Source organism: Streptomyces sp. SAI-135 (assembly GCF_029893805.1).
Taxonomy (GTDB): Bacteria; Actinomycetota; Actinomycetes; order Streptomycetales; family Streptomycetaceae; genus Streptomyces.
The window spans coordinates 6795630-7026315 of sequence record NZ_JARXYP010000002.1 but is presented as its reverse complement, the minus strand read 5'-3'; the positions used below and the strand labels follow the sequence as shown (position 1 = coordinate 7026315).

Here is a 230686-nt window from a genome sequence, read left to right as displayed (position 1 = left end):
CGCCGTGCTCGGCGTGGTCACCGACAAGGAGGCCAAGCTCGGCAACATCGCGTACGAGATGACGCTGTTCGCGAACCGTGCCGGTGCCGCCCTCAGCCCCCAGCTCGTGCTCGAACTGAAGAACAGCGTCGGCGCCACGTCGAAGCGCTGACCGAGGAGGAAGCGCAGTCATGGCGGACGGCAGCACGCCTCCGGACCCGGAGCCGGGCGGTCCCGTGCCCGCCGTACGGCCGTTCCTCGTCACCGCCGGCCGGGTGGCGCCCGACCCGGCCGGCCGGACGATGCCCGTCGAGACCCAGGTGGTGGCCACCGCCGAGGGACTCGCCGTGCTCGACCGGCTCGCCTTCGAACAGCACGACATCGTCGCCGCGTGCCGCATTCCGCAGTCCATCGCGGAGATCGCGGCCCGGCTGCGGCTGCACCTGAACGTGGTGCGGATCCTCGCCGAGGACCTGCGCTCGGCGGGGCAGTTGACGGTGCACGTGCCCGACACCGACGTCACCCACGACGCCTCCGTCCTGCGCAGGCTCATCGACGGCCTGCGTGCCATCCCCGACTCCCGAGGGGTACTCCGTGACACCGACTGAACCGGCCACCCGGCCCTCGGCCGCGCCCTCCGCCGCCGTACGACCGCCGCTGCCGGTCAAGATGGTGATCGCGGGCGGCTTCGGGGTGGGCAAGACCACCGCGGTCGGCTCGATCTCCGAGATCGAGCCGCTGACCACCGAGGCCGCCATCACCGAGGTCGCCGCGGGCGTGGACGACCTCAGCCACACCCCGCGCAAGACCACCACCACGGTCGCGATGGACTTCGGCTGCATCACGGTCGACCCGACCCTGAAGCTGTACCTGTTCGGCACGCCGGGCCAGGAGCGCTTCGGCTTCATGTGGGACGACATCGTCGAGGGCGCGGTCGGCGGCCTGGTCATCGTCGACACCCGCCGCCTGGACGACTGCTACGCCGCGGTGGACTACTTCGAGCACAAGCAGATCCCGTTCGCGGTCGCCGTCAACGCCTTCGACGGCAGGGTCGAACACACCCTGGACGAGGTCCGCTGGGCCCTCGACGTCAACGACCGCGTCCCGGTGATCGTCTTCGACGCGAGGGAACGCGGTTCGGTGCGGGACGCGCTGCTGGTCGTACTGGAACAAGCCCTGGAACGTACGGGGGGTTGAGGACGAGGACCGGGGCGGCTCCCCCGGTCCTTCGCCTAGTTGCTCCTGAGCACTCCCCGCGACACCGTCAGCCTGGTGATCCCCCAGAACACCGCGAGCGTGACCAGCGCCAGCCCGGCGACCAGCGTCGCCCCGCCCACGACCTTCTCGTAGTTGCGCTGGTAGAGCCCGTCCACGATGTACCGCCCGAGCCCGCCCAGCGAGACGTACGCGGCGATCGTGGCCGTCGACACGATCTGGATCGCCGCCGACCGCAGCCCGCCGAGGATCAGCGGGAGGGCGACCGGGAGCTCGACCCGGAAGAGCACCTCCGCCTCGTGCATGCCCATCCCCCGGGCCGCGTCCACCGGCGCGGGATCCACCGACCGCATCGCCTCGTAGGTGGTGACCAGGATGGGCGGCACGGCGAGGACGACCAGCGGGATCATCACGTTGATCAGTCCGAACCCGAGGGACAGGGTCATCAGCACCAGCAGGCCGAAGGTGGGCAGCGCCCGCCCGGCGACGGCGATGAAGGCCAGCGCGTTGCCGCCGCGCCCGTAGTGCCCGGTGAGGAGCCCCACCGGCAGTCCGATCGCCGCGGCGATGGCGAGGGCCTCCAGGGTGTACTGGACGTGCTCCCACAGCCGGGTGGGGATCCCGTCGTAGCCCTGCCAGTGCGCGCTGTCGCTGAAGAAGGCGTTGATGAAGTTGAGGACGTTCACCGGGCGGCGACCTCCGGTTCGGGCCGCTGCGCGCGCCGCGCACGCGCGCCGCTCGGCATCCACGGCGTCAGGAGCAGTCGTACGGCGACCAGCAGCCCGTCGGCGAGGATCGCGAGGACGGCCATGGTCACCACGGCGTTCACGGCGAGTTCGGGCCGGTTGTAGATGTTGGCGTCGTTGATGAGGTTGCCGAGCGCGCCCTGGTTGCCGATGAGGGCGCCGACGCTGACGAGGGAGATGCTCGACACCGTCGCCACCCGCAGTCCGGCGATGATGGCGGGCACCGCTATCGGCAACTGGACCTGGAGGTAACGGCGTACGGGTCCGAAGCCCATCGCGGTCGCGGCCGCGAGGGTCTCCTGCGGCACCGAACGGACGCCGTCGACGATCGCCGGGACGAGGATGACGAGCGTGTAGACGGTGAGCGGGATCATCACCGTGAGCTCGGTCTGGCCGGTGTAGTCGATGAGGACCACGAAGAAGGCCAGTGAGGGGATCGCGTACAGCACGGTCGTCACCCACAGCACGGGCGGGTACAGCCACCGGAAGCGCACGCACAGCTGGGACAGCGGCAGGGCGATCACGAGGCCGGCGAGGACCGGCAGCAGGGCCTCCCTGAGGTGGAGGCCGACGAGACCGAGCCAGCTGTGCTGGAGGTCGCTCGGGATGTCGAAGAAACCGTTCACGGGCCGACCTTGATGTCCGTACGGCCCTCCGCGTGCGCCCCGCGGATCGCCTCGCCGATGGTCTGCTGGGAGACCACTCCGGCCACGCGTCCCTCGGCGTCCACCCCGACGGCCCACCCGGTGGGCGAGAGCACGGCGCAGTCCAGGGCGGCCCGCAGCGAGTCGGTACCGGCGACGAACGGCCGCCCGTACGGCAGCAGCCGGGCCGGGTCGACGCTGCCCGCGGTGAGGTCCCCGGGCTCGCTCCAGCCGAGGGGCCTGCCGTCCATGTCCGTGACGAGGAGGTAGGGGGCCCCGTCCGTGCCGCGGGCGGCGATCTGCTCGGCGGAGGCGTCGAGGGCCACGACCGGGGCGGTCAGCAGACGGAGCCCGGCGGAGGGGAAGAAGGAGAGCCGCCGGATGCCCCGGTCGGTGCCGAGGAAGTCCTCGACGAACGCGTCGGCGGGGCTGGAGAGCAGCTCGGCGGGCGGCGCGTACTGGGCGAGCTTGCCGCCGGTGCGCAGCACGGCGACCATCGTGCCGATCTTGACGGCCTCGTCGATGTCATGGGTGACGAAGACGATGGTCTTGCCCAACTCGTCCTGGATGCGCAGGAGTTCGTCCTGGAGGCCCTTGCGCACGATGGGGTCGACGGCCGAGAACGGCTCGTCCATCAGCAGCACCGGCGGATCGGCGGCGAGCGCCCGCGCCACGCCGACGCGCTGCTGCTGGCCGCCGGACAGCTGGTAGGGGTACCGCCTGGCGAGCGAGCCGTCGAGCCCGACCCGCTCCATCAGCTCCCTGGCCCGGGCCCGCGCCTTCTCCTTGCCCCAGCCCAGCATGCGGGGCACGGTGGCGATGTTGTCGACGATCGTGCGGTGCTGGAAGAGACCGGCGTTCTGGATGACGTAGCCCATGGACCGGCGCAGCGTGTTGACCGGCTGCTGCCGGCTGTCCTTGCCGTCGATCAGGATGGTGCCCTCGCTGGGTTCGACCATCCGGTTGATCATGCGCAGGGTGGTCGTCTTGCCGCAGCCCGAGGGGCCGACGAGGACCGTGATCGAGCGGTCGGGAATCTCCAACGAGAGCCGGTCGACCGCCACCGTGCCGTCCGGGTACCGCTTGGTGACTGAATCTATCCGTATCAAAGCGCCGAATACCCTTCGGGTCTGGCAGAAGCTGTCCGCATTCGGCCGGTCCTGCAGGCCGTCCGGCAGAGTCTAGACCGCTTGTGTTGCGGACATTCGAACGGCACTCCGGCCGCCGACACGGGCCGAGCGGAGCCCGTGGTCACGGTGTTCCGCCGTACAGCGCGCGCCGGGCGGTGACCAGATCCCGCCAGCGGGCGCGAGTGCGTTCGGGCCCGTCGAGCCACTGTGCCCGTGACGGGCCGTCGTCGGGGAGGGGCCACCCGGCCATGAAGCACACGATGTCGCCGTAGTAGGCGTAGTCGCCCCCGCGGACCGTCTCCCGCAGGCGCGCGAGGCACGCGTTCAACCGGACCTCATCGGCGTGGACCGCGTGATGGAAGCCGAGGGCGAGCTCGATCGCCGGCCGGGCGGCGGTGATTCCGGCGGTGGCCGCCTCGGCGCGCAGGACCTGGGCGCGGCCCTCGATCTGGGCGGATGCCGTGCCCGCGTCCCGCAGGAGGGCGGCGATGTGAGTGGTGAGGCGGGTGGCCCGCAGGTCCAGGCCCACCAGCAGGTGGTGGGCGAGGTCCAGTTCGTCCTGGGCGACGGCGGGGTCGGTGAAGGCCAGGGTGAAGGCCCGGTGCGCCTGGGCGGTGGCGCGTTCCCCGGCGACGGCGTGTTCCTCGGCCTCGTCGCGGGCGGCCCGGTAGGCCGCTGCGGCGCGGGCCATGTCGCCCTGCACCCACCAGACGTCGCCGAGGATGCGGTGGTGGCGGCCGGCCCAGCCCAGGGTGTCGGCGGTCCGCAGGGCGGTGGGGAAGTCCCCGGCGAGGCGGGCCAGGTGGGCGAGACCGCGCCGGGCCGCGGGGGCGAGCCGTCCGCCGCCGTCGGCGACCAGGCGCATCCCGTCCCGGGAGTCCTGTGCACGGCCCAGGTCGCGCTGGGCCTTGGCCCGGTAGTAGACCGCCATGTCGCGCAGCTCCGCGCGCAGCAGCCCTGAGTCGACGACGGCTGTCAGCCGGGCGACGGTTCGCTCGCGGTGTTCGTGCTGGCGGCGGGCGAGCGCGCTGAGCGTCTCGACCAGGGCGTCGGCCGCGGTGCGCAGAGGGGACGGGGCGAGCCCCTCGGGGGCGGGCGGGGCGAGCGGCTCCCACACCGAGTCGCCGACGTAGGCCCACGCGGCGTCGGCGAGCCAGCCGAGGCCGAGGCCGAAGTCCCGTGCCAGGCGCAGCCCTTGGCGCAGACAGTTCACCAGCAGCGTGCGGTCCGGGACGGGTGCGGCGGCCCGGCGCTCACCGATCGCCTCGAAGGCCCGTTCCGCCGCCCGGGTCCAGTCCCGCTCCGACCAGCGGTCGTCCGCCCGGTCACCGGCGGTGCGGATGGTGGAGCGGATCACCCCGTGCAGGTGGTACGGCCACACGGCGTGCGGATCGAACCGGACGAAGGGCCGCTCGACCATGCGCAGGGCGGCCGACTCGTAGGTCATTCCCGCCGCCCGGGACGCGAGTGCCACGTCGAAGTTGTCCAGGAGGGATACGGAACGCAGGACATGCCGCTCGTCGGGGGTCAGATCGCTGAGCGTCCTGACGATGAGTGCGGGGAAGTCGAGGTCGAGATCGGCCGGCCGCGGGTCGCGCCCGGTACGCCGGATCGCGAGGAACCGCTGGACGGCCAGATCGAGGTGGAGGGGCAGTCCGTGGGAGCGCGCGGTGACGACGGCCCGGACCTCGGGTCCCATGACCGGGTTGCCGTCCCGGGTCAGCCGCCGGGCGAGGTAGTCGTCGCAGTCCTCGGCGGAGAAGTCCCCGACGAGGATCTGCCGGGCACCCCGTGCCCGCCCGGCAGAGCCCGGGGGCGGACCGCCCGGCGGGTGCGGTGCGTCGGGGTCCGCCGCCGGGTCCTCGGCCACCGCCAGGCCCGGCCAGGCGGCCGGTCCGGCCCAGTCGAGCTGGCCGTGCAGGGCCTCGTCGGCCCATTGCAGCCGGCTGCGCCCGGTGATGACGAAGAACGCGTTGGGCATGAGCCACACGACGCGCTGGAGCAGCCTCTCCAGATCGCGGTGGACACGGTCGCCGACGTCCTCGAACGTGTCCAGCAGGATCACCGGGACCACCGCCCTGCCCCGGGGCAGCCGGGCGATTTCCCAGGCGAGCAGGTGGGTGGCGTAGGCGAGGGAGTCGAGGTCGGGTTCGGCCTCCAGGAAGTCGGCCAGCCGGGTGCATTCCGCGAGTGCACGCACCGAGGCCCGGTGGTCCCGCAGCGCCCGCACCAGCGCGCCGGTGACCTGCCCGACCACTGCGCCGACCGTGCCGGGCAGCAGCAGCGCCTGGGCGATGTCGGCCAGCGCCGACTGCATCTGCTGCGGTACGACCCTGCCGAAGCGCCGGCCGAGACCGCCCCGGCGCAGATACTCCTCCAGTGGTTCGCCCGGGTGGATCTGGTCCCAGTAGCGGCGCAGGGCCAGATCGAAGGCGGGGAGCGGGCGGCCGAGTTCGGCGAGGGCCAGGCGGATCGTGAGCACGACCCGCTCGAAGTCGGTTCCGGCCGAACGGGCCAGGTCGATGCGGACCGGAAGGACACGCGGGTGGCCGTTCCCCCAGACGGGCGCACCCCATTGGGCGGGCCGGTGCTCGCTGTGGGCGAGTGCGGCCTCCACCTTTCTCGACAGCGTCGACTTGCCGATGCCGCCGACCCCGTGGAAGACGAGCACGTTGTCCCGCGGCGTTTCGAGGTCCTCGATGTCGAAGGCGGGTGCGCCGACGGTCCTCAGATGGTCGCCCAGGGCGGCCGTGACGGCCTCCCACTGTTCCTGCCGGTTGGTGAACTGTTCGGCGGCATGAATCTCCCGGTCGTTCGAACCGAAGAGTGTCCGCAGATCCCTGCCATCCCCCACGCCACCCCCCAGGGCCGAGGGAATTCTATCTGCGGAAACGGTTGCGCCCCGACCTGAGATCAGGCCATTCATGAACCACCTCGTAGATCGATGTTCCGCCGACCGGTACACCTTGCTGCGGGTACCTTCCACGGCCCCTAAGCTGACCCCATCGAACGGGGGCGTGCATGGAGCGAAATGTGGTGTGGCTGTTTGCGTGGAACAGGAGTAACGGCGGAGACGACGGGAATGCAAAGACTTCTGCACACATCCGTAACGTATGGAACACTACCCGCAAGGTATTAAGAATGACTGCCGGACTGCTGGTGTCCGGGCCCCGTCAGGGTCAGCTCGGTCCGGCTTCAGAGGTGGCCGTCGTGATCGATGGGGACCCTCGCCCCTCCGACGGGGCCGCATACGAAGTGGCGCTGGAACGCGTCCGTCTGGTGATCGCCTGGTACACCAGGTCCATTCAGTCCGAGCGACGTTCGGCGTCGCCCGATCGCCGACGCCTGGACGAACTGATCGCCGCGCGTCTGGAGTGCGTGGCCGACCAGCGGGCCCTCGATGCGGCGGACGAAGCGCGCATCGCGCGGGTGGCCGAGACCTACGGCGAACGCTATCGGGGGCTGAGCGGCGCGGAGGGCGGCTGCTAGGCCCTCACGGCAGGCGCAGGCCCGCGGGCAGCAGGGGCAGAGCCCGCTCCCCGATCTCGCGCAGTTCCTCCCGGTACTCCGGCAAGCGTCTGTGCAGCCACACCAGATCGCCGACGAACCCCGTGGCCTCCGCGTCGGTGTACGGGCGGTTCCATTCGGCCTCGAGCGCCGCGAGGGCGCCGGGCCGCTCGAATCCGTCCGGCCCGCGCCGCGCCTCGTAGAGCAGGGTGCCGTCGGGGCGCCGGACCCGCACCTGGTCGACGGCGGCCTCCTGTTCAGCCGCGCGCACCGAGGCGGCGAGCGCAGTGACGCACTGGTCGTGTCCGGCGGCGGTCGTGAACCGGGCCGGCAGCAGCCGGTCCGGACCGGCTGTGCGGAGATAGCGGACGGCCGTCCCCAGTCGGCTGTCCGCGGGCCGCGTGGCCACGGCGTCGAGCCGGGTGCCGTAGCCCGCCTCGCGGAACGGGGCGACCGAGTCCAGGAACTGCTCGGCGGAGCCGGGGGCCGACTCGATGACGGCGTCGCCCCGGAGTTTGCGCACGAACTCCTCGGTCCAGGCCTGCCAGGTCTGGTAGTAGGGCCGGATCCGCTGGCCGGCGGTGCGGTGGCAGCGCGCCAGCAGTGGCTCGTAGGAGGGGTGGAAGGCCTTGAAGTCGTCGCCGACGATGCGCAGCGGCCGGCAGCCCGGCAGAGCGGGCGGCCAGCGGCGCACGCTCCGGGACTTGCCGCCGCCCGGCTGGGAGAGGACCCACACGCTCTCGGGATTCGGGCACTCCGGGACATCGGTCAGGCGAGTTCGTCTGATGTCCTCGAAAATCTCCGTCATTTCCTCTTCGGAAAGCTCGATCCGAGGTTCTCCGTCACGCCCGACGCGACGCACGCTCTCCAAGTGAACCTCGATCCTTGCTTTTCCGGGCCGAAGCGTATTCAGAAGCCAAGACGACAGTCGCACAGGACGCGTCACTCGCGTCAATCGCTCCCCGAGCGTCTCACCAAGCATCTTCCGCCGTTGCTGCCCCCTGCGCAACGCCCCTGTTCAGGGGTCCGCATGCTGGTACGGCAACAAGGCGTCCCCGGCGCGGAATTCAGCGGTCCGGATCGTTCGGAATGCGCTTTCATCCGACGGTTCAAGTCCCTCGATCGGGTGGTTGCCCGAGGGGCGCACGGTGACACGCACGCCCCCTGACGCTCCGACATGCGCCCCGAGGACCGGGACTGTTCGGGACATCCGGGCCGACCGGAATTGTTTCCGCGCACCGGCACCGACCGCATTCTCCGGAAAGACCTCAATACCGCCTGCCGCACTCGATCCGATCCCGCGCGGAGCGAAGCTCTCACACCTCGGACACCCGCACTTGAATTCACAGGACGCGGCGTTTCCTTGGCATACGGGGCGAAACGACTGTGGGCGTCCTGTGAGTCCGCTGGTTCTCATCCCGCGTTCAGCGAGGGCACAGGAACCGCCCAGCACCGGGCTCGATGGTCAGGACGACCACCGCTCGGAGACCTGGAGTACGTGCCATGACGACCCTCGCCCCACCGCCCGCGCCGACCGCCCAGGACGGCAGGCACCGGGCCGCGCCGCCCGCCACGAGCAGCCGGCTGCGCAGGATGTTCACCGGTGCCCCGCAGGACCCCCGCTGGGCCCGCCCCGCGCTCTGGGCGATCCTGGTGCTGGCCGCGGCGCTGTACGCCTGGAACCTGTCGTCCCTCACCGGCAACACCTTCTACGACGCGGCCGTCTACTCCGGCACCAGGAGCTGGAAGGCGTTCTTCTTCGGCGCGCTGGACTCGGGCAGCTTCATCACGGTCGACAAACCGCCGTTCGCCCTGTGGGTCATGGGTCTCTCCGCCCGCGCGTTCGGGTACGGAACCTGGCAGCTGATGCTGCCGATGGTCGCGGTCGGCACCGGTTCGGTGGCCCTGCTGTACCGCATGGTCAGGCGGGACTTCGGCGCCGTCGCGGCCACGATCGCGGCGCTCGCGCTCACCCTCACGCCCATCACGGTCGCGATCAACCGGGACACCAACCCCGACCCGGTGCTGGTCTTCCTGATGCTGCTCGGCGCGGCCGCGCTGACGAAGGCCGTGCGCACCGGCCGGCTGATGCCGCTGGTCTGGTCGGGGGTCGCGATCGGTTTCGCGTTCAACACGAAGATGATGCAGGCGTACGTCGTCCTGCCGGCCTTCTCCCTGGTCTACCTGTGGGCCGCGCGCACCGGCCTGGGCAGGCGTGTCCGCAACCTCGCCGTCGCCACCCTCGCCCTGGTCGTCTCCAGCGCCTGGTGGATGGTGGTCGTCGACCTCGTCCCCGCCTCCTCGCGTCCGTACATCGGCGGCTCCACCGACAACACCGTGTGGGACCTGGTCATCGGCTACAACGGCTTCGGCCGGATCTTCGGGGCGAGTTCCTCGGTCGGCTCGCAGGGCAACGGCGCGAGCTTCGGCGGTGAGGCGGGGCTCGACCGCCTGTTCAACAGCATCATGGGCGGCCAGATCTCCTGGCTGATCCCCTTCGCGATCATCGCACTGATCGGCGGTCTGGTGCTGCGGGGCCGGGCGCCCCGCACGGACGCCCAGCGGGCGGCGCTGCTGCTGTGGGGCGGCTGGTTCGTCCTGCACTACCTGACCTTCGCGCTCGCCGAGGGCACCTTCCACCCGTACTACGTCACCGCCATGGCACCCGGCCTCGCGGCCCTCGCCGGTATCGGCGCGGTGCTGCTCCACCGGGCCTTCCGGGAGGGTTCGGCGGCCAAGTGGGGCTGGGTGCTGCCTGCCGCGATCGCGGTCAGCACGGTGTGGGCGGTGGTCCTGCTCCAGCGGGTCTCCGGCTCCGGGACGCTGTACACGGTCGCCGAGGTCGTGGCCGGCGTCGCGGGCGCGGTCGCGGTGATCGGGCTGCTGCTCGGCCGGTTCACCCGGCGGCAGCGGCTGACGGGCCTCGCGGCCCTCGCCGCGGTCGTCGCCCTGCTCGCCGGTCCCGCCGCGTACTCGGTGTCGGCGGCGGCCTCCAGCACCAACGGCACCAATCCGACGGCCGGTCCGAGCACCGGTGGCATGGGCGGAGGGCAGCGCCCGAGCGGCAGCGGCGGCCCGGGCGGCAGCACGAGCAGCTCCGACAGCCAGTCCACGGGCCGGCCGCCGTCGGGCGACGCCCCGTCCGGCACCGGCCGCGACGGCGGAGGCATGGGCGGCACGCAGGTGTCCTCCGCGATGATCTCGTACCTGAAGAAGCACCAGGACGGGGCCGGCTGGCTGGTCGCGGTGGCCACCGACCAGACCGCCTCCTCGATCATCCTGGAGTCCGGTGAGCCGGTGATCTCCATGGGCGGCTGGTCGGGGTCCGACAACGCCATGACCCTCGCCAAGCTCAAGAGCCTCGTGAAGTCCGGCAAGCTGCACTACATCGTCGTCGGCGACAGCGGCCAGGGGTCCTCGGACTCCGCGATCTCCGCCTGGGTCGAGAAGAACGGCACGGCGGTGAGCGCCTACAGCGGCCTGTACCGCCTGGACGCCTCCGACGTCGGCTGACACCCACGCGGCACAGCGGGCGGGCCGCCGGTGGACGACCGGTGGCCCGCCCTCGCCGGTGTCCGTTCAGGCCGCCGCGGGAAAGCCGGGCGTGCGCAGCACCCGTCGTTCCGCGTCCACCGCGAAGACCTCGCAGCCGTCCAGGGAGGCCGCCCAGTCGACGCCCTCGGGGCCGAGGGCGAAGGCCGCCGTGGCGACCGAGTCGGCTTCCGTCAGCGTCGCCGCCACGACCGTCAGGCTGAGCAGGCCGGTCGCCGGGCGGCCGGTGCGGGCGTCGAGGATGTGGTCGCCGCGCTCGTAGCGGGCGGAGGTGGCCACCGCCCCGTCGGTGAGGGAGAGCACCGTGCACAGCTTGTCGGCGTGCTCGGGGTGCCGTACGCCCACCCGCCAGGGGCCGCCCGCGGTGACCACGTCGCCGCCGGCGTTGAGGACGAAGCGGGTCGCTCCGGCCGCCCCGAGCAGCTCCGCCGCCCGCTGCACCGACCAGCCCTTGACCACCGCGCAGGGATCGAGCCGGCGGCCGGGTGGCCGTACGTCGAAGGCGCCGCCGGTGGCGACCCGGTAGTGCTCGCACAGGGCCAGGATCTCGCGCAGGTCCGCGCTCAGGTCGGCGGCGGACAGCTCGCCCCGGTCGTACCGCGAGACCTCGCTGTCCTCCTTGAACGGGCTGAACCGGGCGTCGGCCTCGCGCAGCCACCCGAAGACCGCGTCCGCGGCGGACTCGGGGACGTGCTCGTCGTCGACCCGGAGCGAGACCGGGAAACCCATGACGTGTTCGACGCGGTGCATCGGAGAGATCAGCCCTTCGCGTCGATCGCGGCCTGGAGGGACTCCTTGTAGCCGTCACTGGTGATGGTCGCACCGGAGACGGTGTCGATGTCCGCGCTCTGCGCCTGGAGGGTCTCCGCGACCAGCTTCGGCACGGCCGCGGTGGTCTGCGGGTGGTTCGGCTGCTGGAGCATCCTCACGGCGCTGATCTCGTCGCCCTCGAAGGTCACCTGGACCTGGACGGTGCCCTTCTCGGTGTCGACCGCGGTGCCGTCGACGGTCCGGGAGGACTGCGCGGACGCGGACGGGGACGACGAGGCCGCCGACGCCGTCTTCGCGTTGTCGTCGATCGCCGCCTGGAGGGACTTCTTGTACGCCTCGCTGGTGATCGTGGCACCGGAGACGGTGTCGATGTCCGCGCTCTGCGCCTGGAGGGTCTCCGCGACCAGCTTCGGCACGGCGGCCTCGGTCTGCGGGTGGTCGGGCTGCTGGAGCAGCTTCACGGCGGTGATCTTCGTGCCGGCGAAGGTCACCTGGAGCTGCACAGGTCCCTTCTCCGTGTCGATCGTCGTGGTCGTGACGACGTTCGTGCCGGACGTCCCGGCGGAGGAGGTCGTGGGCGCGGGGGTGGTGGCCTGGGCGGTGGAGGTGCCGGCCGAGGGCTGGTACAGCCACACGGGGACCAGGCCCGCGATGCTCAGGACGACGACGGGTATGGCTCGTTTCACGGTCAGTTCCTCATCCCGCCAGGCTGAAGCGCTCGAAGTGGATCTGCGGCCCGGGCACGTCCAGCTCGCGCAGGCTGCCCAGGACCGCCTTCATCATCGGGGGCGGTCCGCACAGGAAGACGTCCCGGTCGGCGATGTCGGGCACGAGCCGGGCCAGTTCGCCCGCCGCCAGCCTGTCGGGCACGGGCGGGCCGGTGACCAGGTGGAGTTCGGCGCCCTTGGCGAGCGCGAGCTCGCGCAGCTCGTCGTAGAGGACGGCGTCCCGGTCGGAGCCGACGCGGTAGATGACGACGGCGTGGCCGTGCACCTCCTCCAGGAGGGCCCGGATCGGGGTGACGCCGACGCCTCCCGCGATCAGCACGGACTCGGGGCGGGTGCGGTGCAGGGCGGTGAAGGCGCCGTAGGGGCCCTCGGCGAAGACGCGGGTGCCGACCTTGAGGTGCCTCAGGGCGGCGCTGCCCTCGCCGGCCGCCTTGGCGGTCAGGCGCAGTGTCCTGCCGTCGGGTGCGGCGGACAGGGAGAAGGGGTTGGCCTGCCACCAGCGGTCGGCGGTCAGGAAGCGCCACAGGAAGAACTGGCCCGCGCGGGCGGGGAGCCGGTCGAGGTCCTTGCCGCTGATGTAGACCGAGACCACGTTGTCGCTCTCGGGGACGACCGCGGTGACCCGGAACCGGTGGCGCCCGTTGCGCCACAGCGGGAGCACCGCGCGGCCCAGGACGACCGAGCCGAGCGCGACGCCCCAGACGCCGTACCAGTAGGCGGTGGCGGCGGACGAGGAGGTGAAGGTGGTGCCGACGGCGACCTGGTGGGTGAAGGCGAGGACCACGGCGACGTAGGTGTACAGGTGGATGAAGTGCCAGGTCTCGTAGGCGAGACGGCGCCGGGCGTAGCGGGCGGAGACCGCGCCCACCACCAGGATCAGGAAGAACGCGACGACCGCGCGGAGCACGCCCTCGGTGGTCTCGGCGAGGTCGACGATCTCGCCGATCGGGCCCACGTCGGTGCCCTGGGCGTAGCCGAAGGCGATGAAGACGACGTGCGCGAGGAGCGTCCACAGAAGGGCGAAGCCGGTCCAGCGGTGCCAGGAGGTCAGCCGGTCCATGCCGATGCGGCGGTCCAGCCAGGGCAGCCGGGCCACCAGGACCAGCTGGAAGGCCATGACGAGCGCGGCGTACAGGCCGGTGAGACGGCCGAGCACGATGAGCGCGTTGGAGGCGAAGCCGGCCTGGGCGAAGAACCAGGCCACAACGGCCGCGTTGGCGGCCAGCACGGCACAGAGCCCGGTGCGGGCCACCACCCTGGGGCGTTTGATCGCCGTGGGGGGCGCAGGGGGCGATTGGACGGTCGTCACGTCAGGGAGCTCCTTGATCGGGGCCTGGGTTACCGAGCTTCCCCGGCGGTAGCTGTCGATCAGCTGTCGTACAACTTTCAAGAGGTTATCGATGTGGTCCCGGGACTCCCCCGGCGCCCGCTTTCCGGCCGCTGTGAAGCACTATGAGCGGGTGGAAAAAGTACGACTCCTCGTCGTGGACGACGACCCGCCGATCGCCGATCTCGTGGCGACGGTCGCCCGTTACGAGGGCTGGGAGGCGGTCACCGCGAACTCCGGCGAGGAGGCGCTGAGCCGTGCCGCGGAGTTCCGTCCCGACATCGTGGTGCTCGACCTGATGCTGCCGGACATCGACGGCTTCGGCGTCCTGGACCGGCTGCGCCGCTCGGGGACGATGGTGCCGGTGGTCTTCCTGACCGCGCGGGACGCGGTCGCCGACCGGGTGGCGGGGGCTGACCCGGGGCGGGGACGACTACCTGGTCAAGCCGTTCGCGGTGGAGGAGCTGATGGCCCGGCTGCGGACCGTGCTGCGGCGCAGCGCCGGGCCCGGCTTCCAGCGCTCGGTGCTCCGGGTCGCCGACCTCAGCATGGACGAGGACACCCGTGAGGTGCGGCGCGGCGACAAGCTGCTCACGCTCACCCCGACCGAGTACGAGGTGCTCCGGTACCTGATGCGCAAGTCGCCGACCGTGCTCACCAAGGCGCAGATCCTCGACCACGTGTGGGAGTACGGCTTCGGCGGCCGCTCCAACGTCGTCGAGCTGGTCGTCAGCCGGCTGCGCCGCAAGCTGGACGAGCCCGACGACGGCAGGGCGCCGCTGATCCACACCGTCCGGGGTTTCGGGTACGTCATCCGGCAGGCGGCCGAGTGATCCGGCGGCTGCGGTCGGCGTACCGGAGGATGCGGCTCGGGACCCGGCTGGCGCTGGGGCTCGGGGCGCTGGCCCTGGTGGTGTTCGCCGTCGTGGGCACCGCGCTGACGACGTACATGCGGGACTATCTGTCGGCCCAGCTCGACACCCAGCTCGCGCAGGCCCAGATCGCCCAGTCCAAGAGCATCGCGGACTACGGCACCCTCTCGGGCAAGAAGTACTGGAGCTGGTTCTACGCCGTGTACGACGTGACGGACGGCACCCCCACGCTCCGCAAGCCCGAGGACGCCGGCGACCTGCCGGAGGACGTCGGGGACTTCACCGCCCTGGCCGGGGCGCAGACCGCCGCGCACACGGAGCTGCTGCGCACCGAGCACATCGCGGGCGTCGGCGAGTACCGGCTGCGGGCCTGCGAGGTGAAACCGGGGGTGGTCCTGGTCAGCGCCGCGCCGATGGACGACATCGACGACACGGTACGGCGGCTGATCACGGTCCAGGTGATCGCGTTCGGGCTGGCGCTGCTGGCGCTCGTGGTGGTCGGCCGCAAGCTGCTGCGGCGCGGTCTGCAACCGCTGAGCGCCATGGCGTCCACCGCGCACGGCATCGCCTCGCACGACCTCTCCGAGACCGCGGCCCGGCTGCCGCTGCGCGCCGACAAGCGGGGCGGCGGCCCGGAGGTCGAGGAGCTGCGGACGGCGTTCAACACCATGCTGGAGCACATCGACGACTCGCTCGCGGTGCGCGCGGAGGCCGAGCAGCGGCTGCGCCGGTTCGTCGCGGACGCCTCGCACGAGCTGCGCACGCCCCTGATGTCCGTACGGGGCTACGCGGACCTCTTCCAGTACGCCGCCGCGAACGCCCCCGAGGAGCGGGACAAGCACCTGGCCCGGCTGCGTGCCGAGGCCGCCCGCATGGGCTTCCTGCTGGACGACCTGCTGCTGCTCGCCCGGCTGGACGCGGCCGAGGTGGAGACCCCGCTCAGGCCGGTCGAGGTGGATCTGGTGGAGCTGGTGGAGCACGCGGCCGACGCGTTCCGCGCGAGCCACCCGGACCATCCGCTGACCGTCGAGCAGGGCCCCGCAGGCCCTGAAGCTGCGCCTCGACCCGCAGCGGGTGCGCCAGGTCCTCGACAACCTCCTCACCAACGCGGCCGTGCACACCCCGGCGGGCACCGCGGTGTCGGTGGGGGTACGGGTACGGGACGGGCAGGCCCGGGTGCGGATCGCGGACGCGGGTCCCGGCATCCCGGCCGCCGACCGGGAGCGGGTCTTCGACCGCTTCTACCGCGTCGACAAGGCCCGCAGCCGGGACCGGGGCGGCAGCGGCCTCGGCCTCGCGGTGGCGAGCTCCCTGGTCCGGGCGCACGGCGGCACGATCGGGCTGGACAGCGAGCCGGGGGCCACCGTGTTCACGGTGTCGCTGCCGCTGAGTCTTACGAAGCCGTGACGTGCGGGCGCGGCCCGGTGGTCCTGGCCGCTCCCGGCCCTAGCGTGAGGGCATGCGCGTACTGGTCACCGGCGGTGCCGGTTTCATCGGGTCCCGGATCGTCGAGGCGCTCGTGGCACACGGCCACGAGCCCCTCCTGTTCGACCTGCGGACCGACCCGGCGTCCGACGTACGGGACGCCGACGCCGTCCGCCGCGCCCTGACCGGCGTGGACGCGGTGTGCCACCAGGCGGCCGTGGTCGGCCTGGGCGTGGACTTCGCCGACGCCCCGCGGTACGTCTCGCACAACGACGTCGGTACCGCGGTCCTGCTCGCCGCGATGGCCGGACTCGGGGTCCGTCGGCTGGTGCTGGCCGGTTCGATGGTCGTGTACGGCGAGGGCCGCTACACCTGCCCGCGGCACGGGACCGTACGACCGGGTCCGCGTGCGGTGGCCGACCTGGACGCGGGGCGCTTCGAGCCGCTCTGCCCGCGGTGCGGCGCGGATCTCTCCCCCGGACTGGTCGGCGAGGACGCCCCGGTCGACCCGCGGAACGTGTACGCGACGACCAAGCTCGCCCAGGAGCACCTGGCCGCGTCCTGGGCGCGGGCCACGGGCGGTTCGGCGGTGGCACTGCGCTACCACAACGTGTACGGCCCCGGCATGCCCCGCGACACCCCGTACGCCGGGGTCGCCTCCTTCTTCCGCTCCGCGCTCGCCCGCGGCGAGGCCCCGCGCGTCTTCGAGGACGGCGGTCAGCGCCGGGACTTCGTCCATGTGCGGGACGTGGCCGCGGCCAACGTGGCGGCGCTGGAGGCGGGTTCGGCGGACGGGGTGCTCACGTCGTACAACACCGGGAGCGGGGAGCCGCACACGGTGGGCGAGATGGCCCGCGCGCTCGCCGAGGCGTACGGCGGTCCCGAGCCGGTGGTCACCGGCGAGTACCGCCTCGGGGACGTACGGCACATCACGGCGGACTCGGCACGGCTGCGGGCGGAGCTGGGGTGGAAGGCGGAGGTCGGATTCGCCGAGGGGATGCGGGAGTTCGCGGGCGCCGGGATGCGGGACGCGTAGCCCGCGGTGGACCGGTGGTGCCGCCCGTGAAGGAAAGCGGCCACGGGCGGCACCACCATGGTGCTCAGCGGCGGTGGGCGGCGCTTTCAGGTAGCCGCCGACGGCAGCACCACCTCGAAGCGGCAGCCGCCCGGCACGTTGCGTACGGTGGCGCGGCCCGCGTGGGCCTCCACGATGCCCCGGACGATCGCGAGGCCGAGTCCCGCCCCGGCGGGCGGAGTCCGGGCGTGGGTGCCGCGCCACCCGGTGTCGAAGACACGGGGCAGGTCCTCCTCGGGGATGCCGCCGCAGCCGTCCGTGACGGACACGACGACCCCCTCGGGGCGGTGCTCGGCGGCCACCGCGACCGTGCCGTCGGCGGGGGTGCGGCGGATGGCGTTGACGAGGAGGTTGCCGAGCACACGGCTCATCTCCTTGCCGTCCACCTCGACCGGCACGGCCGCCACCCGGTCGCCGACCAGCCGTACGCCGTACTCGCGGGCCAGCGGGTCGGCGCCCGCGAGGGCGTCCGAGACGAGGTCGTACAGGGAGATCCGGCTCGGGCTCAGCGCCAGCGCCCCCGCGTGGATGCGGGAGAGCTCGAAGAGGTCGCCGACCATGTCGTTGAGGCGTTCCACCTCGGTGCGGATCTGCCGCAGATAGCGGGCGGGGTCGGCGGCGACGCCGTCCTCCAGGGCCTCGGACATCGCGCGCAGTCCGGCGAGCGGGGTGCGCAGGTCGTGGGAGATCCAGGCGACGAGTTCGCGCCGGGAGGACTCCAGGGCGCGCTCCCGCTCCCTGGACTCGGCGAGTTTGGCGCTGGTGGCCTCCAACTCCCGACTGAGGGCTTCGAGTTCTGCGGTGGTGGGGCCGCCGGGCGAGGTGAAGTCGCCGCCGTCGCCGAAGGAGCGGGCGGCGAGCGCGAGGGCCCGGCTGCGGGCGGCGACCCAGCGGCCCAGCAGCAGGGCGGTGGCCAGCGAGACCACGGCGGCCATCAGGACGACGGTGGTGACGACCCGCAGGTCGTGCCCGGACAGGAACATCGCCTGGGCGACCGCGAGGGTGCCGGCCAGCATCGCGGTGACGCCGACGGCGGCGACCACGGTCAGGTGCAGGGAGAGCGAGCGGCGCCGGACCAGCAGCAGCACCCAGGCGCCGAGGAGTCCGGCGGCGACGGCGCCGAGGAAGGCGTAGAGGGCGATGAGGAGGGTGTCGCGCACGGGTCACACCTCCGTCGGGGAGCCGTCGGACTCCGGGGAGCCGTCGAAGCGGTAGCCGACGCCCCACACGGTCTGGATCAGGCGGGGCCTGGCGGGGTCGTCCTCGACCTTGCCGCGGAGCCGGCGCACATGGACGGTGACGGTCGACAGGTCGCCGAAGTCCCAGCCCCACACCTCGCGCATCAAATCCTCCCGGCTGAAGACCCGGCCGGGGTGCCTGAGGAAGAAGGCCAGGAGGTCGAACTCCCGGACGGTGAGGGCGAGTTCGGTGCCGTCCTTGAGGGCGCGGCGGGCCGTCGGGTCCAGCGAGAGGCCGGCGGCGCCCAGGTGACCGGCCTGCTGGGCGGGGCGGGAGCGGCGCAGCACGGACTCGACGCGCAGGACCAGTTCGCGGGGGCTGAAGGGCTTGGTGACGTAGTCGTCGGCGCCGACCTCCAGACCCAGGATGCGGTCGTCCTCGTCGCCGCGGGCGGTGAGCATGATGACCGGGACGGGCCCGCGCCCCCGCATCCGGCGGCACACCTCCAGGCCGTCCATGCCGGGCAGCATCAGGTCGAGGACGACGAGGTCCGGGCGGTGCGCGGCGGCGCGGGCGAGGGCGTCGGGGCCGTCGGCGGCCCGGTCCACGAGGTATCCGGCCCGGTCGAGGTAGCCGGAGACCACCTCGGCGACGGTGGGGTCGTCGTCGACGACGAGGACCCGGCGCCGGGTCTGTGCGTACTGCTGCTGCTCCATGCCGCCAGCCTCGCACCGCGCGCGCGAATGTGCCGCGGACGGGCTACGACGTCCTTGTTTCGTAAGGAGCCGGAGTCCGGTTTGTCCGTTCTGCGTTCGTAGGGTGAACGTCGTGACGACCCCTTCAGTGAACGAACCGGCGGCGTCCGTGGACGTCGTGCTGCCCTGCCTGGACGAGGCCGGGGCCCTGCCGTGGGTGCTGGAACGCATCCCGCCCGGCTGGCGCGCGCTCGTCGTGGACAACGGCTCCTCGGACGGCTCGGCCGGCATCGCCCGCGCTCTCGGCGCGACCGTCGTCCGCGAGGAGCGGCGCGGCTTCGGCGCCGCCTGCCATGCGGGACTGACCGCGGCCACGGCCGACGTCGTGTGCTTCTGCGACTGCGACGCCTCGCTGGACCCGTCGGACCTGGTGCCGTTCGTCGCCGAGGTGCTGGCCGGTGAGGCGGACCTCGTGCTCGGCCGGCGCCGTCCGCAGACCCGCGGTGCCTGGCCGGCGCACGCCCGCGCGGGCAACCTCGCGCTCGCCCGGCTGCTGCGCCGCCGCACCGGTCTGCGGCTGCATGACCTGGGGCCGCTGCGGGCCGCCCGGCGTGAACCGTTGCTCGCCCTCGGCCTCACGGACCGGCGCAGCGGCTATCCGCTGGAGATGGTGGTGCGGGCGGCCGACGCGGGCTGGCGGATCGCCGAGCACGACGTGCCGTACCGCCCGCGGACCGGTGCCTCCAAGGTGACGGGCACCTGGCGGGGCACGTGGCAGGCGGTGCGGGACATGAGCCAGGTCCTCTCCGCCTCCGGGACGGGGGTGCGGGTGTGACCACGCTGCTCGTCATCGCCAAGGAGCCGAGGCCGGGGCGGGTCAAGACCCGGCTCACCCCGCCGTTCACGCCCGGGCAGGCGGCCGCGCTGGCCGAGGCGTCCCTCGCGGACACCCTCGACGTGGTGGCCCGCACCCCGGCCCGGCGCCGGGTCCTGGTCCTGGAGGGCACACCGGGCCCCTGGCTGCCGCCGGGTTTCGAGGTCGTACGGCAGTGTCCGGGCGGCCTCGACGAGCGGCTGGCCTCGGCCTTCGCGGGCTGCGACGGGCCGGCCCTGCTCATCGGCATGGACACACCCCAGGTGACGCCCGAGCTGCTCACGGTCGACTTCACCGACTGCGACGCGTACTTCGGGCCCGCCGAGGACGGTGGCTTCTGGGCGCTGGGCCTGGCCGAACCGGACCCGTCCCGGCTGCGCGGGGTCCCGATGTCGACCCCCGGCACGGGAGCGGCCCAGCGGGCCCGCCTGACCGGCCTGCGGGTGCGCGAGCTGCCGCCGCTGCGGGACGTGGACACGGCGTCCGACGCGGAACTGGTCGCCCGGGCGGCCCCGCACGGACGGTTCGCGGCCGAGCTGGCCCGGCTCACGGGGGTGCCGCGATGAGGGGGCTGCGCGCCGGCGTCGCACCCCGTACCGCGGCGGCCACCCCACCCGCATGCCCGGACAGCGAGCCGGCCGCCGGGTCCGGGGCGGACGAGAGCCGTCCGGACGCGCCGGGGTACCGGCCGGACGACGGGGCGGCGAACGCAGCGGAGGCGGACGGGCCTGGACCCGGCGGCCCGCACCCGCGGGCGGCCGGGATCGGACCCGCCGGGGACCCCGGCGACCCACGCCCGCGGACGGACGGGATCGGACCCGGCGGGCCTCCCGGCAACCCGCGCCCCCGGACGGGCTGGGTCGGACCCGGTGGGGAACCCGGCGACCCACACCCCCAGGCGGACCGGATCGGACCCGCCGGGGAACCTGACAGCCCACGCCCCTGGGCGGACGCGGTCGGAGCCGGTGGGGAATCCGGCAACCCGCACCCCCGGACGGACCAGATCAGACCCGCCGGGGAATCCGGCAACCGCCGCCCCCGGACAGGCGGGATCGGACCCGGCGGGGAACCTGACAACCCACGCCCCTGGGCGGACGCGGTCGGACCCGCCGGGGACCCCGGCAACCCACACCCCCAGGCGGACCAGATCGGACCCGCCGGGAAATCCGGCAACCGCCGCCCCCGGACAGGCGGCATCGGACCCGGCGGGGAACCTGACAACCCACGCCCCTGGGCGGACGCGGTCGGACCCGCCGGGGACCCCGGCAACCCACACCCCCAGGCGGACCGGAGCGGATCACGCGGGGAACCCGGCGACCGCCGCCCCCGGACAGGCGGGATCGGACCCGGCGGGGAACCTGACAACCCACGCCCCTGGGCGGACGCGGTCGGACCCGCCGGGGACCCCGGCAACCCACACCCCCAGGCGGACCGGAGCGGACCACGCGGGGAACCCGGCGACCGCCGCCCCCGGACGGGCGGGATCGGGCGTCAGTGGGACGGTGGCCCGGTGCTCCGTGGCTCCGGGACCCGCCCGGTATCCGGCTCGGCCTCCGGCCTGCGTTCGGTGCTGCCGGGCGCCGACACCCGGACGCACGGAGCCCCGGTGGGCGACGCCGGCGACGGTGGAGGGGGAACGGTGGACGGCACCTGGTCCGCCGACCCCTACGCGCGGGCCCTCCGTACCGGCCGGGGCCCCCTTTTCCTGCGCCGGGCCGACGGATGGCTGCTCCCGCTCGAACTGGAGCGTTGGTGCGCCGCCGCGGACGCCGCGGACCTGGAGGTGCTGCGGCGCTGCGAGGGCGCGGTGCTGGACGTCGGGTGCGGCCCGGGGCGGCTCGTCGCCGCGCTCGGGGCCCGCGGCCGGCGGGTGCTCGGCATCGACGTGAGCGAGGCGGCGGTCGCACGGACCGTCGCGCTCGGCGGACAGGCCCTGCGGCGGTCCGTGTTCGAGTCCCTGCCCGGCGAGGGCCGCTGGGGCACCGCGCTGCTGATCGACGGCAACATCGGCATCGGCGGCGACCCCACCGCCCTGCTCGACCGCACGGCCCAACTCCTCGCGCCCGGCGGCCTGCTGATCGCCGAGACGGTCACCGACCCGGACCTCGACGAGCGGGTCCGGGTGCATGTCACCGACGCCCGTGGCGCGGTCGGCGACCCGTTCCCGTGGGCCCGGCTCGGCACCCCCGCCCTGCTGCGGCACGCGGCCCGCGCCGGCTGGGCACCGGTGGATCAGTGGACGGCGGGCGGCCGCTCCTTCGTGGCCCTGCGCCGCCGTACGACGAGGACCACCGCCGAACCGCCGAAGAGCGCGGCCGTCACCAGCAGCCAGCGGGCCAGGAAGCCGTCCGGGGACAGCCCGGTCGCCGAGGCGTAGCGGTCCGCGACCTGCCCGCTGATCAGCGGGAACCACACGAGCAGGAGCAGCAGGGAGAAGGCGGCGGGGACCCGGACGTACAGCACGTGCCGGCCCGCCGTCCTCACCAGCGCCCGGTCCGCCGCCGCGTACAGCGGCAGCAGCACCAGGTCGTGCAGGACGGCCGCTCCGACGAACCACAGCGCGATCCCGAACCGGTCCCCCGCGAGCAGCCGCACCCCCGCGTACCCCGCGAGGGCGAACGAGCAGACAAGCAGGAGGAGTTGGAGGGGGCTGCCGAGAGGGATCCGCATCACAGGTCTCCGAAGGTCAGCCGCGCAACCCACTTGGTGTTGAGCACACCGGGTGCCGCGGGCACGATGATCCGGGCCGGGTGGCCGTGGTCGGGGGTCAGGTCCTCGCCGTTGACGAACAGCGCGAGCAGGGAGCGCGGGTCGGCGACCTGGTTGGCGCGCAGGGCGGCCCGGCGGAAGGCGCCGTGCCGTTGCAGCGACTCCACGAAGAGGTCCGGCGGGTCACCCTCGTACCCGGCGAGCGCCGCGAGGTCCCGCAGCCGGACTCCGCGCCACCACTGGTCCGAGGTGGACCAGCCCTCCACGCAGGCGATGGGCAACGCCGAGCTGTGCAGCGGGAGCCGGAGCAGGTCGGCCCGGCTGAGGCGGACGGTACGGCCCGCACGCCCGACGACGACCAGCCGCCAGGCTTCCTCCCCCGTCTCCGCCGGGTCGATCCCGGCGTACGCGGCCGTCTTGTTGATCTGGAAGCCGCCCGGCCCCGACGCCGGTTCGGCGCCGCCGTGCGGGGCGAGGAGGGCGGTCCGGCGCAGGACGCCGTCGAAGCTCTGTCCGGCCGTGGTGAGGAACAGCAGCAGCGAGCCGCCCCCGACGAACCACAGGGCCCCACGCCGGGACACGGTCGGCTCGGCGGGACGCGGTGACACCAACTCTGTTTTCTCCTCGCGGAGTTGCCGGAGGTTACGCCATGCGAGCGGCATCTTCAGCACGGCATGGGCGACGAACGCGGTGAAGAACACCCACGCCCCGTAGAAGTGCAACGGGTAGAAGGAGCCCGGGAAGACGTAGTCGAGCTGGACGTTGAGCACGCCGGTCACGAACTCGAACAGGGCGCCGCCGACCAGCAGGAGCAGCGAGATCCGCTCCAGGGCGTGCGCGAGCGAGCGGGCTGGCGGCAGCGTGAACAGCTTGGGCACCACCGACCACAACTTGGCCAGCAGTACCGGGATCAGGGTGACGCCGAGGGTGACGTGGACCCCCTGGGTCAGCCGGTAGAGCCAGTGCGGGTCGGTCGGCCAGGAGAAGAGGTAGAAGCCGAGGATCCCCTTGTCCGGCGTCTTGTCGTTCACCGGCGACAGGTCGGGGTTGTAGGCCGCGTACGACAGCAGGCCCGTCACGAACAGCAGCGTGATGCCGCCGAGGAGGACGACCCCGAGGACCGAGGTGAACCAGGGGCCGCGCAGCGGGCTGCGCCAGAAGGAGGGGGTGAAGGGAGACCGTGCCATGCCCCGACGGTAGGTCCGCGGCACCCCGGAAACGGGTCCGCGAACCATGACGAAAGTCTGACGTCGTCGCATGTCAGCCGTCCGGGCGCGGGCATGCGCCCTAGCGTCGTCCGGGTGAATCGGGACCTTCGTCGTGACCTGTATGCGGCCCTGTGCGCCGCGCTCCTCGTGCTGACCGCCGTCCTGGTCGGCCGGGCGATCCAGCACCGGGACGGCTCGCTCCGTGTCGACTGGCCGCCCTTGCTGGCCAGTTGGGATCCGCATGTCGGCCCCGGCACCCCGGCCGCGGTGGTCGTCGCGGCCGCCGTGGTCGCGTACGGCCCCTCGCTCGCCGCCCGGCTGTCCTGGCGGCCGCTGCTGCTCGCCGTCTGGGGCGCGGGCATGGCCTGGACGTGGTCCCTGGCCCTCGTGGACGGCTGGCACCGGGGCGTCGCCGAGCAGCTCACCACCAGGAACGAGTACCTGCGGGCCGTCCCTCGCTTCCACGACATCCCGGCGGCCCTGCGCGACTTCACGCGGCACATCCTGATCGACGCGCCGGACAACTGGGGCGCCCACGTCGCCGGGCATCCCCCGGGCGCCACCCTCACCTTCGTCCTGCTCGACCGGGTCGGGCTCGGCGGCGGGGGCTGGGCGGGGACCTGGTGCATCACCGTCGGCACGACGGCGGCGGTCGCGGTCCTGGTCACCGTACGGCCCCTCGCCGACGAGTCGCTCGCCCGCCGCGCCGCGCCCTTCCTGGTCCTGGCGCCGGCCGCGGTCTGGGTGGGCACGTCGGCCGACGGGTACTTCGCGGCGGTGGCCGCGTGGGCGGTGGCCCTGCTCGCCCTCGCGGTGCGGGGGCTGCGGCCGGCGCTGTACGGCGTCTGCTCGGGGCTGCTGTTCGGGCTGACCGTCTATCTGTCGTACGGCCTGACGCTGATGGCCGTCGTCGCGGGCGCGGTGCTGCTCCTCGGCTCCTCACGGCGGCCCCTGGTGTTCGCCCTGGCCGGTTTCGTGGTCGTGCCGGTGCTGTTCACCGTGTCGGGGTTCGACTGGTGGGAGGCGTACCGGCTGCTGGTCACGCGGTACTACCAGGGAGCGGGCGGGGTGCGGCCGTACGGCTACTGGGTGTGGGCGAACCTCGCGTGCACGGTGCTGATCGTGGGGCCCGCGACCGTGGCGGGGGTACGGCGGGCCGCCGTCCGGCTGCGGCCGGGCGGGGACCGGCCACGCAGGTCCCCGCGCCGCCTGGCGGTGCTGGTGCTCGCCGCCGCGCTGGCCCTGCTCGTCGCGGATCTCTCCGGGATGAGCAAGGCGGAGACGGAGCGTATCTGGCTGCCGTTCGCCGTGTGGCTGCTGCCCGCGGGGGCGTTTCTGACGGGGGCGCGCGGCTGGCTGGCCGGGCAGGCGGTACTCGCGCTGCTCGTCAACCACCTTTTGGTCACCGGGTGGTGAGTCCGCATCACCCCGTGACCGGACCGGACCGGCCCACGCGCACGGCCGGTCCGGTCGGCAGGGGTGGGATCAGCAGGTGGCCACGCCGTCCAGCCAGGCCGGGCCCTTGATGTAGATGTTGGTCATCCACGAGCCGTCGGTCAGCTTCGACCAGGCGTCGTTGGTGTAGCCCTCGGCCGTCACCTCCTGGGCGTGCTTCTGGCAGACCACGTTGACCGTGGTCGGCTGGGCGAAGTAGTCGACCACGGCGGCGTTGACGTTGGGCTCGCTGTGGGTGCGCACCCCGGTGCCCCAGGTCTGGAACGCCTTGCTGCCGCCGGTCGGCGGCGGGGTGCTGCTGCCGCCGCAGTCCGGGACGCCGGGCAGCCAGGCCGGGCCCTTGATGTAGATGTTGGTCACCCAGGAGCCGTCGGCGAGCTTGGACCAGGCGTCGTTGGTGTAGCCCTCGGCGGTCACCGTCTCCGCGTGCTGCTGGCACTGGACGGACACCTGGGTCGGGCCGGGGAAGGTGTCGACGACGGCGGAGCCCACGCTGGGCGACCGGTGCGTGCGCACGCCGGTGCCCCAGGTCTCGAAGACCGTGCCGCCGTTGGCGGGCGGCGGGATCGGGGTCCCGGAGCCGTTGATCCGGACCGCACCGGCGTAGTCGCCCCCGGTACGCACGGACGTGACCCTGATGTGGGTGCCCGACTCGTACGCCTCGACCATCTGGCCGCCGCCCAGGTACATGGCCACGTGGTGGATGTGGCCGCTGCCCCAGAACATCAGGTCGCCCGGCAGCAGCGGGGCGGTGCCCTGCCCGGCGGAGAACCGGGCGGCGGCCTGCGGGGTGTGGAACTGGTCGTCGGCCGTGCCGTTGAGCAGGTCCTTGCCGGTGGCCCGGTAGTAGGCGTAGCGCATCAGGCCCGAGCAGTCGAAGCCCTTGCGCTCGCCGTCGTGCAGGCTGTCCGGGTCGGAGCCGTCGTAGAAGCCGTAGCTGGCGCCGGGCGTGGCCGCGTGGCCGCCGCCCCAGCTGTACCAGACGCCGATCTGCGAACAGGCCGCGTCGACGGCGGCCTGCGCGGTGGCCGAGGCGCCGGGCGCGAGGACCCCGCAGTCGGCGTCCGCGGCCGCCGGGGCGGCGTGGGCCGGGGCGGAGAAGAACGCGGTGAGCGCCAGGGCCGAGGCGCCCAGGATCGCGCCGCTGGTCCGGCGGCGCGTGCTGGTGGTGTGCAAGGGACTCTTCCTTCGTCGAGGCGGCGTCAGCGGGATGCCGGCGACGCCGGTGGCAGACACGGTGGGGAACCCGGGTGGCACACCCCACCCCCGTGGGGGTGTGCCACCCGGGTCAGTGGTGGAGGGCGGCACGCATCTTGGCGAGGCCGCGCAGGCGGTTGCGCTGGACCGTGCCGCGGTGGGCGCCGAGGCGCTCCCCGGCCGTGTCGTGGGTGAGTCCCTCCAGGTCCACGAGGATCACCGCGGCGGCCTCCTTCTCGGAGAGCGTGCGCAGCAGCGCGAGCGCCGTGGCGGAGGCCTCGTAGGAGTCGAGTCCGCCGTCCCAGCCGGCTTCCGGCAGCTGGTCCGTGGTGCGTTCGCGGCGCGAGGGGTGCTGCCAGGAGTCGCGCAGCAGGTTGAGGGCGACGGCGCAGGTGTAGGCGTACGGGTGCTGCTGCTGTGTCAGGTTCTGGGAGCGGGCCCGCCGGGAGAGCCGCAGATAGGTCTCCTGGAGCAGGTCGTCGGCGTCGTGCGGATTGCCCGTCAGTGCCAGCAGCCGCCGTCGCAGGCGCGGCATGTCGGCCGTGAAGAACGCGTCGAAGTCCCCCGGGCTCATCCGGTCGTCGGCCTGGCGCGGTGGTGGCGGACAGGTCGTGTGGCTGTGGTGCATGTCGTTCCCCCTTGCGGTGATCCCTTGCGGTGATCCCTTGCGGTGATCCCTGCGGTGATTCCTCCCGGGGCCTCGCGGTGGCCCCTCGCGGTGTGCTCTCGCTGCGGTCCTCGCGGGCCGTTCCGCTCCGGTGGTCAGGCCGGAGGGCGGGGCGGGTCCGCGGGGCCGTAGCGGGCGGCCGGCACGCGGCGCAGCAGGGCCCAGTACCGGTCCCCGTACGACCAGTGCCACCACTCGGTCGGGTAGTTGACGAACCCGGTCGCGGTCAGCACCCGGCCGAGCAGGGCCCGGTACTCGCGCGCCTCGGCGTCGATCCCGGGCGCGTGCGTGCGGCAGGCGCCGGCGCTCTCCTCCGGGGTGGCGTTGACCTCGGTGCCGAGCGGCAGTTCGCGGCCCTCGCGGTCGCACAGGGTCAGGTCGACCGCGCCGCCGCTGACGTGCGGGGCGACCTCCGGCGGCGAGATGTAAGCGCTGGCCAGTTCACGGATCCGCTCGGGAGCCGCGTCCGGGTGGGCCCGTCTCATGGTCGCCGCGTACTGCTCGAAGTACCGGCGCTGGAGGTCGGGCGGCCGGTACCCCTCCACCACCAGCAGCCGGATCCCCGTGGGCAGCAGCCGCTGCGCCCGCACGAGCCGCCGCAGCGCTCCTGCCCGCAGGTGGGCGTAGCTCCCCGCGTCGTCGGCCTGCCGGGAGTCGAGGAGCAACTGCCCCTCCTCCCGCAGGTCGACGAGCGGTTCCCCGCACTCGTCGTGCGTCACCGCGGCCACCCTGGGGTCCGCGAGCGTGATGATGTCTGTCACGGGAAGAGCGTCGCGGGGTCCTCTGCAATTGCTCTGCAGATCGCCTGCAAGCGCCGCCCCTGGGCTCCTGCGCCCCCACCGAGCCCCCCGATCAGACGCACGCGCCTCGCCCCACACCGCTCACCCATACACCCGCACACGCGCACGCAGGCACCCACTGACCTGCACCCGGGCCCGCCCACACAACCACGCACCCGTCACCCGCGCACCCGCGCACCCGCGCCCGCCGACTGCGCACCCGCGCAACCACACGCCTGATCCCGCTGGCCTACGCACCCGCCCGCCCAGGGCCCGCTCAGGCCCGCTGGCCTACGCCCCCGCCCGCCCAGGAGTCCGCTCACGTCCGCTGGCCTACGCCTCCGCCCGCCCAGGAGTCCGCTCAGGCTCGCTGGCCTACGCACCCGCCCGCACGCCCACTCACCCACATACCGGCCCGCGCCCACTCGGCCACACACCCACCCGCTCGCGCCCGCCGACTGCGCACCCACGCACCCGTCGCCCACGCATCCAGGCGCCTGATCCCGCCTACATACCCGCCGCCTGCCCGGATGCCCGCACACACCCACTGGCTCACGCACCCGCCTACCCGGGGCCCGCTCACGCCCGCTGGCCTACGCCCCCGCCCGCACACGCCCACTCACCCGCGCACCCACGTACCCGCCCGCACCCACTCGGCCACGCCCGCGCCCGCCGACTGCGCACCCGCACAACCACGCACCCGCGCACCCGCGCACCCACACCGCTCGCCCACGCCCCACGCAACCACCCCCCGCCTACCCCCGCTCTGAAGCCTCCCGCGCCCCCGTCTCCCTGAAGACGCGCATCGCCTCGGCGCGGGCCCCCTCCGCCGCGCCCGTGTCCCCGGCGGTCTCCCACACCCGCGCCAGGTCCCGCAGTGTCCGCGCCCGCCACAGGCGGAGCCGCAGCGCCTCCCAGAGGGACAGCGACCGCTCCAGCGGGTCCCGTGCGCTCCCGGCGTCACCGGCGGCCAGATGCCACTCGCCCAGCGTCCGCAGCACCAGCGCCTCGCCGAACCTGTCCTGCCGCTCCCGGGCCAGCTCCAGGCACCGCCCGAGCCGCTCGCGCGACGCGTCCAGCCGGCCGAGCCGCAGTTCCACCTTCGCCAGCGACTGCTCCGTGTACATCACGCCGAACGCGTCGTGGAGGTCGGTGAAGGCCCGCAGCGCGTCCCGCAGCAGTCGCTCGGCGTCCGCGTACCGCCCCTGCGCCCGGTCGCACAGGGCCACCGCGCGCACGGTCAGCGCCTCGCCGTGCCGGTCGCCGTCCGCCCGGTACAACTCCCGGGCCTCGGCGAAGGCCTCGCGGGCGGCGGAGTCGTCGCCCTGTTCCCGGTGCACATAGCCGAGGCCGTAGAGCACCCGGGCCCGGGCACCGCGGTCGTCCAGCCGCCCGTACCGCGCGAGCGCCCGGCCGAGCAGCTCCAACGCCTCGGGGTAGAAGGCCTGTTCGCGCCGGGCCGTGGCCATGCCCAGCAGGGCCTGGGCCGCGCCCTGTTCTTCGTCATGATCCTCGAACAGCCGCAGGGCGTCCCGGAAGTAGGCGTACGACTCCTCGAACTCGTCCTGCTCGTAGCGGAGTTGTCCGAGGCCGGTGAGCAGCCAGGCCTCGCCCTCGCCGTCCCCGCTGCGCCGCACCGCCGCCATGGCCGCGGTGTGCGAACGGGACCAGGCGTCGAACTGGTTGTACAGCGCGACCGAACTCGCGATCAGCGCGCCGGCGAGGTCCCGGGCGGCGCGGTCCATCCCGTGGTCGGCGCAGTACTCCACCGCCGCCAGCAGACCGGCCTGTTCGGCGGCGAACCAGGCCGCGGGCCGCGTGAGCAGCTCCTCCTCGGCCTGCGGATCGAGCGGATCGACGGGCCGTACGGCGGCCGGTTCCGGGAAGTACCGGGCGGCACCCCCCGGGCCCCGCGCGGCCGCCTTCTCGGCGAGCCCCAGCCAGCACTCCACGAGCCGCCGCACGGCCGCCGTCCGCTCCTCGGCACTCTCCTCCGACAGACAGCGCTCGCGGGCGTGCTCCCGGGCCAGGTCGTGGATGCGGTAGCGGCCCCGGCCCGTGCCGTCCACGCCGATCACATCGATGAAGTGACAGTCCACCAGCCGCTCGACGGCCTCCTCGGCCTCCTCCGTGCCGATGTCCAGCAGCGGCGCGGCGATCCAGGCCGCGAAGTCGGGCAGGTCGAGCAGGGCCAGCCGGCGCAGGGCGCGCTGTTCCTGCGGGTCGAGGTCGGCGTAGCCCAGTTCGAGGCTGGTGCGCAGCTCCAGGTCCCCGGCGCGCAGTTCGTTGAGCCGGAGCCGCTCGTCGCGCAGTCGGGCGGCGAGCCGGCCGGGCACCCAGTGCGGCCGGGCCGCGAGCCGTGCTCCGGCGATGCGCACGGCGAGCGGCAGCCGCCCGCACAGGGAGACGATCTCGGCGGTCTGTGCCGGCTCCGCGCGCACCCGGTCCGCTCCGGCGACCCGGCGAAGGAGTTCCACGGCCTCCTCCTCGTCGGGGACGGTCAGATCGAGGTGGGCCGCGCCCTCCAGCGCCACCAGCCGGCGCCTGCTGGTGACGAGCACCGCGGAGCCGGGCCCCGGCGGCAGCAGCGGCCGTACGTGGGCCTCGCCGGCGGCGTTGTCGAGGATCAGCAGGATGCGGCGGTGGCCGGTGTACGTGCGGTACAGGCCGGTCAGTTCCTCGACGGAGTTCGGCAGGGCCGCCGGTTCGGCGCCCATGGCGCGCAGCAGCCGGGCGAGGGCGTCGGCGGGTTGCAGCGGGGCGGTGTCGGCGGCCCGCAGGTCCACGAACAGGCGGCCGTCCGGGAAGAGTTCGGCGGTGCGGTGGCCGACGTGGACGGCGAGCGCGGTCTTGCCGGTACCGGAGCGTCCGGAGATCACACCGATCGGCGGGGCGGTGCGGCCGGGTTCGTCGACGCGGCCCAGCAGCGCGACGGCCCAGTCGATCTGGTCCGAGCGGCCGACGAAGTCGGCTATGTCCGGGGGGAGATGGGAGGGGGCGGGCCCGGGGGCCCGCTCGTCGGGTCCGGCGCCGGCGGCCGCCGTGCGGTCCGTGGTGCGCGGCCGGTCCTGCGCAGCGGCGCCGGCCTCCCGTGCGGGGCCGGGCGGCGCGGGATCGTGGGAGCGGGCTCCGGAGCCGGGCGGCGACGGGTCGGGGGAGCGCGTCCCGAGCGGTGAGGAGGCGTACGGCCGGGGGCCGGGGCCCAGCAGTGCGGGGTCGTTGGTGAGGACGGCCTTGTGCAGCGCGCGCAGTTCGGGGCCGGCGTCGATGCCCAGTTCCTCGCGCAGGACCTCGCGGCCCTCCTGGTAGGCGCGCAGGGCGTCGGAGACCCGTCCGGTGCGGAACAGGGCGGTCATCAGCTGGCCGCGCGGCCGTTCCCGCAGGGGGTGGGCGGCGACGTGCGCGAGCAGGGGGGCGATCGTGCGGTCCGCGCGGCCCAGCTCCAGCTGGAGGCCGAAGGACTCCTCCTGGGCGTCCAGCCGCAGTTCGGCCAGCCGGGCCGCCTCGATCCGGGCGAAGGACTGGCCCAGCCCTTCGAGGGCCTCCTGTCCCCGCCACAGCCCCAGCGCCTCGGCCAGCAGCTCCGCGGCCTCGTCCGCGCGGCCCCCTGCGGCCCGGGCCCGGCCCGATGCGAGCAGTTCCTCGAAGCGGCGGGCGTCGACCTGGGAGGCGCCGAGATCGGCGACGTATCCCGGCGGACGGGTGCGGATCACCTCGGCCTCGCCGACGCGGGCCAGAGCGCGGCGCACCGCGGAGACATGGGTGGCGACGAGGGCGCTGGCGGTGGCGGGCGCCTGCTCGTCCCAGACGCAGTCCACGAGCCGCTCCGTGGAGAGCACCTCGCCCAGGTGGACGACGAGTGCGGACAGGACCGCCAGGGGCCTGACCCCGCCGAGCGGGGCGCGCCGGTTCCCCTCCCACACCTCCACCGGACCGAGAAGCCGTACCTGGAGCATCGTTCCCCGATCGCCGTACCGCCCGCCCCACGGATGCGTCTTCGACGATATCGACGGGCGGTGTCCGCGGACGACGGGACAGGGCCGGACCTGGCCGGATCCGGTCAGTCGAGCACGGTACGGAGGTCCCCCGGCGGAGCCCGGCGACAGTGCGGAGGGACGGATTCCCAGGCTGCCGCTCCGGACGGCGGTTGACTGGATTTCGACGGTGCCCAGAACTGCCCCTCACCTGAGGGACGGCCTGGGGCCGGCGCTCGTATGAGTGCTCTGCGAAATTTCCCGCCCGGAGAGGTTCCTGTCGTTTCCGCCTCCCGCCCCACCCCGTGTCGCCCGCCCGCCCGCGCTCCTTCGGCTGCCGGACATTTGAACGTCACACCGAGCGGGAACGTTTCCCTCGTCCCCTCTGCATCGCCTTGCCTCCGTCATGCCCCGTGTCCCGCACGGGGCATGACGCGAAAGGACGACGTGCGCCGTGTCCCTGCTTCCGCTCGAAGGTCCCCCGGGTCCGCTCCCCGCCGCCGCCCCGGCCCCGCTCCCGCTCAGCACCCCGGCCCCCGCTCCCGCCGGTCCCCGCCGCCGCTCCCTGACCCGTCTGTCCCGCCGTCTGCTCACCGTGCTCCCCCTCCTGCTCATCGGTGTCTGGGCGGTGCTGGACTGGCGCGCCCTGTACGACGGCACCGCGCGCCTGGCCTCGGCCGACCCCGGCTGGCTGCTCGTCGGGCTCCTCTACACCTGCCTGGGCTGGATCTCCGCCTCCGTCGTACGGCAGGGCGCGCTGCCCGAACGGCTGCCGTCGGGGCTCCTGGTGGCCTCGCAGTTCGCCGCCGGCGCCGCCAACCACGTCCTGCCGGCGAGCCTCGGCGCCCACGCCGTCACCCTGCGCTTCCTGCAGGGGCAGGGCGTCCCGCTGGCCCGGGCCACCGCCTCGCTCGCCCTGTACGCGCTGGTCAGGCCGATCGCCAAGACGCTCGTCCTGGTCGGCTTCCTGGTCGCGCTGCCCGGTCTGCTGCGGCTCGGCGATCTCGTCCCGGACCGGCGCATGCTGTTCCTGCCCCTGGTGGCCGCGGGCCTCGGACTCGGCGCCACGCTGCTGCTGTTGACCCTGGTCCGCCCACTGCGGCGCCCGGCGGTCAGGTTCGTGCGCACCGCCCTGACCGACGCCCGCCGGCTGCACACCATGCCCAGCCGGATCCTCGCCCTGTGGGGCGGCGCGGCCGCCGCGCCGCTGCTCCAGGCGAGCGTGATCCACGCGGTCGGCGCCTCGCTCGGGGTGACGCTGTCCTGGGCGCAGGTCGCGTTCGCGTACCTCGCCGCGAGCAGCGCGGTCGGGTCCGTGCCCGCGCCCGGCGGTATCGGTCCGGTGGACGCCGCCATGGTCTTCACCCTCGCCGTCTACGGCGTCCCGGTGAGCGTGGGCACGGCGACCCTGATCGGCTACCGCGTCCTGACGGTGTGGCTGCCCCTGCTGCCCGGGGTGCTCTGCATGTCGGCCCTCGTGCACCGGAGGGTGCTGTGAACACCTGGCGCGCTTCCCACCGTCGAAGGCACCATTGAATGATGCATTCAACACTCCTAGCATTCTCAGGTGGATTCATTCATCAGTCTCAGATGCGTGGCCGCCGCCCTGCTGCTGGCGCTCGGCCTCGCGGCCCCGGCGGCCCCCGCCTCGGCCGAGCCCCGGCAGTCCGTGCCCGAGGTGTGGCCGACGCCCCAGGAGATCACCGTCGGGGCCGGCCGGCTCCCCGTCCCCGACCGGGTCGTGGAGGTGCTCGGCCCCGGCACCGATCCCTCCGCCCGCAGGGTCGTGGAGACGGCCCTGCGGGCTGCCGGGGCGCAGCACATCACGACGGTCGACGCCGGTGACCGGCCGCCCCCGTCCGCACTGACCGTCCATCTCGGCGGGCCCGGCGAGAACCCGGCCACCGCCCGGGCCCTGACCCGCCTTCACGCCGCCTCCCCGTCCGGCCTCGCCCCCGGCGGTTACGTCCTGGCCGCCGGACACAGCCACGGCCAGGCCCTGCTGGCCCTGTCCGGCGTCGATGCCACCGGCACCTTCTACGCCGCCCAGACCCTGCGCCAACTCCTGCGCGGTGAGCGCGCGTTGCCCGTGGTCAAGGTGCGCGACTGGCCCACCGCCGCCCTCCGCGGTGTCATCGAGGGGTTCTACGGCACTCCCTGGACGCACGCCGAGCGGCTCGCCCAACTCGACTTCTACGGCCGTACGAAGCAGAACGTCTATGTCTACTCCCCCAAGGACGACGACTACCTGCGCGCCCGCTGGCGGGACGAGTACCCGGCGGCGGCACTGGCGCGGCTGAGGGAACTGGTCGACCGGGCGGACACCGACCACGTCCGCTTCACCTACGCCCTCTCCCCCGGCCTGTCGGTGTGCTACTCCTCCGCCGCCGACGCCGAGGCGCTCACCGCCAAGTTCGACTCCCTGTACGCCATCGGTGTCCGCTCCTTCGCGATCCCGCTGGACGACATCAGCTACACGAAGTGGAACTGCCCCGAGGACGAGCGGGAGTTCGGTACGGGCGGCGGCGCGGCCGGTGCCGCGCAGGCCCGTCTGCTGAACACCGTCTGGAGGGACTTCTCCGCCACGCACCCGGGTCTGGAGCCGCTGGAGACGGTCCCGACCGAGTACTCCGACCTCGCCGACACCCCGTACAAAAAGGCCCTCAGGGAGCGGCTGGACCCGTCCGTGGTCGTGGAGTGGACCGGCGTCGGCGTCATCGCCCCCACCATCACCGCCGACCAGGTGCGACAGGCCCGCGAGGTCTACGGCCATCCGGTCCTGGTCTGGGACAACTACCCGGTCAACGACTACGTGGCCAGCCGCCTCCTGCTGGGCCCGTACACGGGCCGCGAGGCGGGCGTGGCGAGCGCGGCCACCGGCGTGACCGCCAACCCGATGGTTCAGGGCGAGGCGAGCCGGATCGCCCTGTTCACCTCGGCCGCCTGGCTGTGGAACCCGCACGCCTACGACCCGCGGCGGGCCTTCCTCGCCTCGGTACGGGACCTGGCGGGCCCCGGCGCCGCCAAGTGGCTGCGGATCTTCGCCGAGAACAACTACAGCTCACAGCTGGACGCGACCGAGTCCCCGACCCTCACCCGGCTGATCGCCGACTTCCGCACGGCCTACGAGCAGAACAACGGACTCGGCCGGGCGGCGACCCGCCTGAAGTCCTGCTTCACCGCCATGGCCGCCACACCCGCCCAGTTGCGCGCCCGGCTCGACAACCCCGGGTTCCTCGACGAGACCGCCGCCTGGCTCGACAAACTCGGCAGCTACGGCAGTGCGGGCGAGACGGCCGTGGAACTGCTGCTGGCCCACAAGGCCGGCGACACGGACGCGGTCTCCACGTACTGGAAGCAACTCCAGCAGGACCGCAAGAAGTTGGACGCCGTCCCGCAGCAGGTCTCGCCGGGAGTGATGGACCAGTTCCTCTACACGACCGTGCTGGAGAACGCCCCCGACCCCGGCGTGGACGCCGCGTTCTCCCCCGGCGCGATCTCGCTGCGGCCCGGGGCCTCCGCGACGGTCACCCTGAAGCTGTCCGACGCCCGGGCCAGGACGGTCGACTGGAAGCTGGACGTGCCCGAGGGCGTCACCGCCACCCCCTCCGAGGGCACGGCGACGACCCCCGCGTCCGTCACCGTCACCCTCACGGGCCGGACGGAGGGCGTGCACGCGGTCGTGGCCGAAGGCACCGGAATCCTCGACCGGGCACTTCCGGTCCAGGTCACCGACGGCACCGGCACCCCCCGCGCCCTGACGGCGAACTTCAGCGGCGCGTCGGTCAGTTCGATCGACCTCGCCTCCGGCACGACGACCGGCATCGCCGTCGGCGACAACCCGGGCGAGGTGGTGGTGAGCGCGGACGGCCGTACCGCGTACGCGGCCGCCCAGGGCTCGAACACGGTCAGCGTGATCGATGTGGCGCGCGGCGAGGTCACCGCCACGGTCCGCGTGGGCAAGGTTCCCGCGGGACTGGCCCTCACTCCGGACGGTGACACCCTCTGGGTCGCCAACTACACGGACGACACCGTGCAGTCGATCGACACGGCCACCCTGAGGACCGGGACCCCGGTCCCGGTCGGCGACGGCCCCGAGAACATGGCGGTCACCCCCGACGGCAGAGTCCTCTACGTGGCCGACATCCACGACAACACGGTCACTCCCGTCGACCTGACCACCGGCAGGGCCGGTACGGCGATCCCGGTGGGCCCCAGCCCGTTCAACGTGGTGGCGGCCCCCGACGGCAGGACGGTGTACGTCTCCAACTCCGGCGGCTCTACGGTGACTCCGATCGACACGGCGACGAACGAGGCCGAACCGACCTTCCTGGTCTCCGGCCAGGCCTACGGCCTCGCCCTGTCCCCGGACGGCCGCACCCTGTGGGTGAGCCCGAGCAACGGCGACACCGTCACCCCGATCGACACGGCGACCGGCGCACCGGGCAGGCAGGTGACCGTGGGAAGGTCGGCGTTCGACGTGGCCCTGAACTGGGACGGCAGCACGGCGTACGTGACGACGGCCGACGGCAACACCCTGGTCCCCGTGGACACGGCAACGAGCACCACCCGGCCGCCCCTGCCCACCGGCGCGTATCCCCTGGCGGTTGCCCTGACTCCGGTACCTGTCGACTGAGCGAGGTCCCGAACACCCAGGGGCGCGGGGAACTGCGCGACCAGCCCCCACCGGCCGCAAGTTCCCCGCGATACCGCAACCCGCCGACCCGCCGACCCGCCGACCCGCCGAAAAACCTACGTGGCCGTACGCCGGACCCGCCCCGCGTACCGCTTCTCCAGCTCCAGGTTCCCCTCGAACCCACCGGGCACGTTGGCCGAGACATACACCGGCGGCCGCTCACCGGAGGCAAGCAGCAGCCCGGCGGCCTCCGCGACCGCCATCTGCACCAGCATCACCCCGGTCAGCGTGGACAGGGCCCCCACCGCTCCGCCCCCCGGCAGCGAGAGCAACGCGTCCCCGACCGGCGCCGCGTTGTCCAGCACCACGTCCGCCAGGTCCACGAGCTTCTTGCCGCTCGCATGCCCGGCGGGCACCGCTGCCGTGTGGGTGAGGGAGGTGACGGCCAGGACCCTGTGCCCCTGCTCCTTGGCGTGGAGCGCCATCTCCACGATGACGTTGTTGACGCCGGAGTTGGAGATGATCACGAAGAGGTCCCGGGCCTGGGGAGCGGCGAGTTCGTACAGACGCACGGCCACCCCCGGCCGACGCTCCAGAAGCGGGTCGTCGAGCACGCTCGGCGCGTCACCGCCGTAGAGGACCAGGTCGGACATCTGGAGCCGGTTCGTGGGCACCAGGCCGCCCGCCCGGCCGGCGACCTCCAGGACCATCGCCTGGGAGTGGCCGGTGCCGAAGGCATGGATCACCCCGTCGGCGCGGATGCAGTCGACGATCAGCTCGGCGGCGCGGCGCACGTCCTCGCGGGCGGACTCGGTGACGTGACGGAGGACGTCCAGGCTCTGTTCGGCGAAGCCCTGGGCGCTGACTGACTCGACGGACACGCGACACTCCCCACTGATGGATTGAACCACCATACAATCATCCATCGATGAATCAATAAACCATAAGGCGGTCCTGGTATTCAATCAGTGCTTCTAAGGGTGGCTGATACCTTCTTTCCATGCCTCCGACCGACGTCACCACCCTGATCCGCACCGAGCTGCCCCGGCTGGCCGGTTCCCTGCGGAAGGTCGGCGAGCTGATCCTGGAGGATCCGGCCGCCGTCACCCACTGCTCCGCCGCCGAGCTGGGCCGCCGCACCGGAACCTCGCAGGCCACGGTCACCCGGTTCTGCCGCGCCATCGGACTCGACTCCTACCAGCACCTGCTGATCGAACTGGCCCAGGAACGCGGTCGCGGCGAGGTCTCCGACTGGGGCTCGGCCGAGATCGGCCCCGACATCTCGCCGGACGACAGCCTGGAGCGGGTCGTCCAGGTGGTCGGCAGCGCGGACCTGCGCGCGATCCAGCAGACGATCGAACGCATCGACCTGGACGCCCTGGAGCGCGCCGCGCAGGCCCTGGCCAAGGCCCGCCGCATCGATGTGTACGGCGTCGGCGGCAGCGGCGCGGTCGCCCAGGAGACGGAGACGCGGCTGTTCCGCATCGGCTGCCAGGTCCGCGGCTGGACCGAGGTGCACGGCGCCGCCACCTCCGCGGCCCTGCTCACCCCGGCCGACGTGGCCATAGGCATCTCCCACTCGGGCGCCACCCGCGAGACCCTGGAACCCTTCGAGATGGCCAAGGAGCGGGGCGCGACCACCATCGCCATCACCACCGATCCACGCTCCCCGCTGGCCAGGGCCGCCGACATCCGGCTCATCTCCGCCACCTCGGAGACCAGTTTCCGCACCGGCAGCATCGGCGGCCGGCACTCCGTCCTGATGATCGTCGACTGCCTCTACGTCCGGGTCGGCCAGGTCGCCTACCAGCGGGCCAGCGCCTCCCTGGCGCTCACCGACCACATCACCCCGCAGCACGCGGTGAAGGCCCGTCGGTCGCGGTGACCCGACTCGATCTTGCATGGATGAACCACCGAGATAACGCGAACATGGTTGTTTGAATCATCCTCTCGGTGCCAGGATGGGGCTCCCCCGAGTCATCTCGTAGGAGCCCCATGCGCGTCACCGCCGTTGAGTCGACCGAGTTGTTCGTCGGTACAACCGAGCAGCCGCTCCAGGTGGTGGCCGCCACGGTCGAGCACCTCCCGGGCCGCTCGGTCCGCGTCACCGCCGAGGGACGCGGCACCGGGGAGACCGTCGTCACCGTCGGCGCGGACGGCACCGCCCGCGCCGAGATACCCGTGACCGGCAGCGGCGGGCCCATCACGGTGACCGCGGCCGACGGGGGCGAGACCGCGAGCGCGACGGGCGAGTTCACCGTCGCCGAACCCGGCTGGACCATGTTCATGGTCAGCCACTTCCACTACGACCCGGTCTGGTGGAACACCCAGGGCGCCTACACCGAGACCTGGGACGTCGCCGACGACCCGGCCACGACCGGCCTGCCCGCCCGCACCTTCGACTCGCGCGGCCAGTCCGGGATGAGCCTGGTGCGGGCCCACTCCGATCTGGCCCGGCGCGATCCGGCGTACACCTTCGTGCTGGCGGAGGTCGACTACCTCAAGCCGTACTGGAACGCCTTCCCGGAGGAACGCGGCTTTCTGCGGGAGCTGATCCGCACCGGCCGCGTCGAGATCATGGGCGGCACCTACAACGAGCCGAACACCAATCTCACCGGCGCCGAGGCCACCGTACGCAACGCCCTGTACGGCGACGGGTACCAGCGGGCGGTCCTCGGGGCGTCCCCGGAGACGGCCTGGCAGCTGGACGCCTTCGGGCACGACCCGCAGTTCCCGGGGATCATGGCCGACGCGGGGGTCTCCTCCAGCTCGTGGGCGCGCGGGCCCTTCCACCAGTGGGGCCCCACCCTCTCCGTGTTCGGCGAGGAGCCGCGGGACCCGAACCGCATGCAGTTCCCGGCCGAGTTCGACTGGATCGCCCCCTCCGGACGCGGGATCCTCACCGCGTACATGGTCAACCACTACGGCGCCGGCTGGCGGATCGACAACGCGCCCACGCTGCCCGACGCGGAGGCCGAGGCGTTCAAGCTGTTCAAGGGGCTCAAGCAGGTCGCGCTGACCCGCAACGTGCTGCTCCCGGTCGGCGGGGACTACGCGCCGCCGTGCCGCTGGGTCATGGACATCCACCGCGACTGGAACGCCCGTTACGTCTGGCCCAGGTTCGTCTCCGGCGTACCGCGGGACTTCTTCGCCGCCGTCCGCGCCGAGTTGGCGTCCGAGGGACGCAGGGCCTCCCCGCAGACCCGGGACATGAACCCGGTCTACACCGGCAAGGACGTCTCCTACATCGACACCAAGCAGGCCCAGCGGTACGGCGAGACGCTCCTGGCCGACGCGGAGGCCTGGGCGACCCTCGCCTCGCTGGTCACCGGGCACCCCTATCCGGACGCGGCCCTCGACAAGGCCTGGCGGCAGCTGGTCTACGGCGCCCACCACGACGCCATCACGGGCTCGGAGTCCGACCAGGTGTACATCGATCTCCTCACCGGCTGGCGGGAGTTGGCCGACCTCGCCGAGACCGTGCACGCCGACGCGACGAAGGCACTGGCCGACCGGGTGGAGCCGGGCACCGGACCCGACCTGGTGGTCTTCAACTCCGCCACCTGGGAACGCCAGGACGTCCTCACCGTCGAGGACCCGGGGCTGGTCCCCGTCGGCGACGACTTCCAGCCGCTGCCGTCCGTGCGCGAGAAGGACGGCACCCTCCGGGTCGTCGTACCGGGGGTGCCCGGCATGGGCCTCAAGGCCCTGCCTCTGGCGGCCGGTTCGGTCCCCGAGTGGACCACCGGCAAGGGCACGACCATCCGCAACGAGTTCTACGAGGTGACGGTCGACCCGGCTCGCGGCGGCGCGGTGAGCAGTCTCAGGTCCGTCGCCGAGGACCGGGAACTCCTGCCCGCCGGGGACATCGGCAACGAGCTCGTCGTCCAGGAGGAGTTCTCCCGGCACCCGCGCTTCGGCGAGGGCCCCTGGCACCTCACCCCGACCGGCACGACCGCCGCCCGCGGCCGGGACGTCACGGCGGACATCGATGTCGAGCACTCCCCCGCCGGGTCCCGCATCACCGTCCGCGCCGACCTGGGACTCCTCACCTGCACCCAGAAGTTGACCCTGTGGACCGGTGTCGACCGCCTCGACGTCACCACGACGATCGACGGCTACGACGGCGAGGACCGCCTCATCCGGGTCCGCTGGCCCTCCGACGTGCGGGGCGGGCTGCCCGTGCACGAGGTCGCCGACGCGGTGATCGGGCGCGGGTTCGGGTTCGTGGAGGTGAACAGCGAGGAGTTCCCGTGGACCTTGGACAACCCGGCCAACACCTGGTTCGGCCTCGGATCCACGGCCCGGGTGGCGCTGCGCGACGACACCGGCGCACTGCTGGGCCGACGGGCCTTCGGAGTCGCCGAGTTGGTGTACGCCGACTGGGACGTGGCGGGTGAGCTGGGCGCCCCGCTGGCCGCGGCCCTCGTCCGCGCGGGCGTGACCGCCACCTCGGCGATCGCCGGCGGCCCCCGCTACGGCGACCTCGAAGTCGACTCCAACCTTCCCGACATCCGGATCGCCGTGGGCGGCCCCGAGCGCAACTCCCTGGTCGCCGAGGCCCTCGCCATGGACCCCGCCGCCGACCGCGAGCTGCGCCGCCAGGTCGCCGAGCAGGGCGTGGCGGCCGTCTGGGTCGCACCGCGCGCCTCCCTGCGCGAGGAGTGGGTTCCGGGCGCCGACCTGCGGGACCTGGAGCGGCTGCCACTGCTGGTGGTCGCGGGCGCGGACGCTCCGGGGGACGCGAAGGCGGTCGACACGCTGATCGCGGACCTCGATGACTTCACCGTCACGGCCACGGCGGCGGGCGGCGGTGAGGCACTTCCTCCCGGCGACGCCTGGGACGGCCGCGGCTTCGCCGTCCTGAACCGGGGCACGCCCGGCTGCGTGGTCACCACCTCCGGCGACCTCCACATGTCCCTGATGCGCTCCTGCACCGGCTGGCCGTCCGGCATCTGGGTCGATCCGCCCCGCCGCACCACCCCGGACGGCTCGGGCTTCCAGCTCCAGCGCTGGTCGCACACCTTCGAGTACGCGGTCGTCGCGGGCGAGGGCGACTGGCGGGACCTGCAACTACCGGCACGGGGGCACGAGTTCAACCACCCCCTCACGGCCCGGACACGCACCGACGGCGGGTCCGCGCTCCTGCCCCGCACGGCCTCCCTGCTGGAGGTGGAACCGGCCCGGGAGGTGCTCCTGGACGCCCTCAAGCCGCTCGGCTCCCCGCTGGCCAGGGGCAGCGCGGCTCCCGTGGATCCGGGACGCGGGGTCGTCGTCCGCGTCCACGAGGTGAACGGCAGGCCGGTCCGGGCACGGGTCCGCGGGCCGGTCACCTGGACCGAGGGCGCCCGGGCGGACGTACTGGAACGGCCCGGGGCGCCGCTGACACCGGACGGCGAGGGCGCCCTGGAGACAGCGCTGTCCGGCTTCGAGGTGGCCACGGTCCTGGCCGCACCGCCCCAGGCACCCGAGCCGACGGCCGACCCCGGCGTGGCCGCCCGCGAACCCGCCCAGCCGGTCCACACCCGCTACTGGCTGCACAACTCCGGGCCCGCCCCGCGCGGCAACATGCCGGTGTCCGTCTTCCTCTCCCCCACCGCGCTCACCGTGACCGGCCCGGTCACCGCGACGGTCCGGATCGGCTCCGAGTTCACGGACTCCTCGGCGAACGGCACGGTGGTCCTCGGGGTGCCGCCCGGCTGGTCCGCCGAGCCCCCCGAACTGCCGTACGCGCTGGGCCCCCGCGGCTTCTCGCTGGCCGAGGTCACCGTGACCCCGCCGGCGGACGCCGAGCCCGGCCGGCACTGGCTCACGGCCCGGCTGTCGTACGGCGGCCAGACCTACGAGGACGTCGTGGGCCTCGACGTACCAGGCGGACCGCCCGCGGGGCAGGGCCTGGTGTGCGACCTGGCCGCCGACCGGATCACCGTACGCAGGGGTGAGCGGGCTCAGGTTCCGGTGAGCCTGCGCAACACCACCCGGGGACCGGTCGGCGGCCAGCTCTGGGCGGTGTCGTCCTGGGGCACCTGGCAGGGCGTGACACCCGGCCTCCAGGGCTTCACGGTGCCGGGCGGGGAGCACCGGGAGTCCGTGATCGAGGTGGACGGCTCACGGATTCCTGCGGGCACGTACTGGCTGTTGGTCAAGGCCGCGTGGAACGGCCAGGTGGCGTACACGAGAGCGATCCCCCTGGAGGTGACCTCGTGAACCCGGAACACGCGGCGCTGATAGACGGCGAACCACTACCGGCAGAACGGGTGAACACCTTCCTGGAAGCGCCCCACAGGGGCGCGGGGAACTGCGCGACCAGCCACGACGAACCCGCACCCGCCGCAGGCCGGACGGAACCCCCCTCCGTCGCGAGACAAAGACGCCGCTGGGCCACTCAAGTGATCGTCATCGACGAACTCGCCCGAAGGGCGTGCGTGGACCGAGGTCTGAACCCACCGCCGGAAGTCACCCCGGCCAAGGCCCTCACCCTGGCCGAATCCGACATAGCGGACCTCGGCAGCATCGTCGCCGCGGCCCTCGCCCACTCCCCCGCCGCCCGCACCCTCCTGGCCGCCCTGGAAGCCGAACAGACGGTTCCGGAAACCGCCGTACGGGACTACTACGACCGCAACCAGGACCGCTTCCTCACCCCGCAGGCGCTGAGGCGAGGCGTCAGCCCCTTCGACGGAGCGGCCCCGGAAGACGTGTTGCCGTACGACGAGGTCCGCCAGGGCATCGCACACGAGCTCCGCACCGCGGCCGGCCGTCAGGCATTCTTCGGCTGGTTGGACCAGGCGCGCGCCGGCGTGAAGTACTCCCACGGGCACGAACACCCGGGCGATCCTTCACATCCGGATCACGAACACCGTCACTGATCTCGTACGGAACCTAAACGCAACACAGCAAACCATTGACCTCCGATGAATTCTGGTCCACCTTTTCATCAATCGGAGTCGGAGTTGGTTCATTGAACCAGCCGTGGAGGGCATCACATGCGCGCAAAGAGACTGACCCGCACCCTGACCTGTGTCGCCGTTCTGTCGCTCGCGGCCACCGGCTGCGGCCTCAGCGGCGGCTCCGACAGCGGTGACGCCACCGCCGGCGGCTGCAAGGTCGACAAGGGCAACGTCGGGTCGGGCAGGCTGACCGGGGACGTCAAGGGCACGATCACCTTCCAGACCACCAACTTGAAGAAAGACTTCGGCGGGTTCTTCAACGGAGTGATCGCCGACTTCCAGAAGGCCCACCCCGGCACCAAGGTCAAGTGGATCGACGACCCCGGCGACAACACCTTCACCAGCCGCACCGTCGCCGACGCCCAGGCCTGCACGATGGCCGACGTCATCAACGTCAACGCGCCCACGGCCACCGCCCTCACCAAGGCCGGCTACCTGCTCGACATCGGCACCAAGGACCCGGACGCCGCCCAGCCCTTCGTCCCGTCCTTCTGGAAGACCGCCACCTTCGCGGACGCCTCCGGCAAGGCGATCCACACCACGCTGCCCTGGTACACCGGCGGTGTCCTCCTGACGTACAACAAGGACCTGCTGGCCAAGTCCGGTGTCGACCCGGCGAAGCCGCCGACGAGCATCTTCGGGCTCTTCGCCGACTACGAGAAGGTCGCCAAGGCCGCCGACGGCAAGTGGTTCGCGACGATGGCCAACCCGGTCTGGCGCATCCCCGCCGACTTCGACCAGATGGGCATCAAGGTCCTGTCCGCCGACGGCAAGTCCGCCGTGTTCGGCGACGACCCGCGCACCACCCAGTGGGTCGCGTGGATGGCGAAGCTGTACAAGGAGGGCGCGATGCCGAAGGACTCGCTGTCCTCCAGCAACGACCCCTCCACCCTCTACAGCCAGGGCAAGGTCGCCTACGGCTCGACGAACCCGAGCTTCGTGCGGTTCGTGAAGCAGAACAGCCCGTCGGTGTACGACAGGACGGCCGTCGGCCAGCAGCCCTACGACGCGCTCGGCCGTGCCTCCGCAGGCGCCCCGCAGTACATCTCGGTCGCCGCGACCAGCAAGAACGCGCCCACGGCCCTGTCCTTCGCGGAGTTCCTGACCAACGCCGAGAACCAGACCGCCTGGTGCAAGGACCCCGACGTGGTGATCTTCCCGACCACCACGAAGTCGCTGGACGATCCCTTCTTCCAGAACGTCACCGGCAGCGACCCGTTCTCCCGGGCCCGCAAGCTCGTCGCCGACCAGCTCAAGACGGCCGACACCAACCAGACCAACCTCTCCCCCGCCGTGCAGAACGCGATCGTGTCCCAGGTGCAGCTGGCCATGCAGGGCAAGAAGAGCCCGGCGGACGCCGTCAAGGACGCCCAGGAGAAGGCGAACGAGCTGCTGAAGCAGGGCAGCTGACGGTGACGGCACAGATCACACAGCCGGTGTCCGGCGTGGAGCCCCTGACCTCCGCGCCGGGCCCGGCCCCGTCCCGCCTCCGCCGGCTCGCCAGGGCCGTACTGCCCGGTCCCGCTCCCGGGGCCAACGGGGCCGCCATGTACCGCCGTTGGTGGCTGCCGTGGCTGTGGACCGCGCCCGCGATCGGATGCGCGGTGGTCTTCGGGGTGTTCCCGTTCCTCAACACGGTCCTGCTGTCGTTCACCGACGCCAAGCCGCTGGGCGGCGCCGCGGGTTTCGTCGGGCTCGACAACTACACGCGGATGCTCCAGGACGACGACTTCTGGCTCGCCACCCGCAACAGCGTCCTGTACGCGGTGATCGTCGTACCGCTGATGGTGCTGCTGCCCCTGATGCTGGCCGTCCTGGTGGAGAAGAACCTGCCCGGCATCGGGTTCTTCCGCTCCGCCTTCTACACCCCGGTGCTCGCCTCCAGCGTGGTCGTCGGTCTGAGCTGGCAGTGGCTGCTCGCCGACGACGGCCTGGTCAACACCTGGCTGGAGAAGGCCCACTTGATCAGGTCGGCCATCCCCTTCCTCTCCGACTCCTGGCTGATCCTGCTGTCCGCGATGGGCCTGACCCTGTGGAAGGGCCTCGGCTGGTACATGGTCTTCTACCTCGCCGCCCTCGGGAACGTGCCCAAGGAGCTGCACGAGGCCGCGCAGATGGACGGCGCCGGTGCCGTGCGCCGCTTCTGGCACATCACGGTCCCCGGAGTCCGGCAGGCCATGATGCTCGTCGGCACCCTCACCGGCATCGGCTCGCTGAGGGTCTTCACCGAGATCTACATGCTCGGCAGCTCCACCGGCGGCCCCGGCGGCGCCGACCGCACCCTGCCGTTCTACATCCGGGACGTCGGCCTGGACCCGATCACCGGCAACGCGGGATACGGCTCGGCCGTGAGCGTGGCCCTGTTCGCGCTGACGCTGGGGCTGACCCTGCTGGCACAGCGTCTGACCAAGGAGGACGAGTCATGACGACGAGTGCCGTCGGCACCAAGGGCCGTCGCCTGCTGCCGCGTTGGCGGGACTACGGCCGTCCGCGCGAGCTGGTCGTGCGCTATCTGCTCCTCCTCCTGGTGCTCGGTCTCACCGTGGGGCCCCTGCTGTGGCAGCTGCTGGCCTCCCTGAAGGGGGTGAGCGAGGACGTCTTCGGCGCGGACGCCACCCTGCTGCCGCACCATCCGACACTGCGCGCCTACCGCACCGTCTTCGACCAGGTGCCGGTGTGGTCGTACATCAGGAACAGCCTGATCGTGGTGGCCCTGTCGATCACCAGCCAGCTGGTCTTCTCCACGACGGCCGGCTACATGCTCTCCAAGCCCGCCTGGAAGGGCCGCAAGGCGGTCTGGGTGGTGCTGGTCGCCTCGATGATGTTCCCCTTCGAGTCGATCATGGTGTCGCTGTTCATCAGCATCCGCGACCTGGGCCTGGTCGACAGCCTCGCCGGTGTGTGGCTGCCCGGCTTCGTCGGCGCCATCAACGTCCTGCTCATGCGCGGCGCGTTCCTCGCGGTCCCGCGCGAGATCGAGGACTCGGCGATGCTCGACGGCGCGAACGAGTGGCAGCGCTTCCGGTACCTGTACCTGCCGTCCGCGTGGGGTGCGATCATGGTGGTCGTCATCAACACCTTCATCAGCGCCTGGGACGACTTCCTGTGGCCGCTGATCGTGCTGCGCTCCGAGAGCAACATGACGCTCACGCTGGGGCTCTCCCGCCTCCAGAGCTCGTCGTTCGGCTACGACCAGCGGATGGTCATGGCCGGTTCGGTGATCTCCGTGATCCCGGTGCTGGTGCTGTTCGTGATCACCCAGCGGTGGTTCTACAAGGGCGTCTCGTCGGGCGCCGTGAAGCTGTGACCCTTCACGGCGAGCGCCTGCGCGGCTGACGCGGCGACCCTGATCTCGACCGTGCCGGTGACGCCTTCGAGAGGCAGGGTCACCGTACGGCGCTGCCCCGGAGCAAGGCCCACACCCTCGAACGCGCACAGTTCGAGGGTGCGCGGCCAGGTGGGGGTGATCAGACGGCGGAGATAGACCTGTACGACACAACGGCCGTATCGCTGACCGGTGTTGGTGACATCGACGCTGAGGCTTGTGCCGGTGAGTGCGGGCTCGGTCCAGTCGAAGTCCGTGTACGACAGCCCGTGCCCGAAGGAGTACGCGGGCTCGGCGCTCTCGTCCACGTAACCGCCGTACTCGGTGTCCTTGTGGTTGTAGTAGACGGGGAGTTGGGCCGCCGAGCGCGGGACGGAGACGGGCAGCCGGCCGGCCGGTTCGGCGAGCCCGAGCAGCACCTCGGCGATCGCGTCACCGCCCCAGGGGCCGGGGTACCAGGCCGTGAGCAGCGCGGGCGCCGTGTCCGGCACGACGTGCGGGCGCCCCTGCACCAGCACCACCGCTATCGGAGTGCCCGTCGCCAGGACGGCGTCCAGCAATGCGTACTGGGCTGCCCCGAGACGCAGTCCGGCCAGGTCGACCCCCTCGCCGCAGGTCATCTCGGAGACGGCCCTGAGCGCGGCCCCGTTGGCGTCGAACTCGGTGTCCGGCGTACGGGCGCTGCTGCCGCCGAGGACCAGCACGGCGAGGTCGGACGCGGCGGCCGCGGCGATCGCCGCCGGGATGCCGGAGAGGTCCCCGCCGGTGAGGGTGCAGCCGGGGGCGTGCCGGATGTCGAGGCCGGGCGGGGCGAGCCGACGCAGGGCGTCGAGGACGCTGCTGCCGGTGCCGGGGCGCTGTGGGGCCGTGTAGTCACCGAACTGGTGGGCGGTGGTGGCGGCTTGGGGCCCGAGCACAGCGATGCGTGAGACGTGTCCGCCGATGGGCAGCACGCCGTCGTTGCGCAGCAGGGTGACGGCGGTCCGGGCGACGTCCCGGCTGAGCTCCGCTCCCCCGGCCGGCGGGCGGACCGTGCCGCCCTGCCGTTCGAACAGCCCCAGCCGGAACTTGAGGCGCAGGACGCGGGCGACGGCCGCGTCGAGGACGGCCTCCGTGACGAGCCCCCGTTCGACCGCCTCTTCCAGGTGTGTGAAGCCCTCGTCCCAAAGGCTCAGATCGACACCGGAGTTGAGTGCGAGCGCGCCCGCGGAGACCTTGTCGCCGGTGATCCGGGCCAGCCGGTCGACGGCGAGGCCGTCCGCCATGACGAGTCCGTCGAAGCCCCACTCCTCGCGCAACAGGCCGGTGAGCAGGGCGCGGTTGCCGGAGCAGGGCAGGCCGTCGACCTCGTTGTACGCGGCCATGACGGCGGCGGCACCGGCCCGCAGGCCCGCCCGGGCGGCGGGGAGGTGGATCTCGCGCAGCTCACGCCGGCCCAGCTCGGACTCGGCGGAGTTGCGGCCGCCGACGGTGGCACCCTGCCCCGCGAAGTGCTTGAGCACGACGGGGGCCTTGTCGGCGGCGAACCGACAGTCCGGGGACGCGCCCTGCATCCCCCGCACCAGCGCCTCGGTCAGCCGGCCCGCCAGGTACGGGTCCTCGCCGAAGCACTCCTCGGTACGGCCCCAGCGGGGGTCGCGGACGATGTCGAGCGCCGAGACGAGGGCCACGTGGCCGCCCCGGGCGCGCAGTTCGGCGGCGGCATGGGCGGCGGCGCGCTCGTACAGGGCGGGGTCCCAGGTGGCGCCGACGGCGAGGTTGACCGGGAGGACCGTGCCGTCGAGGGCCATGAGACCGTGCGGGACCTCCTCGACGAACAGCGCGGGGATGCCGAGCCGGCTCCGGTCCACGACATGGCGCTGGACCAGCTCGGCGAGAGCGGCTCCGTCCTGCGCGCCGGGCCCGTACCCGTGGTCCACACCCGACCAGGCGTCGGCGCGCTGGAGGCCGTACAGGGCGCCGAGTCCCTCGAAGCGGTCGGTCTCGGCGTACAGGACCTCGGTGAGCTCGAAGCCACCGTCCGGGGTGCGGCGATAGGCGTCCCAGCCGTACATCCGCTGGTTGAGCTGGCCGACCTTCTCGCGCAGGGTCATCCGGGCGAGGAGGTCGCGGACGCGGGCGTCGGTCGGGGCGGTGGGATCGCGGTACACGGCATCGCTCATGACGGGCGCGCCAGCCGTGCGAGGGCGACCGCGCCGGGGCGGCCGTCGGCGACCCAGTCCAGGCTCAGGCCGTGCGCGTGGAGCCGCTCGGACAGCGGGGCGGTGAGCGGCCCCTCGGGACCGAGGAGCCCGCCCGTGGCGACGATCCGCTCCCCGGGACGCGGTTCCAGCGCCCGTACGGTCTCCAGCAGGTGGTCGGCCGCCTCGCTCAGGATCGCCCCGGCCACGGCGTCCTTCCCGGCGGCCGCCTCGGCGACCAGCGGGGCGAAACGGGCCAGCCGGATCGGCGGATCGGCCATGACGGCGGGCAGCAGGCGGCGGCGGAAGTCCTCACGCCGGGCGCGTTCCCAGCCGGGGACGCCGGTGGGGTGGGACGGGGTGTCGCTCGGGAGGGCGGGGCCGCCACGGTCGTAGGAAGGGATCGCGCCCTTCGGGAGGATGTCGAGGGGCAGGTCCAGGGCGCGGCCGACCCAGCCGGCGAGGACCGTCGGGCGGCCGCGGCCGTCGGCCATGCGCAGGGCGGCGCGGACCGCGCTGCGGCCGATCCAGAAGCCGCTGCCCTCGTCGCCGAGGAGCCAGCCGTCGCCGTCGACCGTGGTCGTGGCGTGCCGGCCGGTGATCCGCATGGCGACCGCGCCGGTCCCCGCGACCAGGGCGAGGCCGTCGGAGGGGGTGCCCGGGGCGGCGGCGAAGGCGGCCTCGATGTCGCTGCACACGCCGACCCGGTCGGCCGGGATGCCCAGGCGGCGCAGGGCCCCGGTGAGGGCGGTACGGGCCCGGCCGGTGCCGGGGTCGTCCTCGGAGGCCGCCGTGGCGCCCGCGAAACCGCCGGTCACGGCGACGACCCGGGCGCGCGCCTCCTCGGGCACCACCCGGGCGAGCGCCTCGGCGAGGTGGTCGGTGAGCTGCGGGAGCGGGACGGTCATGGCGTTGCCCGGCCCGCCGGTGCTCTCACCCAGCACCCGGCCGTCGTCGGCGGCGGCGAGGACCGCGCGGGTGCGGGTGCCGCCGGCGTCGAGGCCGACGACCAGGTCGCGCCCCTCGCGAGATTCGTGGTTCAAATCATTACCCATCGATGACTATGGTGATTGATACATTCGCGCAGGACAAGAGCAGAACCCGGGCAGAACACGAGCCGGACCGCGGTCGGACCGGGCCGAACCCGAGGAGGATCCCATTCCCACGCTCCGCTTCGGCGTCAACTACACGCCCCGCCACGGCTGGTTCCACGCCTGGCACGACTTCGACCCGGCCCGCACCCGCGAGGACCTGGCCCAGATAGCCGGGCTCGGTCTCGACCACGTCCGGGTCTTCCACCTCTGGCCGCTCCTGCAACCCAACCGCACGCTGATCCGCACCACCGCCGTGGACCAGCTCGTGCAGCTGGCCGACCTGGCAGCCGAGGCGGGCCTCGACGTCCTGGTGGACGGCGTGCAGGGCCACCTGTCGAGCTTCGACTTCTACCCGGAGTGGACCCGCAGCTGGCACCACCGCAACGTCTTCACCGACCCGGAGGCCGTCGCCGCCCAGGCGGACCTGCTGCGCACCCTCGGCCGCGCCCTCGCCGGCCGCCCGAACCTCATCGGCCTCCAGCTGGGCAACGAGCTCAACAACCTGATCGAGCACAACCCGGCGACGGCGGCGGAGATCGACCGCTACCTGGACGCGCTGCTGGCCGCCGCCCGGGAGGGCCTCGGCACGGGCGGCGGTCTGGTGACGCACTCGGCGTACGACGCGGCCTGGTACGGCGACGACCACCCCTTCACCCCGCAGGCCTCGGCCCGCAAGGGCGACGTCACCACCGTCCACCCCTGGGTCTTCTCCGGCGGCTGCGCGAGCCGCTACGGCCCTCGTTCACCCCAGGTCCTGCACCTCGCCGAGTACGGCACGGAACTCGCCAAGGCCTACGCCGAGGACCCCTCCCGCCCGGTCTGGGTCCAGGAGACGGGCGCCCCCGAGCCCCACATCCCGGCCGCCGACGCCCCGCACTTCGCCCGCGAGACGATCCTGAACGCGTCGGGCTGCGCGGACCTGTGGGGCGTGACGTGGTGGTGCTCCCACGACGTGGACCGCTCTCTCGCGGACTTCCCGGAGCTGGAGTACACGCTCGGACTGTTCGACGCGCAGGGGCGGCCCAAGCCGATCGCGGAGGCCGTGGCGGCGACGGTGGCGGAACTCCGGGCCACCCCGCTGACAGCCCTCCCCCGCGACACGGCCCTGGTTCTGGACTGCACCCCGTCCACCCGGTCGGTGTCGGGCCCCGGCGGGGCGTACTTCGAGGAGTGGATGCGGCTGCGTCAGCAGGGGGTGCGGCCGGCGGTGGTCCTGGCGGAGCGGGCGGAGGACGAGGGGCATCTGGCGGCGCGCGGCATCAAGAAGGTGATCGGTGAGGGCTTCTAGGGGCGCGGGGAACTGCGGGACCAGCCCCCCACCGGCCGGCGGACGACATCACCGCGCCCCCACCAGCACTTCGGCCACCGCCTGCAAGTTGACCCTGCCCCGGCCGTAGGAGCACACCGCACCCCCGTCCGGCAGCCCCGTGGCGACCTGAACCGCCACGGGCCGCCGGGCCACCAGCGCCTCCCGCAGACGGCCCTGCCACGGATACAGCCCCGCGTCACACGTGGCGACGACCAGCGGCGCACTCCCAGCCTCGGCCAGAACCTCCTCGACCACCGCGTCCACATCGGCGGGCTCCCCGGCCACCGCCGTCCCCGTGGCCGTCGGGTCGACGGCCAGCACCTGGGTCAGCAGATCCTCCCCGCCCCAGTTCAGCGCGGGGTGAGGCGCCGGGAACAGGTCCACGACGTGTGCCCCGCGCACCCCCGCCGGAGCACCCCGCACGGCTCGACGCGCCGCCTCCAGCCCGGCCCCCGCGTCCCACGGGGCGACCCGCTGGGCGGGCGTCGCGTACCGCTCGACCAGCCGCTGCACCCGCCCGGCGGCCTCCCGGACCCGCTCCTCGGCCAGCACCCCGTCCCGCAGCGCCTCCAGCACGGCGTCCCGGCACTCCAGGGTGACCCGCAGTTCGGGCACGGCGACGATGACCTGGTCGGCCCCGGCCGCGAGGGCGATCCGCGCGCCCGCGGCCTCCCCGTACCGGTCCGCTATCGCCTTCATCTCCAGCGCGTCACTGACCAGCACTCCGTCGAACTCCAGCTCGTGGCGGAGCAGATCGCCGAGGATGCGCCGGCTGAGCGTGGCCGGCCGGTTGGCGTCCAGGGCCGGGAAGACGACGTGCGCGCTCATCAGCATCGGCACGCCGGCGGCGATCGCGGCCCGGAAGGGGTCGAGGTCGAGTTCCTCGTACGGCCGCGGGTCGACGGCGAGTTCGTGGTGGCTGTCGGTCAGCGTGCCGCCGTGCCCGGGGAAGTGCTTGGCGCAGGACGCGACGCCCCGCGCCTCGGTGGCCGCGATCCAGGCGCGAAGGTGCCGGGAGACCAGCGTGGTGTCCGCGCCGAAGGCCCGGGTGCGCACGATCGGGTTGCCGGCCCGGCGCTGGACGTCGGCGACGGGGGCGTAGGAGGCGGTGATCCCGAGCGTGGCCAGGTGGCCTGCGAGGGCGTCGGCGCAGCGGGCGGTGAGGTCCGGGTCGTCGACGACGCCGAGCGCGTAGGAGCCGGGGACCTCCGGGGCGCCCGCGGCCACCAGGTGCCCGATGCCGCCGCCCTCGTTGTCGATGGCGACCAGCAGGTCGGGGCGCAGCGCCCGCAGGGTGTCGGTGAGCCGGCGCACCTGTTCCGCGTCGCGCACGTTGCGGGTGAACAGGATGACCCCGCCGAGCCCGCGGTCGATGAGCCGCTTCAGGGTGTCGGGGACGGCGGTGGTGCCTTCGAACCCGGCGACGAGACAGCGGTGGGCGGCCTCGTCGAGGTCGACGGGCAGGGCGGTGCGGGCAGACGGGCGCTCGGTGTGGGTCACCCCCGGAATCCTCTGGCTCGTTCAGCCGAAAGTCAACAGACCAGTGGTTCGGTCATTCAGTCCGGGGGTGCCGGTGTCAGCTCTCGTCCGCGGTCAGCCGCAGCGAGATGCTGTTGATGCAGTACCGCTGGTCGGTGGGGGTCGGATACCCCTCGCCCTCGAAGACGTGCCCGAGGTGGGAGCCGCAGCGGGCGCAGCGCACCTCCGTGCGCACCATCCCGTGCGAGCGGTCCTCGATCAGCTCGACCGCGTCGGTGTCCTTCGGGTCGTAGAAGGACGGCCAGCCGCAGTGGGACTCGAACTTGGTGGTGGAGGTGAAGAGTTCGGCGCCGCAGGCGCGACAGGAGTACACGCCGGTGGTCTTGGTGTTGGTGTACTCACCGGTGAAGGCGGGTTCCGTCCCGGCCTGGCGGAGCACGGCGTACTCGGCCGGGGTCAGCTCCGCACGCCACTGCTCGTCCGGCTTTTCGACGTCGTACGACATGAAGCTCAGCCCCTTTACTTCGCGAGACGGTCCAGGATCAGCGGGCCGAGGTCCGTCACGTCACCCGCGCCCATGGTGAGAACGAGATCACCGGCCTTCGCCATTCCCGCGACCACCTCCGGCACGTCCGCCTTGCCGTGGACCGGCGTCACGTCCGCGCCCGCGGCCCGCGCCGCCTCGATGATCAGCTCGCTCGTCACCCCGGGGACCGGGTCCTCGCGGGCCGGATAGATGTCCAGGACGACCGAGCCGTCCGCGAGCGCGAGCGCCTCGCCCATCTCCTTGCCGAGCTCCTGCGTCCGGGAGAACAGATGGGGCTGGAAGACGACGAGGATGCGGCCGTCGCCGGCGGCCGCGCGCATCGCCTCCAGGTCCGCGGTCATCTCGGTGGGGTGGTGGGCGTAGGAGTCGACGACCTGCACCCCGGCCGCCTCGCCCTTGAGCTGGAGACGCCGCTTGACTCCGGTGTACGCGGCCAGGGCGGGGGCGAGCTCGGCGGCGGGGATGCCGAGGGCCGCACCGGCGGCGAGGGCGGCGACCGCGTTGTGCGCGTAGTGGCGGCCGGGCACGGAGACGGTGAAGGTGAGCGGGGAGCCGTCCAGCTCGACGGTGACCTCGCTCCGCAGTCCCTGGGGGACGACCGAGAGCACCCGCACGTCGGCGTCCTCGGCGTCGCCGTACGTCACCACGCGCACGCCCGCCGCCGTGACGCGGCGGGTCAGCTCGCGTGCCCCTTCGTGGTCCGCGTTGACGACCAGCGTGCCACCCTTGGTGATGCGGTCCACGAAGGTCTCGAAGGACTCGTAGATCTCGTCCATCGAGGCGTAGTTGGCGTGGTGGTCGAGCTCGACGTTGAGGACGATCGCGACCTCGGGGGCGTACTTGTGGAAGCTGCGGTCCGATTCGTCCGCCTCGGCGACGAAGATCTCGCCCTCGCCGTGCAGGGCGTTGGAGCCGGGGGCGTCCAGGTCGCCGCCGATCGCGTACGAGGGCTTCAGGCCCAGCTCGGACAGGGAGACCGCCAGCATCGAGGTGGTCGTGGTCTTGCCGTGGGTGCCGGCGACCGCGATCGGCCGCAGGCCGTCCATCAGCGAGGCGAGGGCGTCGGAGCGGTGCACGACGGGGATGCCGAGCTCGGCCGCGCGGGCCAGTTCGGGGTTGTCGGAGCGGATCGCCGACGACACGACCACACAGGTGGCGTCGGCCGCCAGGTGCTCGGCCGCGTGCCCGATGTGCACGGTCGCACCCAGCGCCCGCAGCGCCTGAGCGGTCTCCGAGTCCTTGGCGTCGCTGCCGGCCACCTTCGCCCCGCGCTGCGCGAGGATCTTGGCGATCCCCGACATCCCGGCCCCACCGATCCCGATGAAGTGCGGTCGGTCCATGGCGGTAGGAAGGCCGGGTGCCATGCGTGTGTCTCCCCAAAGTGGTGCGGTACGGATGCGGGGGCCAGCCTATGCCTTGCTGTGCGAGAACAGTTTCAGCACCGGGACGCCCACCTTGTGACGGGCCCGGGACGCCCAGTCCCGGTGGAAGAACTCCTCCACGTAGTGGGGGTCGGTCAGGACGATCACCTCGTCCGCGCCGATCTCGTCGACCAGGGACTTCAGCGCGTCCAGCGGATGGTTCTCGATCAGCCGCCCCTCCGCCTCGCTCCCGGAGGCTCTGAGCGCCTGGAGGGACACCTCGAGGGCCCGCTCCCCCACACCCTTCGCGGCGTCGCCCTCAGGCGTCTCCCGCTCCCGTACGGCCTCGTCCAGCTCGCCCAGCGCCACGTCGTCGATGGCCCGCAGCAGCCGGTCGGCCTGGTCGCCCCGGGGCTGGAGCAGCACATGGAACGCGACCGACTCGTCACCGTGCAAGGTGGTGACGAACTCCACGTCGGCGGACGTCAGGGCCTTCTCGATCATCAAAACGCTTGTGAACACCGGGCGTCCCTTCTCTACGCGCTGCGGAAACCATCCTGCCCCGCGATCCCACGGGTACTGCCGGATTCAGTGTGCCCGCCGGAAGCGGAACGGAACGACAGATTCCGCCGATGTCGGGCTCAGCGGTGCGGATCGAACCCGCTTCCGGGCGGTCAGGGCCTGCGGTACCTGCTGAAGAGGAACCCGTCCTCCTCCAGCAGGGAGTCCAGTGCGAACCGCGCCGGTACGGCCACCGACGGCCCCCCGGCGATGCGCTGCGCGTCACCCGCGGTGAGCATCGGCGACACGGTCAGACAGAGCTCGTCGAGCACCCCGGCGGCCACCAGCTGCCCGAGCAGCCGGGGGCCACCCTCGGTCAGCAGCCGGGTGTGTCCCAGCTCGGCGAGGGCCCGTACGGCCCGCGCGGGATCGACGCCGACCCCGTCCCCGGCGATCACCACCCGCGCGCCCGCCTTCTCGGCCGCGGCGATCCGGTCCGGGGCCGCCGCGGCGCCGGTGAGGATCAGCGTGGGCACCAGGGGCGAGGTGTACAGCGGGAGCGAGAAGTCCAGGTCCAGGCTCGCGGTGACCACCGCGATCGCCGGAACCGGGCCCTGTCCGGCCGCCTCCCGCATCGCCGCGAACTCCTCACGCGCGCGTGCGGGCCGGTACCCCTCCTGCCGGACCGTTTCCGCACCGGCGATCACCACATCCGCGAGCGCCCGCAGCGTCCCGAAGATCCGCATGTCGGTCGCGGTGGAGATGGGGTGCGAACGGCCGTCGTGCTGGGCGGCCCCGTCCAGGGTGGCGACCATGTTGGCGCGCAGCCACACCTCGGGGGTCCCGGGGCCGGACCCGAGCTCGGGGTAGGCGTAGGCGGCGGCCAGCTCGGCGAGGCTCCAGTCACGGCCGGCCCCGCCCTCGGGCCCGTCGGGGCTCCGGATCGCTGTCTCGTCGGTCACAGGGAACAGGCGTCGCATGTCGTGCAGTGTGGCACGGCCCTTAGCATGGTGAACCGTGTCTACTTCCCCCGCCGCGTCCGGGTCCGGTTCGATGACCGACACCGCCCCGCCCTCCCTGTGCGACCGCGAGCCGCACGTCCCCGCGGACCGGCTGGTCGCCGAGATGGTGCCGCCGCCTCGGTTCGACTCGGTGCGTTTCGACACGTACATCCCGGACCCGGACCAGCCCAGCCAGACCGAGGCCGTCCGGGTGCTGGAGGGCTTCGCGGCGGGTCTCGGCGGCGCGCACGCGGTCGGCGGCGGCAGGCGCGGCTTCCTCGGGTTCGGCAGGGCCAGGGCGCCGAAGACCCCGGCGGGCCCCCGCGGCGTCTACCTCGACGGCGGCTACGGCGTCGGCAAGACCCATCTGCTGGCCTCCCTGTGGCACGCCACCCCCGCCGCCCCCTCGCTCAAGGCCTTCGGCACCTTCGTCGAGCTGACCAACCTGGTCGGCGCCCTCGGCTTCCAGAAGACGGTCCAGACGCTCTCCGGGCACCGCCTGCTGTGCATCGACGAGTTCGAACTGGACGACCCGGGCGACACCGTCCTGGTCTCCACCCTGCTCGGCAAGCTGGTCGAGGCGGGCGTGGCGCTCGCCGCCACCTCCAACACCCTGCCGGGCAAGCTCGGCGAGGGCCGGTTCGCGGCCGCGGACTTCCTGCGCGAGATCCAGGGGCTGTCGGCGCACTTCCGCCCGCTGCGCATCGACGGCGAGGACTACCGTCACCGCGGGCTGCCCGAGGCGCCGGCGCCGTTCACCGACGAGCAGGTCACCAGGGCGGCGTACGCCACCGAGGGCGCCTCGCTCGACGACTTCCCGAGCCTGCTCGCGCATCTCGCCAGGGTCCACCCGAGCCGCTACGGCGCCCTGACCGACGACCTGAGGGCGGTCTGCCTCACCGACGTGCAGCCGGTGCCGGACCAGTCCACGGCGCTGCGACTGGTGGTGCTCGCGGACCGCCTCTACGACCGCGAGATACCGGTGCTGGCCTCCGGGCTGCCCTTCGACCGGCTGTTCAGCGAGGAGATGCTGAACGGCGGCTACCGCAAGAAGTACTTCCGCGCGATATCCCGGCTGACCGCGCTGGCGCGCGACGCCAAGGGCCTCGTCGCTTAATCACACAGAGCTCGCACGTCAAGGGCCACTTCGCGTCAGCGACCCCGCGGGCTTCAGCCTCTCTTCAGCCGGAAACGCTAAGTTAACCCAGCAAACAACTTTGCCGGGCTAAGGTGTTTCTTGACCAGTCGTTGACCAATGATTGGCCAATGGTTGGTCTGGACTAGAAGTGTGAACTGCCGAGAGGGGGGCGCATGTTCCGAGGTGCGACGGCACGGACCGTGGTAGCGGTCGTCGCCGCCGTCCTTCTGGCGCTCCCGTTCTTCGCACTCTCCGGGGGATTCGCAACCGCGCACACAGGCCGTCAGGTTGAGGCCAAAGCTCCGAGCGAAACCAAGCTCTCCGGCAAGGCGTCACGCGCTGAGGCCTCCGGCAAACGCCACTGCAACCACACGGGGGACCCGACCGGTCCCCTGCGCACCCGCGACCGGCACCGCGCCGTCGACTTCGCCCCTCAGGGGCCGGAGCGCCCCCTGTCGGCAGAGGAGCCGGCGGCCGCGCCCGAGCGGGTGGCAGCAGGCGAGTTCCCCCTGTCGAGACCCTCGACAGCCCACGCTCCGGCGGCACTTCAAGTCTTCCGCTGCTGACAGCAGAGCAGTCCCCCACCTCTGTACCCCCACTGTCATGTCAACCGACGCGCCCCTCGGCGCGCCTGGTAAGCCCGACGCGCCCCCACGGCGCGCCAGGAGGAGTCACCACATGCAGCCCCTCATCGACAACGCCCGTACGTTCGGACAGCGCCCTGAGGAGTTCGCCAAGCTGGCCGAAGGCCAGTCCCCCCAGGTCCTGTTCATCACCTGCTCGGATTCCAGGGTCGTCCCGGCCCTGATCACGGGCGCCCGCCCGGGCGAGCTCTTCGAGCTGCGCACCGCGGGCAACATCGTTCCCCCCTACGCCTCCGAGCACCCCACCAGCGAGGCGGCCACCATCGAGTACGCCGTGGAGGTGCTGGGCGTCCGCGACATCGTGGTCTGCGGGCACTCGCACTGCGGCGCCGTCGGCGCCCTGGTCCGCGGCGACGACCTGGACGCCGTCCCGGCCGTGCGGGACTGGCTCAACCACGCCACCCCGCGCCCGTCCGGCACGACCGAGGACCCGGAAGTCGCCGAGGGCGTGCAGAACCACGTCCTGGCCCAGGTGCTGCGCCTGCGGTCCTACCCGTTCATCGACAAGAAGCTGGCGGAGGACCAACTGACCCTGCACGCCTGGTACTACGAGGTGCACACGGGCGCGGTGCGCGTCCACCGCACCGAGACCGACGCGTTCGAGGGTCTGTGATCGGGATGATGACCAAATACCCTCACCTGCGGCAGGACTTCGCCGCCTCCCTGGTCGTCTTCCTGGTCGCGCTCCCGCTCTGCGTGGGCGTGGCCGTCGCCTCCGGCGTCCCGGCCGAACTCGGTCTCGTCACCGGCATAGTCGGCGGCATCGTCACCGGTCTGATGCGGGGCAGCAGCCTCCAGGTCTCCGGGCCCGCGGCCGGTCTGACCGTTCTCGTCTTCGAGGCAGTGACCGAGTTCGGGCTGCCGGCCCTCGGCGTCATCGTGCTGGCCGCCGGCCTGATCCAGCTCGCCATGGGCGCCCTGAAACTGGGGCGCTGGTTCCGGGCGATATCCGTCTCGGTCGTCGAGGGCATGCTGGCCGGTATCGGCCTCGTGATCATCGCGGGCCAGCTCTACTCGGCGGCCGGTCTCAAGGCCCCCGCCTCCGGACTCGACAAGATCCTCGGGCTGCCCGGCGCCGTCGTCGACGCGCTCGGCAGCAGCACGGCGCTCGCCTCGCTCGCCGTCGGCGCGGGCACCGTCGCGGTGCTGTTGCTGTGGAAGAAGCTCCCGAAGAAGGCGCAGACCGTGCCGGGCGCGCTCGCCGCGGTCCTGCTGGCCACCCTGGTCACCCAGGTGTTCGGCCTGTCGGTCGCCACCGTCGAGGTGAACGGCCTGCTGGCCTCCGTCCAGCCGCCCGGCATGGACGCCTTCGGCGAACTGGCCGACCCCGCCATCTTCGGCACGATCATCGCGTTCACCCTGATCGCCTCCGCCGAGAGCCTGTTCAGCGCAGCGGCCGTGGACCGGCTGCACGACGGTCCGCGCACCGAGTACGACAAGGAACTCATGGCCCAGGGCGTGGGCAACACGGTGTGCGGCGCGCTCGGCGCCCTGCCCATGACCGCGGTCATCGTGCGCAGCTCCGCCAACGTCCAGGCGGGCGCCAGGACCAAGGCGTCCCGGGTCATGCACGGCGTGTGGCTGCTGCTGTTCGCGGCCCTGCTGCCCTCGACGCTGGCGCTGATCCCGCTGCCCGCGCTCGCCGGCATCCTGGTCCACGCGGGCTTCAAGCTGATCCCCTTCCGGGAGATCGTGTCGCTGTGGCGCGGCCACCGCGGTGAGGCACTGATCCTGGTGGCCACGGCCGTCTCGATCGTCGCGGTGAACATGTTCGAGGGCGTCCTGATCGGTCTGGCCCTGTCGGTCGTCAAGACCGCCTGGGAGGCCTCGCACCTCAAGCTGGAGATCGTCGACAAGGGCGCGGGCCCCATCCAGGCCCACCTGTCGGGCAACGCGACCTTCCTCAGGCTGCCGAAGATCCTCGACAGCCTGGAGTCGCTGCCCCAGGACCGTCCCGTGGAGCTGGACCTCTCCGGTCTGCACCACCTGGACCACGCCTGCCGTACGGCCCTGGAGAACTGGGCCGAGCGGCACAGCGCGGTCGGCACGGAACCCGTGCGGGTCACCAGGCCGGAGCCAGTGAAGGCCACCGCCCCGTAACACTCCCCACCCGGTCCGGGGCCGCTCGTGGCCCCGGACCGGGCACCAGGCATATCGTTACAGGAGCAGACATAAGGACCTCTGGACGAGGAGGTCGGAATGCTCCAGGAACTGTTGACGGCGGCCGTGGCGACCGCGGCCGCCGGGACCGTCTACCTCGCGGCGGCGGCCCGGGTCGTCAAGCAGTACGAGCGCGGGGTGGTGTTCCGTCTCGGACGCCTCGCGGGCGAGGTGCGCGAGCCCGGGTTCACGGCGATCGTGCCGTTCGTGGACCGGCTGCACAAGGTGAACATGCAGATCGTCACGCTGCCGGTGCCGGCCCAGGAGGGCATCACCCGGGACAACGTGACGGTGCGCGTGGACGCGGTGGTCTACTTCCGGGTCGTCGACGCGGCGAGCGCCCTGGTCAAGGTCGAGGACTACAAGTTCGCCGTCTCCCAGATGGCCCAGACCTCGCTGCGCTCGATCATCGGCAAGAGCGAGCTGGACGACCTGCTGTCCAACCGCGAGAAACTCAACGAGGGCCTGGAGCTGATGATCGACAGCCCGGCCGTCGGCTGGGGCGTGCAGGTGGACCGCGTCGAGATCAAGGACGTGTCGCTGCCGGACACGATGAAGCGGTCGATGGCCCGCCAGGCCGAGGCCGACCGTGAGCGGCGGGCCCGGGTCATCAACGCCGACGCCGAACTCCAGGCCTCCAAGAAGCTCGCGGAGGCCGCCAAGGAGATGTCCGAACAGCCGGCCGCGCTCCAACTCCGGCTGCTGCAGACCGTCGTGGCGGTCGCCGCCGAGAAGAACTCGACGCTCGTCCTGCCCTTCCCGGTGGAGCTGCTGCGTTTCCTGGAGCGGGCGCAGGAGCACCCGACCGGGACCTGACGGGCCGTGACACGCTACGCGCGTGGTTCCCGCGGGCCGACCCAGGTGATAGACACAGCGACGTCACAGTCCTGTCCGCCAGCAGGAAGGCTGCTTCGCCATGTCCGCAACACGACGTCAGGTCCTGGCCCGCAGCGGCGCCCTGGGCGTGGGCATCGCCTTCACCGGCGCCCTCTCCGAACTCTTCGCCGGCACCGCCGCCGCCCAGTCCCTCGGCCACACCGGCTACGGCCCCCTCGTCCCGGACCCCAACGGCCTGCTGGACCTGCCCAAGGGCTTCCGCTACAAGGTCCTCTCCCGCGAGGGCGACCAGCTCCGCTCCGGCGAGGGCCGGGTCCCCTCCAACCACGACGGCATGACCGCACTGCCCGGCAGACACGGTCGCGTCCACCTGGTGCGCAACCACGAGAACCGCCCCACCGCGGCCATCGCCGTCCCCACGGTCGCGGGTCTGACCTACGACCCGGCGGGCAAGGGCGGCTGTACGGCCCTCACGCTGGACTCCCGCAACGACGTGCTGTCGGAGCGGGTCGCCATCGCCGGCACCGCCGTCAACTGCGCGGGCGGGCCCACCTCTTGGGGCACCTGGCTGACCTGCGAGGAGACCGAGGACAAGGCCGGCACCAACGGCTACACCAAGGACCACGGCTTCATCTTCGAGGTCGATCCGACGGACCCGCACAGAAGTGGCGCGGTCCCGCTGACCGCGATGGGCCGCTTCCAGCACGAGGCCATCGCGATCGACCCGAAGCGCGGCATCGTCTACGAGACCGAGGACGCCTTCCTCAAGCCCTTCGGCCTCTTCTACCGCTTCCTGCCCAACCGGCCCGAGGGCGGCCTCGGTTCGCTGCGCGCCGGGGGCCGGCTCCAGGCGATGCGGGTGCCCGGCGTACCGGACCTGTCCGTGATCCAGGAGACCGGTGCCTGCTTCGAGGGCATCGAGTGGGTCGACGTACCGGACCCGCTGGCCAGGGAAACCCCCGTCCGGCTCCAGGACTTCGGGCCGAAGGGCATCACGCACGCCCAGAAGCTGGAGGGCTGCTACTGGGGCGGGAAGTCCGTCTACTTCGTCTCGTCGTTCGCGCGCAGCGCCGACGGTTCGGCCGCCGACCACTTCGGGCAGATCTGGCGCTACGACCCCTCGGCCCGCCGGCTCACCCTGGTGATCGTCTTCGGCCCGGACACCGACGTGCAGCTGCCCGGCGAGTCCCCGGACAACATCTGCCTGGCCCCGAGCGGCGGCCTGATGGTGTGCGAGGACGGCAACGGCGCCCAGCACGTCTTCGGGGTGACACGGCACGGCGAGGTGTACGCGATGGCCCGCGGCCGGCAGAACATCGGCACGCCCGAGGCTCCGGAGTGGGGCGAGTTCGCCGGCGTCACCTTCTCCCCTGACGGGCAGACGATGTACGTCAACTGCTACACGCCCGGGACGACCTTCGCGGTGACGGGACCCTGGCGCAGGTAGCCGCCCTCCACGACGGCCGGCGCGCCCCCGGTCCCCCGGAGCAGGATCGAGGGACCGGGCCCGGACCGGAAAGGACGCCCCATGTCGAAGAAGGGCTCGAAGACCCGCGCGGCGAAGAAGACCGGGGGCGACCTGTGCCTGCGTGAGCTGCTGCGCGTACCGGGCGGCAGGCCGGTGGACCTGGCCGCCCACGACGCGCGGGAGACACCGGCCGGCCCCCGGGACAAGCAGGCGGGCCTGGCCGCCCTGACCGAGCTGGCCGCCCCGCTTGCCGACCTGCAGGAACGCCTGTGGGCGGCGAGCACCGCGGGTGACCGGCGCCGGGTCCTGCTGGTGCTGCAGGGCATGGACACCAGCGGCAAGGGCGGCACGGTCAAGCACGTCATCGGCCTGTTCAACCCGTCCGGCTGCCGGGTCCGGGCCTTCAAGGCACCCACGCCGAAGGAACAGGGGCACCCCTTCCTCTGGCGCATCAAGAAGGCCCTCCCACACGCCGGTGAACTGGGCATCTTCGACCGCTCGCACTACGAGGACGTCCTCGTGGCCCGCGTCCGCTCGCTGGCCCCGCCCGCCGAGATCGAGCGCCGCTACGACGCGATCAAACGCTTCGAGAAGTCGCTCGCCGACGACGGCGTCACCGTGGTCAAGTGCTTCCTGCACATCTCCTACGGCGAACAGCGCGACCGTCTGCTCAAGCGGCTCGACCGGCCGGACAAGCGCTGGAAGTTCGACGTCGCGGACATCGACGACCGCGCTCTGTGGCCCGTCTACCAGCAGGCGTACGAGACGGCCCTGGAGCGCTGCTCGACCCCGCACGCGCCCTGGTACCTGATCCCCGCGGACCGCAAGTGGTACCGGAACTGGGCGGTGAGTCGGCTCCTGCTGGAACACCTGTCGGAGCTGGACCCGCGCTACCCGGAGGCGGACTTCGACGTGGCGCAGGCCCGCAGGCGGCTGCTGGAACAGTGATCCCGGGGTACTCGGGGTCCATGACCGAGAACCGGCATGTCAAGGGCTCGTACTGGCTGGAGACGGCACCCGGCGGACCCCGGCCGCCGCTGACCGAGGACCTCGACGTCGACGTGGCCGTCATCGGCGCCGGCATCGCCGGGCTGAGCACGGCGTGGGAGCTGACGCGGGCCGGACGGCGGGTGGCGGTCCTGGAGGCCGGACAGGTGGCCGCCGGCGTCACCGGGCACACCACCGCCAAGCTGACCGCCCTGCACACACTGATCTACGACAAGCTGCGCCGCACCCGCGGCCCCGAGGGCGCCCGGCTGTACGCCCGCTCGCAGTGCGAGGCGATCGAGCGGGCCGCCGAGATCGCGGACGAGCTGGGCGTCGACTGCGACTGGGAGCAGCGCAGCGCCTACACCTACGTCCGTGACGAGAGCCGGGTCGAGGAGCTGAAGGCCGAGGCGGAGGCCGCCCGGGAGGCGGGGCTGTCGGCGTCGTTCGTGACGGAGACCGGGTTGCCTTTCCCGGTGGCGGGCGCGGTCCGGGTGACCGGGCAGGCGCAGTTCCATCCGCGCAAGTACCTGCTGGCCCTGGCCGAGGACCTGGTCGCCTCGGGGGCGGCCGTCCACGAGCACACCGCCGTCCTCGGGCTCGACGAGGGCGAGCCGTGCCGGCTGTCGACGGACACGCGGGCCACGGTGACGGCCCGGGACGTCGTGGTCGCCACCCACTACCCGATCTTCGACCGGGCCCTGCTGTTCACCCGGCTCTCGCCGCGCCGCGAGCTGGTCGTCGCCGGGACGATCGACCGGGAGCGGGATCCGGACGGCATGTACATCACACCGGACGAGGGCACCCGTTCGGTCCGCACGGCACCCTGGGACGCCGACCGGCGCCTGCTCATCGTCACCGGCGAGCACTTCACCCCCGGCACGGGCGACACCCGGGCCCGGTTCGACGACCTCTCGGCGTGGGCCGCTCGGCAGTTCCCCGGCGTGGAGCTCAGCCATGCCTGGGCGACCCAGGACAACGACCCCACCGACACCGTGCCGATGGTCGGCCCGCTGCACCCGGGCGCCCGGCACACCTATGTCGCCACCGGCTTCGGGGGCTGGGGCATGAGCGGCGGCATCATGGCCGGCCGGCTGCTCGCGGCCCAGATCACCGGTGAGCAGTGCTCGTGGAGCGAGCTGTACGACCCGCGCCGACTGCGTTCGCAGGTCCGCGAGGCGCCGGCCTTCCTCAAGACGCAGGCCCAGGTGGCCCGTCACTTCGTCGGCGACCGGCTGCGTCCGGCGCCCCCGCTGGAGTCGCTCCCGCCGGGTGAGGGCGCCGTGGTCCGGGTGAACGGCGACCGCCTCGCGGTCTACCGCGACGACGACGGCAACCTGCACGCCGTCTCCCCCCGCTGCACCCACCTGGGCTGTCTGGTCTCCTTCAACGGGGCCGAGGACGCCTGGGAGTGCCCGTGCCACGGCTCGCGCTTCGACACGGACGGCAAGGTGATCCAGGGTCCGGCGACCAAGCCGTTGGAGCAGCGGGACATCTGAGCGGGTGACGTGACGGCGGGGGTGAGCGGGAAATAGGGCTTTTCACCATATTTTCCTATGGTGATCACCCTTGTCCGGCGCGTCACCGCCGCCTGTGTCCTCGGCGCCGCCCTCACGGCCTGCGCCTCCGCTCCCCACGAGGCCGCGCGGGTGGCCCGACCGGCCCCCGCCGCGACCTCCGCGCCCCCCACGCTCGCCCCCGGCCCCGGCGGGCTGACCCCCGTCTTCAAGAACGGCGCCCGGGACCGCGGCAGGACGGTGGCGCTCACCTTCGACGCCGACATGACCGCGGACCAGGGGCCCCGGGCGGCGGCCGGCGAGCACTTCGACAACCCCGGGCTGATCGCCGCGCTGCGGGCCCTGCGAGTGCCCGCCACCGTGTTCATGACCGGGCGGTGGGCCGAGGAGTACCCGGACCAGGCCCGTTCCCTCGGGCGCGATCCGCTGTTCGAGGTCGCCAACCACTCCTACAGCCACTACGCCTTCACCGCCGACTGCTACGGGCTGCCGACGGTCCCCGGCGACCGGATGCGGGCGGACGTGGAGCGGGCGTACGCGGCCTTCCGCAGAGCCGGGGTGCCGGACGCGAGGCCGTACTTCCGTTTTCCCGGCGGGTGCTACGACCGGCGGGCGCTGAAGGCCCTGACCCCGGCCGGGGTGACGGCCGTGCAGTGGGACGTGGTGAGCGGGGACGCGTTCGCGACGGACGCGGAGGCAGTGTCCCGGCAGGTGCTGGAGGGGGTGCGGCCGGGATCGGTCGTGGTGATGCACTGCACGCGCAGTGCCGCGCCGACGACGGAGCGGGTGGTACGCACGGTGGTGCCGCAGCTGCGGGCGCGGGGGTTCCGCTTCGTACGGGTGTCCGAGCTGATCGGGTCCTAGGCTGGAGGCATGAGCGAGGACTACTGCACGATCGGCGACGTGCCGAAGCCGCCGGTCGCCGACGGGCCGCCGTACGCCGACTGTGTGCTGTGCCGGAAGCAGACCGAGTATCCGGAGTCGTACAAGGGCATCACGCTGTGCCCGGTGTGCGAGTGGCAGGAGGCTCAGCGGACGGCCTGTTCCGGGTGACTTTAAGGTTGTCCGGGTGAGCCACGACGTGACGCCCCCGACCGACAGCCCCTTCCGTACCGAGCCGACCGCACGCGACCGGGCGCCCCAGTTCGTGCTGCCCCTGGTGGTGCGCATCGAGAAGGCCGCTCCGCCCGCCCGCACCGACGCCCTGGAGACCGCCGCCCGCGCCGTTCTCGTCATGCTCGCCGACGAGCGTTCGGTGGGCGACGGGGAGTGGGCCGAGGCCGTGCGGGACTGGCAGGACGCCCGGATCCGCAAGGTCGTACGGCGGGCCCGGGGGGCCGAGTGGCGGCGGGCCGAGGCCCTGCCCGGGATCACCGTGACCGGAAAGGCGGCCGAGGTACGGGTGTTCCCGCCGGTGCCGCTCGACGGGTGGCCCAAGGAACTGGCCAGGCTCCAGGTCTCCGGCACCGACCTCGACGACCCCGAGCCCCCGGCCGAGGCGGACCCGGCCGCCCCCGTCCTGTGGCTCAGCCCGGACCTCGACATGTCGGCCGGCAAGGCGATGGCGCAGGCCGGTCACGGCGCCCAACTGGCCTGGTGGGAACTGTCGGACGAGGAGCGGGCCGCCTGGCGGGACGCCGGGTTCCCGCTCGCCGTACGGACCGCCGCTCCCGGGCGCTGGGCCGAACTGACCGCAAGCGGGCTGCCGTTGGTGCGTGACGCCGGTTTCACCGAGATCGCGCCCGGCTCGTGCACGGTCGTCGCGGACCATCCGGCGCTGCGGTGAGCGGGGTCGACGGGCGCGTCGAGCGGGGCAACCGCACCCGGCGGACCGTGCTGCGCCGGGCCGTCGACATCGCCTCGGTGGAGGGTCTTGAGGCGCTGTCGGTGGGGCGGCTGGCCGGGGAGCTGGAGCTGAGCAAGAGCGGGGTGTTCGCCCTGTTCGGCTCCAAGCAGGAGTTGCAGCTGGCGACCGTGCGGGAGGCCTCGCGGATCTTCGTCGCCGAGGTGCTGGAGCCGGTCGCCCCGGCCGACGGGCTGGCCCGGCTGCGGGGCCTGTGCGAGGGCTGGCTGCGGTACTCGCAGCAGCGGGTCTTCCCCGGCGGCTGTTTCTTCCACGGCGTCATGGCCGAGTTCGACGCCCGCGAGGGGGCGGTCCATGACGCCCTCGTCGAGGCGCAGCACGCCTGGCTCGCGGAACTGGAGCGGTGCGCAGAGCGGGCGCGGGCCGCCGGCGAGCTGGGCGCGGACACCGATCCGGCGCAACTCGCCTTCGAGGTCGTCGCGTTGATGGAGGCGGCGAACGCGATGTCGGTGCTGCGCGGCGAGTCCACGCCATATGACAGGGTCCGGCGGGGCATCGCCTCCCGGTTGCTGGCCTGACGGCCGGAGCGCTCCTGGGACGATTTACGGTTGCGGCACGGAAAACCAGTAGCCCGATCGTTCGTTTACTTTTGGAGTGAACTGCGGTCGGTGCGGCTGGAGTTCGAGGCCCGGGACGGGGACGACGGGGACTGGGCGCGGGACACCCCCTGCGCCGGGTGGGACCTGCGGCGGCTGGTGGCGCACATGACCGCCCAGCACTGGCGGGAGCCTCGGGAACTGCGCGAGCCCGCCCGTGCGCATCGCGCGGCCGTGGACGCGGTGCTCTCGGCGTTCGCCGAACCGGGTGTGGTGGAGCGGGAGTTCGTGCTGCCGGAGCTGGGCGGCGGTTTTGCCGGCCGGACGGCGACCGGCTTTCACTTCGTCGACCACGTCGTGCACGCGTGGGACGTGGCGGCCGCGCTCGGTGTGCGGCTCCAGCTGGCCGAGGAGGTGCTCGTGGCGGCACTGGCCGTGGCCCGACGGGTTCCGGCGGATCCGGCCGGCCGCGGGCCGGGGTTCGCGTTCGCGCCGCCCTGAAGGTTCCGGAAGGGGCGGGACCGCTGGAGGAGACGCTACGGCTGCGGGGCCGGGAGCCGCGGGCGTGGCCCGGAACGGGTGGGTGACGTCACCGGCCCTAACCTCAAATGTTGCTCTGAACGTCCCCCGGGCACGGTTCGCGCCCTGTCCCCGGGGCCATACCTCCGTCACGCCGGGCGGGTGCGGGAGAGGCCGAGGAGGGGACGGACCATGGAGCGACTGGGCACGGGGATCGGGTGGCGGCCGGAGATCGCGGACGCCGTGGAGAACATGCCGGGCATCGACTGGGTCGAGGCCGTGGCCGAGAACGTCTGCCCCGGGCACCTGCCCGAGTCCCTGCGGCGGCTGCGCGAGCGCGGGGTGACCGTGGTGCCGCACGGTGTCTCGCTGGGCCTCGGCGGCGCGGAGCGGCCCGACGCCGGGCGGCTCCTGGCGCTCGCCGAGCGGGCCGAGGCGCTGGGCTCGCCGCTGGTCACCGAGCACATCGCGTTCGTCCGGGCGGGCGGCCCGCTGACCGCCTCGCCGCGCCTGGAGGCCGGGCACCTGCTGCCCGTCCCGCGCACTCGGGACGCCCTGGACGTCCTCTGCGAGAACATCCGCATCGCACAGGACGCGCTCCCGGTGCCGCTCGCCGTGGAGAACATCGCCGCGCTGGTCGCGTGGCCGGGCGAGGAGATGACCGAGGGGCAGTTCCTGTACGACCTCGCCGACCGCACGGGGGTACGGCTGCTGATCGACGTGGCCAACCTGCACACCAACCACGTCAACCGCGGCGAGGACCCGGCCGAGGCACTGGCCGAACTTCCGCTGGAGGCCATCGCGTACGTCCATGTAGCGGGCGGGTTCGAGCGGGACGGCGTGTGGCACGACAGCCACGCTCACCCGGTTCCACGGCCGGTCCTCGACATCCTCACCGACCTCGCGTCCCGGGTCTCACCGCCGGGCGTGCTGCTGGAGCGGGACGAGAACTTCCCTGAACCGGCGGAACTGGAAAGGGAGTTGGGGGCGATCCGGGAAGCGGTGGAGAAGGGGGGCGCGGCTCGGGCCGACCGTCCGTGGCAGGCTGCCGCCGCGGAGCCGTCGAGTGTGCCGACCGACCCCGCCCGTCAGCGGCTCGCGCTCGCCCAGACCGCCCTGCTGTCCGCGCTCGTGGCGGGCACACCGGTGCCCGAGGGGTTCGACCGGGTGCGGCTGGGGGTGCAGGCGCGGGCGCTCGCGGGGAAGCGGGCGGACGTGGTGGCCAAGGTGGCGCCCGAACTGCCGGTGATCCTGGGGGCGGGGTACCGGCCCGCGTTCCTGGCGTACGCGCAGGGGGCGCCGATGACCGACGGATACCGGCGGGACGCCCTGGACTTCGCCGAACACCTTCTGCTGGGCGGGACCTTGCGGGACGCGCGGGTGCGGCGCGAGCTGCGGGAGTGGTGGCTGGAGCGGTCGGGCCCGGCACCGAGGTCCCACCGGCCGTCGGTGCGGCTGGCCCGGGCCACGCGGAGGGCCCTGCTGCGGCGGTGAGAGCGCGGGGGTCCGGGGACGGGGGGGCGGCACGGACCCGGCAGTAATATGTCAATCCCGCACCTGGAACCCACAAGCGTGCGGTGCCGTGACTGGAGGCACCATGCGACCGCGACCGCCCCTCGAAGGGCGAGGCATATTCACCGGCACCGGGCTCATCATCGCCGGGCTGACGGCGACCCTGGTGGCCCTGCTCATCCCGATCTGGTCGTACGCCGACCGCTCCGGCACCGGACTCAGCGTGCTCAAGGCCGGAACCGTGACGACACCGTACGGGCCGCTCTCCGCCCTGGACCGGGACTTCGTCACGAAGGTGCGGCTGGCGGGGCTGTGGGAGCTGCCCGCGGGCCAGCAGGCCCAGCAGAAGGGCACGACGCAGGCCGTGCGGACGGCGGGGCAGCACCTCGTGGAGGGACACACGTTCCTCGACGCACGCGTGCGTGACGTGGCGTCGAAGCTCGGACTCGCCCTGCCCAACGAGCCCAACGACCAGCAGAAGCAGTGGCTCGCCACCCTCGACGGGGCCCAGGGCGTCGACTACGACCGCCAGTTCGCCAACATCGCGCGCCTCGCGCACGGCAGGGTGTTCCCGGTCGTCGCCGAGGTCCGCGCGAGCACCCAGAACTCCCTGGTCCGCGCCCTGGCCGACGACGCCAACACCACCGTCCTCGACCACATCAAGGTCCTGGAGGCCACGGGATACGTCGACTTCGGCGCACTGGCCCAGGACATGGCCGCGGGCAGCACCCCGCCGATCACCAACTCCCCCGCCCCGCCCGGCCCGACGGCCGACCCGGGCCGGGTCGTTCCGGTCACTCCGTCGCCGTACGCCACGACCTTCACCCTCCCCCCGGCCGCCTCGAGTCCGCCCCCGGTTCCCGTGTCGTCGTAGTGCGCTTTCGGACAAACGGAACGTCACACACCGACAACACTCCGTCCGGATCGTGAACAGCCCATGGCGCCGCCAGGAGCCTTTGGCATAGAAACGCGGCATGTTCTGGGTTCTTCTTCTGCTGCTGGCCTGGGCCGCCGCCGGCACCGCGTGCACGCGGCTGTGCCTGGCCGCCGTACACGCGGCGGCCGCGGACGCGGATGCCCGGGGACACGATCTGACGCTCTACGAGGCGGCGTTCCTGTCCGGCGGACCGCGGCGGGTCGCCGATCTGACGCTCGTCTCCATGGCCCGGCAGCGGCGGCTGCTGCTGGCCCACACCGGCTGGGCGACCGTCGTCGATCCGCGCGGCCGGGACGAGATGGAGCGCACGGTCATCGGGGCCATCGGGCCGGGGGGACAGTCCCGGATCGCTCCGGTGCGGGCGGACGCGGCCTCGGCGGACGCGGTGCGCAGCCTGGCCGACCGGCTCGTCGACGCGGGCCTGGCCGTTCCCGACGGCACCCGCTCCATCGCGGTGGCCGTCCGCCAGGTGCAACTGGCCGCGGGGGGCGTCGTCGCGCTGGGCGCGATCGCGCTGCTGGCCCCCGCGCCCTCGGCGATGCCGCGGCATCTGGTCGCCCTCTGGTTCGCGCTGCCGCTCGCCCTGACCGTGAGCTGTCTGGCCATCGCCCGGATGGAGGTCCACCCGTACTCGCGCTGGGCGTCCCCGGCGGGCCAGCGGCTGCTCGGCGCCCTGACCCGGCACCCCGGCGGCACGGACGAGCGGACCTATCTCACCTCGGTCGCCGTCCGCGGCATCAGCGCGGTCGGCGAACCGGACCTGCGCGCGGCCTTCGCCCACCGTGAGCAGCCCCACGGTCCGTACCGCGAGGAACGGTGCGCGGAGCAGCCACGCGGGGACGGCGAGGAGCACCGCCGTCCGCACCGGCACGACTGAACCCATCCCGGTCGGTGCGCCGGGCCGGGCGCAGCAGGGCGAGAACCCGCAGGCCGGGCAGACAGCCGCGTGAGCTGCGGCCATGGGGCGCTCCCCGGTCGGCGACGCGCACCGCTCGCGGCACGCGCACCACCGCCTCCACCGCGGAGCACCGCCGCGCGCACCGGCACGACTGAACCCATCCCGGTCGGTGCGCCGGGCCGGACGCAGCAGGGCGAGAACCCGCAGGCCGGGCAGACAGCCGCGTGAGCTGCAGCCATGGGCGCTCTCCGGTCGACGACGCGCACCGCTCGCGGCACGCGCACCACCGCCTCCACCGCGGAGCACCGCCGCGCGCACCGGCACGACTGAACCCATCCCGGTCGGTGCGCCGGGCCGGGCGCAGCAGGGCGAGAACCCGCAGGCCGGGCAGACAGCCGCGTGAGCTGCGGCCATGGGGCGCTCTCCGGTCGGCGACGCGCACCGCTCGCGGCACGCGCACCACCGCCTCCACCGCGGAGCACCGCCGTCCGCACCGGCGTGACTGAGCACGCCCGGGGGCGCACGGAGGCATTGGGGCCGACACCCGTGGGGCGGTGCTTGCCTTCCCCCGTGACCGAACCAAACATCCCTTTTGTCGCCGCCGCGCACCGAAGGGACACCGATGAGAGCTCCCGCCCTCTTCACGGCCACCGGATCCTTGCTCCTGACCACGCTCGTCGCCGCACCGGCCGGGGGCGCTCCGGCCGCCCCGGGCGCGGCGGAACTGCGCGGCACCGCGGTCGCCGCCGCGCGCGCCGGGGCGGCCGGCGTCCGCTTCGGCGCCTGTCCCGCGGTGGAGGACCTGCCCGAGGACGTCCAGTGCGGCACGGTGTCCGTCCCGCTCGACTACGCGCGTCCCGACGGCCGGCAGATCGCCCTGACCGTCAGCCGGGTGCGGGCCACCCAGAAGGACCCGCACAACAGCAAGCGCCGGGTGCCCCGGCAGGGGGCCCTGGTCTACAACCCCGGCGGTCCCGGCGCCTCCGGCATGTACTTCCCGCTGATCGGCGCGCTGCCCGAGTGGAAGGGGCTCGCGGCGGCCTACGACCTGGTCGGCTACGCCCCGCGCGGGGTGGGCCGTTCGGCGCCGCTGTCCTGCACCGAGCCGAAGCGGTTCTTCAAGGCGCCCACGCAGGCGCCCACGCACCCCTCGGAGTCGTACAAGAAGGAACGCATCGCGCAGGCGAAGGCGTACGCGCGCGGGTGCGCGCGGCGGGCGGGCTCGGCCCTGCCCCACTACACCTCCCTGAACAACGCCCGGGACCTCGATGTGCTGCGGGCCGCACTGGGCGAGCCACGGCTGACGTTCATGGGGGCCTCGTACGGGACCTACTTCGGTGCGCTGTACGCGACGCTGTTCCCCTCCCACGTGCGGCGGATGGTATTCGACGCGGCGGTGAACCCGGCGCCGGAGCAGGTCTGGTACCGCAACAACCTGGACCAGTCGGCCGCCTTCGAGGGGCGCTGGGCGGACTTCCGGGAGTGGGTCGCCCGGCACGACGACGTGTACGGGCTCGGTGCCACGGCCGAGGAGGTGCTGCACAGCTACGAGAAGGCGGCCGCGCGGCTGGCCGCCGAGCCGGCCGGCGGCAGGGTCGGGCCCGGACAGCTTCAGGGGGCGTTCCTGTCGGCCGGTTACTACGACGACGTGTGGCCGCACCGGGCGCGGGCCCTGTCGGCGTATCTCAAGGGTGATCCGAAGCCGCTGATCCAGCAGGCGGGGCCGCACCAGGAGGCGGCGAAGGAGGCGGAGAACGGGAACGCGGTCTACACCGCCGTCGAGTGCAACGACGCGTCCTGGCCGACCGACTGGAAGGTGTGGGACCGGGACAACACCCGGCTGGCGCGGGTGGCGCCGTTCGAGACGTGGGACAACGTGTGGCTGAACCTGCCCTGCGCGTACTGGCCCGCGGCCCGGCAGGAGCCGCTGGACGTGCGGACCGGGCCGGGTGAACTGCCCCCGACACTGATCCTGGCCGCCGAGCGGGACGCGGCCACTCCGTACGACGGTGCCCTGGAGCTGCACCGGCGGCTGTCCGGCTCGGTGCTGGTGACCGAGCGCGACGCGGGCACGCACGGCATCGCGGGCGGCCCCAACGCCTGCGTCAACGGGTACCTGGACGCCTACCTGCTGGAGGGCCGCCTCCCGGTGCGGCGCGCCGCGTGCGCCCCGCACCCCGAGCCGACGCCGAAGGCGGGTGCCGGCCCCCGGAAGGCGGCCGGCACGCCTACTCGCTGATCAGGCGAGACCCGCCACGAGGTCGCCGATGTCCTTGCGGCGGCCCGTGTAGAACGGGACCTCCTCGCGGACGTGCATACGGGCCTCCGACGCCCGCAGGTGGCGCATGAGGTCGACGATGCGGTAGAGCTCGTCGGCCTCGAACGCCAGGATCCACTCGTAGTCGCCCAGCGAGAAGGAGGCGACCGTGTTGGCGCGGACGTCCGGGTAGCCGCGGGCCATCTTGCCGTGGTCGGCGAGCATGCGACGGCGGTCCTCGTCGGGGAGGAGGTACCAGTCGTAGGAGCGCACGAACGGGTAGACGCTGACGTAGTCCCGGGGGTTCTCGTCCGCCAGGAACGCCGGGATGTGCGAGCGGTTGAACTCGGCGGGGCGGTGCAGCGCCATGTTGGACCAGACCGGCTCCAGAGCGCGGCCCAGCCTGGTGCGGCGGAAGAGGTTGTACGCCTCCTGCAGCTGGTCGCTGGTCTCCGCGTGCCACCAGATCATGACGTCGGCGTCGGCGCGCAGCCCGGACACGTCGTAGGTGCCGCGGATCGTGACGTCCTTGGCGGCGAGCTGGTCGAACAGCTCCTGGACCTCGTCGGCGTAGCCGGTGCGGTCCTCGGGCAGCACGTCCTTCAGCTTGAAGACGGACCAGAGCGTGTACCGGATGACCTCGTTGAGGTCCTTGGCCAGCTTGCCCTTGTTCGGGACCCTGCCGGACTCGGGGGTGGGGGCGTCGTTGCTCATGGCCCCTATTCTCCCGCTCCGCCGTGCAGACTCTGCACCGGGTTGGCCGTGAGCTCCCGCACGGCGGTGAGGTCGCCCCGCAGCTGGTCCACGGCCGCGTGGGCGCTCGCGATGCAGGCCGGGATGCCGACGCCGTCGTACGGCGCGCCGCACACCGCGAGGCCGGGGAGCTTGGCGACGTGCTCGCGGATGCGGGCCACGCGCGCGTGGTGGCCGACGGGGTACTGGGGCAGACCGTCGGTCCAGCGGGTGACGCGGGTTTCGAGGGGGGTGGCGTCCAGACCGGTGGCCGCTCGCAGGTCGTGGCGGGAGACGTCCACCAGGTCGGCGTCGTCGCGCTCCAGGATTTCCGTCTCGCCGTAGCGGCCGACGGAGGTGCGCAGGACCACGACGTCCGGGTTCTCGTCTGCGATCCAGCCCCACTTCTGGGAGGCGAACGTGGACGCCTTGATGGTGCGGCCGTCGACCGGCGGGACGAGGAAGCCGCTGCCCGCGGGCAGGGCGGTGTCGGAGCGGCGGTAGGCGAGCGTGACCAGGGCCATGGAGGCGTACTCGACGGTGTCGAGCTCGTCCGCGGCCTCGGGGGCCTCGGCGCGCAGCAGCCGCGCCGCGGCCGCGGCGGGGGCGGCGACGATCACCGCGTCCGCGTGCCGGACGCGGTCCCCGGTGACGACCCGCCAGCCGCCGGAGGGCTCGCGGCGCAGCTCGGTGACCGGGGCGCCGGTGACGATCTCGCCGCCCTCGGCGCGGACCGCGTCGGCGACGGCGGGCGGGAGGGTGCCCACGCCGCCCTCGACGCCCATGAACACGGGCCCGGTCTGCTGGTCGGCGGCCGTCCTCGCCTGGATCTCGCGGACGCCCTCGGTCAGCGAGGTGTGGGTCTTCGCGACCTGGAAGAGCTGCGGGACGGCCGAGCGCATCGAGATGCGGTACGCGTCGCCCGCGTAGACCCCGCCGAGGAGGGGCTCGACGAGGCGGTCGACGACCTCGCGGCCCAGGCGCGCCGCCACGTACTCACCGACCGCCACGTCGTCGCCGATCTCCGTGCGGGGCAGTCCGGCGTCCTGTGCGATGCGGGCGAGGCCCTCCTCGGACAGCACCCCGGCGAGAGCCTCGGCGGTGCCGGGGACGCCCATGACGTGGCCCTTGGGCATGGGGCGCAGGGCACCGCGGGTCCAGATCGAGGCGGTCGCGGTGGCGGGCGGCTGGAGGAGCTCGCCGAGGCCCACCTCGCGCGCGAGGGCCACCGCCTCCGGCCTGCGGGCCAGCATCGACTCGGCGCCGAGGTCGACGCGCGCGCCCGCGATCTCGCCGGGCAGCAGCTTGCCGCCGACACGCTCCGACGCCTCCAGTACGGTGACGCGCGCACCGCGCTGCGCCAGCCGGTGGGCCGCGGCCAGTCCCGCGATGCCGGCTCCGATGACGACGACCTGTGATCCGCTCATGACCCCAGCCTCTCAGACCGCGCTGACAGTCCACCGGCGGCCCGGTGTCCTTGACGAGTCCTGACCGTGACCGCATCGGGACCGCCCGGGTCCAACGTTCGCGCTCCTTGCGGCGTCGAAGGAGCGTCAGTTGTCCACGACCCTCGGGGGGACGCCCATGCGCGCACCACGTTCACGCCGTTCACGAAGCTCCGTGCGGCCCGGGCAGGCCCTGGCCGGGCTGCTGCTGGCCGCGGCCCTGGCGCTGACCGGGTGCAGCGGGGCGAGCGACTCGGGCGGCGACGGCAGCAGCCTCGCCCAGGAGGACCGGGCCGGCGCCCAGGCGGCCGACAGCAAGGGCGCGGCCGGCACCGAGGCCGACGCGGGCGGCAAGCAGGCCACCGCCGCGCCGCAGCCCGCCGCGAACCACATCATCCGCACCGCCACGCTGACCGTGCAGGTCAAGAACGTCCCGAAGGCGCTCGCCGCGGCCCGCACCACCACCGAGAACGCGGGCGGGTTCGTCGGCAAGGAGTCCACCTCCCGGGACGAGGAGGGCCGGGAGCAGACCGAGGTGGTGCTGCGGGTGCCCGTCGAGAAGTACGACGAGGTCCTCGCCGGCCTGGAGGGCGCGGGCAAGCTCCTGGAGCGCACGGCGAACGCGCAGGACGTCACCGACCAGGTCGTCGACGTGGAGAGCCGGATCGCGACACAGCGGGCGAGCGTGGCGCGGATCCGGGAGCTGATGGACAAGGCGACCAGGCTCAGCGACGTGGTCACCCTGGAGGGCGAACTGAGCACCCGCCAGGCCGAACTGGAGTCGCTGCTGGCCCGTCAGGCGTCCCTGAAGGACCGTACGACCCTGGCGACCATCACCCTCTCCCTGTCCGAGACGCCGGTCGTGGAGGCCGAGGAGGACGACGACCCCGGCGTCGTCGACGCGCTCGCGGGCGGCTGGGGCGCGTTCGTGACCATGCTGCGCTGGATCGTGGTGGCGCTGGCCGCGGTGCTGCCGTTCCTGGCGGGGCTCGCGCTGATCGTGCTGGTGTGGCTGCGGCTGGTCCGGCCCCGGCTGCCGCGCCGCCCGGCTCCCGCGGGCGCCTCGACCGCGCTGGGCCCGCTGCCCATGGCCCGTCCGGTCCCAGCCCAGGGACGGCCTCAGGAACCCGGCGCCCCGGGACGGTCGCAGGAACCCGGGGTCACGCGGGAGCCGGGACGCCCGCAGGAGCCGGGCGAGCGGGAGTGACGCGAGGAGGCGGGGCGCGCGGGGCTGAAATGCCCCGCCCTCGTAGCGTGTTCGCATGAACATGAGCCGTACGCAGGGCACGAGGGAACGTCTGGTCGTGATCGGCGGCGACGCCGCGGGGATGTCCGCGGCGTCGCAGGCCCGCCGGATGAGGGACCCCGGCGAACTGGAGATCGTGGCGTTCGAGCGGGGCCACTTCACCTCCTACTCGGCGTGCGGCATCCCGTACTGGGTGGGCGGGGACGTCGACGGTCCGGACCGCTTGATCGCCCGCACGCCCGAGGAGCACCGGGCCCGGGACATCGACCTGCGCATGCGCACCGAGGTCATGGAGATCGACGTCGACCGTCAGCGGGTCCGCGCGCGGGACCTCGATTCGGGCGCCGAGTCCTGGACGTCGTACGACAAGCTCGTGATCGCGACCGGCGCCCGCCCGATCCGCCCGGACATGCCGGGTGTCGACGCCGCCGGGGTGCACGGGGTGCAGACCCTCGACGACGGCCGGGCGCTCATCGACACGCTGGCACGCACGCGTGGCCGCCGGGCGGTGGTCGTGGGCGCCGGGTACATCGGCGTGGAGATGGCCGAGGCCCTGATCAACCGCGACTACGAGGTGACGGTCGTCAACCGCGGCAGTGAGCCGATGTCCACGCTCGACCCGGACATGGGCCGCCTGGTGCACGAGGCGATGGAGGGCCTGGGCATCACCATGGTCAACGACGCCGCGGTGACCAAGGTGCTCACGGACGAGGACGGCCGGGTGCGCGCGGTCGCCACGGAGGACGCGGAGTATCCGGCGGACGTGGTGGTGCTCGGCATCGGGGTGCGTCCCGAGACGACGCTCGCCGAGGCGGCCGGCCTGCCCCTGGGCAGCCACGGCGGCCTGCTGACGGACCTGGCGATGCGGGTGCGCGGCCACGAGAACATCTGGGCGGGCGGTGACTGCGTGGAGGTCCTGGACCTGGTGTCGGGGCAGGAGCGCCACATCGCGCTCGGCACCCACGCCAACAAGCACGGCCAGGTCATCGGCACGAACGTCGGGGGCGGTTACGCCACCTTCCCCGGGGTCGTCGGCACGGCCGTCAGCAAGGTCTGCGACCTGGAGATCGCCCGCACCGGGCTGCGGGAGAAGGACGCCCGCCGGGTGGGCCTCCAGTTCGAGTCGGTCACGATCGAGTCGACGAGCCGGGCCGGGTACTACCCGGGCGCCTCCCCGATGACGGTGAAGATGCTCGCCGAGCGCCGCACGGGGCGGCTGCTCGGCGTGCAGATCGTCGGGAGGGAAGGCGCGGGCAAGCGGGTCGACATCGCGGCGGTGGCCCTGACGGCGGGGATGACGGTGGAGCGGATGACGGCCCTGGACCTGGGGTACGCGCCGCCGTTCAGCCCGGTGTGGGATCCGGTGCTGGTGGCGGCCAGGAAGGCCGTCGCGAAGGTGCGGGGCTCCTGAGGGCTACGCCGTTCCGTTGATCCGTTCGATGGCCTGGCGGGCCTGGTCGGCGGGCGGGCGGGGCGGCAGCGCCGAGACGGAGGCGCTGCTGCTGGGAGGCATGGCCGACGGCTGCTCGCCGGCCGGCTTGGCGTGCGCGGCGGACCGCGTGGACCGGAGCCGGTTGCTCACCGCCTCGTCGAGCGTCACCGGCCGCTGCATCTGGGACGCCAGCCGCCCGGCCTCCTGGCCGAGCCTGGCCACGTCCTCCCACGGCAGTCGCACCACCAGGGAGAGCTCGGCCTCCCCGTCGGGAAGAGCGTGCATCGCAGGAGTAGTACGGTCGTTCATCGCTGATCCTCACGTAGTCCCCGCGGCCCGCCTTCCCCGTGCCGCGGGCGGTTGAGGAGACATACGCACGCGTGCGTGCGGGTGTTCACCGGGGCGCCACCGATTCACCGGGTCCATCGCGGGCAGTACTTCCTTGTGGTCATCCCCGTCCATGACGTGAACCCCGTGCGCCGCACCCCCGTGGTGACGTACGCGCTCATCGCCGCGAACGTCCTCGTGTTCCTGTTCATGCCCGGCCTGGCCGGTTCCGTGGCGGGCGACAGCAGCGTGTCGCAGCTGTGCCACCTCCAGGCGTTCCTGGACCAGTACGCGGCGATCCCGCAGGAGTTGATCCACCATCAGATGCCCAAGCTCGTCCCCACGGGCGAGGTCGGCACGAACGCGCAGGGCGCGACGGGCTGTGTGGTGGCCCCGCCGGACTACGACAAGTCCCCCGCGCTGTCGGTGCTGACGGCGATGTTCCTGCACGGCGGCTGGCTGCACCTGCTGGGCAACATGCTGTTCCTGCTGATCTTCGGCAACAACGTCGAGGACCGCATGGGCCATGTGCGCTTCGCGCTGTTCTACGTCGTCTGCGGCTACGCGGCCTCGTACGGCTTCGCGCTGCTGAACGCCGACTCGGGAGACCCGCTGATCGGCGCCTCGGGGGCGATCGCCGGTGTCCTGGGCGCCTATCTGGTGCTGTACCCGAAGGCCCGGGTGTGGGTCCTGGTGCCGTTCCTGGTGTTCCTGCCGCTGAGACTGCCGGCGTGGCTGGTGCTGGGCTTCTGGTTCGTGCTCCAGGCGTTCTACTCGTCCGGCGAGGGCGTCTCCGCGGCGGGCACGGTCGCGTACGCCGCGCACGTCGTCGGTTTCCTCGCCGGGATGCTGCTCGCCTGGCCGCTGAAGCCGGGCACTCCCCCGCCGCCGGAACCGCGCGGCCTGCTGTTCGGCAGGAAGGCGCGGCCCCGGCACACGTGGTGAGGGGTCAGCGGGCCGTCTGCGTGTGGACGTACTCCACGAGGCGGGTCAGGGCGTCCGGGTCCGTGGACGGCATGACGCCGTGGCCGAGGTTGAAGACGTGGCCCTCCAGGTCGGCGGCCGAGTCCAGGACCTCGCGGGTCTTGGCCTCGACGGCCTCCGTGGAGGAGAACAGGACCGTCGGGTCGAGGTTGCCCTGGAGCGCCTTGCCGGGACCGACGCGGCGGGCCGCCTCGTCGAGCGGGACGCGCCAGTCGACGCCGACGACGTCCGCGCCAGCCTCGCCCATGAGCTTCAGCAGCTCACCGGTGCCGACGCCGAAGTGGATGCGGGGGACGCCGTAGCCCTCGACGGCCTGGAAGACCTTCGCGGAGGCGGGCAGGACCGAGCGGCGGTAGTCGGCGGGGGCGAGGGCACCGGCCCAGGAGTCGAAGAGCTGGACGGCGGAGGCGCCGGCCTCGATCTGGACCTTCAGGAAGGCGGCGGTGATCTCGGCGAGGCGGTCGAGGAGGTCGGCCCACAGCTCGGGGTCGCCGTACATCATCGACTTGGCGTTCTCGTAGGTGCGGGACGGGCCGCCCTCGACGAGGTAACTCGCGAGGGTGAAAGGCGCGCCGGCGAAACCGATCAGGGGGGTCGGGCCGAGCTCGCGGGTCAGCAGGCCGATGGCCTCGGTGACGTAGGAGACGTCCTCGGGGGTGAGGTCGCGCAGCTGGGCCAGGTCGGCGCGGGTGCGGATCGGGCGCTCCACGACCGGGCCGACGCCGGGCTTGATGTCGAGGTCGATGCCGATGGCCTTGAGCGGGACGACGATGTCGCTGTAGTAGATCGCCGCGTCCACGCCGTGCCGGCGCACCGGCTGGAGGGTGATCTCCGCGACGAGCTCGGGCCGCGCGCAGGACTCCAGCATCGGGATGCCCTCGCGCACCTTGCGGTACTCGGGCAGCGAGCGCCCGGCCTGACGCATGAACCACACCGGGGTGTGCGGCACGGGCTCGCGCCGGCAGGCCTTGAGGAAGGCGGATTCGTACGTGGCTGACGGCGGCGTTCGGTGTGCACTCACGTCGGAAAGTCTCGCACGGTGCGGCGAGTGCCGAGTGCGCGGTGTCCGTGTGGGCATGGAGCCGAGTCCGGGTGTCTAGGCCCGCAGCACGCCCCCCTTCCCCTTAACCTTCCCGCATGGCTGCGGCACAAGGACGACTGTCGGACGACACGGGCGGAATGGACGACGCGAAGGGGAGCGACCGGGATGGGAGCGGTGCGGCTCCGCCGGCCTTCCAGGCCGCGGTTCAGGCCCTGCGCGCCAGTCGGTTGCGGCCGCAGATCGAGATCGAGGCGACACGCGCGCCCCAGCGGCTCGCCCCGCACGCGTACGCGCTGGAGGCGACCGTCGTCGACGGCGACCAGGACCTCGCCGACGGGCGCCTCGTGCTGCTGCACGACCCCGACGGCCACGAGGCCTGGCGGGGCACCTTCCGGCTGGTGACGCTGGTGCGCGCGGAGCTGGAGCCGGAGATGGCCGCCGACCCGCTGCTGCCCGAGGTGTGCTGGTCCTGGCTGACCGGCGCGCTCTCGGCGCGCGGGCTGTCGTACGGCGAGCCGAGCGGCACCGTCACGCGCGCGAGCTCGCACTACTTCGGAGGTCTGTCCGAGCGCCCAGCGGCCTCGCAGATCGAGATCCGCGCCTCCTGGACGCCCCGCGAGGGCCTGGGCGGGGTGCCGGACACGGCGGGGCACCTCGCCTCCTGGTGCGATCTGCTGGCCCAGGTCGCGGGCCTGCCGCCGGCCGGGCCGGGCGACGCGTCGGTGGTCACGCTCCCCCAGCGGCGGGATCCGCAGGCGCGCTGACCCACCCGTTCGGAGCATCAATTTGTCGATACGGCCACTTTCAGTCAGGAGTGGCCCCTCGAACGAACCGATCTGCTCACCGAACGATCGACCGTACGTCCGAATTGCACTAATTGTTACTCACTAGATCGTGATCATTCTCTAAAGGACGCCGGGTTCGGTGCCGAAGACGTCTGTGACCTTCCAGCCGTCCCCACCCCAGGAGGCCCGGTGTCCGTTCTCCTCGAGCAGCCCGCAAGCCTGGTCGCCTACCGCCCGAACAAGCCCACCGCCATGGTGGTCGTGGCCGACCCGCGTGTCCGCTCCACCGTCACCCGTCACCTCTGGGCGCTCGGTGTCCGCGATGTCATCGAGGCCTCGTCCGTGGCGGAGGCCCGTCCCCGTATCGGCAGTCCCAGAGACATCTGCGTCGCCGACGTCCACCTCCCCGACGGCTCCGGCCTGACGCTGCTGTCGGAAACCCGCGCCGCGGGCTGGCCCAACGGCCTCGCCCTCTCCGCGGCCGACGACATCGGTGCCGTGCGCAACGCCCTCGCGGGCGGCGTCAAGGGCTACGTCGTCACCGGCACCCGTACCAACCTCGGGCTCCCCACCCGACCGGGAGCCGCTCCCATCGGCGCCGCCGCCGCCCGTATGCACCGCCGCCCCCCGGGTGCCCCGAGCCACCCGGGCGGCTACCGCGAGCTCTCCGGCCGCGAGGTCGAGGTGCTGCGGCTGGTGGCCGAAGGGCAGTCGAACAAGGCGATCGGCGTCTCCATGGGCCTGTCCGCACTGACCGTCAAGAGCCACCTCGCCCGGATCGCCCGCAAGCTCGGCACGGGAGACCGCGCCGGCATGGTGGCGGTGGCCCTCCGTACCGGCATCATCCACTGAGGCTCTCCACGCCTCACTGTTCACGGACGTGAACCAGGCCTTTCACCGGGCTGACTGGTTTACGACCCCCAGGCGCCTGCCGACGGAACGTTCCGTCGGCAGGCGCTGTCCATACACAGATACCCTTGACATGTGACCGACGCCCAAGAGACCGCAGCAGACGTTTCACTGCGCACCACCGGAGGCGGCCCTCCGGACGACGGCGGATCTTCTGTCGCGGAGGCTCCGATCCCTCTGCTGGAGCCGCGCGAGGGCATTCCGCCGGTGATCGCCGACGAGGACTCGCTCGCCGAGATGATCGCCGCGTTTGCCGCGGGCTCCGGCCCCGTCGCCGTCGACGCCGAGCGGGCGTCCGGCTACCGCTACGGACAGCGCGCGTACCTCGTGCAGCTGCGCCGCGCCGGAGCGGGGACCGCGCTGATCGACCCCGTGGCCTGTCCCGATCTCTCGGGCCTCGGCGAGGCGCTCTCCGGTGTGGAGTGGGTGCTGCACGCCGCCACGCAGGACCTTCCGTGCCTCCGCGAGATAGGCATGATCCCCTCGCGTCTCTTCGACACCGAGCTGGCCGGACGGCTCGCCGGGTTCCCCCGGGTCGGTCTCGGCGCGATGGTCGAGGGGGTGCTCGGCTTCGTCCTGGAGAAGGGGCACTCGGCCGTCGACTGGTCGACCCGGCCGCTGCCCGAGCCCTGGCTGCGGTACGCCGCGCTCGACGTGGAGCTCCTCGTCGATCTGCGGGACGCGCTGGAGAAGGAGCTCGACCGGCAGGGGAAGCTGGAGTGGGCGCTCCAGGAGTTCGACGCGATCGCCTCGGCCCCGCCGGCCGAGCCGCGCAAGGATCCCTGGCGCCGGACCTCCGGGATGCACAAGGTACGGCGGCGCCGGCAGCTGGCCGTGGTGCGGGAGCTGTGGGAGGCGCGGGACCGGATCGCCCAGCGGCGGGACGTGTCGCCGGGCAAGGTGCTGTCGGACGCGGCGATCGTCGAGGCGGCGCTCGCCCTCCCGGTGAACGTGCATGCGCTCGCCGCGCTGAACGGCTTCGGGCATCGCACCGGGCGGCGGCAGCTGGAGCAGTGGCAGGCGGCCGTCGACCGGGCCAGGGCCCTGCCCGAGACGCAGTTGCCGCAGCCCGGGCAGCCGGTGACGGGGCCCCCGCCGCCGCGGGCCTGGGCCGACAAGGACCCTGCGGCGGCGGCTCGGCTGTCCGCGGCGCGGGCAGCTGTGTCGGCGTTGGCCGAGACACTGAACATGCCTCAGGAGAACCTGATCACTCCGGACACCGTGCGCAGGGTGTGCTGGGAGCCGCCCGCCGTGGTCAGTGCGGAGTCCGTCGCGGCGGCGCTGGCGGGATTCGGTGCTCGGGCCTGGCAGGTCGAGCAGGTCACGCCAGTTCTTGTGGCCGCGTTGTCCGCATAGCCGCCGTAGGGGTTCCGCGATGTACGGCGGCTGCGGGGGGTCCGTGGTTGCTCGCGCAGTTCCCCGCGCCCCTGACGGCGCTTACCTGGTCGCGCCTCTCATGAAGCCGTTGTAGATGAAGCGCTGCAAGGACAGGAAGACGATCAGCGTGGGCAGTATGACCAGGACCGCTCCTGCCGATATGACCTCCCAGTGGGCCGCGTAGGGGCCCTTGAAGCGGAACAGGGACGTCGAGATCACGCCAAGATCTTCCGACGGCATGTAGAGGAAGGGGATGTAGAAGTCGTTGTAGACGGTGATGCCCTTCACGATCACCACGGTCGCCGTCGCCGGTTTCAGCAGCGGGAAGATGATCTTCCGGTAGATCGTGAAGGAGTTGGCGCCGTCCAGGCGGGCCGATTCGTCCAGGGAGACCGGGATCGAGCGGACGAACTGCAGGAAGATGTAGATCGAGACGATGTCCGTGCCCATGTAGAGGACGATCGGCGCCCACAGGGAGTCGAACATGCCGAAGCTGTTGACGATCTGGAAGGTCGCCACCTGGGTGGTGACGCCGGGGACCAGCGCGGCCGTCAGGAAGAGCACCACCACCAGCTTCTTGAAGCGGAAGGTGAAGCGGTCGATGGCGTAGGCCGTCATCGAGCCGATGAGGACCGTGCCGCCGACCGACACCAGCAGGATGATCGCCGTGTTGGTGAAGGCGGAGAGCATCCCGCCGTCCTGGAAGGCCGCCACGTAGTTGTGGAAGTTCAGCGGGTCGTCCGGGAGTTCGAGGGCCCCGCTCGTGTCCGCCATCTCCCTCTCCGACTTGAGGGAGGTGAGCAGGACCACCACGAGCGGGAGCAGGACGGCCACCGTCGCGGCGATCAGCGAGAGGTGGACCAGGGCGCGGGTGAGCGTACGGCGGGTCATACGAGGTCCACCTTGTCGTCGGGGACCAGGCGCCGCTGCACCCAGGTCACCAGCAGGATGATCAGCAGGAGGACGACGGCGGCCGCCGAGGCCAGGCCCGTCTTGTTGAAGCGGAAGGCCAGGTTGACCGTCTGGATCACGAAGGTCTCGGTGCCGGTCGCGCCGCCGGTCATGATGTAGGGGATCTCGAAGACGGAGAGCGAGCCGGAGACCGAGAGGATCACCGTCAGCGTCAGGACCGGTTTGATGCCCGGCGCGATGATGTGGCGGAACTGCTGCCAGCGGCCCGCGCCGTCCAGCTCGGCCGCCTCGTACAGCTCCCCCGGGATCGACTGGATCGCACCCAGGAACAGGACGAAGTTCAGGCCCAGGTAGCGCCAGACCGAGACGCCGGCCAGCGAGGTGTTCGCGGAGGCCGGGGTGCCGAGCCAGGCGTGGTCGGTGTGCACGCCGAACAGGCTCAGCACCGAGTCGAGGGTGCCGCCGTCCTGGAAGAAGTAGAGGAACACGAACCCGATCGCGACCCCGTTGACGAGGTACGGGAAGAAGAGCACGCCCTTGAAGAAGTTCCGGAAGCGGACGTCGAAGCTCAGGACCGTCGCGAAGTAGAGCGCCAGGACGATCTGGACCGCGGAGGCGGCGAGGTAGTACCCGCTGACCCAGAAGACCTCGAAGAGATCCGGGCGGGTGAAGACCTCCCGGTAGTTCTCCGCGCCCGTGTAGTGCAGGACGGGGCTGACGCCGTCCCAGTCGGTGAAGCTGTACGCCAGCATGTTGACGATCGGCGCGTACGTGAAGGTGATCAGCAGGGCGAGCGGGGCGATCAGGAACAGCCAGGGGGTGACGCCCCGCCAGGCACGGGTCCGGCGCGGGGCGGGCGCCGGGGCGGGGGCGGCCGGGATCACCTCCACGACCGCCGTGTGTGTCGTGTCCGTCATCAGGACCCCAGGTTCTTCTGGGCGTCCGTCCAGCGCTTGCTGAGGTCGCCGAGGAAGCCGTCGAGGCTGCCCTTGCGGGCTCCGCGGGCGAGGTCGACGAGGTTCTGTCGGTACTCGGGGGCGTAGATGCCGACCTCCGAGTCGCTGTCGATCTGCTTGACGCGGGCGCCCTGGGCGTCGTCGACCTCGATGAGCTTGACGCCCTGCTCCTCGTACGGCTTGAGGACCTCGGGCATGGAGGCGTTCTTCAGCGGTGAGACGGCCAGGTTGTCCTGCCCGTAGGTGGACTTGTCGGTGAACCAGTCGATCCAGGCGCGGGCGGCCTCCTTGTACTGCGAGTGGACGTTGACGGCCTGGTTGTAGTCGGGGGCGACGGTCGCGCAGAACGTGCCGTCGGTCTGCGAGGGGAAGGGCATGAAGCCGATGTCGTCGGGGTTCACCCCGGCCTTCTCGGCGGCGTCCCTGAACTGCACGATCGCCCAGGTGCCGAGCCACTGGGTGGCGATCTCGCCCTTGGCGGTACGGGGCTTGGACTCCTCCCAGTTGCTGGTGGTGGGGTCCTTCTCGACCAGGCCTGCCTTCACGATGTCGTGCAGCAGGGTGTCACCGACGCGCAGGTCGGCGCCCTTCGCCCACGGGTCGCCCTCGGCGAGCTTGGTGGTGGCCTGCGGGTCGCAGTGGACGGCCCCGTCGACGTACGTCCAGGAGGTGAGCGTCCAGCCGGCCGCGAAGTTGGTGTAGTAGGGGATCGCGTCGGTCTTCGCCTTGATCGCCTTGAGGTCGGCGATGAACTCGGCCGGGGTGGTGGGCCATTCGGTGACCCCGGCCTCCTTCCAGATCCGCTTGTTGTAGACGAACCCGGGGGCCACACCGATCGGGCTCTGCCCGTAGACCTTGCCGTCGACGGTGGTGTAGTCGGTGAAGCGGTACTTCTCGCCGCGCTCGGCCTGGGTGCCCAGGGAGGCGAAGAACCTCGGGTAGTCGGCCTTCTTGATGACCGCGGGGATCAGCAGGACGTCACCGTAGTTCTCGGTGTTCATCCGGATCTTGACCTCGGCCTCGTAGTTCGTGAGGGCCTCGAACTCCACCTTGACCTTGGGGTACGTCTTGTTGAACTCGGCGGCGTACTTCTTCATCGTGCCGTCCTGCACGAGGTCGGTGCGGACGGTGAGGACCTTGATGGTGCCGGTGACCTTCGACGGATCGTCAGGAGCCTTGGCGTCGGCGCCCTTTGCGGATCCTCCGGTGCCGGTGCAGCCCGGTAGCAGCAGGGCGGCACTCATGGCCACGGCCAGGGACAGGACCGTACGGCGGTTCATGTGCATCAGCTCCGTTCACGGGACGGACGAGCACGAGCTGGTTGGCTGGTTCGGTACTCTGACAACGTTTTCTTAACCGGTAAAGTCCGTATCTCGCCAACGATGGCAGCGCTGCCGAAAAGCTTCCGCAGTACCGGACTTGATCGGTTTAGGAGTGCGTACATGCTTCAGGCCACACCGCTCACCGAGGGATGGATCCTGCGGCACGAGGGAGGTGAGCTGCCGGCCGTCGTACCGGGCTGTGTGCACACCGATCTGCTGGCGGCGGGGGTGATCCCGGATCCCTTCCTCGGGCGCAACGAGACCGAGGTCGCGTGGGTGGGGCGGCGGGAGTGGACCTACGAGCGGGACCTCGCCCCCACGAACGGCCACGAGCAGACCGACCTCGTCTTCGACGGCCTCGACACCGCGGCGGAGATCCTGCTGGACGGCCGGCTCCTGGGCCGGACCCGGAACATGCACCGCTCGTACCGCTTCGACGTGACGGGTATGTCCGGGCGGCTCTCGGTGCGGTTCGTCTCCGCCTACGCCGAGGCCGAGGCGGTGCGCGGGAGGCTGGGCGAGCGGCCCGCCGCGTACGCCGAGCCCTATCAGTACATCCGCAAGATGGCCTGTTCGTTCGGCTGGGACTGGGGGCCCACGCTGGTGACGGCCGGGATCTGGCGGCCGGTGCGTCTGGAGCGGTGGTCGACGGCCCGGATCGCGCGGGTGAGGCCGCTGGTCACCGTCGAACAGGGCGTGGGAGTCGTGGAGTTGGCCGTGGACGTGGAGCGGGCCCGGGTCGAGGCGCCGCTGACGGTGGAGGCCGTCGTGGACGGGGTGCGGGCACGCGCCGCGATCGACGGGACCTCGGGCAGCGTGCGGCTCCAGGTGCCGGACGCGCGGCTGTGGTGGCCGCGCGGGTACGGGGAACAGCCGCTCTACGACGTCGAGTTGACGCTGCTGCACGAGGGCGGACCGCTGGACGTGTGGCGGCGGCGGGTGGGTTTCCGGACCGTCGGGCTGGACCGGTCGGCCGACGAGCACGGCACGGGGTTCACGCTCGTGCTGAACGGCGAGCGGCTCTTCGCCCGCGGCGTGAACTGGATCCCGGACGACGTGTTCCCGTCCCGGATCACCCGTGAGCGGTACCGGGAGCGGCTGGGGCAGGCGGCCGACGCGGGTGTCGACCTCGTACGGGTGTGGGGCGGGGGGATCTACGAGAGCGAGGACTTCTACGACGCCTGCGACGAGTTGGGGCTGCTGGTCTGGCAGGACTTCCCGTTCGCCTGCGCGGCCTATCCGGAGGAGCAGCCGCTGCGGGGTGAGGTGGAGGCGGAGGCCCGGGAGAACGTCGTACGGCTGATGCCGCATCCCTCGCTCGTGCTGTGGAACGGCAACAACGAGAACCTGTGGGGCTTCCGGGACTGGGGCTGGGAGGCGCGGCTCGCCGGGGACTCGTGGGGCGAGGGGTACTACCTGGGCGTACTGCCGCGGGTGATGGCCGAGTTGGACCCGACGCGTCCGTACACGGCGGGCAGCCCCTGGTCGGGGTCGTGGGAGCACCATCCCAACGACCCCGCGCACGGGACGCACCACTCCTGGGAGGTGTGGAACCGTCTCGACTGGGCCGGGTACCGCAGTGAAGTGCCGCGGTTCGTGGCCGAGTTCGGCTGGCAGGCGCCGCCCGCGTACGCCACGCTGGCGCGTGCGCTGCCCGGGGAGGAGCTCGCGGCGGACTCTCCCCGGGATGCTGCACCACCAGAAGGCGGACGACGGCAACGGAAAGCTCCGGCGGGGCCTGGAGCACCATTTCGCCTTCCCCGAGGGGGACTTCGACCGCTGGCACTACCTCACGCAGGTCAACCAGGCGCGGGCCGTCGCCGCCGGGATCGAGCACTGGCGGTCGCACTGGCCGGTGTGCGCGGGCACGGTGGTTTGGCAGCTCAACGACTGCTGGCCGGTGACGAGTTGGGCTGCGGTGGACGGGGACGGGCGGGAGAAGCCGCTCTATCACGAGCTGCGGCGGCTGTACGCGGACCGGTTGCTGACGATTCAGGAGCGGGAGCGCGGGCTGGTGGTGGCAGCGGTCAACCAGGCGGCCGATCCGTGGGCGGGGGTGCTGCGGCTGCGGCGGATGGCGGTGGACGGCGAGGTGATCGACGAGACCGGGGTGGCCTTCCGCGCGGACCGGCGGTCGGTCACGGAGGTGCCGGTACCGGCGGAAGTGGTGCCGGCGGGGGCGAAGGAGTTCCTGGTGGCGGACGTGACGGGAAGCGGCGGGCCGGGGTGGGACGGGGGGATGGCGGGGGACACGGGAACGAGGACGGCTGCGGGTGCGGGTGCGGGGGCGGGACCCGAGGCGGGTGCGGGGTGCGGCTCCGACGTGACAACCAGCGCGGGTGCGGGACCCGAGGCGGGTGCGGGGTGGGGCTCGGACGTGACAACCAGCGCGGGTCCGGGACCCGAGGCGGGTGCGGGGTGGGGTTCCGACGTGAGAAGCAGTGCGGGGCCGGGACCCGAGGCGGGTGCGGGGTGGGGTTCCGACGTGGGAAGCAGTGCGGGGCCGGAGCCGGGGCTCGGCGCGAGAGTCGGGGCGGTTCCGGGCGTAGGCGCGGGTCACGGCCCGGGGGCGGGACCCCGTTCGGCTGGGAGCGCGGGACAGGTCTCGGACGCGGGAACCCGTGCGGGCACGGGGCCGGGCCCCGACGCGGCCGTGGGCACGGCCACCGGGGCGGGACCCGGCGTCGCAGGCACAGGCGCAGGCACTGAGGCAGAGCCCGGTGCGGGCGCAGGCACAGGCCGGGGGCTCGGGGCCGGCCAGGTGTCGGGGATGCTGCGTGCCCTGCACTTTCCCTCCCCCGACCGGGACATCCCCTACCCCCGGCCCGAGTTCGACGTGTCCGTGGCGCCGGGGGCCGTGACCGTGACGGCCCGCACTCTCGTACGGGATCTGCTGCTCCAGGCGGACCGGCTGGATCCAGCGGCGCGGGCCGACCGGGGGCTGGTGACCTTGCTGCCCGGCGAGCGGGTGACCATCGGGGTCAGCGGGTGGGAGACTCCCGATCCGGACGCCGCCCGGTCCGCCCTGTACTGCCTGGAGCCCAGCCGATGACAGCCCAGCCGACCTCCCGCGTCACCATCAAGGACGTCGCCGCGCGCGCCGGGGTGTCCAAGGGGGCCGTCTCCCTCGCCTTCAACCACAAGCCGGGGCTGTCGGAGGCGACCCGGGACCGGATCTTCCGGGCGGCGCGGGAGCTGGGCTGGGCGCCGAACCTCACGGCACGGACGTTGGCCGGGTCCCGGGTGGACGTGGTGGGGCTCGCGATCTGCCGGCCGGCGCGGCTGCTGGGGCTCGAACCCTTCTACATGGAGTTCGTGTCGGGCGTGGAGAGCGTGCTGATCGAGCGGAACTGCTCGCTGCTGCTGCGGCTCGTGCGGAACGTGGAGGAGGAGGCCGGCCTCCAGGAGTCGTGGTGGCGGGGACGCCAGGTCGGGGGGTCGATCCTGGTCGACTTCCGGGCCGACGACCCGCGCGTCGCGGCGGTCGCACGGCTGGGGATGCCGGTGGTGGCCGTAGGGCATCCGTCGTTCACGGGGGGCCTCACCTCGGTGTGGACCGACGACGCCACCGCCGTGACGGAGGCCGTGCGGTATCTGGCGGCGCTGGGTCACCGGCGGATCGCCCGGGTGGGGGGTGCGGCCGCGCTCGGGCACACGGCGACGCGGACGGCGGCGTTCGACGACGCGGCGCGCGGGCTCGGCCTCGCGGGGGCCTGGCAGGTGACCACCGACTACTCAGGGGAGGCCGGCGGGCGGGCCACCCGGTCCCTGCTGACCGCCCCGCCCAGCGACCGGCCGACGGCGATCGTCTACGACAACGACATCATGGCGGTGGCCGGACTGTCGGTCGCGGCCGAGATGGGGCTGCACGTCCCGCGCGATGTCTCGCTGCTCGCCTGGGACGACTCGCAGCTGTGCCGGCTCACCCACCCCACGCTCTCCGCGATGAGCCACGACGTGCACGGATTCGGCGCGGAGGCGGCCCGTACCCTGTTCGGAGTGATCACCGGGGAGGGACCAGGATCGCACCCCGTGCCCACTCCGGTCCTGACACCGAGGGGTTCCACGGCACCTCCCGCGGTGTGACCTTCGCCGCTCCCGCCGCCAGGGGTGTGCAGTCACGTTACTCATAAGTAGCATGGGACCTGAGCGCGCGCTCAGCGCATCGCAGCAGTGCAGATCCCGCATCTGGAGGAGAGCCATCGTGCCTCGTACCGTCAGGGACGTCGTCTTCGTCGACGGCGTCCGCACCCCGTTCGGCAAGGCGGGCCCGAAGGGCATCTACCACGAGACCCGCGCCGACGACCTCGTCGTGAAGGCGATCCGGGAGCTGCTGCGCCGCAACCCGGGTCTGGACCCGAAGAAGATCGACGAGGTCGCCATCGCCGCGACCACGCAGATCGGCGACCAGGGCCTCACCATCGGCCGTACGGCGGGCATCCTCGCCGGTCTGCCGCAGTCGGTGCCCGGTTACTCCATCGACCGCATGTGCGCCGGCGCGCTGACCGCCGTCACCACGGTGGCCGGTTCCGTGGCCTTCGGGGCGTACGACATCGCCATCGCCGGTGGTGTCGAGCACATGGGCCGTCACCCCATGGGCGAGGGCGTGGACCCGAACCCGCGGTTCGTGAGCGAGAAGCTGGTCGACGAGTCCGCCCTGTTCATGGGCATGACCGCCGAGAACCTGCACGACCGCTACCCGCAGATCACCAAGCAGCGCGCCGACGAGTACGCCGTGCGCTCCCAGGAGAAGGCCGCCAAGGCGTACGCCAACGGCAAGATCCAGGCCGACCTGGTCCCGATCTCGGTGCGCCGCACCAACCCGGAGGCCGGTGAGACCGGCTGGGGCCTCGTGACCGCCGACGAGCCGATGCGCCCGGGAACGACCCTGGAGAACCTCTCCGGCCTCAAGACCCCGTTCCGCGTCCACGGCCGGGTCACCGCCGGTAACGCGGCCGGTCTGAACGACGGCGCCACCGCCTCCCTGATCGCCTCCGAGGACTTCGCCCGCGAGAACGACCTCCCGGTCAAGATGCGCCTGGTGTCGTACTCCTTCGCGGGTGTCGAGCCGGAGGTCATGGGCTACGGCCCGATCCCGGCCACCGAGAAGGCCCTCGCCCAGGCGGGTCTGTCGATCTCCGACATCGGCATGTTCGAGATCAACGAGGCCTTCGCCGTCCAGGTCCTGGCCTTCCTCGACCACTACGGCATCGCGGACGACGACGAGCGCGTCAACCAGTACGGCGGCGCGATCGCCTTCGGTCACCCGCTCGCCTCCTCGGGTGTGCGCCTGATGACGCAGCTGGCCCGCCAGTTCGAGGAGCAGCCCGAGGTCCGCTACGGCCTGACCACCATGTGCGTCGGCTTCGGCATGGGCGCGACGGTCATCTGGGAGAACCCGAACCACAAGGACGCCGGAGGCAGCAAGTGAGCACCACTGAGCTCTTGAAGGGTGCGGCCGAGCTGTTCCCCGACGAGGTCGTCACCCAGGCGCACGTACGCCACCTGGACCTGCCGTTCAACGCGGGGCGGTTCGCGCTCATCACGCTGGACAACGGCTTCGACCACACCAAGCCGACCACCTTCGGCCCGCAGTCGCTGGCGAACCTGAACACCGCCATCGACCAGGTCGAGAAGGAGGCCGCGGCCGGCGAGATCGTCGGTGTCGGCATCACCGGCAAGCCGTTCATCTTCGCGGTCGGCGCCGACCTCAAGGGCGTCGAGCTGCTGAAGAGGCACGAGGACGCGCTCGCCATCGGCAAGGGCGGCCACGAGGTCTTCAAGCGCCTCGCGGGCATCGCGGTGCCGACCTTCGCGTACTACAACGGCGCGGCGATGGGCGGTGGCGTCGAGGTCGGTCTGCACTGCACCTACCGCACGGTCTCCGCGGCCCTGCCCGCCTTCTCGCTCCCCGAGGTCTTCCTCGGCCTGGTCCCCGGCTGGGGCGGCTGCACCCTGCTGCCGAACCTGATCGGCGCCGAGAAGGCCGTCTCGGTCATCATCGAGAACTCCCTCAACCAGAACAAGCAGCTGGGGGGCGCCCAGGTCTACGAACTGGGCATCGCCGACGCGCTGTTCGAGGGCGCGGACTTCCTGGAGCAGTCCCTGCTGTGGACGGCGTCCGTCCTCAAGGGCGAGATCGTCGTCGAGCGCCCGGCGATCGACCGCGGTGAGGCCTGGGACCAGGCCGTCGCCAAGGGCCGTTTCGTCGCGGACTCCAAGGTGCACGGGGCCGCTCCGGCCGCCTACCGCGCCCTGGACATCATCGAGGCCGCCAAGAACGGCGACCTCCAGCAGGGCTACGACGCCGAGGACCAGGCCCTCGCCGACCTGATCATGGGTGGCGAACTGCGCTCCGGCATCTACGCGTTCAACCTGGTGCAGAAGCGCGGCAAGCGGCCCGCCGGTGCCCCGGACAAGAACCTGGCCCGCCCGGTCACCAAGGTGGGCGTCGTGGGCGCCGGCCTCATGGCCTCCCAGCTCGCGCTGCTCTTCCTGCGCCGCCTGGAGGTGCCGGTCGTGCTGACCGACATCGACCAGGAGCGCGTCGACAAGGGTGTGGGCTACGTCCACGCCGAGATCGAGAAGCTGCTCGGCAAGGGCCGTATCAACCAGGACAAGGCCAACCGCCTCAAGGCCCTGGTCACCGGTGTGCTGGACAAGGCGGAGGGCTTCTCCGACGCGGACTTCATCATCGAGGCCGTCTTCGAGGAGATCGGCGTCAAGCAGCAGGTGTTCGCGGAGGTCGAGGCGGTCGCCCCGGCGCACGCGATCCTCGCCACCAACACCTCTTCGCTGTCGGTGACGGAGATGGCGTCGAAGCTGAAGAACCCCGAGCGGGTCGTGGGCTTCCACTTCTTCAACCCGGTCGCGATCCTCCCGCTCCTGGAGATCGTCCGCGGCGAGCAGACCGACGACGCCTCGCTGGCCACGGCCTTCGCCGTCGCCAAGAAGCTGAAGAAGACCGCGGTTCTGGTCAAGGACGCCCCGGCGTTCGTCGTGAACCGCATCCTGACCCGCTTCATGGGCGAGATCCAGAACGTCATCGACGAGGGCACCCCGGTCGCCGTGGCGGAGAAGGCGGTGGAGCCGCTCGGCCTGCCGATGTCCCCGCTGGTCCTGCTGGAGCTGGTCGGCCCCGCGATCGGTCTGCACGTCTCGGAGACCCTCAACCGGGCCTTCCCGGACCGCTTCACGGTCTCCCCGAACCTCGCGGCCGTCGTCAAGGCGGGCAAGCGCGGCTTCTACGTCTACGACTCCGGCAAGCCGGAGCTGGACCCCGAGGTCGCCGCGCTCCTCAAGCAGGGCGATGTCGTCCTCAGCGAGGAGCAGGTCCGCGAGCGCGTCCTCGACGCCGTCGCCCAGGAGATCGGGCTCATGCTCGACGAGGGCGTCGTCGCCGAGGCCCAGGACATCGACCTCTGCCTGATCACGGGCGCCGGCTGGCCCTTCCACCTGGGCGGCATCACGCCGTACCTGGACCGCGAGGGTGTCTCCGAGCGCGTGAACGGCAAGAAGTTCCTGGCTCCGGGCGTGGCGTCGGTTCCGGCGTAGGTGTTCTTCGTACGGCCGTGAAGAGGGCCTCCGCTTCGGCGGGGGCCCTCTTCCGTGCACCGTGCACCGGACGGGCGACGGCGGGGGTCAGACCTCGCGCCAGGCGGCCAGTGCCAGGCCCGGTTCGTCCTTCTGGCGGGCGATCCTGAGCTCCCCGTCGGGGGTCACCGTCGCGGCGACGACACGACCGTCCGCGTCCTCGGCGAGGGCCACGGCCGTGCCCGCCGGCAGCTGCGGCCCGGACTCGGTCCACCACAGGCCGGCCGACTCCTGCTCGGTCGGACAGGCGGCGAAGGCGACCCGGCCGGACGCCGAACGCTGGGCGAGCAGGGTGCAGTCGTGGCCTTCCAGGGTGCAGCGCAGCAGGGCCGCCGGGCCGGGGCCCGCCGCCGCGAGCAGCGGGGTGGGTTCGGTGTCCGGGCGCCAGGCGTGGAGCATGCCCTCGGGGTCCGCGAAGAACAGCGTGGTGTGCTCCTTGGAGGTGGGCAGCGCGCTGAGTGTGCCCGGCTCGACGCGCACCGGCAGCGGGTCGGCGGGGACGGGAGGCGCGCCCGCCTCCCCCTGGAGCCAGCGCAGGATGCCCTCCGGGTGGGTGCCGTACAGCTGGACCCTGCCCGACTCCCCCGTGACGGCGGTCAGTTGTTCGTGCACGCCGGTTCCGCCGAGGTCGGCCCAGGGGTTCCAGCCGCCGCGTTCCTTCTGGATGAGGGCGCCCACGCTGTCACCACGTTTGCGGACGAAGACGTGGGCGCGGCCCTCCGCGTCGACGGCCACGGCGGGTACGCCGGTGCGCGCGCCCGTTCTGTCCGGGTGGCCGACCGGGTTCCAGTCGAGGGCGGCGAGGTGGACGCGGAAGTGCGTGGAGTGGACCAGGCCCGCCTCCTGGCCCTTGGTGGGCCGCCAGGAGGCGAGGTGGGCGTAGCCGTCGGGGCCGTGCCCCACGGCGAGTCCGGGATGCAGGCGCTGGGCGCCGCCGACCTTGCGCCAGGGCAGCCAGGTGTCGCTGCCCGGGTGGCGTTCCGCCCGGCACCACACCGCTTCGTCGCGGGTGGCGTAGACGCCGAGCCGGCCGTCGCGGGCGCGGATGAGCCAGTCGCCGTTCACTGTACGGACCATTGACACGGGCCCACTCTAATCGGGCGGCCGGCGCCGTCCTCGGGCGGGCCGGGCGTGGGACGCTGGGGTGCATGAGTGACGTGCTGCTGGTCGTCGTGGATGCCGCGAATGTCGTCGGGTCGGTGCCGGACGGGTGGTGGCGGGACCGGCGGGGAGCGGCGGAGCGGCTGCGGGACCGGCTGGCGGCGGACGGGGTGCCGGGGCGGGCCGGGGCGGTGGAGATCGTGCTGGTGGTGGAGGGGGCGGCGCGGGGGGTGTCCTCGGTGCCGGGAGTGCGGGTGGAGTCGGCTCCGGGGAGCGGGGACGACCACATGGTGGAACTGGTGGCGGGGGCGGCGGGTGAGCGGCCGGTGCTGGTGGTCACGGCGGACCGTGAACTCCGGCGCAGAGTTGGTGAGTTGGGCGCGGAGGTGGCGGGACCGCGGACAGTACGGCCCTGAGGGTCGTCGTTCGCCCGCGGGCCGGTGGGGGCGGGTCGCGCAGTTCCCCGCGCCCCCAGACAGGTGGGTCCAGCCAGGCAGGCCTCAACTGCACCCACACAGGGGCGCGGGGAACTGCGCGAACGGCCCCCACCGGCCCGCACCCGACGACGTACCCGCTACCTCCGCCGCACGTACAGCACCGCCCCGTCCACCGTCCCCGCCTCCTCGTACCCCGCCGCCAACAACCGCCGGAGGCCCCGCACCCGTTCCGGCGCATACGGCTTGCCCCGGGAGTCGTCCACCACCAGGACCGCCGCGGCCGCCTCCCGCCGGAACACCGTCCACGTGCCCCGCACGGCGTACCTCTCCCCCACCCGACCGCCGTCCCGGCCCCCGCTGTAGTTCGTGAGGAGACCGGCCGTCAGATAGCGGGTCGCCGGGGTGCGGTCGGCCAGCCAGTACGTCTCCGGGTGCATGCCCCAGATCAGCACCGGGTCACCCGGCGCCGTGCGCGACGCCACCGCCTGCGCGACCCGGTGGGCGTGGTCGAGCTCCGGACGAGGGGCCAGCACGCCCCACGTCAGGAACAGCACGCACGCGCAGGCCGACGCGAGCACAGCGGTGACCGTGCGGTCGTACGGCAGCGTGTGCAGCGCCGCCGTGGCCAGGAGTGCGACCGGCGGGAGGAGTTGGAGGTAGTAGTGGCCGAAGAAGTGGAGGCCGAGCAGCACGGCCCCCGCCGACGCGAGCAGCCACAGCCACAGGTCGGTGGTCGGTGCCCGCCGGGCCCGTACCAGGGGGGCGATGAGGCCGGCGCAGGCCACCGCCACGATGCCGGTGTTGCCCAACCCTCTTGTCAGGACGTGGAGTTCGGAGCCGCTCGGGCTCGCGTACGCCCCTGAACCCGTCACCGTCCAGAACAGGAACCCCGCCGGGTCCGTGACCAGCGCCGCGCCCAGCACCGGCAGCACCGCCCCCGCGACGAGCCGCGGCACGCCCCGGCGCCCCGCGCCCGAGGCGGCGTACAGCCACAGCACCGGCAGCAGCACCGCCCCGCCCGTCTGCTTGGTGAGGAAGGCGCACGCGACCGCCGTGCCCGCCGCGCCCCAGTGCCTCCGGTCCGCGCACCACATCGCCGCGGCCGTGCAGGGCAGCAGGAACGCCCCGAAGGCCGCGGCCTGGGCGTCCTCGGGGTTCAGTCCCACGGAGATCAGCAGGTACAGGACCGCGGCGGTGCGGCCGGACCGGTCGCCCCAGCGGCGGCGGGCCAGGGAGGCCAGCAGGGCGGCGGTGAGCAGGTGGGCCAGCACCGCCAGGATGCGCACCCCGGCCAGCGTGCCGGAGCCCGTGACCGCGAACGCGGCCTCGTAGAGCCACGGCAGGAAGGGCGGCTTGCGGTCGACGACCGTCTCGTAGAGCTGTCCGCCGTGCGCCAGCAGCCGTGCCTGGACGGCGAGATAGCCCTCGTCCGGGTTCCACAGGGGGCGGATGAAGGACGGGATCCTCGTCACGCAGGCCAGGGCCGCGAGCAGCGGGAGCAGCCGGCTCCAGTACGCCGTACGCGAGCCGGGCACGGAGGGTGACGGGAGCAGCAGCTCTGCGGGCATGGCCGCACGCTATCCGGCCCCGTGTCCCCTGGCTGGGCAGGACATACGGGGCCGGGTGAAGGAACGTGTGTGTTACTCGGTGTTGCCGTCGGCCGTCTCCATGCGCCGGCCGAGGCGGCTGTGGGTGCGGCCGTAGAGGAAGTACACGGCGAAGCCGAGGACCATCCAGATCGCGAACCGCAGCCAGGTCTCCGCCGGCAGGTTGAGCATCAGCCACAGGGAGGCCGCCACCGACAGGATCGGGATGACCGGCACCCACGGGGTGCGGAACGCCCGGGGCAGGTCGGGGCGGGACTTGCGGAGGATGATCACACCGATGGCGACGACCACGAACGCGAACAGGGTGCCGATGTTGACCAGTTCGGCGAGTTCGCTCAGGGGCGTGAAGCCGGCGACGATCGCGATGATCACCCCGAGCAGGATCGTCGGGCGGTGCGGGGTGCGGAACTTGGGGTGGACGTGGGAGAAGAACGTGGGCAGCAGTCCGTCCCGGCTCATCGCGAAGAACACCCGGGTCTGGCCCAGCAGCAGGATCATGCAGACCGTCGTGAGGCCGACCGCGGCGCCGAAGCTGATGAAGCCCGCGAACCAGGGGTGGCCGGTGGCCTTGAAGGCGTCCGCGAGCGGGGCCGTGACGGACAGGTCCGTGTACTTCTGCATGCCGGTCACGACGATCGAGACGGCCACGTAGAGGGTCGTGCAGATGAGGAGGGAGCCGAGGATGCCGCGGGGCATGTCGCGCTGCGGGTTCCTGGTCTCCTCGGCGGCCGTGGCGACGACGTCGAAGCCGATGAACGCGAAGAAGACGACGGAGGCGGCGGTGAAGATGCCCATCACGCCGAAGTTGGAGGGCGCCCAGCCGAACATGAGCTGGATCAGCGGCGACTGGAGACTGTCGCCGGCCGGCACGTCCTGTGCCTTCGGGACGAACGGGTCGTAGTTGTCGCCCTTGACGAAGAAGGCACCGGCGATGATCACGGTCAGCACGACCGTCACCTTGATGGCCACGACGAGCGAGGTCACGCGCGCGGAGAGCTTGGTGCCGAGCACGAGGATGCCGGTGAGCACCAGGACGAGCGCGGCGGCCAGGATGTCGAAGCCGAAGCCGTCGGCCCCGTCCCGGCTGCCGAGCGCTGCCGGCAGATGCCAGCCCGCGTTGTCCAGCAGCGAGGCGATGTAGCCGGACCAGCCGACGGACACCACCGCCGTGCCCAGCGCGAACTCCAGGACCAGGTCCCAGCCGATGATCCAGGCGGGCAGTTCACCGAGGGAGGCGTAACTGAAGGTGTACGCCGATCCGGCCACCGGGACGGTGGAGGCGAACTCGGCGTAGCAGAGCGCGGCGAGCGCGCAGACGACACCGGCGACCACGAACGCCAGGGCGACCGCCGGTCCTGCGTTGTTCTTGGCGACGGTGCCGGTCAGGACGAAGATGCCGGTGCCGATGATGACACCGACGCCGAAGACGGTCAGATCCAGCGCGGACAAGGACTTCTTGAGCGCGTGCTCTGGCTCCTCGGTATCGAGGATGGACTGCTCGACCTTCTTCGTCCGGAAGAGGGTGCTGCTCACGGGTACCTCCCACGCTGTGTCGTCCTCGACATGATCGAGAGGGGGCACAGGTCGTATGCCCCGGCGCGGGCGGATTCACGCGAACGGGCCGGTCGCACCACTGTCAAGAGTGGTGCGACCGGCCCGTTCGGGCGTATCGGGGCGTCAGTCGCGGGCGGGCTGCGCCTCGGCCGGGGCGCTGTCGTACCGGCCGTCCAGCTTGGAGACGAGGCCGGTGACCTGGCGGGCGATGTCGGGGGCGGTCAGCCCGATCTCCGCCATGATCTCGGCGCGGGAGGCGTGGTCGAGGAAGCGCGGCGGGATGCCGAAGTCGCGCAGCGGGACGTCGACGCCCGCGTCGCGCAGGGCCTGGGCGATCGCCGAGCCGACACCGCCGACGCGGCTGTTGTCCTCGACGGTGACGACCACGCGGTGCCGCTCCGCGAGCGGGGCCATGGCCTCGTCGACGGGCTTGACCCAGCGCGGGTCGACGACGGTGGTGGAGATGCCCTGCTTGTCGAGCAGGCCGGCGATCTCCAGGCACATCGGGGCGAGGGCGCCGACGGAGACGAGGAGCACGTCGGGCCGGTCCGTGCCGGGCTCGCGCAGCACGTCCATGGAACCGACGGTGCCCACCGCGGGTACGGCGGGGCCCACGACGCCCTTGGAGTAGCGCAGCACGGTCGGCGCGTCCTTGACCTGGACGGCCTCGCGCAGCTGGGCGCGCAGCTGCTCGGCGTCGCGCGGGGCGGCGAGCCGGAGCGTGGGCACGACCTGGAGCATCGACATGTCCCACATGCCGTTGTGCGAGGCGCCGTCGTCGCCGGTGACGCCGGCCCGGTCGAGGACGAAGGTCACTCCGCACTTGTGCAGGGCGACGTCCATGAGGACCTGGTCGAAGGCGCGGTTGAGGAAGGTGGCGTAGACGGCGAAGACGGGGTGCAGGCCCCCGGTCGCGAGGCCCGCCGCGGAGACGGCCGCGTGCTGCTCGGCGATGCCGACGTCGTAGATGCGGTCCGGGAAGGTGTCCGCGAACTTCTTCAGGCCGACCGGCTGAAGCATGGCCGCGGTGATGGCGACGATGTCCTCGCGCTCCTGGCCGAGCTTGACCATCTCGTCGCCGAAGACCGAGGTCCAGCTGGCGGCCGAGGCCTTGATGGGCAGGCCGGTGTCGGGGTGGATGGGGCCGATGCCGTGGAAGCGGTCGGCCTCGTCCTGCTCGGCGGGCTCGTAGCCGCGGCCCTTCTCGGTGAGGCAGTGCACGATCACCGGGCCGCCGAAGCGCTTGGCGCGGGCCAGCGCCGACTCCAGGGCCTCGATGTCGTGGCCGTCGATGGGGCCGACGTACTTCAGGCCGAGGTCCTCGAACATGCCCTGGGGCGCGATGAAGTCCTTGAGGCCCTTCTTGGCGCCGTGCAGGGTCTCGTAGAGCGGGCGGCCGACGACCGGGGTGCGCTCCAGGAGGTCCTTGCCGCGGGCCAGGAAGCGCTCGTAGCCGTCGGTGGTGCGCAGGGTCGCCAGGTGGTTCGCGAGGCCGCCGATGGTCGGTGCGTAGGAGCGCTCGTTGTCGTTGACGACGATGACGAGCGGACGGTCCTTGGCGTCGGCGATGTTGTTCAGCGCCTCCCAGGCCATACCGCCGGTCAGGGCGCCGTCACCGATGACGGCGACGACGTGGTCGTCCCGTTTCAGCACCTGGTTGGCCTTGGCGAGCCCGTCGGCCCAGCCGAGGACCGTGGAGGCGTGGCTGTTCTCGATGACGTCGTGCTCGGACTCGGCACGCGAGGGGTAGCCGGACAGCCCGCCCTTGGAGCGCAGCTTCGAGAAGTCGTGGCGCCCGGTGAGCAGCTTGTGCACATAGGACTGGTGCCCTGTGTCGAAGAGCACCCGGTCCTTGGGCGAGTCGAAGACCCGGTGCAGCGCGATGGTCAGCTCGACCACACCGAGGTTGGGGCCGAGGTGGCCGCCGGTCTTGGAGACCGCGCCGACGAGGAAGCTCCTGATCTCCTCCGCCAGCTGGTCCAGCTCCTCAAGGCTGAGCCGGTCCAGATCGCGCGGTCCCCTGATACGGGTCAGCAGCGGCACCCGTGCCTCCTTGCTTAGCTGATCGAGCTTGCCGGGTGAGTCGAGTCTAATGTTCTACGACAACAGTCCTGCCCGGCACCTTGTGAGTACCGGGCAGGACGATGGACCCGCGGGGGCTGTGCCCTGGGGTGTCAGCCGCGGCCGGCGGCCTTCTGAGACTTGCGCGACACCGAGTCGATGACGACGGCGCCGAGCAGAACACCACCGGTGATCATGTACTGGATGGACTGGTTCATGTTCAGCAGGTCCAGACCGGTCTGGATGGACTGGATCACCAGCATGCCGAGCAGCGCGGACCACACCGAGCCGCGTCCGCCGAACAGCGACGTACCACCGATGACGGCCGCCGCGATGGCGAGCATCAGCGTGTTGCCGCCACCGGCGCTCAGCGTGGCGCTGGCGGTCTGGCCGGCGAAGAACATGCCGCCGATCGCCGCGAAGCCGCCGGAGATGGCGAAGACGGTGATCCGGATCATCGGCACGTTGATACCGGCACGACGGGCCGCCTCGATGCCGCCGCCGACCGCGAAGACCTTGCGGCCGTACGTCGTGCGACGCAGCACGAAGTCCACGATCACCAGTGCCGCCAGGAAGATCACCAGCGCGTTGGAGACACCGGCGGCGTCGTTCAGCACCGCCGCCGTGACGAAGGACGCCACCGCGAGCGCGCCGACGCGCATCAGGATCTCGCTGGTCGGCCGGAAGGGCACGCCCGCGGCCTTGCGGCGCCGCTGCTCGCCGAAGTTGCCGACGAGGGTCAGGACGACACCGAGACCGGCCAGCAGGTAGGCGCCGATGATGGCCTGGTCCATGAAGAACGAGTTCTGGCCGAGCAGGTGGACCGGGCCCGAGTCGGACGGGATGTTGATGGTGCCGCTGGAGCCCAGCAGCCACAGCATCAGACCGTTCCAGCCGAGGAAGCCGGCCAGGGTGACGACGAACGCCGGGACACCGATCCTGGCGAAGAACCAGCCGTGCAGCGCGCCGACGGCGATACCGGTGATGACCGCAAGGACCAGCGAGAGCCAGGGGTTCATGCCGTGTTCGACCACGAACACCGCGAACAGGGTCGAGGCCAGACCGCTGACCGAACCGACCGACAGGTCGATCTCGCCGAGCAGCAGGACGAACACCAGGCCGATGGCGAGCATGCCGGTGGCCGACAGGTAGTAGCTGATGTTGGAGAGGTTGTCGGCGCTCAGGAAGCGGTCGTTCTGGAGCTGGAAGATCGTCCAGATGACGATCAGGCCGACCACGACCGGCAGCGAGCCCAGCTCACCGCCCTTGACCTTGCGCGTGAACTCGGTCCAGTAGCCCTTGAAGCCCTCTTCGCGGACCAGGAGCCGGGGGTCGACGACGGCGACCGGCGCGGCGGTGGGGTCGTCGGTGGGGGCGACGGTGGTCTGACCGTCCGTCGCGGCATCCGCCTTGGATACCTTGGATGTGTCGCTCACTTCGCGGCCTCCGTGCTGCGACGCCCCGCGCGACGGGTCACGGCGTTGTCCGTGGCACCGGTGATCGCGGAGATGATCTCTTCCTGACTGGTGTCCTTCACCGGGAAGGAGCCGTTGTTCCTGCCCAGACGCAGCACGGCGACCGTGTCGGCGACCGCCTTCACGTCGGCCATGTTGTGGCTGATGAGGATGACGCCGAGGTTGCGCTCGCGCAGCCGCTCGACCAGGTCGAGGACCTGGGCGGTCTGCTCGACACCGAGGGCGGCGGTGGGCTCGTCCAGGATGACGACCTTGGGGTCGCCGATCAGGGCGCGCGCGATGGCGACGACCTGGCGCTGACCGCCGGACAGGCTCGCGATCGGGATGCGGACGCTCGGGATGCGGATGGAGAGCGTGCTCAGCAGCTCGCGCGCCTTCTGCTCCATCGTGACCTCGTCGATGACGCCGCGGTGCAGCAGCTCACGACCGAGGTAGAGGTTGCCGACCACATCGAGGTTGTCGCACAGGGCGAGGTCCTGGTAGACCGTCGCGACGCCGAGTCCCTGGGCGTCGTGCGGCTTGTTGATGCTGACCGGGTTGCCGTCCCACTCGATGACGCCCTCATCGATGGGGTGGACGCCGGCGATCGTCTTGACCAGCGTGGACTTTCCGGCGCCGTTGTCGCCGACCAGGGCGACCACTTCTCCGGCGTGGACCTCCAGTTCGACATCGGTGAGGGCCTGCACCGCACCGAATCGCTTGGAGACTCCGCGCAACGCCAGCACGGGCGTAGCGGACACGTGAACCATCTCCTTCGCCGCCTGACCGGCGGGGATGCCGCGCTTGGGGTAAGGCGCGGAGGGGTTGTGCTCGGGACACTCAGGCTCGTAGCACTCGACTGACGAGTTGTGTCGGAGCACGGATTTACTAGTCGAACATGCGCGCGGCCGGTGCCTCTTGGCAACGGCTGCGTCCGCCATGCTTCCGTCCGGCGCCCGCCCCGCAGCGGGGTATGAAGGCGGTGCGGGCGCCGGACAGGCTCTGTGCCCGCCCCCGGGGCGCGTCCGTCACGGAACGCGCCCGGGAGGCGAGGGCGGCCTTACTGCAGACCGGCCTTCTTGCACGCTGCGGCGTAGTCCGCGGTGCAGATCTGGGCGACGGTGTAGAGACCGTCCTTGACGACCGTGTCCTTGATGTTCTTCACGGTGACCGAGACCGGGGTCAGGAGCTTCGCCTGGACCTTGTCGCCGGAGCCGCTGGTGACCTCGGTGTCGGCGAGGGACTTGATGTCCTTGCCCTGGAGCAGGTTGACCGCGAGCTCGGCGGCGGTGTCGGCCTCCGGCTTGTAGGCCTTGTAGACCGTGGCGGACTGGGTGCCGGCGACGATCCGCTGGATGGCGGCGAGCTCGGCGTCCTGACCGGTCAGCGGGATGTCGCTGATTCCGGCACCCTTGAGGGTGTTGGCGATACCACCGGCCATGCCGTCGTTGGCGGCGTAGACGCCCGCGATCTTCTTGGCGCCCAGCTGGGTGATGGCCGCGGACATCTTCTGCGCCGCGACGGTGTCCTTCCACAGGCCGGACTGCTCGTAGGCGATCTTGACCTTGCCGTCGAGGACCTTGTGCGCGCCCTCCTTGAACTGACCGGCGTTCGGGTCGGCGTCGTCACCGTTGATCATGACGACGTTCGCCGAGGGGCTCGCCTTGGAGCCGAGGGCGTCGAGCAGGGCCTGGCCCTGGAGCTCGCCGACCTTGACGTTGTCGAAGGAGACGTACGCGGAGACCGGGCCCTGGGCCAGACGGTCGTACGCGACGACCTTGACGCCCTTGCTCACCGCGGAGGCGATGGAGGACTTGATGGCGGCCGAGTCCTGCGCCGAGACCACGATCACCTTGACGCCCTTGGTGACCATGCTGCTCATCTGCTGGGCCTGCTTGGCCGGGTCGGCCGCGGCGTTGGCGTAGGAGACGGTGCAGTCGCTGCACAGCTCCTTGACCTTGTCCTCGAAGTACGGCTTGTCGAACTTCTCGTACCGCGCGGTGACGTTGTCGGGCAGGAGCAGGCCGATCGACTTGCCGCCGGAGCCCGAGCTGCTGCTGTCGCTGCCGTTGTCGTCGTCGCCGGCCTTGCCACAGGCCGCGGCCGAGACGGCGAGCGCCGAGATCGCGACGGATACGGCCACACGACGCATGAGCGTGTTCACTTGAGAAACCTCCCTGACGAGGCCGCGTCGTTGCGGCCGAGGTGGCTGGAAGTCAACTCGGCCACACGTGCGACGTCAAGAAGTAAATACTTAACGAGATGGCAACGACGTCGTGCGTTCTCTAAGTGAACGCAGGCGCCGCGGCATGCAGCGTGCTGTCCAAAAGGGTCGAATCACCCATCTCGCTGAGCGCGAGGGCGAGTGCTCCGAGCACCTCCGCACGGCCTCCAAGTGCCCCTGGAAGCACGGACAGTTGACGTGCCGCACTCGGGATCGCATAGCGGCCGACAGACTCCCTGATCGGACCGAGCACCAGCTCACCGGCCTCGGCGAGATCACCGCCCAGGACGACTCGGCTCGGGTTCAGCAAGTTGCAGAGATTGGCGACTCCACTGCCGATGTGTCGGCCGACGTCGGCGATCACCCGACGGCAGCCAGGGTCTCCGTCCCGTGCGAGTCGAACAACGCCCTCCATGGTGAGATCGGTGCCGTGGCTGGACTGGAGCAGCGGCAGCACATAGCGCGCGGCCGCAAACGTCTCCAGACAGCCGCGGTTGCCGCAGCGGCAGACGGGGCCGGACTCATCAAGAGTAATATGCCCGATTTCTCCCGCTGTGCCACCCGGGCCCCGATAGATCTTGCCGCTGATCACCAGGCCGGCGCCGACACCGCTCGCGACCTTGATGTACGCCAGGTCGCGCACCCCCCGGCCGCTGCCCCAGACCAGCTCGCCGAGGGCGCCCAGGTTGGCGTCGTTGTCCACGTGCACGGGCACGCCGAGCCGCCCCTGGAGCTCCTCGGCGGGCTTGGTGCCGATCCAGCCCGGCAGGATGGCGGAGGAGCCCAGGGAGCCGGACTCCACGTCGATCGGTCCCGGTACGCCGAGACCCACCCCGGCGATCTTCGAGCGGTCCACACCGGTCGCCTCGATCAGCCGGTTGACCAGCTGCTCCGCCCGGTCGAAGCCCTGACTGGAGGAAGCGTCCACGTCCAACGGCTCGGACTCCTCGGCGAGCACCTGGTGGGCGAGGTTCCCGATCGCGACGCGCAAATGGGTGTGCCCGAAGTCCACCCCGATGACGATGCCGGCGTCCCCGCTCAGGGAGACGGCACGGGCCCGTCGGCCACCCGCCGATGTGGGGGTGACCTCGACGGTCCCGCCGTCCTTGAGTTCACGGACGATGTTGGAGACGGTCGCGGCGGACAGTCCCGTGGTCCGTGCGATCTCCGCCTGGGTGAGCGACCCGGCCAGCCGGACGGCCCGCACGACCCGCTCCAGGTTGGCTCGGTGCAGCGACGACTGCGACCCCGGAGTCTCCACGACGACCTCCTGCGCGCGGGACCGCATCGATGAGGCCCCGTCTATGTCCAACTAGTGAACTCTAAGCTGAGCCGTTCGGGTCGCCTCCCGTCAAGAGGTTGAACAGTATCCGGGGTGTAGCGCACACGTCGGCGCACCGTCACCGGGAACGGCAACGGTGCGCCTGCGCGCGCTCGCGGAGCGCTACTTCAAGGTCGCCGACGTCAGACCCGCCTGCACCTGACGCTGGAAGGACAGGTACACCACCAGCATGGGGATCATCGCGATGGTCACCCCGGCGAAGAGCACGGGCAGGTCCGAGGCGTACCCCATCTGCTGCTGGAGCTGGATCAGGCCCTGGGTGAGCACATAGCGCTCCGGATCGTCGCCGCTCTGCGGCTGCATCAGCACCGTGGGCAGGATGAACTGGTTCCACTGGCCGAGGGTGTTGAAGATGCCGACGCTGATCAGCCCCGGCTTCGCCATCGGCAGCATCACCTGGAAGAAGGTCCGGGTGTGCGAGGCGCCGTCGAGCACCGCGGCCTCGAAGACGGCCGTGGGCAGCGTGCGGAAGAACGCGTGCATGAAGAACACCGTGAACGGCATCGAGTAGGCGACGTACACCAGGATCAGCCCCTGGTAGGTGTTCAGCATGTCCAGCCGCTTCACCATGAAGAACAGCGGGACCAGGGCCAGGAACACCGGGAACATCGCGCCCGCGACGAAGAAGAAGTACAGGAACCTGTTGCCCCAGAACTGGTAGCGGGCCAGGACGTAGGCGGCCATGGAGCCCAGCAGCATCGTCAGCGGCACCGAGAAGACCAGCACGATGACGGTGTTCAGGAAGTAGTCGCCGATGCCCTTGTCCCAGGCCCGCCCGAAGACGTCCAGGGACCAGTGCTGCGGCCAGCCGAAGGCCGAACCGCCGATCTGGGCGTCGGTCTTGAAGGAGCTGAGCACCAGCCACAGCAGTGGCAGCACGATCAGCAGGGCCCACAGCGCGAGGAACCCGTGCGAGAAGGCGTTCAGGACGACGCCCTCGCTGCGCTCGCTGCCCGGGCGGACCGGGGCCGTGCCCGTGGTCCGCTGGGCCGGGACGGCGGCGGTCTCCTTGATGGGTGCGCTCATCGTCGTATCTCTCCCGCTCAGAACTCGACGCGGTCGCGGCGGGTGGCACGCAGCATGACCACGGACAGGACCAGGGTGAGCAGCAGCATGACGACGCCCATCGCACAGGCGTATCCGCTCTTGCCGAAGTACTGGAAGTTGCGCATCATCACCGTCGACATCACGTCGCTGTGATGGTCCGGGCCGCCTCCGTAGGCGCCCATGTTCTGGGTCATCGACGACACCAGCACGAACATGTCCATCGCGACGATGCCCAGGTAGACCCAGGCGGTCTGCACGGTGTCCCACAGCAGCGGCAGGGTGATGCGGAAGAAGGACTGGTTGCGGCCGGCGCCGTCGATGAGCGCGGCCTCGTAGATGTCCTTCGGGATCGACTGCATGGCGGCCGAGAACAGCACCAGGTAGAAGCCGACCCCGTGCCACACCACGGCGATGACCAGCATCCACAGCACCAGATCGGGCTCGTTGAGCCATTCCATCGGATTCTGGGCGTCGACCAGGCCGAGTTTGATCAGGAATCCGTTGAGGAGACCGCCGCCGTCGCTGCGGTACACCGCGTTGAACAGCACGGCGACGATCGCCAGCGACAGCACCTGGGGAAAGAAGTAGACGACCTTGTAGATCTGCGATCCGGCGACTCCCCGCACCCCGCCGGCCTTGCTGCGCCCGCCCGCGTTCAGCATGAAGGCGAAGAACAGGGCGAGCAGAATGGTGATCACCGGGATGAAGATCAGGAACAGGATGTTGTGCCAGATGGCCTGCATGAAGACGTCGTCCTGGAACAGCGCCTTGTAGTTGTCCAGGCCGATGAACTTGAACGTCTGCGACTGCCCCTTCCAGTCGGTCAGCGAATAGCCGATCGTCTGGATGTAGGGCCAGATCACGAAGATCAGATAGAGCGCCACGGGAGCGAAGAGAAATCCCGCGACGAACCTGTACTGCCCTTTGCGCATTGGCGATTCCTGCCCCTGGTGTCCTTTCCCGGGCCGGAGTGCTCCGGCCCGGGAAACGGCGTTGCGGTCAGTCCCGGTGGTTCTTCTTGGAGGCCGGGTCCTTGGCCTGCTTGTCGACCGCGGCCTGGGCCCGCTTGAGCCACTCCTTCGGCTGGATGCGCTTGGCCATCAGCTCGTTGGACGCGGCCTCGATCGCCGCTCCCATCTCGCTGTACCACTCGGTGTACAGGTAACGGAAGGTGTCGTCACCGGCCGCCTTGGACGCCTCGACGGTCGACTGGGTGCCGGGGCGCAGCTTCACGCTCGGGTCGACGCCGTCCTTGAGGATGGTGAGGGAGTTGGCCTCCTTGGCGAAGAGCGTCGACCACTCCTTGGAGAGCATGCGGCGCATGAACTCCTTGGCCCCCGGGAGGTTCTTGGCCTTGGCCGGGATGATGAAGGGCTCGCCGGAGCCGGCCCGGATCGCCTCGAAGGGCAGCGCGCTGTCGGGCAGCAGCGGCATCGGCATGAACTTCATGTCGAAGTCCGCGGGCGTCTGCTTGAGCTGCTCGTTCTCCAGCCAGGAACCGCAGGTGATGAAGGCGGCCTTGTACTGGTTCCAGCGGGTCTGGGACTCGGTGTGGGTGAGGCCGTTGGTGCCCGGCATCAACAGGCCCTTCTCCACCACCTCGTAGATCGCCTCGACACCGGCCTGGGCCGCGTCGGAGCCGACGAAGGCCTTCGGGTCGAGGTTGTCGATCGCCTTCATGGCGTCCAGACCGCCCTTCTTGGCGATCAGGTCCATGATGGCGACGTTGATGTAGTACGGGTACTTGCCCTGGTGGGCGAGGCCGCCGATGCCCTGCTTCTTGGCGTCCTGGCACACCGCGAGGAAGTCGTCCCAGGTCTTGGGCTCCTCCCAGCCCTTCTCCTTGAAGAGCTTGCCGGAGTACCACAGGCCCCAGACGGTGTAGATGTAGTTCAGCGCGACGACCTTGCCGCCCTGGAGACCCGCGTCGAGGGTGCCCGGGATGATGAGGTCGCGGACCTTCTTGCTCGGGTCGTCGATCGCGGGCGCGTCCAGGACCTCGGCGAGGTCGAGCAACTGCCCGTTCTTGTAGAGGACGTCGACCTTGATCTGCTGGGCGCCGGAGTCGTCGACGATGTCCGGCGGGTTGCCCGCGTTGAAGCGCGGCTGGAGCTTTCCGGTGATCTCCTGGGTGCCGGTGTGGGTGGAGGTGATGCCGAGCTTCTTCTGGAAGTCGGCCTCCCAGGCCTTGGCGTAGTCGTCGCCGTAGCCGCCCTTGAAGATCACGACGTCGAGCTTGCTGCCCTTGGCCGCGCCGAAGGGGTTGTCCTTCGAGGTGGTGCCCTTGGTGCTGTCGTCACTCGAATCGTCGCCGCCGCCGCTGGCGCAGGCGGACAGAAAGCCGGTCGCGGGGACGGCGACCAGTCCGAGCGCGGCGGACCGCTTGATCAGATCGCGGCGGCCGACACCCTCGGCACCAGGGTTGTCTGCGGAAGTGGATCCCATGCTCAAGTCCTCGCCTTCTCCAGGACTCAGGCGGTGAACCGGATCCTCCCGGCACCGCGGTCAGGTCAAGCAGGTTCGTGCAAGAGGTTCGTGCGAGTGGGGTGAATCGCCGACAGGTATAGTCCACTTCCGGCCGAGGGAGCAAGATCGAATGCAATGTTGGCCATGGGTGTTTTCGAGTTGAGACCTCGCGGAAATATGAGCGCCCTGTGCGAAGCTTGCCGGAAAAATCCGCGACATAGGCCTCGAATGCCACAGCCAACGCCCTTGACATCACTGTCCACTTGGGCCCCTACTGATCCTTGCACGGATTGTGTGACAACGTTGTCCGTCCTTGTGCAGGGAGGGTACTCGCCGATGGATCGGTACAGAACTCGGCTCAGACGGAGTACGGCGGTCGTGATCACGGCCGCCTTTTGCGTGACGGTGGGCGGGCAGGGCGCGGCGGTCGCCCTGCCCGAGGCGCCCGCCCCCGCCGACGAGGGGTTCGCCTCCTCCTTCGAGGCGGGCGAGCCGGCCCCCGACTGGCTCAGCACGGTCGACGGCGGCAGGGCCTCGGGCGTCGACGGCGGCTACCGCACCGGCATCCCGGGCAATGTCACCGACCGGGTCACCGACGTCCGGGCGAGCGCCGAGAACGCCTCGGGCGGCGAGGTGAAGGAGAACCTCGCCGACAGCGAGCCGGGCACCAAGTGGCTGGCCTTCGCGTCCACCGGCTGGGCGGAGTTCGACCTGGACAAACCGGTCAAGGCGGTCACCTACGCGCTCACCTCGGCCAACGACTTCGCCGAGCGCGACCCGAAGGACTGGACCCTCAAGGGCTCCACCGACGGCAAGGACTGGAAGACACTCGACACCCGTACGGGCGAGAGCTTCGCCGAGCGGTTCCAGACGAAGCCGTACGACATCCCGGCGGACGCCGTCGCGGAGTACCAGCACTTCCGGCTGGAGATCACGAAGAACAACGGCGCCTCCGGGATCCTCCAGCTCGCCGACCTCCAGCTCTCCACGGGCGAGAACGAGGGACCGGTGCCCCCGGACATGCTCTCCCTCGTCGACCGCAGCCCGACCGGATCGCCCACCGCCAAGGCGGCCGCGGGATTCACCGGAAAGAAGGCCCTGCGTTACGCCGGACGGCACACGGCCGAGGGCCGGGCGTACTCGTACAACAAGGTCTTCGACGTGAACGTGGCGGTCGACCGGCTGACCCGGCTGTCGTACCGGATCTACCCCTCGATGGTGGACGGCGACCGGGACTACGACTCGACGAACGTCTCGGTGGACCTCGCGTTCACCGACGGCACCTTCCTGAGCGAGCTCGGAGCGCGTGACCAGCACGGATTCACGCTCTCGCCGCAGGGACAGGGCGCCTCGAAGGCGCTCTACGTCAACCAGTGGAACCACGTGGCCGCGCGGATCGGGTCGGTCGCGGCCGGGAAGACCGTCGACCGGATCCTCGTCGCCTACGACTCCCCGAACGGGCCGGCGAAGTTCCGCGGCTGGCTGGACGACGTGACGCTGGAGCGGGCCGCGCCGGAGCAGCCCAGGGCGCACCTGTCCGACTACGCGCTCACCACCCGCGGCACCAACTCCAGCGGCGGTTTCTCGCGCGGCAACAACTTCCCGGCGACGGCCGTGCCGCACGGCTTCAACTTCTGGACGCCGGTGACCAACGCGTCCTCGCTGAGCTGGCTGTACGACTACGCGCGTGCGAACAACGAGGACAACCTGCCGACGATCCAGGCGTTCAGCGCGAGCCACGAGCCGAGCCCGTGGATGGGTGACCGGCAGACCTTCCAGGTGATGCCGTCGGCGGCCTCCGGGACCCCGGACACCGGCCGGGAGGCACGCGAACTGGCGTTCCGCCACGAGAACGAGACCGCGCGGCCGTACTACTACGGCGTGCGGTTCGAGAACGGGCTGAAGGCGGAGATGACGCCGACCGACCACGCGGCGGCCCTGCGCTTCAGCTTCCCCGGCGACGACGCGAGCGTCCTCTTCGACAACGTGACCGATCAGGCGGGGCTGACGCTCGACAAGGACGCGGGGGTGATCACCGGGTACTCGGACGTGAAGTCCGGGCTGTCGACCGGGGCCACCCGGCTCTTCGTCTACGGCGTCTTCGACAAGCCGGTGACGGACGGATCGTCGAGCGGGGTCAAGGGATACCTGCGCTTCGACGCAGGCGGCGACCGGACCGTCACGCTGCGCCTCGCCACCTCGCTGATCAGCCTCGACCAGGCCAAGGACAACCTGCGCCAGGAGATCCCGGACGGCACGTCCTTCGACGACGTGAAGGGCGCGGCTCAGCGCGCCTGGGACCGGCTGCTCGGCAAGGTCGAGGTCGAGGGCGCCACGCAGGACCAGCTGACCACGCTGTACTCCAGCCTGTACCGGCTGTACCTGTACCCCAACTCCGGCTTCGAGAAGGTCGGTTCGAAGTACCAGTACGCCTCGCCCTTCTCGCCGATGCCCTCCCCCGACACCCCGACGCACACCGGCGCGAAGATCGTGGACGGCAAGGTGTACGTCAACAACGGCTTCTGGGACACCTATCGGACCACGTGGCCGGCGTACTCGTTGCTGACGCCCTCTCAGGCGGGCGAGATGGTCGACGGGTTCGTCCAGCAGTACAAGGACGGCGGCTGGACCTCGCGCTGGTCCTCGCCGGGCTACGCGGACCTGATGACCGGCACCTCCTCGGACGTGGCCTTCGCGGACGCGTACGTCAAGGGTGTCGGCTTCGACGCGAAGTCGGCGTACGACGCGGCCCTGAAGAACGCCACCGTCGTGCCCCCGTCCTCCGGTGTGGGCCGCAAGGGCATGGAGACCTCGCCCTTCCTCGGCTACACCAGCACCGACACCCACGAGGGCCTGTCCTGGGCGCTGGAGGGCTACCTCAACGACTACGGCATCGCGCGGATGGGCCGGGCGCTGTACGCGAAGACGGGAGAGAAGCGCTACAAGGAGGAGTCCGAGTACTTCCTCAACCGGGCCCGGGACTATGTGAACCTCTTCGACTCCAGGGCCGGCTTCTTCCAGGGCCGCGACAAGACGGGCGAGTGGCGCGTCGAGTCCTCGAAGTACGACCCGCGCGTGTGGGGCTACGACTACACCGAGACCAACGGCTGGGGGTACGCCTTCACCGCCCCGCAGGACAGCCGGGGTCTCGCCAACCTGTACGGCGGCCGCTCCGGGCTCGCCGAGAAGCTGGACGAGTACTTCGCGACGCCTGAGACGGCCTCGCCGGAGTTCGTCGGCTCCTACGGCGGGGTCATCCACGAGATGACCGAGGCACGGGACGTCCGGATGGGCATGTACGGCCACTCCAACCAGGTCGCCCACCACGTCAACTACATGTACGACGCGGCGGGTCAGCCCTGGAAGACGCAGCGCAACGTCCGCGAGGTGCTGTCGCGGCTGTACGTCGGCAGCGAGATCGGGCAGGGCTACCACGGGGACGAGGACAACGGCGAGCAGTCGGCCTGGTTCCTGTTCTCGGCGCTGGGCTTCTACCCGCTGGTGATGGGCAGCGGCGAATACGCCGTCGGCTCACCGCTGTTCACCAAGGCGACGGTCCACCTGGAGAACGGCCGGGACCTGGTGGTCAGGGCGCCGAAGAACAGTGCGCAGAACGTGTACGTGCAGGGCCTGCGGGTCAACGGCAAGCCCTGGACGTCGACTTCGCTCCCCCACTCGGTCCTGGCCAAGGGTGCCGTGCTGGACTTCGACATGGGTCCGCGGCCGTCGAAGTGGGGCACGGGGAAGGACGCGGCCCCGGTGTCGATCACGCAGGACGACGAGGTGCCGACGCCGCGTGCGGACGTGCTCTCCGGTGACGGGGCGCTGTTCGACGACACCTCGGCCACCGACGCGACCGTGACCTCGGTGGACCTGCCGGTGTCCGGTGCGGTCAAGGGGGTCCAGTACACGCTGACCTCGTCGTCGGACCGTGCGAAGGCCCCGACCGGCTGGACGCTCCAGGGCTCGGACGACGGCACCACGTGGAAGACCCTCGACCGGCGGTCCGGGGAGTCCTTCGCATGGGACCGGCAGACACGGGCGTTCTCCGTGAGGTCCGCGGGTACGTACGGGAAGTACCGTCTCGTGCTCGACGGCGAGGCGGTGGTCGCGGAAGTCGAACTGCTCGCCTGAGCAGAGGTGTTGGGGGTCCCATGCGGGGTGTCGATCCGGCCTGGCTGCCGGACGGGGCTTTCCGGCCGATCGGCACCCGGCGGACCCTGGTCCGCGGCTCGGGTCCACTGGTGGACACGGTCCGCGGTGAGGTGGCGCGGGCCTGCGAGCGGTTCGGGGGCGCCGTCGTGCGCGACGAGCCCGACCTCGTCCTGGAGCTGACCGGCGACGACGACAGCGAGACCTTCACCCACGGACGCCGTGACGGCTGTACGAGCGTCACGGCGTCCGGCGCGCGCGGGCTGCTGTACGGGTTCTTCCACGTCGTACGGCTCGGGGAGGCGGCGTTCCACGGCGAGGCCCGACCTGTCGTCCATGAGCCTCAGGTGTCGCTGCGCATGCTCGACCACTGGGACAACGTGGCCGTGCACCCTGTCATGGGCCAGGTGGAGCGCGGGTACGCCGGCGGTTCGCTGTTCTGGGAGGACGGGCGGGCGCGCGGGGACCTGGAGAGGGTGCGGGCGTACGGCAGGCTGCTCGCGGCCTGCGGGATCAACGCGGTGGCCGTCAACAACGTCAACGTGCACGCGGCCGAGGCGCGGCTGCTGACCGACCGGATCGGTGAAGTCGCCGACATCGCGGGCGCGTTGCGGCCGTACGGGATACGTGTCCATCTGTCGGTGACCTTCGCCGCGCCGATGGTCCTGGGCGGGCTGCCCACGGCGGACCCGCTGCACGAGTCCGTACGGGCGTGGTGGGCCGGGGCGACCGCCCGGGTGTACGCGGCGATCCCCGACTTCGGAGGGTTCGTGGTCAAGGCGGACTCCGAGGGGCAGCCGGGCCCGTTCGCGTACGGGCGCACCCACGCCGACGGCGCCAACACGCTGGCCGCCGCCCTGGAGCCCTTCGGGGGCACGGTCCACTGGCGGGCCTTCGTCTACGACCACCGCCAGGACTGGCGGGACCGCTCGACCGACCGGGCGCGGGCCGCGTACGACCATTTCGTGCCCCTGGACGGGGAGTTCGCCGCCAACGCGGTCCTCCAGGTCAAGCACGGGCCGATGGACTTCCAGGTGCGGGAGCCGGTCTCGCCGCTGATCGGGGCGATGCCCGGGACACGGCTCGCGGTGGAGCTCCAGGCGACGCAGGAGTACACCGGGCAGCAGCGGCACGTGTGCTGGCTGGGGCCGATGTGGAGCGAGGTGCTGCGCTTCGGGATCACCGGTGAGGCCACGGTGGGCGCGTCGGCGGCCGGTGGGCTCGTCGCCGTGTCCAACGTCGGGGACGACCCGTTCTGGACGGGGCATCCGCTGGCCCAGGCGAACCTCTACACCTTCGGGCGGCTGGCCTGGGAGCCGGACGCCGATCCGGGCCGGGTGCTCGACGAATGGATCCGGCTCACCTTCGGGAGCGGGCCCCGGCTCACGGCGGGTCTGCAGGCGGTCCTGGACGGTTCGTGGCGGACGTACGAGAAGTACACCGCCCCGCTCGGGGTCGGGTTCATGGTCCAGCCGGGGCACCACTACGGGCCGAGCGTCGACGGCTACGAGTACAGCCCGTGGGGCACCTACCACTTCGCCGACCGTGAGGGCGTCGGTGTCGACCGGAGCGTGGCGAGCGGCACGGGGTACGCGGGGCAGTACGCCGAGCCGTGGGCCGAACTGTACGAGTCGCCGGAGACCTGCCCGGACGAGCTGCTGCTGTTCTTCCACCACGTGCCGTACGGGCATGTGCTGCACAGCGGCAGGACGGTGATCCAGCACATCTACGACACGCACTTCGAGGGCGTGGCGGAGGTGGAGGCGGCCCAACAGGTGTGGGCCTCGCTGGCGGAACTCGTGGAGGAGGCGCGCCACGCGCGGGTCACGGAGCTGTTCGGGGAACAGCTCCGCAGCGCCCGCGAGTGGCGCGACCAGGTCAACAGCTACTTCTTCCGTAAGTCGGGGGTGCCCGACGAACGGGGGCGGACGATCTACTGAATCCGCAGGACGGACACGCCTGGCGGGTCCAGGGCGGAGGGCGCACCGGCCTGCCCTCGGCCGCCGTAGGGGATCCTGGAGCTCGACGGGGTCATGCGGTGAAGTCCTCCCGGGTCTCGGTGATCACCGGGCGGCTGCTGTGCAGCAGCGACAGGAGCATCGGGGCCGCCAGCAGGGCGGGCAGGGCCTCGGTCAGCACGGCGGTCCCGGTGGCCGTCAGCACGAGCAGCGAGGCGGCACCCAGGGTGGTGCGGCCGTGCCGGAACAGGAAGTGGCCGGCCAGGCGTGCGGTGTCCCTCGCCCGGAAGGCGAACAGGGCGGTGAGGACGAGCGCGTGCGCGCCCCACAGCAGCGACCCGGCGCCGATGGCCGCGAGCAGCATGGCCCACCAGCCGGGCAGGCCGGTGGCGGCGAAGTGGGTGAGCGTGAAGGCGATGATCGTGAGCCAGGCCAGCAGGGGCGTCCACAGCTTCAGGGCGGGGACGGCGTTGAGCCGCCAGCCGCGCCAGTAGGACCGGGCCGGGTGGAGGTCGGTGAGGTCGCGGTCGCGGCGGTCGAGGGCGTACAGGGCGGCGGCCGTGGCCGGGCCGAGGGGCAGCAGGCACACGGCGGCGAGGGGCAGGTTGGCGGGGGCGGGGCCCAGCAGGAGCAGACCCGCGAGGCCCGGGGAGGCGGCCACGAGGAGCAGGGCCTCGACGGTGACGAGGGTGTGGATCAGGGCCGCGGCGCGGGAGAGGGAGCCGGTGCCGAAGGAGGACGGGGTGGAGCGGGGGACGGGGGCGGTGTGGGGTGGGCGGCTCTCCCGGTGCCGGTGTCCTGTCGGCGGGCGGTGTGCGGCGGGGCGACCGGCCGCCGCCCGCACCCGGCCCGACCCGTTCACTCCGCCTCCCTTCCCAGCAGTCGGCGTTCGTCCCACCACGGCGGTGCCTCCGCCACGACCGCGCTGACCTCCACGAGCGTGATCTCGTGCCGGGCCAGCGTCAGGTCCAGTACGGCCCGGTCGTCCTCGACGGGCAGCCGCAGATGCCGCCGGCCGGGTTCGGCGGCCTCGTGGAGCATGTCGAGCTGGTGCGGGCCGGGTGAGCGCGGGCTGCCCATCCGCTGCCAGGCCGTACGGGCGTTGCCGTGCTCCTCGTCGACCACGGACCGCCGGACGAACGCCTTTCGCGCGCCCCGCACCGGTACCGACAGGCGCAGTCGGTGCCGGTCCGGGCCGGGTGTGGCGCCGCTCGCGTCGACCGGCGCCCAGGCGAGGACGGTCACCCGGCCGTCGGGGTGCCGGGTGACCAGGTGGTCGGTGCCGCGGGTGAGCAGGTCGGGGCCCATGCGGGCCATGAAGGCGTAGAGGTGGTACGTCGGTTTCCGCACCTGTCGGTGGGTGAGCAGGCCGAAGCCGCCGTGGAAGAGGGCGGTCGGCGGGCCGGCCTCCTCGAACACGTCGCTGAAGGTCCAGTACGAGAAGGAGTCGACGTGGTCGCCGCCGCGTGCGAGGACCGGTGCCAGGTAGGCCGCGTGGAAGGCGGTGTCGTGGACCGGGTTGTCGGGACGGTAGGAGGAGTTGAACTCCGTGATGTGGACGGGGAGTTCGCCGAGCGCGGTGTCCTTCAGGCGCTCGCGGGGCGTGGCGAACTGGTCCAGGAGGTGCTGGGCGGGTGCCAGGGTCTGGTGGACGCCGAAGGGGACGTGCTGGGCGGGGCCCGAGGTGTAGGCGTGCTTCGACACGAAGTCGACCGGGACACCGCGCCGTTCGGCGAACTCGGGCGAAGCGGTCCAGCCACTCGTCGGCGCCCGGTGAGATCGCGGGGCCGCCGACCTGGAGGTCCGGGTCCACCTCCTTCACCGCGGCGGCCGTCACCTCGTAGAGGCGGTGGTAGGCCCGCTCGTCCGCGCCCTGCCAGAAGTCGGGCAGGTTGGGCTCGTTCCAGACCTCGACGGGCCATTGCCGCACCTCGTCGAGGCCGTAGCGGTCGACGAGGTGGGTGAGGGTCGCCTTGACCAGGGCCGCCCACTCCCGGTGCGAACGGGGCGGGGTGACGTTGCCGTGCCACCAGAACACGGTCTGCTTGCCCGACGCCAACTCCGTCGGCATGAAACCGAGTTCGAGGAACGGCCGGATGCCGAGCTCCAGCCAGGCGTCGACGACCTGGTCGACGTAGGTGAAGGAGTGACGGACGCCCCGGACGCCCTCGGGCCACTCGTAGGGCCGATACACGCCCATGCCGTCGCTGAACAGGCCGTGTCCCCGGATGCAGCGGAAGCCGATCTCGCGCTGGAGCAGCTTCAGGGAGTCCTGGTGGTCGCGGCGCAGGGCGAGTTCGATCCGTCCGGTGCCGACGCAGTGCCGCCAGGCGCCGGACAGGCGGCCGGTCGGCTCGGCCGGCACGCGGAAGATCACCCGTTCTCCTTCCTGAACCGCTCGTACGCCTTGTTGTGCAGGTCGACGAGTTGCTGCATGTTCTTGGCCTTCAGCTCGGACACATACGCGTCCCATTCGGACATCGGGCGCTTGCCGAGCACGAACTGGAGGGTGTTCTGGATGGCGTGGTCCTTGAGCGGGGTGTCCCAGAGCGTGGCCTGCTCCTGCTCGAAGGACTGCAGGGGGTGGGCCGGGTCGACGGGGAGCTCCTTGCGCTGGGACATGACGTCCTGGAACTTCTTCTCGTCCGGGCCGAAGTTGGAGGACACCAGCTCCCAGCTGCCGCCGTAGGTGAACACGCCGTTGAAGAAGCCGTAGTCCTTCTGGAGGTCCTCCGGGGCGTCCGGGTCGGAGCCCATCAGCGATATCCCGGGCTTCAGCGTGTACGTGCCGCCGGACTCGGTGTAGGTGACGCCCTCCACGCCCCACTTGCAGAACCTCTGGCCCTGGTCGGAGTACCAGAGCCAGTCCACGAACTGCATCATCGCGACGAAGTCGGCGCTCTTGAGGGCCTTGCTGGAGATCATGACGCCGTTCTCCAGCCGGATGCCGCTCAGCAGGATCGGTCCCGCCGGGCCGAGGGGCACCGGGACCATCTCGATCCTGGATCCCTTGACCTGCTTGTTCAGGTTGTAGCGGTAGTTCTGCACCAGCTCCTGCGAGTTGGCGCTGATCACGTACGACTTCTCGGCGAGCAGCTTCTGGATGGCCTGGTCGTCCTGCTGGGTGAAGCTCTCGGGGTCGAGGAGCTTCTCGGCGACGATCTTCCTCAGGTACTCGATCATCTGCCGGTAGGCGTCCTGGGCCGCGGTGAAGACGAACCGCTGCGCCTTGGTGTCGAAGCTGATGTTGTCGTAGTTCCAGCCGGCCTTCACCCCGTGGGCCTGGCCGAGATATCCGAACAACGCCCCGCACGGAAAGGGGGTGTTGGTGCTCCAGCGGTCGGTCCACGGGTACTTGTCCGGGTACTCCGCCTTGAGCGCCCTGAGGACGTCGTACACCTCGTCCCAGGTCGTGGGCAGGGTCAGTCCGTGCTGGTCGAGGATGTCGGTGCGGAAGGACAGCGAGTAGTTCGACTTCGGTCTCTCGTGCAGACCGGGGAGCAGGTAGTACTTGCCGTCGGACTGGCGGATGGAGTCGAGCTCGGGCTCGAGCTTCCACTTGCGCACCTTGTCCCGGAAGTTGGGCATCAGGTCGACGTACTCGCTGACCGGGAGGATCGCGCCCGAGGACACGAAGGCGACCTCGCCGGGGTGGTAGGTCTTCGGGATGATGAAGGGGGCGTCGCCCGCGCCGATGAGGACGCTGCGCTTCTTCTCGTAGTCGGCGAGCGGGACGTCGAGGGGCTTGATGGTGACCCCGGTGCGCTTGGTGACCTCCTTCCAGAACAGCCAGTTCTTCTTGAGGGGGTAGACCGGGTTGTCGTTGTGCAGCATGGAGAAGGACAGCGCCTTGGACGCCTTGAACTGCTGGCCCGCCCGGTACTCCTTCATCGCGCCGTTGCGCTTCTTGGAGAGGTCCTTGGAGTCGCCTCCGTCGTCGCCGCTGCCGCACCCGGTGAGGCCGGCGAGACCGATGAATCCTGCGGCGGCCAGGATCTGACGCCGTGACAGCGATCCGGTGTTCTCCACGGATACTCCTTTGTTCCGTTGGGGATGTGACGGGCTGTCAGCCCTTGACCGCGCCGAGCATCACGCCCGAGACGAAGTAGCGCTGGACGAACGGGTACACGCAGATGATCGGCAGTGCGGTGAGCACGATCGTGACCGCCTGGATGCTCGCGCCGACCTGGCTGAGCTCGGCGGTTGCGGCGCCCGCGTTGCCGCCGCCGGTGGCACCGGCGATGAGGTTGCGCAGATAGACGGTGACCGGCATGAGGTCGGACTGGTCCATGTAGAGGAACGCGCTGAACCAGGAGTTCCAGAAGGACACCGTGTAGAAGAGCACCATGGTCGCGACGACCGCCTTGGACAGGGGCAGCACGATCCGCAGGAGGATGCCGTAGGTGCTCAGGCCGTCGATCTGCGCGGCCTCCTCCAGCTCGGTGGGCAGGCTCTCGAAGAAGGCCTTCATCACCAGCAGGTTGAAGACGCTGATCGCGTTGGGCAGCGCGATGGCCCAGACGCTGTTCTGCAGTCCGAGCTCGGTGACCAGGATGTAGTTCGGGATCAGGCCGCCGGTGAAGAACATGGTGAACACGGCGATGCCGACGAGCACCCCGCGCCCCCTGAGGTGCTTCTTCGACAGGACGTAGGCGTAACAGGTCGTCAGGACCATGGCCACGGCGGTGGAGACGACCGTGTAGAACACGGTGTTGCCGTAGTTGCGCCAGAACATCGAGTCCTGGAAGACGATCCGGTACGTGGTGAGGTTGAACCCCTTGGGCCACAAGGTCACTTCACCGGCCCGGATCTGCCTCTCCCCGCTGAAGGACCGCGCGACGATGTTGACGAAGGGGTACAGGGTCACGAGCACCACAAGGCTCAGGACCACCCCGTTGACGCCCTGGAAGACCCGGTAGGAGCGGCTCGGCCTCACCACAGGCTGGTCCCCACCGTGCGGCGCGAGAGCGTGTTGGCGGACGTGATCAGGACCAGGCCGATGATCGCCTCGAACAGCCCGATGGCGGCCGCGTAGCTGAAGCTGTTGGACTCCACGCCCGCCCGGTAGACGTACGTCGAGATCACGTCGGCGGTCGGGTAGGTCAGCGGGTTGTACAGCAGCAGGACCTTCTCGAAGCCGACCGCCATGAACGTGCCGACGTTCAGGATCAGCAGCGTGATCATGGTGGGGCGGATGCCGGGCAGGGTGACGTGCCAGATCTGCTGCCAGCGGTTGGCGCCGTCGATGCGCGCGGCCTCGTACAGGTCCTCGTCGATGGTGGTGAGCGCGGCGAGGTAGAGGATCGTGCCCCAGCCGGCGGTCTGCCAGATCTCCGAGCCGACGTAGATCGTGCGGAACCAGTCGGGTTCCTGGATGAAGCGGATCTCGTCATGGCCGAGCCATCCGAGGGCGTGGTTGACCGGCCCGTCGGTGGCGAGCATCTGCATCGTGAGGCCGGCGACGATCACGATCGACAGGAAGTGCGGGAGGTACGACACCGACTGCACGAACCGTTTCAGGGAGCGCCGGCGCACCTCGTTGAGCAGCAGGGCGAGCACGATCGGGACGGGGAAGCAGAACACGAGGGTGAGCCCGCCGAGCCACAGGGTGTTGCGGAACACCTGCCAGAAGGTCGGGTCGCTGAGGAACATGCGCACATAGCGCAGGCCCACCCAGTCCTCGCCGAACATCGAGCCGCCTGGCTCGAAGCGCCGGAAGGCGATCACATTGCCGATCATCGGCAGATAGCGGAAGACCAGGAAGAACAGCAGGGGCAGGACGGCCAGCGAGTAGAGCTGCCAGTCGCGGCGCAGGGACCGGCGCCATCCGCTGCGCGGCGCGGGGCGGGCGGGGGCCGCGGGCCGGTCGTCGACGCTGGACGGTGGAGAGGCCGACTTGACGGATGTGCTCATGCTCGGTCCTCTCAGACGGAGACATGGAACCGAAACTTTCGAGCTCTTACCGGTAACTCCGCGGCAACTTAGAGGGCAGGAGAAAGCGCTGTCAATGGGGCGGGCGGGAGATGGGCGGGACAGGAGATGGGTAGGACCGAGAGGCCACATCCCAGCGTCCTCCGCAAGTTTCACTACTTGGACCGACTCATGCGAGGTGTCCTGTGCCTGCGTTCGATCTGCCCGCCGCGGAGCTGGAGCGCTACCGCCCCGATGTCCAGGAACCCCCGGATTTCGGCGAGTTCTGGCGTGACACCCTGAAGGAGGCCGCGCAGACGGAGGTGTTGGTGTCGGTGCGCCCCGTGGAGAACGGCCTGCGGCTGACCCGGACCTGGGACATCATCTTCCGGGGCTTCGGCGGCGATCCGGTGCGCGCCTGGTACAGCAGACCGGCCGAGGGGCCCGAGCCGCTGCCCGCGGTCGTCGAGTACGCCGGTTACGGCCGGGGCCGCGGCCTTCCGCACGAACGGCTGACCTGGGTGAACGCCGGGTACGCGCATCTGCTGATGGACAACCGCGGCCAGGGCGACCAGTACGGCAACGGCGGCGCGACCCCCGACCCGCACGCTTCGGCGCCGGGAGGCCCGGGCCCCGCGGTACGGGGCCTGCCCGACCCGCGCGCCTATCACTACCGGCGGCTGATCACGGACGCGGTGCGTGCGGTGACGGCGGTGCGGGCACTGCCGGGGGTGGACGGCACCCGGGTGGCGGCCGTGGGCAACAGCCAGGGCGGCGGGCTGGCGCTGGCGGTCGCGGGGCTGGTGCCGGACCTGGCGGCGGTCCTGGTCACCGCGCCCTTCCTGTGCGGCATCCGGCGCGCCCTGGAGCTGACCGACGCGAGCCCGTACGGCGAGATCGGCGCGTACCTCGCCGTGCACCGGGGCGTGGAGGAGGCCGCGTACCGCACGCTGTCGTACGTGGAGGGCGTCTCCTTCGCGCGGCGCGCCGCAGCCCCGGCCCACTTCGGGACGGGGCTGCGGGACACGGTGTGCCCGCCGAGCGGGGCGTACGCGGCCTTCAACCGGTACGGGGAACTGAGCGGCGCGGACCCCCGCAAGGAGATCCACGCCTATCCGTACAACGGCCACGAGGGCGGCGACGCGGTGCACGTGCGCCGCCAACTCGACTGGCTGCGCGATGTGTCGGGGATCAGCCGGTAGCGAGGGTGAACACGTGCAGGTCCGTGTTCCGCGGCAGCGTCACGCTCGCGATCTTCCTGCCCTCCGGTGCCGTGAAGGGCTTCGTGGCGAAGACGTACGTCGCCACCGGGTCCCGGTCCGCGCCCGCCACGTTGCGGTAGGCGGCGCGGGCGACCACCTCGTTGCCGTACTGGACGGTGCCGCCGCCTCCGCCGACGGTCCAGTCCGTGAAGGCGAGTTCGACCGTGGCGGTGCCGCCGTCGGTGTAGGTGACGGTGGCCTGGCTCTGCTGGTTGCCGTTGACCGCGCTGCCGATGAACGACAACCGGCCGGCGGGCGTGTCCAGTTGCAGCGTCTGTCCGGATGCCGTGGCGTTGTCGGGGCGGCCGCTCGGTGAGTTCGGCCAGGTGTAGGCCAGACCGCTCACCGTGCCCTGCCGGCCCGGGGTGAGGCCGGCCGCCTCCAGCGCCTGGCGCGAGTAGCTCCAGCCGCCGCCGTCGTAGTCGGCCTCGTCGTGGTCCCCCGAGTCGTCCGAGATCCCGGTGTTGTCGTACGCGGCGAGGAGGGTGCCCGGCGCGGCCACCGTGAGGGAGACCGGCTGCTCGTACGCGGTGCCCTCCGAGGTGACGGCGACCGTGACGTCGTGAAAGCCCTGCGCGGTGCCCTCGGTGGTGCTCAGGGTGATCTCCTGGGCGCCGTCGGCCACCGTGCCCTCGGCGGGGCTCGCGGTGACGCCTTCCGGGGTCTGCACGCGGAAGCGGACCTCGGGGCCCGTGCCGTCGCCGCTCAGCGACAGCGCGCGCACACCGATCTTGGTGCTGCCGCCCGGCGCGAGCGTCGCCGTGGTCGGGCCGACGCCGATCTGGTACGGCTGCTCGCCCTCGCGGAAGGACGGCGGTGCCGCGTCCGCTCCCCAGGCCGGGGCGGGCCGGCTCGAGAGGGTGTAGTCGAGCCGGCCGCCGTCCCGCACGAAGGACGCGGGCAGCCAAGGCGCCTGGCTGCTACGGCCGTTCACCTTCAGCGAGTGGATGTACGGGGCGTCGGCGGCGGCTCCCTCCGCGCGGACGGAGATGTCGTTGCCGGTGGGCCGGTCGATCTCGATCCGCGGGAACAGCGGTGAGGCGAGGACGAGTTCGGACCGGGACGGCACCTGGGGGTACATGCCGAGCGCGGAGAAGACGTACCAGGCGGACATCGCGCCGAGGTCGTCGTTGCCGGGGATGCCGCCCGGCTGGGTGGACCACAGTTGCCGCATGGCGGCGCGGACGGTCTCCTGCGTCTTGTGGGGGGCGCCCGCGTAGGCGTACAGGTAGGGGACGTTGATCGACGGCTCGTTGTCCAGCTCGGACTTCTCGCCGCCGTTGCCGGTGAAGGCCCAGTCGCCCTTGTCGTCGTGGAAAAAGGAGTCGAGGCGGGCGAGGGCCTTGTCGCGGCCGCCCATCGCGGCGAACAGGCCCGCGGGGTCGTGCTGGACCATCCAGGTGTACTGGGCCGCGGTCCCCTCGACGAACCCGTTGCCGGTGCCCGGGGTGAAGCCGGTGACCCAGCTGCCGTCCGCCTTGCGGTGGGCGATGTACCCGCCGGTCGGGTCGGCGGCGATGTTGAAGGTGTTCTGCCACCACTGGGATCTCTTGGTGAAGGCTGCCGCCGTGCTCTTCTCCCCCGCCGCGCGTGCCAGTTGGGACAGGGCGAAGTCGGCGCCGGACATCTCCAGGGTCTCGGCGGCGCCGCCCCAGGCGTTGGAGACGGAGGGCATGTAGTGCAGCTTCAGGTACTTGTCGAGGGAGGGGCGCTGGCCGACCGAGAGCACCGGCTTCCCCGCCGACGACAGGTCCTCGTCGGTGGGGACGGTGGCCGCCGCCACGAGCGAGTCCAGGGCGCCGCGCAGGTCGAAGTCCTTCCCGCCGAAGGCGTGGATGCCGGCCAGGGCGATGGGTGAGGGGTCGCCGTTCATGACATGGGTGCCGCTCGCTCCGTGCAGCCAGCGGTCCCAGACACCGCCGTTCTGGCGGGCCAGTTCGTACAGGGACTGCGCCACGTCCGATCCGGTGCGGGCGTCGAGCAGGGTCAGCAGTTGCACCTGGCCGCGGTAGACGTCCCAGCCGGAGAAGGTGCCGTACTGGGCGCGGTGGCCCCGGGCGACGGTGTGCACCTTGTCGTCGCTGCCCCGGTAGCGGCCGTCGGCGTCGCTGATGACGTTGGGATGGAGAAGGGCGTGGTAGAGCGCGGTGTAGAAGGTGGTGCGCTCGTCCTCGGTGCCGCCGCCGACGCGGATCGCCCGCAGCCGCTCACGCCAGGCCCGGCGGGCCGCGTCGCGCACCGCGTCGAAGGAGCGGCCTCGCGGGTTCTCGGCTGCGAGGTTGGCCTCGGCACCCGCCCGGCTGACGTACGAGATCCCGATCCGGACGCCGACCTCTTCGGTGCCGGGTGCGAACCGGACGTATCCGCCCGCCCCCTTGCCCGCGACGGGCCGCCCGCCCTGCGAGAACCCGCCCGTGCCGCCGGAGGCCGACAGCGAGCCGGGGGTGAGCTTGTCGTCCTGCCAGGTGCCGGTGGCCGCGAAGGGGCGGTCGAAGTGGGCCGTGAAGTGCAGGGTGTAGTAGGCGCGTCGGCCTTCCGGGTCGAGGTAGCCGCAGAAGTTGCCGGAGGTGACCGAGCCGGAGACGGTCCGGGTCGCCGGGTCGATCTCGACCGTGGAACCGGTCGAGCCCACCTCGGAGTTGGCGGTGCGGAACAGCAGCGAGGCGGGCTTGTCGGCCGGGTAGGTGAAACGGGCCGAGCCGGTGCGGGCGGTGGCGGCGAGGTCGGCGGTCACGCCGGAGGCGAGGCCCACCTTGTAGTGGCCGGGTTCCGCGGTCTCGTCGGCGTGGCTGAAGTCGGCCGCGTACACCGTGTCCTTGGTGTCGCTCGCGGGCGACGAGGTGACCTCGCCGGCGAACGGCAGGATCGGGATGTCGCCGCTGCCGCCCGCGCAGCCGGTGCCGGACATGTGGGTGAGGCTGAAGCCGCGGACGCGGGTGGCGTCGTACAGGTAGCCGCCGGGGGCGGCGGTGCGGGTGGCGTCGCCCCGGGTGTTCTCGGGGCTGAAGGAGAACATGCCGAACGGTGCGACGGCGCCGGGGAAGACGTTGCCGCCGTTCTTCGTGCCGATGAGCGGGTTCACATAGGCGGTCGGGTCGTCGACGAGACCGGGGGGCGCGGCGGGTGCCGCGAGGGCGGGGGTGGCGCCGGTGGCCGCGAGAACGGCCGCCAGCAGCAGGGACGTCGGACGGAAACGCATGACGCGGCCCCTCCTCCTTCGGACGGGTCGCGCACCACAGGTCGCACAAGCCGCAGGGACAGTAACGTGCGCCACGCGTATCACGGAAGGGCGCGTACGGCGGACGGGACGCGCGCGCTCGTGGCCCGGCCGGTCCAGCCCTTTCCCCCAACCGAGTTGACATCGTTGTCCGTTGGCGCGATAGAGTCATGTACAGACCACTCGACAACGTTGTCGCGCGTCGCGTCGTCACAAGCCATGCACCATCCGCGCCGGCCACCACCCCCCTGCGCCGGCGCGGCTCGCGGACCCGGTGGCGCACAGCCCCACCGGGTCCGCCCTGAGCGGAGAGCCCGTGCGTGTTCTGACGGTGCGTCAGCCGACGCGGCAGGGCAGCGTCGTGGCCGTGTCGTCCCCGGAGCCGGTGACGACGTATCCGAAGGTCGTACTCCGCCCTGGACTGAGCGAGCCGTTCCAGTTGGCGTTGTGGACCATCACGTCCTGGCCGGTGTAGGTGGCGTTGCCGTTCCAGAGGCTGTCGACCTTCTGCCCGCCCGGCAGGGTCCAGTCGACCATCCAGCCCAGCATCGGGACGTCGCCGGAGTTGGTGACGGTCACCTCGGACTGGTAGCCGCCGCTCCAACTGCCGGTGGTCCTACGGGTGGCCGTGCAGGTGCCGGGCACCGGATCGGTCGGGTTGCCGGGCTCGTGGATGCCGGTGACCTCGCCGTTGCCGCCGTCGAAGACGACGTCGGAGCAGGAGTAGAAGGTCTCCGCGCTGTCCGAGCGCTGCCAGACCATGTAGATGATGTGGCGGCCGGACTTGTTGGCCGGAAGCTGCCCGGTCCAGGAGTAGTTGGCCTCGACCGTGCCCGGGCTGCCGTTGAGCGGCGGGTGGTCGACGCTGAGGAACGGCTGCGCCTCCATGTCGTCCCAGGTGAGGGTCTTCTTCGGGTCGAAGCCGTCCTTGGTGACGTAGACGTAGAACCAACCCGGGTGCGCGGCCCAGGCGTTGTAGGAGAAGTCGACCGTCTTGCCCGCGGTCAGGTGGGTGAGCGGCCAGTCGTCGCGGGGGGCGTTGAAGCCGGTGAAGTTGGTGTTGCCGCCGCTGCACAGCTGGCCGTCCGGCACGAAGCCGCGGGTGCGGCCCGCGCCGTCCGAGCGGAGCACGGAGAACCAGTTGTAGAACGGCGTGGTGCCGCTGACCTGCTGGGCGTTCTTGCAGGCCGGGTTGACGGGCTTGATCTCACCGGTGTCGGTCAGGGCGTCCTGCCAGCACAGGAAGGTGCGGCTGGCGGGTTTCATCGGGGTGCCGTGGGCCTCGGCTCTGCCGCCTGCCGTGAGGACGAGGCTGAGGGCGGGGACGGTGGCCAGGAGGGAGACGAGGACCAGGAAGAGGGCTCTGGGGCGGGTCACCCTCGATAACTTTGTCAGGATCATGACAGTCCAGTCCGTTCCTTGAGGTACGGGCCGTGCGGGGTGTGTGGTTGCCGTGGAGTGGGAGCCACCGACGGACGGGTTCCGGTCCGCCCGTATGGGAGCGCTCCCACCCCACGTGTTGCGGAAGGTAGCGCGAAGTGGGGTGCGTGTAAACAGGGGGCGGGGTTTGGGATGGGGTGAAATGGAGGTGGGGGGAGGGGGTTGGGATGGGGCGTCCAGCGGGCCGGTCGTTCCGTTCCCGCGCGCCCGTCGCCGCGCGCTCTCCCACCGCCGGAGCCACGACCTTGAGCGTGTCGTCCAGGGGCGGGTGCTCCCCCGCCGTCCGGCCGCTCTCCTCGGTCGGCCTCCTGGCCACCGGGTCCTCCAGCTCCGGCACTTGACTGACGGCCGGTCTCCTCGTGGTCGAACCGGCGAACTCGTACGCCCCGTCGTGCACGGGTCTGGGTGGCTGCCGGACGGGACGGCAGACACGCCCGCCTGGTCGGCACCCGGGGCCCGGTGACCAGGCCCCGCGTGCCGTACCGGGCTCAGCGTTTGAGCGTGAAGGTGAAGGCGTCGGAGAGCTTGGCGCTCAGGCGGACCGCCGAGACCAGCTTCCCCTCCGCGAGCAGTCTCTCGACCTCGGCCCTGGACAGGCCGCAGCCTTCGGCGATCAGCCGTACCGGACGGACGGGTATCCGTGCCGCGAAGCGGACCGAGACATCGATCGCCCCGTGGTCCGGTCGCTCCGGTCCGCCGGTGTCGAGACGCCAGGCGCCGGCCCAGTCCAGGGCGACGCGGTTGCGGCGCCGCACGGCCGGGTCCTGGAGCAACTCCGCTGCCAGAGCGGGGTCGTTGTCGTGGAGCCGGTCCAGCAGTCCGGGCCGTACGGAACGCACATGCACCCGCTCCAGGACCGTGAGCTTCGCTGTCCCCCCGCAGGCGGTGCAGAGCACGAGGAGCCAGGCGTCGAGGAGCTTGTGGTGCGCGTTGACACGGAACTTGCCGTCAGGCCGGAAGCGGTCCGACCCGCACGTGTGGCAACGGCGGAGGACGTGCGGAAGGCAGGTGGGCATGACCACCCAGGTGGTGAGCACAGAAGTACACCGGTTTCAGTGAGAAGTCCGCAGCAAGACGCAGCGCGGCGCACAGGTGCGACGCGCGACCGATCAGCGCTCGGGGGATCTCACAGGGTGTACAACGGCACGTCCTTGCGTCGGGGACTCGGTTCGGCAGCACGCTAACGGGGCACGGGGCGTCGATCCACCGGTTTTCGCCCGACTTCGCGTCCCGGTCCGGGAGTCACACCGGCACCCCGTCACCGGAGACCGTTCGCACCGCCGCCTGCGCCTCCGACGCCGCCGGGAGTTCGATCGTGAACTCGGTGTGCCCCGGAACGCTGTGCACCCGGATGCGGCCTCCGTGGGCCGCCGAGATCGCCGCCGCGACGGCCAGGCCAAGGCCGGATCCACCGGAGTGGGCGTCGGCACGGGAGCGGGAGGTGTCCGCGCGGGTGAAGCGTTCGAAGACCGTGGGCAGGAGGGCCTGTGGGATGCCGGGGCCGTTGTCGCGGACGCGGATCACGCAGCGGCCGTCCCCGGCCGCCTCCACCGCTGCCGTCACCCTCGTCCCGGCCGGCGTGTGCATCCGCGCGTTGGCCAGGAGGCCCGCCACCACCTGGTGCAGCCGGGCCTCGTCGCCGGTCACCGACGCCGGGGCGTCCAGGCGCAGTTCGAGCTGCCAGTCATGGCCGCTTCCCGCCGCCCGCGCGTCCCACACCGCCTCCGCGACCAGCGCCGCCAGATCCACCTCGCCGGACTGGAGGGGGCGGCCCTCGTCGAGGCGGGCGAGCAGGAGCAAATCTTCCACCAGGCCCGTCATCCGTGCCGACTCCGCCGAGACCCGGCGCCAGGCCAGCACCGGTTCGACGTCGGTGCCGCGGTTCATCAGCTCGGCGTATCCGGCGATGGAGGCCAGCGGGGTGCGCAGTTCGTGGCTGGCGTCGGCCAGGAAGCGCCGCATGCGTTCCTCGCTGCGCCGCATCCGCTCCTCTCCGCGCCGCATCCGCTCCTCGCTGCGCTGCCGCTCGGCGAGGGAGGACTCCACATGGTCGAGGAGGTGGTTGAGCGCGGCCCCGACCTGACCGGCCTCGCTGCCGGGGTCGGTGTCGCGCTCGGGCACCCGGGTCAGGGCGGTGACCTCGCCGTGCCCGAGGGGGGCACGGGAGACCTCGGCGGCGGTGGCGGCGACCCTGCCCAGGGGGCGCAGTTGCCGGCGTATGACCACCGCGCAGATGCAGCCGGCGGCGGCGAGCCCGGCCACGGCGACCCCTGCCTCGATCAGTACGAGTCCGCTGATCATGTCCTGGACGTCGTCCATGGGCAGACCGGCGAGCACCCGGACGTCGCCGTACACGAGGACGGTGACCCGATAGGTGCCGAGGCCGGGCACGCTCCGGGTGTGCATCGCCCCGTCCGCCCGGATCCCGGCCAGGGCGGTGCGCCGGCCGGCGCTGAGCTCGCGGGGCGGGGCGTCCTGGACGACGACGGCCGCGGAGACGATGGTGCCGTCCTCGTCGAGCCGGGCGGAGAGCAGGCCGGCGGGCTGCCCGTCCGCCCTCAGGAAGGTCAGGTCGTCGTCGAGGCCGGGGTGCGACGAGGCCTCGCCCAGGGCCCGTTCGGCAACGTTGCGTACGCGGTCGTCCAGTTCGCCCATCAGGTAGGCGTGTTGGAAGAGGGCCGTGATCAGGCCCATCGCGACACAGACGACGACCAGCGTGGCACTGACGAAGACGAGCAGCCGGGTACGGATGGAACGGGTGCGCATCCGCACGCTCGGACGCCGGCTCATCTCCCTTGCTCCCCGGCCCCGATGCCGTACCCGAGACCGCGCACGGTGCGGATCATCGGCGTCCGTCCCCGGTCGGTCTTCCGGCGCAGGTCGCAGATGCAGACCTCGACGAGGTTGCCGCCGCCGTCGAAGGAACTGCTCCAGACGTGGTCGAGGATCGGCGCCACATGGACGCGGTCGTCGGTGCGGCCGTGCCTGGCTCCGGCCCGGCGCGGCAGCGCGCGCAGCCGCAGCACGACCTCCTCCAGAGAGAACGGTGCGCAGCCGCGTGCGGTCCGCGGCGCGCTCCTCCCGTCCAGCGCCGGGCAGGGGCGCCGGCCCGCCTCGGTGACGGCGGCGGACAGCACTTCGTTGCGTGCGGGCTCGTCGTCGACGATGAGCACGCGTACGCGGCCGGTCGGGGAGCCGGATGTGCCAGTCATGCACCGATCGTGTCCCCGCCCGCTGAGGGAACCCTGTCTTCCACCTGAGGATGGGTGATGACCTGCGGTGACGGGGACACGGCGAAGGGCCGCGCCCCCGTCACCGGGAGTGCGGCCCTCAGGCGCCCGAAAGGACTTACTTGCGGATCAGGCTGCGCAGCACGTACTGCATGATGCCGCCGTTGCGGTAGTAGTCGGCCTCACCGGGGGTGTCGATGCGGACGACCGCGTCGAACTCGACGCCCGTGTCGGTGGTGACCTTGACCGTGCGCGGGGTGGTGCCGTTGTTGAGCTCCTCGACACCGGTGAAGGAGAAGGTCTCCTCGCCGGTCAGGCCGAGCGTCGCGGCGGACTGGCCCTCGGGGAACTGGAGCGGCAGGACGCCCATGCCGATGAGGTTCGAGCGGTGGATGCGCTCGTACGACTCGGCGATGACGGCCTTGACGCCGAGGAGCGCGGTGCCCTTGGCGGCCCAGTCGCGGGACGAGCCGGAGCCGTACTCCTTGCCCGCGAGGACGACGAGCGGGATGCCCTGCTCGATGTAGTTGCGGGAGGCGTCGTAGATGAACGACACCGGACCGCCGTCCTGGGTGAAGTCGCGGGTGTAGCCGCCCTCGGTGCCCGGCGCGATCTGGTTGCGCAGGCGGATGTTGGCGAAGGTGCCGCGGATCATGACCTCGTGGTTGCCTCGGCGCGAGCCGTAGGAGTTGAAGTCACGACGCTCCACACCGTGCTCGGTGAGGTACTTGCCGGCCGGGGTGTCGGCCTTGATGGCACCGGCCGGGGAGATGTGGTCGGTGGTGACCGAGTCGCCGAGCTTGGCGAGCACGCGGGCGCCGGTGATGTCGGAGACCGGGGTGGTCTCCATCGTCATGCCCTCGAAGTACGGGGGCTTGCGCACGTAGGTCGACTCGGCGTCCCACTCGAAGGTGTTGCCGGTCGGGATCGGCAGCGCCTGCCACTGGGCGTCGCCGGCGAAGACGTCGGAGTAGGACTTGTTGAACATGTCCTCGCCGATGGCGTTCGCCACGACGTCGTTGACCTCGGCCTCGGAGGGCCAGATGTCCTTCAGGAAGACCGGCTTGCCCTCCTGGTCCACACCCAGCGCGTCCTGGGTGATGTCCACCTTCATGGAGCCCGCGAGGGCGTACGCGACAACCAGCGGCGGGGAGGCCAGGTAGTTCATCTTGACGTCGGGGTTGATACGGCCCTCGAAGTTCCGGTTGCCGGAGAGGACCGAGGTGACCGCGAGGTCGTGGTCGTTGACGGCCTTGGAGACCTCCTCCGGCAGCGGGCCGGAGTTGCCGATGCAGGTGGTGCAGCCGTAGCCGACGAGGTTGAAGCCGACCTTGTCGAGGTAGGGGGTCAGGCCCGCCTTGTCGAAGTAGTCGGTGACGACCTTCGAACCCGGGGCGAGGGTGGTCTTGACCCACGGCTTGCGGGTCAGGCCCTTCTCCACGGCCTTCTTCGCGACGAGCGCGGCGGCGACCATGACGTACGGGTTCGAGGTGTTGGTGCAGGAGGTGATGGCCGCGACCGTGACCGCGCCGTGGTCGATCTCGTACGTCGAGCCGTCGGGGGCGGTCACGGTGACCGGGTTGGACGGGGCGCCGTTCGGGGCGACCGCCGGGGCGTCGGAGGCCGGGAAGGACTCCTTGCCGGACTCGTCCACGTCGTCGACGTAGTTGCGGACGTCCTGCTTGAACTGCTCGGCGGCGTTCGCGAGGACGATGCGGTCCTGCGGGCGCTTCGGGCCGGCGATGGAAGGCACGACCGTGGAGAGGTCGAGCTCCAGCTTCTCGGAGAAGTCGGGCTCGGCCTTCGGGTCCAGCCAGAGGCCCTGCTCCTTGGCGTACGCCTCGACGAGCGCGAGCTGCTGCTCGGAACGGCCGGTGAGCTTGAGGTACTTGATGGTCTCGTCGTCGATCGGGAAGATCGCGGCGGTCGAGCCGAACTCCGGCGACATGTTGCCGATGGTGGCGCGGTTCGCGAGCGAGGTGGCGGCGACGCCCTCGCCGTAGAACTCGACGAACTTGCCGACCACGCCGTGCTTGCGGAGCATCTCGGTGATGGTCAGCACGAGGTCGGTGGCGGTGGTGCCGGGCTTGAGCTCACCGGTCAGCTTGAAGCCGACGACGCGCGGGATGAGCATGGAGACCGGCTGGCCGAGCATCGCGGCCTCGGCCTCGATGCCGCCGACGCCCCAGCCCAGCACGCCGAGGCCGTTGACCATCGTGGTGTGCGAGTCGGTGCCGACCAGGGTGTCGGGGTACGCCTGCCCGTTGCGGACCATGACCGTGCGGGCCAGGTGCTCGATGTTCACCTGGTGGACGATGCCGGTGCCCGGCGGGACGACCTTGAAGTCGTCGAACGCGGTCTGGCCCCAGCGCAGGAACTGGTAGCGCTCGCGGTTGCGGCCGTACTCCAGCTCGACGTTCTGCGCGAACGCGTCGTGGGTGCCGAACTTGTCCGCGATGACGGAGTGGTCGATGACCAGCTCGGCCGGGGAGAGCGGGTTGACCTTCGCGGGGTCGCCGCCGAGCTCCTTGACGGCCTCACGCATGGTGGCGAGGTCGACGACACAGGGCACGCCGGTGAAGTCCTGCATGATCACGCGGGCCGGCGTGAACTGGATCTCCTGCGACGGCTGGGCCTGGGAGTCCCAGCTGCCGAGCGCGCGGATGTGGTCGGCGGTGATGTTCGCGCCGTCCTCGGTACGGAGCAGGTTCTCGAGCAGAACCTTGAGGCTGTACGGCAGGCGGGCCGAGCCCTCCACCTTGTCCAGCCGGAAGATCTCGTACGACTCGTCGCCCACGCTCAGCGTGGCGCGGGCGTCGAAGCTGTTCGCCGACACGACAGTCTCCTTCATTTCTGTGCGCTTACCACCGCATCCTGCCGCCACGCCGTCTTGGCCGATCCGCTAAGGTAAGGCTAAGTTAGGTATGCCTTACTGCCAGACCCAGCGAAGCGTGCGACTGCGGTACGCCTAGGCAGATATCTCGATGTCGAGATAACTCTAGTACATGAGGCCGGGATGGTCATGCCCGGCCTTGCCGTGATGTCCTGACCGGCATGCCTGACGGATGGGAATGGGACCCGACCCTCTTCAGGGGAAGCGCGGTCCACTACCGGCGCGGCCGGCTGCCGTACGCCCCGGGTCTCGCCGAGACCGCGGCGACGGTTCTCGGACTCGACGGCCGGGGCAGACTCCTCGACGTGGGCTGCGGGCCCGGGACGGTGCTGCTCGCACTGGCGCGGTACTTCACGGAGGCGGTCGGTCTCGATCCCGACGAGGACATGCTGGCCGAGGCGGAACGGCAGGCCGAGCGGCGCGGGGTCGGCAACGCCCGCTGGGTGACCGGCCGCGCCGAGGACCTGCCGGCCGGCCTCGGGACGTTCCGGATCGTGCTGTTCGCCCAGTCCTTCCACTGGACGGATCGCGACCGGGTCGCCGCGACCGTGCGGGGCATGCTGGAGCCGGGCGGCGCGTTCGTCCACATCAGCGACGTCCACATCGGCGACGTTCACATCAGCGACGACAAGGACGCGCCGACCGCGACCGCTTCCCTGCCGTGGCCCGCCTCCCCGTACGCGGAGATGGGTGAGCTGGTGCGCGAGTACCTCGGTCCGGTGCGCCGCGCGGGACAGGGCCGGCTCGTCGACGGCACGCCGGGGCGGGAGGACCTGGTCCTGGAGCGGGCGGGGTTCGAGGACTTCGAACAGCATGTGGTGCCGGCCGGGCAGCTCGTCGAGCGCACCGCGGACGACCTGGTGGCGTGGGCGTTCTCCCGGTCCGACTCCGCCCCTCATCTGTACGGCGGCAGACTGGCGGAGTTCGAGCGGGACCTGCGCGCACTGCTGCGAAAGGCCTCGCCGGACGGCCGCTTCGCGGAACGCCTCCCGGCGACCCGGATCATGATCTGGCGGCCGCCGCGCGACGAGGGGTGACAGCCGCCCCAACTCGCCCCCGGCGGCGGGGCGGTACGAAAGCCGGCACCCATCACTTCGCCCGGCCGGGGTATGCGAACGAGGTCGAAAGCACGCGACCGACCTTCAAGGGGAGGCCCCCATGCCGCTCACGTTCCGCAAGAGTTTCCGGATCCTTCCCGGAGTGCGGCTGAACATCAACCGGCACTCCTGGTCCATCACGACCGGTGGCGGAAGCCACGGCCCGAAGCACACCCACAGCAGCACAGGACGTCGTACGACATCGGTTGATTTGCCCGGACCTTTCGGATGGCGTCGGACCCGTACGGCCAAGCGTCACTGACGTTTCCTCAGGTCCGTCCGGGCCCCTCCCCCGAACGGACCCCCCGGAATGCGCCATCTCATATCTGAGATAGCCTCAACCGCATGGCAGACGACTACCTCGTACGTATCGGCAAGCTCATCCGTGACGCCCGACAGCACCGGGGCTGGACGCAGTCGCAGCTTGCCGAGGCGCTCGGCACCAGTCAGAGCGCCGTCAATCGCATCGAGCGCGGCAACCAGAACATCAGCCTTGAGATGATCGCCCGTATCGGTGAAGCACTGGACAGCGAAATCGTCTCTCTGGGCTACGCGGGCCCGATGCATCTGCGGGTGGTCGGCGGTCGTCGGCTCTCCGGCTCGATCGACGTCAAGACGAGCAAGAACGCGTGCGTGGCCCTGCTCTGCGCCTCGCTCCTCAACAAGGGGCGCACGGTGCTGCGCAGGGTCGCCCGCATCGAGGAGGTCTACCGCCTGCTGGAGGTGCTGAGCTCCATCGGGGTGCGCACCCGGTGGATCAACGGCGGTGTCGACCTCGAACTCGTGCCGCCGGCCGAGCTGGACATGAACGCCATCGACGCCGAGGCCGCTGTCCGCACACGCTCCATCATCATGTTCCTCGGCCCGCTGCTGCACCGCATGGACGCCTTCCGGCTGCCGTACGCCGGCGGCTGCGACCTCGGCACCCGGACCATCGAGCCGCACATGATCGCGCTGCGCCGGTTCGGTCTGGACGTGGCGGCGACCGAGGGCCAGTACCACGCCCGGGTCGACCGGGAGGTGCGCCCCGACCGTCCGATCGTGCTGACCGAGCGCGGCGACACCGTGACGGAGAACGCGCTGCTCGCGGCCGCCCGCCACGACGGCGTCACCGTCATCCGCAACGCCTCCTCCAACTACATGGTCCAGGACCTCTGCTTCTTCCTGGAGACCCTGGGGGTCAGGGTCGAGGGCATCGGCACCACCACCCTCACCGTGCACGGCGTGCCGCACATCGACGTGGACGTGGACTACTCCCCCTCCGAGGACCCGGTCGAGGCGATGAGCCTGCTGGCCGCGGCCGTGGTGACGGAGTCGGAGCTGACGGTGCGCCGGGTGCCCATCGAGTTCCTGGAGATCGAGCTCGCGGTCCTGGAGGAGATGGGCCTCGACCACGACCGCACGCCCGAGTACTTCGCCGACAACGGCCGCACCCGGCTCGTCGACCTCACGGTCCGGCCCTCCAAGCTGGAGGCGCCGATCGACAAGATCCACCCGATGCCGTTCCCCGGCCTGAACATCGACAACGTCCCCTTCTTCGCGGCCATCGCGGCGGTCGCGCAGGGCCAGACCCTCATCCACGACTGGGTCTACGACAACCGCGCGATCTACCTCACCGACCTCAACCGCCTGGGCGGCCGCCTCCAACTCCTCGACCCGCACCGGGTGCTGGTGGAGGGCCCGACCCGCTGGCGCGCCGCCGAGATGATGTGCCCGCCGGCCCTGCGCCCCGCCGTGGTCGTCCTGCTGGCGATGATGGCGGCCGACGGCACGTCCGTGCTGCGCAACGTCTACGTCATCAACCGGGGGTACGAGGACCTGGCCGAGCGGCTCAACTCGGTGGGTGCGCAGATCGAGATCTTCCGCGACATCTGACACCCGATCACCACCGCACCCCTGCCTGGCTCGCTGTTGGGGGGCCGGGGAGGGGTGCGGTCGATCGCCTATCTTGGCGCGTATGCAGTCCTACACGATCGGTCAGGCCGCGCGGTTGCTCGGCGTCAGTCCTGACACCGCGCGGCGGTGGGCGGACGCCGGGCGGGTGCCCACGCACCGGGACGAAGGGGGCCGACGCCTCATCGACGGCAGGGACCTGGCTGCCTTCTCCGTGGAACTGGCCAGGGGCGAGGGCGAGGAGGAGGTGCCCTCCCACACCTCCGCCCGCAACGCCTTCCCCGGCATCGTCACCGCCGTCAAGCTCGGCGATGTCGCGGCCCAGGTGGAGATCCAGGCGGGCCCGCACCGGCTGGTGTCGCTGCTGACCCGGGAGGCCGTGGAGGAACTCGGTCTGGAGGTCGGGGTGGAGGCCACCGCCCGGGTGAAGTCGACGAACGTGCACATCGACCGCGCCTGAGCAACGGAACCACCTCGCGCCCCTCCGGCCCGGGCCCCGGAGCCGCACCCGGTTCCCGTATGAACGCACATGCCAACCTGGTGGATCAGGTTTCCGGCTCATGCGATGCGACAGTGGGCTCTTGCCTGGCATCTGCGTCAGTATGATCGGCGTATGCGGCCCTCCCGGGGGCGGGCCGGGACGATGAGGACCAGAGGGAGCGGACCTGTGATGACCCCTACCGCGCACCGGAACCGCCGGGCCCTGCGGACGGCCGGCGCGGGGGCCGCGGCGCTGCTCGCCCTGAGCGCCTGCTCCTCCTCCGCCTCGGACTCCTCGTCCTCGAAGCCGTCCTCGTCCACCTCCGCGTCGGACCAGCTCTCCGGCACGGTGACCGTCTTCGCCGCCGCCTCCCTCAAGGAGAGCTTCACGACGCTGGGCCGGCAGTTCGAGCGGGCCCACCCCGGCACGAAGGTCACCTTCAGCTTCGGCGGCAGCGACTCGCTAGCCGCGAGCATCACCGGCGGCGCCCCCGCGGACGTGTTCGCCTCGGCCAGCCCCAAGACGATGAGGATCGTCACGGACGCGGGGGACGCCTCCGGCACGCCCGCCACCTTCGTGCGCAACCAGTTGGAGATCGCCACCCTGCCCGGCAACCCGGACCAGGTCGGCTCGCTGAAGGACCTCACGGACAAGGACCTGAAGGTCGTGCTGTGCGACAAGGAGGTGCCCTGCGGTGCCGCCGCGCAGAAGGCCCTCGACGCGAGCAGGCTGAAGCTCACGCCGGTCTCCTACGAGCAGGACGTCAAGGCCGCGCTGACGAAGGTCGAACTGAAGGAGGCCGACGCGGCCGTCGTCTACAAGACCGATGTGCACGCCGCCGGTGACAGGGTGGAAGGTGTGGAGTTCCCCGAGTCCGCCGACGCGATCAACGACTATCCGATCACCCTGCTCAAGGGCGCACGCAACGAGGACACCGCGAAGGCGTTCATCGCTCTCGTGCGGTCCGCCGAGGGCCAGAAGGTCCTGACCGGAGCGGGGTTCCTGAAGCCATGACCCGGCCGGCCCCGTCCGACGCCGCGACCGAGACCCTCCGGAGCGGGCCGCGGCGCCTGCGTGCGGGGAGGGCGGGCCGAGGTGCGCCGCTTCCCCTGCTCGTGCCGGCGCTGCTCGGGCTGGCGTTTCTGATCGTGCCCCTGATCGCGCTTGTCGTACGAGCCCCCTGGCGCTCCCTGCCCGAGCAGCTGACCAGCGCCGATGTCTGGCAGGCGCTCCAACTGTCCCTGGTCTGCGCCACGGCCGCGACCGCGGTGAGCCTGGTGATCGGGGTGCCGCTGGCCTGGCTGCTGGCCCGGGTCGAGTTCCCCGGCCGCGGTCTGGTCCGTGCCCTGGTCACCCTGCCGCTGGTCCTCCCCCCGGTCGTCGGCGGTGTCGCCCTGCTCATGGCACTGGGCCGCAACGGCGTCGTCGGGAAGTGGCTCGACACCTGGTTCGGGATCACGCTGCCCTTCACCACGGCCGGGGTGGTGGTCGCCGAGGCGTTCGTCGCGATGCCGTTCCTCGTGATCAGCGTGGAGGGCACGCTGCGGGCCGCCGACCCGCGCTACGAGGAGGCGGCGGCGACGCTGGGCGCCTCACGCTTCACCGCGTTCCGCCGGGTCACCCTGCCGCTGATCGCGCCCGGGGTCGCGGCGGGCGCCGTGCTGGCCTGGGCGCGGGCGCTGGGCGAGTTCGGCGCGACGATCACTTTCGCCGGCAACTTTCCCGGCCGCACCCAGACCATGCCGCTGGCCGTGTACCTCGCCCTCCAGAGCGACCCGGAGGCCGCCATCGCCCTCAGCCTGGTGCTGCTGGCGGTCTCCGTGGCGGTACTGGCCGGCCTGCGCGACCGCTGGATGGCACCGGGATGACCGGGTCGGGTGGGGGCGGGCGGCCCTGGACAGGCGGCGGAGGCAAGCAGTCCCGGTCAGCTGGGGCCGGACGGCCCGAGCCAGGTGCCGGCAGGCGGTCCCGGGCCGGTGGGGACGGGCGGTCCGAGACAAGTGACGGCACACGATCCCAGGCCGGTGGGGACGGGCGGTCCGAGACAGGTGCCGGCACACGGTCCCAGGCCGGCGGGGACAGACGGCCCGAGACAAGTGACGGCACGCGGTCCCAGGCCGGCGGGGACAGACGGCCCGAGACAAGTGACGGCACACGATCCCAGGCCGGCGGGGACAGACGGCCCGAGACAAGTGACGGCACACGATCCCAGGCCGGCGGGGACAGACGGCCCGAGACAAGTGACGGCACACGATCCCAGGCCGGCGGGGACAGACGGCCCGAGACAAGTGACGGCACACGGTCCCAGGCAAGTGGGGACGGGCGATCCGAAAGCGACCGTGGCGCGCGGTCCTGGACCAGCTGGGGGCGGCGGTCCGGGGGCGACGACGAAGTGACGCCCTGCGGCACCGAGGAGACGACCGAGTCCGCCGCCGCCCCGACGACACGAGCAGGGGATGGTCCGGCGATGACGACCGGCGGCGGCCACCAAGCGACGCGCGATCCGGATGACGGCAAGCCGACCGGGGTCCACGCCCAGCACGCGACACACCACTCCGGCGCCGAGACGACGGCCGAGTCCTCCGGCGCACCCACTCGCCCGGCCGGAGCGGGTCCCGCGCCCCCAGCCGACGTCGACGGCGACCGGGCGACGCCCACCGTCGGCACCGGCAGAACGGCCGAGGCCCTGGAGCACCGCACCGCAGGGACCAGCCCCCACCCGACCACCGCGACCGACATCGCCCCCGCAAGTCGCGCCGGAAGCAGGGCGGACCGACCCGGTGACTTCGAGAAGGACAGGACCGGTGACCGTTCCATGACCCGTGAGCCGCGAGCAGCCGCGGACGGTCTCGACGCCCGCCTGGTAGTCGACCGCGGTGCCTTCCGCCTCGACGTGTCCCTGGTCGTCGCCCCCGGCGAGGTCGTCGCCCTGCTGGGCCCGAACGGTGCCGGCAAGACGACCGCCCTGCGCGCCCTCGCCGGTCTCACCCCGCTCACCGACGGCCATCTACGGCTCGACGGTGCCGCGTTGGAGCACACGCCTCCGGAGCACCGCCCGGTCGGCGTCGTCTTCCAGGACTACCTGCTCTTCCCGCACCTCTCCGCGCTCGACAACGTCGCCTTCGGCCCGCGCTGCCAGGGCGCGACCAGGGCCCAGGCGCGGGCACAGGCCGCCGAGTGGCTCGACCGGATGGGTCTCGCGGCCCACGCGGGCGCCAGGCCCCGGAAGTTGTCCGGCGGCCAGGCCCAGCGCGTCGCCCTCGCCCGCGCGTTGGCCACCCGCCCCCGGCTGCTCCTCCTCGACGAGCCGCTCGCCGCACTGGACGCCCGTACCCGTCTGGAGGTACGGGCCCGACTCCGGCGTCACCTGGCCGAGTTCGAGGCCGTCGCCGTACTCGTCACGCACGACCCGCTGGACGCGATGGTCCTCGCGGACCGCCTGGTGGTCGTGGAACACGGCGAGGTCGTCCAGGAGGGCGTCCCGTCCCACATCGCCCGCCATCCGCGCACCGACTACATCGCCCAGTTGGTCGGTCTGAACCTCTACCGCGGCGAGGCCGACGGCCATACGGTCCGGCTGGAGGCCGGGCCCGCGCTCACGACCACGGAGGACCTCACGGGTCCCGTGTTCGTCGCGTTCCCGCCGAGCGCCGTGACCCTCTACCGCGAGCCCCCCGCCGGCACGAGCGCCCGCAACCACTGGCGCTGCGAGGTGGCCGGTCTGGAGACCCACGGCGACCAGATCCGCGCCGACCTCACGGGCGAGCTCCCCCTCGCGGCGGACCTCACGACGGTGGCCGCGGCCGAACTGGACCTGCATCCGGGCGCGGAGGTCTGGGCGGCGGTCAAGGCGGCGCAGACGCACGCGTATCCCGTCTGAGCACGCGTATCCCGTCTGAGCGCGGGCAGCCCCGTGGGGTCGGGCCGACGGCCCACCAGTGATCACGACTCCGGGGGCCTCACCCGAACGGCCGACCGGACAGGCCGCCCGTCCCGGCCGTTCCTAGCCTGAACGGGTGCGGGGTGCGCCGGCCCCACCCCCGGCCGGCCGCCGCCCGCTGGAGGAGATCATGACGCACACCCCACCCGCACTGCGGTGCGTGAGCCGCCACTCCGGTCCGCGGGACGGGGAGGAGTGCGGGGCCCGCGCCCGTTTCGAGATCGCCTGCCACGCCCGGCCACCGCTGGTCGTGTGCCCGCAACACCTGGGCCCCGCGCTGCTGTTGGCCGAGGGTGTGCGGTGGCCTCCGGAGATCACACTCGTCCGGTGAACACCTGCTCGCGGCCGCCGGTGCGACCGCGGGCCGCGCTCAGCCCTGCGTCAGCGTGATGTCCCGCTGCCCGACCGCGTGGAAGCGCGGCAGCGGCAGGCCGCCCTGGATGCTGAGTTCCATGAGGGTGGCCTCGACGTGGGCCGCGCCCGGTTCCAGAGTCTGGTCGCTGGGCTTGCCCGTGTTCTGCCAGCTGTGCTCCACGCCGTCGCACACCGCGCGGGTCCCGCCGATGCCGTACCGGACCGTCGAGGAGCTGACGCTGACGGAGGAGCTCACGAACACCGGGCCGGTGCCGCCGGTGCAGCGGTAGGTGCCGGACAGGGTCACGGTGCCGTCGGCGGCGATACGGCCGAGGGGGTCGACGGTGACGGTCTCGTACGGGTCGGCGTTCGCGGGCAGTGCCGGGGCGGCCAGCAGGAACAGCGCGGCACCGGCAGCGGCGGCGAGAGCGGGGCGAACAGGCATGGGGGTACCTCCCGGATGAGGGGAACGCGAGCCTCCACTGCTACCGGGAACACGCTCGGACAGCCGTGATCGTCACTCCTTCGGTGGCGAGTCCGCATCGAGGGTCGTGGAACCGTCCGAGAGTTGTCCGCGTGTTGTCACGCTTCCTGTCGGGCCGTTCCGATGAGTTCGCGGCGGGGGCATGGTCTACCCATACGGATACGGACCCCATAGGGACGGTCCGCTCACTGTGGAGGTGCGCCATGTGTTCTCACCGGTCTTCGTGCGCTTCGTCCGACAGCGCCACCCCGCACATCGTCGCCGCTCACCCCGAGCAGGGCTGGAACCTGCTGTGCAACGGCGCGATCGTCTTCGACGACACCGGCGAACTGCTGCCCGACGGCCGTGTCGTCGCACCGCACCGGGTGCAGACCGCACAGCTGGCCGTCGCCGCCTGATCGCCGTCTCCGCGCCGCCGCTACGGCAGCACCGCGAAGCCGTCGAGTTCCACCGCGGCCTGGTCGTCCCACAGCCGTACGACCTCGACGACGGCCATGGCCGGATAGTCCCGGCCCGCCAACTGCCGCCATATATAGCCGAGTTCGCGGGCGTGGGTGCGATAGGCGGCGATGTCGGTGGCGTAGACGGTGACCCGGGCGAGGTCGGACGGGGTACCGCCGGCGGCCGCGAGGGCCGTGAGCAGATTGCCGAGCGCCTTCTCGAACTGTTCCGGCAGGCTCTCCCCCACCACCTTGCCGTCGGCGTCCAGGGCCGTCTGTCCCGCCAGGAAGACGACACGAGAGCCGGTGGCGACGACCGCGTGCGAGAAGCCGGCGGGCGGGGACAGTTCGGGCGGGTTGATGCGCTCGGCGCTCACGAGACCTCCAGGTCGGCGTACAACTCCTTGGCGATGATGCCCCGTTGGACCTCGCTGGCCCCTTCGTAGATGCGTGGGGCGCGCACCTCCCGGTACAGGTGCTCCAGGAGATGGCCGCGCTCAAGGGCGCGCGCGCCGTGGAGCTGGACCGCGGTGTCGACGACGTACTGCGCGGTCTCGGTGGCGAGCAGCTTCGCCATCGCCGCGCGCTTGGGCACGTCCGGGGCGCCTTCGTCGTACGCCGTCGCCGCCGCGTACACCATGAGCCGGGCCGCGTCCGTGCGCAGGGCCATCTCGGCGACCGTGTGGGCCACACTCTGCAGGTCCCTCAACTTGCCGCCGAACGCGTCCCGTTGTGAGGTGTGCGCGAGGGTGGTGTCCAGTGCGGCCTGGGCCATGCCGACGGCGAAGGCGCCGACGCTGGGCCGGAAGAGGTTGAGGGTGCCCATCGCGACCCTGAAGCCGCGGTCGACCTCACCGAGGACGTCGTCGGCACTCACCGGCACGGCGTCGAAGGCGAGGGCGCCGATGGGGTGCGGGGAGAGCATGTCGAGGGCGGTGCCGGTGAGTCCGGGCCGGTCGGCGGGGACGAGGAACGCGGTCACCCCGCGCGCTCCGGCGCCGGGGGTGGTCCGGGCGAAGACGGTGTAGAAGTCGGCCTCGGGGGCGTTGGAGATCCAGCACTTCTCCCCGGTGAGCCGCCACCGGGAGGGTCCGTCGCACTCGGCGACGGGGGCACCGGTCCGTGACGGGACAGCCGACGGCCCGGCCGAGGACGCCCCGCCCTCCCCTTCCCCCTCCGCCCGCAGCCCCAACGCCGCGGCGTCCGACCCCGCCCCCGGCTCGCTCAGGGCGAACGCGGCCACCGCGCCGCCCTCGCCGACCGCCGGCAGCCAGCGGTCCCGCTGGGCCGGGGTGCCGTGGGCGTGGACGGGGTGGGCGCCGAGGCCCTGGAGGGCGAGCGCCGTCTCCGCCTCCGTACAGGCGTAGGCGAGGGACTCCCGCATCAGGCAGAGATCGAGGGCCCCGGAGGTGAACAGCCGTTCCAGCAGGCCCAGTCGGCCGAGTTCGGCGACCAGTGGCCGGTTCACCCGCCCGGGCTCGCCCTTCTCCGCGAGCGGGCGCAGCCGTTCCTCGGCGAGGGCGCGCAGCTGCGCACAGCGGGCGGTCTGTGACGGTTCGAGCGAGAATGCGGGCATCGCCGGTCCCTTCTCGTCGACAGGGCCCCACGACAGTATCGCGTGCCGTTGACTGTCGTCACCAACACGATACGCTCCTTGTGCGAGCCCACCATCGACGCCCACAAGGCGGCCCACGCGGCCCGGAAGGCAAGGGGGCGACCCGCCATGAACGCCTCGGCCCACGTCGACACCTTCGCGCGCGACCACCTCCCGCCCCCCGACCAGTGGCCGGAGCTGCGCTTCGACCTGCCGGAGCTGCGGTACCCCGATCGGCTGAACTGTGCCGCCGAGCTGCTGACGGGCCCGCCCGACGACCGCCCCGCCTTCCGCACCCCGGCCGGCGACACATGGACGTACGGCACACTGCGCGCCCGCGTCGACCGGCTCGCGCATCTCCTCACCGGCGACCTCGGAGTGGTCCCCGGCAACCGGGTGCTGCTGCGCGGCCCGACCACGCCCTGGCTCGCGGCCTGCTGGCTGGCGGTGCTGAAGGCGGGCGCGGTCGCCGTGACCGTCCTGGCCCAGCAGCGCCCGCACGAGCTGGCCACGATGTGCGGGATCGCGCGCATCGGGCACGCCCTGTGCGACATACGCGCCGTCGACGACCTCGCCAAGGCCGAGATACCGGGCCTCAGGATCACGACGTACGGCGGCGACACCCCGGACGACCTGCTGAACCGCGAGGCGCCCGGGACGCCGTACCCCGCCGTGCGGACCGCGGCCGACGACGTGGCGCTGATCGCCTTCACCTCCGGGACCACCGGGCGTCCCAAGGGCTGTATGCACTTCCACCGGGATGTGCTCGCGATAGCCGACACCTTCTCGAAGCATGTGCTGCGGCCCCATGTGGACGATGTGTTCGCCGGCAGTCCCCCGCTCGGCTTCACCTTCGGTCTCGGCGGCCTGGTGATCTTCCCGATGCGGGCGGGCGCCAGCTCCCTCATCCTCGAACAGGCGCACCCCCGGCAGCTGCTGCCGGCGATCGCCGAGCACCGCGTCTCCGTCCTGTTCACCGCCCCCACGGCCTACCGCGCCATGCTCGACGAGCTCGACGCGTACGACGTCTCGTCCCTGCGCCGCTGCGTCTCCGCAGGCGAGAACCTGCCCGCGGCCACCTGGCAGGCGTGGCGGGAGCGGACCGGACTGCGGATCGTCAACGGCATCGGCGCCACCGAGCTGCTGCACATCTTCATCTCCGCGGCCGACGAGCACATCCGGCCCGGCACGACCGGAGTGCCGGTACCCGGGTGGCAAGCGCGGGTGGTCGACGAGACGGGTCACGAGAAGCCGGACGGCGAGCCCGGGCTGCTTGCCGTGCGCGGCCCGGTCGGCTGCCGTTACCTCGCCGACCCGCGCCAGCGCGAGTACGTGCGGGACGGCTGGAACTTCACCGGCGACACATACGTCCGCGAGAGCGACGGGTACTTCCGCTATGTGGCCCGCGCGGACGACATGATCATCTCCGCCGGGTACAACATCGCCGGACCGGAGGTCGAGGACGCCCTGCTGCGGCACCCGGACGTGGTGGAGGCGGCGGTCGTGGGGAGGCCCGACGAGGCACGCGGACAGGTCGTCGTCGCCTACGCCGTCCTCAAGGAGGGCGCCGAGCGCGACGCGGAGGCGCTGCGCACCTTCGTCAAGGGCGAGCTGGCTCCCTACAAGTGCCCGCGCGAGATCGTCTTCCTGGAGGCACTGCCGCGCACCGCGACCGGCAAGCTCCAGCGGTTCAGGCTGCGCACCGATGGTGACCAGCAGTGATCCACACGACCTAAGATGATCAACGTGTCCGACCAGCATGCACCACGGTCTCTCATCGTCACGCTCTACGGAGCCTACGGCCGCTTCATGCCGGGCCCCGTGCCCGTCGCCGAGCTGATCCGGCTGCTGGCCGCGGTCGGCGTGGACGCCCCCTCCGTGCGGTCCTCGGTATCCCGCCTCAAGCGGCGCGGTCTGCTGCTCCCGGCCCGCACGGACCAGGGCGCCGCCGGCTACGAACTGTCGCCGGACGCCCGCCAGCTCCTCGACGACGGCGACCGGCGCATCTACGCGGCGACCCCGCCCGGGGACGAGGGCTGGGTGCTCGCGGTATTCTCGGTGCCCGAGTCGGAGCGGCAGAAACGGCACGTGCTGCGCTCCCGCCTGGCCGGACTCGGCTTCGGCACGGCGGCCCCCGGGGTGTGGATCGCCCCGGCCCGGCTGTACGAGGAGGCCCGGCACACGCTCCAGCGGCTGCGGCTGGACCCGTACGTGGACTTCTTCCGCGGCGAGCACCTCGGCTTCGCGGCCACCGTCGAGGCGGTCGCCCGCTGGTGGGACCTGGCCGCGATCGCCAAGGAGCACGAGGCGTTCCTCGACCGCCACGCGCGCGTGCTGCGCGACTGGGAGAACCGGGCGGACACCCCGCCCGAGGAGGCGTACCGCGACTACCTCCTCGCCCTCGACTCCTGGCGCCATCTCCCCTACGCCGACCCCGGCCTGCCCGCCCCGCTGCTGCCTGAGGACTGGCCGGGCGAGCGGGCGGCGGCGGTGTTCCGGGGTCTGCACGAGCGACTGCGGGACGCGGGGGCGACGTTCGCCGGACTGTGATCCCGGACACATCACAGGCGCCTAAGACAACCCTCAGGGTCCTCTGCGCCTCTTCTCAAGTTTCTCGCCTAGCGTCCCCCGGGTCGTCGTGAGAAAGAAGAGGACCGTTGCGCATGACCACCACGGCAAGGGCTCGGGGAGCCACCGTCTGGCTGACGGGACTGCCGAGCGCGGGCAAGACGACCATCGCCCGCCTGCTGAGTGATCGGCTGAGGGCGGAGGGACACCGCGTGGAGGTCCTGGACGGCGACGAGATACGCCGCTTCCTCACCGCCGGCCTCGGCTTCTCCCGCGAGGACCGCAACACCAACGTCCAGCGGATCGGCCTCGTCTCCGAGGTCCTCGCGCGCAACGGCGTCCTGTCCCTCGTCCCGGTGATCGCGCCGTACGCCGACAGCCGCGAGGCGGTGCGCGAGCGGCATGAGGCGAGCGGGACGCCGTACGTCGAGGTGCATGTGGCGACGCCGGTCGAGGTGTGCCGCGCACGGGACGTGAAGGGGCTCTACGCCCGGCAGGCCGCGGGCCGGCTCACCGGTCTGACCGGGGTGGACGATCCGTACGAGCCGCCGACGGACCCGACGCTGGTCCTCGGGACACAGGACCGGACGCCCCGGGAGTCGGCGGACAGCGTGTACGCGGTGCTGGCGGCACGGGGACTGGTCTGACGACGGCGGGCGGACCCGTCCGACGGGCGGGGCCGCCCTCAGGTGCCCAGCGTGAGCCGGGGCCTGGGGGCGTCCGTGCGCCCGGTCTGCGGCCGTCGGCTGCCCGCGCGGTAGGGGTCGGGCCAGACGACACCGGGGCCGTCGTATCCCTGCTCGGCCGCCGCGTGCAGGGTCCAGTGGGGGTCGTAGAGATGCGGCCGGGCCAGCGCGCACAGATCCGTACGCCCGGCCAGGATCAGTGAGTTGACGTCGTCCCAGGAGGAGATGGCACCGACCGCGATCACCGGGACGCCGGTCTCGTGACGGATCCGGTCGGCGTACGGCGTCTGGTACGAGCGCCCGTACTCCGGGTGCTCCTCGGCCACGACCTGTCCGGTCGACACGTCGATCGCGTCGGCACCGTGCGCGGCGAAGGCGCGGGCGATCTCGACGGCGTCCTCGGCCGTGTTGCCGCCCTCGGCCCAGTCGGTGGCGGAGATGCGGACGGTCATGGGCCGTTCCTGCGGCCACACCTCCCGGACGGCGTCGAAGACCTCCAGCGGGAAACGCAGGCGCTTGGCGGGCGAGCCGCCGTAGGCGTCGGTGCGCCGGTTGGTCAGCGGGGAGAGGAAGCCGGAGAGCAGATAGCCGTGGGCGCAGTGCAGTTCGAGCAGGTCGAAGCCGGCGCGGGCGGCCCGCCAGGCGGCTTGCGTGAACTGCAGGCGGATGTCCGTCAGTTGGGCGCGGCCGAGTTCGCGGGGGGTCTGGCTGACGGGTTTGTACGGGATCGGGGAGGGCGCCACGACCGGCCAGTTGCCCTCGGGCAGCGGTTCGTCGATGCCCTCCCACATCAGCTGGGTCGAGCCCTTGCGGCCGCTGTGGCCGAGCTGCACACCGATCGCGGTGCCCGACGACCGTGCGTGCACGAAGTTCGTGATGCGTTTCCAGGCCTCGGTCTGTCTGCCGTTGTAGAGGCCGGTGCAGCCGGGCGTGATGCGTCCCTCGGGCGAGACGCACACCATCTCGGTCATCACCAGCCCGGCGCCGCCGAGGGCCCGGGCGCCCAGGTGGACCAGGTGGAAGTCGTCGGGGACGCCGTCGGTGGCGGAGTACATGTCCATCGGCGACACCACGACCCGGTTGCGCAGGGTCAGACCCCGCATCCGGAACGGGGTGAACATCGGGGGCGTGCCCGGCGGGCAGCCGAACTCCCGCTCCACGGCGCCGGTGAAGCGGGCGTCGCGCAGGCGCAGGTTGTCGTGGGTGACCCGGCGGCTGCGGGTGAGCAGGTTGAAGGCGAACTGGCGGGGCGGCTGGTCGAGGTAGAGGCCGAGGTTCTCGAACCACTCCAGGCTGGCGCGGGCGGCGCGCTGCGTGGAGGCGACGACGGGTTTGCGCTCCGTCTCGTAGGCCGCCAACGCCCCGGCCAGCGACGGCTGTTCCTCCAGGCAGGCGGCCAGGGCCAGGGCGTCCTCCACGGCGAGCTTGGTGCCGGAGCCGATGGAGAAGTGGGCGGTGTGGGCCGCGTCGCCGAGCAGCACGGTGTTGCCGTGCGACCAGTGTGCGTTGACCACGGTGCGGAAGGTGGTCCAGGTGGAGTTGTTGGAGCGCAGGGGACGGCCGCGCAGCGCTTCCGCGAAGATCTTGGCGCAGCGGTCGACGGATTCCGCCGTGTCCGGTTCGGCGAAGCCCGCCGCTCGCCACACCTCCTCGCGCATCTCGATGATCACGGTGGAGGCGTCGGACGCGTAGGGGTAGCCGTGGAGCTGCATCACGCCGTGCTCGGTCTCGGCGATCTCGAAGCGGAAGGCGTCGAAGGGGAAGTCGGCGGCGAGCCAGATGTAGCGGCAGTGGTGCGAGGTCACATGGGGCTGGAACACATGGGCGTGGGCGCCGCGTGTGGTGCTGTTGACTCCGTCGGCGGCGATGACGAGGTCGTGGGTGTCCGCGAGGCCGGGCGGGGCCTCGGTGCGGAAGCGGAGGTCGACGCCGAGGGCGCGGCAGCGGTCGTGCAGGATCTCGAGGAGCCGTCGGCGGCCGAGGGCGGCGAAGCCGTGGCCCCCGGAGGTGTGGCGGACGCCCCGGTGCACGATGTCGATGTCGTCCCAGCGGACGAAGTCCTGGCACAGGGCCTCGTAGACCTGGGGATCCGCGTGTTCGATGCCCCCCAGGGTCTCGTCGGAGAGGACCACGCCGAAGCCGAAGGTGTCGTCGGGGGCGTTGCGTTCCCAGACGGTGATGTCCCGCCGGGGGTCGAGCCGTTTCAGCAGGGCCGCCGCGTACAGCCCGCCGGGGCCGCCGCCGACGATCGCGATGCGCGGGACGGAGGTGGGCATGGTCACCGCCCCTTCCATTTGGGCGGCCTCTTCGCGGTGAACGCCTCGTGGAACTCCCGGTAGTCCTCCCCGCTCATCAGCAGGGCCTGTGTGGAGGCGTCCAGTTCCACCGAAGCCGCCAGCGGCATGTCCAGCTCCGCCGTCAGCAGCGCCTTCGTCTGGGCGTAGGCGAGGGCCGGGCCCTCGGCCAGGCGCCGGGCCAGGGCCTGGGCGGCCTCGTCGGCGCCGCCCTCCTGTGTCAGTTCGCTGATCAGGCCGATGCGCTCGGCCTCGGCGGCGCGGACCGGTTCGCCGAGCATGAGGAGACGGGTGGCGTGGCCGAGGCCGACCACGCGGGGCAGCAGGTAGGCCGCGCCCATGTCGCCGCCGGACAGGCCGACCCGGGTGAAGAGGAAGGCGAAGCGGGCGGAGGGGTCGGCCACCCGGAAGTCGGCCGCCAGGGCGAGCACCGCTCCCGCGCCCGCCGCCACCCCGTGCACGGCCGCGATCACCGGGAACGGGCACTCCCGGACGGCCCGCACCACCTGGCCCGTCATCCGGTTGAAGTCGAGGAGCCGGGCGGTGTCCATGGCGAGGGTGGCGCCGATGATCTCGTCGACGTCACCGCCGGAGCAGAAGCCGCGGCCCTCGCCGGCCAGGACCAGGGCCCGTACGGAACGCTCGCGGGAGAGTTCGGCGAGCAGGTCGCGCAGGTCGGCGTAGGCGCCGAAGGTGAGCGCGTTGAGTTTGTCGGGGCGGGCGAGCGTGACGGTGGCGACGCCGTCGGTGAGGTCGACGCGCAGATGGTGCCAGTCGGGGGTGCGGGCGGCGGAGCCGGTGAAGGGGCTCATGTCCGTGCGGCCTCCTCGTGCTCGGGCGGGGTGCGAGGTTCGAGGTGCGCTCTGCCCTTCGAAGCTATCACTCATCTTTGACTGTCGTCATGAGTGCGCGATAGAGGCATCCGCGGGTGACCTGGTCGCGTCACATCCGTCACGGCTCCTCGACAGACCGGCAACGGCGGGATCAGCCGTGCGAGGCAAGCCGTTGCTACGGGTAAGCCGCCTGCCGACGGGGCCGAAGGTCCCGCGCGGTGCCCGCCGGACGACTCGGCCGACGGCGCCGTACCATTCATACGGTTGAAAGCAGGACAGCCTGCTCATGAACGGACCCGCCTTGCAAGATCGCCCCCCAGCCTCCGCCTCCTGGCGCATCGCGCTGCCGCATTCCGCCGCGGCCGTGCCCGTGGCCCGCGCTCTGGTCCGCGCCGCGCTGACCGAGCTGGAGCACGGGGCGGACTGCGACACCGCGGAGCTGCTGACGGCCGAGCTGGTGGCGAACGCCGTGGAGCACACCGCCGGCGACACCCCGATAGAGCTGGTCGTGGAGCTGCTGCCGACCGGCTGCCAGGTCGAGGTGCACGACCCGGACCCGGCACCCCCGGGTCATCTCACCCAGCCGGACACCAGGGAGCCCGACCCCTGGCAGGAGCACGGCAGGGGACTGCTGCTAATCAGGGCGCTCAGCTCGTCGTGCGGGCACCGCCCGACCGAGACCGGCAAGGCGGTGTGGTTCCGGCTGCCGACGGTGCCGCCCCAGTGGCACCCGGCGTGACGCTCAGGCCAGCGTCGCCACCAGCACGGCCTTGATCGTGTGCAGCCGGTTCTCCGCCTCGTCGAAGACGACCGAGTGCGCCGACTCGAACACCTCGTCCGTGACCTCCAGGGACTCCAGTCCGTGGGCCTCGAAGATCTCCTGCCCCACCTTGGTGCCGAGGTCGTGGAAGGCGGGCAGGCAGTGCAGGAACTTCACGTCCGCGTTCCCCGTGGCCCGCAGCACGTCCATGGTCACGGCGTACGGGCCGAGGGCCGCGATCCGCTCGTCCCACACGTCCTTCGGCTCCCCCATCGAGACCCAGACGTCGGTGGCGACGAAGTCCGCCCCCCGCACCCCCTCGGCCGCCGACTCCGTGAGGGTGATCCGCGCCCCGCTGTCCACGGCGAGCGCCTGCGCCCGCTCGACGACGTCCTGCGCGGGCCAGTAGCTCTTCGGCGCGACGATCCGCACGTCCATCCCCAGCAGGGCACCGGTGATCAGATACGAGTTGCCCATGTTGAACCGCGCGTCGCCGAGGTAGGCGAAGGCGATCTCCCGGACCGGCTTCGCGGTGTGCTCGGTCATCGTCAGCACGTCGGCCAGCATCTGCGTGGGGTGCCAGTCGTCGGTGAGCCCGTTGTACACCGGCACGCCGGCGTATGCGGCCAGCTCCTCCACCTTCTGCTGGCTGTCCCCGCGGTACTCGATCCCGTCGTACATCCGGCCGAGCACGCGCGCGGTGTCGCGCACGGACTCCTTGTGCCCGATCTGCGAGCCGGACGGGTCTAGGTAGGTCGTCGAGGCCCCCTGGTCCGCCGCCGCGACCTCGAACGCGCAGCGGGTGCGCGTCGAGGTCTTCTCGAAGATCAGCGCGATGTTCTTCCCGCTCAGGTGGCGTGTCTCGGTCCCGGCCTTCTTGGCGGCCTTGAGCTCGGCGGCCAGCCCGACGAGGCCGAGGAACTCCTCCGCCGTGAAGTCGAGCTCCTTGAGGAAGTGGCGCCCGGCGAGGGCGGTGGGGACAGTCGCCATGGGGGCGCTCCAGAGGGACGGGAACAGGACACTGGAAGTCTATACGATATTCGGCATTTCTATACAGCCGCCCTCTCCACCGGACAGCTCATGCAGCGCGGTCCGCCCCTGCCCCGCCCCAGCTCGCTGCCCGGGATCTCGATGACCTCGATGCCCTGCTTGCGCAGATGGGTGTTGGTGGTGGCGTTGCGCTCGTAGGCGACGACGACACCCGGCTCCACGGCCAGGACGTTGCAGCCGTCGTCCCACTGCTCGCGCTCGGCCGCGTGCACGTCCTGGGTGGCGGTCAGGACCCGGATCTCGCTCAGTCCGAGGGCGGCGGCGATCGCGCGGTGCATGTGCTCCGGCGGATGGTCGGTGACCTTGAGCTCCTTGTCGCCGACGCCCGGCTCGATGGTGTACGACCGCAGCATGCCGAGCCCGGCGTACTGGGTGAAGGTGTCGCCGTCGACCATCGTCATCACGGTGTCCAGATGCATGAAGGCCCGCCGCTTCGGCATGTCGAGGGCCACGATCGACTGCGCGGAGCCCGCGGCGAACAGCTTGTGCGCGAGCATCTCGACCGCCTGGGGCGTGGTCCGCTCGCTCATGCCGATGAGGACGGCGCCGTTGCCGATGACGAGGACGTCCCCGCCCTCGATGGTGGACGGATAGTCGGCCTGCCCCTCCGACCAGAGGTGGAACGTCTCGTCGCGGAAGAGCGGGTGATGGCGGTAGATCGCCTCGAAGTGGACCGTCTCGCGCTGCCGGGCGGGCCACTTCATGGCGTTGACGGAGACCCCGTCGTATATCCAGGCGGAGGTGTCGCGGGTGAACAGGTGGTTGGGCAGCGGGGCCAGGAGGAAGTCGTCGAGGTCCATGACGTGGAAGCGCACGGAGGTCGGCTCCGGGTGCGCCTCCAGGAACTCCCGCTTGGTCATCCCGCCCACGAGGGCCTCCGCGAGCTCCGCGGCGGGCAGCGCCTCGAAGGAGGCCCTCAGGTGGTCGGTGGCCAGCGGGCCGTACTCCTTCTCGTCGAAGACGCGGTCGAGCACGAGCGAGCGGGCCGCCGGGACCTCCAGAGCCTCGGTGAGCAGGTCGCCGAAGAGGTGCACGGCGACCCCGCGGTCGCGCAGCACGTCGGCGAACCCGTCGTGCTCGGCGCGCGCCCGGCGCACCCACAGCACGTCGTCGAAGAGCAGCGCGTCCTTGTTGCTGGGGGTGAGCCTTTTGAGCTCGAGATCCGGCCGGTGCAGGATGACGCGGCTGAGCCGCCCGGCCTCGGAGTCGACATGGAGTCCCATGCCTCCATCCTGACCACCGGGGGCCGTCTTGACCCCTCCGTCCGCCCGGGTTTCTTCTTCTCGTCCCCTTGACGACAATCCCGTCTCACAGTTATCGTCCAATAGACGAAAAGAGGGGGCTCGATGGCCGACATCACCCGGCGCCTCGGTTGGCGCCATCTGCGCGGTGCGCCCACGGCGCACATCCGCCACCACCGCGGCGGCAAGCTGCTGCATGACGGTCCGGGGCTCAGCTTCTGGTTCCGCGCACTGACGGCCGCGCTCTCCGAAGTCCCGGTGGACGACCGCGAGTTGGCCATGACCTTCCACGCCCGTACGTCCGACTTCCAGGACGTGGCGGTGCAGGCGACCGTGACCTACCGGATCGGTGACCCGGCCCTCGCCGCCGCCCGCCTGGACTTCTCCATCGACCCGGACACCGGGGTGTGGCGGGGCGCCCCCCTGGAGCAACTGGGCACGCTGCTCACGGAGACGGCCCAGCAGCACGCGCTCGACGTACTGGCCCGCACCCCCCTGTCCGCCGCCCTGGTCGACGGGGTGACCGCGGTGCGCGAGCGGGTCGCGGCCGGCCTGGACGCCGAACCCCGGCTGCCGGCCACCGGCATCGAGGTGGTCGCGGTGCGTGTGATGGCCCTGCGACCCGAACCGGAGGTGGAACGGGCCCTGCGCACCCCCGCCCGCGAGCAGATCCAGCAGGAGGCCGACCGGGCGACCTACGAACGGCGGGCCGTCGCCGTGGAGCGCGAGCGGACCATCGCCGAGAACGAACTGGCCAGCCAGATCGAACTCGCCCGCCGTGAGGAGCAGTTGGTCGAGCAGCGCGGCACCAACGCCCGCCGGGAGGCCGAGGAGCACGCGGCGGCGGACGCGGTACGGGCCGAGGCGGAGGCGACGCGCTCGGTACGGCTGGCCCGTGCGGAGGCCGAGGGAGTGCGCGCGGTCGGTGACGCGAAGGCGCAGGCGCAGGCAGCCTGGCTGAAGGTGCACGAGGACGTCGGGGTCGCCACCCTGCACGCCCTGACCGGGACCCGGCTCGCGGAGAACCTGCCGCACATCGACAGCGTGACGATCTCGCCGGACGTGCTGACGGGTCTGCTGGCCAAGCTGGGCGCGCGGGAGCCGGAGTGAGTCTCGCCCCACGGGCCGTCCTGGTCCATCGCACCACCGAGTACGAGGAGTTGGTGGCCCACCACGGCACCCACGGCCAGGCCGCCTTCTTCCTCACCTCACGCGGCCGCGACATCGCGGAGGTCGCCGAACGCCATGAGCGCACCCGCCGGGCGCTCGCCGACGTGACCTCCGCGATCCCCCTGACCTGGCGCCAGGCACGGGTGGAGCGGGGGGACTTGGACCGCTTCCTGTTCGCGCCCGAGGACGTCGTGATCGTGGTCGGCCAGGACGGGCTGGTGGCCAACGTGGCCAAGTACCTGTCCGGGCAACCGGTGCTGGGCATCGACACCGAGCCCGGCCGCAACCCCGGTGTCCTGGTACGGCACCGCCCGCGGGACACGGCCAAGCTACTGGCGGTGGCCGGTGCGCGGGTCGACGAGCTGACGATGGTCGAGGCCGTCGCGGACGACACCCAGCGGCTCGTCGCACTCAACGAGATCTACCTGGGCGCCGCCGGTCATCAGACCGCCCGGTACCGCCTGGGCCTGGAGGGCGACGGGGGTGTCGTCGAGGCCCAGGCCTCCTCGGGGGTGCTGGTGGGGACGGGGACCGGGGCCACGGGCTGGCTCCGGTCCGTGTGGCAGGAGCGGGGCGCCGCCCTGCGGCTCCCCGCCCCGACGGAGACCCGCCTGGTCTGGTTCGTCCGCGAGGCCTGGCCGTCCCCGGCCACCGGCACCTCCCTGACCGCCGGCGAACTCCCCGCCCCGGCCCGCCTCCGCGTCACCGTCGAGTCCGAACGCCTGATCGCCTTCGGGGACGGGATGGAGGGCGACGCGCTGGAGCTGACGTGGGGGCAGAGCGTGGAGGTGGGCGTGTGTGGGGAGCGGTTGCGGTTGGTGGGGTGACCGTGGGGTCACCCCACCGCTCACAAGCGGGGATCCACCGGCTCCGACTCCAGCGCCAGCACCCCGAACACCGCCTCGTGCACCCGCCACAGCGGCTCGCCCTCCGCCAGCCGGTCCAGGGCCTCCAGGCCGAGGGCGTACTCGCGGATCGCGAGGGAGCGCTTGTGGTTCAGGAACCTCTTGCGCAGACGGTCGAGGTTCTCCGGGCGGGTGTACTCGGGACCGTAGATGATCCTCAGGTACTCCCGGCCGCGGCACTTGATGCCGGGCTGGACCAGACGGCCCTCCGTGCTGCGGACCACCGCGCCGAGCGGCTTGACGACCATGCCCTCGCCGCCGCGGCCGGTCATCTCCAGCCACCAGTCGACGCCCGCCCGCACCGACTCCGGGTCACCGGTGTCCACGTAGAGGCGCCGGGTGGTCTGGAGCAGACCGGTGCTGTCGTGCTCCACCAGGCGGTCCAGCACAGCCAGCTGCTCGTCGTGCGGGAGCCCGGCGAGGCTGCGGCCCTGGACCGCCAGGATCTGGAACGGTGCCAGACGGACGCCGTCCAGACCGTCGGTGGTCCAGCAGTAGCGGCGGTACGCCTCGGTGAACGCGCCTGCCGCGTCGGCCCGTTCCCGCTGGCGGGCCAGCAGGTCCGACACGTCCACGCCCCGGTCCGCGGCGCCCTGGAGCGCGGCCAGGACACCCGGGAACACCGCGCCGGACGCGGCGCCGACGGCCGCGTACTGCGACCTCAGCAGACCACCGGCCTTCAGCGACCACGGCATCAGCTCGGCGTCCAGCAGCAGCCAGTCGGTGTCGAGTTCGGACCACAGGCCGGCCTCGCCGATCGCCGTCCGCAGGCGGTCGAGGACCGTCTCCGTCACCGACTCGTCGTCGAAGAAGGGGCGGCCCGTGCGGGTGTAGAGCGAACCCGTGGGTCCGTCCACGCCGAAGCGCCTGCGGGCCGTCTCCGCATCCCGGCAGACCAGGGCCACGGCTCGCGAGCCCATGTGCTTCTCCTCGCACACGACCCGCTCCACACCGTCCGCGGCGTACTGCGCGAACGCCTCCGCCGGGTGCTCCAGGTAACCGTCGACACGCGAGGTCGCCGTCGGTGCCATGGTCGGCGGGAGGTACGGCAGCAGCCGCGGGTCCACCGCGAAACGGCTCATGACCTCCAGGGCCGCCGCCGCGTTCTCCTCGCGGACCGCCACCCGGCCCTGGTGCCGGGTCTCGACGGCCCTGCGGCCGTGCACGTCGGCCAGGTCGAGCGGCCGGCCGTCGTGCCCGCCGGGCGCCTCCGACCTCAGCGGCTTCGCCGGCTCGTACCAGACCCGCTCCGCCGGTACGTCGACCAGCTCCCGCTCCGGCCAGCGCAGTGCCGTGAGCTTGCCGCCGAAGACGGCGCCGGTGTCCAGGCAGATGGTGTTGTTGAGCCAGGTCGCCTCCGGGACCGGGGTGTGGCCGTAGACCACGGCGGCCCGGCCTCGGTAGTCCTCCGCCCACGGGTAGCGCACCGGCAGTCCGAACTCGTCGGTCTCACCGGTGGTGTCGCCGTACAGGGCGTGCGAGCGGACCCGGCCCGAGGTGCGGCCGTGGTACTTCTCCGGCAGACCGGCGTGGCAGACGACCAGGCGGCCGCCGTCGAGGACGTAGTGGCTGACGAGTCCGTCGATGAACTCCCGCACCTCGGCGCGGAACTCGTCCGAGACGCTCTCCATCTGCTCGATGGTCTCGGCCAGGCCGTGGGTGTGCTGGACCTTGCGGCCCTTGAGGTGACGGCCGTACTTGTTCTCGTGGTTGCCCGGCACGCACAGCGCGTTGCCCGACTTGACCATCGACATCACGCGCCGCAGCACACCCGGGCTGTCCGGACCGCGGTCGACGAGGTCGCCGACGAAGACCGCGGTACGGCCCTCGGGGTGGACGCCGTCGACGTAGCCCAGCTTGCCGAGCAGCGACTCCAGTTCGGAGGCGCAGCCGTGGATGTCGCCGACGATGTCGAAGGGGCCGGTGAGGTGGGTCAGGTCGTTGAAGCGCTTCTCGGTGACGACGGTGGCCTGCTCGATGTCGTCGACCCCGCGCAGGACGTGCACCTTGCGGAAGCCCTCGCGCTCCAGATGGCGGACGGAGCGCCGGAGTTCGCGGATGTGGCGCTTGATGACGCGGACCGGCATGTCGGCCCGGTCGGTGCGGCCCGCGTTGCGCCGGGCGCACACCTCCTCGGGCACGTCCAGGACGATGGCGATCGGCAGCACGTCGTACTTCTTGGCCAGGTCGATGAGCTGGCGCCGGGAGTCGGACTGCACGCTGGTCGCGTCGACGACCGTGCGCCGGCCGGCGGCCAGGCGCTTGCCCGCGATGTAGTGCAGGACGTCGAAGGCGTCCTTGGTGGCGCCCTGGTCGTTCTCGTCGTCCGAGACCAGGCCCCGGCAGAAGTCCGAGGAGACCACCTCGGTCGGCTTGAAGTGCCGGCGGGCGAAGGTGGACTTGCCGGAGCCGGAGGCGCCGACGAGGACCACGAGGGAGAGGTCGGTGACGGGCAGAGTCCGTCCCGTGCGCTGGGTCTCGGTCATGCCGCCTTCGCCTCCTTCTTCTCGGTGCTGAGCGTGAACGTGGCCATCTGGGTGGGGGGACCCACTTCGGGGTCGTCCGGTCCGACGGGCACGAACTCCACGCCGTAGCCGTGCCGTTCGGCCACGGAGGACGCCCACGACCGGAACTCCTCGCGCGTCCACTCGAAGCGGTGGTCGCCGTGCCGGACGTGCCCGGCCGGGAGCGACTCCCAGCGGACGTTGTACTCGACGTTCGGGGTCGTCACGAGGACGGTCCGCGGGCGGGCCGCGCCGAACACCGCGTACTCCAGGGCGGGCAGCCTCGGCAGGTCGAGGTGCTCGATCACCTCGCTGAGCACGGCGGCGTCGTACCCCTTGAGCCGCTTGTCGGTGTACGCGAGCGAGCCCTGGAACAGCTGGACGCGGGAGGCCGTCCGCTCCCCCATGCGGTCCAGCTTCAGCCGCCGGGAGGCGATGGTGAGCGCCCGCACCGACACGTCCACGCCGACGATCTCGGTGAACCGCGGGTCCTTGAGCAGTGCCTGCACCAACTGGCCCTGTCCGCACCCGAGATCGAGCACGCGGGCGGCTCCGGCTGCGCGCAGTGCCTCCAGGATCGCCTCGCGGCGCTGGACGGCGAGCGGGGTCGGCTTCTCCTCGGTCTCGGTCTCCGCCTCGACGGCGTTGTCGATGTCCTCGACCTCGCTGTCGTCCGTCTCGGCGAGCCGCACCAGCTCCAGGCGCTCCATCGCCTCACGCGTCAGCGACCAGCGGCGGGACAGGTAGCGGCTGGTGATCAGCTTCTGCTCCGGGTGGTCGGGCAGCCAGCCGTCACCGGCCCTGAGCAGCTTGTCGACCTCGTCGGGGGCCACCCAGTAGTGCTTGGCGTCGTCGAGGACCGGCAGCAGGACGTACAGGTGGCGCAGGGCCTCGGCAACGGTGAGCCGCGCGGACTCCAGTTCGAGGCGGACGTAGCGCGAGTCGCCCCACTCCGGGAACTCGGCGTCCAGCGCCACCGGTTCGGCGGTCACGGTCCAGCCGAGCGGCTCGAACAGTCGGCGCACGACTTCCGGGCCGCCCCGGGCCGCGACGGCGGGCACCTCGATACGCAACGGCCGCGGCTGCGAGGGGAGTTCGGGCTTGGCGTTGCACACCCCGCGCATCGCGCTGGAGAAGACCGCGCTGAGGGCCACGGCGAGCAGCGAGGAGGCCGCGTAGGGGCGGTCGTTGACGTACTGCGCGAGGGCCGCATCGGGGGCGCCGCCGCGTCCCTTGCCCTTGCCGCGCCTGACCAGCGCCACCGCGTCGACCTCCAGCAGCAGCGCCGCCGTGCAGCGCTGGTCGTCCGCCTCGGGGTACAGGACGTGCGCCCTGCCGTAGGAGGTGGAGAACGCCTGCGCCTTCTCGGGATGCTTGTGCAGCAGGAAGCCGAGGTCGGTCGCGGGGCGCTCGGGAGTACCGGTGGTACTGATCGTCAGAAACATGCGAGTGGCCTTTCCGGCCGGTGGACGGGACAGGGTGCCGTGCGCGCGCGAGCCCCCGGGAAGGGTGATCCCGGGGGCTCGGCAGGACGACGCCCTCAGCTTCGCACAGGGGCTGCGACCAGTGCCTTCGATTTACGACAGCTGCGACTGGACCTGCGCGGAGATCAGCTCCAGGTGGTCCAGGTCGTCGAGGTCCAGGACCTGGAGGTAGATCCGGCGGGAGCCCACGGCGGCATAACGGCCGATCTTGTCGACGACCTCGGCGGGGGTGCCGGCCAGGCCGTTGGTCTTGAGCTCCTCGACCTCACGGCCGATCGCCGCGGCACGACGGGCGACCTCCTGGTCGTCCTTGCCGACGCAGACCACGAGCGCGTTGGAGAAGGTGATCGCGTCGGCCGCGCGGCCCGCCTCCTGGGCGGCGGCGCGGACCCGGCCGAACTGGGCCTCGCTGTCCTCGGGCGAGGCGAACGGCATGTTGAACTCGTCGGCGTAGCGGGCCGCGAGGCGCGGGGTGCGGGTCGTGCCGTGGCCGCCGATCAGCACGGGGATCTTGTCCTGCGCGGGCTTGGGCAGCGCGGGCGACTTCGTGAGGTCGTAGTGCTTGCCGTGGAAGTCGAAGGTCGCGCCGGGCTCGGTGGCCCACAGGCCGGTGACGATCTCCAGCTGCTCCTCCAGGCGGGGGAACTTCTCCTTCGGGAACGGGATGCCGTACGCCGTGTGCTCCTCCTCGAACCAGCCCGCGCCCAGGCCCAGTTCGACGCGGCCGCCGGACATCTGGTCGACCTGGGCGACCTGGATGGCGAGGACGCCGGGCAGCCGGAAGGTGGCGGCGGTCATCAGGGTGCCGAGGCGGATCCGCTCGGTCTCGCGGGCGAGGCCGGCGAGGGTGATCCAGGCGTCGGTGGGACCCGGCAGTCCGTCGGCGTCACCCATCTTCAGGTAGTGGTCGGAGCGGAAGAACGCGTCGAAGCCGAGGTCCTCGGTGGCCTTGGCGACGGTGAGGAGGGTGTCGTAGCTCGCGCCCTGCTGGGGCTCGGTGAAGATGCGGAGATCCATGACTCCATCCTGCACGCAGGGGTGAGCTGCGGCCTCACCGGTCCCCGTGGCCTCCGCCGTCCCCGGGCGGGTGAAATTCGGCCCCGGCGCATGCGAGGGCCGGCGGTGCCAGTGACCGGGCCCTTCGGTGATCGTTGGCTCGGGCGGAGCCGGCACGTCGTCGCCGGTGCGTCGTCCGTCACCCGTGTGGGTCCTGGGCCGAGGAGGCCGTCATGTCCGAAGAAACCGTGCCGCTGACTGCGGGGGCTGGGCAGCCGAAGGGGTTGTTGCAGCAGATGGAGGAGCTGATGGCGGCGCTGAACGCGGACCTGTCGGCGTTGGACGCGGATCTTCAGGGGGCCGGGGGTTCGGTACGGGAGGCTGGTGAGGAGGAGGCCGGCTGAGGTCGGTCGTCGGCTGCCGGCCGGTGGGGGCAGGTCGCGCGGTTCCCCGCGCCCCAAAGAAAGTGGGTGCGGCCGAGGCAGAGACGGGCTGCACCCCCTCAGGGGCGCGGAGAACCGCGCGACCAGCCGCGACGCACCCGTGGCCGACAACTCACCCCGCTTCCCGTTCAGGCAGCTCCTCCCCCCGGTCCGCCAGTCTTCGCAGCATCTGCAGCACCCGGTCCCGCGACTCGTCCGCCGCGTCGATGGCCTCCATGCACTGCCAGTAGGTCGTCTCGTCGTCGGCCGCGCAGGCCAGGCCGACCAGGGCTATCCCCACCTCGCCGAGGAGACCGCCGAGGTAGAGGAGGGCCTGGCGGGCGTCACCGAGCTCGGTGAGCTGCGCGGCCCGCAGCTCGGCCAGGGCGATGTCGGGACGCTCCAGGACCCCGCAGCCGCGGCCCGCCAGCTCGGTCAACCCCAGTGCCTCGCCCCGCAGTTCCGGCGGTCCGGCGACCGCGAGGCGGCTCCCTATGGCCTGGGCCAGGGCCTGCGCCTGCCACACCTCCGCCATGACCTGAGGCGTCTCGCCGCCCCCGGCCAGGGCACGCCTGCTCGTCACGATGAGCCGCACCGCGTCCATCGGCTGCCCCCGTCTGTCGCGACGTACCCCGCGCACGTCCGCCCGAACTCCCTTGTCCACTACCCAGAGTGAGGTAGCTCGGAACGAAAAACCAGAGGTAGGCGGAAATCTGTGGACAACAAATCGGTTTCGGGCCTCTTTTTCATCACTGAGAGTGAAAGCGGATGGGATCCGTCCTCAGGGTGCCGGAAACCGCCGCTCGTTGCGGTCGATCTTGGCGTCCAGCGCGGCCAGCGGATCGACGCCGAGCACCTCGCACAGCTGGAGCAGATAGGCGAGCACGTCGGCGATCTCGTCCCTGACGCGGTGCGCGGTGTCGGGGTCCGCCATGACCCGCTCCGACTCCTCGGGGGTCAACCACTGGAAGATCTCGACGAGTTCGGAGGCCTCCACGCTGAGCGCGGCGACGAGGTTCTTGGGGGTGTGGTACGGCTGCCAGTCACGTGCCGCCGCGAAGTCGGCCAGCCGGCGCTGCAGTTTCGCCACGTCGAGGGGTTCTGTCACGGCTCCAGGTGTACCACCGTGACCCCGTCCGTCCCCGTGGCCCAGGAGGCGTCGCTGACCGCGCCGACGAGCCGGATGTGTCCGCGCTCGCACATCCGCACGGCCAGCCGCAGCAGCTCGGTCCGCTGGCGTGGGTCCAGGTTCCGGTCGAGGTTGTCGGCGAGCACGGTGAGCGTCTGCATCGCCGCGGGCACCTCGCCGGCCGGGTCGACCTCCAGCACCCCGGGCCCGGTGAGCAGTACCAGGGCGAGCGCGAGATACCGCAACTCGCCGTCGCCGAGCCGCCCGAGCTCCGTCCGGCCGCCGTCCCCGCGGTCGAGCAGGGCCCGGACCAGCCCGGCGGGCAGGGCTTCGGCGAGCACGTCGGCCACGGGGCCCGCGCATCCGGCGCGCACCGCGGCGACGAGTTGCGCGTGCCGTCGGCCGCACTCCGCGCGGGTGCGCCACAGGACGTCGGCGAGGTTGTCGCAGCCGCCGAGCAGCCGTCCGGAACCGGTCGGGACGGGCAGGCGCATGCGTCCGGGCCGCGGGTCGCAGCCGAAGACGCAGCGCAGGGCGACGACCATCTGCTCGGCGGCGGCCAGGACGCGCCGCTGTCCTTCGGTGCGGCCGGCCACGCGCAGCGGAAGCAGGGGGGTGCCGAGTCGGTCGTCCGGGAGCGGGGCGCGGGTGACCGGCGCGCTGCCGGCGGTGTGCCAGGCGGCCTGCACGGACCGGCGGGCGGGGTCGCGCAGGGCGGTCTCCAGCAGGACGAGCCCGCCGGACGCCAACCGCTCGCCCACGATGCGCAGTTCGGGCTCGGCCTGGACGGCGACGTCGAGCCGGACCGGTCCCTCGGGCCCGTCGGCCGTGCAGCCGATGCGGAAGCCGCGGCGGCGCTGTGCGTCGGGGCGGGCCCGGTCGGGGACACAGGAGACGGGCCGGGCGAACACCTCATCGAGGCTCGCGCCGCCACCGAGCCGGGCGAGCGCCTCGTACGCCCTGAGCGCGCTGGTCTTGCCGCTGCCGCTGCGCCCGGCGAACAGGGTCAGCGGCCCGAGGGGCAGCGCGGCCCGCCGGTGCACGGCGTACGCGGAGAGCCGCAGTTCGGTGAGGTGCGGCCGGTCGGGGCGCTCGCCGTCCCGCGACAGCTCCGCGAGCTGGGGAGCCGACCGGGCCGGCACGACGGAGGAGGTGGGGGACACGCGCATGTCCGGACCGTAGGACTCCGCCCTCGGACGAACCGTTCCTCCGCGGCGGCCTTCCCACGAACGGGCTAACGTCCCCGCGGCTCAGACCCCCGGCATCCCCGCGCTCTCCATCAGGCCCGTCACCTCGGTCCCGGCCGGAGTGAGCAGGAACACGTTCCGGTCCACCCGGTGCATCCCGCTGGCCAGGCCGAAGACGACACCCGTGCTGAAGTCGAGGACCCGCTTGGCGACCTCCGTCTCCGCGCCGGTGAGGTCGAGCAGGACGGGGATGCCGGCCATCAGGGTCTCGGCGACCTCACGGGCGTCCGCGAAGACGTTGATCCGCAGGACCACGAAACGGCGCCGGGCCTCGGTCTCGGCCTCCGCCATGGACCGGTGGTCGACCGCGGACGGCCATGCGTCCCGCCCGCGCAACGGAACGACCTGGGCGAGCCCCTCCCACTGTTCATCGGTGACGTCGTACCTGTTCACCGGCTCCCCCCGCTCCGACTCGCCTTCAATGCCTGCACCAGCCAATTCTTACGCCAAGTCACCCGTTCGGCCCAACAGCGACACGGTCCGCGACCGTCCCGGCGGTCACATCGCAGCGCCGCCGGCCGTGGACGAATGGGTCTTACCCGCCTCACACCGGACTCTTGGCGTCCGTCGCAGGGGCCCTCACCAGGTCCGATTAGCGTCCGATGCCGTGCTCTTGACAGATACTCGGCTGCCGGCGCCCGGCCGGCCGACCCGGCCTTCGGTGTCCACCGCCCCGGACACCCCGGCGCAGTGGCATCGCGTCCTGACACTGCTCGCGGACATCAGCCTCTTCATCGGCACCCGTGACGTGTGGACCGAGGCGGCGGTCCACCGGCCCGCCGTGGCCGCGGTCATCTCGGTCTGCTACGCCTCGATCCTCGTCTGCGGGGTCCTGGCCCTGGTGGTGCGCGGCCGGCGGTCCCTCGCCCGCGTGGACCTGTGCGTGCTGGTGACCGGTCTGACGCTCGCCGTGTGCGCGTTCGTCCTGATCCACCGCGGCACCGACGAGGCCGCCCTCACCACCCAGGCGGCCCGCGACCTGGTCGCCGGGCACGGGATCTACGGCCGTCCCTGGCCGTGGCTCTTCGGCGGCCACGGCATCGCGGTCACCCCGACCGTCGCGGGCGGCTACGACTACACGTACGGCTATCCCCCGCTCGCCCCGCTGCTGACCGCTCCCCTGCTGTGGCTGGGCCACGGCGGCCTGCCGGCCATGGCGGTGAGCACGGGCGCGCTGCTGGTGGGCACGGTCGTGCTGTGGCGGCTGCTGCCCACGCCGTGGCGGCCGGCGGCGACCATGGTGTGCCTGGGGTTCTCGATGATTCCCCTGTACGGCCGTCTCGGCTACCCGGCGATCCTGGCGCTGGCCCTGCTGGTGCCGGTGGTGGTGCGCTGGCCCCGGATCGGCCGCGGCGGCCGGTTGGGGTGGGCCGGGGCGGCCCAGGCCGCCTGTCTGGGCGCGGCGTGCGCGGCGCAGCAACTGCCCTGGTTCCTCACGCCGTTCCTGCTCGCCGGGATCCATGCCGTGCGGCGCGGGGAGCTCGGGGCGCGCGGGGCGGGTCTGGTGGTGCTGCGGCTCGCCGGGGTCGCCGCCGGCGTGTGGCTGCTGATCAACGCGTACTTCGTCGTGAGCCGGCCGGCCGCGTGGCTGGAGGGGATCGCGCTGCCGCTGACCCAGGGCGCGGTGCTGCACGGGCAGGGCCTGATGGGCGTGTCGCTGTACCTCACGGACGGCAGCGACCGGATCGACTGGTACGGCTGGGCGAGCCTGCTGCTGCTCGCCGGGCTGCTGGCGCTGTTCGTGCTCTTGGTGCGCCGCCTCGGCCCGGCGGCGACGGTGCTGCCGTGGCTGGCCTTCTGGCTGGCGACCCGTTCACAGGACGGCTACTACCTGCTGATGACCCCGCTGTGGGTGGCGGCGGCGGTCACCGCGCCCGCGTCCGAGTTCGCGGGGGCCTGGCAGCCGTTGTCGGCCCGGCTCGCCGGAGCGCACCGGCGTCCGGCGCGGATCGCCGCGGCCGTCCTGCTGCTGGCTCCGGCCCTGGCGAGCGCGGCGCTGGCGGCCACCGGCTCGCCGCCGCTGCGCATGCAGGTCTCCTCCGTGCGGCACGGGGTCCGCACGCTGTCCCGGCTGACCCTGCGGGTCACCAACACGGACGACGACGCCCTCACGCCCCACTTCACCCTCACCCGGGGCCAGGGCATGTACCCGTACTTCTCGGTGCTGCGGGGGCCGGCCGTGCTGCCCGCCCACTCGACGGCGACCTATGAACTGCGGCCGCCCGGGGGGACGTACGCCCTCCCGAAGCCGGGTCAGCGCATCCGGCTCCGGGTGTTCACGTCCTCGCCGCAGACCCTGTCGAGCGCCTGGGTCAGGCTGCCGACCGCTTGAAGCGGAGCGAGGCGGTGACCGTGGTCAGGCCGCGGATCATGCCGAGCTGGTTCCAGCCCAGGCCGAAGTGCTCGCGGTCCACCGAGAACTCGGCCTGCAGCGTGACCGCGTCGGCGTCCGCGTCGACGAGCCGGGCCGTGAAGGACTGGGGGCGGCTGATGCCGCGGGCGGTGAGCTGACCGATCACGTGCACCTGGTCGCCGTCGCGCAGTTCGGCGCTGCGCACCGCGAAGGTGATCTCGGGGTGGTTCTCGACGTCGAAGAAGTCGGATCCGCGCAGGTGCTCGTCCCGCTTGGCGTTCTTGGTGTCGAGGGAGGCGGCGTCCAGGGTCATGGTGCCGACGGCGGACCCGTCGGCCCGCACCTCGCCCTGACCGTCCACGGTGGTGAAGGCGCCCTTCACGGTGACCAGGCCCCACATCGTCCTGTGCTTGAGCGCGACGGTGGTGGCGGTCCGGTCGAGCTGCCAGGTTCCGGTTTCGACGGCGACGGTCATGATCCCTCACTCATGTAGTCCAAATTTGGATGACAGCACGCTAGCTCATACTCCAAATTTGAACAACAGCTACACTCGACAACATGGCCGATCCGTCCGACTGCCCCGCCACCTCCGGTGGGCTCCTGCCCCCCGAACTGCACGCATGGATGGTGATGCTGGCCGCGACGGGAGCCGTCGAGCAGGAGCTGCGCTCCCTCGTCAAGGAACGGCTGGACGTCTCGCACGACGAGTTCCTGGTCCTGTGCCTGCTGGCCGCGGACCCCGGCCAGGCCCTGCGCATGACCCGGATCGCCGAACTCCTGGGCCGCCCGAAGACCCGCCTCACCTACCAGGTCGCCTGCCTCCAGCACACCGGTCTTGTCACCCGCAGGTCGGTCTGCGGTGACAAGCGGGGCATCGAGGTCGCCCTCACCGAGAAGGCGCGGGGGCTGCTGAAGGAGGCCTCCGAGGCCCTCGCCGAGACGGTCAAGGAGGCACTCGGGCGCTTCATGGGCCCCGCCCAGCACCAGGCGCTCTGCGCGCTGCTGCCCGGCTTCGCCGCGGAGGCGGCCCCGGAGTAGTCACCGGTGCGGTCGCGGGTACCCGGCCGGTGCCCGCGCCGACACGAAGGAGGGGTTCATGACGACCTCCGACCTGCCCGTTCCTGTCGTACGACGGTCCGAGGCACCCCCGCCGGACATCGCGGCCCTGGAACGCGCGCTGCGCGAGCGGGTCGACGGCGAGGTCCGCTTCGACGCCGGCAGCCGGGCCGCCTACTCGACCGACGCCTCGAACTTCCGCCAGACCCCGATCGGCGTGGTCGTGCCCCGTACGCCCGAGGCCGCGGCACAGGCGCTGGCGGTGGCCCGTGAGCACGACGCTCCGGTGCTCTCCCGGGGCGGCGGGACCAGCCTCGCCGGGCAGTGCACCAACACCGCCGTGGTGATCGACTGGTCGAAGTACTGCTCGCGGCTGGAGTCCGTGGACCCCGACGCCCGCACCTGTGTCGTCCAGCCGGGCATCGTGCTCGACGACCTCAATCGTCAACTCGCCCCGACCGGACTGCGGTTCGGCCCGGAGCCCGCCACCCACGCCAACTGCACGATCGGCGGGATGATCGGCAACAACTCCTGCGGGGCGACGGCTCAGGCCTACGGGAAGGTCGTCGACAACATCGCCCGCCTGGAGGTGCAGTTGTACGACGGCACCCGGTTCTGGTGCGGCGAGACCAGCGACGAGGAGTACGCCGGGATCGAGCGGCAGGGAGACCTGCGGGCCACCGTCTACCGGCAGTTGCGCGCCCTGCGCGACACTTACGCCGAGGAGATCCGCGCCCGCTTCCCGGACATCCCGCGCCGGGTCTCCGGCTACAACCTCGACTCCCTGCTCCCGGAGCACGGCTTCGACGTCGCCGGACTGCTGGTGGGCAGTGAATCGACACTGGTCACCGTCCTGCGCGCGGAACTGGAACTGGTGCCGGTCGTCGAGGAGCGCACCCTGGTCGTCCTCGGCTTCCCCGACATCGAGACGGCCGCCGACGCCGTCCCGGCGATCCTCCCGTACGAGCCGATCGCCTTGGAGGGCCTGGACGCGCGCCTCATCCGGGACGAACGGATCAAGCGCCTCAACCCGAAGGCCCGCGCCGAACTCCCCGAGGGCAACGCCTTCCTGATGGTGCAGTTCGGCGGGAAGACCCTGCGGGAGGCCGACGAGCACGCCCACCGCATGCTCGACGGCCTGCACGAGTCCGAGCACGACCCCACGGTCGCCTTCCTCGACGACCCCGCCCACGAACAGGAGTTGTGGCAGGTCCGCGAGGCCGGCCTCGGCGCCACCGCGCACATCCCCGGCCGGCCCGACACCTTCGAGGGCTGGGAGGACTCCGCGGTCCCGCCCGAACGGCTCGGCGACTACCTGCGCCGGCTGCGGGGCCTGTACGACGAGTTCGGCTACCTCAGTGACACCGGGCCCAGTCTCTACGGCCACTTCGGGCACGGCTGTGTGCACACCCGGATCCCCTTCGACCTGTACTCCGCCGACGGGGTCGCGGCCTACCGGCGGTTCATGGAGCGGGCGGCCGACCTGGTCGTGGAGTTCGGCGGCTCGCTCTCGGGCGAGCACGGCGACGGGCAGAGCCGGGGCGAGCTGCTGCCCCGCATGTTCGGGGAGCGGCTCGTCACCGCCTTCGGCCGGCTCAAGGCCGTCTTCGACCCCCTCGACCGGATGAACCCGGGGAAGGTCGTGGCGCCGTACGGGCTCGACGAGAACCTGCGCCTCGGCGCCGACTGGGCCCCGTACGACCCCCGCGACCTGCACTTCCGCTTCCCGCACGACGGCGGGTCCTTCGCCCAGGCCGCCAACCGCTGTGTGGGCGTGGGGAAATGCCGTCAGCACACCACCGAGGGCGGTGCGGTGATGTGCCCGTCCTTCCAGGTCACGCACGAGGAGGAGCACTCCACGCGCGGGCGGGCCCGGCTGCTGTTCGAGATGCTCGACGGACACGGCGACAGCGCGGTCCGGGACGGCTGGCGGTCCGAGGCGGTCCGTAACGCGCTCGATCTGTGTCTGGCCTGCAAGGGCTGCAAGCAGGACTGTCCGGCGGACGTCGACATGGCCACGTACAAGGCGGAGTTCCTCTCCCACCACTACGAGGGCCGCTGGTGGCGCAGGCCCCGGGCCCATCTCTCCATGGGCTGGCTGCCCGCGGTGGCGCAGGTGGTCGGACGCACCCGGCTCGGGCCGGTCGTCAACGCGCTCACCCACACCCCGCTCCTGTCCAGGGCGGCCGTGGCGCTCGCGGGCGTCGAGAACCGCGAGGTCCCGCTGTTCGCCGGGGAGACACTCCAGCAGTGGTTCGCCCGGCACGAGCCGTACGGCGACGGAGCGCGCGGCAGCGTCCTGCTGTGGCCGGACACCTTCACCAACCACTTCCACCCGCACGTCGGACAGGCGGCCGTGATCCTCATGGAGCACGCCGGCTGGCGGGTCGTCCTGCCCGAGGAGCCGCTGTGCTGCGGCCTGACCTGGATCTCGACCGGGCAACTCGCCACCGCCGAACGGGTGCTGGGCCGTACCGTGCGCAGGCTCGCCGAGCATGTCCGGGCGGGCGGCCTGGTGGTCGGCCTGGAGCCGAGCTGCACGGCGGTGTTCCGCTCGGACGCGCCCGAACTGTTCCCCGCCGACCAGGACGTACGGCGGCTGCGCGAGCGCACGGTCACGCTCGCCGAACTGCTCACCGAGCACTCCCCCGGCTACGAACCCCCGCAGGTTCCGGAACGCTCCGCGAAGGCCCTCGCCCAGGTGCACTGCCACCAGCACGCCGTACTGGACTGGCAGGCCGACCGGAAGCTCCTGCACCGCGCGGGAGTCGACGCCGAACGACTCGACTCCGGCTGCTGCGGCCTCGCCGGCAACTTCGGCTTCGAACCGGGCCACCTGGAGGTCAGCGAGGCGTGCGCGGAACGGGTGCTGCTCCCCCGGCTGCGCGAGGAGCCCCCGGAGACCGTGGTCCTCGCCGACGGCTTCAGCTGCCGCACCCAGATCCACCAACTCGACAGCGGCGGCCACGAGGGCGTCCACCTCGCAGAGCTGCTGGCGAGCGCTCTGCCGGGGACACCGGGCAGCGCGTACGGGGTGGCGCCGGGGGCGCGGCCCACTCCGCCGAGCCGCAGGGCGCAGGCACTGGCCCTGGCCGGAGCGGGCCTGGCGGGACTGACGGCGGCGGCCACGGCAGCCCGGTACCTCCGGAACACACCGTGACCTGATCCCGTCAGGGGCCCCCTCACACCACCAGTTCCCTCAGCTCCCCCCTGGCCCGCGCCACCCGGGACCGGATCGTCCCCACCGGACACCCGCTCACCCCGGCCGCCTCCTCGTACGACAGCCCCAGCAGCTGCGTGAGCACGAACGCCTCCCGCCGCTCGTCGGACAACGCCCCCAACAGGTCGCCCAGCACTATGCCGTCGTCGAATCCGGGCACACCCCGCGGCTGTGCCCGTTCGACCGCGTCCTGCCAGTCCGGGCCGTCGTACCGGCGGGGCCGGGCCGCCGCGTGCCGGTGTCCGTCGATCACCGCACGGCGGGCGATGGACAGCAGCCAGGCGCGTGCCGAGGACCGGCCCTCGAACCGGTGCAGACTGCCGAGCGCCCGCAGGAACGTGTCCTGGGCCAGGTCGTCCACGGACTGGGGGTCGGCGCAGAGGTGGGAGACGAAACGCAGCACGTCACGGTGCAGGGCACGGACGAAGTGGTCGACGGCTTCCGCGTCGCCGGTGCGGGCGGCGAGCGCCCAGGCGGTGGCGGAGGCGTCGGCGGACTCCCGTCGGGCGCGGGGGTCGGCGGGGGCGGGCAGGGTGGAAGTGATCACCAGGTGTCCTTCTCGGGTCAGCCGTGATCCGGACCGCACGGGCGCACACGGGTGCGCGGCGGTCCGGTGAGGGGACGGCCGTACGGCGCCCATGGCGGGCGTACGGCCACGGCCCGAGGCGCTCAGGGGCGGCCCCGGGTCACCGGCTGTCGTCAGGCGACAGCGGTCCCCGCGGGCGGACCCCGGTGGGTGATCGCGTGGCTGAGGAGGACGAGTCGCGGCGCCCGCTGCGAGCGGGGCCGCCGCAGCCGCGGGCGGTCCGGGACGGCGGGCGGGGCGAGCAGAAGCAGCCGCAGCGGGGCCGCCAGCCATCCGGCCACGGCCCGCAGGACGCGGAACGCGGCCCGCTCGCCGTACGCCAGCCAGAGCCCGGTGAGGAGCGCGGCGAGCAGGTGGGCGGCGTACATCCCGAACGGCACGAGGAACGAGAGGGCGTCGACACCCGACGAGGTCCCCATGGGGGCTGCGTCGAGGGAGTCCATGCCGCTCATGTGCATGGACTCCATGTGCATGCCGCCCATGTCCTGTGCCGCGTCCTGTGCCGCCGCCGTGGGTTGGGCGAGGGAGAACGCCGAGTGGAGGGCCGTCTGGGCTGCGACCACGACGGCCACGATCAGCGGCAGCCCGCGTTCCCGGCCGGCCAGACACCAGCCCGTGACCCCGGTCGCCACCAGGCCCGCGGTCAGTGTCCGGCCCGGCACCTCGGCACCGGACATGAGGACGTGGCCCAGGGCGGCGAGCAGCACACAGACGGCCGCGAACACCGCGGCCCGTACTGCGCGTGCGCACCACCCGGCTGTCATGGCGCCTCATCCTCCCATCCGGGCACCGGTCTCGACCTGTGGGTACGGAAATCCACCGGCCCTCCGCTCAGCGTGCCGTGCATGACCATCACGGGGCGCGGACGGGCGGTCCGAAGACCGCGTGCAGCGCGCCCTGGGCCGTGAAGGTCGTCGGCCGCCGAGCAGCCGGGCCGTCGTGAACCACCGGTACGAACCCGGCCGCCTGTGGTCCCAGACCTGCCCGCGGGCTTCGTCAGTAGATGTCCCGCACATAGCGCTTGTCGGTGGCGAGCTGCTTCACCCAGGCCGCCGCGCCCGCCTCGTCCAGACCCCCGTGCAGGACCGCGATGTCCCGGAGCGCCCGGTCGACGTCCTTGGCCATCCGGGAGGCGTCGCCGCACACGTAGAAGTGGGCGCCCTCCTGGAGCCAGGACCACAGCAGCGGGCCGTGTTCGCGCATCCGGTCCTGGACGTAGACCTTGGCGCGCTGGTCGCGCGAGAAGGCGGTGTCCAGACGGTCGAGGGTGCCGTCGGCCAGGAAGCCGGTCAGCTCGTCCTCGTAGTAGAAGTCGGTCGCCCGGTGCTGCTCGCCGAAGAACAGCCAGTTCGGGCCCCGGTGGCCGAGGGCCCGGCGCTGCTCCAGGAAGCCGATGAAAGGCGCGACGCCGGTGCCGGGGCCGATCATGACCATGGGCGTGGCGGAGTCGGCGGGCGGGCGGAAGTGCGGGGAGCGCTGGACGTGGACGGGCACCGGGGTGTCCGCGGCCGCGTCGGCGAGGAACGGCGAGCAGACGCCCTGGCGGGGCCTGCCGTGCAGGTTCTCGTACCGCACGACGGAGACGGTGAGCGACACCAGGTGCGGGTCGGTCAGCGGGCTGGACGATATGGAGTACAGGCGCGGCTGGAGGCGTGGGAGGATCCGCGCCCACTCCTGCGGGCCGGCTTTCACGGCGTACTCCGTGATCACGTCCACGGCCTGCCGGCCCCAGCCCCACTTGGCGAGCTCGTCCTTGTTGTCGGGCCGCAGGAGTTTCTTCAACTCCCTCGGGTCGCGGGTGTGTTCCGCGACGAACCGGAGCAGGCCGGGGGTGATCCGGGTGATGTCGAGGTGGCGCAGGAACGCCTCACCGAGCGCCACCTCGCCCACGCCGTCGACGTCCACCGCGGCCTGTGCGTCGAGACCGGTGACGGCCAGCCACTCCTCGACCAGGCCGGCCGAGTTGAGCGGACGGATGCCGAGGGCGTCGCCCGCCTCGTACAGCAGCGGGCTCTCACCGTCCCGGGTGTCGAAGGTGAACCTGCGGACCTCCTTGCCGGCGCCGGGCAGGCTCAGGAGGCGGTTGCCGGTGAGGCGGGCGAGGACGGGGGCGGTCCTCTTCGCGCGGGGCGGGGGGACGGAGAGCGCCGGAGCGGTCGGCCGGACCACGGCGGGGGCAGGCCCGTGCGGGCCGGGTGCCGGTGTGTCGGTCAGCGCCGTCAGCACCTGGTCCAGCCAGCCGTGGGCCGCGTCCTCGAAGTCCGGCTCGCAGTCCGTGCGCGGGGCGAGCCGCAGCGCGCCCAGTTCGTCGAGGCGCTGGTCGAGCCGGCGGCCGTGTCCGCAGAAGTCGTCGTACGACGAGTCGCCGAAGGCGAGTACCGCGTACCGCCGGCCCTCCAGACGAGGGGTGCCGGGGTCGGTCAGGGTCTCCCAGAAGCCGCTGCCGTTGTCGGGGGCGTCGCCGTCGCCGAAGGTGCTGGTGATCAGCAACAGGTCGGCGCCGGGCGGGAGTTCACCGAGGTCGGCCTGGTCCATGCCGACCAGGGACGTGCGGTGGCCGACGGTGGTGAGCCGAGCCGCGGTGGCGGCGGCGAACTCCTCGGCGTTGCCGGTCTGCGAGGCCCAGAGGATCACGACCTCACGGCGCAGGGCCGCGACCGGGGGGCGCACGGCCAAGGACGGGGTGGACGGTGTGGTGGTGGACGGTGTGGTGGCCGCCCGTGAGTACATCCCGGCGAGTGTGCCGTTCACCCACAGGGCGTGCTCGGGGCTGAAGGGCGCGTCGGGCGGCAGCACCGGAACCCCGGCCGCACCGGCCGGGACCCCGGCGAGGAAGCCGACCAGGTACTGGCGCTCCTGCGCGGTGAGGACGGGTGGCGGAGCCGGGTCGAGACCGAAGACCGACGCGGCCGCGGACGCGACTTCGGCGGCCGCGGCTCCCTCGGGCGCGGCCGCCGAGGCCGTCCCCGGCACCGGAGGGGCCACCGGAACCGGAGCCACCGCGGCGCCCGGAGTCCGCACGGCCACCGGCGTGGGCACCCGCGTCAGCGACACCGCGCACACCTTGAACTCCGGCTGGAACGACAGCGGATCGACGGCGTCGTTCGTCACCGCGTTGACGCTCAGGTACTCCCCGAACAGGTCGTTCCAGTGGAAGGGCGCGAAGCAGCACCCCGGCCGCACCCGGTCCGTCACCACGGCGGGCAGCACGGCCCGCCCGCGCCGCGAGGCCACCTCGACGGAGTCGCCGTCGGTCACCCCCAGAGCCGCCGCGTCCTGCGGATGCAGCTCCACGAACGGCCCGGGGTTCAGCTTGTTCAGCTTCGCCACCTTCGCCGTCTTGGTCAGCGTGTGCCACTGGTGCTGGAGCCGCCCGGTGTTCAGGACGAAGGGGTAGTCGTCGTCCGGCATCTCGGCCGGCGGGAGGTGCGGCCGGGCGTGGAAGACGCCCCGCCCGCTCGCGGTGGGGAACTTCAGCGTCCCGTCCTCCCCCACGTACCGGATCGGGTTGCGGTCGGGCCCGTCCTCGCTCGCCGCCGGCCACTGCACCGGCGTCGACCGGAGCCGCTCGTAGGAGACCCCGCGCAGGTCCCAGCCGGTCTTCGGGTTCCAGGCCCGCTTGATCTCCTCGAAGACGTCCTCGGCACTGTCGTACGAGAACCCCTTCTCGTACCCCATCTCGCAGGCGACGGCGGCGATGAGGCGCCAGTCGGCCATCGCCTCGCCGGGCGGGTCGGCGACCGCCGGTGTCAGCGTGAGGTTGCGCTCGCTGTTGACGAAGACGCCCTCGCCCTCCGTCCACAGCGCGCCGGGCAGCACGACATCGGCGTACGCGTTGGTCTCGGTGTCGGCGAAGACGTCCTGGGTGACGACGAACTCGGCGGCTTCCAGGCCCTCGATGACCGTGCGGCGGCCCGCGACGGAGGCGACCGGGTTGGTGCAGATGATCCAGCACGCCTTGATCTCGCCGTCGGCCATCTTCCGGAACATCTCGACGGTGCCCTTGCCGACGCCGTCGGCGCGCAGGGTGTCCGGCGGCAGTTCCCACAGCTCCTCGACGAAGGCCCGCTCCTCGTCGACGAGGACGGACCGCTGGCCGGGCAGGCCCGGACCCATGTAGCCCATCTCGCGGCCGCCCATCGCGTTGGGCTGGCCGGTGAGGGAGAAGGGGCCGCTGCCGGGGCGGCAGATGGCGCCCGTGGCGAGGTGGAGGTTGACCAGGGCGTTGGTGTTCCAGGTGCCGTGGGTGGACTGGTTGAGCCCCATGGTCCACAGGCTCATCCACTCACCGGCCGCCCCGATCAGCCGGGCCGCCTCCCGGATGTCCTCCTCGGCGAGGCCCGTCAGCCCGGCCACCGCGGCGGGCGTGCAGTCGGCGAGGAACTCCGGCATCGCCTCCCAGCCCTCGGTGTGGGCGGCGATGAAGGCGGGGTCGGTGTCGCCGTTCTCGTGCAGCAGGTGCAGCAGGCCGTTGAGCAGTGCGAGGTCGGTGCCGGGCTTGATCTGGAGGAACAGGTCCGCCTTCGCGGCGGTGGCGGTGCGCCGCGGGTCGACCACGATCACCTTGGCGCCCGCCGACCTCACCCGCTCCATCATCCGCAGGAACAGGATCGGGTGGCAGTCGGCCATGTTGGAGCCGATGACGAGGAACAGGTCGGCCTTGTCGAAGTCCTGGTACGAGCCGGGCGGGCCGTCCGCGCCCAGCGACAGCTTGTAGCCGGTGCCGGCGCTCGCCATGCACAGCCGGGAGTTGGACTCGATCTGGTTGGTGCGCAGGAATCCCTTGGCGAGCTTGTTCGCCAGGTACTGGGCCTCCAGGCTCATCTGCCCGGACACATAGAGCGCGACCGCGTCGGGGCCGTGCTCGTCGACGATCTCCCGCAGCCGCCGTGCCGTCTCGGTGATCGCCGTGCCGACGGCTTGCGGCACCGGCTCCGCGCCGCGCTCGGGCCGCACCAGGGCCGAGGTCAGCCGTCCGGGCGCGGCCAGCAGGTCGGCGGTGGTGGCGCCCTTGGTGCAGAGCTTGCCGAAGTTGGCGGGGTGCTCCTTGTCTCCGGACGCCTTCAGGACCGTCCGCCGTCCGTCCGGGCCCCTCCCGATGTCGAGGACCAGGCCGCAGCCCACACCGCAGTACGAGCAGACCGTCCGCACCACGGGCACGCCTCCTGAGCTCAGCCGGTTCGATCTCCACCGACCGTACGAAATGCCCATTACACCGATGTCTCCCGAGCCGTTCACCAGGGGTTACACCGCCCGCACAGCTGACCGGGCAGTGTTGTGAGCGCCGTCGCAGGGCACCGCGGCCCTGATCCGACGCGCCACAGACTTGGAACGGTTCCATTTCTTGAACCATTCGTGTTTGTGGGGGTAGGTTGGTCCCCATGACCGCCCCCCAGCCTCCGAACACCGCCGATGAGCTGCGCGGTGCCGGCCTGCGGGTGACGGCCGCGCGCGTCGCACTGCTCGAGACCGTCCGGGCCGGTGACCACCTCGCGGCCGACGCGATCGCCACGCGAGTGCGCGACCGTCTCGGCCACATATCCCTCCAGGCCGTGTACGAGGCCCTGCACTCGCTCACCGCGGCCGGCCTCGTGCGCCGCATCGAGCCGCCCGGCAGCCCGGCACGCTTCGAGGGACGGGTCGGTGACAACCACCATCACCTGGTCTGCCGGTCGTGCGGGACCGTGGTCGACGTCGACTGTGCCGTCGGTCACGCGCCCTGCCTGACAGCTTCCGACGACCGCGGCTTCTCGATCGACGAGGCCGAGGTCATCTACTGGGGCCTGTGCCCCGCCTGTTCCGCCCAAGGGCTCACATCAGCACCGTGATCCACCCAGTTCGGAAGGACTGACATGTCTGAGAACCACGACGCAATCGTCACCGACTCCAAGCCCGAGGGCACCGGTGGCTGCCCGGTCGCGCACGGGCGCGCCCCCCACCCGACCCAGGGCGGCGGCAACCGCCAGTGGTGGCCGGAGCGCCTGAACCTCAAGATCCTCGCCAAGGACCCGGTCGTCGCGAACCCGCTCGGCGCGGACTTCGACTACGCCCAGGCCTTCCAGGCCCTGGACCTGGACGCCGTGAAGCGCGACATCGCCGAGGTGCTGACCACCTCGCAGGACTGGTGGCCCGCCGACTTCGGCAACTACGGCCCGCTGATGATCCGGATGGCCTGGCACAGCGCCGGCACCTACCGCATCAGCGACGGCCGCGGCGGTGGCGGCCGTGGCCAGCAGCGCTTCGCGCCGCTGAACAGCTGGCCGGACAACGGCAACCTGGACAAGGCCCGCCGCCTGCTGTGGCCGGTGAAGAAGAAGTACGGCCAGTCCATCTCCTGGGCCGACCTCATGATCCTCACCGGCAACGTCGCCCTGGAGACGATGGGCTTCGAGACCTTCGGCTTCGGCGGCGGCCGCGCCGACGTCTGGGAGGCCGACGAGGACGTCTACTGGGGTCCCGAGACCACCTGGCTGGACGACCAGCGCTACACCGGCGACCGTGAGCTGGAGAACCCGCTCGGCGCGGTCCAGATGGGCCTCATCTACGTCAACCCCGAGGGCCCCAACGGCAACCCGGACCCGCTGGCCGCGGCCCGCGACATCCGTGAGACCTTCCGCCGCATGGCGATGAACGACGAGGAGACCGTCGCCCTCATCGCCGGTGGCCACACCTTCGGCAAGACCCACGGCGCCGGTCCGGCCGACGCGGTAGGCAACGACCCCGAGGCCGCCGACATGGCCGACCAGGGCCTGGGCTGGAAGTCCACCTACGGCACCGGCAAGGGCGGCGACGCCATCACCTCCGGTCTCGAGGTCACCTGGACCACCAAGCCCACCCAGTGGAGCAACGACTTCTTCGACATCCTCTTCGGCTACGAGTGGGAGCTCACCGAGTCCCCCGCCGGCGCCAAGCAGTGGGTCGCCAAGGACTCCGAGGAGATCATCCCGGACGCCCACGACCCGTCGAAGAAGCGTCGGCCCACGATGCTCACCACCGACCTCTCGCTGCGCTTCGACCCGATCTACGGCGAGATCTCCAAGCGCTTCCACGAGAACCCGGACCAGTTCGCGGAGGCCTTCGCCCGCGCCTGGTACAAGCTGACCCACCGTGACCTGGGCCCGAAGTCCCTGTACCTCGGCCCGGAGGTCCCGGAGGAGACCCTGCTGTGGCAGGACCCGCTGCCGCAGGCCGAGGGCGAGCCCATCGACGCCGCCGACGTGGCAGCCCTGAAGGCCAAGGTCCTGGAGACCGGCCTCACGGTCTCGCAGCTCGTCTCCACCGCGTGGGCCTCGGCGTCCACCTTCCGCGGCAGCGACAAGCGCGGCGGTGCCAACGGTGCCCGCATCCGCCTGGAGCCCCAGCGCGGCTGGGAGGTCAACGACCCCGAGCAGCTCGCGCAGGTGCTGCGCGTCCTGGAGGGCGTCCAGGCGGAGTTCAACACCGGTGCGAAGAAGGTCTCCCTGGCCGACCTGATCGTCCTCGCGGGTGCCGCGGCGGTCGAGAAGGCCGCCAAGGACGCCGGCTACGCCGTGGAGGTCCCCTTCACGCCGGGCCGTGTGGACGCGACCGAGGAGCACACCGACGTCGAGTCCTTCGCCGCCCTTGAGCCGGTCGCGGACGGCTTCCGCAACTACCTCGGCAAGGGCAACCGCCTGCCGGCCGAGTACCTGCTGCTCGACAAGGCGAACCTGCTCACCCTGAGCGCCCCCGAGATGACCGTCCTCGTCGGTGGCCTGCGGGTCCTCGGCGCCAACCAGGGCGGCACGGCGCACGGCGTCTTCACCGACCGTCCGGGCGTCCTGACCAACGACTTCTTCGTCAACCTGCTCGACCTGGGCACGACCTGGAAGTCCACCTCTCAGGACCAGACGGCGTTCGAGGGCCGTGACGCGGAGACCGGCAAGCTGAAGTGGACCGGCACCCGTGCCGACCTGGTCTTCGGCTCCAACTCCGAGCTGCGCGCGCTCGCCGAGGTCTACGCGAGCGACGACGCCAAGGAGAAGTTCGTGAAGGACTTCGTCGACGCGTGGGTCAAGGTCTCGAACCTGGACCGCTTCGACCTGGTCTGAGCGTCCGAGTGAGGCAGGGGCCGGTCCGTGTGGACCGGCCCCTGCGTCATGTCCGAGACGAGAGCGTGGCGACGAACTTCCCGAGCCGTGCGATGCCCTCGCGCAGCTCCTCGGCGGAGGCCGCGTAGGACAGCCGTACATGCGTGTCGGCGGTTCCCACCCCGAAGTCCCGCCCCGGGGTGAGCGCGACCTGCGCCTCCTCCAGCGCCCGTCCGCAGAACTCCCACGAGGTGAGCCCGGTGCCGCTGACGTCGAAGTAGACGTAGAACGCCCCGTCGGGCGGCACGGGCACCGGCAGCCCGATCTGTGCGAGCCCGTCGAGGACGAGGGTCCGCCGCCGCCCGAACTCGGCCCGCCGCTCCTCGCACACGGCGAGCGACTCGGGCGTGAAGCACGCGAGCGCGGCGTGCTGGGCGGGGGTGGAGGCGCAGATCATGTAGTTCTGCGCCAGCCGCTCCATCGCCGGTACGAGCACCTCGGGCACCACGCACCAGCCCAGCCGCCAGCCGGTCATCCCGAAGTACTTCGAGAAGCTGTTGATGACCACGGCTTCCGGGTCGTACGACAGCACACTGCGCGGCGGCCGCCCGTGCTCGTCGTGATCGCCGAGGTCAAGGTAGATCTCGTCGACGATCCGCCACGCGTCCCGCTTACGGGCGAGCTCGCAGACGGCGGCCAGCTCGTCGGGCGGGACGGAGGTGCCCGTCGGGTTGGAGGGGCTCGCGACCATGATCCCGCGGGTGCGGTCCGTCCAGTGCGAGCGCACGGAGCCGGTGTCCAGCTGGTACCGGGACTCCGCCGACGTGGGCACGAGGGTGACCCGCGCCCCGAAGCTCTCGGCGATCTGCCGGTTGCAGGGGTAGGAGGGATCGGCGATGAGCACCTCGTCGCCGGCGTCCACGAGCGCGGCGGCACCCAGCACCAGCGCGGCGGACGCCCCGGCGGTCACGACGACCCGGCCGGGATCGACGTCCACACCGTGCCGCTCACCGTGGAACCGCGCGATGGCCAGCCGCAGTTCGGGCAGTCCGAGCGCCCCCGTGTAGCTCATGGGCCGGCTGCCCACGGCACCGCGCAGGGCCTCGATCACGGCAGGCGGCGCCCCGAAGTCCGGTTCGCCGAGGCTGAGTTTGACGACATGGTGCCCCTCAGCCTCCAGCGCGGCGGCGTGCTTGCCGAACTCCATGGCGTAGAACGGCGCGACGGACTGGGCGCGTTGCGAGATCCTCATGCGGCGGCCTTCCGGGGGTCATGTGGTCGAGGGGTCCAGAGGGGCCACGCTCTCGGGCGGGATGTCAGCGCCATCGTGCCGCAGGAACCCGTGACCGGGGTAATCGTGTGCCGCGGCGCCGACCGGGAAGGCGGTTGTTCGGGCCGGCTCGCCGGCCCGTGACGTTCCCGCTTCGCGACCCTTCGGAGACCCGGCGTGACACTCGGTGGCAGACCCGCACCTCTCGCACAGGACACCACCCCCGACCTCGCGGCACGCAAGCAGCGGCTGCGCCGCCGTCTGGAGCGCCTGATCGGCGTGGCCGCGACCGAGGGCAACGACCTGGTGCCGCTGCGCAACGGTGATCAGATCTTCCCCGCGATGCTCGGAGCGATCCGTGCGGCCCGGCACACCATCGACATGATGACGTTCGTGTACTGGCGCGGGCAGATCGCCCACGACTTCGCCGACGCGCTGGCCGAACGCGCCCGCGCGGGGGTGCGGGTACGACTGCTGCTCGACGGCTTCGGCGCCAAGGAGATCGAGGGGCGGTTGCTGGACCTCATGAGCGCCGCGGGCGTGCAGGTGGCCTGGTTCCGCAAGCCGGCGTGGCTGTCGCCGTTCAAGCAGAACCACCGCTGCCATCGCAAGGCCCTCGTCGTCGACGAGGACACCGCCTTCACCGGCGGCGTCGGCATCGCGGAGGAGTGGTGCGGCGATGCGCGCAACCCTGCCGAGTGGCGGGACACCCATGTCCAGGTGCGCGGTCCGGCCGTCGACGGCATCGCGGCCGCGTTCGCCCAGAACTGGGCCGAGTGCCATGACGAACTCTTCGACACCCGCGACCGCTTCACGGAACACCCGCAGGCCGGCTCGTCGGTGGTACAGGTCGTCCGCGGCTCCGCGAGCATCGGCTGGCAGGACATGCAGACCCTCATCCGGATCATGCTCAGCTCCGCCGAGGAACGGTTCCGGCTGGCCACCGCCTATTTCGCCCCGGACGAGTACTTCATCGGCCTGCTGTGCGAGACCGCTCGGCGCGGGGTGCGGGTCGAGATCCTGCTGCCCGGTCCCCACACCGACCAGCGCGCCTGCCAACTGGCCGGTCAGCACCACTACACGCGTCTGCTCCGGGCAGGTGTGCACATACGTCAGTACCAGCCGACCATGATGCACGCCAAGATCATCACCGTGGACTCGGTGGCCTCCCTCATCGGATCCACCAACTTCAACCGGCGCTCCATGGACCACGACGAAGAGGTGATGCTCGCCGTCCTGGACGAGGAGTTCACCGCCGCCCTCGACCGGGACTACGAGACGGACCTCGAACGCAGTGTGGACATCGACCTGCACCGGTGGAGACGGCGGGCCGTGGTGCAGCGCGTCGGGGAAGCCGCGGTCGGACCGATCCGACGCTTCCTGTGAGACGACAGGTCGCCCCGGAACCACAAGGGGGTCCCGCCATGGATGACGCGGACCCCTCACTGCCGGCACCGCCCCGGTGCTGCTCGCGCCGCTGATCAGGGGCAGCCTCGTCCGGCGTCCGGGCGGTGCGCCGCATCCGGGCACCGGTCTCCAGGCCGGCCGGGACACACTGCGGTGGCCGGACATCGCCCCGGTCGCCGTGGCCCTGGTACCCGTTCTGCACCGTTCGGGCCCGGCGTGCTCGCGCGGGCGCGCGTCAGTCGGTGCTCAGCATGCCTTCGCGCAGACGGGCCAGAAGGCGGCTGATCAGACGCGAGACGTGCATCTGGGAGACGCCGAGCCGCTCGCCGATCTGCGCCTGGGTGAGTTCGTCGACGAACCGCCAGTGGATGATCTGCCGGTCCCGTTCGTCCAGTTCGGCGATCATCGGCGCCAGCGTGTGGAAGTCCTCGACCAGTGCGAGGGCGGCGTCCTCGTCGCCGATGAAGTTAGCCAGCGCGGCCTCGCCGTCCTCGCTGCCGTTGATCGCCGCGTCCAGGGAGGCCGACGTGTAGCCGTTGGAGGCCAGTTGGGCCTCGACGACCTCATCCTCCGGAAGGCTCATCAGCTCGGACAGTTCCGCGGTCGTGGGTGTGCGGCCCAGCCGGCTGTGCAGTTCCTCGTTGGCACGCGCCAGTTGGACACGGGCTTCCTGCAGACGCCGGGGCACGTGCACGGCCCAGGAGGTGTCGCGGAAGAAGCGCTTGATCTCCCCGACGATGTACGGGATGGCGAAGGAGGTGAACTCGACCTCGCGGGTCAGTTCGAACCGGTCGATCGCCTTGATCAGCCCGATCATGCCGACCTGGACGATGTCCTCCATCTCCTCCGGACCGCGGCTGCGGAACCGGCCGGCCGCGTAGCGGACCAGGGACATGTTCATCTCGATCAGCGTGTTGCGCGCGTACTGGTACTCGGGCGTGCCCTCCTCCACCACCGAGAGCTGGTCGAAGAACAGCTTGGACAACTGCCGTGCGTCCTTGGGCGCCACCTGGGACGGGTCCGCTATCTCCGGAACGTTCACAGTCTGCTCAGCGCTGTGCACGGTGGTTGCCCTCATGGTGCGCCCCTCCCGGCGATCGGTCTCGTCCTCGCAGGTCATTGACCTGGCAAGCACGCGTTTACCCCCTCTTGCGGAGCGCACACCACGGATGCGGAAAACATCCCGGTGCCCGCCCGACTTCCTCGTCTCATCCCGCCCTGCCCCTCGGAGCCTCGTCGGCGTCACCCCGCTCTCGCAGGGGTGAGCCATCCGCCGCCTGCGCGCCCTGTGCCGTGGCGAGCGGACCCAGATGCTGCGCGGCGCTGTCCAGCAGTCCGAGGTCGGCCTTGGTGTGCGCGATGGCGGCGTCGATCAGGACGGCGACCAGCGGCTCGTGGGAGTGGGCGCGGCGCTGCTGCGCCAGGCCCGCAAGCTCCGACAGGTACGTCTGCCGCTGCGACTCGATCAATGTGGCCAGGGCCTGTGGGCCCAGCGCGACAGCGCCGAGGAGCTTCAGAAACAGCTCGTCGCGGAAGCCGCCGACGCGCACCCAGGGGGTGGTCGCCCACGAGCGCAGCTCGGCGTCGCCCGCTTCGGTGAGCGTGTAGAGGTTCTTGTCGGGCCGGTCGGTCTGCGTGACCTGCGAGCGCGAGACATAGCCGTCACGGACCAGCCGTTCGAGGATCTGGTAGAGGTGCCCGATGTTCAGGCCGCCCCACTGCGGGCCGACGGCCTCCTCGAACCGGGCCTTGAGTTCGTATCCGTGATTCGGTCGCCGGGTCAGCAGCGCGAGCACGGCGTGATGGAGCGGCATACACGTCCCTTCTACATTGTGACAACATACCCCTGCATTGTCGCAATGCAGGGGCGGCGATCCACGTGCGCGATGAGGGCGAGGCTGCATACATGGCTGTGAGCGTGACGTTGCGCGGGGTGAGCCGCCGGTATCCCGGGCTGACCGCTCTGGACGGGATCGACCTGGAGGTCGCGGCCGGCGAGGTGGTGATGCTGACCGGGCCGTCCGGCGCCGGCAAGTCCACCGTCCTGCATGTGACGGGCGGCATGGACCAGCCCGACGAGGGGCACGTCGAGATCGACGGCACCCGACTGACACCCCGGGACCTGGACCGTCACCGGCGGCGTGTCGGCTTCGTCTTCCAGCGCTTCCACCTGCTGCCCGCGCTGACCGCGCTGGACAATGTGCTCGCCCCCGTCCTGCCGCGCAGAGTGGACTTCGACCGGCGTGCGCGCGGCATGGAGCTGCTCGAAGCCGTGGGCCTGGACCAGCGGGCCGACGCCCTGCCCTCGCAGTTGTCGGGCGGCCAGCAGCAACGCGTCGCCGTCGCACGGGCGTTGATCAACCGGCCGGGACTGTTACTGGCCGACGAGCCCACGGGCAACCTGGACAGCGTCATCGGGCGGGAGATCATCGACCTGCTGATGTCGCTGCGCGAGCGCTACGGGATGACGATGCTGATCGCCACGCACGACCCCGAGGTCGCCGCGGGCGGTGACCGGGTGGTGCGGCTTCAGGACGGCAGGATCACATCGGACCAGCGGATCACGCCGTCCGGCGACGTGCTGCACCGGCTGGGGGGCCTGCGCCCGTGATGACGATGATCCTCGACCAGCTGCGACGGCGGCGCGGGCGCGCGCTGGCCCTGGCCGCCGGAATCCTGGTGGCGGCGACCAGTTTCACCCTGCTGACCGCGACGGTGAGCACGAGCCAGGCGACCACCGTGGGCACGGTACGGAAGAACTCACGCTCCGCGTACGACGTCCTGGTACGCCCGCCCGACTCCCAGACGGACGTGGAACGGCGGAGCGGTCTGGTCACGCCGAACTTCCTGTCCGGCACGTTCGGCGGCATCACCGTCGACCAGTACCGGCGCATCCGCGACATGGCCGGGATCGACGTGGCCGCACCGGTCGCCAACATCGGCTACCTCATGGTCGCGAGCACCGTCACGGTGGACGTGTCCCGCTTCCTGGACGGGTCGGCGTCCCGGCAGATCCTGCGCCTCCGCCCCACGCTCACCTCCGGACTGGGCAGCTATCGCACCTCGGACGAGTACGTCTACCTCACGCGCTCCCCCCTGACGTCGGCGTCGGAGTCGGACGGCCTCTTCGAGTCCGACACCCTGGAGACGGGTGCGGCCGACAAGAGCACCCAGCGGTACCGGATCAAGGGGAAGTACGACGTCTGCTACTACTTCAACTGGGACAAGACCGAGCAGACCGAGTTCAACCTGGATCTGCCGTTGAAGCCGAACATCATCGCCGAGGACCTCAGGGACAGGTCGCCGTTCGACCCGGACCTGAGTTCGCGGATGAACTGCCAGTCCGGCCAGGACAAGGCCACGATCGACGTTCCGGTCAGTTACCCCGTGCTGCTGGCCGCCATCGACCCGGTGGCCGAGGACCGGCTGGTGGGCCTGGGCGACACCATCGCCTCGGGCCGGATGCTCACCGAGCAGGACAAGCCGTGGCGGGTGTCGGGCGCCAAGAGCGTCCACGGACAGCACGACTCCTACATCCCCGCGCTGCTCAGCGACGCCCCGCTGACCACCGGCACGCTCGACGCCACGGTCGAGCGGCTCGACGTCGGCGACCCGGCCGAGCTGCCCTCGAAACTGGGCAACCCGTCAGCCGCAAGCTTCGTCCGTGACCTGCACGGCACCCCGGTGGGCACGACCCGCGTCGACCTGAGCAAGGGCTACCGGAAGGCACTGACCGAGGACTCGTTCGACACCGGCAGCTACTGGACGGTCGGCCCGGTCACCTATCGCCGGACCTCCGACGGCGACCTCGCCGCGCAGCCGCAGCCCCCGCAGAAGCCCAGCCTGTGGATCACCAACTCGAACCGGCAGCCGTTCCCCAACGTCCCCGAGGAGAACCACCAGGGCACCCAGTACCGGAAGGTGACCAGCCACGCCGCCACGGACTGCATCGGCCTGGGCAGGTGCGACGGCGTGGACTCCGGACGCCTGCCCAATCCCTTCGTCCGCCTGGTCGGCCGCTATGACACCGGCAGACTGCCCGGCTTCTCGCCCCTGTCCGACACCCCGCTGGAGACCTACCAGACACCGCAGGTCACCGGTGCGGACAGCGCGACCCGGGCGAAGCTGCACGGCAAGCCGTTGCAGCCCGACCGCAACCTGGGCGGCTACGTCAGCCCGCCGCCCACCATGCTGACGACGATGGACTCCATCACCGCGCTCACCAAGAGCCGTCGGGTCCCGAGCCTCCAGGACAAGGCGCCGGTCAGCGCGATCAGGATCCGGGTCGCCGGAGTGACCGGCGTCGACACCGCCTCCCGGGCGCGGGTGAACGCGGTGGCCGGGAAGATCCGGGCCACCTACCCCCGGCTCCAGGTCGACGTCACCGTCGGCAGCTCGCCCGCACCGCAGACGGTGGCACTGGCCGACTCGGCACAGGTGACGGAGCGTTGGGTCGCCAAGGGCGTGGCGCTGCGCATTCTCCGGGCGGTGGACACCAAGAGCGCGGTGCTCTTCCTGCTGGTCCTCGTCGTGTGCGCACTCTTCCTCGGCCAGGCCGCGCTGGCCTCGGTGCGCTCACGTCGCACCGAGATCGGCACGCTGCGCTGCCTCGGCTGGAGCGGCGGCGAAGTGCTCCGCCTGGTCCTCGCCGAACTGGCGCTGATCGGCCTCGCCGCCGGAGCCGTGGGCACGGTGCTCGCGTACGTGCTGGGCCGGGTGCTGGGCCAGCCGGAAGCCGGCGCCAAGTCACTCCTCGTGCTCCCGGTGGCACTCCTCCTGGCCACGGCGGCGGGCCTGATCCCCGCCTGGCTCGCCACCCGGCTGGGACCGATGGAAGCCGTCCGGCCCCCGGTGACGGCGGCCCGCCGCCCGCACCCGGTGCGTTCGGTGGCCGGACTGGCCATGCTCAACCTGCTGCGGGTGCGGGGCCGCACGCTGCTGGGTGCGGCAGGGCTGGCGCTGGGAGTGGCCGCCTTCACCGTGCTGCTCGCCCTGACGCTGGCCTTCCGGGGCGAGGTGGCCGGGTCGCTGCTCGGCAGTGCCGTGGTGGCGCAGGCGCGCGAGGCCGACTACCTCAGCGTCGCCCTCTCCCTACTGTTGGGCGCCGCCGGCGCCATCGACGTCCTGGTCATCTCGCAGCGCGAACGTGCCGCCGATCTCGCGGTGCTGCGGGCGACCGGCTGGACCAACCGCGAGCTCGCGAAGCTGACCCTCTACGAGGGAATCGGACTGGCTCTGCTGGGCGGCCTGTCCGGTGCCGTGATCGGTCTGGCCGGGGTGCTGACCCTCGGCCGGGGCGTGCTGCAAGGTCACCTGTTCCCGGTCGCCGGCGCCGCGCTGCTGGCCACGCTCGCGGCGACCGCCCTGGTGGTGGTGGCTCTGACGGTGCCGATCCGGGGGCTCTCCCGGATCGCCCCCGCCCATCTGCTCGCCGCCGACTGAGCCGAGCCGCCGACGACGGCTTCGCACAGCGGAAGTCCGCGGAACCCGTCCGCACCGGAGCCCCCGCAGGTCAGACCCCCTTTGCAGCGGGCTCCAGAATCGCGACGCACTCCATGTGATGCGTCATCGGGAAAAGGTCGAACACACGGAGCGTCCGCACCCGGTACCCCCCGTCCCGGAAGTACCCCAGGTCCCGCGCCAGCGCCGCCGGGTCGCAGGCGACGTACGCGATGCGGCGCGCGCCCAGGGACGACAGGTGCCCGACGGTCTTGCGGCCCGCGCCCGCGCGCGGCGGGTCGAGGACGATGAGGTCGACCTCGGTGATGCCGGTGCGCGGCAGGACGCTCTCGACCTTGCCCTGTTCGATGCGGACCCGGTCGAAGGAGGCGAGGTTGTGGCGGGCGTCCTCGACCGCGCGCTTGCCGGACTCGATGCCGAGGACCGCGCCCTTCTCACCGAGGCGGTCGGCCAGCGCCCCCGCGAACAGGCCGACACCGCAGTACAGGTCGAGCGCCATCTCGCCCTTGCGCGGCAGCAGGCCCTGCATGACCGCCTTCACCAGGGTGTCGGCCGCCTGCGGGTGGACCTGCCAGAAGCCGCCGCTGCCCACCCGGTGGGTGCGGCCGTCGGCGCGCTCGCGCACGAAGGCCCGGCCGTGGACGCGGTGGACGCCGCCGTCCTTCTCCTCCACGCGCATCACGGAGACGGGCTTGTCGAGTTCCACCAGGGGAAGGCGGGCGCCCGGGCGGGGCTCCAGGATGACCATGCGGTCCTGGGAGCCGGTCGCCGCGATCGCCTCCACGGACGCCATCCCGGACCAGTCGCGCTCCTCGATGCCCAGCTCGCTCACGCCCGGCGCGGCGATCATGCAGTGCTCGATCGGCTCGACCTCGTGCGAACGGTGGCGGCGCAGACCGGCGTTGCCGTCGGCGTCCACCGCGTACTGCACGCGGGTGCGCCAGGCGGGCACCTCGCCGGCCGGCAGCTTGTCGCCCTCGGCCGGCATCACGGTGCCGTCCCAGCCGGCCTCCTCCGGGGTGAGACCGGCGAGCCGCTTCAGCTGCTCGGCGACCACCTCGCCCTTGAGACGCCGCTGGGCCCCGGGCTTCGCGTGCTGCCAGTCGCAGCCGCCGCACCGGCCGGGACCGGCGTAGGGGCAAGGCGCCTCGATGCGGTCCTTGGAGGCCGACAGGATCTCCACGGCATCGGCACGCAGGAAACGCGCCCCCTCCTCGCCCTCGGTGACCCGGGCCACGACCCGCTCACCGGGCAGCGTGTGCCGGACGAACAGCACCTGGCCGTCGTCCGTGCGGGCGATGCAGTGCCCGCCGTGGGCGACGGGGCCGACCTCGACCTCGAATTCCAGCCCCACCAGCGATTTCTTCGGTTCTGCCTGCATGGCGGGGTGACTCCACAACGTCAAGGGAAGGGGCGGGAAGACGGCCCGCCGGGACAACAGCCCACCAGTCTACTTGGGCGCCGAGGGCTCCTTCGCCCGCTCGGCCGGACCGCGCCGCACCGAACCCGGCGCGTTCCACTCCTGCCGCCTGCGGGCCCGCAGCTTCGCCGCCTCCGAGGACTGGAGCTGATAGGGCACCGAGGTCACCATGACCCCGGGCGTGAACAGCAGCCGGCCCTTGAGCCGGAGCGCGCTCTGGTTGTGCAGCAGGTGCTCGTACCAGTGGCCGACCACGTACTCGGGGATGATCACGGACACCGCGTCGCGCGGCGACTCCTTGCGGAGCCCCTTGACGTAGTCGATGATCGGCCGCGTGATCTCGCGGTACGGCGAGTCCAGCACCTTCAGCGGTACGTCGATCCCGCGCCGCTCCCACTCCGCGCGCAGCGCCTTGGTCTCCGTCGGGTCGACGTTGACGCTCAGGGCCTCCAGCGAGTCCGAGCGCATCAGCTTGGCGTACGCCAGCGCCCGCAGCGCCGGGCGGTGGATCTTGGAGATCAGGACCACGGAGTGGACGCGGGAGGGCCGCAGGGTGTCGTCGCTGGGGCCGTCGGGCGCGGCGAGCTCCTCGGCGACGCGGTCGTAGTGCTTACGGATCGCCGTCATCGTCGCGTAGAAGATGCACATGCCCAGCAGGGCGACCCAGGCGCCGTGGGTGAACTTGGTGACCAGGACGACCACCAGGACGAGCCCGGTGAAGAAGGCGCCGAAGGCGTTGATGGCGCGGGAGCGGATCATGTGGCTGCGCTTCGCGGCGTCCTTCTCGGTCGCCAGGTGGCGGTTCCAGTGCCGGACCATGCCGGTCTGGCTGAGCGTGAAGGACACGAACACGCCGACGATGTAGAGCTGGATCAGCCGGGTCGAGTCGGCGCCGTAGATCCACACCAGGAGTCCGGCCGCACCGGCCAGCAACACGATGCCGTTGGAGAAGGCGAGGCGGTCGCCGCGGGTGTGCAGCTGACGCGGGAGGTAGCGGTCCTGGGCGAGGATCGAGCCCAGCAGCGGGAAGCCGTTGTAGGCGGTGTTCGCGGCGAGGAACAGCACCAGCGCGGTGGCCGCGGCCAGCACGATGAACAGGAAGCTGCCCTTGCCGAAGACGGCCTCGGCGACCTGGGAGATCACCGGGTTCTGGACGTAGTCGGAACCGACGGCGACACCGTTGTGGATGAGGTCGACGGCCGGGTTCTCGGCCATGCGCACGTTGGTGGCCATGGCCAGGCCGATGATCCCGCAGAACATGGTGACGGCCAGCAGGCCCATCGCCGCGAGGGTGGTCGCCGCGTTCTTCGACTTGGGCTTGCGGAAGGCCGGCACACCGTTGGAGATCGCCTCGACACCGGTGAGCGCGGCACAGCCGGAGGAGAAGGCGCGCAGCAGCAGGAAGACCAGTGCGAAACCGGCCAGACCCTGGTGTTCGGCCTTGATGTGGTAGTCCGCCGTCGGCGCCCGCATGGTGTCATCGAGGACCAGGCCGCGGAACGCTCCCCACGCGATCATGATGAAGACGCCCGCGACGAAGACGTAGGTCGGGATCGCGAAGAGCGAGCCGGACTCCTTGACCCCGCGCAGGTTCATCAGCGTCAGCAGGATGATCACGGCGATCGCGCAGAACACCTTGTGCTCGACCACGAAGGGGATCGCGGAGCCGAGGTTCTCGATGCCGGAGGCGATGGAGACGGCGACCGTGAGGACGTAGTCGACGAGCAGGGCGCTGGCGACCGTGAGCCCGGCCTTGGGGCCGAGGTTGGTGTTGGCCACCTCGTAGTCGCCGCCACCGCTCGGGTAGGCGTGCACGTTCTGACGGTAGGAGGCGACCACCGTGAACATCAGAACGACGACCGCGACGGCGATCCAGGGGCTGAAGTGGTACGCCGACACGCCCGCGATGGACAGGACCAGCAGCACCTCGCCGGGCGCGTACGCCACGGAGGACAGCGGGTCGGAGGCGAACACGGGAAGGGCGATGCGCTTCGGCAGGAGCGTTTCCCCGAGCCGATCACTGCGCAGTGCGCGCCCGATCAGAATCCGTTTGGGCACGTCGGTCAGTTTGGACACAACAGAGAAGCGTAAGCGTTCGAACGGGCGGACAACCACCCGGCACCCCGCATCTGCTCTCCGGGTGAAATACGCATGTGCCCGGCTACGGATTCCGCAGGTGGGTGAAGCGGCATGCCTATATGACAGGACCCCGCCCCCTACCGGCCCCGGAGGTTCCATGCACACGACCGCAGAGCTGATCGGCGCCGCGGCCACCCTCGTCGGCCTCGGATTCCTGACTCTTGCGAGCGTCCGCAGCATCAGCCGCCGCTGAACGGCACGAAGTCGGGGCAACCGTGCACAGGGGTGCCGTCGTCCTACCGCGCGTGTGTAGCTTGGGCGTCGGTCTGAGACCCTGATGTGGCTGAGCAGTACTTATTGACACCGGAAGGACGGTCGTGCACATCGTCATCATGGGCTGCGGGAGAGTGGGTTCCGCTCTCGCCCAGACCCTGGAGCAACAGGGGCACACGGTCGCCGTGATCGACCAGGACCCCACCGCCTTCCGACGACTGGGCTCCGGTTTCGGCGGTCGTCGTGTCACCGGAGTCGGCTTCGACCAGGACACCCTGCGCGAGGCGGGCATCGAGGAGGCGGGCGCCTTCGCCGCGGTCTCCAGCGGCGACAACTCCAACATCATCGCCGCCCGGGTGGCCCGCGAGATGTTCGGCATCGAGAACGTCGCGGCCCGGATCTACGACCCCCGGCGCGCCGAGGTCTACCAGCGCCTCGGCATCCCGACGGTGGCCACGGTCCGCTGGACGGCGGACCAGATGCTGCGCCGTCTGCTGCCGTCCGGCGCGGAGCCGTTGTGGCGCGACCCCACCGGCGGTGTCCAGTTGGCCGAGGTGCACGCCTCGACCGCCTGGGTCGGCCACAAGATCAGCAAGATGCAGGAGGAGACGGGCGTCCGCGTCGCGTTCCTCACCCGCCTCGGCGAGGCCATCCTGCCCACCTCGCAGACGGTGCTGCAGGAGGGCGACCTGGTCCACGTGATGATGCGCACGGACGACATCGAGAAGGTCGAGGCGTCCTTCGCCGAGGGCCCCGAAGAGGAGGGCGGTCACTGATGAGGGTCGCCATTGCCGGTGCCGGTGCGGTCGGCCGCTCGATCGCGGGCGAACTGCTGGAGAACGGCCACGAGGTCCTTCTCGTCGACAAGGCGCCGACCGCCATCTCGGTCGAGCGCGTCCCGCAGGCGGAGTGGCTGCTCGCCGACGCCTGCGAGATCACCTCCCTGGACGAGGCCGCGCTCCAGCGCTGCAACGTCGTGATCGCCGCGACCGGCGACGACAAGGTCAACCTGGTCGTCTCCCTGCTGGCGAAGACGGAGTACGGCGTCCCGCGGGTCGTCGCCCGGGTGAACAACCCGAAGAACGAGTGGCTGTTCAACGAGTCCTGGGGCGTGGACGTCGCCGTCTCCACCCCGCGTCTGATGTCCGCCCTGGTCGAGGAGGCGGTGAGCGTCGGCGACCTGGTCCGCCTGCTCCGCTTCAGCCACGGCGACGCGAACCTCGTCGAGCTGACCCTGCCGGAGGAGTCGGCGCTGGCCGGCACCACGGTCGGCGACGTGGAGTGGCCCGAGGACACTTCCCTGGTCACCATCATCCGCGGCACCCGCGTCCTCACCCCGACCCAGGACGACTCCCTTGAGGCCGGCGACGAGCTCCTGTTCGTGGCGGCCCAGGCCCGCGAGGAGCAGCTGGAGGACCTGCTGTCGGTCCGCAAGGAAGAAGCTTCTTAGGCGCTACGACGACGGAGGGCGCCCCGCGTGTGCGGGGCGCCCTCCGTCGTCGTAGCGCGATCTAGGCTTCTCGCCTGTGCCGTCCGCCCGCGACCTCACCCTGCTCGGCACGCTCCGCCGCCGACGCGGCCTTGCGTTCCTCCTCGGCCTTCTCCTCGGCCTCCATCTCCGCGAACACGTCGATCGGAGCCGGCGCCTTCGCGAGGAAGACCCACGTCAGCCATACGGCGAGCAGGAAGGGCGGGATCTTCAGGGCGACCAGGACCCAGCCGAGCTGTGCGGTGTCGGCCCACCAGTACAGCGGGAAGAGGATCGCGCACTTGGCGAGCAGGATGCCGCCCCAGGCGTAACTGGCCTTGGCGTACGCCTTCTTGCGGCCGGGGTTGCGGGTCCGCCAGGAGAGGTTCTCCTTGAAGACCGGGCCGAGGATGAGGCCCATCAGCGGCACACCGGCGAGCGTGGTGATGACGTACGCCAGGCCCAGGCCCAGGGTGTACAGCATGCCCGGCAGGTAGAAGTTCTTGGCGTTGCCGGTCATCATCGCGAAGACGACACCGAAGGCGACGCCGAAGACCCCGCTGAAGGCGTGCTTGACGGTGTCCCGCATGACCAGGCGGACCACGACCAGCAGCAGGGACACCGCGAGCGCGGCGATCGCCGACAGGTGCAGGTCCTTGTTGATCGTGAAGATCGTGACGAAGAGCAGGCCCGGCAGAACCGTCTCGACCATGCCCCGGACGCCGCCGAACGCCTCGAACAGGGCGGCCTCGGTCACCGCCCGTGCGTCGTCGGCCTGCGTGTCTTCGGTCGGCTTGTCGAGGGACGTCACCGGCTACTCCCGTCCGAGGGGTCGGAGTTCGTACTTCGGATTGAACAGCACCCGGCGGCCCCGGCTCATCGAGATCCGCCCGGAGGCGATCAGCTTGCGCCCGGGCTCTATCCCGACGATGGAACGCCGGCCGAGCCACACCACGTCCAGGGCGGCGGAGCCGTCGAACAGCTCGGCCTCCAGGGCCGGGACGCCCGCGCGCGGACGCAGGGTGACCGTGCGCAAGGTACCAGTAACAGTCACGATCTGACGGTCGTGGCAGTCGCCGATCCTGGTGCAGCCGGTGGTGTCGGTGTCCTCCCGCAGCTCCTCGGACTCCAGGTCCTCCTGCGACGAGGAGAGCCGGTCGAGCATGCGCCGGAACCGGCCCACCGGCTTCTCGGAACGAGGAACAGCACTCATATCCGAAAGCGTACCGGGGTGCGCCGACAGCGTTGTACCCGCAGCACTAGCGTTCGAACCGGTATCCCATGCCCGGTTCGGTGACGAAGTGCTTGGGGTGCGAGGGATCCGCCTCCAGCTTCCGCCGCAGCTGGGCCATGTAGACCCGCAGGTAGTTCGTCTCCGTCCCGTACGACGGCCCCCAGACCTCCTGGAGGAGCTGCTTCTGGCCGACGAGCCGCCCGGGGTTGCGGACCAGCACCTCCAGCAGGTGCCACTCGGTGGGAGTGAGACGTACGTCCCTGCCGTGCCTGCGGACCTTCTTGGCGGCCAGGTCGACGGTGAACTCGTCGGTCTCCACCAGGACGTCGCCCTCGCCGCCCCCGGTGGGCTCGGCGCGGCGCACTGCGGCCCTGAGGCGGGCGAGCAGCTCGTCCATGCCGAAGGGCTTGGTGACGTAGTCGTCGGCACCCGCGTCCAGCGCCTCGACCTTCTCGTCGGAGGAGTGCCGGGCGGACAGCACCAGGATCGGCACCCGGGTCCAGCCGCGCAGCCCCCTGATCACCTCCACGCCGTCCATGTCCGGCAGGCCCAGGTCGAGGACGACCACGTCGGGGTGGCGGGCGGCGGCGAGCCGGAGGGCGGTGGCGCCGTCGTGCGCCGCGTCGACCTCGTACTTGCGCGCCTTGAGGTTGATCACGAGGGCGCGCACGATCTGCGGCTCGTCGTCGATGACCAACACCCTGGTCATGTGGCCTGCCTTTCGGGTTCTGCCGCTGCAAAGGGGTCATCGGGGAGCTCCGGGCGCGCGTCCGCCGCGCGGAGCGTCAGCACCATGGTGAGGCCGCCGCCGGGCGTGTCCTCGGCGTTGAGCGTGCCGTTCATGGCCTCCGCGAAGCCCCGGGCCACCGCGAGCCCGAGCCCCACCCCGGCACCGCGCGGGGCGTCGCCGTGGCGCTGGAAGGGCGCGAAGATGCGCTCCTTGGCCTCGTCGGGGACACCGGGGCCGCGATCCACGACCCGCACCTCGACCCGGTCGGCGATGGCGCTGGCGGAGACCCGGACAGGGCTGTCGGACGGGCTGTACTTGACGGCGTTCTCGACCAGGTTGGCCACCGACCGCTCCAGCAGCCCCGGGTCGACGGCGACCATGGGCAGGGTCTCCGGCACGTCCAGCTCCACGCTGCCGTCGGGCACCCCGCCGAGCGCCATCGGCACCACCTCGTCGAGGTCGATCTCGCGGATGATCGCGGTGACCGTGCCGGTCTGCAGGCGGGACATGTCGAGCAGGTTGCCCACGAGGTGGTCCAGCCGGTCGGCGCCCTCCTCGATGCCCTCCAGGAGCTCGGCCCGGTCCTCCTCGGACCAGTCGACGTCGTCGGACCTGAGCGACGAGACGGCCGCCTTGATCCCGGCGAGCGGGGTCCGCAGGTCGTGCGACACGGCCGCGAGGAGCGCCGTACGGATGCGATTGCCCTCGGCCAGCGCGCGGGCCTGGTCGGCCTCCTCCTGGAGCCTGCGGCGGTCCAGGACGACGGCGGCCTGGGCGGCGAAGGCGGCGAGCACCCGGCGGTCCTCGGCGGGCAGCACCCGGCCGGTGAGCGCGAGCGCCATGTGGTCCCCCACCGGCATGTCGACGTCGGCGTCCTCGGGCCGCTCCACGGGCGGTCCCAGCCCCGCCCGGCCCGCGCAGGTCCACGGCTCGACGTCGCTCTCCCGTTCCAGCAGGGCCGCGGACTCCATGCCGAAGGTCTCCCGGACGCGTTCCAGGAGCTCCTCCAGACGGGTCTCGCCGCGCAGCACGTTCCCGGCGAGGAAGGACAGGATCTCCGACTCGGCGCGCAACCGGGCCGCCTGGTGGGTCCTCCTGGCCGCGAGGTCGACGACGGAGGCCACCGAGACGCCGACGCCCACGAAGATCACGATGGCGACGATGTTCTTGGGGTCGGCGATGGTCCAGCGGTGCAGGGGCGGTGTGTAGAAGTAGTTCAGCAGCAGCGAGCCGACCGCGGCCGAGGCGAGGGCGGGGAACAGTCCGCCGAGCAGGGCCGCGGCCACCACGACCGCCAGGAACAGCAGCATGTCGTTGGCGAGGCCGAGGTCGACGGTGGTGAGCAGGACCGTCAGGAGCACCGGGGCCACCACGCCGACCAGCCAGCCCCACAGGATCCGGGCCCGCCCGAGCCGTGCGCTGCGCGCGACGGGCAGTCCGCGCCCCTTGGCGACCTCGTCGTGGGTGACGATGTGCACGTCCAGGTCGGGTCCGGACTCGCGGGCCACGGTCGCGCCGACGCCGGGTCCGAAGACGTACTGCCAGGTCTTGCGGCGGGAGGAGCCGAGGACGATCTGGGTGGCGTTGACCCCGCGCGCGAAGTCCAGCAGCGCGGCGGGTATGTCGTCGCCGACGACATGGTGAAAGGTTCCGCCAAGGTCCTCGACGAGGGTCCTCTGGACGGCGAGCTCCTTGGGCGAGGCGGACGTCAGACCGTCGCTGCGGGCTATGTAGACGGCGAGCACCTCACCTCCGGCGCCCTTCTCGGCGAGCCGCGCCGCGCGCCGGATGAGGGTCCGCCCCTCCGGTCCCCCGGTCAGCCCGACGACGATCCGCTCCCTGGATCCCCAGATCTTCGAGACCCGGTGCTCGTTGCGGTACTGCTTGAGGTAGGCGTCGACCCGGTCGGCCACCCAGAGCAGCGCGAGCTCCCGCAGGGCGGTGAGGTTGCCGGGCCGGAAGTAGTTGGAGAGGGCCGCGTCGACCTTGTCGGGCTGGTAGATGTTCCCGTGCGCCATCCGCCTTCTGAGCGCCTGGGGCGACATGTCGACCAGCTCGATCTGATCGGCCCGCCGTACGACCTCGTCGGGCACGGTCTCGCGCTGGCGCACCCCGGTGATCGACTCGACGACGTCGCCGAGCGACTCCAGGTGCTGGATGTTCACGGTGGAGACGACGTCGATCCCGGCCGCGAGCAGTTCCTCCACGTCCTGCCAGCGCTTGGCGTTGCGCGAGCCCGGGATGTTGGTGTGCGCGAGTTCGTCCACCAGAGCGACGGCGGGGGCCCTGCGCAGCACGGCGTCGACGTCCATCTCGGTGAAGACGGAGTCCCGGTACTCGAGCTCACGGCGCGGGATCTCCTCGAGCCCGTGCAGCATCACCTCGGTACGCGGCCGCCCGTGGTGCTCCACGAACCCCACGACACAGTCGGTTCCCCGCTCGATCCTGCGGTGCGCCTCGGACAGCATCGCGTACGTCTTCCCGACGCCCGGCGCCGCACCGAGATAAATCCGAAGCCTGCCGCGTCCCATGGGTCCATTGTCTTCCGGTCATCACTGCCTGCGCAGCGTCGACCTTACGGCCGCCGGGGCTGGTGAGCGGGCCTGGAGCGCCCTGGTGGCCGGTCCTTGACGCAACTCTGACGCGGGAGGTGACGGGGGTCTCTGAGCGGGTTCCGGCATCTCGGACCCATGGGCCGCAGCCAGGGGGCGGGATCCCGTGCACCAGCGAGCCACGACAGCCCCTGCATCCTCGCGTGCGCCACCACGAAAGCCTCGGAAACGGGCTGGACGACCAGCCCACCGCGGCGGGAGCCGGACGCAGGGCGTTGCCCCCGAGTCACGACACCCCCTGCACACCCGCCTGAGCCCATGACAAGAGCCCCGGAAACGGACTTGGCGTCCGGGGCCCTCGCCCACGGCCCACCTCCCGGAGCCCCCTCCGGTCAAGCAGCGAACCCCCCGCAGCCCTGCCCGGGCAGGGCTTCAGCCACCCGGCGCCGCTGCGACGCCCGTCGCCACCCCGACCCCGCCCAGGGTCAGAGACCTTCAGGCCGCCCGGACGTACCCGAGTGCCTCCGCGGCCGTCCCCCGGACCGCAGCCGCATGCCCGGCGGCCGCACCGGCCCGGAGCGCACCCGTCACGCCGGCCCCCGGAGCCGAAGCACCCCTGTCAGTCACCCCTGCCAGTCACCCCGCGCCCGAATTCCCGGCACGTTCACGCGAGTACACCCGACTCACACCGTCACGATCTCCCCGTCCCCCAGCTCCAGCACCCGATCCGCCAGATCCAGCAGTGTCGCGTCATGGGTCGCCACCAGTGCGGTGACGTTCTCGCTGTGCACGACGGCCCGCAGGAGTTCCATCACGGCGTGACCGGTCTCCGCGTCCAGTTGGCCCGTCGGCTCGTCGGCGACCAGGAGCGCGGGGTTGTTGGCCAGCGCGCGGGCGATGGCGACACGTTGCTGCTGGCCGCCGGAGAGCTCACCGGGTCGCTGCTTCGCGTGGTCCGCGAGGCCGACCAGGGCCAGCAGCAGCTCGACCCGCTCCTCACGCGCGCGTGCCTCCATCCGCCGCAGCCGCATCGGCACGCCCACGTTCTCGGCGGCCGTCAGGATCGGGATGAGCCCGAAGGACTGGAAGACGAAGCCGATGCGGTCCCGGCGCAGGGCCAGCAGCCCGTCCTCGTCCAGCCCCGCGAGGTCCACCCCGTCGAGTTCGACGCGCCCCCGGTCTGGCCGGTCGAGCCCGCCGACGATGTTGAGGAGTGTCGTCTTCCCGGAGCCCGAGCGCCCCTTGAGCGCGACCAGTTCACCGCGCGGCACCTCGAAGGAGACCCCGCGCAGTGCGTGCACCGCCGCGGCCCCCTCACCGAACGACCTGTGGATGTCCTCGACCCGCACCATGGTCTCGGTGACCACCTGAGTCATGCGTCCTCCCCCGTGCACCCCGTGCACCCCGTGGAACCGGGCGCCAGTATCACCGTCCGGCGCCCGGCCTTCAACGGTTTCAGCTCGGGTTGTCCCCGTGTGTGAGCGTCTCCCACGCCACAAAGAGATTGTTGCTCCCCGCCGGACGGTTCCGCTCGGTCAGGGCCTGCGTATTGGTCATGGCCGTGCCGAGCCTGTTGTGCAGCGCGTTGTACCCGACCTCCGTCACCGGCCCGAGCCCGAGCTTCAGCGACCCCCCGCACAGCCAGCTCGGCACGGCCGTCCCCAGCTCGTACTTGGCCTGGAACCCCAGCGCCTGCCGCAGCCGCTCCCCCACGTCCGTGCCGTACAGGTCCTGTCCCTGGATCCGGCTCGTCTCGGCGACGTGCGAGATCGCGGAGATGCCGTACCCCGTGTGCGTGAAGTCCCGGCAGGTCTCCTGGGTGAGCCCGGTGACGAAGGTGGACTGCCCCTGCCAGTAACCGACGATCTTGTCGCGGGTGTCGAGGTTCTGGCTCGGCACGGTCCTGGGCAGCTCACCGTCGGAGGCGAGGTAGACGTAGGCCGCGGTACGGGTGCGGAACTTCGTCATGGCCTTGTCGTACGACGTCTTGTCCTCCAGGAAGACGGAGATGCCGACGGCCGCCTCCATCATCGACAGCTCCCAGTTGCCGTTGGAGTTCGAGCCGTTGACGACCTCGGGGAGGTAGACGTTCCGGAGCATGGTCGCGAAGCGCCCGGAGTTCGCCCAGCCCCCGCCGTACGTGTACTTGATGATCTCGGCGGCCTTGGGCCAGGAGGAGCCCGCCCAGCCGGTCTGGAGGGGCGCGTTGCTGTTGGTGTGGTCCGTGATCACCGCCGACCAGGCGTCCATGAGCTGGATGGCCTTCCTGGCGTACCGCTCGTCCCGGGTGACGTACCAGGCGAGCGCGTCGGTGTACGCGGCGATCGCGTCCTCGCGTTCGTCGGTGCAGCCGTAGTTGGGGTTCGAGTACGACCCGCACTCGACCACCGCGCGCGGCTTGGGCGTGCGGTTCAGGTCGGCGTACTTGCTCGCCAGCATCGCGTCGAAGGCACCTTTCCAGGGCTGGGCACCCGCGTTGACCTTGCTGCGGGCGAAGTCCAACTGCCCCTGGGAGACGGTGACTCCGGGATGGACGAAGGTGGCGGGCGCGGCGTCGGCGGGCACGGCGAGAGCGCCGGCGGCGAGGGCCGCGACCGTGGCCAGGAGAGCGGTTCTGCGCATGCGTGGGGGGCCTTTCGTTCTCGTACATGAACGGAAAGCGCCTTTATGAACAGAGGCGTTGAGCGGAGACCGTAGGTACAGACCAATCAGCCGTCAAGGGTCCGCGCATGCGAAAGGGCCGCACCCCACCGGGAGTACGGCCCTCGACGTCGTACGACTAGCGGACCTCGGTGATCTCCGGTCCGCGCTGGAGCTGGCCCATCCCGCCGGAGAAGCGGGAGCCCTCGTCCTGCTGCTGGACGCCCTCGGGGACCATCTGGGCGTCGTTCGGCAGCTTGAGGACGATCGGGTCGCGGGGCGCCATCGGGCCCTCGCCGCGGACCACGACCGTGTCCCGGAAGATCTGCTCCAGGAGCCCGGCCGCCTGCGGCTGCACCGCACCCTGGCCCGAGATCACACCGCGCAGGAACCAGCGCGGGCCGTCCACACCCACGAACCGCACGACCTGGAAGCCGCCCGTGCCGTCCGGCAGCTGCACCGGCACCTGGGCACGCAGCTCCCAGCCCAGCGGACCCTCGACCTCGTCGACGATGCCGCCCTGCTGCGTGATGCCGGAGCCGATCTCCTCGCGCACCTCGCCCCAGATGCCCTCACGCTTGGGAGCGGCGAAGGCCTGGAGCTGGATGGCGCTGTCGCGCAGCACGACGGTGGCCGCGACGATCGCGTCGCCCGCGACCTCGACCCGCAGTTCCATGCCGTCGACGCCGGGCACGAAGAGACCGCCCAGGTCCACCCGGCCCTCGGTGGGGTCGCGCACCTCGGTGCTGTCCCAGGGCCCGTCGGGCCGCGGCTCCGGCTCCAGCCGTACGCGCTCGCGCTCCACGTCGTCCGCCTCAGTGTCGACGCTGTCGACGACCTGCTCGGCCTCGCCGGCCGCGTCCTCGGCGGCACCCTTCTTCTTGCGACGTCCGAACACGTCACTGTCCTTCCCGGTCGGATACGACCGAAGCGTATCGATTCCCACCCGTATGACCGCCCGCGGCGGCCGCATCGCCTGTATCGCCCCCGTCGCCCACGGCGGCGTGACCGCCGGTGGACCCGAAGCCCCCCTCGGCCCGCGCCGACTCGGGAAGCTCCGCGACCTCCTGGAAGCGGACCCTCTCGACCTGCTGGACGACGAGTTGGGCGATCCGGTCGAAACGCTCGAACCGCACCGACTCGTGCGGGTCGAGATTCACCACGATCACCTTGATCTCCCCACGGTACCCGGCATCAACCGTCCCCGGGGCATTCACGAGAGCGACACCGCAGCGGGCGGCGAGACCGGATCGTGGGTGCACGAAGGCCGCGTACCCCTCCGGCAGGGCCACAGACACCCCCGTGGGCAGCACGGCCCGCTCGCCGGGCTTGAGTTCACGGCTCTCGGTGGTCCGCAGATCGGCCCCCGCGTCACCGGGGTGCGCGTACGACGGAAGCGGTACGTCGGGGTCGACGCGCCGGATCAGCACGTTCAGGGGATCACGGCTCACGGGTTCACCTCGAAGGCACGGGCACGCCGGACCTGGTCCGGGTCGTCCATGGCGGCCCGGATCTCCTCCGGGCGGCCGTTGTCGATGAAGTGGTCGACCTTGACCTCGACGAACAGGGCGTCCGCGCGGACCGCGACGGGCCCCTCGGGACCGCCGATCCGGCCGGTGGCGGTCGAGTAGATCTTCCGCCCGGCCACCGCCGTCACCTCGGCCTCCAGGTACAGCACCGTGCCGACGGGCACCGGCCGTACGAAGTCGGTCTCCAGGCGTCCGGTCACGGCGATCGTGCGCAGCAGCCAGTTGAGCGAGCCCAGGGTCTCGTCGAGGGCGGTCGCGAGCACACCGCCGTGCGCGAGGCCGGGAGCACCCTGATGGGCGGGGCGCACGGTGAACTCGGCGGTCACCGAGACCCCCTCGCCGGCCCGTGCCTCCAGGTGCAGTCCGTGGGGCTGCTCGCCGCCACAGCCGAAACACTGGCCGTAGTGCGCACCGAGCAGCTCACCGGGCGCGGGGGCGTCCGGGTGTCGCACGGGTTGCGTCGCGTCGGCGGGAGGCTGGAGAGCCGGGGAAGTACCACTCACAGGCGCAGACCTTACCCGCGCGTCGGGAGTATCAGGACACCGTGCCAAGCTTGGTTTCATGCAGCCCTCCGCCGTCCCGTACGACGAACGTCTCACCGCGCCCCGCTCCTGGTGGCTGATCTCCTTCCTGGTCGGGGTCTCCTTCGCGCTGATCCTGCTCCCCTTCGGCACGCTTCCGCTGCTCGGCGGCCTGGTCGGCGGCACCGCCGCGGCCGCGGTCGTGGCGAGCTCCTACGGCTCGCTGCGCATCCGGATCGTGGGCGACTCACTGATCGCGGGCGAGGCGAAGATCCCGGTGTCGGCGCTGGGCGAGGCGGAGATCCTCGACCCGGAGGAGGCCCGGGCCTGGCGGACGTACAAGGCCGACACCCGCGCCTTCCTGCTGCTGCGCGCCTACATCCCGAGGGCGCTGAAGGTGGAGGTCGTCGACCCGGCCGACCCCACGCCGTACCTCTACCTGTCGACGCGGGAGCCGGAGCGGCTGGCCGAGGCGCTGAGGACGGCTCGCACGGCTGCCGCCTAGAACGTTCGTACAGGGCTTCACCCGGCCGACCGGCAGGCGAGGCCCGGACTTCTCACGGAAGTCTTACTTCTCCAGCTCCAGCGGGTTCGCCGGAACCTCCAGGGCCGGCAGCGCGGGGAGCCGCTCCCAGGGCACCTGGGCCTTGCGCAGGTCCTTGCGGATCCGGTCGGCGAGCCTTCTGGTGTCCCTGCGGTTCATGACCGCACCGACGGCGGCGCCGACCAGGAACGGCATGAGGTTCGGCAGGTCCCGGATCATCCGCTTCATGATCTGCTGCCGCAACTGCTGCTTCATCGGGCTGTTGAGCGCGCCGCTCACCGTCGACGGCTTCTTCACGTCGATCCCGCGCTCTCCCGACCAGGAGTTCAGATACGCGGTGCTGCGCTCCTTGAGGTTGCCGGGCGGCCGTACGCCGTAGAGCTCGTGGAGTTCGGCGATCAGCTTCAGCTCGATCACGGCCACGCCGGTGATCTCGGCGGCCAGTTCGGTCGGCATCGCCGGCGGCACGGGAAGCATCGCCGCCGCACCCACCCCCGCCCCGACCGTCGCCGTGGCGCTCGCGGCGCCCGCGACGAGCTTGTCCGCGATCTCCTCGGGTCCGAGACCGGGGAACTGGCGGCGGAGGGTCGCGAGGTCCCGTACGGGGATACGCGGGGCTATCTCGATGATCCGGTCGGCGAGGTACGCCAGGCCCGCTCTGGCCCGGCTGCCGCTCTTGCGGACCCCTTCCCGGGCCTTGTCCCGGATCGCCGCCACCCTCCCCCACTCTCGGCTTCGCTCGAGCGGGGGGACCCCCGGTCCGGCGACGGGAGCGGGCGTCCTGGCCGGACCGGCCTGCACCGGGAGGTCGGCCCGGTCGGCCACCGGTTCGAGCGAGGCTCCCGGTCCGGAAGAGCCCCGCTCGTCGTCACGCGTGTGCTGGGGACCGACGGACGGCCCCTGGTCCGCTCCCCGCCAGGGAGAGCGGCGCTTCCAAGGAGGGGTCGAGCCAGTCATGCCCGACCCGCCCTCAGTCGCAGTCGCGGCAGATCGGCTGGCCGTTCTTCTCGCGGGCCAGCTGGCTGCGGTGGTGCACCAGGAAGCAGCTCATGCAGGTGAACTCGTCCTGCTGCTTGGGCAGCACCCGGACGGCCAGCTCTTCGTTCGAGAGGTCCGCTCCGGGCAGTTCCAGGCCTTCGGCGGCCTCGAACTCGTCGACGTCCACTGCGGAGGTCGACTTGTCGTTCCTACGCGCCTTGAGCTCTTCAAGGCTGTCCGAGTCGACGTCGTCGTCGGTCTTGCGTGGGGTGTCGTAATCCGTTGCCATGTCGCTCTCCCCCTCTGGGTGTCTGCGGTGTCTCCAGCGCACGTAACGCGTGAGAGGCCGGACTTGTGCCCGACCCGAGGCGGAGATTTTGCCTCACATCAAGGTCTGTTACTCAATCGACACCCAACCGGACTCCTCTTGAGTGATCGGGTTGGATGGCGATCGGGACCGTACACGGTCCGAATCCCGCACTTCAAAGGCGTCTCACCGTGTACTTCCCGTGATCAGGACCCCTGAAAACCCGGATTTTCCCGGCTTTCCGACAGGGTGCATGATCACGGAGAGTGGATGGCTGGAAATTCTCCCTTGTGATCGATCACACAGGGGGAAGTCCTCCGAATGCCCCGAAAATTCCGCGCAAAGCGAACATCCCTGTGTACCGATCCCGGTGCGGGGGCCATGATCTCAGACCGGAAGGGTGACTCGCATCACGAGCCCACCCCCTTCGCGCGGCTGAGCCGTGATGTGCCCGCCGTGCGCCCGCGCCACGGACCGCACGATGGACAGGCCGAGACCGACGCCCTTGTCGCTGCCGGTGCGGTCGGCACCGCGCAGCCGCTTGAAGGGCTCGAAGAGGTCGTCCACCTCGTACGCCGGGACGACGGGGCCGGTGTTGGTCACCGTGAGCACGGCCTGGCCGTGCTGGACGTCCGTGGTGACCTCGACCCAGCCGCCCTCGGGCACGTTGTAGCGCACGGCGTTCTGCACGAGATTCAGGGCGATCCGCTCCAGCAGGACGCCGTTGCCCTGGACGACCGCCGACTTCTGCTCGCCGCGGATCGCCACGCCCTTGGCCTCCGCCTCGCCGTGCACCTGGTCCACGGCCTGCTCGGCGACCTCGGCGAGGTCCACGGGCTTGCGCTCGACGATCTGGTTGTCGCTGCGGGCGAGCAGCAGCAGGCCCTCCACGAGCTGTTCACTGCGCTCGTTGGTGGCCAGCAGGGTCTTGCCGAGCTGCTGGAGCTCCACCGGGGCACCCGGATCGGACAGGTGCACCTCCAGGAGCGTGCGGTTGATCGCCAGCGGTGTCCGCAGCTCGTGCGAGGCGTTGCCGACGAAACGCTGCTGGGCCGTGAAGGCCCGCTCCAGGCGCTCCAGCATGTCGTCGAAGGTGTCGGCCAGCTCCTTGAGCTCGTCGTCCGGTCCGTCCAGCTCGATACGGCGGGACAGGTCGGAGCCGGCCACCGCGCGCGCGGTGCGCAGGATCCGGCCCAGCGGGGACAGGACGCGTCCCGCCATGGCGTAGCCGAAGGCGAAGGCGATGATCGCGAGGCCGAGCAGGGCCAGCAGCGAGCGGCTGAGGAGGCTGTCCAGGGCGTGCTGGCGCTGGTCGTTGACGCAGCTGTCCATGGCCTTGTTCATGACGTCGGGCGAGACGTTCGAGGGCAGGTTGCAGATGTCGCTGGCGACGCTGCCCGCGGTGATCTTGAAGGGGAGCTCACTGCCGACGTTGAGCGCCTGGGCGGCGATCAGATAGATGATCGACAGCAGCAGGATGCCCGCGATCAGGAACATGCCGCCGTACAGCAGCGTGAGCCTTATGCGGATGGTCGGGCGCAGCCACGGCAGCGGCGGGGCCGGCCTGCGGGGGTCCCAGGTGGGCTTCGGGGGCGCCTGGGGAGGCGCGGGAGACGAGGCCACGGGTATCAGATCCGGTAGCCCGAGCCGGGGACCGTGACGATCACCGGGGGTTCGCCCAGCTTGCGGCGCAGCGTCATCACGGTCACGCGCACGACGTTGGTGAAGGGGTCGGTGTTCTCGTCCCACGCCTTCTCCAGGAGCTGCTCCGCGGAGACGACGGCGCCCTCGGAGCGCATCAGCACCTCCAGGACGGCGAACTCCTTGGGGGCGAGCTGGACCTCCTTGCCGTCGCGGAACACCTCGCGGCGGTTGGGGTCGAGCTTGATCCCGGCGCGCTCCAGGACGGGCGGCAGCGGCACGCTGGTGCGCCGGCCGAGGGCACGCACGCGTGCCGTCAGCTCGCTGAAGGCGAAGGGCTTGGGCAGATAGTCGTCGGCGCCGATCTCCAGACCCTCGACGCGGTCGCTGACGTCGCCGGAGGCCGTGAGCATCAGCACGCGCGTGGGCATGCCGAGCTCGACGATCTTGCGGCAGACGTCGTCGCCGTGGACCAGGGGCAGGTCGCGGTCGAGGACCACCACGTCGTAGTCGTTGACGCCGATGCGTTCCAGAGCGGCCGCACCGTCGTACACGACGTCGACGGCCATGGCCTCCCGGCGAAGTCCGGTGGCCACCGCATCGGCGAGCAGTTGCTCGTCCTCGACGACGAGTACGCGCACGTCGCTTGTCCTTCCTGTGTCCACCCGCGTAGCGCGCTTCGGGCACGCGCGGGCAGGGATCCGGGTGAGTGTTGGCCTCCATCCTGCCCTTTTCGGCCATAAGTCGGCTGTAAGGCGGGTGAGGGACAGCTGAAAGACGAGTGCGTGAGCGGGAATGCGGGATTTTCTCGCGCGGTTGAGGTTTCCGTTGGAGGGAGCGGGGGGAGGACGGCTTTACACCCCGCGATCACGCTCTGCATGTGCCGTACCACCATGCGGCACGGCACTGTCCGCGCTTTCGCAGAGCGGGCGTGGGTGTCCGGCACCGTCGCCGCCCGGCCTGGGCAGCGCTGGGCACCCGCAAGAGACGTGATCGCCCCTTCCGATCGGCACACCCCCGTGCCACCGACTCACGACCCAGGACGAGGGGGCGCAGCATGGACGCATTCACCGCAGGACTTCTGCAGCGCATAAGGGCGACCGAGACCGACCTGACGCGGGCCCGGGACGAGGGCGACGACTTCCTCGTCGAGGTGGAGCAGGGCGAGCTCGACGACCTGCGCCGCCTCGCGGCCGAACACGGTGTGGAGGTCAGCGCCTAGCGTCTGATCGGCTTCGCGGCACGACAGCGGGCCCCCGGCGAATCCAGCGCCGGGGGCCCGCTGCGTCGCTGTCCGGGCTCGTTCACCTCGTGTTCGCCCGGAGTCGGCCCGTCAGTCGTGCCAGGCGCCGAAGTCCTCCAGGAGCCGCTGGAGGGGCTCGAAGACCCCCGGGGTGCCGGCCACGGTGAGGGCGGGGTTCGGGCGCTCTCCGGGCCGCCCACCGGTGAGGGCGCCCGCTTCCCGGGCGATGAGGTCGCCGGCCGCGTAGTCCCAGGCGTTCAGGCCTCGCTCGTAGTAGCCGTCCAGGCGGCCCGCGGCCAGGTCGCACAGGTCGACCGCCGCCGAGCCGCCGCGGCGGATGTCGCGCAGCAGGGGGATCAGCTTCGCGGCCACCTCGGCCTGGTGGGTGCGGACCTCGGTGACGTAGTTGAAGCCGGTGGACACCAGGGCCTGCTCCAGGGGCGGCGCCGGGCGGCAGGCCAGCCTGCGCTCGCCCTCCCACGCGCCCGTGGCCCAGGCGCCCTCGCCGCGGACCGCGTGGTACGTCTCTGCGCGCATCGGCGCCGCGACGACCCCGACGACGGTCTCGCCGTTCTGCTCGGCGGCGATGGAGACGGACCAAGTCGGCAGCCCGTAGAGGTAGTTGACCGTGCCGTCGAGCGGGTCGACGACCCAGCGGACGCCGCTGGTGCCCTCGGTGGAGGCACCCTCCTCGCCGAGGAAGCCGTCGTCCGGGCGGTGCTCGGAGATCAGGTCAGTGATCAGCTTCTCGGCCGCGATGTCCATCTCGGTCACCACGTCGATGGGGCTGGACTTGGTCCTGGCGACCTCGAGGTCGGCCGGGCGTCCGTCGCGGAGCAGGGTGCCGGCGCGGCGGGCGGCCTCCCGGGCCAGCCGCAGCAGTTCCGCGTGCAGGGGGTCGGTCACGGGGCTCCTCACGCGTACGGGCTGTCGACGCCCGCGGCGGCGGGCTTGGCGGCGCGGGCGGGGCAGCAGCCGACCGGGCAGACGTTGTGGGAGGCCCCGAGCGCGCCGAGGACGCAGGGCGTGACCTCCTGTCCGCGCTCGACGGCGGCCCGCTCCAGGACCAGGTCGCGGACGGCGGCGGCGAAGCGCGGGTCATCGCCGACGGTCGCCGAGCGGCGCATCGGCAGACCGAGTTCCTCGGCCTTGGCCCTGGCCTCGGTGTCGAGGTCGTAGAGGACCTCCATGTGGTCGGAGACGAATCCGATGGGCGCGATCACCACGGCCGGGACGCCCGAGGCGTGGCGCTCCTCCAGGTGGTCGCAGATGTCGGGCTCCAGCCACGGGATGTGCGGGGCGCCGGAGCGGGACTGGTAGACGAGCTGCCAGGGGTGCTCGACGCCGCTGCGCTCGCGGACCGCGTCCGCGATCAGGCGGGCGACCTCCAGGTGCTGCGCGACGTACGCGCCGCCCTCTCCGTGGCCCTCGACCGGCCCCGAGGTGTCCGCGGACGCGTCGGGGATCGAGTGGGTCGAGAAGGCGATGTGGGCGCCGTCGCGGACCTCCTCGGGGAGCTCGGCGAGGGACGCGAGCACCCCGTCCACCATGGGCTCCACGAAGCCGGGGTGGTTGAAGTAGTGCCGCAGCTTGTCGATCCTCGGCAGCTCCAGGCCCTCGGCCTCCAGCGCGGCCAGCGACTCGGCGAGGTTCTCGCGGTACTGGCGGCAGCCCGAGTAGGAGGCGTAGGCGCTGGTGGCGAGGACCAGGATGCGGCGGTGGCCGTCGGTGACCATCTCGCGCAGGGTGTCGGTGAGGTAGGGCGCCCAGTTGCGGTTGCCCCAGTAGACCGGCAGGTCCAGGCCGTGGTCCGCGAAGTCCTTGCGCAGGGCGTCCAGCAGGGCGCGGTTCTGGTCGTTGATGGGGCTGACCCCGCCGAACAGGAAGTAGTGCTGCCCGACTTCCTTCAGGCGTTCCTTGGGGATGCCGCGCCCGCGCGTCACGTTCTCCAGGAACGGGACCACGTCGTCCGGGCCCTCGGGGCCTCCGAACGAGAGCAGGAGCAGGGCGTCGTAGGGGGTGGCGTCGAGCGCGTCTCGCATGGGTCGATCCTGTCATCCGGTACTGACAGCCGGGAAACGGCGGGGTGGCGGGCCGGGTTCCCGGGTCGCTCGGACGGGTGCGTCCGGGTCACCTCACCCGTAAGCTGTATCAGGCGCATTCGCGCCTTACCGCTGCACGAGCCGCTGCTCGCCGGCCGACCGGAGACCCCTGTGCCCAGCCCCTACCGCGCCCTGTTCGCCGCCCCCGGCTCCAAGGGCTTCGCCGCCGCGGGCTTCGTCGGCCGGATGCCGCTGTCCATGATGGGCATCGGCGTGGTCACGATGATCTCCCAGCTCACCGGCAGGTACGGGCTCGCGGGCTCGCTGTCGGCCACCATCGCGCTGGCCGCCGCGGCGATCGGCCCGCAGGTCTCCCGGCTGGTGGACCTGCACGGCCAGCGGCGGGTGCTGCGTCCGGCGACCCTCGTCGCGCTGGTGGCGTCCGCCGGGATGCTGCTCGCGGCGCACTTCGGCTGGCCGGACTGGGTGCTGTTCGTGTGTGCCGTCGGCATCGGCTCGGTGCCGAGCCTCGGCGCGATGATCCGCGCGCGGTGGGCCGCCCTGTACCGGGGCACCCCACAGCTGCACACCGCCTACTCCTTCGAGTCGGTGGTCGACGAGGTCTGCTTCATCTTCGGGCCGATCATCTCCATCGGGCTGTCCACGGCCTGGTTCCCGGAGGCGGGTCCGCTGCTCGCCGCCTGCTTCCTGGCGGTCGGGGTGTTCTGGCTGACCGCGCAGCGGGCCACCGAGCCGGCCCCGCACCCGCGCGAGCAGGACGGCGGCCGTACGGCGCTGCGCTCGCCGGGCCTCCAGGTCCTGGTGGCCACCTTCGTGGCGACCGGGGCGATCTTCGGGGCGGTGGACGTGGTCACCGTGGCCTTCGCCGACGAGCAGGGCCACAAGGCGGCCGCGAGCGTCGTGCTCGCCCTCTACGCGGCGGGGTCGTGCGTGGCGGGCCTCGTGTTCGGGCTGTTGCACTTCGGGGGACGACCCGAACCTCGCTGGCTGCTGGGCATATGCGCCATGGCCGTGAGTATGATCCCCCTCCTACTGGTCGGGAACTTGCCGTTTCTGGCCGTGGCGCTGTTCGTTGCGGGCCTCTCCATCGCTCCCACGATGATCACGACGATGTCCCTGATCGAGCAGCACGTACCACGCGCGCAACTGACCGAGGGCATGACCTGGATCAGTACCGGGCTCGCGGTCGGGGTCGCGCTCGGCTCCTCCGTGGCCGGCTGGGTGATCGACGCGGCCGGTGCGCGTGCCGGGTACGGGGTTCCGGCGGTGTCCGGGGCCGTCGCGGTCGCGGTCGGTTTCCTGGGGTACCGCCGGCTCAAGAGGCCGGATCCACGTCGGGGAGGCAGCGTTGAGCACGGCAGCGAGCGCGAAGAACGGCACGTGGCGTAACTGGGGCGGCAATGTCACCGCCCGTCCCGCGCGGGAGGTCACGCCCGCCTCGGTCGACGAGCTGGCCGCTGCCGTACGGAAGGCCGCCGAGGACGGTCTCAGGGTGAAGGCCGTGGGCACCGGGCACTCCTTCACGTCGATCGCCGCCACCGACGGCGTGGTGATCCGCCCTCAACTGTTGACCGGTATCCGCAACATCGACCGGGACGCCATGACCGTCACCGTCGAGGCCGGCACCCCGCTCAAGAGGCTCAACATGGCTCTCGCGCGCGAGGGGCTGTCGCTCACCAACATGGGCGACATCATGGAGCAGACGGTCTCCGGAGCGACCAGTACCGGGACCCACGGCACGGGCCGCGAGTCGGCCTCGATCGCCGCCCAGATCAGGGGCATCGAACTGGTCACGGCCGACGGCTCGGTGCTCTCCTGCTCCGAGAAGGAGAACCCCGAGGTCTTCGCGGCCGCCCGGATCGGCCTCGGCGCCCTCGGCATCGTCACCGCCATCACGTTCGCCGTCGAGCCGATCTTCCTGCTCACCGCCCGTGAGGAGCCGATGAGCTTCGACAAGGTCACCAGCACGTTCGACGAACTCTGGGCCGAGAACGAACACTTCGAGTTCTACTGGTTCCCGCACACCGGTTCCACCAACACCAAGCGCAACAACCGCAGCGCGGGCCCGGAGAAGCCGGTGCCGCAGCTCCAGGGCTGGTTCGAGGACGAGTTCCTCTCCAACGGCGTCTTCCAGGTGGCCCAGTGGGTCGGCCGGGCGGCACCGGGCACGATTCCCTCGATCGCGCGGATCTCCAGCAAGGCGCTGTCGGCGCGGACGTACACCGACATCCCGTACAAGGTCTTCACATCGCCGCGCCGGGTGCGGTTCGTGGAGATGGAGTACGCGGTCCCGCGCGAGGCCGTGGTGGAGACGCTGCGCGAACTGAAGGCGGTGGTCGACCGCTCCGGGCTGCGGGTCAGCTTCCCCGTGGAGGTGCGCACCGCGCCCGCCGACGACATCACGCTGTCCACCGCCTCGGGCCGCGACAGCGCGTACATCGCCGTCCACATGGTCAAGGGGACGCCGTACCAGGCGTACTTCACGGCCGCGGAGCGGATCTTCACGGCGCACGAGGGGCGCCCGCACTGGGGCAAGGTGCACACGCGCGACGCCGAGTACTTCGACGGCGTCTACCCGCGCTTCGGCGAGTTCACCGCGCTCCGGGACCGGCTCGACCCCGACCGGCGGTTCCAGAACGACTACTTGCGCCGGGTGTTGGGGGCATAAGCGGACGGTGGCCGGACATAAGTCCGAAGCCAATAGTTCCGTTTCTGGTGATTCCGTGAAGTACACCACGTTCAAGATCGCGGAATCCGCTCAACGAAGGGCCGGGCAGCGTTTCTTGAACGAAGTTGAGTGGCGCGCCAATCCACGCACGTGGCCCAAATGGAGTACTGTTGCGAGCCCTGGGTCCGGTCTCCCGCCAGGGCGTCCGTGGCCTTCAAGGGCGGCCGGGAGGGGGCTAGTTGCACAGGGTGACGGAGTTGGTCACTTAGCGTTGCGAATAGGTAACCGTGCCATAACGGCGATCCAGGGCCCGTGCCCGACACGCCGGGCAACTCGGCAAGGTTGTGGCAGGCTGCACCCGGGCAGGCCACACTCGACTAGCGGAAGCAGCGACGCACGTGACGTCGGCAGGCACCACCCGGGAGGTCCCCATGCCCGAACTGCGTGTCGTGGCCGTCTCCAATGACGGCACACGGCTGGTGCTGAAGGCTGCCGACTCAACGGAGTACACGCTTCCGATCGACGAGCGGCTGCGCGCAGCGGTGCGCGGCGACCGTCCCCGCCTCGGTCAGATCGAGATCGAGGTCGAAAGCCATCTCCGTCCCCGCGACATCCAGGCGCGTATACGCGCCGGTGCCACCGCGGAAGAGGTAGCCCAGCTCGCAGGCATCCCCGTAGACCGTGTGCGGCGCTTCGAGGGCCCCGTGCTCGCCGAGCGCGCCTTCATGGCCGAACGGGCCCGCAAGACCCCGGTCCGCCGGCCCGGCGAGAACGCCGGGCCGCAGCTCGGCGAGGCCGTGCAGGAGCGGCTGTTGCTGCGCGGGGCCGAGAAGGACAGCGTCCAGTGGGACTCGTGGCGTCGTGACGACGGCACCTGGGAGGTCCTGCTGGTCTACTGCGTCGCGGGCGAACCGCACTCGGCAAGCTGGACCTACGACCCGCCCCGGCGGCTGGTCCAGGCCGTCGACGAGGAGGCACGCTCGCTGATCGGCGAGTCCGAGGACCTCGGCGCGCCGGAGCCCAGCTTCCCGTTCGTGCCGCGTATCGCACGGCTGCCGCGCGACCGTCCGCTGGACCGCGCCCTCGACCGGCCGAGCCTGCCCCCGGCGGAGCCCGCCGAGGAGGCCGCCGGTGAACGGGACTCGCTGACGAGCCTGTTGGAGGCCGTACCCAGTTTCCGGGGCGACATGGTCGTACCGGAGCGGCCCTCCGAGACGGCGAGCATCGAGGAACCGCCCGCCCTGGAGGAGGAGCCCGAGGTGGAGGAGCCGCCGGCTCCCGCGGCCTCGGCCGGTTCCGCCTACGCGGACGTCCTCATGCCGCGTTCGGTGGCCAGCCACCGCGACCGCCTCATCGGCGCGACCGACCGCCAGGCCGAGGCCGACGGCGTCCGCCCGGGCCGCAGAGCGGCGGTCCCGAGCTGGGACGAGATCGTGTTCGGCACCCGTCGCAAGAAGCAGGAGTAGCCGGTTCTACGGCTGTGAGGGCCCGCCTCGGACAGAGGCGGGCCCTTGCGCTGTCCGCCTACTGAGGATCGGGGCCCACGGCGACCGGCCGCTCCGGGTCCGAGGACCACTCCGACCAGGAACCGACGTACAGCGCGGCCGGGATACCCGCGACCGCCAGGGCCAGGACCTCGTGGGCTCCGGAGACGCCGGATCCGCAGTAGACGCCGACCTCGGTGTCCTCGGTGGCACCGAGGGCCTTGAAGCGGGCGCCGAGCTCCTCCGCGGGCAGGAAGCGGCCGTCCGGGCCGACGTTGTCCGTGGTGGGCGCGGAGCGGGCGCCCGGGATGTGACCGCCGACGCGGTCGATCGGCTCCACCTCGCCGCGGTACCGCTCCCCCGCGCGCGCGTCCAGCAGCACGCCCGAGCGGGCCAGCGCCGCGGCCGCGTCGGCGTCGAGCAGACCGGCCGCCGCGGGCACCGGCACGAAGTCGCCCTCGGCGAGGGCGGGACCCGGCACCGAGGACTGCAACGGCCCCTGCCAGGACGGCAACCCGCCGTCGAGGACTCGCACGTCCGGGTGACCCGTCCAGCGCAGCAGCCACCACGCGCGGGCGGCCGCCCAGCCCTGTCCGCCGTCGTACACGACCACCGGTGTGTTCGAGGAGACGCCCGCCCGGCGCATCGCGGCGCCGAACTCCGCGAGGTCGGGCAGCGGGTGCCGGCCACCGGTTCCGGCCGGGCCGGCCAACTCCCGGTCCAGGTCCACGTAGACGGCGCCCGGGATGTGCCCGGCCGCGTACGCGCCCCGGCCGTCGAAGGGCGGCTCGCCCGCCGCCTTGGCCACGCTCAGCTGCCAGCGGACGTCGAGCAGGACGGGCGGGTTGGGGCCGGCCAGGTCGCTCGCGAGTTCGGATGCGGAGATGATGGCGTTCATGGCCACCATCCTCGCGCACGGGGTGGCCGCGTCGTCCAGGTCCGGCTACTCTGCTCCGCCGGACAGGCCCGGTCACCAGGCGTACGGGAACGGGCACATGCTGTACCGCCGATCGACATCCGTCGGCCATCGCGTGGCAGCGGCCAGGCACGCGCGCGTGAGGCACCCTCCCCTGGACGGGAGGCCGCGTGGCGGCGCGCCCGGAGCGCGCGGGGCCGCGGGGGTGCGAGCATCGGCACGGAGGTCCGGACCGCGGACACGACACGGCCACCGCGAGGGGCCGAGGAGAGAGTGACGATGACCGAGGCAAGGGGGTCGGCCGCCCCGCCCGCTCGGCACACGCCCGGTACGCCCTGCTGGGTGAGTCTGATGGTGCACGGGATGGCCGCGACCGAGGAGTTCTACGGTTCGCTGTTCGGCTGGGAGTTCGTGCCGGGCCCGCAGCAGCTCGGACCCTATGTCCGGGCCCTGCTGGGCGGCCAGGAGGTCGCCGGGATCGGCCAGCTGCCGCCGGACCGCCAACTTCCGGTCGCCTGGACGCCCTACCTCGCCTCGGGCGACATCGACCTGACGGCCGAGTCGGTACGGCTGTGCGGCGGCACGGTGGGCGTGGGCCCGCTGGACGCCGGCGACGCCGGGCGGCTGGTGATCGGCTCCGACCCGTCGGGCGCCGTCTTCGGCGTCTGGCAGGCGGCCGCCCACCTCGGCATCTCCGTCGCCGGCGTGCCGGGCACCCCGGCCTGGCACGAGCTGCTCACCTTCGAGACGGTCAGCGTCACCAAGTTCTACGAGACGGTGTTCGGCCTGGAGGGGGAGCCGGTCGTCTCCGCCGACTTCGACTACGTCACCCTGCACGCCGCCGGCCGCCCCGTGGCCGGCCTCCATGGCGTCGGCCATGCCCTCCCCCGCGACCGGGGGCCGCACTGGATGACGTACTTCGAGGTGGCCGACGCGACCGCCGCCACCCGTCTCCTCGTCGAACTGGGCGGCCATGTGCTGCGCCCGCCGCACGACAGCCCGCACGGCCGGGTGGCCACGGTGGCGGATCCGGAAGGGGCGCGCTTCTCGTTGATCGAGAATCCGCGCTGAGGCCCTGACGGCCTCGGCTCAGAAGCCCGCCCCGGCCGACGGGACCGGCAGGACGTCCGGGGAGAGCGCGGCCGCGCGTGCCGTGCCCGCGGTCATACGGCGGCGGTGGTGCCGGCGGCACAGGACCTCGTAGCCGATGTCGTCGGCCTGGTTGACGTCACCGACGACCACCTGGGCGCCCTCGACGACCATCTCGCCGTTGACGGTACGGGCGTTGTGCGTGGCCCGGGCACCGCACCAGCACAGGGCCTCGACCTGGAGGACCTCGACCCGGTCGGCCAGTTCCACCAGGCGCTGGGAGCCGGGGAACAGCTTGGAGCGGAAGTCGGTGGTGATGCCGAAGGCGTACACGTCGAGGTCCAGGTCGTCGACGATCCGGGCGAGTTGGTCGATCTGCTCCGGCACGAGGAACTGCGCCTCGTCCGCGATCACGTAGTCCGCGCGGCCGCCGCGGGAGAGGTGGTCGACGAGGTAGGCGTACAGGTCCTGGCCGTCCTCGACCTCGACCGCGTCCGTGACCAGGCCGAGCCGCGAGGACAGCTTGCCCTCGCCGGCCCGGTCGTCCCGGGTGAAGATCATGCCCGTCAGGCCGCGTGCCGAACGGTTGTGCTCGATCTGGAGAGCCAGCGTGGACTTCCCGCAGTCCATGGTTCCGGAGAAGAACACCAGCTCGGGCATGGGAGGTCGAGCACCTTTCGGTTCTGTGGGTCAGGCGGCCGGGTCGGCTTCAGGAGCGTACTTCGAGCAGCGGGACCAGTTGCTCGGCGGGGGTCATGGAGCCGTGGTTGCCGACCATCGCCGACTCCTTCGGCTCCCGCTCGGACGCGATGAGCAGGACGTCGTCGCGGGCGGCGGCGACCACGTCCCCGATCCGGTCGTACACCCGCTCGTCGAACTGGTCCGGCGGTCCGAACCAGCCCGCCGCGACGGCCTCGTCCCGGGAGGCGACCCAGAACTGCTCGCCGAGGACCTCGCGCCAGCAGGTCAGCACGTCGCCCGCGGCGCCCGGCACCGCGTAGACATGGCGGGCCCGGCCCTCGCCGCCCAGCAGGGCGACCCCGGCACGCAGTTCCCAGTCCTCGTCGAAGTCGATGCGGTGCTGCTCGTCGAAGGGGATGTCGACCATGCCGTGGTCGGCGGTGACGTACAGCGCGCTGTTCGGCGGCAGTTGCTCGGCGAGCCGCTGGACCAGGCGGTCGACGTACATGAGCTGTCCGCGCCAGGTGTCGGAGTCGACGCCGAAGCGGTGGCCGGCGCCGTCCACCTCGGCGTAGTACGTGTAGACCAGCGAGCGGTCGGCGGCGGCCAGTTGTTCGGCCGCGAGGTCCACGCGCTCCTCGCCGGACAGCCGCCCGTGGAACGTTCCGCCGCTGAGCGCGACCTTGGTCAGCGGGGTGTTCTGGAAGGTGGGCGAGGAGACCTGGGCGGCGTGCACCCCGGCCCGGTCGGCGAGCTGGAAGACCGTCGGGTAGGGCTGCCAGGCCTGCGGCTTGGTCCAGGGCTGCCAGCGGAGCTGGTTCATCAGCTCGCCGGTGGCGGGGTTGCGCACGGTGTAGCCCGGCAGGCCGTGGGCGCCGGGCGGGCGGCCGGTGCCGACGGAGGCGAGGGAGGTCGCGGTGGTCGCCGGGTAGCCGGTGGTCAGGGGGCGGCCGGTGCCGCCGCGCGAACTGGCCAGCAGGGAGGTCATGAAGGGCGCCTCGTCCGGGTGCGCCTTCAGCTGCTCCCAGCCGAGCCCGTCGATCAGGAAGACGCAGTTCCGGGCGGCGGGCGTGAGCTCCTGGATCGTGGCGGTCATGTCCGGTACCGCCATGCCGGCGGCCAGGGTGGGCAGCAGGTCGGCGAGGGAGCCGCTGCCGTACTCGGGGACGGGCGCGGTGTCGAGGGCCAAAGGTTCCGGGTGGTCCCAGGCGGCGGGCTGCACCATCAGCGGGGTACGTCCGCGGTCGCCTCGGAGATGGCCTGGGCGAAGACCAGCGCCTGGCGCACGGTGTCCGGGCCGTCCCCCGCCTCGCTGACGCGCAGGCTGAGGTCGTCCGCCGTGGAACTGCCGGTGTAGCCGTGGTCCGCCTCGCAGTTGGGGTCGCCGCAGGCGGCGGGCTCCAGGTCGATGCGGGAGACGGCGCCCCAGCCGATGGTCAGCACGACCTCGCGCGGCAGGGTGCCCGGCTGGTACTGCTCCGGGTTGGCGACGACCCGGCTGACCACGACCGACGAGATCCGGCCGAGCTTCACGGACTCCGTGGAGGTGGTGGCGTACGGCGTCGGGGACGTGCTGTCGGCGGCCTGTTCGTCGGTGTGGCTCACGATGAAGCGGTTGCCGGTGAGGACGAGCACGGTCACGTGCCGCCGCACCTCGTTCTGGTCGAACGTCGTCTCCTGGTGGACCAGGTACGACCGGATGGGCTCGCCGCCCACGGCGGCCTCCACCGCCTCGGCCACGAGGGCCGGGTAGTAGCCGCTGCGTTCGATCGCCGCACGCAGCCCCTGGGTCGTCGTACTGGTCTTGGCCATGACGTCCATCCTACGGGGGCGCGCTGACTGCGAGGCACCGATCGCCGCCGCTCAGTACGCGGGCAGCGTCCGCGGGCCGAGGTCGTCGCGGGCGGGCGGCGGCGCGAGCCGTACGGAGGCGCCGAGGACGCTCAGGCCGCGCGGGGCGACGACGACCGGCTCCAGGGTGACCGCGACGACCTCGGGATGGTCGTCGACCAGCCGGGACACCCGCAGCAGGAGCTCCTCCAGCGCGGGGGTGTCGACCGGGGTGGAACCGCGCCAGCCGAACAGGAGCGGAGCCGTCCGGATGGAGCGGACCAGGCTCGAGGCCTCCCGGTCGGTGACCGGAATCAGCCGGTGACTGGTGTCGCCGAGCAGCTGCGAGGCGGCCCCGGCCAGTCCGAAGGACAGCACGGCGCCGGCGGCTGGGTCGATGACGGCCCGGATCACGGTGTCCACCCCGCGCGGTGCCATCCCCTGCACCACGGGACGCAGTTCGTCGGGCGTGCCGAACAGCTCGGTCAGCTCGGTGTACGCCCGCCGCAGCTGCTCCTCGTCCGCGAGGTCGAGGCGTACGCCGCCGAGGTCGGCGCGGTGGCGCAGGTGCGGGGCGGTGGCCTTGAGGGCGACCGGGTAGCCCAGGGTGGCGGCGGCCCGGACGGCGGCGTCGGCGGTGGCGGCGGGCAGGGCGCGGTGGGCCCGGACGCCGTACTTGGCGAGCAGCTCGCAGGTCTCCTCGGTGCCGAGGGTGAGGCCCTGCCCGCGCGTGAGCAGGCCGTCGATGAGGGAGGCGGCGCCCTTCTCGTCGATGTCCTCGTACTCGGGCACCCTGCCGGGTTCGGCGGCCTCCCGGCGCCACTGGGCGTACTGCACGACGTCGGCCAGGGCCCGCACCGCGCGCTCGGCGGCCGGGTAGGCGGGGATGAGGCGGTCGCTGTTCCCGGGGGCGGCCGGTTCCGCGGGGGCCTGCGGGGAGCGCAGCCGGTCGAGGGCGCGGAACGGGTGGTCGGCGCGGATCCTCGGCGGGCCCGCGGCGGCCTGGGGCGCGGTGCTGGTCGCGGCCGAGAGGGCCTCCGCGAGGCCGCCGAGCTCGACGTGGACCACGAGGACGGGCTTGCCGGGGACCTGCTCCGCCGCGGACCTGAGCGCCTCGGCGAGGGCTGCGTCGCCGGCGGATCCCTCGCCGACCGCGGGGATGGCCGTCACGATCACCGCGTCGTACGCGTCGTCGACCAGGGCGCGCGCGAGAGCCGCGTGGAAGTCCTCCGGCGCGGCCGCGGTGGTCAGGTCCAGCGGGGTCGACGGCCGGAGCCCCTCGGCCACGCACGCGTCGTAGGTGAGCAGGCCGAGCGACTCGGAGTTGCCGAGGATCGCCACCCTGGGTCCGGTGGGCAGCGGCTGGCGGGCCAGCAGGAGGCCGGTGTCCACGAGTTCGGTGATGGTGTCCACGCGGATCACGCCGGCCTGCCGGAGCAGCGCGGACACGGTGGCGTGCGGCAGGCGCGTGGCGCGGACGGCGTGGCCCTGCGGGGCGGTTCCCGAGCCCTGCACGACGACCAGGGGCTTCGCCGCCGCGGTACGCCGGGCGAGGCGGGTGAACTTGCGGGGGTTGCCGATGGACTCCAGGTACATGAGGACGACGTCGGTGTCGGGGTCGTCGTACCAGTACTGGAGGACGTCGTTGCCGGAGACGTCCGCGCGGTTGCCGGAGGAGACGAAGGTGGAGACGCCGGTCACGCCGGTGACGCCGCCGCCGCGCCGGTGCAGCCGGGAGAGCAGGGCGATGCCGATGGCACCGGACTGGGCGAACAGGCCGATCCTGCCGGGGCGGGGGGTCTCGGGGGCCAGTGAGGCGTTGAGCCGGACGTCCGGCGAGGTGTTGATGACGCCGAAGGCGTTCGGGCCGATGATGCGCATGCCGTACGCGCGTGCGTGCCGCACGAGTTCACGCTGGCGCTCGCGTCCTTCGGGGCCGCTCTCGGCGTACCCGGCGGACAGCACGACGAGTCCCTGCACGCCGTGGGCCCCGCACTCGGCGACGACCTCGGGGACCTGCTCGGCGGGGACGGCGACGACCGCGAGGTCGACGGGGCCGTCGATGTCGCGCACCGAGCGGTGCGCGGGGATGCCGTCGACCTCCTTCGTCTGCTCGGGGAACGCCTTGTTCACCGCGTGCAGGCGGCCGTTGAAGCCGTAGTCCCGGATGTTGCCGAGCACGCTGCGGCCCACGCCGCCGGGGGCGCGTCCGACGCCGACCACGGCGACAGAGCCGGGGGTGAGAAGGCGCTGCACGGACCGTGACTCGGCGCGCTGCTCGCGCGCGTACTGCACGGCGAGCGAGCGGTCGGTGGGCTCCAGGTCGAACTCCAGGCGGACGACGCCGTCCTCGAAGCTGCGCTTCTGGGTGTACCCGGCGTCCGTGAACACCTTGATCATCTTGACGTTGGCGGGCAGCACCTCGGCGGCGAAGCGGCGGATGCCGCGCTCGCGGGCGACGGCCCCGATGTGTTCGAGGAGGGCGGAGGCCACGCCGCGCCCCTGGTGGGCGTCCTGCACGAGGAAGGCGACCTCGGCCTCGTCGGCGGGGGCGGAGGCGGGCATGCCGTCGGCGCCGATGCGGTCGTAGCGTACGGTGGCGATGAACTCGCCGCCGATGGTGGCGGCGAGTCCCACCCGGTCCACAAAGTCGTGGTGCGTGAAGCGGTGGACGTCCTTGGCGGACAGGCGTGGGTAGGGCGCGAAGAAGCGGTAGTACTTCGACTCGTCCGAGACCTGCTCGTAGAAGCTGACCAGGCGATCGGCGTCGTCGACGGTGATGGGCCTGATGCGCGCGGTGCCGCCGTCGCGCAGCACCACGTCGGCCTCCCAGTGGGCGGGGTACTCGTGCCGGTCCGACGCGCTCTGCATGGGCCCCAGAGTACGGCTCGCGTACGACAACGGCGCGAGGCAGTCTGTGGAGAACGCGCGAGAACGCACAAGGACGGAAGTCGGGCCGAGGCCGCGGTCCGACTGTCTCACCCCGGAGGGACACCAGGTCCTGTCCGGAGACGCTTCACGTGTGGGAAACTGGTCTAGACAACCCTGAACACCGAAGGGCAGCATCACATGGCTGAGCGCCGCGTCAACGTCGGCTGGGCCGAGGGTCTCCACGCCCGCCCCGCTTCCATCTTCGTCCGGGCCGCCACGGCCGCAGGTATCCCGGTGACGATCGCCAAGGCCGACGGCAACCCCGTCAACGCGGCCTCCATGCTGGCCGTGCTCGGCCTGGGCGCCCAGGGCGGCGAGGAGATCGTCCTCGCCTCCGACGCCGAGGGTGCGGACGCCGCCCTCGACCGGCTCGCGAAGCTGGTCGCCGAGGGCCTCGAGGAGCTTCCCGAGACCGTCTGAGCGCGGGTGCCCTGAAAAGCACCGAGGGGCTCGTCCGAATTATCGGGCGGGCCCTTCGCATTTCCCTTTCGAGGGCAGCGGAAATAACGCCCCCGGAATTACTCCCTCTTTGTATACGGTGCCCGTGTTAATGCCGCACACCCGTCACGTTTACAGGATGTTGCGAACTCCTCACACGGTCCGCGCGATCCTGCCCGGAGCCGAACCGCAGCCGGTGCGCGGCTCCCGAGCGCTCGGTGTGCACCGCGGTGATCGCCCGCGCGCGTTCGCCGTCCCCGCGTGCCACCGCGTCCACGATCGCGCCGTGCTCCGCCCAGGACTCCACGGGATCGGCCGGCGCGTCCACGACGTACATCCAGGCGATCTTGTGCCGCAGCTGGGTCAGCAGGGAGGTCAGCGCGGGGCTGCCGGAGGCCTGCGCGAGCGTCTCGTGGAACCAGCCCCCCAGGGAGCGCAGATCGTCGCTGTTGCCCCGCCTGGCCCGCTCCTGGCCCAGCCTGACCAGGCCGCGCAACACCTTCAGATGGGCCTCGGTGCGCCGCTGGGCGGCCCGGGAGGCGCCGAGCGGTTCGAGGAGCATGCGCATCTCCAGGAGGTCGGCGCCCTCCTCCTCGGTCGGTTCGGCCACGCACGCGCCCGCGTGCCGCCGTGTCACCACGAAGCCCTCGGCCTCCAGGGTGCGCAGGGCCTCGCGGACGGGAACACGGGAGACGCCGTAGCGGCGGGCGAGCAGTTCCTCGGTGAGCCGGCTCCCGCGCTCGTGGACACCGGCGACGATGTCGTCCCGGATCGCCGTGCATACCGAGTGCGCCGGAATACGCATGTCCGACCTCCGTCTTAATCCCCGTGAAACGTCGCCGATTGACGTGTGTTCAGTGACTCTATTGCAATGAGCGGGAATTTCCGACGGCGGACCGGAATCCAGGGATATTTTTTGGACAACGGGGCGCCGGAAACGACGAAACCCCGGCTCGGGGAGCCGGGGTTCTCGCGCGGATCGCGGGGCGGTCGTCAGACGTTGACGCCGTGCGAGCGCAGGTAGGCGACGGGGTCGATGTCCGAGCCGTACTCGGGGGTGGTGCGCGCCTCGAAGTGCAGGTGCGGTCCGGTGACGTTGCCGGTCGCGCCGGACAGCCCGATCTGCTGGCCGGGGGTGACCGACTGGCCGACCGAGACGCCGATGGAGGACAGGTGGCCGTACTGGGTGTACGTGCCGTCGGCCATCCTGATCACGATGTTGTTGCCGTACGACCCGCCCCAGCCGGCCTCGACGACCGTGCCGCGGCCGACCGCGTGCACGGAGGTGCCGGTGGCGGCGTGGAAGTCGACACCGGTGTGGCTGCCGGAGGACCACAGGGAGCTGCTGCTCTTGTAGCCGGTGGAGATGTAGGAGCCGGAGATCGGGGCGACGAAGGCGTTGAGGCGCTTGCGCTCGGCCTCACGGGCGGCGCGCTCCTTGGCCTCGCGTATCTCCTTGGCGCGCGCCTCGGCCTTCCGCTTGGCCTCCGCCGCCGCCTTCTTCTGCGCGGCGGCCTGCGCCTGGGCCTCGGCCTGGGCGTCGAGCTGGGCCGCGAGGGAGTCCGTGCCGACGGAGACGACGGGCATCAGGCCGGTCTGCTCGACGGAGTTCTCGGCGGCGAGCGCCGGGGCGGCGATGGTGCCGATGACGCCGGTGGTGGCGAGGGCGGCGACGCCCGCGGCGCGGGCGGTGGTGCGCTTCATGCGGCTGGGACGACGGTGCTTCCCGGTGGCGCAGGTGAACGCCATGTGGTGGCTGGTCCTTTCCTTCCTTCTCGCCTACCGGGTTAGCTGACGGGTTCGGAGCAGGAAGGTCTCCTACGGACCCCCTCGCAAGGCGCGGGCGTCCGATTCACCCCAGGGACGTGGTGTGGGTCCCCGGCTCCCCTGGCTCGCGCCGTACGGGGACTCGGCGATGACTGTCCGGTGCCGCGGGCGCGGCGCAGTGCCTGACGGACAGCCCGGAAGACGCTAAGCGGGGTGGCTTTCAAGACCCAAACGGATCAGGGTGTTTGTAGCGCATCCCACAGGGCAGACAGGCAACCTCTCACCCAATTCGGACATCAGAGGGCCCTGGTGACGCCGTCGTCACCAGGGCCCCTCCACGCGCGTGCCGTTGCTCGGCTACTCGGCGCTCACGACCTTGACCTCGCCGATGCCGAGGGCCTCGACGGGCTCCTTGATGGCGGCCGCGTCACCGACCAGGATCGTCACCAGCCGGTCCACCGGGAAGGCGTTCACGACGGCCGCGGTGGCCTCGACGGTGCCGGTCGCGGCGAGCTGCTGGTACAGGGTCGCCTGGTAGTCGTCGGGCAGGTGCTGCTCGACCTGGTCGGCCAGCGTGCTCGCGACGGCCGCCGCCGTCTCGTACTTGAGCGGCGCCACACCGACCAGGTTCTGCACGGCCACGTCGCGCTCGGCGTCGGTGAGTCCGCCCTCGGCGAGCGTGCTCAGCACCTTCCACAGGTCGTCCAGGGCGGGACCGGTGTTCGGGGTGTCCACCGAGCCGCTGATGGCGAGCATCGCGGCGCCCGAGCCGTCCGGCGCGGACCTGAGGACCTGCCCGAACGACCGTACGCCGTAGGTGTAGCCCTTCTCCTCGCGCAGGACGCGGTCCAGGCGGGAGGTGAGGGTGCCGCCGAGGCAGTAGGTGCCGAGCACCTGCGCGGGCCACACGCGTGCGTGCCGGTCGGCGCCGATGCGACCGATGAGCAACTGCGTCTGGACGGCACCGGGGCGGTCCACGATGACGACGCGGCCGGTGTCGTCGGCGGTCACCGGCGGCACCGGGCGCGGCTGGGCCGGGGAACCGGTCCAGGAGCCGAGGGTGTCGGCGAGCAGCGCGTCCAGATCGATGCCGGTGAGGTCGCCGACGACCACGGCGGTCGCGGTGGCGGGGCGCACATGCTTCTCGTAGAAGGCGCGTACGGCCGCGGAGTCGATGTTCTCGACCGTGTCCTCGGTGCCCTGGCGCGGGCGCGACATGCGCGAGTCCGCCGGGAAGAGCTCCTTGGAGAGCTCCTTGGCGGCGCGCCGGGACGGGTTGGCCAGCTCGTGCGGGATCTCGTCGAGGCGGTTGCGGACGAGCCGCTCGACCTCGCTGTCCGCGAACGCGGGCGCCCTGAGCGCGTCGGCCAGCAGGCCGAGGGCCTTGGCGAGGCGGGAGGCGGGCACTTCGAGGCTGAGGCGGACGCCCGGGTGGTCGGCGTGCGCGTCGAGGGTGGCGCCGCAGCGCTCCAGCTCGGCGGCGAACTCCTCGGCGGAGTGCTTGTCGGTGCCCTCGGAGAAGGCGCGCGCCATGATCGTGGCGACGCCGTCCAGTCCTGCCGGTTCGGCGTCCAGGGGCGCGTCCAGGAGCACCTCGACGGCGACGACCTGCTGGCCGGGGCGGTGGCAGCGCAGGAGGGTCAGGCCGTTGTCGAGCGTGGCGCGCTCGGGGGCGGGGAAGGCCCAGACCTTGGGCTCGCCCGCCTGCGGCTGCGGGTGGAATTCCATCGCGGCGAGCTCGGTCACTTGGCCGCCTCCTCGTTCTCGTCGGTGGCTTCTACGGTTGCCGCGGCCTGCGGGTCCTCGGCGGCGTCCTCGGCGCTGTCGGCGATCTCGGCCGGGGTGAGCGGCTCGTAGACCAGCACCGCGCGGTTGTCGGGGCGCAGCCTGGCCTTGGCGACCTCCTGCACGTCCTCGGCGCTCACCTCCAGGACGCGCTGCACGGCGGTCAGGGCGAGCTGGGGGTCGCCGAACAGGACGGCGTAGCGGCACAGTTCGTCGGCGCGGCCCGCGACGGTGCCGAGCCGGTCCAGCCACTCGCGCTCCAACTGGGCCTGGGCGCGCTCCATTTCCTCGGCGGTGGGGCCCTCCGCGGCGAACCGCGCGAGCTCCTCGTCGATGGCGGCCTCGATGACCGGCACCTCGACATCGCCGGAGGTCTTCACGTCGAGCCAGCCCAGGGAGGGCGCACCGGCCAGGCGCAGCAGTCCGAAGCCGGCCGCGACGGCCGTACGGTCACGTCGTACCAGCCGGTTGTAGAGGCGGGAGGACTCACCGCCGCCGAGGACGGTGAGGGCCAGGTCGGCCGCGTCCGCCTCGCGGGTGCCGTCGTGCGGCAGCCGGTAGGCGGCCATCAACGCGCGCGCGGGGACCTCCTCCTCGACGACCTCGCGCAACTGCTCGCCGATGATCTCGGGCAGGGAGCCGTCGCGGGGCGCGGGCTTGCCGTCGTGCGAGGGGATGGAGCCGAAGTACTTCTCGATCCAGGCGAGCGTCTGCTCCGGGTCGATGTCGCCGACGACCGACAGGACGGCGTTGTTGGGCGCGTAGTAGGTGCGGAAGAACGCGCGCGCGTCCTCCAGGGTGGCCGCGTCCAGATCGGCCATCGAACCGATCGGGGTGTGGTGGTAGGGATGGCCCTCCGGGTAGGCGAGCGCGGTCAGCTTCTCGAACGCGGTGCCGTAGGGGACGTTGTCGTAGCGCTGCCTGCGCTCGTTCTTGACGACGTCGCGCTGGTTCTCCATCGACTCGTCGTCGAGGGCGGCCAGCAGGGAGCCCATGCGGTCGGCCTCCAGCCACAGCGCGAGCTCCAGCTGATGGGTCGGCATGGTCTCGAAGTAGTTGGTGCGCTCGAAGCTGGTGGTGCCGTTGAGCGAACCGCCGGCGCCCTGGACGAGCTCGAAGTGCCCGTTGCCGTGCACCTGCTTCGAGCCCTGGAACATCAGGTGCTCGAAAAGGTGAGCCAGGCCGGTACGCCCCTTGACCTCGTGGCGCGAACCGACGTCGTACCAGAGGCACACCGCCGCGACCGGGGTCAGGTGGTCCTCGGAGAGCACCACGCGCAGGCCGTTGGCCAGGCGGTGCTCGGTCGCTGTCAGGCCCCCGGTGCCTGCCTGGTCTGTGGCCGTGTGACCCATGGGCATGTACGTCCCTTCGATCGCCGTCGCGGTCGTGGAAACCGCGGTTCGTGGAGCTGTTTTCCTGCCGGTCCTGCCACTGTATGCAAGCGTGCGGACCCTCGGTGAAGTTCCCGGGGCGCGTACGCCCACAGCGGATCGCGTAGCCTGCGGGCAACCGTGAGGGAGGCGCTGTGCGGTCCCCGGGCCGGGCGGCTCGGCCGGGCCCTGCCCGGACTGTCAGTGCCGCGGTCCACAATGGTCCGCGTCAGACTCCGTTCACGCTTCAGCAAGAGTGAGCCAAAGGGCCGATGTGAGCGACCCGTAGGCGAGCGACCAGAAAAGAGGAGCCGGCAGCGATGGCCCGCCGCAGCACGAAGACCCCGCCGCCCGACGACTCGTACGAGGAGCGGATCCTCGACATCGACGTCGTGGACGAGATGAAGGGCTCGTACCTCGAGTACGCGTACTCGGTCATCTACTCCCGCGCGCTCCCCGACGCCCGCGACGGTCTCAAGCCGGTGCACCGGCGCATCGTCTACCAGATGAACGAGATGGGCCTGCGCCCCGACCGCGGCTATGTGAAGTGCGCCCGCGTGGTCGGCGAGGTCATGGGCAAGCTGCACCCGCACGGCGACGCGTCGATCTACGACGCCCTCGTGCGCATGGCCCAGCCCTTCTCGATGAGCGTGCCGCTGATCGACGGCCACGGCAACTTCGGCTCGCTGGGCAACGACGACCCGCCGGCCGCCATGCGGTACACCGAGTGCCGCGCGGCCGAGGCCGCGACCCTGATGACGGAGTCCATCGACGAGGACACGGTCGACTTCGCCCCGAACTACGACGGCCAGGAGCAGGAGCCGGGCGCGCTGCCCGCCGCCTTCCCCAACCTCCTGGTGAACGGCGCCTCGGGCATCGCGGTCGGCATGGCCACCAACATGGCGCCGCACAACCTCACCGAGGTCATCGCGGCCGCCCGCCACCTGATCCGCTACCCGAACGCGGATCTGGACGCCCTGATGAAGCACATCCCGGGCCCCGACCTGCCCACCGGCGGCCGGATCGTCGGTCTCTCCGGCATCCGGGACGCCTACGAGACGGGCCGCGGCACCTTCAAGATCCGCGCCACGGTGTCGGTGGAGACGGTGACGGCCCGCCGCAAGGGCCTGGTCGTCACCGAGCTGCCCTTCACGGTCGGCCCGGAGAAGGTGATCGCCAAGATCAAGGACCTGGTCGGTGCGAAGAAGCTCCAGGGCATCGCCGACGTCAAGGACCTCACCGACCGCGAGCACGGCCTGCGGCTGGTCATCGAGATCAAGAACGGCTTCGTGCCGGAGGCGGTCCTGGAGCAGCTCTACAAGCTGACGCCCATGGAGGAGTCCTTCGGCGTCAACAACGTGGCGCTGGTGGACGGGCAGCCCCTCACGCTCGGCCTCAAGGAACTCCTGGAGGTCTACCTCGACCATCGCTTCGAGGTGGTGCGCCGGCGCAGCGAGTTCCGGCGCACCAAGCGGCGCGACCGGCTGCACCTGGTCGAGGGCCTGCTCACCGCCCTGGTCGACATCGACGAGGTCATCCGCATCATCCGCTCCAGCGACAACTCCGCGCAGGCGAAGGAGCGCCTGATCGAGCGCTTCTCGCTGAGCGAGATCCAGACGCAGTACATCCTGGACACGCCCCTGCGTCGCCTGACCCGGTTCGACCGCATCGAGCTGGAGTCGGAGAAGGACCGCCTCAACGCGGAGATCGCGGAGCTGACCCGGATCCTGGAGTCGGACGCCGAGCTGCGCAAGCTGGTCTCCGGCGAGCTGGCCGCGGTCGCCAAGAAGTACGGCACCGAGCGGCGCACGGTCCTGCTGGAGGCCGGGGCGACGGCCCCCGTGGCCGCCGTTCCGCTCCAGGTGGCGGACGACCCGTGCCGGGTGCTGCTGTCCTCGACGGGACTGCTGGCCCGTACGGCGAACGGCGAGCCGTTCCCGGAGGAGCCCGGCGGCAAGCGCGCCAAGCACGACGTCATCGTCTCGGCGGTGCCGGCCACCGCGCGGGGCGAGGTCGGCGCGGTGACCTCGTCGGGCCGCCTGCTGCGGATCAACGTCATCGACCTGCCGCAGCTCCCGGAGGCGGCCGCGAACCTCTCGGGCGGCGCCCCGCTGGCGGAGTTCGTCTCCCTGGAGGACGGGGAGACGCTGGTCTGCCTGACCACGCTGGACGAGTCCTCGCCCGGTCTGGCACTCGGCACCGAACAGGGCGTCGTCAAGCGTGTGGTCCCCGACTATCCGTCCAACAAGGACGAGTTGGAGGTCATCACGCTCAAGGAGGGCGACCGTGTCGTCGGCGCGGTGGAACTGCGCACCGGCGAGGAGGACCTGGTCTTCATCACCGACGACGCCCAGCTCCTGCGCTACCAGGCTTCCCAGGTCCGTCCACAGGGCCGGCCGGCGGGCGGCATGACGGGCATCAAGCTCGCCGAGGGCGCGAAGGTCATCTCCTTCACCGCGGTGGACCCGGCGGCCGACGCGGTCGTCTTCACGGTCGCGGGCTCGCGCGGCACACTCGACGACTCCGTCCAGACGACGGCCAAGCTGACCCCGTTCGACCAGTACCCGCGCAAGGGCCGCGCCACGGGCGGTGTGCGCTGCCAGCGGTTCCTCAAGGGCGAGGACTGCCTGTCCCTGGCCTGGGCGGGCGCCGTCCCGGCCCGCGCCGCGCAGAAGAACGGCACCCCGGCCGACCTCCCGGAGATCGACCCGCGCCGCGACGGCTCGGGCGTGTCCCTGGCGAAGACGGTGTCGGTGGTGGCGGGCCCCGTCTAGACCGGCTCCTGGGGATCCTCCTCGGTCCCCTGGACGTACCGCAGGACGCCCCACATGCCGGCCTCGTCGGCGTGCGGGGCGTCCCGCTGTGCCGCCTTGCACGCCTCCAGCTCCTTGGCGAGGGCGGAGGTGTCGATGCCGGAGCCGATGAGGACGAGCTGGGTGAGGGGGGTCTGGCCGGGCGGCCAGGGTTCCGGGTAGAACCGCAGGAACCGCCCCACGGCATGGACGGCGTAACGGTTGCGGACGTCGTACGGCCCGAAGTCGACGTATCCCTTGATCCGGTACAGCCCTTCGGGCCGGCTGTCGAGGAAGCCCATCAGCCGACGGGGGTCCAGCGGCGTGTCCGAGGTGAAGGACAGGCTGTCGTAGGTGGAGTGCAGGTGCCCTGCGTGAGCCTGGTCGCGGTCGTCTTGGCCGTCGTGACTGTCGTGGCTGTCGATGTCGTGCAGGTCGTCGAAGGAGAGCTGTCCGATGCGCTCCTCGCCGGGGCGGCAGTCGAAGAGGAACTCGGGGTCGATCCGGCCGTAGCTGGCCGGGACGACGGCGGCGCGGTCGACGAGGGACCGGACGACCGCCGGCACGCGCTCGGCGTCCTGGGGGCTCACACGGTCGAGCTTGTTGACCACGACGAGGTCGGCGAGGCCGAGATGCCGGTCGAGCTCGGGGTGCCTGGCGCGGGTGTCGTCGAACTCGGCGGCGTCGACGACCTCGACGAGACCGCCGTAGACGATGTCGGGCTCCTCGCTGGCGAGCACCATGCGGACGAGCTCCTGCGGCTCGGCGAGCCCGCTGGCCTCGATGACGATGACGTCGATGCCGGCGTCGGGACGGGCGAGCTTGGCGAGGTACCCGTCGAGCTCGCTGACGTCGACGGCGCAGCACAGGCAGCCGTTCCCGAGCGAGACGGTGGAGTCGCCGAGCGCGCCGGCGACGGCCATGGCGTCGATCTCGATGGCCCCGAAGTCGTTGACGACGGCTCCGATCCGGCTGCCGCCACTGCGGTGCAGGAGATGATTGAGGAGCGTGGTCTTGCCGGACCCCAGGAATCCGGCGAGCACGACGACCGGGATCTGCCGGGGGCTCCCGCTCGGCTGACTCAACGTACGACCTCTTTCGCGCTGCTGCGTACACCGGATCGCGGTCCCGGCGCACGTACGAGGTGTGAATGCCGGACCAGGATACGAGCCGGAACAATCCGCTCGAAGTGAACGATTGTTAGCAGCACTTGCGGGGCAGACGTTGGGCAAGGCGCCGGTTCGTGCGACCCTCACTTCCCTCCGTGCGCCTCCTCTCCGCCTCCCCCGCCGATCAGAGCCGCTCGGCACCCTGGGAGACGGCAAGCGCCGCCCACCGCTCGCCGGTCCCCATCAGTCGACCCGCACCCCGACGACCGGCGGACGGCCGTTTGAATCGGGGATGACATGGCCACACAGAAGCGTGGAGTACGGGGGCTCGCCGCTCCTCTGGCAGCCGGCATCGGTCTGGTGACAGGAGCGCTCGCCGCTCTGACCGCACAACAGCGCACGCTCCACACGCTGCACCTGCGCCTCGACCGCCTGGAGGAGCAGGTCGCGAACGGCCGGCGCCATACAAATCTGGCCAGCCAACAGCGCCTGCACTGGGAACTCCTGAGCAAGGCCATCGACAGCCCTGAGCTGGCCGAGGTCCTGGACATTTTCGAGGTGCCGGCGGCGCCGCAGAAACGCCGCCAGTACCTCTTTGCGAACGCGCTGTACACGAACCTGCTGCTCTCCTACCGACTCGGCAACATCAGCCGTGACGAATTCTTCGGGTTCATCCGCGGTCTCATACAGAATCCCGTCGTCAGGGAGTACTGGCACGCCACTAGAGGGCAGCGGGCAACCCTCCCCGAGGAGTCGGACGAAGCCGAGCTCGGCCGGATGGTTGACGAGTTGCTTCGGCAACTGGATGAAGCCGATGGGGACGAATGGTGGGTTGTCGGGGACTCACCGGGTGACTGAAGGGCCGGCTCTCGCGAATCACACCCCCGGGCCATAACGAACGGATGAAGTCCCCAGTTGTCCCAGACGTCGCTGGGGTTGACTCACGCTCGATCGCGTAGAGCGACTCCACAAGTCGTCGCTCACGCCGCCGGTTGGCGAACGCACCCCACAGGGGCCGCCTCCACCCCGCAGTCGTTGTGCGCAAGCTCTTCAGACGTGAGACCAGAGGAATCAACAGTGAGTCAGATCATCCGTCGGATCGGTGTACCCCCAAGCGCTCGGGGAAGCCAGGGCGGGGGCAACTGCCCTGACATCTTCGAATTGGCCGACGGAAGCTTCGCCGTGATCGGCACGGATGTCACGGAGCGACTCGACGGCGAACTCCCCGCCGACGCGTCGCGAGCGCCTTACGAACGAATCGTCGTCATCACCAGGGACACGCTCATCAGGGCCAAGGGCGACATTCCGGAGGCGTGAGCATCCGGGACTCCCTTCATCACCGGCAGCGCGTCCGGCGAACGGTCAGTCCCATACCGTTCGCCGGAGGCATCGAGCCGGACTCCCCCTCACCCGGTCACAGCTCCGAAGGGATCAGGATGACCATCCACCTGGGCCGCAAAGCCGCGTGTCGGCTGTCCGCCTCACGCCTCCACATAAAGCGACGCATCGGTCTGCCCCCTCAGTCGAGGGGCAGCACCTGCGGCGCCCACTGTCCCGACATCTTCGAGCTCCGTGACGGCCGATTCGTGGTGATCGGTACCGAGCAGACCGCAAAGATCCGGAGGGACTACCCGGGGATGCGGGCGCTGGCCGCTTCCGAGATCGTCGTGGTCGTCGACCGTGACACCCTCGCCTACGCCAAGGCCTTCATTCCCAACAGCTGATCCGAGGGATGCCCGCACCGGGAGTCCGGTGCGGGCATCCGCCGCGCACAGGCCTCGGCAACGCCGTTTCCCCGTTCCGCGTCGTGGGAAGGATGTCGCAGGCTCTCGGGGGAGGCGCGGATGGCGGCG

Annotated in this window: 185 protein-coding genes, 5 pseudogenes and 1 riboswitch (2 of these 191 only partly in view); of the genes and pseudogenes, 90 read left to right on the top strand and 100 right to left on the bottom strand. The window is 71.7% G+C overall.

The genetic code is table 11. The features are described from left to right. The 3 genes in view from M2163_RS36215 to M2163_RS36205 are tightly spaced (at most 19 nt apart) and all read left to right on the top strand, a layout consistent with a single transcriptional unit that may run on beyond the window. On the top strand, positions 1–151 hold the 3' end of the coding sequence (locus M2163_RS36215; protein WP_280848702.1) for a roadblock/LC7 domain-containing protein. The gene continues 326 nt to the left of window position 1, outside the view; 151 of the gene's 477 nt are visible here — the last part of the coding sequence; its start codon lies beyond the left edge, outside the window; its stop codon occupies positions 149–151. 19 nt (positions 152–170) lie between these two features. Continuing rightward, positions 171–587 carry a DUF742 domain-containing protein gene (locus M2163_RS36210; protein WP_280848703.1) on the top strand — a complete coding sequence of 139 codons (417 nt, stop codon included), beginning with the start codon at positions 171–173 and terminating at the stop codon, positions 585–587. Then, positions 574–1176 (top strand): ATP/GTP-binding protein, encoded by a 603-nt coding sequence (locus M2163_RS36205; protein WP_280848704.1) that lies wholly within the window; start codon positions 574–576, stop codon positions 1174–1176. The genes M2163_RS36210 and M2163_RS36205 overlap by 14 nt, the downstream gene beginning before the upstream one ends. Positions 1177–1211: 35 nt before the next feature. Here M2163_RS36205 and M2163_RS36200 read toward each other — a convergent pair whose 3' ends face one another. From M2163_RS36200 to M2163_RS36185, 4 genes are all read right to left on the bottom strand, one after another. Next, the gene (locus M2163_RS36200) at positions 1212–1880 is read right to left on the bottom strand and encodes an ABC transporter permease (protein ID WP_280848705.1); all 669 of its coding nucleotides are present in this window, start codon (positions 1878–1880) and stop codon (positions 1212–1214) included. Beyond that, a complete protein-coding gene (locus M2163_RS36195) occupies positions 1877–2566 on the bottom strand; it encodes an ABC transporter permease subunit (RefSeq protein WP_280848706.1) in 690 nt (229 codons plus the stop codon). Before M2163_RS36195 ends, M2163_RS36200 begins: the two co-directional genes overlap by 4 nt. Further along, a complete protein-coding gene (locus M2163_RS36190) occupies positions 2563–3693 on the bottom strand; it encodes an ABC transporter ATP-binding protein (protein ID WP_280896082.1) in 1131 nt (376 codons plus the stop codon). The genes M2163_RS36195 and M2163_RS36190 overlap by 4 nt, the downstream gene beginning before the upstream one ends. 142 nt (positions 3694–3835) lie before the next feature. After that, positions 3836–6568 (bottom strand): ATP/GTP-binding protein, encoded by a 2733-nt coding sequence (locus tag M2163_RS36185; protein ID WP_280896081.1) that lies wholly within the window; start codon positions 6566–6568, stop codon positions 3836–3838. Between the two features lie 287 nt (positions 6569–6855). On the opposite strand from M2163_RS36185, the gene M2163_RS36180 reads away from it, so the two are divergent. Beyond that, positions 6856–7203 carry a hypothetical protein gene (locus M2163_RS36180; RefSeq protein ID WP_280896080.1) on the top strand — a complete coding sequence of 116 codons (348 nt, stop codon included), beginning with the start codon at positions 6856–6858 and terminating at the stop codon, positions 7201–7203. Positions 7204–7207: 4 nt separating this feature from the next. On the opposite strand, the gene M2163_RS36175 is transcribed toward M2163_RS36180, so the two are convergent. Then, positions 7208–8029 carry a zeta toxin family protein gene (locus M2163_RS36175; RefSeq protein ID WP_280896079.1) on the bottom strand — a complete coding sequence of 274 codons (822 nt, stop codon included), beginning with the start codon at positions 8027–8029 and terminating at the stop codon, positions 7208–7210. A gap of 695 nt (positions 8030–8724) precedes the next feature. On the opposite strand from M2163_RS36175, the gene M2163_RS36170 reads away from it, so the two are divergent. Next, positions 8725–10734 (top strand): glycosyltransferase family 39 protein, encoded by a 2010-nt coding sequence (locus M2163_RS36170; RefSeq protein WP_280896078.1) that lies wholly within the window; start codon positions 8725–8727, stop codon positions 10732–10734. A gap of 66 nt (positions 10735–10800) precedes the next feature. Here M2163_RS36170 and M2163_RS36165 read toward each other — a convergent pair whose 3' ends face one another. Genes M2163_RS36165 through M2163_RS36155 form a run of 3 tightly spaced genes read right to left on the bottom strand, consistent with a single transcriptional unit; the run spans position 10801 to position 13581 of the window. Next, a complete protein-coding gene (locus M2163_RS36165; protein WP_280848712.1) occupies positions 10801–11523 on the bottom strand; it encodes an FAD:protein FMN transferase in 723 nt (240 codons plus the stop codon). Between the two features lie 8 nt (positions 11524–11531). Continuing rightward, positions 11532–12230, bottom strand: a complete 699-nt coding sequence (locus tag M2163_RS36160) for an FMN-binding protein (protein WP_280896077.1) — start codon at positions 12228–12230, stop codon at positions 11532–11534. Positions 12231–12240: 10 nt separating this feature from the next. After that, positions 12241–13581 carry a ferredoxin reductase family protein gene (locus tag M2163_RS36155; RefSeq protein ID WP_280896076.1) on the bottom strand — a complete coding sequence of 447 codons (1341 nt, stop codon included), beginning with the start codon at positions 13579–13581 and terminating at the stop codon, positions 12241–12243. A 151-nt stretch (positions 13582–13732) separates the two neighbouring features. On the opposite strand from M2163_RS36155, the pseudogene M2163_RS36150 reads away from it, so the two are divergent. The 3 genes and pseudogenes from M2163_RS36150 to M2163_RS36140 all read left to right on the top strand — a co-directional run bounded on the left by M2163_RS36150 (position 13733) and on the right by M2163_RS36140 (position 16932). Beyond that, positions 13733–14432 (top strand): annotated as a pseudogene (locus M2163_RS36150) (response regulator transcription factor). Next, a pseudogene (locus M2163_RS36145) lies at positions 14429–15878 on the top strand (HAMP domain-containing sensor histidine kinase). The pseudogenes M2163_RS36150 and M2163_RS36145 overlap by 4 nt, the downstream one beginning before the upstream one ends. Before the next feature lie 52 nt (positions 15879–15930). After that, complete coding sequence (locus tag M2163_RS36140; RefSeq protein WP_280896075.1) at positions 15931–16932, top strand: NAD-dependent epimerase/dehydratase family protein; 1002 nt, start codon at positions 15931–15933, stop codon at positions 16930–16932. Positions 16933–17018: 86 nt separating this feature from the next. On the opposite strand, the gene M2163_RS36135 is transcribed toward M2163_RS36140, so the two are convergent. Beyond that, a complete protein-coding gene (locus M2163_RS36135; RefSeq protein ID WP_280848717.1) occupies positions 17019–18131 on the bottom strand; it encodes a HAMP domain-containing sensor histidine kinase in 1113 nt (370 codons plus the stop codon). Between the two features lie 3 nt (positions 18132–18134). Then, positions 18135–18866: a response regulator transcription factor gene (locus tag M2163_RS36130; protein ID WP_280896074.1), complete on the bottom strand. Its 732-nt coding sequence runs from the start codon at positions 18864–18866 to the stop codon at positions 18135–18137. A gap of 103 nt (positions 18867–18969) precedes the next feature. Between M2163_RS36130 and M2163_RS36125 the strand changes: the two genes are divergently transcribed. The 3 genes from M2163_RS36125 (at position 18970) to M2163_RS36115 (ending at position 22096) form a co-directional block, all read left to right on the top strand. Continuing rightward, positions 18970–19680, top strand: coding sequence for a glycosyltransferase family 2 protein (locus tag M2163_RS36125; RefSeq protein ID WP_280896073.1), 711 nt, complete (start codon positions 18970–18972; stop codon positions 19678–19680). Continuing rightward, positions 19677–20285, top strand: a complete 609-nt coding sequence (locus tag M2163_RS36120) for a DUF2064 domain-containing protein (protein ID WP_280896072.1) — start codon at positions 19677–19679, stop codon at positions 20283–20285. Before M2163_RS36125 ends, M2163_RS36120 begins: the two co-directional genes overlap by 4 nt. A 1040-nt stretch (positions 20286–21325) precedes the next feature. Then, a complete protein-coding gene (locus tag M2163_RS36115; RefSeq protein ID WP_280897369.1) occupies positions 21326–22096 on the top strand; it encodes a methyltransferase domain-containing protein in 771 nt (256 codons plus the stop codon). A 292-nt stretch (positions 22097–22388) separates the two neighbouring features. Here the strand turns inward: M2163_RS36115 and M2163_RS36110 are convergent, their stop codons facing one another. Next, positions 22389–23615 carry a molybdopterin-dependent oxidoreductase gene (locus M2163_RS36110; RefSeq protein WP_280896071.1) on the bottom strand — a complete coding sequence of 409 codons (1227 nt, stop codon included), beginning with the start codon at positions 23613–23615 and terminating at the stop codon, positions 22389–22391. A 93-nt stretch (positions 23616–23708) separates the two neighbouring features. Between M2163_RS36110 and M2163_RS36105 the strand changes: the two genes are divergently transcribed. Next, a complete protein-coding gene (locus tag M2163_RS36105) occupies positions 23709–25052 on the top strand; it encodes a hypothetical protein (protein WP_280896070.1) in 1344 nt (447 codons plus the stop codon). A 69-nt stretch (positions 25053–25121) separates the two neighbouring features. Here M2163_RS36105 and M2163_RS36100 read toward each other — a convergent pair whose 3' ends face one another. The 4 genes from M2163_RS36100 to M2163_RS36085 all read right to left on the bottom strand — a co-directional run bounded on the left by M2163_RS36100 (position 25122) and on the right by M2163_RS36085 (position 31690). Continuing rightward, positions 25122–26267, bottom strand: coding sequence for an NlpC/P60 family protein (locus M2163_RS36100; protein WP_280896069.1), 1146 nt, complete (start codon positions 26265–26267; stop codon positions 25122–25124). Between the two features lie 112 nt (positions 26268–26379). Further along, positions 26380–26916, bottom strand: coding sequence for a sigma-70 family RNA polymerase sigma factor (locus tag M2163_RS36095; protein WP_280848725.1), 537 nt, complete (start codon positions 26914–26916; stop codon positions 26380–26382). A gap of 134 nt (positions 26917–27050) precedes the next feature. After that, positions 27051–27716: a M15 family metallopeptidase gene (locus M2163_RS36090; RefSeq protein WP_280848726.1), complete on the bottom strand. Its 666-nt coding sequence runs from the start codon at positions 27714–27716 to the stop codon at positions 27051–27053. A 773-nt stretch (positions 27717–28489) separates the two neighbouring features. Continuing rightward, positions 28490–31690: a BTAD domain-containing putative transcriptional regulator gene (locus tag M2163_RS36085; protein WP_280896068.1), complete on the bottom strand. Its 3201-nt coding sequence runs from the start codon at positions 31688–31690 to the stop codon at positions 28490–28492. Between the two features lie 472 nt (positions 31691–32162). Here M2163_RS36085 and M2163_RS36080 point away from each other — a divergent pair, with 472 nt between their 5' ends. Both M2163_RS36080 and M2163_RS36075 read left to right on the top strand, forming a co-directional pair. Next, a complete protein-coding gene (locus tag M2163_RS36080) occupies positions 32163–33206 on the top strand; it encodes a lysylphosphatidylglycerol synthase transmembrane domain-containing protein (RefSeq protein WP_280896067.1) in 1044 nt (347 codons plus the stop codon). Positions 33207–33275: 69 nt separating this feature from the next. Continuing rightward, on the top strand, positions 33276–36344 hold the full coding sequence (locus tag M2163_RS36075; RefSeq protein WP_280896066.1) for a beta-N-acetylglucosaminidase domain-containing protein: 3069 nt from the start codon (positions 33276–33278) through the stop codon (positions 36342–36344). Positions 36345–36460: 116 nt separating this feature from the next. Here M2163_RS36075 and M2163_RS36070 read toward each other — a convergent pair whose 3' ends face one another. Then, a complete protein-coding gene (locus M2163_RS36070) occupies positions 36461–37225 on the bottom strand; it encodes an SIS domain-containing protein (RefSeq protein WP_280896065.1) in 765 nt (254 codons plus the stop codon). A gap of 119 nt (positions 37226–37344) precedes the next feature. Here M2163_RS36070 and M2163_RS36065 point away from each other — a divergent pair, with 119 nt between their 5' ends. The 6 genes from M2163_RS36065 (at position 37345) to M2163_RS36040 (ending at position 46598) form a co-directional block, all read left to right on the top strand. After that, on the top strand, positions 37345–38229 hold the full coding sequence (locus tag M2163_RS36065) for a MurR/RpiR family transcriptional regulator (RefSeq protein WP_280848731.1): 885 nt from the start codon (positions 37345–37347) through the stop codon (positions 38227–38229). Between the two features lie 110 nt (positions 38230–38339). Then, entirely contained in the window at positions 38340–42551 is a 4212-nt protein-coding gene (locus M2163_RS36060) for an NEW3 domain-containing protein (RefSeq protein ID WP_280896064.1), read from the top strand. Next, on the top strand, positions 42548–43210 hold the full coding sequence (locus M2163_RS36055; protein ID WP_280896063.1) for a peptidyl-prolyl cis-trans isomerase: 663 nt from the start codon (positions 42548–42550) through the stop codon (positions 43208–43210). Before M2163_RS36060 ends, M2163_RS36055 begins: the two co-directional genes overlap by 4 nt. 117 nt (positions 43211–43327) lie before the next feature. After that, a complete protein-coding gene (locus tag M2163_RS36050) occupies positions 43328–44701 on the top strand; it encodes an extracellular solute-binding protein (protein WP_280896062.1) in 1374 nt (457 codons plus the stop codon). Positions 44702–44703: 2 nt separating this feature from the next. Then, positions 44704–45717, top strand: a complete 1014-nt coding sequence (locus tag M2163_RS36045) for a sugar ABC transporter permease (protein WP_280896061.1) — start codon at positions 44704–44706, stop codon at positions 45715–45717. Next, a complete protein-coding gene (locus tag M2163_RS36040; protein WP_280848735.1) occupies positions 45714–46598 on the top strand; it encodes a carbohydrate ABC transporter permease in 885 nt (294 codons plus the stop codon). Before M2163_RS36045 ends, M2163_RS36040 begins: the two co-directional genes overlap by 4 nt. On the opposite strand, the gene M2163_RS36035 is transcribed toward M2163_RS36040, so the two are convergent. Together M2163_RS36035 and M2163_RS36030 are read right to left on the bottom strand one after the other, a co-directional pair. Beyond that, the gene (locus tag M2163_RS36035; protein WP_280896060.1) at positions 46562–48778 is read right to left on the bottom strand and encodes a glycoside hydrolase family 3 N-terminal domain-containing protein; all 2217 of its coding nucleotides are present in this window, start codon (positions 48776–48778) and stop codon (positions 46562–46564) included. The genes M2163_RS36040 and M2163_RS36035 overlap by 37 nt on opposite strands. Then, positions 48775–49851 carry a BadF/BadG/BcrA/BcrD ATPase family protein gene (locus M2163_RS36030; protein ID WP_280896059.1) on the bottom strand — a complete coding sequence of 359 codons (1077 nt, stop codon included), beginning with the start codon at positions 49849–49851 and terminating at the stop codon, positions 48775–48777. The genes M2163_RS36035 and M2163_RS36030 overlap by 4 nt, the downstream gene beginning before the upstream one ends. A 292-nt stretch (positions 49852–50143) precedes the next feature. On the opposite strand from M2163_RS36030, the gene M2163_RS36025 reads away from it, so the two are divergent. Continuing rightward, positions 50144–51178, top strand: coding sequence for a glycosyl hydrolase (locus tag M2163_RS36025; protein WP_280896058.1), 1035 nt, complete (start codon positions 50144–50146; stop codon positions 51176–51178). A 48-nt stretch (positions 51179–51226) separates the two neighbouring features. Here M2163_RS36025 and M2163_RS36020 read toward each other — a convergent pair whose 3' ends face one another. From M2163_RS36020 to M2163_RS36000, 5 genes are all read right to left on the bottom strand, one after another. Beyond that, positions 51227–52699 (bottom strand): glycoside hydrolase family 3 N-terminal domain-containing protein, encoded by a 1473-nt coding sequence (locus M2163_RS36020; protein WP_280848739.1) that lies wholly within the window; start codon positions 52697–52699, stop codon positions 51227–51229. Positions 52700–52775: 76 nt separating this feature from the next. Next, positions 52776–53183, bottom strand: a complete 408-nt coding sequence (msrB, locus tag M2163_RS36015; RefSeq protein ID WP_280848740.1) for a peptide-methionine (R)-S-oxide reductase MsrB — start codon at positions 53181–53183, stop codon at positions 52776–52778. Between the two features lie 14 nt (positions 53184–53197). After that, the gene (murC, locus tag M2163_RS36010) at positions 53198–54589 is read right to left on the bottom strand and encodes a UDP-N-acetylmuramate--L-alanine ligase (protein ID WP_280896057.1); all 1392 of its coding nucleotides are present in this window, start codon (positions 54587–54589) and stop codon (positions 53198–53200) included. 45 nt (positions 54590–54634) lie between these two features. Next, positions 54635–55090: an indole-3-glycerol phosphate synthase gene (locus M2163_RS36005; protein WP_125194978.1), complete on the bottom strand. Its 456-nt coding sequence runs from the start codon at positions 55088–55090 to the stop codon at positions 54635–54637. Between the two features lie 170 nt (positions 55091–55260). After that, positions 55261–56067 (bottom strand): pyrimidine reductase family protein, encoded by an 807-nt coding sequence (locus M2163_RS36000; protein WP_280848742.1) that lies wholly within the window; start codon positions 56065–56067, stop codon positions 55261–55263. A gap of 73 nt (positions 56068–56140) precedes the next feature. On the opposite strand from M2163_RS36000, the gene zapE reads away from it, so the two are divergent. The 16 genes from zapE to M2163_RS35915 all read left to right on the top strand — a co-directional run bounded on the left by zapE (position 56141) and on the right by M2163_RS35915 (position 73344). Next, on the top strand, positions 56141–57205 hold the full coding sequence (gene zapE / locus M2163_RS35995) for a cell division protein ZapE (protein ID WP_280897367.1): 1065 nt from the start codon (positions 56141–56143) through the stop codon (positions 57203–57205). A 699-nt stretch (positions 57206–57904) separates the two neighbouring features. Next, complete coding sequence (locus M2163_RS35985) at positions 57905–58483, top strand: carbonic anhydrase (protein WP_280848744.1); 579 nt, start codon at positions 57905–57907, stop codon at positions 58481–58483. Between the two features lie 5 nt (positions 58484–58488). Beyond that, positions 58489–59970: a SulP family inorganic anion transporter gene (locus tag M2163_RS35980; protein ID WP_280896056.1), complete on the top strand. Its 1482-nt coding sequence runs from the start codon at positions 58489–58491 to the stop codon at positions 59968–59970. 99 nt (positions 59971–60069) lie between these two features. Then, positions 60070–60846 carry a slipin family protein gene (locus M2163_RS35975; protein ID WP_280848746.1) on the top strand — a complete coding sequence of 259 codons (777 nt, stop codon included), beginning with the start codon at positions 60070–60072 and terminating at the stop codon, positions 60844–60846. Between the two features lie 100 nt (positions 60847–60946). Beyond that, positions 60947–62314: a PhoX family protein gene (locus tag M2163_RS35970; protein WP_280896055.1), complete on the top strand. Its 1368-nt coding sequence runs from the start codon at positions 60947–60949 to the stop codon at positions 62312–62314. An 81-nt stretch (positions 62315–62395) separates the two neighbouring features. Continuing rightward, positions 62396–63283: a PPK2 family polyphosphate kinase gene (locus tag M2163_RS35965; RefSeq protein ID WP_280896054.1), complete on the top strand. Its 888-nt coding sequence runs from the start codon at positions 62396–62398 to the stop codon at positions 63281–63283. A gap of 20 nt (positions 63284–63303) precedes the next feature. Continuing rightward, the gene (locus M2163_RS35960) at positions 63304–64821 is read left to right on the top strand and encodes an FAD-dependent oxidoreductase (RefSeq protein WP_280896053.1); all 1518 of its coding nucleotides are present in this window, start codon (positions 63304–63306) and stop codon (positions 64819–64821) included. A gap of 60 nt (positions 64822–64881) precedes the next feature. After that, positions 64882–65703: a polysaccharide deacetylase family protein gene (locus M2163_RS35955; protein WP_280897366.1), complete on the top strand. Its 822-nt coding sequence runs from the start codon at positions 64882–64884 to the stop codon at positions 65701–65703. 9 nt (positions 65704–65712) lie between these two features. Further along, a complete protein-coding gene (locus tag M2163_RS35950) occupies positions 65713–65892 on the top strand; it encodes a hypothetical protein (RefSeq protein WP_280848751.1) in 180 nt (59 codons plus the stop codon). A 16-nt stretch (positions 65893–65908) separates the two neighbouring features. Then, entirely contained in the window at positions 65909–66625 is a 717-nt protein-coding gene (locus M2163_RS35945) for an aminoacyl-tRNA hydrolase (RefSeq protein WP_280896052.1), read from the top strand. Continuing rightward, a complete protein-coding gene (locus M2163_RS35940) occupies positions 66622–67221 on the top strand; it encodes a TetR family transcriptional regulator C-terminal domain-containing protein (RefSeq protein ID WP_280896051.1) in 600 nt (199 codons plus the stop codon). The genes M2163_RS35945 and M2163_RS35940 overlap by 4 nt, the downstream gene beginning before the upstream one ends. Before the next feature lie 90 nt (positions 67222–67311). Continuing rightward, positions 67312–67740, top strand: coding sequence for a maleylpyruvate isomerase N-terminal domain-containing protein (locus tag M2163_RS35935; RefSeq protein WP_280896050.1), 429 nt, complete (start codon positions 67312–67314; stop codon positions 67738–67740). Positions 67741–67950: 210 nt separating this feature from the next. Continuing rightward, positions 67951–69252 (top strand): DUF692 domain-containing protein, encoded by a 1302-nt coding sequence (locus tag M2163_RS35930; protein ID WP_280896049.1) that lies wholly within the window; start codon positions 67951–67953, stop codon positions 69250–69252. Positions 69253–69355: 103 nt separating this feature from the next. Continuing rightward, entirely contained in the window at positions 69356–70144 is a 789-nt protein-coding gene (locus M2163_RS35925; RefSeq protein WP_280896048.1) for a DUF4142 domain-containing protein, read from the top strand. 100 nt (positions 70145–70244) lie between these two features. Further along, positions 70245–71084, top strand: coding sequence for a TIGR04222 domain-containing membrane protein (locus tag M2163_RS35920; RefSeq protein ID WP_280896047.1), 840 nt, complete (start codon positions 70245–70247; stop codon positions 71082–71084). Between the two features lie 643 nt (positions 71085–71727). Then, the gene (locus tag M2163_RS35915; protein WP_280896046.1) at positions 71728–73344 is read left to right on the top strand and encodes an alpha/beta hydrolase; all 1617 of its coding nucleotides are present in this window, start codon (positions 71728–71730) and stop codon (positions 73342–73344) included. Here the strand turns inward: M2163_RS35915 and hemQ are convergent, their stop codons facing one another. Both hemQ and hemG read right to left on the bottom strand, forming a co-directional pair. Then, entirely contained in the window at positions 73345–74076 is a 732-nt protein-coding gene (gene hemQ, locus M2163_RS35910; RefSeq protein ID WP_030313815.1) for a hydrogen peroxide-dependent heme synthase, read from the bottom strand. It abuts the gene before it with no gap. 5 nt (positions 74077–74081) lie between these two features. Then, positions 74082–75521, bottom strand: a complete 1440-nt coding sequence (gene hemG / locus M2163_RS35905; RefSeq protein WP_280896045.1) for a protoporphyrinogen oxidase — start codon at positions 75519–75521, stop codon at positions 74082–74084. 157 nt (positions 75522–75678) lie between these two features. Between hemG and M2163_RS35900 the strand changes: the two genes are divergently transcribed. Continuing rightward, on the top strand, positions 75679–76746 hold the full coding sequence (locus M2163_RS35900; protein WP_280896044.1) for a DUF4349 domain-containing protein: 1068 nt from the start codon (positions 75679–75681) through the stop codon (positions 76744–76746). 55 nt (positions 76747–76801) lie between these two features. Further along, complete coding sequence (locus M2163_RS35895; RefSeq protein WP_280848759.1) at positions 76802–78196, top strand: FAD-dependent oxidoreductase; 1395 nt, start codon at positions 76802–76804, stop codon at positions 78194–78196. A 3-nt stretch (positions 78197–78199) separates the two neighbouring features. Here M2163_RS35895 and M2163_RS35890 read toward each other — a convergent pair whose 3' ends face one another. After that, on the bottom strand, positions 78200–78526 hold the full coding sequence (locus M2163_RS35890; protein ID WP_280848760.1) for a hypothetical protein: 327 nt from the start codon (positions 78524–78526) through the stop codon (positions 78200–78202). 135 nt (positions 78527–78661) lie between these two features. Between M2163_RS35890 and M2163_RS35885 the strand changes: the two genes are divergently transcribed. Continuing rightward, entirely contained in the window at positions 78662–79489 is an 828-nt protein-coding gene (locus M2163_RS35885; RefSeq protein ID WP_280854059.1) for a rhomboid family intramembrane serine protease, read from the top strand. A 4-nt stretch (positions 79490–79493) separates the two neighbouring features. Here the strand turns inward: M2163_RS35885 and hemE are convergent, their stop codons facing one another. Beyond that, positions 79494–80549 carry a uroporphyrinogen decarboxylase gene (hemE, locus tag M2163_RS35880; protein WP_280848761.1) on the bottom strand — a complete coding sequence of 352 codons (1056 nt, stop codon included), beginning with the start codon at positions 80547–80549 and terminating at the stop codon, positions 79494–79496. 158 nt (positions 80550–80707) lie between these two features. On the opposite strand from hemE, the gene M2163_RS35875 reads away from it, so the two are divergent. The 3 genes from M2163_RS35875 to M2163_RS35865 all read left to right on the top strand — a co-directional run bounded on the left by M2163_RS35875 (position 80708) and on the right by M2163_RS35865 (position 83620). Beyond that, entirely contained in the window at positions 80708–81334 is a 627-nt protein-coding gene (locus M2163_RS35875; RefSeq protein WP_280854060.1) for a DUF3000 domain-containing protein, read from the top strand. Positions 81335–81544: 210 nt separating this feature from the next. After that, entirely contained in the window at positions 81545–82207 is a 663-nt protein-coding gene (locus tag M2163_RS35870; RefSeq protein WP_007385400.1) for a response regulator transcription factor, read from the top strand. A gap of 132 nt (positions 82208–82339) precedes the next feature. Continuing rightward, positions 82340–83620, top strand: coding sequence for a ribonuclease D (locus M2163_RS35865; protein ID WP_280848762.1), 1281 nt, complete (start codon positions 82340–82342; stop codon positions 83618–83620). Positions 83621–83701: 81 nt separating this feature from the next. Here M2163_RS35865 and M2163_RS35860 read toward each other — a convergent pair whose 3' ends face one another. From M2163_RS35860 to M2163_RS35850, 3 genes are read right to left on the bottom strand one after another with little or no spacing between them, the layout of a single operon-like run. Further along, a complete protein-coding gene (locus tag M2163_RS35860; RefSeq protein ID WP_280848763.1) occupies positions 83702–84532 on the bottom strand; it encodes a carbohydrate ABC transporter permease in 831 nt (276 codons plus the stop codon). Next, positions 84529–85470 (bottom strand): sugar ABC transporter permease, encoded by a 942-nt coding sequence (locus tag M2163_RS35855; RefSeq protein WP_280896043.1) that lies wholly within the window; start codon positions 85468–85470, stop codon positions 84529–84531. The genes M2163_RS35860 and M2163_RS35855 overlap by 4 nt, the downstream gene beginning before the upstream one ends. Then, entirely contained in the window at positions 85470–86789 is a 1320-nt protein-coding gene (locus M2163_RS35850; RefSeq protein ID WP_280896042.1) for an ABC transporter substrate-binding protein, read from the bottom strand. The genes M2163_RS35855 and M2163_RS35850 overlap by 1 nt, the downstream gene beginning before the upstream one ends. Before the next feature lie 162 nt (positions 86790–86951). Here M2163_RS35850 and M2163_RS35845 point away from each other — a divergent pair. The 5 genes and pseudogenes from M2163_RS35845 to M2163_RS35825 form a co-directional block, all read left to right on the top strand. Beyond that, positions 86952–89034 (top strand): annotated as a pseudogene (locus M2163_RS35845) (glycoside hydrolase family 2 protein); the annotation flags it as partial. Positions 89035–89604: 570 nt separating this feature from the next. Further along, positions 89605–89883 (top strand): annotated as a pseudogene (locus M2163_RS35840) (glycoside hydrolase family 2 protein); the annotation flags it as partial. Continuing rightward, positions 89880–90917, top strand: a complete 1038-nt coding sequence (locus tag M2163_RS35835) for a LacI family DNA-binding transcriptional regulator (protein WP_280848767.1) — start codon at positions 89880–89882, stop codon at positions 90915–90917. The pseudogene M2163_RS35840 and the gene M2163_RS35835, both read left to right, overlap by 4 nt. Positions 90918–91035: 118 nt before the next feature. Next, positions 91036–92262, top strand: a complete 1227-nt coding sequence (locus M2163_RS35830; RefSeq protein WP_280896041.1) for an acetyl-CoA C-acyltransferase — start codon at positions 91036–91038, stop codon at positions 92260–92262. After that, positions 92259–94385, top strand: coding sequence for a 3-hydroxyacyl-CoA dehydrogenase NAD-binding domain-containing protein (locus M2163_RS35825; protein ID WP_280896040.1), 2127 nt, complete (start codon positions 92259–92261; stop codon positions 94383–94385). Before M2163_RS35830 ends, M2163_RS35825 begins: the two co-directional genes overlap by 4 nt. Positions 94386–94472: 87 nt before the next feature. On the opposite strand, the gene M2163_RS35820 is transcribed toward M2163_RS35825, so the two are convergent. Then, entirely contained in the window at positions 94473–95501 is a 1029-nt protein-coding gene (locus M2163_RS35820) for a hypothetical protein (RefSeq protein ID WP_280897365.1), read from the bottom strand. Positions 95502–95572: 71 nt separating this feature from the next. On the opposite strand from M2163_RS35820, the gene M2163_RS35815 reads away from it, so the two are divergent. Beyond that, complete coding sequence (locus M2163_RS35815; protein WP_280896039.1) at positions 95573–95941, top strand: NTP pyrophosphohydrolase; 369 nt, start codon at positions 95573–95575, stop codon at positions 95939–95941. A 158-nt stretch (positions 95942–96099) separates the two neighbouring features. On the opposite strand, the gene M2163_RS35810 is transcribed toward M2163_RS35815, so the two are convergent. The 10 genes from M2163_RS35810 to ngcE all read right to left on the bottom strand — a co-directional run bounded on the left by M2163_RS35810 (position 96100) and on the right by ngcE (position 109696). Beyond that, positions 96100–97530 carry a glycosyltransferase family 39 protein gene (locus M2163_RS35810; protein WP_280896038.1) on the bottom strand — a complete coding sequence of 477 codons (1431 nt, stop codon included), beginning with the start codon at positions 97528–97530 and terminating at the stop codon, positions 96100–96102. 72 nt (positions 97531–97602) lie between these two features. Next, the gene (locus M2163_RS35805) at positions 97603–99102 is read right to left on the bottom strand and encodes an amino acid permease (protein WP_280848772.1); all 1500 of its coding nucleotides are present in this window, start codon (positions 99100–99102) and stop codon (positions 97603–97605) included. Positions 99103–99246: 144 nt separating this feature from the next. After that, positions 99247–101166, bottom strand: a complete 1920-nt coding sequence (dxs, locus tag M2163_RS35800; RefSeq protein ID WP_280848773.1) for a 1-deoxy-D-xylulose-5-phosphate synthase — start codon at positions 101164–101166, stop codon at positions 99247–99249. Between the two features lie 131 nt (positions 101167–101297). Continuing rightward, the gene (locus M2163_RS35795; RefSeq protein ID WP_280848774.1) at positions 101298–102620 is read right to left on the bottom strand and encodes a sugar ABC transporter permease; all 1323 of its coding nucleotides are present in this window, start codon (positions 102618–102620) and stop codon (positions 101298–101300) included. After that, on the bottom strand, positions 102617–103408 hold the full coding sequence (locus M2163_RS35790) for an ATP-binding cassette domain-containing protein (protein WP_280848775.1): 792 nt from the start codon (positions 103406–103408) through the stop codon (positions 102617–102619). Before M2163_RS35790 ends, M2163_RS35795 begins: the two co-directional genes overlap by 4 nt. 290 nt (positions 103409–103698) lie before the next feature. Continuing rightward, positions 103699–104790 (bottom strand): substrate-binding domain-containing protein, encoded by a 1092-nt coding sequence (locus tag M2163_RS35785; RefSeq protein WP_280854062.1) that lies wholly within the window; start codon positions 104788–104790, stop codon positions 103699–103701. A gap of 133 nt (positions 104791–104923) precedes the next feature. Then, positions 104924–106123, bottom strand: a complete 1200-nt coding sequence (locus M2163_RS35780) for an ROK family transcriptional regulator (RefSeq protein ID WP_280848776.1) — start codon at positions 106121–106123, stop codon at positions 104924–104926. A 183-nt stretch (positions 106124–106306) separates the two neighbouring features. Next, positions 106307–107230 carry a carbohydrate ABC transporter permease gene (locus M2163_RS35775; protein ID WP_280848777.1) on the bottom strand — a complete coding sequence of 308 codons (924 nt, stop codon included), beginning with the start codon at positions 107228–107230 and terminating at the stop codon, positions 106307–106309. Between the two features lie 17 nt (positions 107231–107247). Beyond that, complete coding sequence (locus tag M2163_RS35770) at positions 107248–108183, bottom strand: sugar ABC transporter permease (RefSeq protein WP_280848778.1); 936 nt, start codon at positions 108181–108183, stop codon at positions 107248–107250. A gap of 67 nt (positions 108184–108250) precedes the next feature. Beyond that, positions 108251–109696, bottom strand: a complete 1446-nt coding sequence (gene ngcE, locus M2163_RS35765; RefSeq protein ID WP_280848779.1) for an N-acetylglucosamine/diacetylchitobiose ABC transporter substrate-binding protein — start codon at positions 109694–109696, stop codon at positions 108251–108253. 420 nt (positions 109697–110116) lie between these two features. Between ngcE and M2163_RS35760 the strand changes: the two genes are divergently transcribed. Continuing rightward, on the top strand, positions 110117–113851 hold the full coding sequence (locus M2163_RS35760; protein ID WP_280897364.1) for a GH92 family glycosyl hydrolase: 3735 nt from the start codon (positions 110117–110119) through the stop codon (positions 113849–113851). A gap of 20 nt (positions 113852–113871) precedes the next feature. After that, the gene (locus tag M2163_RS35755) at positions 113872–115809 is read left to right on the top strand and encodes an alpha-glucuronidase (RefSeq protein WP_280896037.1); all 1938 of its coding nucleotides are present in this window, start codon (positions 113872–113874) and stop codon (positions 115807–115809) included. A 91-nt stretch (positions 115810–115900) separates the two neighbouring features. On the opposite strand, the gene M2163_RS35750 is transcribed toward M2163_RS35755, so the two are convergent. The 5 genes and pseudogenes from M2163_RS35750 to M2163_RS35730 all read right to left on the bottom strand — a co-directional run bounded on the left by M2163_RS35750 (position 115901) and on the right by M2163_RS35730 (position 121740). Next, a complete protein-coding gene (locus tag M2163_RS35750; protein ID WP_280854064.1) occupies positions 115901–116527 on the bottom strand; it encodes a DUF624 domain-containing protein in 627 nt (208 codons plus the stop codon). Between the two features lie 158 nt (positions 116528–116685). Continuing rightward, a pseudogene (locus M2163_RS35745) lies at positions 116686–118201 on the bottom strand (glycosyl hydrolase). After that, the gene (locus tag M2163_RS35740; RefSeq protein WP_280896036.1) at positions 118201–119856 is read right to left on the bottom strand and encodes an extracellular solute-binding protein; all 1656 of its coding nucleotides are present in this window, start codon (positions 119854–119856) and stop codon (positions 118201–118203) included. Before M2163_RS35740 ends, M2163_RS35745 begins: the two are co-directional and overlap by 1 nt. A gap of 37 nt (positions 119857–119893) precedes the next feature. Next, positions 119894–120766 carry a carbohydrate ABC transporter permease gene (locus M2163_RS35735; protein ID WP_280896035.1) on the bottom strand — a complete coding sequence of 291 codons (873 nt, stop codon included), beginning with the start codon at positions 120764–120766 and terminating at the stop codon, positions 119894–119896. Beyond that, on the bottom strand, positions 120760–121740 hold the full coding sequence (locus M2163_RS35730; protein ID WP_280848783.1) for an ABC transporter permease subunit: 981 nt from the start codon (positions 121738–121740) through the stop codon (positions 120760–120762). Before M2163_RS35730 ends, M2163_RS35735 begins: the two co-directional genes overlap by 7 nt. Before the next feature lie 203 nt (positions 121741–121943). Between M2163_RS35730 and M2163_RS35725 the strand changes: the two genes are divergently transcribed. Beyond that, complete coding sequence (locus tag M2163_RS35725) at positions 121944–122939, top strand: acetylxylan esterase (RefSeq protein ID WP_280896034.1); 996 nt, start codon at positions 121944–121946, stop codon at positions 122937–122939. Here the strand turns inward: M2163_RS35725 and M2163_RS35720 are convergent. The 6 genes from M2163_RS35720 to acnA form a co-directional block, all read right to left on the bottom strand. Next, positions 122929–126198, bottom strand: a complete 3270-nt coding sequence (locus M2163_RS35720; RefSeq protein WP_280896033.1) for a GH92 family glycosyl hydrolase — start codon at positions 126196–126198, stop codon at positions 122929–122931. The genes M2163_RS35725 and M2163_RS35720 overlap by 11 nt on opposite strands. 354 nt (positions 126199–126552) lie before the next feature. Beyond that, positions 126553–127617 (bottom strand): lytic polysaccharide monooxygenase, encoded by a 1065-nt coding sequence (locus M2163_RS35715; protein WP_280896032.1) that lies wholly within the window; start codon positions 127615–127617, stop codon positions 126553–126555. Between the two features lie 527 nt (positions 127618–128144). Then, positions 128145–128693: a DUF1062 domain-containing protein gene (locus tag M2163_RS35710; RefSeq protein ID WP_280896031.1), complete on the bottom strand. Its 549-nt coding sequence runs from the start codon at positions 128691–128693 to the stop codon at positions 128145–128147. Positions 128694–128898: 205 nt separating this feature from the next. After that, positions 128899–130446 (bottom strand): ATP-binding protein, encoded by a 1548-nt coding sequence (locus M2163_RS35705; RefSeq protein ID WP_280896030.1) that lies wholly within the window; start codon positions 130444–130446, stop codon positions 128899–128901. Beyond that, positions 130443–130868 carry a winged helix-turn-helix domain-containing protein gene (locus tag M2163_RS35700; RefSeq protein WP_280896029.1) on the bottom strand — a complete coding sequence of 142 codons (426 nt, stop codon included), beginning with the start codon at positions 130866–130868 and terminating at the stop codon, positions 130443–130445. Before M2163_RS35700 ends, M2163_RS35705 begins: the two co-directional genes overlap by 4 nt. A gap of 136 nt (positions 130869–131004) precedes the next feature. Then, positions 131005–133722, bottom strand: coding sequence for an aconitate hydratase AcnA (gene acnA, locus M2163_RS35695; RefSeq protein WP_280848791.1), 2718 nt, complete (start codon positions 133720–133722; stop codon positions 131005–131007). Between the two features lie 218 nt (positions 133723–133940). Here acnA and M2163_RS35690 point away from each other — a divergent pair, with 218 nt between their 5' ends. From M2163_RS35690 to M2163_RS35655, 8 genes are all read left to right on the top strand, one after another. Beyond that, positions 133941–134816: a class I SAM-dependent methyltransferase gene (locus M2163_RS35690; protein WP_280896028.1), complete on the top strand. Its 876-nt coding sequence runs from the start codon at positions 133941–133943 to the stop codon at positions 134814–134816. A 121-nt stretch (positions 134817–134937) separates the two neighbouring features. After that, complete coding sequence (locus M2163_RS35685) at positions 134938–135138, top strand: DUF4236 domain-containing protein (protein WP_007385362.1); 201 nt, start codon at positions 134938–134940, stop codon at positions 135136–135138. Positions 135139–135221: 83 nt separating this feature from the next. Continuing rightward, complete coding sequence (locus M2163_RS35680; protein WP_280848794.1) at positions 135222–136751, top strand: UDP-N-acetylglucosamine 1-carboxyvinyltransferase; 1530 nt, start codon at positions 135222–135224, stop codon at positions 136749–136751. An 82-nt stretch (positions 136752–136833) separates the two neighbouring features. Further along, on the top strand, positions 136834–137229 hold the full coding sequence (locus tag M2163_RS35675; RefSeq protein WP_280896027.1) for a helix-turn-helix transcriptional regulator: 396 nt from the start codon (positions 136834–136836) through the stop codon (positions 137227–137229). A gap of 210 nt (positions 137230–137439) precedes the next feature. Then, complete coding sequence (modA, locus tag M2163_RS35670) at positions 137440–138264, top strand: molybdate ABC transporter substrate-binding protein (protein WP_280896026.1); 825 nt, start codon at positions 137440–137442, stop codon at positions 138262–138264. Then, positions 138261–139118: a molybdate ABC transporter permease subunit gene (modB, locus tag M2163_RS35665; protein ID WP_280848796.1), complete on the top strand. Its 858-nt coding sequence runs from the start codon at positions 138261–138263 to the stop codon at positions 139116–139118. Before modA ends, modB begins: the two co-directional genes overlap by 4 nt. Before the next feature lie 947 nt (positions 139119–140065). Further along, complete coding sequence (locus M2163_RS35660; protein WP_280897363.1) at positions 140066–141130, top strand: ABC transporter ATP-binding protein; 1065 nt, start codon at positions 140066–140068, stop codon at positions 141128–141130. 190 nt (positions 141131–141320) lie between these two features. Next, on the top strand, positions 141321–141521 hold the full coding sequence (locus M2163_RS35655; protein WP_280896025.1) for a hypothetical protein: 201 nt from the start codon (positions 141321–141323) through the stop codon (positions 141519–141521). Positions 141522–141560: 39 nt separating this feature from the next. On the opposite strand, the gene M2163_RS35650 is transcribed toward M2163_RS35655, so the two are convergent. Then, positions 141561–141989, bottom strand: a complete 429-nt coding sequence (locus M2163_RS35650) for a DUF6299 family protein (protein ID WP_280896024.1) — start codon at positions 141987–141989, stop codon at positions 141561–141563. A gap of 242 nt (positions 141990–142231) precedes the next feature. On the opposite strand from M2163_RS35650, the gene M2163_RS35645 reads away from it, so the two are divergent. Next, positions 142232–142426, top strand: a complete 195-nt coding sequence (locus M2163_RS35645; RefSeq protein ID WP_280848799.1) for a DUF5999 family protein — start codon at positions 142232–142234, stop codon at positions 142424–142426. 20 nt (positions 142427–142446) lie between these two features. Here M2163_RS35645 and M2163_RS35640 read toward each other — a convergent pair whose 3' ends face one another. Beyond that, entirely contained in the window at positions 142447–142845 is a 399-nt protein-coding gene (locus M2163_RS35640; protein WP_280896023.1) for a RidA family protein, read from the bottom strand. Continuing rightward, a complete protein-coding gene (locus tag M2163_RS35635; protein WP_280896022.1) occupies positions 142842–144044 on the bottom strand; it encodes an acyl-CoA dehydrogenase in 1203 nt (400 codons plus the stop codon). The genes M2163_RS35640 and M2163_RS35635 overlap by 4 nt, the downstream gene beginning before the upstream one ends. Positions 144045–144191: 147 nt before the next feature. On the opposite strand from M2163_RS35635, the gene M2163_RS35630 reads away from it, so the two are divergent. The 3 genes from M2163_RS35630 (at position 144192) to cysC (ending at position 147277) form a co-directional block, all read left to right on the top strand. Next, positions 144192–145784, top strand: coding sequence for an AMP-binding protein (locus M2163_RS35630; RefSeq protein WP_280854067.1), 1593 nt, complete (start codon positions 144192–144194; stop codon positions 145782–145784). A gap of 15 nt (positions 145785–145799) precedes the next feature. Then, the gene (locus tag M2163_RS35625; protein WP_280896021.1) at positions 145800–146612 is read left to right on the top strand and encodes a PaaX family transcriptional regulator C-terminal domain-containing protein; all 813 of its coding nucleotides are present in this window, start codon (positions 145800–145802) and stop codon (positions 146610–146612) included. 113 nt (positions 146613–146725) lie between these two features. After that, entirely contained in the window at positions 146726–147277 is a 552-nt protein-coding gene (cysC, locus tag M2163_RS35620) for an adenylyl-sulfate kinase (protein ID WP_280848805.1), read from the top strand. 38 nt (positions 147278–147315) lie between these two features. On the opposite strand, the gene M2163_RS35615 is transcribed toward cysC, so the two are convergent. Then, complete coding sequence (locus M2163_RS35615) at positions 147316–149592, bottom strand: bifunctional salicylyl-CoA 5-hydroxylase/oxidoreductase (RefSeq protein ID WP_280896020.1); 2277 nt, start codon at positions 149590–149592, stop codon at positions 147316–147318. A 2-nt stretch (positions 149593–149594) separates the two neighbouring features. Next, a complete protein-coding gene (locus M2163_RS35610) occupies positions 149595–150422 on the bottom strand; it encodes an enoyl-CoA hydratase family protein (protein WP_280896019.1) in 828 nt (275 codons plus the stop codon). A gap of 307 nt (positions 150423–150729) precedes the next feature. On the opposite strand from M2163_RS35610, the gene M2163_RS35605 reads away from it, so the two are divergent. After that, the gene (locus M2163_RS35605; RefSeq protein ID WP_280896018.1) at positions 150730–151182 is read left to right on the top strand and encodes an ATP-binding protein; all 453 of its coding nucleotides are present in this window, start codon (positions 150730–150732) and stop codon (positions 151180–151182) included. 3 nt (positions 151183–151185) lie between these two features. On the opposite strand, the gene argF is transcribed toward M2163_RS35605, so the two are convergent. After that, positions 151186–152193: an ornithine carbamoyltransferase gene (argF, locus tag M2163_RS35600; RefSeq protein ID WP_280896017.1), complete on the bottom strand. Its 1008-nt coding sequence runs from the start codon at positions 152191–152193 to the stop codon at positions 151186–151188. A 59-nt stretch (positions 152194–152252) separates the two neighbouring features. Beyond that, entirely contained in the window at positions 152253–153476 is a 1224-nt protein-coding gene (locus M2163_RS35595) for an arginine deiminase (protein WP_280896016.1), read from the bottom strand. Between the two features lie 123 nt (positions 153477–153599). Between M2163_RS35595 and M2163_RS35590 the strand changes: the two genes are divergently transcribed. Both M2163_RS35590 and M2163_RS35585 read left to right on the top strand, forming a co-directional pair. Then, positions 153600–154604 (top strand): SPFH domain-containing protein, encoded by a 1005-nt coding sequence (locus M2163_RS35590; protein WP_280848813.1) that lies wholly within the window; start codon positions 153600–153602, stop codon positions 154602–154604. Then, positions 154601–155491 (top strand): hypothetical protein, encoded by an 891-nt coding sequence (locus M2163_RS35585; RefSeq protein WP_280896015.1) that lies wholly within the window; start codon positions 154601–154603, stop codon positions 155489–155491. The genes M2163_RS35590 and M2163_RS35585 overlap by 4 nt, the downstream gene beginning before the upstream one ends. 20 nt (positions 155492–155511) lie before the next feature. On the opposite strand, the gene M2163_RS35580 is transcribed toward M2163_RS35585, so the two are convergent. The 3 genes from M2163_RS35580 to M2163_RS35570 all read right to left on the bottom strand — a co-directional run bounded on the left by M2163_RS35580 (position 155512) and on the right by M2163_RS35570 (position 160574). Then, the gene (locus M2163_RS35580) at positions 155512–158055 is read right to left on the bottom strand and encodes a polynucleotide kinase-phosphatase (RefSeq protein ID WP_280896014.1); all 2544 of its coding nucleotides are present in this window, start codon (positions 158053–158055) and stop codon (positions 155512–155514) included. Then, entirely contained in the window at positions 158052–159518 is a 1467-nt protein-coding gene (locus M2163_RS35575; RefSeq protein ID WP_280896013.1) for a 3' terminal RNA ribose 2'-O-methyltransferase Hen1, read from the bottom strand. The genes M2163_RS35580 and M2163_RS35575 overlap by 4 nt, the downstream gene beginning before the upstream one ends. A gap of 132 nt (positions 159519–159650) precedes the next feature. Further along, entirely contained in the window at positions 159651–160574 is a 924-nt protein-coding gene (locus M2163_RS35570) for an LLM class F420-dependent oxidoreductase (protein WP_280896012.1), read from the bottom strand. A 212-nt stretch (positions 160575–160786) separates the two neighbouring features. Here M2163_RS35570 and M2163_RS35565 point away from each other — a divergent pair, with 212 nt between their 5' ends. Further along, complete coding sequence (locus M2163_RS35565) at positions 160787–160957, top strand: hypothetical protein (RefSeq protein ID WP_280848818.1); 171 nt, start codon at positions 160787–160789, stop codon at positions 160955–160957. A 151-nt stretch (positions 160958–161108) separates the two neighbouring features. Here the strand turns inward: M2163_RS35565 and M2163_RS35560 are convergent, their stop codons facing one another. The 4 genes from M2163_RS35560 to M2163_RS35545 form a co-directional block, all read right to left on the bottom strand. Continuing rightward, the gene (locus M2163_RS35560) at positions 161109–161579 is read right to left on the bottom strand and encodes a DUF6099 family protein (protein ID WP_280854068.1); all 471 of its coding nucleotides are present in this window, start codon (positions 161577–161579) and stop codon (positions 161109–161111) included. A gap of 177 nt (positions 161580–161756) precedes the next feature. After that, entirely contained in the window at positions 161757–162083 is a 327-nt protein-coding gene (locus M2163_RS35555) for a nucleotide pyrophosphohydrolase (RefSeq protein WP_280848819.1), read from the bottom strand. Then, positions 162080–163273, bottom strand: a complete 1194-nt coding sequence (locus M2163_RS35550; protein WP_280896011.1) for an ATP-binding protein — start codon at positions 163271–163273, stop codon at positions 162080–162082. Before M2163_RS35550 ends, M2163_RS35555 begins: the two co-directional genes overlap by 4 nt. Positions 163274–163354: 81 nt before the next feature. Next, entirely contained in the window at positions 163355–163744 is a 390-nt protein-coding gene (locus M2163_RS35545) for a cell division protein SepF (protein ID WP_280848822.1), read from the bottom strand. A 268-nt stretch (positions 163745–164012) separates the two neighbouring features. Between M2163_RS35545 and M2163_RS35540 the strand changes: the two genes are divergently transcribed. Then, positions 164013–165683 carry a hypothetical protein gene (locus M2163_RS35540; RefSeq protein WP_280896010.1) on the top strand — a complete coding sequence of 557 codons (1671 nt, stop codon included), beginning with the start codon at positions 164013–164015 and terminating at the stop codon, positions 165681–165683. On the opposite strand, the gene M2163_RS35535 is transcribed toward M2163_RS35540, so the two are convergent. Further along, the gene (locus M2163_RS35535) at positions 165664–166179 is read right to left on the bottom strand and encodes a YceI family protein (RefSeq protein ID WP_280896009.1); all 516 of its coding nucleotides are present in this window, start codon (positions 166177–166179) and stop codon (positions 165664–165666) included. The genes M2163_RS35540 and M2163_RS35535 overlap by 20 nt on opposite strands. An 83-nt stretch (positions 166180–166262) precedes the next feature. Here M2163_RS35535 and M2163_RS35530 point away from each other — a divergent pair, with 83 nt between their 5' ends. Continuing rightward, on the top strand, positions 166263–166742 hold the full coding sequence (locus M2163_RS35530; RefSeq protein ID WP_280896008.1) for a MarR family transcriptional regulator: 480 nt from the start codon (positions 166263–166265) through the stop codon (positions 166740–166742). Between the two features lie 58 nt (positions 166743–166800). Continuing rightward, the gene (locus tag M2163_RS35525; protein ID WP_280896007.1) at positions 166801–169920 is read left to right on the top strand and encodes an FAD-binding and (Fe-S)-binding domain-containing protein; all 3120 of its coding nucleotides are present in this window, start codon (positions 166801–166803) and stop codon (positions 169918–169920) included. Between the two features lie 22 nt (positions 169921–169942). On the opposite strand, the gene M2163_RS35520 is transcribed toward M2163_RS35525, so the two are convergent. From M2163_RS35520 to M2163_RS35510, 3 genes are all read right to left on the bottom strand, one after another. Then, positions 169943–170527 (bottom strand): sigma-70 family RNA polymerase sigma factor, encoded by a 585-nt coding sequence (locus M2163_RS35520; protein ID WP_280848827.1) that lies wholly within the window; start codon positions 170525–170527, stop codon positions 169943–169945. Positions 170528–170679: 152 nt separating this feature from the next. After that, entirely contained in the window at positions 170680–171330 is a 651-nt protein-coding gene (locus M2163_RS35515) for a hypothetical protein (protein ID WP_280896006.1), read from the bottom strand. A 232-nt stretch (positions 171331–171562) separates the two neighbouring features. After that, positions 171563–175720 carry a molybdopterin-dependent oxidoreductase gene (locus M2163_RS35510; RefSeq protein WP_280897362.1) on the bottom strand — a complete coding sequence of 1386 codons (4158 nt, stop codon included), beginning with the start codon at positions 175718–175720 and terminating at the stop codon, positions 171563–171565. Positions 175721–175947: 227 nt separating this feature from the next. Here M2163_RS35510 and M2163_RS35505 point away from each other — a divergent pair, with 227 nt between their 5' ends. Next, positions 175948–176394, top strand: a complete 447-nt coding sequence (locus M2163_RS35505) for a Fur family transcriptional regulator (protein ID WP_280848830.1) — start codon at positions 175948–175950, stop codon at positions 176392–176394. A gap of 24 nt (positions 176395–176418) precedes the next feature. After that, positions 176419–178635, top strand: coding sequence for a catalase/peroxidase HPI (gene katG / locus M2163_RS35500; RefSeq protein WP_280896005.1), 2217 nt, complete (start codon positions 176419–176421; stop codon positions 178633–178635). Between the two features lie 46 nt (positions 178636–178681). Here the strand turns inward: katG and M2163_RS35495 are convergent, their stop codons facing one another. After that, on the bottom strand, positions 178682–179866 hold the full coding sequence (locus M2163_RS35495; RefSeq protein WP_280896004.1) for a pyridoxal phosphate-dependent aminotransferase: 1185 nt from the start codon (positions 179864–179866) through the stop codon (positions 178682–178684). 195 nt (positions 179867–180061) lie between these two features. On the opposite strand from M2163_RS35495, the gene M2163_RS35490 reads away from it, so the two are divergent. Next, positions 180062–181270: a phospholipase D-like domain-containing protein gene (locus tag M2163_RS35490; protein ID WP_280896003.1), complete on the top strand. Its 1209-nt coding sequence runs from the start codon at positions 180062–180064 to the stop codon at positions 181268–181270. 256 nt (positions 181271–181526) lie between these two features. On the opposite strand, the gene M2163_RS35485 is transcribed toward M2163_RS35490, so the two are convergent. Next, on the bottom strand, positions 181527–182369 hold the full coding sequence (locus M2163_RS35485) for an RNA polymerase sigma factor SigF (RefSeq protein WP_280896002.1): 843 nt from the start codon (positions 182367–182369) through the stop codon (positions 181527–181529). Between the two features lie 130 nt (positions 182370–182499). After that, positions 182500–183105: a PadR family transcriptional regulator gene (locus M2163_RS35480; RefSeq protein WP_280896001.1), complete on the bottom strand. Its 606-nt coding sequence runs from the start codon at positions 183103–183105 to the stop codon at positions 182500–182502. Positions 183106–183197: 92 nt separating this feature from the next. Between M2163_RS35480 and M2163_RS35475 the strand changes: the two genes are divergently transcribed. After that, positions 183198–183902 (top strand): ABC transporter ATP-binding protein, encoded by a 705-nt coding sequence (locus M2163_RS35475; RefSeq protein ID WP_280848837.1) that lies wholly within the window; start codon positions 183198–183200, stop codon positions 183900–183902. After that, positions 183902–186733 (top strand): FtsX-like permease family protein, encoded by a 2832-nt coding sequence (locus tag M2163_RS35470; protein WP_280897361.1) that lies wholly within the window; start codon positions 183902–183904, stop codon positions 186731–186733. The genes M2163_RS35475 and M2163_RS35470 overlap by 1 nt, the downstream gene beginning before the upstream one ends. A 70-nt stretch (positions 186734–186803) precedes the next feature. Here M2163_RS35470 and M2163_RS35465 read toward each other — a convergent pair whose 3' ends face one another. Continuing rightward, positions 186804–188132, bottom strand: coding sequence for a class I SAM-dependent RNA methyltransferase (locus M2163_RS35465; protein ID WP_280848838.1), 1329 nt, complete (start codon positions 188130–188132; stop codon positions 186804–186806). 69 nt (positions 188133–188201) lie between these two features. Further along, a complete protein-coding gene (locus tag M2163_RS35460) occupies positions 188202–190247 on the bottom strand; it encodes an APC family permease (protein WP_280896000.1) in 2046 nt (681 codons plus the stop codon). A gap of 380 nt (positions 190248–190627) precedes the next feature. Between M2163_RS35460 and M2163_RS35455 the strand changes: the two genes are divergently transcribed. Then, entirely contained in the window at positions 190628–191299 is a 672-nt protein-coding gene (locus M2163_RS35455; RefSeq protein WP_007385233.1) for a TrkA family potassium uptake protein, read from the top strand. Beyond that, complete coding sequence (locus M2163_RS35450) at positions 191299–191973, top strand: TrkA family potassium uptake protein (RefSeq protein ID WP_280848840.1); 675 nt, start codon at positions 191299–191301, stop codon at positions 191971–191973. Before M2163_RS35455 ends, M2163_RS35450 begins: the two co-directional genes overlap by 1 nt. 61 nt (positions 191974–192034) lie before the next feature. Here M2163_RS35450 and M2163_RS35445 read toward each other — a convergent pair whose 3' ends face one another. From M2163_RS35445 to M2163_RS35405, 9 genes are all read right to left on the bottom strand, one after another. Further along, entirely contained in the window at positions 192035–192802 is a 768-nt protein-coding gene (locus M2163_RS35445; protein ID WP_280848841.1) for a DUF3159 domain-containing protein, read from the bottom strand. A 3-nt stretch (positions 192803–192805) separates the two neighbouring features. After that, positions 192806–193204, bottom strand: coding sequence for an OB-fold nucleic acid binding domain-containing protein (locus M2163_RS35440; protein ID WP_280848842.1), 399 nt, complete (start codon positions 193202–193204; stop codon positions 192806–192808). A gap of 46 nt (positions 193205–193250) precedes the next feature. Further along, positions 193251–193934, bottom strand: a complete 684-nt coding sequence (locus M2163_RS35435) for a response regulator (protein WP_280848843.1) — start codon at positions 193932–193934, stop codon at positions 193251–193253. After that, a complete protein-coding gene (locus M2163_RS35430; RefSeq protein WP_280895999.1) occupies positions 193931–196486 on the bottom strand; it encodes a sensor histidine kinase KdpD in 2556 nt (851 codons plus the stop codon). The genes M2163_RS35435 and M2163_RS35430 overlap by 4 nt, the downstream gene beginning before the upstream one ends. 704 nt (positions 196487–197190) lie before the next feature. Further along, a complete protein-coding gene (locus tag M2163_RS35425; protein ID WP_280895998.1) occupies positions 197191–197883 on the bottom strand; it encodes an ABC transporter ATP-binding protein in 693 nt (230 codons plus the stop codon). Between the two features lie 79 nt (positions 197884–197962). Next, positions 197963–199129, bottom strand: a complete 1167-nt coding sequence (locus M2163_RS35420; protein WP_280895997.1) for an alginate lyase family protein — start codon at positions 199127–199129, stop codon at positions 197963–197965. A 157-nt stretch (positions 199130–199286) separates the two neighbouring features. Next, on the bottom strand, positions 199287–200045 hold the full coding sequence (locus M2163_RS35415; RefSeq protein WP_280895996.1) for a DUF3710 domain-containing protein: 759 nt from the start codon (positions 200043–200045) through the stop codon (positions 199287–199289). Between the two features lies 1 nt (position 200046). Continuing rightward, positions 200047–200598, bottom strand: a complete 552-nt coding sequence (gene dut, locus M2163_RS35410) for a dUTP diphosphatase (protein ID WP_053848499.1) — start codon at positions 200596–200598, stop codon at positions 200047–200049. After that, on the bottom strand, positions 200595–201179 hold the full coding sequence (locus tag M2163_RS35405; RefSeq protein ID WP_280848851.1) for a PaaI family thioesterase: 585 nt from the start codon (positions 201177–201179) through the stop codon (positions 200595–200597). Before M2163_RS35405 ends, dut begins: the two co-directional genes overlap by 4 nt. A 58-nt stretch (positions 201180–201237) precedes the next feature. On the opposite strand from M2163_RS35405, the gene M2163_RS35400 reads away from it, so the two are divergent. Next, positions 201238–201702, top strand: a complete 465-nt coding sequence (locus tag M2163_RS35400) for a DUF3093 domain-containing protein (RefSeq protein WP_280848853.1) — start codon at positions 201238–201240, stop codon at positions 201700–201702. A gap of 63 nt (positions 201703–201765) precedes the next feature. Here M2163_RS35400 and M2163_RS35395 read toward each other — a convergent pair whose 3' ends face one another. The 4 genes from M2163_RS35395 to M2163_RS35380 form a co-directional block, all read right to left on the bottom strand. After that, positions 201766–202698 carry a hypothetical protein gene (locus M2163_RS35395; protein ID WP_280895995.1) on the bottom strand — a complete coding sequence of 311 codons (933 nt, stop codon included), beginning with the start codon at positions 202696–202698 and terminating at the stop codon, positions 201766–201768. Positions 202699–202711: 13 nt separating this feature from the next. Then, complete coding sequence (locus M2163_RS35390; protein ID WP_005481602.1) at positions 202712–203008, bottom strand: DUF4193 domain-containing protein; 297 nt, start codon at positions 203006–203008, stop codon at positions 202712–202714. Positions 203009–203413: 405 nt separating this feature from the next. Then, positions 203414–204649: a HAMP domain-containing sensor histidine kinase gene (locus M2163_RS35385; protein ID WP_280895994.1), complete on the bottom strand. Its 1236-nt coding sequence runs from the start codon at positions 204647–204649 to the stop codon at positions 203414–203416. Between the two features lie 5 nt (positions 204650–204654). Beyond that, positions 204655–205308 carry a response regulator transcription factor gene (locus M2163_RS35380; RefSeq protein ID WP_007385219.1) on the bottom strand — a complete coding sequence of 218 codons (654 nt, stop codon included), beginning with the start codon at positions 205306–205308 and terminating at the stop codon, positions 204655–204657. A 416-nt stretch (positions 205309–205724) separates the two neighbouring features. Between M2163_RS35380 and M2163_RS35375 the strand changes: the two genes are divergently transcribed. Then, positions 205725–205889, top strand: coding sequence for a hypothetical protein (locus tag M2163_RS35375; RefSeq protein ID WP_164784887.1), 165 nt, complete (start codon positions 205725–205727; stop codon positions 205887–205889). A 111-nt stretch (positions 205890–206000) separates the two neighbouring features. Here M2163_RS35375 and M2163_RS35370 read toward each other — a convergent pair whose 3' ends face one another. After that, the gene (locus tag M2163_RS35370; RefSeq protein ID WP_280895993.1) at positions 206001–206816 is read right to left on the bottom strand and encodes an inositol monophosphatase family protein; all 816 of its coding nucleotides are present in this window, start codon (positions 206814–206816) and stop codon (positions 206001–206003) included. 8 nt (positions 206817–206824) lie between these two features. Next, positions 206825–207952, bottom strand: coding sequence for a ferrochelatase (locus tag M2163_RS35365; protein WP_280895992.1), 1128 nt, complete (start codon positions 207950–207952; stop codon positions 206825–206827). A gap of 171 nt (positions 207953–208123) precedes the next feature. Here M2163_RS35365 and M2163_RS35360 point away from each other — a divergent pair, with 171 nt between their 5' ends. The 3 genes from M2163_RS35360 to sepH all read left to right on the top strand — a co-directional run bounded on the left by M2163_RS35360 (position 208124) and on the right by sepH (position 212107). Continuing rightward, positions 208124–209362, top strand: coding sequence for an MFS transporter (locus M2163_RS35360; RefSeq protein WP_280848858.1), 1239 nt, complete (start codon positions 208124–208126; stop codon positions 209360–209362). Further along, complete coding sequence (locus tag M2163_RS35355; protein WP_280895991.1) at positions 209322–210641, top strand: D-arabinono-1,4-lactone oxidase; 1320 nt, start codon at positions 209322–209324, stop codon at positions 210639–210641. Before M2163_RS35360 ends, M2163_RS35355 begins: the two co-directional genes overlap by 41 nt. A 431-nt stretch (positions 210642–211072) precedes the next feature. Then, positions 211073–212107 carry a septation protein SepH gene (sepH, locus tag M2163_RS35350; RefSeq protein WP_280895990.1) on the top strand — a complete coding sequence of 345 codons (1035 nt, stop codon included), beginning with the start codon at positions 211073–211075 and terminating at the stop codon, positions 212105–212107. A 58-nt stretch (positions 212108–212165) separates the two neighbouring features. Here sepH and M2163_RS35345 read toward each other — a convergent pair whose 3' ends face one another. Further along, the gene (locus M2163_RS35345) at positions 212166–213023 is read right to left on the bottom strand and encodes a sulfurtransferase (RefSeq protein ID WP_280895989.1); all 858 of its coding nucleotides are present in this window, start codon (positions 213021–213023) and stop codon (positions 212166–212168) included. Between the two features lie 297 nt (positions 213024–213320). Here M2163_RS35345 and M2163_RS35340 point away from each other — a divergent pair, with 297 nt between their 5' ends. Continuing rightward, positions 213321–214112, top strand: a complete 792-nt coding sequence (locus tag M2163_RS35340; RefSeq protein WP_280848862.1) for a VOC family protein — start codon at positions 213321–213323, stop codon at positions 214110–214112. 18 nt (positions 214113–214130) lie between these two features. Here the strand turns inward: M2163_RS35340 and M2163_RS35335 are convergent, their stop codons facing one another. Genes M2163_RS35335 through M2163_RS35320 form a run of 4 tightly spaced genes read right to left on the bottom strand, consistent with a single transcriptional unit; the run spans position 214131 to position 219512 of the window. Continuing rightward, positions 214131–214790, bottom strand: coding sequence for a thymidine kinase (locus M2163_RS35335; protein ID WP_280848863.1), 660 nt, complete (start codon positions 214788–214790; stop codon positions 214131–214133). A 49-nt stretch (positions 214791–214839) separates the two neighbouring features. Then, positions 214840–216036, bottom strand: a complete 1197-nt coding sequence (locus M2163_RS35330; protein ID WP_280895988.1) for a nucleotide pyrophosphatase/phosphodiesterase family protein — start codon at positions 216034–216036, stop codon at positions 214840–214842. After that, positions 216036–216623, bottom strand: a complete 588-nt coding sequence (locus M2163_RS35325) for a DUF5998 family protein (RefSeq protein WP_280848865.1) — start codon at positions 216621–216623, stop codon at positions 216036–216038. The genes M2163_RS35330 and M2163_RS35325 overlap by 1 nt, the downstream gene beginning before the upstream one ends. Before the next feature lie 51 nt (positions 216624–216674). Then, on the bottom strand, positions 216675–219512 hold the full coding sequence (locus M2163_RS35320; RefSeq protein WP_280895987.1) for a bifunctional GNAT family N-acetyltransferase/acetate--CoA ligase family protein: 2838 nt from the start codon (positions 219510–219512) through the stop codon (positions 216675–216677). A gap of 198 nt (positions 219513–219710) precedes the next feature. Between M2163_RS35320 and M2163_RS35315 the strand changes: the two genes are divergently transcribed. Continuing rightward, entirely contained in the window at positions 219711–219992 is a 282-nt protein-coding gene (locus tag M2163_RS35315; protein WP_007385204.1) for an HPr family phosphocarrier protein, read from the top strand. Positions 219993–220119: 127 nt separating this feature from the next. On the opposite strand, the gene M2163_RS35310 is transcribed toward M2163_RS35315, so the two are convergent. The 4 genes from M2163_RS35310 to M2163_RS35295 all read right to left on the bottom strand — a co-directional run bounded on the left by M2163_RS35310 (position 220120) and on the right by M2163_RS35295 (position 224914). Further along, on the bottom strand, positions 220120–220815 hold the full coding sequence (locus M2163_RS35310; protein WP_280895986.1) for a GntR family transcriptional regulator: 696 nt from the start codon (positions 220813–220815) through the stop codon (positions 220120–220122). A 188-nt stretch (positions 220816–221003) separates the two neighbouring features. Beyond that, positions 221004–221759 carry a M23 family metallopeptidase gene (locus tag M2163_RS35305; protein WP_280848868.1) on the bottom strand — a complete coding sequence of 252 codons (756 nt, stop codon included), beginning with the start codon at positions 221757–221759 and terminating at the stop codon, positions 221004–221006. Between the two features lie 12 nt (positions 221760–221771). Continuing rightward, a riboswitch (cyclic di-AMP (ydaO/yuaA leader) is annotated at positions 221772–221935 on the bottom strand. Between the two features lie 199 nt (positions 221936–222134). Continuing rightward, positions 222135–223523: a pitrilysin family protein gene (locus tag M2163_RS35300; protein WP_280895985.1), complete on the bottom strand. Its 1389-nt coding sequence runs from the start codon at positions 223521–223523 to the stop codon at positions 222135–222137. After that, complete coding sequence (locus M2163_RS35295) at positions 223520–224914, bottom strand: pitrilysin family protein (RefSeq protein WP_280854070.1); 1395 nt, start codon at positions 224912–224914, stop codon at positions 223520–223522. Before M2163_RS35295 ends, M2163_RS35300 begins: the two co-directional genes overlap by 4 nt. 338 nt (positions 224915–225252) lie before the next feature. Between M2163_RS35295 and M2163_RS35290 the strand changes: the two genes are divergently transcribed. Continuing rightward, the gene (locus tag M2163_RS35290; protein WP_280848870.1) at positions 225253–227706 is read left to right on the top strand and encodes a DNA topoisomerase IV subunit A; all 2454 of its coding nucleotides are present in this window, start codon (positions 225253–225255) and stop codon (positions 227704–227706) included. Here M2163_RS35290 and M2163_RS35285 read toward each other — a convergent pair. Continuing rightward, a complete protein-coding gene (locus M2163_RS35285) occupies positions 227703–228809 on the bottom strand; it encodes a GTP-binding protein (RefSeq protein WP_280895984.1) in 1107 nt (368 codons plus the stop codon). The genes M2163_RS35290 and M2163_RS35285 overlap by 4 nt on opposite strands. Before the next feature lie 321 nt (positions 228810–229130). Here M2163_RS35285 and M2163_RS35280 point away from each other — a divergent pair, with 321 nt between their 5' ends. The 4 genes from M2163_RS35280 to M2163_RS35265 form a co-directional block, all read left to right on the top strand. Continuing rightward, positions 229131–229691 (top strand): DUF6082 family protein, encoded by a 561-nt coding sequence (locus tag M2163_RS35280; RefSeq protein ID WP_280848872.1) that lies wholly within the window; start codon positions 229131–229133, stop codon positions 229689–229691. 219 nt (positions 229692–229910) lie between these two features. Further along, complete coding sequence (locus M2163_RS35275) at positions 229911–230150, top strand: hypothetical protein (protein WP_280848874.1); 240 nt, start codon at positions 229911–229913, stop codon at positions 230148–230150. 119 nt (positions 230151–230269) lie between these two features. Beyond that, entirely contained in the window at positions 230270–230557 is a 288-nt protein-coding gene (locus tag M2163_RS35270; protein WP_280848875.1) for a hypothetical protein, read from the top strand. 120 nt (positions 230558–230677) lie between these two features. Continuing rightward, positions 230678–230686, top strand: partial view of a DUF6082 family protein gene (locus tag M2163_RS35265; protein WP_280848876.1) — the start only. It continues 696 nt past the right edge of the window; only the first 9 of its 705 coding nucleotides appear in the window; its start codon is at positions 230678–230680; the stop codon falls past the right edge of the window.

What these genes read in the sequence shown, in the direction of transcription:
- M2163_RS36210 (WP_280848703.1), top strand. Translation starts at nt 171, where the DNA reads ATGGCGGACGGCAGCACGCCTCCGGACCCGGAGCCGGGCGGTCCCGTG.
- M2163_RS36180 (WP_280896080.1), top strand. Translation starts at nt 6,856, where the DNA reads ATGACTGCCGGACTGCTGGTGTCCGGGCCCCGTCAGGGTCAGCTCGGT.
- M2163_RS36175 (WP_280896079.1), bottom strand. Translation starts at nt 8,029, where the DNA reads ATGACGGAGATTTTCGAGGACATCAGACGAACTCGCCTGACCGATGTC.
- M2163_RS36170 (WP_280896078.1), top strand. Translation starts at nt 8,725, where the DNA reads ATGACGACCCTCGCCCCACCGCCCGCGCCGACCGCCCAGGACGGCAGG.
- M2163_RS36165 (WP_280848712.1), bottom strand. Translation starts at nt 11,523, where the DNA reads ATGCACCGCGTCGAACACGTCATGGGTTTCCCGGTCTCGCTCCGGGTC.
- M2163_RS36140 (WP_280896075.1), top strand. Translation starts at nt 15,931, where the DNA reads ATGCGCGTACTGGTCACCGGCGGTGCCGGTTTCATCGGGTCCCGGATC.
- M2163_RS36130 (WP_280896074.1), bottom strand. Translation starts at nt 18,866, where the DNA reads ATGGAGCAGCAGCAGTACGCACAGACCCGGCGCCGGGTCCTCGTCGTC.
- M2163_RS36110 (WP_280896071.1), bottom strand. Translation starts at nt 23,615, where the DNA reads ATGGCACGGTCTCCCTTCACCCCCTCCTTCTGGCGCAGCCCGCTGCGC.
- M2163_RS36105 (WP_280896070.1), top strand. Translation starts at nt 23,709, where the DNA reads ATGCGCCCTAGCGTCGTCCGGGTGAATCGGGACCTTCGTCGTGACCTG.
- M2163_RS36095 (WP_280848725.1), bottom strand. Translation starts at nt 26,916, where the DNA reads ATGCACCACAGCCACACGACCTGTCCGCCACCACCGCGCCAGGCCGAC.
- M2163_RS36085 (WP_280896068.1), bottom strand. Translation starts at nt 31,690, where the DNA reads ATGCTCCAGGTACGGCTTCTCGGTCCGGTGGAGGTGTGGGAGGGGAAC.
- M2163_RS36065 (WP_280848731.1), top strand. Translation starts at nt 37,345, where the DNA reads ATGCCTCCGACCGACGTCACCACCCTGATCCGCACCGAGCTGCCCCGG.
- M2163_RS36060 (WP_280896064.1), top strand. Translation starts at nt 38,340, where the DNA reads ATGCGCGTCACCGCCGTTGAGTCGACCGAGTTGTTCGTCGGTACAACC.
- M2163_RS36050 (WP_280896062.1), top strand. Translation starts at nt 43,328, where the DNA reads ATGCGCGCAAAGAGACTGACCCGCACCCTGACCTGTGTCGCCGTTCTG.
- M2163_RS36040 (WP_280848735.1), top strand. Translation starts at nt 45,714, where the DNA reads ATGACGACGAGTGCCGTCGGCACCAAGGGCCGTCGCCTGCTGCCGCGT.
- M2163_RS36035 (WP_280896060.1), bottom strand. Translation starts at nt 48,778, where the DNA reads ATGAGCGATGCCGTGTACCGCGATCCCACCGCCCCGACCGACGCCCGC.
- M2163_RS36030 (WP_280896059.1), bottom strand. Translation starts at nt 49,851, where the DNA reads ATGGGTAATGATTTGAACCACGAATCTCGCGAGGGGCGCGACCTGGTC.
- msrB (WP_280848740.1), bottom strand. Translation starts at nt 53,183, where the DNA reads ATGTCGTACGACGTCGAAAAGCCGGACGAGCAGTGGCGTGCGGAGCTG.
- murC (WP_280896057.1), bottom strand. Translation starts at nt 54,589, where the DNA reads ATGGCACCCGGCCTTCCTACCGCCATGGACCGACCGCACTTCATCGGG.
- M2163_RS36005 (WP_125194978.1), bottom strand. Translation starts at nt 55,090, where the DNA reads ATGATCGAGAAGGCCCTGACGTCCGCCGACGTGGAGTTCGTCACCACC.
- M2163_RS36000 (WP_280848742.1), bottom strand. Translation starts at nt 56,067, where the DNA reads ATGCGACGCCTGTTCCCTGTGACCGACGAGACAGCGATCCGGAGCCCC.
- zapE (WP_280897367.1), top strand. Translation starts at nt 56,141, where the DNA reads ATGACCGACACCGCCCCGCCCTCCCTGTGCGACCGCGAGCCGCACGTC.
- M2163_RS35985 (WP_280848744.1), top strand. Translation starts at nt 57,905, where the DNA reads ATGCAGCCCCTCATCGACAACGCCCGTACGTTCGGACAGCGCCCTGAG.
- M2163_RS35980 (WP_280896056.1), top strand. Translation starts at nt 58,489, where the DNA reads ATGATGACCAAATACCCTCACCTGCGGCAGGACTTCGCCGCCTCCCTG.
- M2163_RS35975 (WP_280848746.1), top strand. Translation starts at nt 60,070, where the DNA reads ATGCTCCAGGAACTGTTGACGGCGGCCGTGGCGACCGCGGCCGCCGGG.
- M2163_RS35970 (WP_280896055.1), top strand. Translation starts at nt 60,947, where the DNA reads ATGTCCGCAACACGACGTCAGGTCCTGGCCCGCAGCGGCGCCCTGGGC.
- M2163_RS35965 (WP_280896054.1), top strand. Translation starts at nt 62,396, where the DNA reads ATGTCGAAGAAGGGCTCGAAGACCCGCGCGGCGAAGAAGACCGGGGGC.
- M2163_RS35960 (WP_280896053.1), top strand. Translation starts at nt 63,304, where the DNA reads ATGACCGAGAACCGGCATGTCAAGGGCTCGTACTGGCTGGAGACGGCA.
- M2163_RS35950 (WP_280848751.1), top strand. Translation starts at nt 65,713, where the DNA reads ATGAGCGAGGACTACTGCACGATCGGCGACGTGCCGAAGCCGCCGGTC.
- M2163_RS35930 (WP_280896049.1), top strand. Translation starts at nt 67,951, where the DNA reads ATGGAGCGACTGGGCACGGGGATCGGGTGGCGGCCGGAGATCGCGGAC.
- M2163_RS35925 (WP_280896048.1), top strand. Translation starts at nt 69,356, where the DNA reads ATGCGACCGCGACCGCCCCTCGAAGGGCGAGGCATATTCACCGGCACC.
- M2163_RS35920 (WP_280896047.1), top strand. Translation starts at nt 70,245, where the DNA reads ATGTTCTGGGTTCTTCTTCTGCTGCTGGCCTGGGCCGCCGCCGGCACC.
- M2163_RS35915 (WP_280896046.1), top strand. Translation starts at nt 71,728, where the DNA reads ATGAGAGCTCCCGCCCTCTTCACGGCCACCGGATCCTTGCTCCTGACC.
- hemQ (WP_030313815.1), bottom strand. Translation starts at nt 74,076, where the DNA reads ATGAGCAACGACGCCCCCACCCCCGAGTCCGGCAGGGTCCCGAACAAG.
- hemG (WP_280896045.1), bottom strand. Translation starts at nt 75,521, where the DNA reads ATGAGCGGATCACAGGTCGTCGTCATCGGAGCCGGCATCGCGGGACTG.
- M2163_RS35900 (WP_280896044.1), top strand. Translation starts at nt 75,679, where the DNA reads ATGCGCGCACCACGTTCACGCCGTTCACGAAGCTCCGTGCGGCCCGGG.
- M2163_RS35895 (WP_280848759.1), top strand. Translation starts at nt 76,802, where the DNA reads ATGAACATGAGCCGTACGCAGGGCACGAGGGAACGTCTGGTCGTGATC.
- M2163_RS35890 (WP_280848760.1), bottom strand. Translation starts at nt 78,526, where the DNA reads ATGAACGACCGTACTACTCCTGCGATGCACGCTCTTCCCGACGGGGAG.
- M2163_RS35875 (WP_280854060.1), top strand. Translation starts at nt 80,708, where the DNA reads ATGGACGACGCGAAGGGGAGCGACCGGGATGGGAGCGGTGCGGCTCCG.
- M2163_RS35860 (WP_280848763.1), bottom strand. Translation starts at nt 84,532, where the DNA reads ATGACCCGCCGTACGCTCACCCGCGCCCTGGTCCACCTCTCGCTGATC.
- M2163_RS35855 (WP_280896043.1), bottom strand. Translation starts at nt 85,470, where the DNA reads ATGACGGACACGACACACACGGCGGTCGTGGAGGTGATCCCGGCCGCC.
- M2163_RS35850 (WP_280896042.1), bottom strand. Translation starts at nt 86,789, where the DNA reads ATGAACCGCCGTACGGTCCTGTCCCTGGCCGTGGCCATGAGTGCCGCC.
- M2163_RS35835 (WP_280848767.1), top strand. Translation starts at nt 89,880, where the DNA reads ATGACAGCCCAGCCGACCTCCCGCGTCACCATCAAGGACGTCGCCGCG.
- M2163_RS35820 (WP_280897365.1), bottom strand. Translation starts at nt 95,501, where the DNA reads ATGGTCCGTACAGTGAACGGCGACTGGCTCATCCGCGCCCGCGACGGC.
- M2163_RS35815 (WP_280896039.1), top strand. Translation starts at nt 95,573, where the DNA reads ATGAGTGACGTGCTGCTGGTCGTCGTGGATGCCGCGAATGTCGTCGGG.
- M2163_RS35810 (WP_280896038.1), bottom strand. Translation starts at nt 97,530, where the DNA reads ATGCCCGCAGAGCTGCTGCTCCCGTCACCCTCCGTGCCCGGCTCGCGT.
- M2163_RS35790 (WP_280848775.1), bottom strand. Translation starts at nt 103,408, where the DNA reads ATGGTTCACGTGTCCGCTACGCCCGTGCTGGCGTTGCGCGGAGTCTCC.
- M2163_RS35785 (WP_280854062.1), bottom strand. Translation starts at nt 104,790, where the DNA reads ATGCGTCGTGTGGCCGTATCCGTCGCGATCTCGGCGCTCGCCGTCTCG.
- M2163_RS35775 (WP_280848777.1), bottom strand. Translation starts at nt 107,230, where the DNA reads ATGAGCGCACCCATCAAGGAGACCGCCGCCGTCCCGGCCCAGCGGACC.
- M2163_RS35770 (WP_280848778.1), bottom strand. Translation starts at nt 108,183, where the DNA reads ATGCGCAAAGGGCAGTACAGGTTCGTCGCGGGATTTCTCTTCGCTCCC.
- ngcE (WP_280848779.1), bottom strand. Translation starts at nt 109,696, where the DNA reads ATGGGATCCACTTCCGCAGACAACCCTGGTGCCGAGGGTGTCGGCCGC.
- M2163_RS35755 (WP_280896037.1), top strand. Translation starts at nt 113,872, where the DNA reads ATGCGGGGTGTCGATCCGGCCTGGCTGCCGGACGGGGCTTTCCGGCCG.
- M2163_RS35730 (WP_280848783.1), bottom strand. Translation starts at nt 121,740, where the DNA reads ATGAGCACATCCGTCAAGTCGGCCTCTCCACCGTCCAGCGTCGACGAC.
- M2163_RS35720 (WP_280896033.1), bottom strand. Translation starts at nt 126,198, where the DNA reads ATGCGTTTCCGTCCGACGTCCCTGCTGCTGGCGGCCGTTCTCGCGGCC.
- M2163_RS35715 (WP_280896032.1), bottom strand. Translation starts at nt 127,617, where the DNA reads ATGATCCTGACAAAGTTATCGAGGGTGACCCGCCCCAGAGCCCTCTTC.
- M2163_RS35705 (WP_280896030.1), bottom strand. Translation starts at nt 130,446, where the DNA reads ATGAGCCGGCGTCCGAGCGTGCGGATGCGCACCCGTTCCATCCGTACC.
- M2163_RS35700 (WP_280896029.1), bottom strand. Translation starts at nt 130,868, where the DNA reads ATGACTGGCACATCCGGCTCCCCGACCGGCCGCGTACGCGTGCTCATC.
- M2163_RS35690 (WP_280896028.1), top strand. Translation starts at nt 133,941, where the DNA reads ATGCCTGACGGATGGGAATGGGACCCGACCCTCTTCAGGGGAAGCGCG.
- M2163_RS35685 (WP_007385362.1), top strand. Translation starts at nt 134,938, where the DNA reads ATGCCGCTCACGTTCCGCAAGAGTTTCCGGATCCTTCCCGGAGTGCGG.
- M2163_RS35680 (WP_280848794.1), top strand. Translation starts at nt 135,222, where the DNA reads ATGGCAGACGACTACCTCGTACGTATCGGCAAGCTCATCCGTGACGCC.
- M2163_RS35675 (WP_280896027.1), top strand. Translation starts at nt 136,834, where the DNA reads ATGCAGTCCTACACGATCGGTCAGGCCGCGCGGTTGCTCGGCGTCAGT.
- modA (WP_280896026.1), top strand. Translation starts at nt 137,440, where the DNA reads ATGACCCCTACCGCGCACCGGAACCGCCGGGCCCTGCGGACGGCCGGC.
- modB (WP_280848796.1), top strand. Translation starts at nt 138,261, where the DNA reads ATGACCCGGCCGGCCCCGTCCGACGCCGCGACCGAGACCCTCCGGAGC.
- M2163_RS35660 (WP_280897363.1), top strand. Translation starts at nt 140,066, where the DNA reads ATGACCCGTGAGCCGCGAGCAGCCGCGGACGGTCTCGACGCCCGCCTG.
- M2163_RS35655 (WP_280896025.1), top strand. Translation starts at nt 141,321, where the DNA reads ATGACGCACACCCCACCCGCACTGCGGTGCGTGAGCCGCCACTCCGGT.
- M2163_RS35650 (WP_280896024.1), bottom strand. Translation starts at nt 141,989, where the DNA reads ATGCCTGTTCGCCCCGCTCTCGCCGCCGCTGCCGGTGCCGCGCTGTTC.
- M2163_RS35645 (WP_280848799.1), top strand. Translation starts at nt 142,232, where the DNA reads ATGTGTTCTCACCGGTCTTCGTGCGCTTCGTCCGACAGCGCCACCCCG.
- M2163_RS35635 (WP_280896022.1), bottom strand. Translation starts at nt 144,044, where the DNA reads ATGCCCGCATTCTCGCTCGAACCGTCACAGACCGCCCGCTGTGCGCAG.
- M2163_RS35630 (WP_280854067.1), top strand. Translation starts at nt 144,192, where the DNA reads ATGAACGCCTCGGCCCACGTCGACACCTTCGCGCGCGACCACCTCCCG.
- M2163_RS35625 (WP_280896021.1), top strand. Translation starts at nt 145,800, where the DNA reads ATGATCAACGTGTCCGACCAGCATGCACCACGGTCTCTCATCGTCACG.
- cysC (WP_280848805.1), top strand. Translation starts at nt 146,726, where the DNA reads ATGACCACCACGGCAAGGGCTCGGGGAGCCACCGTCTGGCTGACGGGA.
- M2163_RS35615 (WP_280896020.1), bottom strand. Translation starts at nt 149,592, where the DNA reads ATGCCCACCTCCGTCCCGCGCATCGCGATCGTCGGCGGCGGCCCCGGC.
- M2163_RS35610 (WP_280896019.1), bottom strand. Translation starts at nt 150,422, where the DNA reads ATGAGCCCCTTCACCGGCTCCGCCGCCCGCACCCCCGACTGGCACCAT.
- M2163_RS35605 (WP_280896018.1), top strand. Translation starts at nt 150,730, where the DNA reads ATGAACGGACCCGCCTTGCAAGATCGCCCCCCAGCCTCCGCCTCCTGG.
- argF (WP_280896017.1), bottom strand. Translation starts at nt 152,193, where the DNA reads ATGGCGACTGTCCCCACCGCCCTCGCCGGGCGCCACTTCCTCAAGGAG.
- M2163_RS35595 (WP_280896016.1), bottom strand. Translation starts at nt 153,476, where the DNA reads ATGGGACTCCATGTCGACTCCGAGGCCGGGCGGCTCAGCCGCGTCATC.
- M2163_RS35590 (WP_280848813.1), top strand. Translation starts at nt 153,600, where the DNA reads ATGGCCGACATCACCCGGCGCCTCGGTTGGCGCCATCTGCGCGGTGCG.
- M2163_RS35580 (WP_280896014.1), bottom strand. Translation starts at nt 158,055, where the DNA reads ATGACCGAGACCCAGCGCACGGGACGGACTCTGCCCGTCACCGACCTC.
- M2163_RS35575 (WP_280896013.1), bottom strand. Translation starts at nt 159,518, where the DNA reads ATGTTTCTGACGATCAGTACCACCGGTACTCCCGAGCGCCCCGCGACC.
- M2163_RS35570 (WP_280896012.1), bottom strand. Translation starts at nt 160,574, where the DNA reads ATGGATCTCCGCATCTTCACCGAGCCCCAGCAGGGCGCGAGCTACGAC.
- M2163_RS35565 (WP_280848818.1), top strand. Translation starts at nt 160,787, where the DNA reads ATGTCCGAAGAAACCGTGCCGCTGACTGCGGGGGCTGGGCAGCCGAAG.
- M2163_RS35560 (WP_280854068.1), bottom strand. Translation starts at nt 161,579, where the DNA reads ATGGACGCGGTGCGGCTCATCGTGACGAGCAGGCGTGCCCTGGCCGGG.
- M2163_RS35550 (WP_280896011.1), bottom strand. Translation starts at nt 163,273, where the DNA reads ATGCGCGTGTCCCCCACCTCCTCCGTCGTGCCGGCCCGGTCGGCTCCC.
- M2163_RS35535 (WP_280896009.1), bottom strand. Translation starts at nt 166,179, where the DNA reads ATGACCGTCGCCGTCGAAACCGGAACCTGGCAGCTCGACCGGACCGCC.
- M2163_RS35530 (WP_280896008.1), top strand. Translation starts at nt 166,263, where the DNA reads ATGGCCGATCCGTCCGACTGCCCCGCCACCTCCGGTGGGCTCCTGCCC.
- M2163_RS35525 (WP_280896007.1), top strand. Translation starts at nt 166,801, where the DNA reads ATGACGACCTCCGACCTGCCCGTTCCTGTCGTACGACGGTCCGAGGCA.
- M2163_RS35515 (WP_280896006.1), bottom strand. Translation starts at nt 171,330, where the DNA reads ATGACAGCCGGGTGGTGCGCACGCGCAGTACGGGCCGCGGTGTTCGCG.
- M2163_RS35505 (WP_280848830.1), top strand. Translation starts at nt 175,948, where the DNA reads ATGACCGCCCCCCAGCCTCCGAACACCGCCGATGAGCTGCGCGGTGCC.
- katG (WP_280896005.1), top strand. Translation starts at nt 176,419, where the DNA reads ATGTCTGAGAACCACGACGCAATCGTCACCGACTCCAAGCCCGAGGGC.
- M2163_RS35495 (WP_280896004.1), bottom strand. Translation starts at nt 179,866, where the DNA reads ATGAGGATCTCGCAACGCGCCCAGTCCGTCGCGCCGTTCTACGCCATG.
- M2163_RS35485 (WP_280896002.1), bottom strand. Translation starts at nt 182,369, where the DNA reads ATGAGGGCAACCACCGTGCACAGCGCTGAGCAGACTGTGAACGTTCCG.
- M2163_RS35480 (WP_280896001.1), bottom strand. Translation starts at nt 183,105, where the DNA reads ATGCCGCTCCATCACGCCGTGCTCGCGCTGCTGACCCGGCGACCGAAT.
- M2163_RS35475 (WP_280848837.1), top strand. Translation starts at nt 183,198, where the DNA reads ATGGCTGTGAGCGTGACGTTGCGCGGGGTGAGCCGCCGGTATCCCGGG.
- M2163_RS35470 (WP_280897361.1), top strand. Translation starts at nt 183,902, where the DNA reads ATGACGATGATCCTCGACCAGCTGCGACGGCGGCGCGGGCGCGCGCTG.
- M2163_RS35465 (WP_280848838.1), bottom strand. Translation starts at nt 188,132, where the DNA reads ATGCAGGCAGAACCGAAGAAATCGCTGGTGGGGCTGGAATTCGAGGTC.
- M2163_RS35450 (WP_280848840.1), top strand. Translation starts at nt 191,299, where the DNA reads ATGAGGGTCGCCATTGCCGGTGCCGGTGCGGTCGGCCGCTCGATCGCG.
- M2163_RS35440 (WP_280848842.1), bottom strand. Translation starts at nt 193,204, where the DNA reads ATGAGTGCTGTTCCTCGTTCCGAGAAGCCGGTGGGCCGGTTCCGGCGC.
- M2163_RS35435 (WP_280848843.1), bottom strand. Translation starts at nt 193,934, where the DNA reads ATGACCAGGGTGTTGGTCATCGACGACGAGCCGCAGATCGTGCGCGCC.
- M2163_RS35430 (WP_280895999.1), bottom strand. Translation starts at nt 196,486, where the DNA reads ATGGGACGCGGCAGGCTTCGGATTTATCTCGGTGCGGCGCCGGGCGTC.
- M2163_RS35425 (WP_280895998.1), bottom strand. Translation starts at nt 197,883, where the DNA reads ATGACTCAGGTGGTCACCGAGACCATGGTGCGGGTCGAGGACATCCAC.
- M2163_RS35420 (WP_280895997.1), bottom strand. Translation starts at nt 199,129, where the DNA reads ATGCGCAGAACCGCTCTCCTGGCCACGGTCGCGGCCCTCGCCGCCGGC.
- M2163_RS35400 (WP_280848853.1), top strand. Translation starts at nt 201,238, where the DNA reads ATGCAGCCCTCCGCCGTCCCGTACGACGAACGTCTCACCGCGCCCCGC.
- M2163_RS35395 (WP_280895995.1), bottom strand. Translation starts at nt 202,698, where the DNA reads ATGACTGGCTCGACCCCTCCTTGGAAGCGCCGCTCTCCCTGGCGGGGA.
- M2163_RS35390 (WP_005481602.1), bottom strand. Translation starts at nt 203,008, where the DNA reads ATGGCAACGGATTACGACACCCCACGCAAGACCGACGACGACGTCGAC.
- M2163_RS35375 (WP_164784887.1), top strand. Translation starts at nt 205,725, where the DNA reads ATGGACGCATTCACCGCAGGACTTCTGCAGCGCATAAGGGCGACCGAG.
- M2163_RS35365 (WP_280895992.1), bottom strand. Translation starts at nt 207,952, where the DNA reads ATGCGAGACGCGCTCGACGCCACCCCCTACGACGCCCTGCTCCTGCTC.
- sepH (WP_280895990.1), top strand. Translation starts at nt 211,073, where the DNA reads ATGCCCGAACTGCGTGTCGTGGCCGTCTCCAATGACGGCACACGGCTG.
- M2163_RS35345 (WP_280895989.1), bottom strand. Translation starts at nt 213,023, where the DNA reads ATGAACGCCATCATCTCCGCATCCGAACTCGCGAGCGACCTGGCCGGC.
- M2163_RS35340 (WP_280848862.1), top strand. Translation starts at nt 213,321, where the DNA reads ATGACCGAGGCAAGGGGGTCGGCCGCCCCGCCCGCTCGGCACACGCCC.
- M2163_RS35335 (WP_280848863.1), bottom strand. Translation starts at nt 214,790, where the DNA reads ATGCCCGAGCTGGTGTTCTTCTCCGGAACCATGGACTGCGGGAAGTCC.
- M2163_RS35330 (WP_280895988.1), bottom strand. Translation starts at nt 216,036, where the DNA reads ATGGTGCAGCCCGCCGCCTGGGACCACCCGGAACCTTTGGCCCTCGAC.
- M2163_RS35325 (WP_280848865.1), bottom strand. Translation starts at nt 216,623, where the DNA reads ATGGCCAAGACCAGTACGACGACCCAGGGGCTGCGTGCGGCGATCGAA.
- M2163_RS35320 (WP_280895987.1), bottom strand. Translation starts at nt 219,512, where the DNA reads ATGCAGAGCGCGTCGGACCGGCACGAGTACCCCGCCCACTGGGAGGCC.
- M2163_RS35315 (WP_007385204.1), top strand. Translation starts at nt 219,711, where the DNA reads ATGGCTGAGCGCCGCGTCAACGTCGGCTGGGCCGAGGGTCTCCACGCC.
- M2163_RS35310 (WP_280895986.1), bottom strand. Translation starts at nt 220,815, where the DNA reads ATGCGTATTCCGGCGCACTCGGTATGCACGGCGATCCGGGACGACATC.
- M2163_RS35305 (WP_280848868.1), bottom strand. Translation starts at nt 221,759, where the DNA reads ATGGCGTTCACCTGCGCCACCGGGAAGCACCGTCGTCCCAGCCGCATG.
- M2163_RS35295 (WP_280854070.1), bottom strand. Translation starts at nt 224,914, where the DNA reads ATGGGTCACACGGCCACAGACCAGGCAGGCACCGGGGGCCTGACAGCG.
- M2163_RS35290 (WP_280848870.1), top strand. Translation starts at nt 225,253, where the DNA reads ATGGCCCGCCGCAGCACGAAGACCCCGCCGCCCGACGACTCGTACGAG.
- M2163_RS35280 (WP_280848872.1), top strand. Translation starts at nt 229,131, where the DNA reads ATGGCCACACAGAAGCGTGGAGTACGGGGGCTCGCCGCTCCTCTGGCA.
- M2163_RS35270 (WP_280848875.1), top strand. Translation starts at nt 230,270, where the DNA reads ATGACCATCCACCTGGGCCGCAAAGCCGCGTGTCGGCTGTCCGCCTCA.